204 protein-coding genes, 3 tRNA genes and 2 riboswitches are annotated in these 230,686 nt (G+C 60.3%); of the genes, 65 read left to right on the forward strand and 142 right to left on the reverse strand.

Annotated elements, in window-relative coordinates; genetic code table 11:
• Positions 1-1,263: 1,263 nt before the first annotated feature.
• The 6 genes from H3V04_RS03555 to H3V04_RS03580 all read right to left on the reverse strand — a co-directional run bounded on the left by H3V04_RS03555 (position 1,264) and on the right by H3V04_RS03580 (position 9,637).
• On the reverse strand, positions 1,264-1,599 hold the full coding sequence (locus H3V04_RS03555; RefSeq protein WP_198187207.1) for a nucleotide disphospho-sugar-binding domain-containing protein: 336 nt from the start codon (positions 1,597-1,599) through the stop codon (positions 1,264-1,266).
• A gap of 1,514 nt (positions 1,600-3,113) precedes the next feature.
• Entirely contained in the window at positions 3,114-3,779 is a 666-nt protein-coding gene (locus tag H3V04_RS03560) for an ABC transporter ATP-binding protein (RefSeq protein ID WP_198187208.1), read from the reverse strand.
• Entirely contained in the window at positions 3,779-4,921 is a 1,143-nt protein-coding gene (locus H3V04_RS03565) for an ABC transporter permease (protein WP_198187209.1), read from the reverse strand. Before H3V04_RS03565 ends, H3V04_RS03560 begins: the two co-directional genes overlap by 1 nt.
• A 77-nt stretch (positions 4,922-4,998) precedes the next feature.
• Positions 4,999-5,541 (reverse strand): hypothetical protein, encoded by a 543-nt coding sequence (locus H3V04_RS03570; RefSeq protein ID WP_198187210.1) that lies wholly within the window; start codon positions 5,539-5,541, stop codon positions 4,999-5,001.
• Between the two features lie 319 nt (positions 5,542-5,860).
• A complete protein-coding gene (locus tag H3V04_RS03575) occupies positions 5,861-7,618 on the reverse strand; it encodes an ABC transporter ATP-binding protein (RefSeq protein ID WP_198187211.1) in 1,758 nt (585 codons plus the stop codon).
• On the reverse strand, positions 7,619-9,637 hold the full coding sequence (locus H3V04_RS03580; RefSeq protein WP_198187212.1) for an ABC transporter ATP-binding protein: 2,019 nt from the start codon (positions 9,635-9,637) through the stop codon (positions 7,619-7,621).
• A 176-nt stretch (positions 9,638-9,813) separates the two neighbouring features.
• Here H3V04_RS03580 and H3V04_RS03585 point away from each other — a divergent pair, with 176 nt between their 5' ends.
• From H3V04_RS03585 to H3V04_RS10530, 3 genes are all read left to right on the forward strand, one after another.
• Positions 9,814-10,788 (forward strand): helix-turn-helix domain-containing protein, encoded by a 975-nt coding sequence (locus H3V04_RS03585; RefSeq protein WP_198187213.1) that lies wholly within the window; start codon positions 9,814-9,816, stop codon positions 10,786-10,788.
• Between the two features lie 2,520 nt (positions 10,789-13,308).
• Positions 13,309-14,064 (forward strand): DUF6602 domain-containing protein, encoded by a 756-nt coding sequence (locus H3V04_RS03590; RefSeq protein ID WP_198187214.1) that lies wholly within the window; start codon positions 13,309-13,311, stop codon positions 14,062-14,064.
• A 4-nt stretch (positions 14,065-14,068) separates the two neighbouring features.
• Positions 14,069-15,385 carry a hypothetical protein gene (locus H3V04_RS10530; protein WP_198187215.1) on the forward strand — a complete coding sequence of 439 codons (1,317 nt, stop codon included), beginning with the start codon at positions 14,069-14,071 and terminating at the stop codon, positions 15,383-15,385.
• A gap of 104 nt (positions 15,386-15,489) precedes the next feature.
• On the opposite strand, the gene H3V04_RS03600 is transcribed toward H3V04_RS10530, so the two are convergent.
• Entirely contained in the window at positions 15,490-16,761 is a 1,272-nt protein-coding gene (locus H3V04_RS03600) for a PolC-type DNA polymerase III (protein ID WP_232342445.1), read from the reverse strand.
• Between the two features lie 1,359 nt (positions 16,762-18,120).
• Between H3V04_RS03600 and H3V04_RS03605 the strand changes: the two genes are divergently transcribed.
• A complete protein-coding gene (locus H3V04_RS03605) occupies positions 18,121-19,614 on the forward strand; it encodes a tyrosine-type recombinase/integrase (RefSeq protein ID WP_198187216.1) in 1,494 nt (497 codons plus the stop codon).
• 3 nt (positions 19,615-19,617) lie between these two features.
• Here H3V04_RS03605 and H3V04_RS03610 read toward each other — a convergent pair whose 3' ends face one another.
• The 45 genes from H3V04_RS03610 to H3V04_RS03830 all read right to left on the reverse strand — a co-directional run bounded on the left by H3V04_RS03610 (position 19,618) and on the right by H3V04_RS03830 (position 51,777).
• Entirely contained in the window at positions 19,618-20,001 is a 384-nt protein-coding gene (locus tag H3V04_RS03610; RefSeq protein ID WP_198187217.1) for a hypothetical protein, read from the reverse strand.
• Positions 20,002-20,049: 48 nt separating this feature from the next.
• On the reverse strand, positions 20,050-21,747 hold the full coding sequence (locus H3V04_RS03615) for a BspA family leucine-rich repeat surface protein (protein WP_198187218.1): 1,698 nt from the start codon (positions 21,745-21,747) through the stop codon (positions 20,050-20,052).
• Between the two features lie 188 nt (positions 21,748-21,935).
• On the reverse strand, positions 21,936-22,616 hold the full coding sequence (locus H3V04_RS03620) for an NlpC/P60 family protein (RefSeq protein WP_198187219.1): 681 nt from the start codon (positions 22,614-22,616) through the stop codon (positions 21,936-21,938).
• Positions 22,617-22,696: 80 nt separating this feature from the next.
• A complete protein-coding gene (locus H3V04_RS03625; RefSeq protein ID WP_198187220.1) occupies positions 22,697-22,930 on the reverse strand; it encodes a hypothetical protein in 234 nt (77 codons plus the stop codon).
• 12 nt (positions 22,931-22,942) lie between these two features.
• Complete coding sequence (locus H3V04_RS03630; protein ID WP_198187221.1) at positions 22,943-23,767, reverse strand: peptidoglycan-binding domain-containing protein; 825 nt, start codon at positions 23,765-23,767, stop codon at positions 22,943-22,945.
• Positions 23,768-23,829: 62 nt separating this feature from the next.
• A complete protein-coding gene (locus H3V04_RS03635) occupies positions 23,830-23,982 on the reverse strand; it encodes a hypothetical protein (RefSeq protein WP_198187222.1) in 153 nt (50 codons plus the stop codon).
• Positions 23,966-24,313, reverse strand: a complete 348-nt coding sequence (locus H3V04_RS03640) for a hypothetical protein (RefSeq protein WP_198187223.1) — start codon at positions 24,311-24,313, stop codon at positions 23,966-23,968. Before H3V04_RS03640 ends, H3V04_RS03635 begins: the two co-directional genes overlap by 17 nt.
• 54 nt (positions 24,314-24,367) lie before the next feature.
• Complete coding sequence (locus tag H3V04_RS03645) at positions 24,368-25,273, reverse strand: SGNH/GDSL hydrolase family protein (RefSeq protein WP_198187224.1); 906 nt, start codon at positions 25,271-25,273, stop codon at positions 24,368-24,370.
• A gap of 234 nt (positions 25,274-25,507) precedes the next feature.
• Positions 25,508-25,861, reverse strand: a complete 354-nt coding sequence (locus tag H3V04_RS03650; RefSeq protein ID WP_198187225.1) for a hypothetical protein — start codon at positions 25,859-25,861, stop codon at positions 25,508-25,510.
• A gap of 13 nt (positions 25,862-25,874) precedes the next feature.
• Positions 25,875-26,405 (reverse strand): hypothetical protein, encoded by a 531-nt coding sequence (locus tag H3V04_RS03655; RefSeq protein WP_198187226.1) that lies wholly within the window; start codon positions 26,403-26,405, stop codon positions 25,875-25,877.
• Complete coding sequence (locus H3V04_RS03660; RefSeq protein WP_198187227.1) at positions 26,402-27,538, reverse strand: hypothetical protein; 1,137 nt, start codon at positions 27,536-27,538, stop codon at positions 26,402-26,404. Before H3V04_RS03660 ends, H3V04_RS03655 begins: the two co-directional genes overlap by 4 nt.
• A complete protein-coding gene (locus H3V04_RS03665; RefSeq protein ID WP_198187228.1) occupies positions 27,529-28,266 on the reverse strand; it encodes a hypothetical protein in 738 nt (245 codons plus the stop codon). The genes H3V04_RS03660 and H3V04_RS03665 overlap by 10 nt, the downstream gene beginning before the upstream one ends.
• Complete coding sequence (locus tag H3V04_RS03670; RefSeq protein WP_198187229.1) at positions 28,263-31,223, reverse strand: tape measure protein; 2,961 nt, start codon at positions 31,221-31,223, stop codon at positions 28,263-28,265. The genes H3V04_RS03665 and H3V04_RS03670 overlap by 4 nt, the downstream gene beginning before the upstream one ends.
• Positions 31,224-31,281: 58 nt before the next feature.
• Complete coding sequence (locus tag H3V04_RS03675) at positions 31,282-31,563, reverse strand: hypothetical protein (protein WP_198187230.1); 282 nt, start codon at positions 31,561-31,563, stop codon at positions 31,282-31,284.
• A gap of 95 nt (positions 31,564-31,658) precedes the next feature.
• The gene (locus tag H3V04_RS03680) at positions 31,659-32,039 is read right to left on the reverse strand and encodes a hypothetical protein (protein ID WP_198187231.1); all 381 of its coding nucleotides are present in this window, start codon (positions 32,037-32,039) and stop codon (positions 31,659-31,661) included.
• Between the two features lie 120 nt (positions 32,040-32,159).
• Positions 32,160-32,768, reverse strand: a complete 609-nt coding sequence (locus tag H3V04_RS03685; protein WP_198187232.1) for a hypothetical protein — start codon at positions 32,766-32,768, stop codon at positions 32,160-32,162.
• Between the two features lie 67 nt (positions 32,769-32,835).
• Positions 32,836-33,231: a hypothetical protein gene (locus H3V04_RS03690; RefSeq protein ID WP_232342446.1), complete on the reverse strand. Its 396-nt coding sequence runs from the start codon at positions 33,229-33,231 to the stop codon at positions 32,836-32,838.
• Positions 33,228-33,476 carry a hypothetical protein gene (locus H3V04_RS03695; RefSeq protein WP_198187233.1) on the reverse strand — a complete coding sequence of 83 codons (249 nt, stop codon included), beginning with the start codon at positions 33,474-33,476 and terminating at the stop codon, positions 33,228-33,230. The genes H3V04_RS03690 and H3V04_RS03695 overlap by 4 nt, the downstream gene beginning before the upstream one ends.
• A gap of 1 nt (position 33,477) precedes the next feature.
• Positions 33,478-33,801 carry a hypothetical protein gene (locus H3V04_RS03700; RefSeq protein WP_198187234.1) on the reverse strand — a complete coding sequence of 108 codons (324 nt, stop codon included), beginning with the start codon at positions 33,799-33,801 and terminating at the stop codon, positions 33,478-33,480.
• Entirely contained in the window at positions 33,801-34,202 is a 402-nt protein-coding gene (locus H3V04_RS03705; protein ID WP_198187235.1) for a Gp19/Gp15/Gp42 family protein, read from the reverse strand. Before H3V04_RS03705 ends, H3V04_RS03700 begins: the two co-directional genes overlap by 1 nt.
• Complete coding sequence (locus tag H3V04_RS03710) at positions 34,199-34,468, reverse strand: hypothetical protein (protein WP_198187236.1); 270 nt, start codon at positions 34,466-34,468, stop codon at positions 34,199-34,201. The genes H3V04_RS03705 and H3V04_RS03710 overlap by 4 nt, the downstream gene beginning before the upstream one ends.
• The gene (locus H3V04_RS03715) at positions 34,461-35,417 is read right to left on the reverse strand and encodes a major capsid protein (protein ID WP_198187237.1); all 957 of its coding nucleotides are present in this window, start codon (positions 35,415-35,417) and stop codon (positions 34,461-34,463) included. The genes H3V04_RS03710 and H3V04_RS03715 overlap by 8 nt, the downstream gene beginning before the upstream one ends.
• A gap of 27 nt (positions 35,418-35,444) precedes the next feature.
• On the reverse strand, positions 35,445-36,026 hold the full coding sequence (locus tag H3V04_RS03720; protein WP_198187238.1) for a hypothetical protein: 582 nt from the start codon (positions 36,024-36,026) through the stop codon (positions 35,445-35,447).
• A 137-nt stretch (positions 36,027-36,163) separates the two neighbouring features.
• Positions 36,164-36,424 carry a hypothetical protein gene (locus H3V04_RS03725; RefSeq protein ID WP_198187239.1) on the reverse strand — a complete coding sequence of 87 codons (261 nt, stop codon included), beginning with the start codon at positions 36,422-36,424 and terminating at the stop codon, positions 36,164-36,166.
• Positions 36,382-37,569, reverse strand: coding sequence for a hypothetical protein (locus H3V04_RS03730; RefSeq protein ID WP_198187240.1), 1,188 nt, complete (start codon positions 37,567-37,569; stop codon positions 36,382-36,384). Before H3V04_RS03730 ends, H3V04_RS03725 begins: the two co-directional genes overlap by 43 nt.
• Positions 37,487-38,950, reverse strand: a complete 1,464-nt coding sequence (locus tag H3V04_RS03735; RefSeq protein WP_198187241.1) for a phage portal protein — start codon at positions 38,948-38,950, stop codon at positions 37,487-37,489. Before H3V04_RS03735 ends, H3V04_RS03730 begins: the two co-directional genes overlap by 83 nt.
• Positions 38,947-40,389, reverse strand: a complete 1,443-nt coding sequence (locus H3V04_RS03740) for a terminase (protein WP_198187242.1) — start codon at positions 40,387-40,389, stop codon at positions 38,947-38,949. Before H3V04_RS03740 ends, H3V04_RS03735 begins: the two co-directional genes overlap by 4 nt.
• Positions 40,361-40,750: a hypothetical protein gene (locus tag H3V04_RS03745; protein WP_198187243.1), complete on the reverse strand. Its 390-nt coding sequence runs from the start codon at positions 40,748-40,750 to the stop codon at positions 40,361-40,363. The genes H3V04_RS03740 and H3V04_RS03745 overlap by 29 nt, the downstream gene beginning before the upstream one ends.
• A 484-nt stretch (positions 40,751-41,234) precedes the next feature.
• Positions 41,235-41,411, reverse strand: a complete 177-nt coding sequence (locus tag H3V04_RS03750; protein WP_198187244.1) for a hypothetical protein — start codon at positions 41,409-41,411, stop codon at positions 41,235-41,237.
• 10 nt (positions 41,412-41,421) lie between these two features.
• Positions 41,422-41,643 (reverse strand): hypothetical protein, encoded by a 222-nt coding sequence (locus H3V04_RS03755; protein ID WP_198187245.1) that lies wholly within the window; start codon positions 41,641-41,643, stop codon positions 41,422-41,424.
• Between the two features lie 482 nt (positions 41,644-42,125).
• The gene (locus H3V04_RS03760; RefSeq protein ID WP_198187246.1) at positions 42,126-42,659 is read right to left on the reverse strand and encodes a hypothetical protein; all 534 of its coding nucleotides are present in this window, start codon (positions 42,657-42,659) and stop codon (positions 42,126-42,128) included.
• A 21-nt stretch (positions 42,660-42,680) separates the two neighbouring features.
• Positions 42,681-43,646 carry a DUF6731 family protein gene (locus tag H3V04_RS03765; protein ID WP_198187247.1) on the reverse strand — a complete coding sequence of 322 codons (966 nt, stop codon included), beginning with the start codon at positions 43,644-43,646 and terminating at the stop codon, positions 42,681-42,683.
• 150 nt (positions 43,647-43,796) lie between these two features.
• Positions 43,797-44,516, reverse strand: coding sequence for a type II toxin-antitoxin system RelE/ParE family toxin (locus H3V04_RS03770; RefSeq protein WP_198187248.1), 720 nt, complete (start codon positions 44,514-44,516; stop codon positions 43,797-43,799).
• Positions 44,517-44,550: 34 nt separating this feature from the next.
• Positions 44,551-45,054 (reverse strand): hypothetical protein, encoded by a 504-nt coding sequence (locus tag H3V04_RS03775; RefSeq protein ID WP_198187249.1) that lies wholly within the window; start codon positions 45,052-45,054, stop codon positions 44,551-44,553.
• Positions 45,051-47,345, reverse strand: coding sequence for a bifunctional DNA primase/polymerase (locus H3V04_RS03780; RefSeq protein ID WP_198187250.1), 2,295 nt, complete (start codon positions 47,343-47,345; stop codon positions 45,051-45,053). The genes H3V04_RS03775 and H3V04_RS03780 overlap by 4 nt, the downstream gene beginning before the upstream one ends.
• 278 nt (positions 47,346-47,623) lie before the next feature.
• Positions 47,624-48,382, reverse strand: a complete 759-nt coding sequence (locus tag H3V04_RS03785) for a hypothetical protein (RefSeq protein WP_198187251.1) — start codon at positions 48,380-48,382, stop codon at positions 47,624-47,626.
• Positions 48,379-49,020 carry a hypothetical protein gene (locus H3V04_RS03790; protein WP_232342448.1) on the reverse strand — a complete coding sequence of 214 codons (642 nt, stop codon included), beginning with the start codon at positions 49,018-49,020 and terminating at the stop codon, positions 48,379-48,381. The genes H3V04_RS03785 and H3V04_RS03790 overlap by 4 nt, the downstream gene beginning before the upstream one ends.
• Before the next feature lie 257 nt (positions 49,021-49,277).
• Positions 49,278-49,454, reverse strand: coding sequence for a hypothetical protein (locus H3V04_RS03795; RefSeq protein WP_198187253.1), 177 nt, complete (start codon positions 49,452-49,454; stop codon positions 49,278-49,280).
• Positions 49,451-49,825, reverse strand: a complete 375-nt coding sequence (locus H3V04_RS03800) for a hypothetical protein (protein ID WP_198187254.1) — start codon at positions 49,823-49,825, stop codon at positions 49,451-49,453. The genes H3V04_RS03795 and H3V04_RS03800 overlap by 4 nt, the downstream gene beginning before the upstream one ends.
• Before the next feature lie 159 nt (positions 49,826-49,984).
• Positions 49,985-50,296 (reverse strand): hypothetical protein, encoded by a 312-nt coding sequence (locus tag H3V04_RS03805; RefSeq protein ID WP_198187255.1) that lies wholly within the window; start codon positions 50,294-50,296, stop codon positions 49,985-49,987.
• Positions 50,241-50,747: a RusA family crossover junction endodeoxyribonuclease gene (locus tag H3V04_RS03810; protein ID WP_198187256.1), complete on the reverse strand. Its 507-nt coding sequence runs from the start codon at positions 50,745-50,747 to the stop codon at positions 50,241-50,243. Before H3V04_RS03810 ends, H3V04_RS03805 begins: the two co-directional genes overlap by 56 nt.
• The gene (locus H3V04_RS03815) at positions 50,734-50,928 is read right to left on the reverse strand and encodes a hypothetical protein (RefSeq protein WP_198187257.1); all 195 of its coding nucleotides are present in this window, start codon (positions 50,926-50,928) and stop codon (positions 50,734-50,736) included. Before H3V04_RS03815 ends, H3V04_RS03810 begins: the two co-directional genes overlap by 14 nt.
• A complete protein-coding gene (locus H3V04_RS10410; protein ID WP_269748858.1) occupies positions 50,925-51,182 on the reverse strand; it encodes a DivIVA domain-containing protein in 258 nt (85 codons plus the stop codon). Before H3V04_RS10410 ends, H3V04_RS03815 begins: the two co-directional genes overlap by 4 nt.
• 26 nt (positions 51,183-51,208) lie before the next feature.
• Complete coding sequence (locus H3V04_RS03825) at positions 51,209-51,454, reverse strand: hypothetical protein (RefSeq protein WP_198187258.1); 246 nt, start codon at positions 51,452-51,454, stop codon at positions 51,209-51,211.
• A complete protein-coding gene (locus H3V04_RS03830; protein ID WP_198187259.1) occupies positions 51,451-51,777 on the reverse strand; it encodes a hypothetical protein in 327 nt (108 codons plus the stop codon). The genes H3V04_RS03825 and H3V04_RS03830 overlap by 4 nt, the downstream gene beginning before the upstream one ends.
• On the opposite strand from H3V04_RS03830, the gene H3V04_RS03835 reads away from it, so the two are divergent.
• The gene (locus H3V04_RS03835; RefSeq protein WP_198187260.1) at positions 51,765-52,490 is read left to right on the forward strand and encodes a hypothetical protein; all 726 of its coding nucleotides are present in this window, start codon (positions 51,765-51,767) and stop codon (positions 52,488-52,490) included. The genes H3V04_RS03830 and H3V04_RS03835 overlap by 13 nt on opposite strands.
• Positions 52,491-52,525: 35 nt before the next feature.
• Here H3V04_RS03835 and H3V04_RS03840 read toward each other — a convergent pair whose 3' ends face one another.
• Entirely contained in the window at positions 52,526-53,308 is a 783-nt protein-coding gene (locus tag H3V04_RS03840) for a phage antirepressor N-terminal domain-containing protein (RefSeq protein ID WP_198187261.1), read from the reverse strand.
• A gap of 87 nt (positions 53,309-53,395) precedes the next feature.
• Between H3V04_RS03840 and H3V04_RS03845 the strand changes: the two genes are divergently transcribed.
• The 6 genes from H3V04_RS03845 (at position 53,396) to H3V04_RS03870 (ending at position 56,834) form a co-directional block, all read left to right on the forward strand.
• Complete coding sequence (locus tag H3V04_RS03845; RefSeq protein ID WP_198187262.1) at positions 53,396-53,887, forward strand: hypothetical protein; 492 nt, start codon at positions 53,396-53,398, stop codon at positions 53,885-53,887.
• A gap of 432 nt (positions 53,888-54,319) precedes the next feature.
• Positions 54,320-54,709: a helix-turn-helix domain-containing protein gene (locus H3V04_RS03850; protein WP_198187263.1), complete on the forward strand. Its 390-nt coding sequence runs from the start codon at positions 54,320-54,322 to the stop codon at positions 54,707-54,709.
• Positions 54,699-55,166, forward strand: a complete 468-nt coding sequence (locus tag H3V04_RS03855) for a hypothetical protein (protein ID WP_232342450.1) — start codon at positions 54,699-54,701, stop codon at positions 55,164-55,166. Before H3V04_RS03850 ends, H3V04_RS03855 begins: the two co-directional genes overlap by 11 nt.
• Before the next feature lie 60 nt (positions 55,167-55,226).
• Positions 55,227-55,823 carry a hypothetical protein gene (locus H3V04_RS03860; RefSeq protein ID WP_198187264.1) on the forward strand — a complete coding sequence of 199 codons (597 nt, stop codon included), beginning with the start codon at positions 55,227-55,229 and terminating at the stop codon, positions 55,821-55,823.
• A gap of 127 nt (positions 55,824-55,950) precedes the next feature.
• Positions 55,951-56,613, forward strand: coding sequence for a hypothetical protein (locus H3V04_RS03865; RefSeq protein ID WP_198187265.1), 663 nt, complete (start codon positions 55,951-55,953; stop codon positions 56,611-56,613).
• A 20-nt stretch (positions 56,614-56,633) separates the two neighbouring features.
• The gene (locus tag H3V04_RS03870; RefSeq protein ID WP_198187266.1) at positions 56,634-56,834 is read left to right on the forward strand and encodes a hypothetical protein; all 201 of its coding nucleotides are present in this window, start codon (positions 56,634-56,636) and stop codon (positions 56,832-56,834) included.
• 126 nt (positions 56,835-56,960) lie between these two features.
• Here H3V04_RS03870 and H3V04_RS03875 read toward each other — a convergent pair whose 3' ends face one another.
• Together H3V04_RS03875 and H3V04_RS03880 are read right to left on the reverse strand one after the other, a co-directional pair.
• Positions 56,961-57,935 carry an NgoMIV family type II restriction endonuclease gene (locus tag H3V04_RS03875; protein WP_198187267.1) on the reverse strand — a complete coding sequence of 325 codons (975 nt, stop codon included), beginning with the start codon at positions 57,933-57,935 and terminating at the stop codon, positions 56,961-56,963.
• Positions 57,916-58,881 (reverse strand): DNA cytosine methyltransferase, encoded by a 966-nt coding sequence (locus H3V04_RS03880; protein WP_198187268.1) that lies wholly within the window; start codon positions 58,879-58,881, stop codon positions 57,916-57,918. Before H3V04_RS03880 ends, H3V04_RS03875 begins: the two co-directional genes overlap by 20 nt.
• Before the next feature lie 352 nt (positions 58,882-59,233).
• On the opposite strand from H3V04_RS03880, the gene H3V04_RS03885 reads away from it, so the two are divergent.
• Positions 59,234-59,683, forward strand: coding sequence for a hypothetical protein (locus H3V04_RS03885; RefSeq protein ID WP_198187269.1), 450 nt, complete (start codon positions 59,234-59,236; stop codon positions 59,681-59,683).
• Positions 59,684-59,851: 168 nt separating this feature from the next.
• Here H3V04_RS03885 and H3V04_RS03890 read toward each other — a convergent pair.
• The 20 genes from H3V04_RS03890 to H3V04_RS03985 all read right to left on the reverse strand — a co-directional run bounded on the left by H3V04_RS03890 (position 59,852) and on the right by H3V04_RS03985 (position 81,871).
• Positions 59,852-59,928 (reverse strand) — tRNA-Arg (locus H3V04_RS03890).
• Between the two features lie 106 nt (positions 59,929-60,034).
• Positions 60,035-60,793, reverse strand: coding sequence for a TlyA family RNA methyltransferase (locus H3V04_RS03895; protein ID WP_198187511.1), 759 nt, complete (start codon positions 60,791-60,793; stop codon positions 60,035-60,037).
• Positions 60,794-60,840: 47 nt separating this feature from the next.
• Positions 60,841-61,161 (reverse strand): hypothetical protein, encoded by a 321-nt coding sequence (locus H3V04_RS03900; protein ID WP_198187270.1) that lies wholly within the window; start codon positions 61,159-61,161, stop codon positions 60,841-60,843.
• 5 nt (positions 61,162-61,166) lie between these two features.
• A complete protein-coding gene (locus H3V04_RS03905; RefSeq protein ID WP_198187271.1) occupies positions 61,167-62,231 on the reverse strand; it encodes an HAD-IIA family hydrolase in 1,065 nt (354 codons plus the stop codon).
• Complete coding sequence (locus H3V04_RS10150) at positions 62,231-64,327, reverse strand: helicase (RefSeq protein WP_232342451.1); 2,097 nt, start codon at positions 64,325-64,327, stop codon at positions 62,231-62,233. The genes H3V04_RS03905 and H3V04_RS10150 overlap by 1 nt, the downstream gene beginning before the upstream one ends.
• Before the next feature lie 23 nt (positions 64,328-64,350).
• Positions 64,351-65,682: a tyrosine--tRNA ligase gene (tyrS, locus tag H3V04_RS03915; protein WP_198187272.1), complete on the reverse strand. Its 1,332-nt coding sequence runs from the start codon at positions 65,680-65,682 to the stop codon at positions 64,351-64,353.
• Positions 65,683-65,926: 244 nt separating this feature from the next.
• Positions 65,927-66,658: an SGNH/GDSL hydrolase family protein gene (locus H3V04_RS03920; RefSeq protein ID WP_198187273.1), complete on the reverse strand. Its 732-nt coding sequence runs from the start codon at positions 66,656-66,658 to the stop codon at positions 65,927-65,929.
• A 93-nt stretch (positions 66,659-66,751) separates the two neighbouring features.
• Positions 66,752-68,218 (reverse strand): argininosuccinate lyase, encoded by a 1,467-nt coding sequence (gene argH, locus H3V04_RS03925; RefSeq protein WP_198187274.1) that lies wholly within the window; start codon positions 68,216-68,218, stop codon positions 66,752-66,754.
• Complete coding sequence (locus tag H3V04_RS03930) at positions 68,215-69,465, reverse strand: argininosuccinate synthase (RefSeq protein ID WP_198182566.1); 1,251 nt, start codon at positions 69,463-69,465, stop codon at positions 68,215-68,217. Before H3V04_RS03930 ends, argH begins: the two co-directional genes overlap by 4 nt.
• 59 nt (positions 69,466-69,524) lie before the next feature.
• The gene (locus H3V04_RS03935; RefSeq protein WP_198177529.1) at positions 69,525-70,061 is read right to left on the reverse strand and encodes an arginine repressor; all 537 of its coding nucleotides are present in this window, start codon (positions 70,059-70,061) and stop codon (positions 69,525-69,527) included.
• The gene (argF, locus tag H3V04_RS03940) at positions 70,061-71,035 is read right to left on the reverse strand and encodes an ornithine carbamoyltransferase (RefSeq protein WP_198187275.1); all 975 of its coding nucleotides are present in this window, start codon (positions 71,033-71,035) and stop codon (positions 70,061-70,063) included. Before argF ends, H3V04_RS03935 begins: the two co-directional genes overlap by 1 nt.
• A gap of 48 nt (positions 71,036-71,083) precedes the next feature.
• Positions 71,084-72,400, reverse strand: coding sequence for an acetylornithine transaminase (locus H3V04_RS03945; protein WP_198187276.1), 1,317 nt, complete (start codon positions 72,398-72,400; stop codon positions 71,084-71,086).
• Positions 72,387-73,334 carry an acetylglutamate kinase gene (argB, locus tag H3V04_RS03950; protein ID WP_198187277.1) on the reverse strand — a complete coding sequence of 316 codons (948 nt, stop codon included), beginning with the start codon at positions 73,332-73,334 and terminating at the stop codon, positions 72,387-72,389. Before argB ends, H3V04_RS03945 begins: the two co-directional genes overlap by 14 nt.
• Positions 73,335-73,398: 64 nt before the next feature.
• Positions 73,399-74,568: a bifunctional glutamate N-acetyltransferase/amino-acid acetyltransferase ArgJ gene (argJ, locus tag H3V04_RS03955; protein ID WP_198187278.1), complete on the reverse strand. Its 1,170-nt coding sequence runs from the start codon at positions 74,566-74,568 to the stop codon at positions 73,399-73,401.
• Positions 74,565-75,656, reverse strand: a complete 1,092-nt coding sequence (gene argC, locus H3V04_RS03960) for an N-acetyl-gamma-glutamyl-phosphate reductase (protein WP_198187279.1) — start codon at positions 75,654-75,656, stop codon at positions 74,565-74,567. Before argC ends, argJ begins: the two co-directional genes overlap by 4 nt.
• A gap of 74 nt (positions 75,657-75,730) precedes the next feature.
• Entirely contained in the window at positions 75,731-76,372 is a 642-nt protein-coding gene (locus tag H3V04_RS03965) for a DJ-1/PfpI family protein (RefSeq protein ID WP_198187280.1), read from the reverse strand.
• 193 nt (positions 76,373-76,565) lie between these two features.
• Entirely contained in the window at positions 76,566-77,174 is a 609-nt protein-coding gene (locus H3V04_RS03970) for a DUF4190 domain-containing protein (protein ID WP_198187281.1), read from the reverse strand.
• Positions 77,175-77,199: 25 nt separating this feature from the next.
• On the reverse strand, positions 77,200-79,806 hold the full coding sequence (gene pheT, locus H3V04_RS03975) for a phenylalanine--tRNA ligase subunit beta (protein WP_198187282.1): 2,607 nt from the start codon (positions 79,804-79,806) through the stop codon (positions 77,200-77,202).
• Positions 79,807-79,813: 7 nt separating this feature from the next.
• Positions 79,814-80,881 (reverse strand): phenylalanine--tRNA ligase subunit alpha, encoded by a 1,068-nt coding sequence (gene pheS / locus H3V04_RS03980; RefSeq protein ID WP_045935521.1) that lies wholly within the window; start codon positions 80,879-80,881, stop codon positions 79,814-79,816.
• Between the two features lie 69 nt (positions 80,882-80,950).
• Positions 80,951-81,871, reverse strand: a complete 921-nt coding sequence (locus tag H3V04_RS03985; RefSeq protein ID WP_198187283.1) for an RNA methyltransferase — start codon at positions 81,869-81,871, stop codon at positions 80,951-80,953.
• Between the two features lie 219 nt (positions 81,872-82,090).
• Between H3V04_RS03985 and H3V04_RS03990 the strand changes: the two genes are divergently transcribed.
• On the forward strand, positions 82,091-82,711 hold the full coding sequence (locus H3V04_RS03990; RefSeq protein WP_015022073.1) for a superoxide dismutase: 621 nt from the start codon (positions 82,091-82,093) through the stop codon (positions 82,709-82,711).
• Positions 82,712-82,823: 112 nt separating this feature from the next.
• On the opposite strand, the gene H3V04_RS03995 is transcribed toward H3V04_RS03990, so the two are convergent.
• The 3 genes from H3V04_RS03995 to H3V04_RS04005 all read right to left on the reverse strand — a co-directional run bounded on the left by H3V04_RS03995 (position 82,824) and on the right by H3V04_RS04005 (position 87,573).
• The gene (locus H3V04_RS03995) at positions 82,824-85,319 is read right to left on the reverse strand and encodes an ATP-binding cassette domain-containing protein (protein WP_198187284.1); all 2,496 of its coding nucleotides are present in this window, start codon (positions 85,317-85,319) and stop codon (positions 82,824-82,826) included.
• A 10-nt stretch (positions 85,320-85,329) separates the two neighbouring features.
• The gene (locus H3V04_RS04000; RefSeq protein ID WP_232339078.1) at positions 85,330-86,004 is read right to left on the reverse strand and encodes an ECF transporter S component; all 675 of its coding nucleotides are present in this window, start codon (positions 86,002-86,004) and stop codon (positions 85,330-85,332) included.
• 49 nt (positions 86,005-86,053) lie between these two features.
• A riboswitch (TPP riboswitch) is annotated at positions 86,054-86,169 on the reverse strand.
• A 27-nt stretch (positions 86,170-86,196) separates the two neighbouring features.
• Positions 86,197-87,573 carry a dipeptidase gene (locus H3V04_RS04005; protein ID WP_198187285.1) on the reverse strand — a complete coding sequence of 459 codons (1,377 nt, stop codon included), beginning with the start codon at positions 87,571-87,573 and terminating at the stop codon, positions 86,197-86,199.
• Between the two features lie 66 nt (positions 87,574-87,639).
• Between H3V04_RS04005 and H3V04_RS04010 the strand changes: the two genes are divergently transcribed.
• From H3V04_RS04010 to H3V04_RS04030, 5 genes are all read left to right on the forward strand, one after another.
• On the forward strand, positions 87,640-88,266 hold the full coding sequence (locus H3V04_RS04010) for a DUF3043 domain-containing protein (RefSeq protein WP_198187286.1): 627 nt from the start codon (positions 87,640-87,642) through the stop codon (positions 88,264-88,266).
• Between the two features lie 141 nt (positions 88,267-88,407).
• Positions 88,408-89,895 (forward strand): NAD(P)/FAD-dependent oxidoreductase, encoded by a 1,488-nt coding sequence (locus tag H3V04_RS04015; protein ID WP_198187287.1) that lies wholly within the window; start codon positions 88,408-88,410, stop codon positions 89,893-89,895.
• Positions 89,896-89,943: 48 nt separating this feature from the next.
• The gene (locus H3V04_RS04020; protein ID WP_198187288.1) at positions 89,944-90,678 is read left to right on the forward strand and encodes a DUF4191 domain-containing protein; all 735 of its coding nucleotides are present in this window, start codon (positions 89,944-89,946) and stop codon (positions 90,676-90,678) included.
• Positions 90,679-90,823: 145 nt separating this feature from the next.
• Positions 90,824-92,260, forward strand: a complete 1,437-nt coding sequence (gene glnA, locus H3V04_RS04025; protein WP_045935527.1) for a type I glutamate--ammonia ligase — start codon at positions 90,824-90,826, stop codon at positions 92,258-92,260.
• A gap of 202 nt (positions 92,261-92,462) precedes the next feature.
• Complete coding sequence (locus H3V04_RS04030; protein WP_198187289.1) at positions 92,463-93,809, forward strand: MFS transporter; 1,347 nt, start codon at positions 92,463-92,465, stop codon at positions 93,807-93,809.
• A gap of 133 nt (positions 93,810-93,942) precedes the next feature.
• On the opposite strand, the gene H3V04_RS04035 is transcribed toward H3V04_RS04030, so the two are convergent.
• From H3V04_RS04035 to H3V04_RS04045, 3 genes are all read right to left on the reverse strand, one after another.
• Positions 93,943-95,139 (reverse strand): Mrp/NBP35 family ATP-binding protein, encoded by a 1,197-nt coding sequence (locus H3V04_RS04035; RefSeq protein WP_045935529.1) that lies wholly within the window; start codon positions 95,137-95,139, stop codon positions 93,943-93,945.
• 69 nt (positions 95,140-95,208) lie between these two features.
• The gene (gene ligA, locus H3V04_RS04040) at positions 95,209-97,773 is read right to left on the reverse strand and encodes an NAD-dependent DNA ligase LigA (RefSeq protein WP_198187290.1); all 2,565 of its coding nucleotides are present in this window, start codon (positions 97,771-97,773) and stop codon (positions 95,209-95,211) included.
• Positions 97,766-101,170 (reverse strand): tetratricopeptide repeat protein, encoded by a 3,405-nt coding sequence (locus H3V04_RS04045; protein WP_232342452.1) that lies wholly within the window; start codon positions 101,168-101,170, stop codon positions 97,766-97,768. Before H3V04_RS04045 ends, ligA begins: the two co-directional genes overlap by 8 nt.
• A gap of 50 nt (positions 101,171-101,220) precedes the next feature.
• On the opposite strand from H3V04_RS04045, the gene H3V04_RS04050 reads away from it, so the two are divergent.
• A complete protein-coding gene (locus tag H3V04_RS04050) occupies positions 101,221-103,479 on the forward strand; it encodes a hypothetical protein (protein WP_198187291.1) in 2,259 nt (752 codons plus the stop codon).
• Between the two features lie 18 nt (positions 103,480-103,497).
• Here H3V04_RS04050 and H3V04_RS04055 read toward each other — a convergent pair whose 3' ends face one another.
• From H3V04_RS04055 to ppgK, 4 genes are all read right to left on the reverse strand, one after another.
• Entirely contained in the window at positions 103,498-105,735 is a 2,238-nt protein-coding gene (locus H3V04_RS04055; RefSeq protein ID WP_198187292.1) for an exo-alpha-(1->6)-L-arabinopyranosidase, read from the reverse strand.
• A 78-nt stretch (positions 105,736-105,813) separates the two neighbouring features.
• A complete protein-coding gene (locus H3V04_RS04060; protein WP_232339080.1) occupies positions 105,814-107,190 on the reverse strand; it encodes an MFS transporter in 1,377 nt (458 codons plus the stop codon).
• Positions 107,191-107,316: 126 nt separating this feature from the next.
• Positions 107,317-108,504, reverse strand: coding sequence for a pyridoxal phosphate-dependent aminotransferase (locus tag H3V04_RS04065; RefSeq protein WP_198187293.1), 1,188 nt, complete (start codon positions 108,502-108,504; stop codon positions 107,317-107,319).
• 75 nt (positions 108,505-108,579) lie between these two features.
• Entirely contained in the window at positions 108,580-109,350 is a 771-nt protein-coding gene (ppgK, locus tag H3V04_RS04070; protein ID WP_024626544.1) for a polyphosphate--glucose phosphotransferase, read from the reverse strand.
• Positions 109,351-109,523: 173 nt separating this feature from the next.
• Here ppgK and H3V04_RS04075 point away from each other — a divergent pair, with 173 nt between their 5' ends.
• The 4 genes from H3V04_RS04075 to H3V04_RS04090 all read left to right on the forward strand — a co-directional run bounded on the left by H3V04_RS04075 (position 109,524) and on the right by H3V04_RS04090 (position 114,478).
• Complete coding sequence (locus tag H3V04_RS04075) at positions 109,524-110,303, forward strand: nitroreductase family protein (RefSeq protein WP_198187294.1); 780 nt, start codon at positions 109,524-109,526, stop codon at positions 110,301-110,303.
• 52 nt (positions 110,304-110,355) lie between these two features.
• Positions 110,356-111,129 carry a histidine phosphatase family protein gene (locus H3V04_RS04080; RefSeq protein WP_198187295.1) on the forward strand — a complete coding sequence of 258 codons (774 nt, stop codon included), beginning with the start codon at positions 110,356-110,358 and terminating at the stop codon, positions 111,127-111,129.
• A gap of 137 nt (positions 111,130-111,266) precedes the next feature.
• Positions 111,267-111,401: riboswitch (FMN riboswitch) on the forward strand.
• Complete coding sequence (locus H3V04_RS04085) at positions 111,386-112,012, forward strand: ECF transporter S component (protein ID WP_373564664.1); 627 nt, start codon at positions 111,386-111,388, stop codon at positions 112,010-112,012. Its footprint overlaps the riboswitch before it by 16 nt.
• Before the next feature lie 21 nt (positions 112,013-112,033).
• Positions 112,034-114,478, forward strand: coding sequence for an energy-coupling factor transporter ATPase (locus tag H3V04_RS04090; protein ID WP_232342453.1), 2,445 nt, complete (start codon positions 112,034-112,036; stop codon positions 114,476-114,478).
• A gap of 411 nt (positions 114,479-114,889) precedes the next feature.
• Here H3V04_RS04090 and H3V04_RS04095 read toward each other — a convergent pair whose 3' ends face one another.
• From H3V04_RS04095 to H3V04_RS04120, 6 genes are all read right to left on the reverse strand, one after another.
• Positions 114,890-117,538, reverse strand: coding sequence for an ATP-dependent Clp protease ATP-binding subunit (locus H3V04_RS04095; RefSeq protein WP_198187296.1), 2,649 nt, complete (start codon positions 117,536-117,538; stop codon positions 114,890-114,892).
• A 102-nt stretch (positions 117,539-117,640) separates the two neighbouring features.
• The gene (locus H3V04_RS04100; protein ID WP_198187297.1) at positions 117,641-118,654 is read right to left on the reverse strand and encodes a DUF3027 domain-containing protein; all 1,014 of its coding nucleotides are present in this window, start codon (positions 118,652-118,654) and stop codon (positions 117,641-117,643) included.
• Positions 118,655-118,721: 67 nt separating this feature from the next.
• On the reverse strand, positions 118,722-119,111 hold the full coding sequence (locus tag H3V04_RS04105) for a cold-shock protein (protein ID WP_015022102.1): 390 nt from the start codon (positions 119,109-119,111) through the stop codon (positions 118,722-118,724).
• Between the two features lie 122 nt (positions 119,112-119,233).
• Entirely contained in the window at positions 119,234-121,162 is a 1,929-nt protein-coding gene (locus H3V04_RS10415) for a cell wall metabolism sensor histidine kinase WalK (protein WP_269748859.1), read from the reverse strand.
• Positions 121,143-121,901 carry a response regulator transcription factor gene (locus H3V04_RS04115; protein ID WP_198177501.1) on the reverse strand — a complete coding sequence of 253 codons (759 nt, stop codon included), beginning with the start codon at positions 121,899-121,901 and terminating at the stop codon, positions 121,143-121,145. The genes H3V04_RS10415 and H3V04_RS04115 overlap by 20 nt, the downstream gene beginning before the upstream one ends.
• 4 nt (positions 121,902-121,905) lie before the next feature.
• Positions 121,906-122,505, reverse strand: a complete 600-nt coding sequence (locus H3V04_RS04120; protein WP_198180044.1) for a TPM domain-containing protein — start codon at positions 122,503-122,505, stop codon at positions 121,906-121,908.
• 261 nt (positions 122,506-122,766) lie between these two features.
• Here H3V04_RS04120 and H3V04_RS04125 point away from each other — a divergent pair, with 261 nt between their 5' ends.
• Positions 122,767-123,060: a WXG100 family type VII secretion target gene (locus tag H3V04_RS04125; RefSeq protein ID WP_015022106.1), complete on the forward strand. Its 294-nt coding sequence runs from the start codon at positions 122,767-122,769 to the stop codon at positions 123,058-123,060.
• A 198-nt stretch (positions 123,061-123,258) separates the two neighbouring features.
• On the opposite strand, the gene groL is transcribed toward H3V04_RS04125, so the two are convergent.
• The 3 genes from groL to H3V04_RS04140 all read right to left on the reverse strand — a co-directional run bounded on the left by groL (position 123,259) and on the right by H3V04_RS04140 (position 126,212).
• The gene (groL, locus tag H3V04_RS04130) at positions 123,259-124,878 is read right to left on the reverse strand and encodes a chaperonin GroEL (protein ID WP_024626575.1); all 1,620 of its coding nucleotides are present in this window, start codon (positions 124,876-124,878) and stop codon (positions 123,259-123,261) included.
• A 317-nt stretch (positions 124,879-125,195) separates the two neighbouring features.
• A complete protein-coding gene (locus tag H3V04_RS04135) occupies positions 125,196-125,399 on the reverse strand; it encodes a cold-shock protein (RefSeq protein ID WP_015022108.1) in 204 nt (67 codons plus the stop codon).
• Between the two features lie 168 nt (positions 125,400-125,567).
• Positions 125,568-126,212: a LytR C-terminal domain-containing protein gene (locus H3V04_RS04140; protein WP_198187298.1), complete on the reverse strand. Its 645-nt coding sequence runs from the start codon at positions 126,210-126,212 to the stop codon at positions 125,568-125,570.
• A gap of 150 nt (positions 126,213-126,362) precedes the next feature.
• Here H3V04_RS04140 and H3V04_RS04145 point away from each other — a divergent pair, with 150 nt between their 5' ends.
• The 12 genes from H3V04_RS04145 to H3V04_RS04200 all read left to right on the forward strand — a co-directional run bounded on the left by H3V04_RS04145 (position 126,363) and on the right by H3V04_RS04200 (position 138,758).
• Positions 126,363-127,151 (forward strand): uracil-DNA glycosylase, encoded by a 789-nt coding sequence (locus H3V04_RS04145; protein WP_232342454.1) that lies wholly within the window; start codon positions 126,363-126,365, stop codon positions 127,149-127,151.
• A gap of 45 nt (positions 127,152-127,196) precedes the next feature.
• Positions 127,197-128,252, forward strand: coding sequence for an AAA family ATPase (locus tag H3V04_RS04150; protein ID WP_373564665.1), 1,056 nt, complete (start codon positions 127,197-127,199; stop codon positions 128,250-128,252).
• On the forward strand, positions 128,249-129,181 hold the full coding sequence (locus H3V04_RS04155) for a DUF58 domain-containing protein (RefSeq protein ID WP_198187299.1): 933 nt from the start codon (positions 128,249-128,251) through the stop codon (positions 129,179-129,181). Before H3V04_RS04150 ends, H3V04_RS04155 begins: the two co-directional genes overlap by 4 nt.
• Positions 129,178-129,711 (forward strand): hypothetical protein, encoded by a 534-nt coding sequence (locus H3V04_RS04160; RefSeq protein ID WP_198180049.1) that lies wholly within the window; start codon positions 129,178-129,180, stop codon positions 129,709-129,711. The genes H3V04_RS04155 and H3V04_RS04160 overlap by 4 nt, the downstream gene beginning before the upstream one ends.
• A complete protein-coding gene (locus tag H3V04_RS04165) occupies positions 129,708-130,784 on the forward strand; it encodes a VWA domain-containing protein (protein WP_198187300.1) in 1,077 nt (358 codons plus the stop codon). Before H3V04_RS04160 ends, H3V04_RS04165 begins: the two co-directional genes overlap by 4 nt.
• Positions 130,781-131,809: a VWA domain-containing protein gene (locus tag H3V04_RS04170; RefSeq protein WP_198187301.1), complete on the forward strand. Its 1,029-nt coding sequence runs from the start codon at positions 130,781-130,783 to the stop codon at positions 131,807-131,809. The genes H3V04_RS04165 and H3V04_RS04170 overlap by 4 nt, the downstream gene beginning before the upstream one ends.
• Entirely contained in the window at positions 131,806-132,357 is a 552-nt protein-coding gene (locus tag H3V04_RS04175) for a DUF6466 family protein (RefSeq protein WP_198187302.1), read from the forward strand. Before H3V04_RS04170 ends, H3V04_RS04175 begins: the two co-directional genes overlap by 4 nt.
• 202 nt (positions 132,358-132,559) lie before the next feature.
• Positions 132,560-132,886, forward strand: a complete 327-nt coding sequence (locus H3V04_RS04180; protein ID WP_198180057.1) for a hypothetical protein — start codon at positions 132,560-132,562, stop codon at positions 132,884-132,886.
• Positions 132,883-134,310 (forward strand): alpha/beta hydrolase, encoded by a 1,428-nt coding sequence (locus H3V04_RS04185; RefSeq protein ID WP_198187303.1) that lies wholly within the window; start codon positions 132,883-132,885, stop codon positions 134,308-134,310. Before H3V04_RS04180 ends, H3V04_RS04185 begins: the two co-directional genes overlap by 4 nt.
• 72 nt (positions 134,311-134,382) lie before the next feature.
• Positions 134,383-135,828, forward strand: coding sequence for an adenylosuccinate lyase (purB, locus tag H3V04_RS04190; protein WP_198187304.1), 1,446 nt, complete (start codon positions 134,383-134,385; stop codon positions 135,826-135,828).
• Positions 135,829-135,830: 2 nt separating this feature from the next.
• Positions 135,831-138,302: a lysylphosphatidylglycerol synthase transmembrane domain-containing protein gene (locus H3V04_RS04195; RefSeq protein WP_198187305.1), complete on the forward strand. Its 2,472-nt coding sequence runs from the start codon at positions 135,831-135,833 to the stop codon at positions 138,300-138,302.
• Positions 138,303-138,470: 168 nt separating this feature from the next.
• Positions 138,471-138,758, forward strand: coding sequence for an HU family DNA-binding protein (locus H3V04_RS04200; RefSeq protein ID WP_015022121.1), 288 nt, complete (start codon positions 138,471-138,473; stop codon positions 138,756-138,758).
• Between the two features lie 100 nt (positions 138,759-138,858).
• Here the strand turns inward: H3V04_RS04200 and H3V04_RS04205 are convergent, their stop codons facing one another.
• The 10 genes from H3V04_RS04205 to rpoZ all read right to left on the reverse strand — a co-directional run bounded on the left by H3V04_RS04205 (position 138,859) and on the right by rpoZ (position 150,379).
• Complete coding sequence (locus tag H3V04_RS04205) at positions 138,859-140,292, reverse strand: proteasome accessory factor PafA2 family protein (protein ID WP_198180065.1); 1,434 nt, start codon at positions 140,290-140,292, stop codon at positions 138,859-138,861.
• Between the two features lie 3 nt (positions 140,293-140,295).
• Positions 140,296-140,499, reverse strand: coding sequence for a ubiquitin-like protein Pup (locus tag H3V04_RS04210; protein ID WP_198187306.1), 204 nt, complete (start codon positions 140,497-140,499; stop codon positions 140,296-140,298).
• Between the two features lie 24 nt (positions 140,500-140,523).
• Positions 140,524-141,360, reverse strand: coding sequence for an inositol monophosphatase family protein (locus H3V04_RS04215; protein WP_045924645.1), 837 nt, complete (start codon positions 141,358-141,360; stop codon positions 140,524-140,526).
• Positions 141,361-141,450: 90 nt separating this feature from the next.
• Positions 141,451-142,959 carry a depupylase/deamidase Dop gene (gene dop / locus H3V04_RS04220; RefSeq protein WP_198187307.1) on the reverse strand — a complete coding sequence of 503 codons (1,509 nt, stop codon included), beginning with the start codon at positions 142,957-142,959 and terminating at the stop codon, positions 141,451-141,453.
• The gene (gene arc / locus H3V04_RS04225; protein WP_198187308.1) at positions 142,956-144,518 is read right to left on the reverse strand and encodes a proteasome ATPase; all 1,563 of its coding nucleotides are present in this window, start codon (positions 144,516-144,518) and stop codon (positions 142,956-142,958) included. Before arc ends, dop begins: the two co-directional genes overlap by 4 nt.
• Before the next feature lie 72 nt (positions 144,519-144,590).
• On the reverse strand, positions 144,591-145,565 hold the full coding sequence (fmt, locus tag H3V04_RS04230) for a methionyl-tRNA formyltransferase (RefSeq protein WP_198187309.1): 975 nt from the start codon (positions 145,563-145,565) through the stop codon (positions 144,591-144,593).
• A gap of 45 nt (positions 145,566-145,610) precedes the next feature.
• On the reverse strand, positions 145,611-146,315 hold the full coding sequence (locus H3V04_RS04235; protein WP_198187310.1) for an HAD family phosphatase: 705 nt from the start codon (positions 146,313-146,315) through the stop codon (positions 145,611-145,613).
• A 101-nt stretch (positions 146,316-146,416) separates the two neighbouring features.
• Positions 146,417-148,720: a primosomal protein N' gene (locus H3V04_RS04240; protein ID WP_198187311.1), complete on the reverse strand. Its 2,304-nt coding sequence runs from the start codon at positions 148,718-148,720 to the stop codon at positions 146,417-146,419.
• Positions 148,721-148,812: 92 nt separating this feature from the next.
• The gene (gene metK, locus H3V04_RS04245; RefSeq protein ID WP_198187312.1) at positions 148,813-150,033 is read right to left on the reverse strand and encodes a methionine adenosyltransferase; all 1,221 of its coding nucleotides are present in this window, start codon (positions 150,031-150,033) and stop codon (positions 148,813-148,815) included.
• A gap of 61 nt (positions 150,034-150,094) precedes the next feature.
• Positions 150,095-150,379 (reverse strand): DNA-directed RNA polymerase subunit omega, encoded by a 285-nt coding sequence (rpoZ, locus tag H3V04_RS04250; protein WP_015022131.1) that lies wholly within the window; start codon positions 150,377-150,379, stop codon positions 150,095-150,097.
• Between the two features lie 178 nt (positions 150,380-150,557).
• On the opposite strand from rpoZ, the gene ilvD reads away from it, so the two are divergent.
• Positions 150,558-152,417: a dihydroxy-acid dehydratase gene (gene ilvD / locus H3V04_RS04255; protein WP_045935555.1), complete on the forward strand. Its 1,860-nt coding sequence runs from the start codon at positions 150,558-150,560 to the stop codon at positions 152,415-152,417.
• Between the two features lie 75 nt (positions 152,418-152,492).
• Here ilvD and gmk read toward each other — a convergent pair whose 3' ends face one another.
• The 10 genes from gmk to H3V04_RS04305 form a co-directional block, all read right to left on the reverse strand.
• Positions 152,493-153,116 (reverse strand): guanylate kinase, encoded by a 624-nt coding sequence (gmk, locus tag H3V04_RS04260; RefSeq protein ID WP_198187517.1) that lies wholly within the window; start codon positions 153,114-153,116, stop codon positions 152,493-152,495.
• Between the two features lie 97 nt (positions 153,117-153,213).
• Entirely contained in the window at positions 153,214-156,588 is a 3,375-nt protein-coding gene (gene carB / locus H3V04_RS04265; protein ID WP_198187313.1) for a carbamoyl-phosphate synthase large subunit, read from the reverse strand.
• Positions 156,581-157,792 (reverse strand): glutamine-hydrolyzing carbamoyl-phosphate synthase small subunit, encoded by a 1,212-nt coding sequence (gene carA, locus H3V04_RS04270; protein ID WP_373564667.1) that lies wholly within the window; start codon positions 157,790-157,792, stop codon positions 156,581-156,583. The genes carB and carA overlap by 8 nt, the downstream gene beginning before the upstream one ends.
• A gap of 195 nt (positions 157,793-157,987) precedes the next feature.
• The gene (gene nusB / locus H3V04_RS04275; RefSeq protein ID WP_198187315.1) at positions 157,988-158,668 is read right to left on the reverse strand and encodes a transcription antitermination factor NusB; all 681 of its coding nucleotides are present in this window, start codon (positions 158,666-158,668) and stop codon (positions 157,988-157,990) included.
• 22 nt (positions 158,669-158,690) lie between these two features.
• Positions 158,691-159,254, reverse strand: a complete 564-nt coding sequence (gene efp / locus H3V04_RS04280) for an elongation factor P (protein WP_198187316.1) — start codon at positions 159,252-159,254, stop codon at positions 158,691-158,693.
• 236 nt (positions 159,255-159,490) lie between these two features.
• Positions 159,491-160,690: an elongation factor Tu gene (gene tuf, locus H3V04_RS04285; RefSeq protein WP_015022138.1), complete on the reverse strand. Its 1,200-nt coding sequence runs from the start codon at positions 160,688-160,690 to the stop codon at positions 159,491-159,493.
• 195 nt (positions 160,691-160,885) lie between these two features.
• Positions 160,886-163,012: an elongation factor G gene (gene fusA / locus H3V04_RS04290; RefSeq protein ID WP_110413173.1), complete on the reverse strand. Its 2,127-nt coding sequence runs from the start codon at positions 163,010-163,012 to the stop codon at positions 160,886-160,888.
• A gap of 26 nt (positions 163,013-163,038) precedes the next feature.
• Positions 163,039-163,509: a 30S ribosomal protein S7 gene (rpsG, locus tag H3V04_RS04295; RefSeq protein WP_015022140.1), complete on the reverse strand. Its 471-nt coding sequence runs from the start codon at positions 163,507-163,509 to the stop codon at positions 163,039-163,041.
• Positions 163,510-163,512: 3 nt separating this feature from the next.
• Positions 163,513-163,884 carry a 30S ribosomal protein S12 gene (gene rpsL / locus H3V04_RS04300; RefSeq protein WP_198177476.1) on the reverse strand — a complete coding sequence of 124 codons (372 nt, stop codon included), beginning with the start codon at positions 163,882-163,884 and terminating at the stop codon, positions 163,513-163,515.
• 541 nt (positions 163,885-164,425) lie between these two features.
• Positions 164,426-164,794 (reverse strand): DUF488 domain-containing protein, encoded by a 369-nt coding sequence (locus tag H3V04_RS04305; protein ID WP_198187518.1) that lies wholly within the window; start codon positions 164,792-164,794, stop codon positions 164,426-164,428.
• A 112-nt stretch (positions 164,795-164,906) separates the two neighbouring features.
• On the opposite strand from H3V04_RS04305, the gene H3V04_RS04310 reads away from it, so the two are divergent.
• From H3V04_RS04310 to H3V04_RS04330, 5 genes are all read left to right on the forward strand, one after another.
• Positions 164,907-165,905 carry a YwiC-like family protein gene (locus tag H3V04_RS04310; RefSeq protein ID WP_198187317.1) on the forward strand — a complete coding sequence of 333 codons (999 nt, stop codon included), beginning with the start codon at positions 164,907-164,909 and terminating at the stop codon, positions 165,903-165,905.
• The gene (locus tag H3V04_RS04315) at positions 165,902-166,477 is read left to right on the forward strand and encodes a DNA-deoxyinosine glycosylase (protein WP_198187318.1); all 576 of its coding nucleotides are present in this window, start codon (positions 165,902-165,904) and stop codon (positions 166,475-166,477) included. The genes H3V04_RS04310 and H3V04_RS04315 overlap by 4 nt, the downstream gene beginning before the upstream one ends.
• A complete protein-coding gene (locus tag H3V04_RS04320) occupies positions 166,467-166,925 on the forward strand; it encodes an ASCH domain-containing protein (protein ID WP_198187319.1) in 459 nt (152 codons plus the stop codon). The genes H3V04_RS04315 and H3V04_RS04320 overlap by 11 nt, the downstream gene beginning before the upstream one ends.
• Before the next feature lie 120 nt (positions 166,926-167,045).
• Positions 167,046-167,118 (forward strand) — tRNA-His (locus H3V04_RS04325).
• Between the two features lie 323 nt (positions 167,119-167,441).
• Positions 167,442-167,681 (forward strand): hypothetical protein, encoded by a 240-nt coding sequence (locus H3V04_RS04330; RefSeq protein ID WP_198187320.1) that lies wholly within the window; start codon positions 167,442-167,444, stop codon positions 167,679-167,681.
• Positions 167,682-167,888: 207 nt separating this feature from the next.
• Here the strand turns inward: H3V04_RS04330 and H3V04_RS04335 are convergent, their stop codons facing one another.
• From H3V04_RS04335 to H3V04_RS04370, 8 genes are all read right to left on the reverse strand, one after another.
• Positions 167,889-168,575, reverse strand: a complete 687-nt coding sequence (locus H3V04_RS04335; protein WP_198187321.1) for an N-acetylmannosamine-6-phosphate 2-epimerase — start codon at positions 168,573-168,575, stop codon at positions 167,889-167,891.
• Positions 168,563-169,594 (reverse strand): ROK family protein, encoded by a 1,032-nt coding sequence (locus H3V04_RS04340; protein WP_198187322.1) that lies wholly within the window; start codon positions 169,592-169,594, stop codon positions 168,563-168,565. Before H3V04_RS04340 ends, H3V04_RS04335 begins: the two co-directional genes overlap by 13 nt.
• A gap of 81 nt (positions 169,595-169,675) precedes the next feature.
• The gene (locus H3V04_RS04345; protein WP_198187323.1) at positions 169,676-170,629 is read right to left on the reverse strand and encodes a DUF4434 domain-containing protein; all 954 of its coding nucleotides are present in this window, start codon (positions 170,627-170,629) and stop codon (positions 169,676-169,678) included.
• A 79-nt stretch (positions 170,630-170,708) separates the two neighbouring features.
• Positions 170,709-171,656 (reverse strand): carbohydrate ABC transporter permease, encoded by a 948-nt coding sequence (locus tag H3V04_RS04350; RefSeq protein WP_198187324.1) that lies wholly within the window; start codon positions 171,654-171,656, stop codon positions 170,709-170,711.
• Positions 171,637-172,644, reverse strand: coding sequence for a carbohydrate ABC transporter permease (locus H3V04_RS04355; RefSeq protein WP_198187325.1), 1,008 nt, complete (start codon positions 172,642-172,644; stop codon positions 171,637-171,639). The genes H3V04_RS04350 and H3V04_RS04355 overlap by 20 nt, the downstream gene beginning before the upstream one ends.
• Positions 172,645-172,758: 114 nt before the next feature.
• Complete coding sequence (locus H3V04_RS04360) at positions 172,759-174,024, reverse strand: ABC transporter substrate-binding protein (RefSeq protein WP_198187326.1); 1,266 nt, start codon at positions 174,022-174,024, stop codon at positions 172,759-172,761.
• A 363-nt stretch (positions 174,025-174,387) separates the two neighbouring features.
• Complete coding sequence (locus H3V04_RS04365) at positions 174,388-175,203, reverse strand: GntR family transcriptional regulator (protein ID WP_198187327.1); 816 nt, start codon at positions 175,201-175,203, stop codon at positions 174,388-174,390.
• A 127-nt stretch (positions 175,204-175,330) separates the two neighbouring features.
• A complete protein-coding gene (locus tag H3V04_RS04370; RefSeq protein ID WP_198187328.1) occupies positions 175,331-177,835 on the reverse strand; it encodes a DUF4855 domain-containing protein in 2,505 nt (834 codons plus the stop codon).
• Positions 177,836-179,227: 1,392 nt separating this feature from the next.
• Between H3V04_RS04370 and H3V04_RS04375 the strand changes: the two genes are divergently transcribed.
• The 6 genes from H3V04_RS04375 (at position 179,228) to H3V04_RS04400 (ending at position 186,123) form a co-directional block, all read left to right on the forward strand.
• Positions 179,228-180,157 (forward strand): hypothetical protein, encoded by a 930-nt coding sequence (locus H3V04_RS04375; protein WP_198187329.1) that lies wholly within the window; start codon positions 179,228-179,230, stop codon positions 180,155-180,157.
• A gap of 580 nt (positions 180,158-180,737) precedes the next feature.
• Positions 180,738-181,928: an NAD(P) transhydrogenase subunit alpha gene (locus H3V04_RS04380; RefSeq protein WP_198187330.1), complete on the forward strand. Its 1,191-nt coding sequence runs from the start codon at positions 180,738-180,740 to the stop codon at positions 181,926-181,928.
• Complete coding sequence (locus H3V04_RS04385; protein WP_198187331.1) at positions 181,925-182,293, forward strand: NAD(P) transhydrogenase subunit alpha; 369 nt, start codon at positions 181,925-181,927, stop codon at positions 182,291-182,293. Before H3V04_RS04380 ends, H3V04_RS04385 begins: the two co-directional genes overlap by 4 nt.
• Positions 182,290-183,699, forward strand: a complete 1,410-nt coding sequence (locus H3V04_RS04390; protein ID WP_198187332.1) for an NAD(P)(+) transhydrogenase (Re/Si-specific) subunit beta — start codon at positions 182,290-182,292, stop codon at positions 183,697-183,699. The genes H3V04_RS04385 and H3V04_RS04390 overlap by 4 nt, the downstream gene beginning before the upstream one ends.
• Positions 183,700-183,780: 81 nt before the next feature.
• Positions 183,781-184,806: a low specificity L-threonine aldolase gene (locus H3V04_RS04395; protein WP_198187333.1), complete on the forward strand. Its 1,026-nt coding sequence runs from the start codon at positions 183,781-183,783 to the stop codon at positions 184,804-184,806.
• A 267-nt stretch (positions 184,807-185,073) separates the two neighbouring features.
• Positions 185,074-186,123, forward strand: coding sequence for an NAD(P)-dependent alcohol dehydrogenase (locus H3V04_RS04400; RefSeq protein WP_101432632.1), 1,050 nt, complete (start codon positions 185,074-185,076; stop codon positions 186,121-186,123).
• 178 nt (positions 186,124-186,301) lie between these two features.
• On the opposite strand, the gene H3V04_RS04405 is transcribed toward H3V04_RS04400, so the two are convergent.
• A complete protein-coding gene (locus H3V04_RS04405) occupies positions 186,302-187,165 on the reverse strand; it encodes a HAMP domain-containing sensor histidine kinase (protein WP_232342456.1) in 864 nt (287 codons plus the stop codon).
• A gap of 110 nt (positions 187,166-187,275) precedes the next feature.
• Positions 187,276-187,968, reverse strand: coding sequence for a response regulator transcription factor (locus H3V04_RS04410; protein WP_198187335.1), 693 nt, complete (start codon positions 187,966-187,968; stop codon positions 187,276-187,278).
• Between the two features lie 157 nt (positions 187,969-188,125).
• On the opposite strand from H3V04_RS04410, the gene H3V04_RS04415 reads away from it, so the two are divergent.
• The gene (locus H3V04_RS04415; protein WP_198187336.1) at positions 188,126-189,058 is read left to right on the forward strand and encodes an ABC transporter ATP-binding protein; all 933 of its coding nucleotides are present in this window, start codon (positions 188,126-188,128) and stop codon (positions 189,056-189,058) included.
• Complete coding sequence (locus H3V04_RS04420; RefSeq protein WP_198187337.1) at positions 189,055-189,831, forward strand: ABC transporter permease; 777 nt, start codon at positions 189,055-189,057, stop codon at positions 189,829-189,831. The genes H3V04_RS04415 and H3V04_RS04420 overlap by 4 nt, the downstream gene beginning before the upstream one ends.
• A gap of 12 nt (positions 189,832-189,843) precedes the next feature.
• Here H3V04_RS04420 and H3V04_RS04425 read toward each other — a convergent pair whose 3' ends face one another.
• The 5 genes from H3V04_RS04425 to H3V04_RS04445 form a co-directional block, all read right to left on the reverse strand.
• Positions 189,844-191,016: a glycosyltransferase gene (locus H3V04_RS04425; RefSeq protein WP_198187338.1), complete on the reverse strand. Its 1,173-nt coding sequence runs from the start codon at positions 191,014-191,016 to the stop codon at positions 189,844-189,846.
• A 90-nt stretch (positions 191,017-191,106) separates the two neighbouring features.
• Positions 191,107-191,970, reverse strand: a complete 864-nt coding sequence (locus tag H3V04_RS04430) for a MetQ/NlpA family ABC transporter substrate-binding protein (protein ID WP_198187339.1) — start codon at positions 191,968-191,970, stop codon at positions 191,107-191,109.
• Positions 191,971-192,002: 32 nt separating this feature from the next.
• Complete coding sequence (locus tag H3V04_RS04435) at positions 192,003-192,884, reverse strand: MetQ/NlpA family ABC transporter substrate-binding protein (protein ID WP_198187340.1); 882 nt, start codon at positions 192,882-192,884, stop codon at positions 192,003-192,005.
• A gap of 25 nt (positions 192,885-192,909) precedes the next feature.
• Positions 192,910-193,590, reverse strand: coding sequence for a methionine ABC transporter permease (locus tag H3V04_RS04440; RefSeq protein WP_154312583.1), 681 nt, complete (start codon positions 193,588-193,590; stop codon positions 192,910-192,912).
• Entirely contained in the window at positions 193,587-194,639 is a 1,053-nt protein-coding gene (locus tag H3V04_RS04445) for an ATP-binding cassette domain-containing protein (RefSeq protein WP_198187341.1), read from the reverse strand. Before H3V04_RS04445 ends, H3V04_RS04440 begins: the two co-directional genes overlap by 4 nt.
• Positions 194,640-194,780: 141 nt before the next feature.
• Between H3V04_RS04445 and purT the strand changes: the two genes are divergently transcribed.
• From purT to purD, 6 genes are all read left to right on the forward strand, one after another.
• Positions 194,781-196,082: a formate-dependent phosphoribosylglycinamide formyltransferase gene (gene purT, locus H3V04_RS04450; protein ID WP_198187342.1), complete on the forward strand. Its 1,302-nt coding sequence runs from the start codon at positions 194,781-194,783 to the stop codon at positions 196,080-196,082.
• A gap of 77 nt (positions 196,083-196,159) precedes the next feature.
• Positions 196,160-196,912 carry a phosphoribosylaminoimidazolesuccinocarboxamide synthase gene (gene purC, locus H3V04_RS04455; protein ID WP_198187343.1) on the forward strand — a complete coding sequence of 251 codons (753 nt, stop codon included), beginning with the start codon at positions 196,160-196,162 and terminating at the stop codon, positions 196,910-196,912.
• Positions 196,913-196,991: 79 nt separating this feature from the next.
• Positions 196,992-200,771: a phosphoribosylformylglycinamidine synthase gene (locus H3V04_RS04460; protein ID WP_198187519.1), complete on the forward strand. Its 3,780-nt coding sequence runs from the start codon at positions 196,992-196,994 to the stop codon at positions 200,769-200,771.
• 17 nt (positions 200,772-200,788) lie between these two features.
• Positions 200,789-202,294, forward strand: a complete 1,506-nt coding sequence (gene purF / locus H3V04_RS04465; protein WP_198187344.1) for an amidophosphoribosyltransferase — start codon at positions 200,789-200,791, stop codon at positions 202,292-202,294.
• A 45-nt stretch (positions 202,295-202,339) separates the two neighbouring features.
• Positions 202,340-203,392 (forward strand): phosphoribosylformylglycinamidine cyclo-ligase, encoded by a 1,053-nt coding sequence (purM, locus tag H3V04_RS04470; RefSeq protein ID WP_198187345.1) that lies wholly within the window; start codon positions 202,340-202,342, stop codon positions 203,390-203,392.
• Positions 203,393-203,407: 15 nt separating this feature from the next.
• Positions 203,408-204,679: a phosphoribosylamine--glycine ligase gene (gene purD / locus H3V04_RS04475; RefSeq protein ID WP_198187346.1), complete on the forward strand. Its 1,272-nt coding sequence runs from the start codon at positions 203,408-203,410 to the stop codon at positions 204,677-204,679.
• Here the strand turns inward: purD and H3V04_RS04480 are convergent.
• Positions 204,676-206,823 (reverse strand): alkaline phosphatase family protein, encoded by a 2,148-nt coding sequence (locus H3V04_RS04480; protein ID WP_198187347.1) that lies wholly within the window; start codon positions 206,821-206,823, stop codon positions 204,676-204,678. The genes purD and H3V04_RS04480 overlap by 4 nt on opposite strands.
• 126 nt (positions 206,824-206,949) lie before the next feature.
• Positions 206,950-207,870 (reverse strand): metal ABC transporter solute-binding protein, Zn/Mn family, encoded by a 921-nt coding sequence (locus H3V04_RS04485; protein ID WP_198187348.1) that lies wholly within the window; start codon positions 207,868-207,870, stop codon positions 206,950-206,952.
• A 190-nt stretch (positions 207,871-208,060) separates the two neighbouring features.
• Between H3V04_RS04485 and H3V04_RS04490 the strand changes: the two genes are divergently transcribed.
• Complete coding sequence (locus H3V04_RS04490; RefSeq protein ID WP_198182708.1) at positions 208,061-209,425, forward strand: esterase family protein; 1,365 nt, start codon at positions 208,061-208,063, stop codon at positions 209,423-209,425.
• Between the two features lie 54 nt (positions 209,426-209,479).
• Positions 209,480-212,065 carry a bifunctional lysylphosphatidylglycerol flippase/synthetase MprF gene (locus H3V04_RS04495; RefSeq protein ID WP_198187349.1) on the forward strand — a complete coding sequence of 862 codons (2,586 nt, stop codon included), beginning with the start codon at positions 209,480-209,482 and terminating at the stop codon, positions 212,063-212,065.
• Here H3V04_RS04495 and H3V04_RS04500 read toward each other — a convergent pair.
• The 3 genes from H3V04_RS04500 to purE form a co-directional block, all read right to left on the reverse strand.
• Positions 212,037-212,480: a Fur family transcriptional regulator gene (locus tag H3V04_RS04500; protein ID WP_198177442.1), complete on the reverse strand. Its 444-nt coding sequence runs from the start codon at positions 212,478-212,480 to the stop codon at positions 212,037-212,039. The two genes, H3V04_RS04495 and H3V04_RS04500, sit on opposite strands and share 29 nt — an antisense overlap.
• A gap of 69 nt (positions 212,481-212,549) precedes the next feature.
• Positions 212,550-213,716 (reverse strand): 5-(carboxyamino)imidazole ribonucleotide synthase, encoded by a 1,167-nt coding sequence (gene purK / locus H3V04_RS04505; RefSeq protein WP_198187350.1) that lies wholly within the window; start codon positions 213,714-213,716, stop codon positions 212,550-212,552.
• Positions 213,700-214,206, reverse strand: a complete 507-nt coding sequence (gene purE / locus H3V04_RS04510) for a 5-(carboxyamino)imidazole ribonucleotide mutase (protein ID WP_198187351.1) — start codon at positions 214,204-214,206, stop codon at positions 213,700-213,702. The genes purK and purE overlap by 17 nt, the downstream gene beginning before the upstream one ends.
• 179 nt (positions 214,207-214,385) lie before the next feature.
• On the opposite strand from purE, the gene H3V04_RS04515 reads away from it, so the two are divergent.
• The 3 genes from H3V04_RS04515 to H3V04_RS04525 all read left to right on the forward strand — a co-directional run bounded on the left by H3V04_RS04515 (position 214,386) and on the right by H3V04_RS04525 (position 217,193).
• Positions 214,386-216,281 carry a 1-deoxy-D-xylulose-5-phosphate synthase gene (locus H3V04_RS04515; protein ID WP_198187352.1) on the forward strand — a complete coding sequence of 632 codons (1,896 nt, stop codon included), beginning with the start codon at positions 214,386-214,388 and terminating at the stop codon, positions 216,279-216,281.
• A 44-nt stretch (positions 216,282-216,325) separates the two neighbouring features.
• Positions 216,326-216,402 (forward strand) — tRNA-Arg (locus tag H3V04_RS04520).
• 197 nt (positions 216,403-216,599) lie between these two features.
• Entirely contained in the window at positions 216,600-217,193 is a 594-nt protein-coding gene (locus H3V04_RS04525) for a TM2 domain-containing protein (RefSeq protein WP_198177438.1), read from the forward strand.
• Positions 217,194-217,218: 25 nt separating this feature from the next.
• Here H3V04_RS04525 and H3V04_RS04530 read toward each other — a convergent pair whose 3' ends face one another.
• Positions 217,219-219,873: a multicopper oxidase domain-containing protein gene (locus H3V04_RS04530; protein ID WP_198187353.1), complete on the reverse strand. Its 2,655-nt coding sequence runs from the start codon at positions 219,871-219,873 to the stop codon at positions 217,219-217,221.
• Positions 219,874-219,930: 57 nt separating this feature from the next.
• Between H3V04_RS04530 and H3V04_RS04535 the strand changes: the two genes are divergently transcribed.
• From H3V04_RS04535 to H3V04_RS04545, 3 genes are read left to right on the forward strand one after another with little or no spacing between them, the layout of a single operon-like run.
• Positions 219,931-220,683, forward strand: a complete 753-nt coding sequence (locus H3V04_RS04535) for a metalloregulator ArsR/SmtB family transcription factor (protein WP_198180217.1) — start codon at positions 219,931-219,933, stop codon at positions 220,681-220,683.
• Positions 220,680-221,066 carry a ferredoxin gene (fdxA, locus tag H3V04_RS04540; protein ID WP_198180219.1) on the forward strand — a complete coding sequence of 129 codons (387 nt, stop codon included), beginning with the start codon at positions 220,680-220,682 and terminating at the stop codon, positions 221,064-221,066. Before H3V04_RS04535 ends, fdxA begins: the two co-directional genes overlap by 4 nt.
• Positions 221,063-221,668 carry a DNA-3-methyladenine glycosylase gene (locus H3V04_RS04545; protein ID WP_198180221.1) on the forward strand — a complete coding sequence of 202 codons (606 nt, stop codon included), beginning with the start codon at positions 221,063-221,065 and terminating at the stop codon, positions 221,666-221,668. The genes fdxA and H3V04_RS04545 overlap by 4 nt, the downstream gene beginning before the upstream one ends.
• A 45-nt stretch (positions 221,669-221,713) precedes the next feature.
• Here H3V04_RS04545 and H3V04_RS04550 read toward each other — a convergent pair whose 3' ends face one another.
• The 5 genes from H3V04_RS04550 to H3V04_RS04570 form a co-directional block, all read right to left on the reverse strand.
• Entirely contained in the window at positions 221,714-222,961 is a 1,248-nt protein-coding gene (locus tag H3V04_RS04550; RefSeq protein WP_198180223.1) for an MFS transporter, read from the reverse strand.
• A 54-nt stretch (positions 222,962-223,015) separates the two neighbouring features.
• Entirely contained in the window at positions 223,016-224,197 is a 1,182-nt protein-coding gene (locus H3V04_RS04555) for an SLC13 family permease (RefSeq protein ID WP_198187354.1), read from the reverse strand.
• Between the two features lie 245 nt (positions 224,198-224,442).
• On the reverse strand, positions 224,443-225,804 hold the full coding sequence (locus H3V04_RS04560) for an MFS transporter (RefSeq protein WP_232342572.1): 1,362 nt from the start codon (positions 225,802-225,804) through the stop codon (positions 224,443-224,445).
• 92 nt (positions 225,805-225,896) lie between these two features.
• On the reverse strand, positions 225,897-226,841 hold the full coding sequence (locus H3V04_RS04565) for a nucleoside hydrolase (protein WP_046323844.1): 945 nt from the start codon (positions 226,839-226,841) through the stop codon (positions 225,897-225,899).
• A 105-nt stretch (positions 226,842-226,946) separates the two neighbouring features.
• Positions 226,947-229,100, reverse strand: coding sequence for a DUF2075 domain-containing protein (locus tag H3V04_RS04570; RefSeq protein WP_198187355.1), 2,154 nt, complete (start codon positions 229,098-229,100; stop codon positions 226,947-226,949).
• 67 nt (positions 229,101-229,167) lie between these two features.
• On the opposite strand from H3V04_RS04570, the gene H3V04_RS04575 reads away from it, so the two are divergent.
• Positions 229,168-229,500 (forward strand): nucleotide pyrophosphohydrolase, encoded by a 333-nt coding sequence (locus H3V04_RS04575; RefSeq protein WP_198177431.1) that lies wholly within the window; start codon positions 229,168-229,170, stop codon positions 229,498-229,500.
• 10 nt (positions 229,501-229,510) lie between these two features.
• Here the strand turns inward: H3V04_RS04575 and H3V04_RS04580 are convergent, their stop codons facing one another.
• Complete coding sequence (locus H3V04_RS04580) at positions 229,511-230,266, reverse strand: HAD family phosphatase (RefSeq protein WP_232342459.1); 756 nt, start codon at positions 230,264-230,266, stop codon at positions 229,511-229,513.
• A gap of 66 nt (positions 230,267-230,332) precedes the next feature.
• The gene (locus H3V04_RS04585; RefSeq protein ID WP_198182732.1) at positions 230,333-230,563 is read right to left on the reverse strand and encodes a helix-turn-helix domain-containing protein; all 231 of its coding nucleotides are present in this window, start codon (positions 230,561-230,563) and stop codon (positions 230,333-230,335) included.
• Between the last annotated feature and the right edge of the window lie 123 nt (positions 230,564-230,686).

The following is a 230,686-nucleotide window of genomic DNA, read 5'->3' on the forward strand; positions in this document are numbered from 1 at the left end:
CACAAACCAGTAGATATGGAAAAAGGAAGCAGCGTGTTGATGCACTGTATCCAAGAAACGAAAACTTCCCAAGTATCTCGACCCTAGAACAATTATTTTAAGTACGCCAGAAAGGAATCAAACTTGTGGCTTGTTGTTAAGCAAGGCTGCCATTCGTATATATGCCTATTGCTCTTAACCTTTGCTAATCTCCGAGCCTAACATTTTCTCATTACTAACTGATACGGGCTGAAGCGAGTAAATCAGTATATCAATATGCCCAAAATGTACTCGATTGGATTGCATCTTTTCTGTATGCGCCGCCTAAGACAGCTTATTGCTCATACAACAAAGCTACTACCAAGATCTCGGTGAGTTGGGCGGCAGAAATATAGGTAAACTTGATTTGGGTATCTACATGGTTTAAGTCACTCGGCACTGAAGAATGGAAGCAGCAAGTTTGTTTAGCTCAGGTTGCAATCCGACAGGATAAATTCGATTTGGTGCATGCACATAGATCCTAGGCACACCTACGCCAAGAAGTCGTAAGAAGCTGCTCACCAGGGTCTGGTCGAAGCACTATGTTAGGCGAAAGCATCAGGGAAGGCACCGTGAATAGCTTCATCATCATGCTCACCTATCGCAGGAACACTATCCCCACCGCTAACAATCTGCTCGCATCTTGGAACAAGCAGTTGTGCGCCATGCTCTACTGCCGCAACGGTCTGAGCCAGGAAAGCAAGACAAGACTGATCTGCTGGTGGTGTAGCCAAAACATCGGTACTCCCCAAAGCGGGACATAGCTCGCAAACCACATTGCAGCATTCAGGAATTCAAATGATTCGACGACCTCGTCTGGCGATACAGCCAGCACGACTTGCACTCGACTACCATCATGTCTGATCGCCTCGGCGCAGACATCGACTAGAACGAATTGCATGCACTTGTCAGATATCCCAATAGCATAGACTGGCCTACGAGCAGTTTGACATGTACTACGACAAGTACATGATTAAGCTATACATAAAATCCGAAACAACACATTCTGTTCCTATTAGCTATTTGGTTCCTATAACCTATAGGTCTTGGTTTGCTCCATGATCTCAAAACCAGAGGTCCCTAATTAAACGTTAGGAGCTCCTGTTGCTTTTCAGGTAGCTCAGATGATTGATCGACATTGTTGAAAACGCTACAACTTCACAGCTGCCACTAGTAATGGAGGTTCTTTGTATTCATGGTGATTGCGGTATACGAACTTGGTCAGGAGTGCTTGAGGATATGTATTTACTGGTTGCCGCTGGACTCCCGCATGCCATTGCTGATCATGCTGACATTCCCGGCGATTTGTTTTCTGCCAGGGATTATCCAGGCTGCACGCCCCAGCTTCTGCCCGTTGATGTTTCTTCGGCTCATGACCGTTCCCAGCCCGAACTCCGCGATTCTTGATCCTATCGTCGGGTGATCATCGGTCATAGGAACCACCAACATGAGCACTTTGTAGTAAGAGGCTTGGTTGACACTGTTCATGCCGCCATGCGTGATGTACAGGTCAGCCTTCTCAAGGACGGCCAGTTGGTCTACAGACTGGTGGATGAATATATTCTGAGGAACCCGGCTCATTTTTTCTGGTCGGAATTATGGCCTGTTGACAGCACTACCGTGATGTTTCTGTCCCCCGAACGCTGCACACCGCCTGGTAAAACGGCATGAAGGTATCGAACACCGTGCCCAAGGATGCGTAGATGACAGGCCGTCCCCCGCCACTATTGAGCTCACCGTCCAGGGGACGTCCTCGGCTTACGCTGCTCTGCCGTTTAGATAGGGGCGGATTAACTTGAATTGCTTGTCTGAAAATGCTTCATTGTCAAGCTGGAAAGACCGAAAGGTGTAACGTACGTAAAGTATCGGATTGTTATCGACCATCTCCGTGACGAAATCATCAAATTCGATGCGCCCATGCCCCCGCATCGAAAGCAACATCAGTCTCACAACGGCAGAAACTTCAGCAGACCGGTCACGTGCAGCCCGCCTGTATCAGACAATTTGGCAAGAATCGACCGATTGTAAGCAAATGTAGAAGACAGACGGATAGAGGGCACAGCAATCTAATCAGCAAGACACTTGCCCAAGAGCAAGAGGCCTTCATACATGAGGGCATCATACTTTCTCTCGGCAGCCAAACGACGGGCTGTCTCTATCACATAAACCCCACCACGAAGACTCTGCACCTTTTCGAACACTCAGGATAATCATCATAGGGTGCAAACAACGCATCCGAATCTTCTACTAACATCTCCATCGTGGATTGCAGACATAAGTGGCCGAATAACCGGCTTCCGACATAACACGCACAGTGCCCAAGGTCGGATTTATATGACCCTGATATGGCATGTTCCACATGAGAAGGGCACACCTCCTAGGAGATGAAGCCATATCATAACGTCCCAAAACAGTATTCTGGGAAACTTGGGTATCCTATGTGCGCTGTTCCTAATGGACCCAGGACTCTCAATGCTTGCTATCTAGACTGATACTGGTCATCCGGAATCTCTGGGATTTTTTAATACGCCGCCCTCTGTTTTGCTGCATCCTTCCCAGCCAACCAAAACACTGTCTCCCAGCACCTGGTTTCCTCTCCATGGCTTCAGCAAGCAATCTGCTCAAATAGCTGAATCTCAAATAGCGGAGTCCCTAAGCTGAAATAATGTGTTTCACAGGTTGATGGGCGTTGTATTTACCGCAACCGGACCCGTTATCCAACTTCTACAGATGCAAGAGGTCACGTCAGACTCTTTTCTCTATTGAGAAACATCAAGCCTTCTCACAAAGCACCTCAAACAAAACTATAAGTTGCTTGAATCTATCAGATTTTCCCCATACACAGTATGTCCAGCCACATACTGGACACAATCAACCCCCACCGTCAGCAGCCCAGACCTATATTAGCCCAATGCTAGCCGACGATACTATTCGCCGGGTGCCTATATGGCAAGCCAAACCGCGAACGCCAGGCATGCTACGCCCAATATGCACAGCGCAAACCAGCGCTTGTCATTCTTGCCCCGAACGACTCCCAGAATTAGAAGCACCAGCCCGAGCAAAGCCTCGAATACCATAATCCAGAAACCCATGCTCTAGTCTTTTCGTTGAAGTTTGATGATTCGATCATGTTGGTCAGCCAGTGAGGCATCATGGGTAACGGTGACGATTGTGGATCCTGAATCGTGGTTCAGGGCAAAGAGCAGGGCGATGATCCTCGACCGGTTCTCTGAATCGAGTGAGGCAGTGGGCTCATCCGCAAGAACAACCTCGGGGTTCATAATGACGGCCCGTGCGAAGACTGCTCTTGATTTTTCCCCTCCGGAGCATTCAAGCGGTTTTTTGCTCAGTATCGACCCGATGCCTAAAGAGTCCACCACCTGGTCGAATCTTCGAGAATCCCCCTTGCGCGGTGTCCGCGCGTAAAGCAGGGGCAACCTGATGTTGTCCTCTATGCTCAAGGAACTGATGAGTGCTGATTCCTGCAGGACGAATCCGATTTTCTGGTTCCTCAATGCAGCCGATTCGAGGTCCGACAGCGTGCGCGCGGATCTGCCCAGCAGCCTGTAAGAGCCTTCATAGCGTGTATCGAGCAGACCGAGGATGTTCAGCAATGTGCTCTTACCAACGCCAGACTCTCCAACGATTGCGACCTTCTCGCCCTCGGCGACCGTCAGCGAGAAATGTTCAAGAAGAGTGACTGAAGATGAGCCCTTCCTGTATGTTTTATGATCCAGGTTGAGATCGATGACCTTGTCCATTATTGCAGCACCCCCAATGAGATAGGAACACGCCTGAGCCTCCAGGTGATCAATTGAGCGAGCATGGCAACCAGAAGAAAATCGAACAGCGACGCGACAAGTAAGGCCAGCCAGTCCATCCTGATCATTCCCCACAAGCCATAGGTCATTAAGAATGCATCCTTCTTTCGCCAGTAGCTATGTCGCGAATAAGCTGCCATGGCGAAAACGGCAAGCAATGCAATTAAGGAAGAACCCGCATAATATGCGTAGAAAAGCCGACGAAGTCTGCCATAGCTCAGCCCCACCATGAGGTTGATCGTGAAATCACGCATCATTACCCGCACACTGATCAGTGCACTCCAGACAGACAGCAAAACGATGAGAATAAGCAGTACACCGGAAGCCACGGTCAGAAAACGCAAAGAAGAGAACAAATATTCGTTGTAATAGTCAATGTTATCCTGATAACTGTAAAGGTTGAACTTGGCCCCAATCGTCTTGTCGATGTAATCGCCCAATTCGGACACGTCCGCACGATCGGTATCAGATAGAACGAGATCGTTGAGCGCGTTGATATTAAAACTGACATCAGCCTGTTTGATGAAAGCCGTGGTGACGGGCACAACTACTGAAAAATTGTAGTACTTCTTTGAATTAAGCGCGTAGAAGTTTGAACGCACCGAGTTCTCGGCGATGACACCGGCGACCTTCACCCTTACTTCTCGCAGCAGGGCAGGGTCATACATCTTGAATTGCGTGCCAAGCGGATAGTCGTCGGCCAGTCCCTCGCCCACCAACACGGGAATGGCATCGTTCCGCACCAGGCTGTAATCAAACTTCAACCCGCTTCCTTGAGCAATGGGAAACCCATCCAGGTCGTTATATCGCTGGTTCATATAACTCACCGGAACCTTAACCCCGCGGCCATTGGCCAGATTGGTCATCATTCCGTCTGTATAGAGCGCGTAGTGATATCGGTTGTCCAGACGATCGTAGACTTTCTGAATCGATGCTTTTGAGATGTCCTTGTTACCAAAATCAGAATCCGGATCCATGTTCGCTATGAATGTTCCCTCCTTGTTAAAATGCGCCATTTGCTGGTATCCCTCACGCGTGGACAAAACACTATGAGCTGTCAGGAATGCCATGTAGTTGGCCATCAAGAACAAGACCAGCGCACCTATGGCAAAGATTGGTTTCCTGAGAAATACACGAGTCAGAAAGAAGCGGAAAACATTCATCTTGCCCCCAAGAACACAGCGCTCAACAGGACGTATACGGCCAGGGCCAGGAGCACATAGAAGCTATCGACTATCTCGAAGCCCAACAGCAGATGGACCACAGTCGAAAGCAAGAAAGAGATGCCGAGCAATATCAGGCATTCGACAAGATACCGGAGTTTTACCTGCCTCAACGTATCTCCCACCAGTACCCGGCATCTGACCTCAGTTCTGGCTTTTGTCACCAATTGATAAAGAAACACCAGCACAAACGCAGAAAATCCCAGAACGAAAGCGCGCCGTTTTTCGATCATGAATTTGATGTAACTCATCAACACTTCCGAATCATCCGCCTGGTGTTTCAAATACACGAAAAATCCAGCCAGCAGAAAGCAGCCCAAATACAGAAAGATCAACTCAAGGCGATTGTTGAGCCTCAGTATGGATCTATCCATAAAGCGTCTCACCATGCCACCTTTCGCAGATGCCACAGGGCTAATTTCGACATGTCCGAGCTGCTTAATTGTCCAGCGAAACTTACCTTTGATGATGCTGATCAAATTTCATGGCTTGTTTCGAGCGACAGAAGAGGCTCAGTCAGATCCAATTCTCTCTGTAAAGCCACCTCCTTGTGAAGCATGTGAGCTTACATTAAAACTTATAAATTATAACTTTATACTATTCGTTGATAAAAGGCAGCAACATAAATGTAAAAGGTTCAAGCTTACTCGGAACAATCTTCGGAACAATCAATTTGGGAATGAAATCTCGCATTCAGCTACTCGTTCCTCAGTTTGTTCGGAAATATTCAGACTGCCTATGATGTAGTGCTGCCCTTCTCTGCCGTTTGGCGATACCAAGAGTCGGTCCAAGCCCTCTCTACAAGGACCAGTCTGCGCTCTCTGCCTGCAAACGAACCATCCGCGCAAATTCACCATCTGCGGCCATAAGCTTCTGCGGAGAACCCTGCTCGACCACACGCCCGTGGTCAAGAACGACAATCTTGTCGGCCTGCTCGACAGTGCGCATCCGGTGGGCGATGACCATGACGGTCTTCCCCACCAGCAGTTGTGACAGGGCTCCCTGGACCTGCGTCTCGTTCTCCACATCCAGGGAGGCGGTGGCCTCGTCAAGCAAGACAATCGGGGCATCCTTGAGAATGGCTCTGGCAATGGAAATCCGCTGCCGTTCACCTCCGGAAAGTCTGGAGCCGTTTTCACCAATCATCGTCTGGTACCCCTGTGGCAGGCGCGATACAAACTGGTCACAGTTGGCGGCCCTGGCCGCAGCCAACACCTCCTCGTCACTGGCACCGCACCGCCCCATCCGAATATTGCCCATGACCGTGTCGTCAAAGAGCATCACGTCCTGGAAGACCACGGCATAGTCCCGCAAGAGAACCTCCGGATCCACCTTGCTTACATCCACCCCTCCTACGGTGATGGAACCTGAAGCGGCATCCCAGAAACGGGCCGCCAACCGAGCGCAGGTCGATTTACCGGACCCCGAGGGGCCAACCAGGGCCGTAATCTCCCCCTCCTTGGCAGTGAAAGCGACATCTTCAAGAACCGGCTCACCCGCCGCCTTACCAGCAAGGCCGGGATAGGAGAAGGCAACGTGGTCGAAGACGATATCGTGCCCATCGGGATGGAATTCCGTACTCCCCTCGGCTACAGGTTCCTCTTTGATGGAGCGAATCCGCCGGGCCGAGCCCTGGGATTGGAAGAGTTCCGAAACCAGCATCAGCGCCTGATCAAAGGGCGAGTAGATCCGAGAGACCATCAGGAGGAAGAGGAACATGACCATGAAGTCGATCCTGCCCTGGATGATCAATCCGGCAGCCACCAGGAAGGTCGTTGCCACACCCAACCTCAAAACCACCATGGCGGAGTTCAATATAAGGCCATTGGTCATCTCGGTTCGGACCGTAGTGGCTTCAGTGTCATCGATGGTCGAGGAAAGCCTTTCCAGATACCTCTCTTCCTGGTTGGTGGCGTGAATCTCCCGAACGCAGTCAAGCGCCTCCTGAATGCCGTCACTGACCCTAATCTGGGCCTGCCTCGTACTCCGTGACGAAGCTTCAACGAATCGTCGAGTGGCAAAGATGATAGTGAAAGCCACCGGCACGCTCCAGAATGCAGCCAAATCAAGTGCCCAATTGATGGGCAGAAGCGACAGGAATATCAGGACGGATGAAACGACTGCGCCATAGAGCTGGCTCAGCGCATGGGCGTAGGCATGTTCCATGGTGGCCACGTCACCCAGAATTGTATCGGTCAGATCAGCCAGGTCACGCCGCCCGAAAAATGAGAGCGGCAGTTTGCGCAGTCTCTCGGCCAGGTCGATCCGCTGGGTTCCGGTCTGGCTGAAGACCGCACCGTAGGAATAACTGTATTGAAACCAGGAGGAGCCGAAGAGAATAAGCGCAAAGACCAGGAGACCAACCAGATAGGGCAGGACCTTCGGTAAAGACGCCCCTGCCGTCAGGTGCTCAACAAAAGCGTTCATGACCAGCAGGAGGGAGGTTGTTCCCGCCATGATGATCAGATTGGTCAGTGTGGTCCACAGCGTTCCCAAAACCACGATCTTCATGCCTCGGTCGGACAGGGCATACTTCTTCTTGAATGAGGCGAACACTTATGCCTCACCTCCTTTCCTCTGGATGTCGGAATCACCGGTAGACGAGTCCGTAGCGAATGGCCCGACACCGGGAACGACGTGCTTCTCACCCGCAATGGGGCCTGCGGGATTTTGACCCGCTCCGGCGGCAGCCTTCGGAGAATTGTCGACCTTCCAGGAGACCGCCCGTTCGTAATCAGACCAGATACGGGCATAGGTACCCTGCGCATCAAGAAGCTGGCGGTGAGTGCCCTGCTCAACCAGGCGGCCCCCATCCAGCACCAGGATTCGATCGACATGAGCCACAGTCGATAGACGGTGGGCAATCATGAGAACGGTTCGCCGTCGGCCCCCTTCGGCCCGTGTCAATTTGGTCAGCGCCTTCTGTATCAAGAATTCATTCTCGGGATCGGCAAAAGCAGTCGCCTCATCCAGGACCACAATGGGAGACTCCTTGAGGATTGCCCTGGCCAGGGCCACACGCTGGACCTCTCCCCCGGAAAGGTAGGTTCCACCTGAGCCGAGCATGGTATCCAGCCCCTCGGGAAGCTTGTCAACGATGTCCATGCACTGAGCCGCTCTCAATGCCTCCATAACCTGCTCAGGAGCGGCGTCCGGTCTGGCTGCGCGAACGTTCTCCAGCAGGGTGGTCGAAAAGAGCCTGTTGGTCTGGAAGACAAAGGCGACCTGCCCCATCAGATCATGTGGATCGATGGATCTGACATCAATGCCACCCACAGCGACCCTGCCCGAATCCACATCCCAAAAACGTGGCAACAGACTGGCACAGGTCGATTTGCCGCCTCCCGAGGGACCGACCAGAGCGACCATTCCACCCTCCGGCACCTTGAAGTCAATCCGATCCAATGCCGGGAGATCAGCACCTGGATAGGTATATGACGCCTGTTCCAGGGAAGCATCTGCCGACTTCGGGCGTTCCGGTTCGTCAGCTACCGTCAGGGGATCAATACTGAGCACGCCGGTAATTCTGTTTAAGGCATCGTCGGCCTTGCTGAAGGACTCACTGGAGAACTGCAGACGGGTCATGGCCGTGGGGACCATGCCCGAGAAGACGGCGTAGAAGGCGAAATCGGCCACAAAAGAGGTGAAGTCACTCTGCCCCGAAGCCAGCAGGATGGCCACAGGAATCAGGAAGATCACGGTCCCGTTCAGGGCCGTCATCTGAATGGTCTGGGGCAGGTGGCAGATTTGCATGGCATAGTTCCTGGCTATTCGGCTGTAATGCTCGATGGCCTCATGGAAGGCCTTGAAGGAGTACACCGTCTGCTGGAAGACCTTGACCACCGGAATGCCACGGACATATTCGGTTCCCGTCTTGGACATTCGCACCAAGGCATCCTGGTATTCCTTCATAAAGGACTGTCCCTGATCGTTCATCATGACACGGATACAGACCAGGGCAATCAGGATGGGGAAGAGACAGGCCAGGCCCATACGCCAGTCGAAAATCAGCATCAGTATCGGCATACCCAGAATCATGGCGAAGGAGCCAGCCGCGTCGGGGAGGATATGAGCGAGCAGATTCTCGGTATCGCCCGCCGAGCCATCAATGGTGCGACGCAGCTCGCCGGAGGCATGGAGGTCGAAATACCCCAAGGGAAGGCTCAGCAGGTGGCCTATGGCCGCTTTGCGCATGCTGGATGCGCTCCGGAAAGCCGCCAGATGCGTCATCAGCAGCCCTCCACAGTACAGAACGACGGAAGTCGCCGCAAACCCGAATCCCAGCCATCCATAAATGGCGATTTCCGTAGCCTGAGACCACCCCGGAGCAACGGCGAGGAGGTCTTTTACCGCCAGCCATATGCAGATGTAGGGTCCAAGGCCAGCAATCGTGGAGAGGGCGGACAGACCACAGCCGAGATAGGAGAACACCTTACGAGGGCCGGCGAAATCAAGCAGCCGCCTGAGGGAACTACGCCCATGCGACCTCTCACGATTAGGCGCACCTCCCCCGCCCTGTGCTTTACCTTCTGCAGGATCCGGTTTGCTTCTCGAATCCGCCTGATCTGTGGTCATCTCTTTCCTCCAGGTTCATCCAAAACTCTTGTCGTTCGCTGCCATCGAACGTAATCTGAGAAGTCAATGCCCGGAAGACCGTCACAGAGCGCCGAATGAATCCGTAAAAGGTGCGAACGAAAACGAAAGTCCGCCGAGATTGCTGTGAAAGCCGGCAGGATGAAAGCAGGTGAGCCATGACAGACCACACGATACGTTCCGAGTCCCGCGAGATACAGACCCTGTATCGCCCCCAGGCGGAGCAACTCGGCATGGAACTCCATCACCGATCGGAAGGATTGGAAGGGCAGGTCGATGGCGATATCTGCCAGGGAAGATTCCAAGCCAATCCGGCAGGTCCTCATTGCCTGGTCATATGGCACGACATCACCTTCCTGCGCGAAATGAACTTTAACGAGTACGCCATGACCGACTATGCCTGCCTGACCCTGGATGAAAGCCCGGCAGCCAACCCCGCTCCTTATGGGTTGCAGCCATGTACAAAGCAGGAGGGCAATATGGTCTCCCTAATCCAGCAGGCGGGATCGGTCACCAACCGCATACCGGCAGGCTCTCGCTCGCGGACCCGGAGCATCTGCATCCTGCCCGGCTATTTCATGGAGCTGGAAAACCAATGGCCTAGCCAGGTCGGGGGACTCTTTGACGCCTTCTGCCAACCCTGGCCATCCGATATTGCACAGGCCGCTTTAACCGCCCTGTCAACGTTTGCCCCCGGAAGGCCGGGCCAGACGGAGTTCCTCATAAAAGCACACATCGACCTCCTCATGGCCATGCTGGCCCAGGCTTTCTCCGCCCTTGTACAGAGCCACGAACCGTCACACGACCGCGACCTGGTCCAGCAGGTCAAAGCCCACATCCGATCCCACTTGGGCGGCGACCTCTCCATTGATCGGATAGCCCAATCCCTGTATGTGGGACGCACACGTCTATGCCTGGCATTCAAGCGTGAGACCGGCACAAGTCTGGCCAGGTACATCAGAGAGCAAAGAATGGACCAGGCCCGCCTCCTTCTCTCATTCACTGGGGAGGACATTGCCTGGATTGGCAGGCAGGTCGGATATATGCGCCCCAGCTCATTCAGCGCGGCTTTCACCAGGGAAACCGGGATCCCTCCAATCGCTTGGCGCGTGCAGTGCAACCATGTCGATTAGACTGGCATCAATCGAGACGTCCGCAGTTGTGAAAGCCAAGCAGCTGGAACAGCTTCCCCAATCGATTCATGCAGCGTATAGCGGCAGACGGACGATATCAGAAACCTACTCATCCCCCTGTCACCATCACAACGATTATCAGCCAATCGGCTGATATCTGACATGCACTGAACCACCCGTTCTGTGCCCATGCAACGCTGCAGGAGAAGATATGTGAAACTAAGAAGCACATGCATCAGAACTACTGTCTTATTCCCCTATCAGCCATTCGCAAGTACTACAAAGCCAAACCCATTTCATCATTGGTATTCCATGGTACGCTGAAACAAATTATCAGGGGGGCGCCGGCATGTTGCAGTGCCACGCATGATGTGGATATGCAATGATCCGACAGTCATACGGGAGCACTGATGCACCAGAACCACACTCGTAACCACGCCGATTCACGAGCCTTCGGAGATAAAAAGTTGATCCTTGTCATGCTCGAAAGGGCGCTCTCGTTCCCGATCACGCTCATCTTGCCATTCTCTCCTAGCTCCAGGCGCACTCATACAGAACCTCAAGCGCGTGGACTACTGAACCATGGCCTTACTACTTACGGCCATGGCCGTTGTAGGCGACCTCATCGTTGAAAATGGCCCAGTAGCCCAGACCTGGGAACACCGGCACGTATAAAAAGGCCTAACTTGGATGCCGAAACATGTCCATCATCGCTCGGATTATACACACCAAGGCCAAGGCAGGCATGAAGTATCCGCAATAAAAAAAAATAAGTGTTGAACGAAAGACTAAGCCGACGGTAGACCAGCTAGTGGCGCCATGCACTGGCGGTTTAAGTCAATGTACGACTGCTCAAGAGCAAGCTCATGATTCCCTTTCCGCGGCACATTCTCTACAGCAAAATCATAGGGGTTTATATTACCATCTCTGACATAACCAAGACCCTACTTTACTGAATGAAACCTTTAGAAAAATAAATCCAGCGAAATATCAGAGCACAACCGACAGTCACGGGACAATGACTTACTAGAAAAGAAATACGAATGTGATTTCTTACAAACGTCACCAGTCCCCAACAGACAAGATGGAAGTTTGTCTAACGCGGATCGGGTTCGTTGCGTCGATCCTCTTGGGCAAGATACTGAAGTTGGCCAATTGCCATCAGTTCGGACAGCCACGTCCTGTTGTTCGCCTGTCGTCGAACCTAGTGCACGTATGACTGGCTGTTCAAAGAATCACCATCATTCTCCTTACCTGCTCTCCTGTAGGTAAGAACAAAATAACTTTGTCGTCAGCCTCAGGAATCTTTTGGACCCAAACGACGGACCCGTTCGATTCCCTTCAGGCTCTCATAATAGCGACCTACGACATCCAACCACCTGCAAGACCAAGATGTAAAGCAGTGCACAGCATACATCAATATGAAATAAATCATAACGTAGCTGAACTACGGAATAGCGATCAAAGGCATGGTATGCCCGGTCATTATGCTGACCGCCTCTCCTGCCCTATCAAAGTATCTCAAACTCTGCATCAATGTGTGATTATTGATTTTCTACGCTTTTGACTGTCTCTACTTGCTTATAAATGAAACAGAATTCGGAAAAGTCCCAGCATACAATCTGTTCCAATGACAAGAAGATCTCTGATATAACACCCTCCCTAACCCGCAACAAAGACTCGCAATAGATGGTGCATGTTGCCGAGTGATGCGGTAATGTACTAACCAGTCCAAGCTAAGAAGCTGATAGATCAGCATTGAGTCGAAATGTGCTCAGACAGCAACTAAATCTGCCATAGCACTTTCTGACAGCTCTGATGAACTTCACCTGATCAGGGCTGTGCATCTCCGAGGCCGACACAGACACAGGGTTGAAGTCCTCGTTCACTGCGATGAAGACAAAACGCCTTCCTTCGCGCTGTTTGATTATCGCCGAAAACTATCCATAAGCAAGGTCACGTAAAGGTCATTGTATTGGTGCCGGCAGTCATCATATTGACTAAGGCAATCTATCCGATCGCCAACAGGAGTCCATCATTTGAAAGAGAAGCTCCGGATGGATACAGTCAGGATAAGTCCATCTCATGCTTTCCGGCAAAAGACCCAAAGCGGAGGCATACTCGTATATCAAGGTTCACCACGGGTTATTTTCAAATGATTTAACGACTTCAGACAAATAAATAAATTAAATGCACAATTATATATGCCCCAGGTCAATTGTCACATTATTTCTCAAGGCTCTATCGATACGAATGACTTCGCCAAAGACACCATCCGTCTCTACCGGACTATAACAACCCCAACTTCTACCCAACCACTTGTACAACATAACTAAGTTCCAAACCACCAACTAACACGGAATTAAGAGGAACTGGCTGTGCGATCTACTCCGGTGTGATTAAGACAACCAACAAATCGAGTACTGACTTTGTTTAAAATGAACTTATACCCATTCGACTGCATAACACCAATCGGCATAGAACAACCAATTTAATGGTCCACTGAACAGAAAGGCACCGATGAAAAGCAAGAACAAAAAACAGCAGACAAGTATCGATAACTTGATGTACGCTAAGCAAACCGTACTCCGCTCATCTCTAAATCTTATTTTGAATCACCCAGTAACCAAAGGTGACAACTGCGAGGGTGCATGGATTGATTTTTTCCGTAGTTTTTTGCCTAACAAATACGCCATTGATAAAGGATTTGTATTTGACTCAAAAGGGAATATTAGCGAGCAAATAGATATTATTATTTATGATTCCTTATATACTCCCTTGATATTCGGTACAACATCTGGAGAAAAGTACGTTACTGCAGAAAGCGTATATGCCGTTTTTGATTCAAAATCAAAAATTACAAAAGCCACATTAGAATATACAGATAAAAAAATCGCTTCCGTGCAGCGACTGCAAAGGACATCTCGGGGTGTCATTGTTGCTGGAGAAAAAAAGGAACCTAGAGGCCTAACACCCATTTTGGGCGGGATCTTAGCTGCGGATGCAATTTCAAGTAGCAAAGTGAGAAAATATTGTGATACACTCAAATATATTAATCTTGGCTGCGCAGCGAACAAGTATTCGTTCTACTGTGTCGACCAGCAGCCATCATCCAGTTCATTTAAGTGTACAAAAAATGCAGACGAAGCTCTTTTAGCATTCTTTTTCATCATATTAGATGAATTGTATAAAATTGGAACGATTGGAGGCGTGGACATTAGGCAGTACGCCAATGCGACACTCAAAACCTTAAAATTCAACAAAAAAGAAGAATAGCAAAGTGACTCTAGACAAATACTTTAAACAATTCCTACATGATATTGAACCATCAAAATCTACGGTCGACGAGATTGCAAGGCTCCATAGTGCCATGCGCGACTTTTTAAAAAGCAACAAAACTTACAAAGATGTCTACACCTATTCGTTTCTTTCGGGATCCTATGCGAAGCATACAAGTATACGTCCGACTTCTGAAGATCATAAACGTGATGTAGACATCGACATTGTCACAAACCATAGCAGCTCGGAAACACCCATCACTCTGTTCGATGAATTAAAAAATGCCCTTAGCAGCTCGGGAAAATATGACAATATCAGAATTCAGACACACTCGATTCGAGTCATAATGTCAAAATTCAGCATAGATATCGTCCCTCTTGTTAAAAATTCATCAGGTAAATTTCTTATAGGTTCAACAAATGATTCTTATTGGCAATACACTGATCCAATTGGGCATAAGGAATGGTGTAGTAAATTTAATGCAGAACACAATAATAAATTTGTACCTCTCGTAAAGCTCATTAAATGGTGGAGACAAGAAAACTGTCCAGACCAAAGAAGGTACCCCAAAGGAATAACTCTTGAAAAGATTATAGCAGACAATATTGGGGACACCTCTTTGCCTTATGAAAGCCTCCTCATCGAGACTTTCACCAATATCCTGGATTCATATCAAGACAAGATTACTAATGGCTTAATCCCTGCAGTGCAAGACCCATCGGTGCCCGACAATAATCTACTTGAAGGTTACGAACTTAGCGACTTAAAAGGTTTTGTAGACTGCCTATATCTAGACATACAAAAATTGAACACGTGCGGCCTCACAAATAAAACATGGAAAGCTATAATGGGCGATGCTTTCCCAAGTGAAAACCCCACAGACTCAAGTGCCAGAAAAGCAAAAAATGAAAGCCACCGTGCATATCTCACCGTTCCACAGCGCAAAAAACCAAAATGGCCTATGCCACCAAAACCTTCAATCAGAATAATCGCAGAGGTAACTTATCCTGAGGGCGTTCACGAACGATATCAAAACGACGGAAAACTGCTTCCCAAAGGGACCTCTATCGATTACCGCGCCGCATACGCACCCCACGCTAAACAATCAATTAAATGGCAAATAGTTAATACAGGAGATGAAGCTAGGGCAGCTAAATGTTTAAGGGGCGAATTTGAAGAGTCGAACAATATGGGAAAGGGCAATAATACACGCTATGAAACAACCGCATACACGGGCAAACATTATGTTCAATGTTTCATAATAAAAAATGCGCAATGCACTGCATATAGCGAACCTTTCTTCATCAACGTAGAATAACAAACCAACTAAATGAAACAACAATTTTCAGAGGGAACCAAGAATGAAAACAACTGCATCGAGAGATTTAGCCACAAAATAAATGAAGGACTGTTGCCTTTCAATTACGATTGACAAGGTGGGTAGGGTGGAAAAGTAGATGCCACGCTATCAACCTCGTCAGATAATCTCGAATATGGATACAGATCAATCTGTTGATGCGCCGGAGGTAACTCAACTCGCATCCAATATCGTCCTGAAACCTTATCTTGTCTGATATGAGCCTGAGTCACAACTCCTTTTTCAGGGACATGCAAATAATGGCGCGACGCTTGAAGTGGAGTTAAGTATCCAGCTGATTCTCCATCAAGCCAAACTTCGATAGTCGGACATCCGACATACTTACCCTTGTCTACGTAACTCCTGGTGACCACAACCCACATCCAAGCGTCCTGTCCAAAACTCGCAAAAAGCTCTTGGTGATCACCTCGCCTGCTGACATCCACCCCCTCGCACTCTTCGATCCTGGCTATAAGCTTACCCTCCGGCCTCACATTACATGGAAAACAGTCATGGCTTTCCATATATTGTTTTCTTGCTCTCTTACGAGAGAGATCTTGCCTTACCCCATATATTTGACCGTCTGATTGCTGGGCAGGCAATCCAGCAGATTTACTGCTTGCATAAACTCTCATCCATTCTAAGCATTGATATGTTTGCAGGGCATCAGACAAAGCGCGATGCTCTTCTACGTCTGCTATTCCAAATCTTCGAATCAAATCTTCTAAGCGATGATATCGCTCAGCGGGGAACAATGATCGACTAATCTGCATAGTATCAAAATAGGTTGCTACATAATAGTGCACTCCGACACGTTTAGCTTCGGCAGACAGGAAACTGATATCAAACTTTATATTGTGTCCAACAACCGGATCGTTGCCTAACCACCTAAAAAAATTGGGCAGAACTCTCGAAATATCATACTGAGACGCGAGCATTTCATCAGTAATTCCCGTTAAAGCAATAATGTACGGCGCAAGTGCTCTTGCAGGATTAACCAGGACAGAAAAACGATCTACGACTTGTCTGCTTCTTACCCTTACTGCACCAATTTCAATTATCCTATCAGTAGCTGAGTCAAGACCTGTAGTTTCTGTATCTATAACCACGTAGTCATCTGGCAGCATGGTTTTCTGATAAGTCGGAGTTGACCGGTTAGCTCTCTCCTCAACTCTGCCACCATTGGCATGGTTTTTGCTTGTTTGACTAGAGCCGAGACAAGCTAAAATCAAGAAGACCACAATTAGCACTAATGAAACCGCGGGATATGCCAAAAATAGAAAGATGACAATGATCCCAGCGATAACTCTCCAAAACATGCCCCTGCCATTCTTCATATATCATAGGCTACTCAGAAGTGCTAACTTAGCTGGATGGATCCCTTCCCCTACTTTCTGTGTTAAGCGTTTCCATCATCTCAGAGAATTGTATCGATAAGATACTACCTTTTCCCACTATTAGAACACCTGTTGGAATAGTCAAGATACGTGGAGAAGCTAACTGTATCAATTCGGGAAGAGGGATGCCGTAATTGCTGGTTACCTTTTGAGAGGTTGCTGGCGTTTACCGCGAGTAGCTCTCAGATATGTCCAGTTATGCGGGCGATTTTCTGTTTTGTGTAAACCACTGTACGCAAAAACTAATAAGCTTCCGCCTCTTCTAGCCATCAGGTGGCTCCTTTGTGCACACTGAATTCAACAGACTACCCGACCCGCGAAAGCTTGGCATGATCCACATCCTACGCAACGACATGTTGAAAGTTGGACAAGACTGCAATCAGGTAACTTTAAGGTTCTTATACAGATCGCACGCATCAGATTCTCTTCTTCAAGTTATAGAAAGCAAACGCATGGCATGAAAGATCTGCCTGCACCCTAAAAGCCAAACTGGCAATCACACCTGCTCATAATACCTACAAAATGAGGAGAGAAAAGCGAATGCCGCTCGACAAGAAACAAGAATCATCTCAAAACACTGAAAACATATCCAAAGAGTAAAAGAAACACATAAACAGCAATGCTAGAGAATGAAGTTCAAATGATCGAAGTTCAACCACTCCCGCGAAAACTTCATAGATATCATGCCCATCTCGATAGATGACCTGAGCAGTACGTCGCTGGTAGCGTATTGAGCGAAATACTGGAGTCAGACGAACTTCATTGGGCCATATTGGGCCATAGAAATCGGACACCCGCAAAGCTTGCCTGAAAAACAACATAAAGAGCATTACAAGCCAATCAGAGTCTGACGGGAATCCGATTATCGAATGTCCCCTAACAACGATGGTCCCATAAGTGCTTATTTAACTGATCTCTTAGCCTAGATCAGTAAGCGAACATTACAGCGCTTCATCATAAACAATACTAATAAATCATCCCCGCTTCGCGTTGCCCTTTTCACGACTACCCTCATCACGCAAATATCATCCTAAACTCGAGCTTTACCTGCTCGTCCACAGTTACTAAAAAGCCCCGCAACCATTGTGGCTGTAGGGCTTCCGTGTGGTGCGCCAGACAGGATTCGAACCTGCAACCTGCTGATCCGTAGTCAGCGGTATACTGAATAAGTACCAATGATGTGACTTCCGAGAATGGCGGAATACCAACGATTGTGGTACAACTAATAGGCTACTGACATGCTACTGATATGCAGTTCTATGTCACACAAATGTCACACAAAAATCTCTGGGGGTATGGATGCCGAAGCGGCAGAGAGCGAACGGGGCCGGCAGACCCTTCCGGTACGAAGCCAAGTGGAAGAGCCACGACAAGGACGGCAACCCCGTCATCAAGAGCAGGCAGCGGTGGAAGCAGCAGATCTACGTCGGCTACTATCCGGACGGCAGGCCGAGGAAGAGGACCTTCACCGGGGACAGCGCAGGGGCTGTCACCGCCAAAGTGAGGGCATGGCGCAAGGAGCTCCAGGAGAACGGCGGCATCGACGTGGACCGCAGGACGTCACTGGGCGACTATTCGGAGCTCTTCCTTTCGAAGAAGAAGCAGATCGTGGACCCCAAGAGCTACCGCATGTACACCAACATCGTCCACAACCACCTTACGGATTACCTGGACCGTCCCATCTCCGCTTTCACCCCATCCTCGATCAGCCACATCTTGGGCACCGCCAAGTCGTACGACAGGAAGGGCAAAGTCACTGGCAGTGCGGGCATCAGCCTGAAAAGGCAGATACGCTCTACGCTCCACTCGATTTTCGAGGATGCACGACGAGACAGGATGATCCCCACCAACCCGGCGCAGGGAGTGCCCATCCCCCAAAGCAAGGACGCCAATTACAGCGCCCTGGCGCAGGAGCGCACCGCGTTCAGCGTCCCCGAGATGGAGGCCATGCTCCGAGCCGCGGCAGGCATGGAGGACAAGGCCACAGGTGTACGCATGTGGTTCCGGCTCCTCACTGGCATGCGCCAGGGGGAGATCATCGGGGCTCGCATCCCCGACCTGCGGCTGCACACATCCGAGACCGTCACCTACGAAAGCCGCGAGGTCGAGAAGGAATGCGAGTACACCGACGCTGACGGGCAGATAAGGAAAGGCAAAGTGAAGACCACCGAGCAGGTACCCGTCAAAGCCAAGGCCTACGTAGGGGAATACTCCGTCAACTGGAAACTGGAAGAAGTGCAGAAGGACCATGGGTGCGGGAAGGAGACCCGTGGCGGATGGCCGTGCGGCAAGAAGAAAGCAGCCTACTGCCCGGATGCCGTCTGGCGCATCCCAGAAGGATTCGACATGATCCACCTCCAGGGCAGGTGGTGCCTCACCCATCCAAAGAGTCTGACAGGCCGCAGGGTCCCTATCATCCCCATCCTCGCCCAGGTACTCAAGCAACACCTTGATGCCACGAAGAGACAGCCCAACCCATTTGACCTGCTTTTCCACCACGCTGACGGGAGCATGATCCAGCCCAAAGAGGACATGGCCGATTTCAGACAACTTATGGAGATGGCCCACATACCCCATCCCGAGACCCATTCGGGGCACGAGACCAGGCACAGCGTGGTCACCCTACTCGCATCCATGGGAGTGGATGCCCAACTCATCAAGGAGATTGTCGGCCACTCCTCGGACGCGATGGTGGAGCACTACCGGCATGCGGATGATGCCGAGCGGCTGAAGGCGATGGAGACGCTGGATGAGAGCCTCGGCCTGGAGCAGATCGGATGGAGCGGAAAGTAGCTCCTACCTATATCTGCGCTCCAGGTCTCTGACGGTTTTCTCTGTGGCTCCATAACGGATAGCGGCCATGTCGGTCCTGATCTGCTGGTGGAGACCTGCGAGCCGCTTCCTCTCCTGCGGGCTGATGCCTGGCTGCTGCTCCTGGTCGATGATCTGGTCGAGCCGCTGGTGCAGGAAAATGGTGAGGCGCTCGCGGCGGTCCTCAAGGGCCGGCACATAGCCGGGGTGGTTGTCGGGCATCTGGCTGGCATCATCGGGAATGCACATGCCTTCGGATGACAGAGGCCTGCGCGCCTCCAGGAGGGATCCCCCCGCCACCGTGTCCCACGGCTGCCGGAGCACGCGCACACCAATCACACCCGCACCACGGCCGGCCCCAACCCCCAAGAACCGCTCATTCGCCCCCCAGGGGGGTGATCACAGGGGATCCAGGAATCAGGCATCCCTCATATCCCACTGGTAGACCGTCGCCTCGGGGCGCAGGCCCATGTCCATCAGCTGCTGCGAAGTGTACATCGAACCCTTCGCGGACCCGTTCAATGCCACCCACCGGGAGGAAGCCACAACCTGCGACGATTCCGGCACACGGCTGCCCGCAGCCGGCACATCCGGCAGGCCGGAATTCGCCATCCAGTGGTAGGCATCACGCGGCAGCACCAGCGTATGAAGCGACGTCGCCCCCGCGAACATGTCCTTAGAACGAACATATGTAGGGGAAGTATCCACCATGTAGGACCTGATTAATGCCGAAAGGTCAAGATAGGACAGGGATGAAACCCCGTCGAACATATGCTCAAACGTCGTCTCATAATAATCCCCAGCTGGATTGAATGCCGGACTTATGCAAGCACCACGGAAATTGACGTCGGTCAGGGATCTATCCCCCGCGAACATGTAATCCGCACGCAAGAGTTCCCCAATGCTGATATGGCTCATATTCACCGATACCAGGGCGGGATCATTGGCGAACATGTGCCCGACATACTTCACAGCAGGAAAGGCACTGTGGTTCATGTCCACGCTCACCAGCGAGGGGTCATCGGCGAACATGTACACCAGGGAGTCGAGGGCGGTCTGACCGGGAATGCGGTTGAAGGTGATCGATTTCAGCTTTGTGTCACCCTTGAACATGTAGGCCATCCCCAGCAGTTCATAGTTGCACGGATGCCAGGCGCTCGGGTCCACGTCCTGCAGCATGGTATCGTTCTCGAACATATGGGAGGTGTAGTTGAGGTTCTGCACGTTCCAACCGCTGACATCCACAAAATCTAACGAGGTGTCCCCCTTGAACATCCCGGCCGCGTCATATAAGTTTCCCATATCCCACCGGCCGACGTCCAGGAAGGTCAGCATCGAATCGTTCTCGAACATCCCCTGCGTTTGATGGTCAGCCTCGTTGTACTGGCCGATGCCACGGTCAGACTCGTCTTCACCGCCCCATCCCGTCTGAAAGACTTTGCTCGTATTCCAGTTGCCCACGTCCAGGCTTCTGAGCGACCGGCAGTTCTTGAACATCGCTGCCGCGTTAACCACGTTGCTCATGTCCCAGTCGCCCACGTCGACGCTCTGCAAAGCCACGTCATCCTCGAACATCCGATACGTCGACGTGACCTTGCTGACATCAAGGTTGCCGCCGCCCTCGATCCGCAACAGCGAGGGAAGCCCAGCGAACAGGTGGTCACCATATGCGGCCGCCACGCCAGGGTCGATGCGGATCACGGACAGGCCCGACCCCTTGTCCGGCAGCACATCAGCAACCTGATGCGCGGAGGGCCCCTCGTCGGGGTCATTCTGACCTATGGTTCCGGCGTGCAGGATCAGCACCCGTTGACCATTCTCCACCCGGTACTCCCAGGGGCTGGACCCCCACACGCCCGACGCCACCAGCCCGTCAGGCTCCGCCGACCGAGCAGCCGCCGGCGCCACAGGCTCCACCACCGGCCTGGCCGCCTTCGCAGCCGCAGCCAGCCGGGCCGGATCCTTCCTCGCCCTGGCCTCACGGACAGCACGGGCAGCCGCAGGCGGCAACGAGCCGCCGCCCCCATCCGCACGAGCCGGCGTCACCGGACCCAACGCCGCCAGCATCCCCACACAAGCCACAGCACCCACAACAAGAGCCGGGAGCCTTGTCAACAATCCCCTTCGAATACCAGACATATCCACTTCCTCATAGACGCAGGCCCGCAAACAACACAGGCCAACCCCCATCCCCTGTCTTCACAATACCACCACAAGCCAGCCGAGCAAAAACAGCACACCAAAAACAAGAAAAACGCCCCCATCCCGGTCTCCCGGAACAGGGGCGTCTTAGAAGCAGGTAATCAGCCTGCTCGGTGAATGGCATCTTCGAATCGGACATTCCAGGGGGCTCCCTTTTCGCCGATTTTCAGCACTGGCAGATCCTTGCCTGTCGCCTGCTTGAAAGTATGCTGGATGATCTTCAGCTCGTCGGGATGCGTCAATGGGTGAATGCGAGTTCCGTCGAAGAATTTCATGCCACCGAAGTTGTCTGATGCATAAGCGAATGCGTACACGATATCGTCTCCTTGTTCATTGTTTGTGTCGTTTGCTCCCGTCCACCGCAGGTAGCAGTTCCACGGGAAGTTGTAGTAGTTGCGAATGTTGGTCTCGCCGCCGGTCTGGTCGCCGGGTGCGCCGACCGTTGAATTGTTCTCGCTGTGCGACGCCTGGGCCAGTTTGCCACCGCCCAGGTAGACGGCCACATGGTCCGCGTCGTTGAGCAGGATGTCACCCGGCTGCGGGTTCCCGTTGTTGCCGACCCTTGCCCAGCCGCGGGCGGTCAGGTTCGCGCTCAGGTTGCCTGTATAGGAGGCACCCCCCGTGTCGAACCCGGCCTCCTGCAGGCAATGGATCACCAGGGAGCTGCAGTCGCAGTTGCCGCCCGCCGGGTTGAAATTCCAGCGGTCGGACTGCGAGTAGCCCATGTTGGCTTCCGCACACCAGTAGCGCATGCGCTCAATCAGCTTCGCCACGCTCGCCATGCAGGTCACCTCCATTCCATTGATCCATATGAACTCCTCTCATTGCTTGCCCCGGCCACCCTGGCCGGGGAAATCCTGATCTACTTGTCTGCCAGTCGTACGGGGTTGTAGGCGACGCCGAACCCGGCTGTGACGGCTCCCGCAGCCGTACTGATGAACCCGCCGATCCCGGGGCGGCCGAAGCACATGAAACCCAGCCCCACCACCGAGGCAAGAAGGCCAAGCACATAGACGGCCGTGCGCACCGCGTCAGAAAAGACCGGCGTATAGCCGGATTGGCCCGACGCATGCTCCGGCATAGGATCGCCTGTCATGGTCCCCTCCTTTCAGAAGATTCCTTGGTTGAGCCGGGCCTGGAGGGCCCTGACGGTCGCAGGGCCGAAACTGCCGTCCTGCGCCACCCCCAGATGCGCCTGAATGGCGCGAATGGTGGCAGGCCCGAGCAGCCCGTCCCGGGCCAGCCCCAGCCTGGCCTGCACCGCACGGACCAGCTGGCTCCCATACCCCCCATACGTGCAGGAGACAAGGCTCGGCCAGGCATAAGCGAGCCCGTCAGGCTTCACCTGGCCGGAAACCACCCCGTCCACCCGGGTGCCCATAACCTGCTGCCACCTTCTGACCGTCGCCGGCCCGCAGGAGCCGTCCACCGCAATCCGAGGCACAACAGAATCCGGAGCCAGCCCAGGCTTGCCCGCAGGCAGGGCGCGCGCCAAACGGTCGATGCGCGCCAGGTCGTACGTACCCGGGCATGCCGTGTTGAACCAGTGCTTGTGCGGGTAGAGGGGCAGATCGCCGTAGACCGCGCGCAGATTACTGACCAGCTCCGCGACCGTCTGATAGTCGTCGTCGCTCTGACGCGGATTGCATTCGATGCTGATGGAGCAATCATTGCCGCCCGACCGGCAGCCGATCCCGTCCCCGCACGCCCAGGCCCGGTCGTCCGGGTCCACCAGGCAGGCCACACGGCCCGCCTCCGCCACATAATGCGCCGACGTGCGGCGCGCCCCCGTCACAAAGGTGTCCACCACCCCCTCGAACGTGGGATGAGTGCCCGGATCGCCCCACCAGTGAATCGTGATGGACGCGATCCCATACGGCCTGCCCTGCGTGAAACAGGCCGCATTGTATTGGGTGATATCCTGATATGCCATTGATCCTCCTTAATGAGAAAAGCCGCCCCGATCGGAACGGCTTTGATTGGATTGGACCACCGCTACACGGTGATGCTCCAGATGAAAAGACAGAAGCCCAGCAGGGCCGACAACACGCGACCCAACACATACAGGACGGCAGCCACCGACACGGCCGCGACCATCACCAGCGCCAAGGCCGCCAGCACTGCAAGCACCCTACGACGCATCCTCATCACCACCCCCCTGATCCACATACGCCATGAGCGCCATGATCTGCTCGTGCATCATGGTCCCGGTCCCGTTGCCCCCCAGCCGGTGGTAGGCGCGGTAGACGCGGTCGGCCTCATCCTGGATGGACACGCTGATCGGCTCGTGATGCACCACATGCCTGGTATGGATCTCCAAAAGCTCGGCCCGCAGGAGCGTGCGCAGCCCCGCCTCCATCGCCTGGTCGCGCGCCTCCTCCCTGCGGTGGCTTTTCAGCAGCCAGCCGCAGGCCCCGCCGATCCCGGTCAGCAGCATGGGGATCACCGCCTCCAGGAGGGTCTGCATAAGCTCGGACATGAATGCTTGAGCTCCTTACCTGTCAAAGTACGCAGACGGCCATGATGCCCACACTCACACGGTGATCAGCGGATTGTAGGAGAATTGCGCGTTGTAGATCCTGTTGTCGTTGGAGACGCCGAAAATGTCTCCCACCCGGATGAAGGTCCGCCCGTCGAACTGGCCCTGCCAGACGATGCAGTCGTCGGTCATGCCCATGAAAGTCGTCCAGATGCCCAGCTTCGACGCGTTGTCCAGGGTGAACAGCAGGTTCGCTCCGTTGAGCCTGGGACGCTGCGCTCTGATCCTGGCATGCAGCATGCCGCCGGTCAGCACCGCCGTCCCCATATAGTTGGTCACGTTGTCCGCTCCCGCTGTCAAATGCAGCTCACGGTCGCGCCACATGGTGTCCCCGCCATGCAGGATCGCCGAAGCCATCAGCCTGCCGAACGTGTCCGCCAGGGCGTCACCCGGGTGGATGTCCACATAGCCCGGGTCCGCGATCCCCCACGACCAGGCCCCACGCACCGTCTGCACCTGCGGCACCTGCACCGCGGCCCGCATCGACCGGTCGTACACGTGACGCAGGTCGATGCTCGGCCAGGACGAATCCCACATGGCAGGCACGAACACCACCTTCGCGCCGGGGAACAGGTCCACCGCATGCTGCAGGGTCGCCCGAACCGTCTCCTGGTAGGAGGACTGGCCCGAAACGCCGCCGTCGTTGCGTCCGCCGCCGATCAGCACCACCGCCACCCGGTCCAGGCTGTCTTTCAGGTCCGCTGCCGCCGTGTCCAACTGCTTGCCGAACCGGTCGCCGGAACCACCCAGCATGCCACTGCCGGATACCGCGTAGTTGCGGCACTCCAAGCCGAGCATGTCCGCGCAACGGCGCGTCATGCTCATGGTCGACGGGGCGGAGGTGCGGAAGCCCGCCATGTACGAGTCGCCCACACCCACCAGGATCGTCCGGGGCGTCACCAGCCCCCCATGCCAGGCCTGGAGCGCGTCCTGCGTCCTCGACCCCTTCTTTCCTATCAGACCCGCCAGGGCCGCGTCGGCCTTCACGCCTGACTGGACGGCGAACACCTCCGCCTCGTCCCGCGCCTTGACCGCATCCGCACAGGCCTGCCGGGCCTGCGGGGTGATATCCCCAACCGGCCCAGGGATCGCCACCGTGCGCTTGTCCATAATCTGATCCGTCATTTGTTCTCCTTACTTTGTCATGGTCCAGTACCCGTAGCCGAGCATCTCCGTCACATCATCCTTGGCGGCCGTCATCCGCCAGGAGCCCGAGGACCTGGCCTTCCAAATGTCGGCGTTGAAAGCCTGGGGCGGCATGTACACGCACGCCTCCCCGTCCGGCCCTGCCGCGTCGCAGGGGCGCGTATACCATGTGGAGCCGTCCGGGCCGTCCATTTCGAACCGGCAATCCCAGTCGGTCAGGTCCACCGGCTTGAACCCGTGTCCTGCATCCTGCTCCCACAGGACACCCACTCGGTTCGTCGCACCACGCAGGAGCAGCAGGTCACCCCTGCCGACCCGCTCCGCCAGCACGCCATCACTCATCAGCGGACTCCTCTCATGCCAGGCTGATCACTGTCACCGTCATGGAAACCGATCCCACCGGGGAGGCACCCGACACCGTGGACCTCCCGTACAAAACCACATCCACGTCACGGTCCACCATCGTGGAGGATGACCCTCCGAAATCATCACCATTCGCCGTCACACCAGGGAAAGTGCCCGCAGCGGCTCCACCTGCCAGGCATTTCAACAGGGGCATGCCGTCACCGGTCTTTGCTGCAGTCACTGATATGAGCAGAACGGCGTTCCTCTTGCCGTGCGACGTGTCACGCGCCGCATGCACTGACACCAGCCGGGTCCAGCCGCCGCCCAGCGATGCACCGGGCGAAGACCCTGAGACCGTGGAGAAGACCGGCGTGGTCCTCATGATGCGCTCCTGCTGCTCGTCCAGCCTGCGGGTCACCTGCGCGATCTCCGTGCCCGTGGGACGGTTCGCCTCGCGCTTCTCCCGCTCCAGGCGGCGCTGGTCACGCACCCGGTTCGCGGACTCGTCCATCCTTCCGGGCGCGTACTTGGCACCGGTCATGACATCACCCTCTCCCTGGCCTGCACGGTGGTCCAGTCCGACCCCGAGGAGCCGGACACGTCCGTCACCTTCAACCGGAGCAGCCTGGGCCCCAGGAACAGGTCGTCGACCTGCACATCCACCCAGTCGCCCGGCGCGAGGGGCGTCTCCTGCCCCACATCCAGCCCGTAGGTCACATCAGGCCTGCCACCGTAAGCCAGGTCGTCGCGCGCATGCCGCCGCAGGGTGTCCAGGTCGCTCACCGTCGTATGCTCCGTGTCCTTCGACTGCAACAGGGGCAAGCCGGGGATGCCCTCACCCGCACGGCACATGAGCGTCCTGTCCTGATCCTTGCCGCCCGCCGCATACACCTGACCCGTCATGGACGCGCCCTCGCCCTTCACCCCGGTCAACATGACCCGCTGACCAGGGGCCATGGCGGTCAGCACACCCAGGCCGTCAGCCGTGTACATGTGGTCCACGATCTCCGGCTCGCTGCGCAGCAGCCACGACAGTCGCCCCCCGCCGGAGAGGACCGGGTCCATGCGTATCTCGTCCCCATCCTCACGTCCAGCGAGGTCCGACAGCCGGTCCGCCGTCGTCGCCAGGTCATACCCCGCGTACGGCAGGTCATGCGCCGACCCGCCATCCACCGGCGGCAGGTCAAACGGCAGGGCACCCCACTTCATCGCCTCACGCACCAGGCCAGAAGCGATGTCACGATACGAGCCGCGCAATTCCAGCAGCCAGTCCCCCGCCGGATGGTCCTGATCGATGAACACGTCACCATCACGCCAGGAAGAGTCCAGCCGGTGGCTCATCACCAGCCGTTTCGACAGGATGCTCCACCCGCCCCCGCACTGCAGGTCCAGGGTCGCGGTCTTCGGGTCCCACTGGTAGCCGGTCAGCCAGCCCGCATGCACCACGTCACGGCCACGCACCGCAGCCAGGATCACACCCCAAACGCGCATCACCGCGAACAGGCCGGCAGGCACCCGCAAGGCCACATCCGAATACACGACCTTCACGTCCAGGCTCCCCGGCTCACTGATCGAATCCAACCATTCGCATGACGAGTACGGCAGGGCGAACATAGGCCCTCCCTGCGCGTCGAACACCAGTATCCTCAAAGGCTCCACCGTCATCACCTCCATGCAGGGCGCACCATCATCGACACCCGGGCACCCTGAGAGACCGTCACATGCACCGTCGAGACGCCAGGCGGGACACGCCAGGGGCGGTTCACCGACACGGCCCCCGCGCCAGGCAGCATGTCGCGAAAGTCCAGGTCCAGACCATCCGCATCCCCACGCCACTCCACCACCCCGTCCCCGCAGGACAGGCGCAGACCCGACACGCGCCCGTCCACACGCACACGGGGCCATGACGCGGCCAGCCCGTCATTCGACACCGTCAGCGGGCCGGACCCAGCAGGGCCGAACACCGTCTCCGCGCCATACTTCAAAGGGTCGGGACAGTACAGGACCAAGGCGAACGTGAACACGTCCCCGCGCACCCACATGGAAGGCTCCGGGTCATCGGCCAGCCAGCACACCGCGCCCCGCTCCCCCGACGCGTCCTCGACCGTCAGGGTCAGCCGCCTGCCGGCCAGGTCGTTAATCCTGTCGCGCCAAGCGGCCGCCTCCACACTCGAACGGGCCACGACGGCCCCGTTGACGGTGACCGTCCTGCCCGCCGACGTGAGCCGGGCAGGCATGTAGCACCCGTCCTGCTGGGGGATGTCCACACCCTCCTCGCGAGGCTTCACCGCACCGAACCAGCCGGTCACACCGGCATCCGTCAACCATCCGGCCCCTTGCTGCCCGAACCCCATGTCATGGAAAGTCAAGGTGTCGGCTGGACTGGTCACGCGCACCCTCACAGCACGCCTCCAAATCCTGCCATCGCCCTCCGGTCCCTGGCGTTGATGGCGGCAATGACCACACCAGGATCCTGTTGGGTGATCCGGTAGGTCGGCGCATACTCCACCTGACGCCCCTCCTGGATTTTTGCCCCGGGTGATACCAGCCCCGTCGCCCCGCTCCGGGTCAGGTCGGAAAGCCGCCCATCTAGGGTCATGCCTCTTGCCATACGGTCCATGCTCCTGTTCACGAACCTCCGGCTGTCCTCGATGCCTTCGGCCATGCCGCGCCCTATCATCACGCCCACCTGGTCACGGAAGACGCGCGACGGGGAATTGATACCGAGCACTCCTTCCGCCCATTCGACAGCCTTGCTGCCCATGCTGGTGACGGTCCTCTTGAGACCCTCGAATTTGGATTTGATCCCGTTGATCAGGCCGTTCACCACCTGTCTTCCCGCATCTATCAGCCAGTTCCCCGCGTCGGACAGTTTCCCGATGACCAGGTTCTTGATTCCGGCGATCTTGTCCCCGACTTCCGTCACCTTCTGCCCGACCGTGTTGACCATCCCCTGCCATATTCCGGAGAAGAACCCGCTGATGGTTCCCCATGCGTTGTTCCATGTCGTGCTGATGAATGAGAGCGCGTTGCCGATGGTGGTCTGGATGCTGTCGACCACCGGGGAAAGGAACGCGAGCATGCTGTTCCACACCCTGGAAAAGAACCCGCTGACCGCTCCCCAAACGTTGTTCCAAGCGGTGCTCACATAGGAGAGCACGGTGTCGATCATGGCTTGGATGGAGTGTATGGCGGGGGCGAAGAAGTCGACGATGCTCTGCCAGGTGGCGGTGAAGAAGCTGCTGACTGTTCCCCATGCCCCGCTCCAGTCGCCCTTGATCAACTGGAGCACGGCCACTATCACCGTGCGCACGGCGTTGATGGCCGTGGACACGACCCCGCTGATCATGGTCCAGACGGTCTGCACGATTGCGTAGATGCCCGTCCACACGGAGTGCATGACCCCGCTGGTCTGGTCCATCTGCGAGGAGATGAAGCCGGTCATCCAGCCGAAGACGGCGTTGATGCCATCCCTGACAAGCTGCAGGGGCCTCAGTATGAGAGCGCCGATCACCGTCCACACGTTGCCGATGAAGCCCTGGACACCCTTCATAGCCCCGACCAGCCATGAGTGTATGGCCTGCCATTTGGAGGAGATGGTGGAGGAGAGCGAGTCCCACAGGCCCGAGAACCAGCCGGACACACCGTTCCAGACGCTTTTCACCTTGTCCAGAGCGCTGTCGAAAACCCCGGTGATGGTGCCCCAGGAATCCGAGAAGAACCCGGTCACGCTCTGCCAGGATGATTTGACCCAGTCGGTGAACCCGGCCCAGATCTTCCTGCCCGCCTCGGTCTTCGTGAAGAACAGGGCGAGGGCGGCCACGACGGCTCCGATGGCCAGGACGAGCATGCCGATCGGGTTCGCGCTCAGGACCGCGTTGAAAGCCAGCTGCACCGCCGATGCCGCCTTGGTGACGGCGCTCCATGCCAACTGCGCGTTCTTGACCAGGCCCACACCCGTGGCCAGCTGCTTCAGCGCCGGGAGTACGCCGCCCAGCTGCTTCATCATGTCGACGGTTCTCGCGATCCCCGTCGCGGTCGATGCCACAGTTCCCGCTACCCCAGCCAGCTTTCCGAGACCGGAGCTGACGATGGCCAGGCCCTTGCCTGCCGCTACGACGCCGGCGATCCCAGCAGCGAGCGGCAGCAGCCAGTGCCCGTTGTCGCCCGCCCATTTGAGGGCGTCGCCGAGCAGCTGGACGGCCTTCGTCGCCAGCCCGGCGAGGCCGGATATCCTGGCGTACCCGTTGAGCTGCCTGAGCATGGATGAGGCCAGGTCGATCGCCGTCTTCACGTTCCGGACGATGCCCTGGATGACGGATTCGACGGCCTTGCCCATGTCGGCGCTGCCTTCGCTTATCTGTGAGAAAGAGGAGCCGAGCTGTTCCTTCAGGTCCGCGATCGGTCCTGAAAGCGGGGCGAGGTATCCCTTAACCCGCCCTGCAAGGCTCTGGAGCGCGGGTATTGCGTTCTCGATGCCGTGCTGGAGGGATGCCCCGACGCTCTCCATGGTCGGTTTGGCCGATGCGGTGAAGTTGTCGATCAGGGGGATCGCCTGGTTGAACAGGCCCCTCAACCCGTCCAGGACGGGTTTGCCGACCGTCTCCCCCATGCGGCTCAGGGCGGCCTTGACGTTGGCCAGCGCACCCTGGAATGTGCCGCCGGCGGACAGGGCAGCGTCCCCCAGCCCCTCCTGCATGGCGTCGGCGAAGGTCTGGAAGTCGATCTTGCCTTTGGACACCATGTCGGACACTTCGGCGCTGGTCTTGCCCAGGTGTTTGCCGAGCAGCTGGAGGACGGGGATGCCGCTGCTCATGAGCTGGAGCATGTCGTCGCCCTGGAGCTTGCCCCTGGCGGCCACGGAGCCGAAGATGGTGCCGATGTCGGTCAGGCTGCGTCCGCTGATCTGGGCGGTGTCGGCCACGGTTTTGAGGACCTTGGTCATTTGCTCGCCCGAGGCCACGCCGGAGGCTGACAGGCTGGCGGCCACGGTGGCCGCGTCCCCCAAGCCGAAGGCGGTGCCCTTGACGGCGGCCATCGCGTCGTTCATGATCTCGGACACGTCGCCCGCCGAATGCCCGAGCCCCTTGAGCTTGGCCTGGGCGTTCTCGATCGCCAGAGCCCTGTCAAAGCCGCCTTTGGCGGCAAGGCCGACAATGCCGCCTGTGAGGGCACCGATGGTGGTCAGGCCTGCCTTGCCGACCTTCGTGAACGCCCCGCCGAGCCTGCTGAACAGGCTCTTCGACCCACGGTCGGACACCTTGTCGATGGAGTCGCCCAGGTCGCCTTCGATCTTCCTGCCGAAACCTCGCCCGGAGGGCTCCACCTGCACGTATACGGTGCCCACGTCCTGTGCCATCGGGTGCTCCGTTCTTGATTGTGATTGGGGCCCGATGGCGGTCGGACGCGGTTGTCTGTCAGTGGATGTGGTACCGGTCCCTGAGCCGGTCCCTGCGTTCCAGGCGTTCCCGGCGCTGTTCCCCGGTCTCCGGGTTCGGCGAGCCCAGGAAGTCGCTGCGGCTGTCGGCCCAGGGCCTGTAGCCTTTGCGTTTGAGCCTGCCCTCCAGTTCCATCTGGTCCCAGAGGGCGATCTCCGCCCCTGTCGGAGTGTAGGACCATCCGGCCAGCGCGGCGAAGCTGTTGCTGGTCCTGTCGCGCAGGATCTCCCTGGTCAGCCCCCACGCCCTGCCGAGGGCCAAGCTCGCCCTGGGTTTATGGCCCTTGGGTGCGTCCAGCCAGTCCAGGAAACGGACCGGCCGCCATGTGCGCCGGTATCGGGTGAGCCAGTCGGCGTCTAGCGCGCTGTGGTGCTCCGCTTCGAGGATGAGGAGGTAAACGCTTTTGGGTCTACGCCGCTTTCCCTGGCCCAGGCCCGGACGATGCCCGCCAGCCATCCGAGCGCGTTGCCGCTGGAACGCAGCCTGTTCCACAGGTCCGGCTGCATCTGCTCGAAGTAGGCGAGACAGACGGCCATGGCATGGTACTGCTCCTCCTCGCTGAGCACGACCCTGCTTTTGATGATCAGGATGGTCTGCACCAGCTCGATGGGCAGGTCCGCGCTGTTCAGGTTGGGCAGGTCGAACTTGAGCCCCAGCGCCTCCAGGCGGACGTCGGGGTACTTTTGCGCGTCCTCGTCGATCTCGGGCTGAACTTCCACATAATCGGTGTCGCTCATGGCGGTCTCCTATTGGTTTGATGCTCGGCGGTCGGATGGGAAGGTCCCCTCCCCGGCGAGACCGCCATCAGGCTGGGGAGAGGAAGTGTGGTGCCCCTGCGGGTTCCGCATGGGATCGGGTCAGGACTTTTTGGCGAGTGAGCCCTTCGTGCTTGGCGTCGCGGAACTAGGCAGGAGCCCGTAGGCGTGGAACTGGAAGCCATCCGCCCCTTTGAACATGCCCAGGGTGATGTTGAAGGTGACCACCTCGGTGTCGGAGAAGGTGACGTCGTCCCGGTCGGTGACCTTGGCCTTCTGACCGCACACGACGATGGGGTTGCCGTTCTGGTCCAGAGCGGCAAGCACGAACCCGTATTCGATGTTGCTGGTCGCGTCCTTGACATGCAGCGCCCCATTCTTGTCCGCCTTGGTGCCGAAGTACGCCTCCACGATGTCCTTCGTGGACTCGATGCCGGGGATCTGCAAGGTCCACTGGCCTGGTGCCGACTCAGACACGACCACGTCCCCGTTGTGGGCCTTGATCTCCGTGGTGTCGCCGGGCTCGGGGTGAAGCACCGCCCCGTCCTCGCTGTTGTAGCCGACCGGTTTCTTGCCCTCCGGGGGCTGCCAGTCGGTGGATGTGGGCATGGTGAACGTCTCCCCCTTGGGGAAGAGGAAGAGCGCGTAATCCTTGATGAGTTTGACCAGGTCCGCGTTGTTGCCGGAGCTGATGTACGAGTTGTCTGCCATTGCTTGCCTTTCGGTTCGATTGCTGATGATGAAAGGGCATGTGGCGGCATGCTCGCTTGTTTCGCTGCTACTGTGTGCGCGCCTGAAGGAGCAGGACCGCGTAAGCGAAGACGAGCCCGTCCTCCTCCTGGCGGACGGGGCCCGAATCAAGGGCGGCGGATATCACCGGCCCGCCGCCACCTGTCTCGGTGATGGTGTGGATGATATCGGCGGCCAGGTGCTGCGCTTCGATGAAGTCGCCGCTGCCGTCCAACCTGCGCACGATCACGCTCACCCTGACACGCACGTACTGGCTGACCGGCGTGGCCATGCCCTGCGGGTCGGCGACCAGCACACATTCCCTCTCCAGGTTTCCCCTGTCCCGCAGGGAGCCGAAGACGACCCCCCGGTCTTGGTACTCGCGGCGCAGCAGGGGCAGGAGCGTCTCCTCGACCCTGACAGGCCTGACGGGTGGGTGTTTCATACCCGTACCCGTCCGAGGGCCTGGGTGAGGGCACCGTTCCTGGTCTCGTTGGGCCCGTCGGTGATCATGGTCACGCCGTTCCTGGTGCGCCCCTGGGTCTGGTCGCGCACCTTGATGCGGCCCCTGGGGTTCGAGCCCACCGCCCGTTCGCAGGCATCATGGATGACCTGCTGCGTGCGGCCCCCCTTGAGCACCTGGTCGGAGAAAGCCCTCCGGTTGAACACGAACCTGCATCGTTTCGCCATGTCATCCCTCCCTGCGTCTGACGGTGATCACGTCGCCGATGTGCCGTCCGGCCCGGTCCAGCCAGACGGCCACCACGCCCACGACCACGCTCATGCGGCCCCTCACGTCGAGCAGGTCGGTTTCCCTGATGCCCGTCTCGGTGTCGGACCTGATGTAGACGGTGTGGTCGTACTGGACGGGGAGCGAGTCGGTCGACCCTGGCTGCTCCTGCGAGGCGGGGGCGACCAGCGCCTGGAACGAAGCCCAGAGGGCGGGCGAGGCCTGGACGGTGTTCCCGTCTTGGTCCGTAGTCTCCCGCCCCCGGTACACATCGACCCGCTCCATTACTCGCCCTGTCTCATGCCGATGGCGAAGGCCCTGGACTGTCCGGCCCCGAGGGACCGTTTCTCACTGTCCAGCAGATACAGGTCGCCCAGCGGGTTGCTGAACGTGTACCCGCTGGTGAACGGGCCTGTGGTGTCGTTGACCTGGGAGGCTCCAGGCGGCAGGCCGGACTCGTCAACGCTCATGGCCCGCTGCACCATGGCGCAGCAGATGTCCGCGCACAGGCCAGGTTCGCGCCGTTCGGCCTCCCTCCAACCCGGGCAGGTGGACCTGATCCTGCGGGAGGCCCGAGAGAGCAGCACCACAGCCTTGTCGCGCTCCGGTCCGGTGAGTTCATGCCAGCCGGATTCAAGTTCCGATACGGTCGCGAACGCCTTGATTTCCTCGGTCTTCTCGGTCAAGGCTTCCCCTGGATGTCCTTGACGCTCTGTTCGCCGGTGTCCAGGTTCCTGACGATCTCGACCATGCTCCCGTCGGGCCTTGCCGTCTGGAACCGTTCCATGCGCCCGGCGGGCGGCTCCTGCGGTTGAACCTCCTCAGCGAGTTCAGGGCCCGAGGGCTCGGTCGCCTCCGCAACCTCTTCCGGCTCCGTGACCTCTTCAGGCTCCGGTTCCGCTGGTTTCCTAGTTCTGCCCGAGTTCCTCCTGGTTGTCGCTCCTTTAGCCATTGATGACGCCCTTCAGGCGTGCGGCGGCCTTACCGCCGAAGACGCCCAGACCCACGTAGAATTCGATGCGGGTGCGGTAGACGGGCTTCTCCTGCAGCTGGCCGAGGTCCATCACGGACACTCCCCCGTTGGTCAGGCCGGTGACGGCCTGGTCGCCCACGGTGGAGCCGAACTTGACCGCGTAGATGCTGGTCGTGTCGGTCTTGGTCCCCTGGGTCTCGTCCTGGGCGAGGATCTGGCTGCCGTCGGGGTTCTGCCCGGCCTCCAGGATGGGGATGCCGTTCCACTGGATGGCGCGCTTGCCCGCGATGTCCTCCTCCAGGACCGCGTCCAGGCTGACGTGGCGCAGGGCGGAGCCGATCTTGCGGATGATTGCCGCGTTCGCGTACAGAGCGCCGTTCTGCCCGTTGATGCCCGGCACGGCCGCCAGCAGGTCGTCCAGCTTGTCGAGGAAGGCGTGGATGTCCTTGTTGGACTCGCCCACGATGGGCAGGCCGTTGCCGCCGGCCTCCAGGACCTGTTTGCCGACCAGGCGCTTGCGCAGCCCGTCGAAGCCCTTGGTGTCGACCTGCGTGTCCCCGTTGAAGAACGCGTCTTGGAACTTGTAGCTCAGGGCCTTGGTCTTCAGCACTGTCTGTTCGGCGCGCTGGTCGTTCAGGTTGCTGCGCGTCTGCTGGATGAACCGGTCCACGTCCGCGTCGCCGCCGAGGATCTTCAGGGTCTCGGTCTTCTGGTTGACGGTGCCCGTGGATTCGCTGTACGCCTCGTTGACGTTACGGAACTCCACGCCGGGCAGCATGGCCTCCTCGTTGTAGGCGAAGGCGTTGCCCTCGATATCCATGAACGGCAGACGGTCCAGTATGGGGCTGGTCTGTGTGAAGGTCTCCAGCACGCCCTTGGCGAGCATGTCCTGGGACAGCTTCGCCGATTCCTGTAATGTGATGGCCATATCTCATGGCTCCTTTCGTGTGATGCGCTACTTGTCCGCGTAGGCCCCGGCGATCATCTGCGACGGACTCATGTCGGACACCGGCTGGGCCTTCGTCAGAGGCGGGGCTGGGGGCAGTTTGCTCTCTTGCTGTTTCCTGGTTTCTCCGATGATCTTGGCCAGTGCCTGTGCGTGCTCCCTGAGCTGGTCCCCGTCTCCGGAGAGCATCTCCACCACGGACCGGTCCAGTCCTGTCTCCTTGGCGATGTCGCCGACCAGCTGGTCACGCTCCCGGGCGGCCTTCAGTTCGTCCCGTTCGCGTTCCGCCTTCTGAGCCTGTTCGCGCAGCTTGTCCAGTTCGCTCTTCTGCGCCTCCTCGATCTCGTCAAGCTTCGCGGCCTTGGCCTTCAGCTCGTCGTAGTCCGAGTACTTGGCGCGGATCTCCGCTGTGCGCTTGGACAGTGCACGGCTGAACTCCTTGGACTCCGATGACTCCTGGCCCTGCTCCGCACCCTGGTCGGGCCCGGCTTCCGGACCGGGCTGGCCTCCGCCGGAACCGGCGTCCCCCTGCGGGGAGTCGGCCAGGCGCATGTGCAGCCGGTCGTAACGGTGGATGAAATGCATGGGCATGGTTGCTCCTTGATAATCGGACGCACGATTAGCGACGCGGCGTGCGGGGTCCGCGGAAAACTTGATAGCCCTTCAGGGCATGGAAAAGGCCACCCCGGAAAGGGATGGCCAGAAAAGAAGTTGAAAGTGAGCTCAGGTTACGCCTTCGCGCCCTTCAGGATGTCCGCGTACTCCTGCCGGTCGTCCTCGTTGAGGCAGGAGAACGCCTGCACCAGCACGTCACGGGGGACATCCACCTTGTACGAGGGGATGGATGCCACAGCGTCGGACAGGGCGAAATACGGCTCTCCGGCCTCGAAACCGCCGTCAAGCGCTGTGAGTTCCCAGTCGTCCATGACCGGAGCGAGATAGGGCCTCAATCGGCGGAAGGCCTGTGCTGCTTCTTGATCAGTCGCCATGCCCTCTCCTTCTCCTTGCCTATTGTCGGGAACGCCGTGTTGATCATGTACCGTCCGTGGGTGTTCCGTTTTTTCTGCAGCCACACGCGGATTATCTCCTCATCAACCAGTCTATATCTTTCCTCCCGCTTCCCGTCCTTCATGCTCTTGACAAGGTCTGGTGCCGCTACGGTCTCCATGACCTCATACCTGACGCGCTTCTCGCTCCATGACGAAGGGAACGCGGTCTTGCCGGACACTTCTGTCCCTGGCCCGTGGTTGCCCAGGATGTGCTCCCAGACCTGCCGGTACGGCTGTATGACCTCATCGGGCCACGGCTTGGACAGCGTGTAGTGCCCGTCGCGCACACCCTCCGGGTAGAGGGCGCGCATGGCCTGGGTGACCTTGTCGGGGCTCGCGCCTCCGGCATTGATGACGCTCTTGCGGTACATGTCCCGCCATTGCGTCTGCGCCCGGGTGAGGGCCCGGTCTGCCCCCCAGCTCGGCACGACCTGGCAGCGGCAATGCCCGTTGTGGAAGGAGCCGCCGAATGTGGCGGTTTGCTCGGACCGGTAGGCGAAGCCCCTGCCGGCCAGCATGACGCAGAACGCGCACGGGCTGTCCCCTTTGGGGACCCTGGCCCATCGCGGCTTCGTCGGGTCGAGTCTGATGTTGGCCTGCATGGTGAGCCTGGCGCTGGTTTCGATCATGTCGGCGATGAACTGCATGGCGTCATCCGGGTTGGACAGGTCTGGCCACAGGTCATCCATGGTGAACCCGGACCGGGAGCGTCCCTCCTTCACCTGCCGGTAGGTCAGGCCCGGCGACCCGGTGTTGTTGAACCCGCCCTGTGTCTTCCACAGTGCCAGGTCGGGGTCGGTCAGACCGGCGTGCTCGAAGTCGGGGAAGTCGGCTCCGGCCGCCTGCTGCCAGAGCTGCCGGATAGTGTCGTAGTAGTCCTCGCTGAGCTGGCTGGCGTCCCTGACGTACTCGGCGACCAGCTCCTTCACGTCCTGCGGGTCACGGGCCAGCAGTTCCGTGATGTCCTCGCCGGCCGACTCGGTCAGGTTTCCCAGGTCGTCCTCATACCCCTTGTGCGCCCGCTCCAGCAGTTTCCGCAGTTCCGTCAGGGTTTCGCCGGTCGGTTTCAGGTTGTTCGCTTCCACCTGCGGCCTCCATGTTCATCCTGGCCCTGAGCTGGTCGATGTTCCCTTGCGCCCTGGCGGCCCGCTGCTCCTTGCGCAGCGTCCTTCGCTGCCGGTCGGAAAGGTCCAGCATGTCGTAGGTCACGTCGCTGTCAGCGGGCAGGATGCCGGCCTGCACCAGTTTGACCGCCGCGTCCGCAGCCGCAGCGCGGCTCGGCGTGGAAGGGTTGCGCCACTGGCAGGCGACCGCCTGCACGCTGCCGTCCGGTCCTGCCAGCTTCTGGGCGCGGTCGATGATCCGCTCCCAGGCGGGCCCGAACCAGGACTGGCATTGCTCGGCGGCCAGGCAGAGCTCCTTCTGGGCCTTGTCGATGGCCTCCGCGCTCGACGGGTTGTCGGTGAGCACCCCCATCATGTCCGGTGGCATGCTCGTGGCAGCCGCGAACATGGAGGCCGTCTGCCGCAGCTGGGCGCTGTGCGGCTCGAACGAGTACTGGGGGAACTGGCCCACTTCCGGCTTCTCCCCGTCCTTGTCCTTCGGGATGGCGAGGATGTGGTCCATCATGAGCTTCCAGGTAGGGATCTCGTTGTCGTTCTCGTCCCGGAACAGCTCCGGCTCGACACCCAGGAAGTACCTGGGCGGCACGGAGTACAGCTCGGCCTGCATTTCGCTGCGCAGGAAGGTTCGCACCGCGCTGTCGGTCAGGCTCATGACGGTGCGGCTGATGCGGCTGCGACCGAAAGGCCGCTTCGCGTCCGGCTTGTAAGCCAGCAGCTCACACGGGATGCGGCCTGTGTTCGGCGTGCAGTCATACACCTGGTACCCGGGCCCTGCGGGGACTATCACGACCGTATGCTCATAGTCCATGAGATAGATGCTCTGGACGGTCTTCCCGTCATCGGTTACCTCGAACAGAAGAGCCGAACTCAGGCCGTGACGGCGTTTGTCCCAGATGCCGGTGGCGTTGTCGGCGCTGAACTCCTGGATGATCGCTTCCGGTTCCCCGATGGAGGTATCGCCACGCAGGACAGCGATGAAGCTGCAGGAGTGGACCAGGGCGTCAGCATGGGCCGAGGTAGCCGTGTTGCGCAGGTCGTTCTCGTCCAGCAGATCAGCCACCTTGCGGGACAGGTCCGAACCGTCCTGCATGGTGACCCCGTCCAGTACGACACGGTTCGCCAATGCCTCGACCGCCTTCTCCGGCCAGCCGACCACGATCTCGATGTCCTTCGCGACCGGCGGCAGGCTGTAGCCGATGTCCTTGAGCTCGTTGCGCCCGTCGTAGTACTTCGACCGCAAACGGTTCCTCCCGCGTTTCTCCAGGAGGCGGCGCAGGAGCCTTCGGTACAGGTCCTGTTCAGCGGCAGTGAGGCCCCTGATGGTCTGTGGGAGCATGATCATCTGATAAGCCTCTGCTTTCTGTCGGGGTCGCGTTTGGTCACCACTGTCCCGTAAAGGGCCAGCGTGCAGGCCACGAGCGGGCTGATGTCGATGTCGCTGCCCATCTTGTTCCACCCGAAGGCCCCGCTGTTGCCGATGTTGCGCGTGGTGGCGTTGGCGACCGCCACATCCAGGGCAGGCTGCGCCGAGCCGCCCAGATGAGTGAGCCTGCCGTCCCTGAGCATGTCCTGGAAACGCCCGCACGCCCGTCCCATGTCCTGAGCCGTCGTGGTGGTCACCCTGACATGCCTGGCTTTCAGGTCCGGCAGGAGCGCCATGGCGGGCGACTGGGCGTCGATGACCACCGCCGCGGTCCTGCCCCACCGTTCGGCGATCCATTCCACGGCCCAGGCGGTGCCTTTCGACCGGGTGGGTTCGAAGGCCTTCAGTTCGATGTGGGCCGACCCGTCAGGGTGCTTCACGCAGCCGCCGATGGCCAGGCTGGACCGGTCCGGCGGCATGTCTATCGCATACCCGACCAGCCCCTCCACGTCAGGATCGTCCACCGCCGTTCCCGACCACTGTCCAGGGTCGATGGCCGATGATGCCACGTTCTCGTCCCAGATGCCCAGGCCCTCGCGTCGGAAGCTGTCCTCGCCCAGCAGGTTGCGCATGCGCTGAATGGCCTCCCCCGAGGTGCGCTTGGGGTAACTGGGGTTCGCCTTGCGCCATTGCGCATGGTCGTTCGTATCGGCGTCACGGTCGGCGCTGAACTCCACGTACAGCATGTCCTTGGACTGCCCGCTCAGGGCTCGCTGCCGTTTCTCGGTGAACACCTCAGCAGGGTCGCCCGGCTTGGGCGGGGTGCCCATGAAGACGATGAGCGGGTTAGTCGCGGTGTTGGTCGCGGGTATCATGTCATCCAAGGCACGTTCGGTCAGGATCTGCGCCTCGTCGAACACCTCGACGTCCACATCGTCGAAACCACGGCCGAACCCCTGCTCACGAGCGCCGAACATGATGCGACTGCCGTTCGTGAACCGGAGCTCCTGCTGCCCGTTCGCCCTCCGTGGAGGACCAACATAGCGTCGGAGCACCTTGTTCTTGGCCAGGGTGGCCATGCTCATGAACGTCTCGTCCGACGTCCTCGTACGGTGCGCGGTCCACAGGACCTTCGTGCCAGGGGTGAGCATGCACTTGATGAACACGTTGCTGCCCACGGTGAAGGTCTTGCCGACCTGGCGGCAGATGCTCATGACTACACCGCCGACCCCCGCCGCGTACCTGCCCGCACCCGTCCTGGCCAGCATCAACGTGCCCAGCCCCTGCTGCCACAGGTCGTACTCGATGCCCGCCTTGGCCGCCACGCGCTGCACGCGTGGGAAGTCGCTGGAAACGATGCCCTCCGGCTGCACCAAGTGGGCGGCAAGCTCAGACAGTCTCCGGTCTGAACCCATCATCCACCACCTCGGCATCCTCATCATCAAGCACCAGGCCCGAGTCAACCCTGTCGTCCAGCTCCCTGCCGACCGACAAAAGCTGCTTGGAAATTCCCGCTATGGCCGTGGCCGGGGTCTCATCATCGGCGAGGGCCTTCTTGAGCACGTCACGGCTGAAACGCAGCAGATCCTCATACGAGTCATCCATCATCCGGTCGAAGTCGGCGCGGTTCAACGACGCATCCACCTGCGGCGACACCTGCACGACCACCTTCCCAATCTTGCCGCAGGTTGGCTCGCCTTGCTTCCTGCGCGCACGGTACGAGGCCTGACGACACTTGGCAGAGCAGTACTTGGCGGAAGGTCTCGCATTCCGGGGCATGCGGCCACCGCACCATTGGCAAACGGCCATACTCCCCACCTCCTAAGCCTCCTGCTCCCGTAACGCGTTACGGTTCCGTCACCCGGGGAGAGATCGGCACTGCACCCGAGGTTGCTGAAGTCCGTCCCCCGGGGGTCCCTCCCCCAGGGTTCACCAGTCGCCGCTGGTCTTCAACGGCAGTGAGGTCGCCTTGACGTCGGTCGCGTGCCCGTGCTGTCTGATTTGTCGTATTCGTTGTCGCGCCCATTCTGGCGTGTGGTTGCTTCGTATACGGTTGCACCATCTGTGGGCGAGGAAGCAATTGTTGTAGTCGTATGGCGAGCCGCCGCGTGAAACGGGTGTCTTCTCGTCGACTTCCGCCGAGCCTGGCAGTCCTGCGGGCAGGGTCTTGTCGACGGGTTCGCCGCATAGCCAGCACACGTCGTAGGATGCTTTGACCCTTGCTATGATCTGGTCGCGCCTCCACCCGTTGGCCCGGCGTCGGTTAGTCCTGGTCATCCGGTGTCTGGGTGATGGCGGTCCATGCGCCTTGCGGGTAGGCTGCGATGGTCTTGTAGTGTCGGCCCCAGAGGGTGAGGGTGCCAGTCCTCTTGTCGACCCGGTAGCCTTTGGCTCCCGGCACCTGGGTGGTGGACTGGCCGGGGTGGGTGATGATGTACATAGCTACCCTCCTACTCTCCGAGCTTGCCTGCTGCCGCTTCCAGCGAGGAAGTGATTCTGTCTTCAAACTCTGCGCCATGTACTCTTGGGGCAACCGCGACAAGAACGCCTCCGATATCGCGGATTTCCGTATATGCGGTTGGCAGGTTGAATTCTGCGGTTGCGGAACCCAGTTCAACACCAGTGTCTTCGTCCTTGATGCTGATTGTCAGTCTGCGACTGATGGGTTTCATGAGTCCTCCAAGGTGAAGGTTGCCCGGCTCGCGTCCATGTGAAGGGAAGTAAAGTTTGGCGTGGCCGGGCAAGTATGCCGATTTCATAACTTTTTGCATTAATTGGACAGCTGTCAGCTGTATCGTCGCTCTTCTTATCGGGTAGTGAAACGTTTCTATTCCTAACGATATGAAAAGAAACGCAGAGAAAAAAGAGATGACAGACAAAGCGCTGAATATGGCTCTGCGCCTTTGACTTTATCAATAAAGTACTCTACTTCCGAAGAAGATAAAAAAGTAAAAGAACTCAGTGGTCACATGCCCAGCCTTATGCTTGCTTTGGAGATATATGACTACCCAGTAAATCGAGAGTTAATAATCTACTATTCTGGAACTTCGGAAGCGGTTCGCAAGAGATTAGAACGTCTCCTAGATACAATTGCTTCGACAAAACCGAATTAAATACTAAGCTTCAAAAGCCAAATAACTGCCCTTTGGGTATCTTACTTGATTTCATCCTCTTCTTGTGCTTTCTTGATGTCATCTGCCTGGACCAATTTAATCAGGCTCTTAAGCAACCAAAGTAATCGGAGAATTCCATTCAAACAGATCAAAACAGCTAGCTCAAAAAACCAAACGGCAGCATGTTTCAATGGACTATATAGTACCAATACTGCAATCAAAGCCAAACCGGTTCCCAGGAAACCGGCGCTACTGACCGATATCCAATTACGAGTCAAAGCTTTTCCGGCTCTTGCTCTCAACTTCCGCAATATGTCGACTGTGGAGAGACCGAAAACAACAACAACTCCAGCAAAACCGGCGACCATTGCGGAAACGCTAAGAATTGCCAAGAAAATCGAAGATTGTTGATCCACAGAAGCTTCAATCAAGCCGTGCCATATATGAGGAAAATCCGGGAGAGCATCCAGCAACCAATGCAACAAAACGATGACACATAAAGCCAGATTTACCTTGCCGGGATCATCTTTGATAAAAGCAGAGCAGCGTATGACAAATGATAAACGCCGCATCATAGCTCTCCAATTCCACAGTTCTTATTCTCTAATCTTTTTTCTAAATTTAGTTATTGCATCCATCATTGCTGCAAGCACAGATTCTGGTGAGGGCTCGTCGTTTTCCGAAGCGCCAACCTGTACCGTCTCGCAATATTTCTCCTTTAGGAAGTCGATAGGGTCTGTCTCTGGATGTTCATCACCAGGTTGAACGACTGTAGCCTCTAGTTTGGACAGTTTCCGATTCGGTTTCTCAGAAGCATCTACAATCTTCTTTACTTCTTCAAGCATCTCGTCAGGCCCTGGACCAAGTGCTCTTGCGTGGCCAAAGCTCAACGTAACGCCGATTGACATCTCCCGTTTTGTTATCTGACTCAGCTCCCCAACCGCTGCATCAACATGAGATCCCTCAATTTTTTCATCCAAGTCAGCATCAGGAACTTCAGTGAAAGCAAAACTCAGCCTTTTCGCCCCAATCGCAGTCCTCAATCGTTTTAATGCATCCTTCGTGAACACTGGGTTCAGCGCGAAGACTCTATTAGTTTTCACATCATCAATGAATGAATCAACCCAATCACTTATGGCTCTAGCCGAAGGTCCATTGGAGCTCCTCATTACAGCGATATAACGAGTACCGGCAACCGGAAGAATATAGCAGGGTTCAAGGATATTGGTGATTCCGAGTTCAGCCGCTTTTGACACTAGGCTCTCAACGCTACCGCCGACATTCTGAACATCAGGCCAATCGATCCTAGGGCGTAACTTACAAAGATACAGGTAATCGACAGATGGAGTTGTACAGCTTCTAGCAGAACAATGATAGCGACGACCACCAAAAGAGTTCCACAACAATGTTGAATTGGAACCCTCTTTTTCCTCAATAGCTTCTTTTTGCTTAATATCTTCGAAAAGTCGTTTCCATCTGTCTTCGCTCCAAGGACTTGCACATTTCGCCTGATCAGTTTCTACGCCTTCATAAAAAACAACTTTTCGCGTTTTAACAACCATGTTACCTTCGTCCCTCAGCCGATTAGGGTATAGATAACACGATAGCATAGAAGGCAATCGTTAATTACTACGCGTAAGGGTCGGACATCTCTGCCCGACCCTGACACTGAAAACGAACTATATCAAATATAGTGTAACAGTTGACTTCTGTCAAGCGCAGGCGACAAGTTCTCCCGTGTCGAAAGTCCACTGCCCTCGGCTTCCTGCTTTCACCGCCGATGGCAGTTTCCCGCGCTTAAGCCACATGTCCACCCTGTTCCTGGTGACTTTCCTGCCGGTCTGCCATTGGGTCCAGTCCGCCGCAACCTTTGGCGTACAGGTAATGGTCTGCCCTTGCAGCTCCTCCACCCTGGCCCGCCTGAGCGCCGACACCGACCAGGTGCTGCCGCAGGCTGGACATGTAACCATCTGGTCATCTGCCACTCCTGGAATGTCGGTCCTGCATGCCGGGTTGAGGCAATGCCCGTGGATGATCCTCTCCTCGGGTGGTGTGATCCGTAGTTTGACCCGCCGGTACGCGTTGGCGAGCTGCCTGTAGTCGCGACCGCTATTGGGCGCGTCCGCAAGCCGGCCCATGCTGGCTTGTAGCCTTTCGATGAGCTTGGGTGCTTTGCCTGCCCAGAGTCCGATGTCGCCTGCCACGTCCTGGAGCGTGTCCTCGACTTGATTGTAGAGATCGGCGGCGCTGATGTCGATGGCCGCCGGGGCGAAAGCCGGATGCGCTCCTCCCCCGGTGCCGGGCGAATAGTGCACCTCCCGCCGTTCGACCCGCTTCAGCTCGACCAAGCCAAGCCTGAGCCCGTGGATCGTCTTGGCGAGCTCCCGCCGATGGGCCTTGCACAAGGGGCCACGAGGCAGGTCCTCACACACAGGGCACCTGACATGCCTCCCATCAATCCGGCGTTCACCTTTCCTGTTCATCGTGTTTCCGTTCTCCTGACCCGTCACCGGCTCCATCCGTCAAGACTCCTTTTAATGGTCTGTTCCACGCTTCCTCGAATTCACGGACCTGCGCACCGCTCAGCCTCGGCAAGCCAGCCAGGCTCCCACGTTTCCGCCTGGGCGCCGGTCTGAACGGTTCGACGCTGATGGGGGCGGCGGCGCAGTCATGCTCAGCCAGGTACATTCCGTCCGGTTCCAGCCCGCAGGACCCGTAGACGCTTACCAGGTATGCCTGCCGCAGCAGCGGATCCCACATGATGCGAGCCAGGTTCCGGCCGAGGATGATCGCATTGGTAAGATCACGACCAGCCCGGATGACCCCCGAATCGTAGGACTCCCACACCCCGTCCTGCAGGCTGACCAGCCACCTGCCGCACGAACCGCAACGCCGGGGCTTCAGCCTCCCGTAATTGCCTTCAGGGCACAGGATGCGAAGCCACGGAGGCTTCCTCCCCCGCCCGGTCATGCGGCTTCTCCCAGCTGTCGGGCGACGGAACCCCATATCGTGTTCAGCTCGCCATCCTGCAGGCCGCTCGCCCGGCCACGAGCGTAGAAGTCCTCGCGGATCCGGTCCAGATTGTCGGGATGGTTCAGCCACCGCCCGTACAGCCAGTCATGCAGGGTCTGGTTCCGCCTCCCCTCCGGCACGGGAGTCATATCCGGCCTGCCCGAACGCTTCACCGGAGCCGCCAGCAGCGCGTCCACACCGTCCACGGGCCCGTGCGCTGGCGGACGGGCGGCCGGCGGTCCCGCCTGCACGCCTTCCACGTAACCGTTGTCCGCCAGCCAGGCTGCCAGCCGACCGGGGAGTACGGGGATCCGGTCCTTCGGCAGGTCGAGCAGCCGGTATTCGCCCGCGACGGTGCGGCTGCCTGCGCCGATCACATACCCCTTGCCTTCGCAGCGCACATCAACGGGGATGCCGGACGCATGCACCCGGTTCTTCAACCTGCCATGCAATCCTTCCGGCATCCGGTAGTACGCGTGCACGCCGCCCGAAGGGGTGCCCACCAGGTAGGTGGCGGGGAACCCTGTTGAACCATAGGGGGCGGCTTCCCGGTTCAGCACGGTCCAGCCGTCATCCCCGCCCGTCTTGGACACATCCATGTCAATGACCATCATGCCTTCACCCGGAACCACCGCATACACGTCACCGGCCGGACGCTTCGACGTGTCCACACGGGGGTCCGCGACACGACGCTTCCAGTTTTTCGCCACCTTCCGCCCGTCCGCGGGAACATACCCGCAGTTGAAGCCGAGCGGGCCGGGCAACGGCATGGGGTCGGCCTCGATGGGTTCCGGCCTGCTCGGCGTCTGCTCCTCCTGGGCTTCGCTGAGAGCCTGCTCCGACGCTTCCCGGTAGGGCCGGAACCGTTGCTCGTCACGTACGACAAGCACACGAGCCGACCGGCCGTCGACCCATTTGAAAGTGCTTTTCAGTCCGAGCTTGTTGACGGAGTTCGCGTGGGCCACAGCGGACTCGTTGTACGGGTTCGCGCCGGACACCACATACCCCTGGGCGACGATGCTGTCCACGATCCACTGCTCCGCCTGGCTCAGATCGTTCGAATCGCCGATCACCACATCACGGTACGGTTCATCACCCTCCAACTGCCACAATTTGCACGACGCCATGATGAACGGGGCCGCGCCATGCTCGGCACGGAACCCCAGCAGCGGGGCGAACTCGTCCGGAGACCTCCCGTCCCTCATGCGGATATACACGAACCTTCTCGCCGACGCGGCCGTCATCGTAGTGATCACAGGATTGTTCGTCGCGATCACGAACGTGCACTTCGGGGCGAAACTCACCGCGTTCTCCTGAATACGCCGAGCCACCACCGTATCCCCCGTGCTGATCTTCTTCAACAGGGTCATCTGCTCCAGGCTGATCGTATCCGCATCCTCGTCATACGCCCACAAGGCGCCGATCAGCTTCACCATCTCCTGATCCGAACTGAACCCGCCCACGCCGCGACGCCCGCCGAGGATCTTCTGCGAATCAACCGCCGTAGCCAACCCGGGGAACGAGGAGGCCAGCATGCCCAGCAGGATCCCCTTGCCGTTCCCCCCATCCCCGTACATGACATAAGTCAGATGCTTGTACGGTTCCAGCACGGGGGTGGCGAACATGCGCCCCAGGTTCCGCGCCGAATGCGCGTCCGCGGTCACATCGTTCATGAACCCGACCGCACGGGCAGCCAGACCAGGGTCGTAGACAGCGTCGATGGTGAGCTCGAACGGGTCGTCGAACAGCAGGTCGCCCTCGCGGATCTGCACGACCCTGCCATCCCGACGCAGGAAGGCCCGGTCGGCGAACTTCACGCCGTGCCGCACCCGTCGGGGCATTTTCGCGCATTCCACCTGCAGCTGCCGGTTCCACGGCAGGTAGGCCTTCGCCTTGGGCACATGGTATTCGCTTTCCAGACTGCTGATCGCATGCCATGTGGCCAGCAGCCGGTTCTCCCCTGTCTGGTCGACATCGCGCACGTAGAGGGTGGCGCCGTCGTCGCCGAGCAGGAGGCTGTTGTTGCGGAAGTCCCAGAGAGCTTTCGCGTATCCGGCTTCGCAGTATGGCGTGACGCTTTTCCTGGTCTGCCGTTTGGGTATGGTGACGGACTGGCCGAGCCTGTCGTAGAAGTCGTGCTCCTCGGACAGGTGGGTGACTCTCATCCCGGTCAGGACGAGACTGACATTGTCCGGCCCGTCCGGAATGGTCGAGCAGTCATGACGGTAATCCGACAACATGGTGAACATGCACTCCAAAGCTTTGTTGGCTGGTTTTCATCACTGGTCCTCACGGGGTCATCACAGGGGGGTGTGATGGTTCTGACCCGTTGGAATCATTGACTTCCTACTCACTTCCTCACTCCATCACCCCTAATCTGTGAGAGAGGAGGTTATATAGGGGTGAGTAGTGGTGTGTGGGTAGGGAACCCCGTGAGGTGTGAGAATCAACGATTTTCGTTGATATTGCAACGGTTACAGCCCTCACGGGGGGTGTGAGGACCCGTGAGGATTGCAATACCCGTGATTCAGAATTCCGGTTGTTCGTCCCCGCCTTGTCGGGGTTGGAGGATTTCGACGACCTGCTGGTAAGCGAGTCCGGTCAGCTCCCCGACCCTTTGCATGCTGTTGCCTGCTGCGGCCAGCTGCCGGACCTGCTGCACCTGCTGAGGCGTCGGCGCGGCTGGGGGCACCGCCTGCACGGGCTGCGCCTGGGGCGTCTGCCGGACGGCGGGAGCGGGCATGGCGGCCGGGCTGGCGGCGGCGCCACTGATCAGGTCGGATGCCTGGTCCTTCGCAGTGACCCTGAAATCGTATACCTTGCTGGGCTGTGGCGCGTTGCCTTCCTGTCGGTAGCCGGTGAACCGTTCCGCCACCGTGTCGCCCACGCGGGGGGATTTCACGCCGGCCTGGCGGCAGGCTTCACGCAGCGCCTTCAGCTGAAGGCCCCAGCCTTTCACCCAGAGGCTGCGCCGCCCGTCATCATCATCCACGGCCGGGTCGCGCAGGCTGGTCTGGATGATGATGTGGATCTGCTCCTTGGGTTTTCCGTCGTTCCAGTAGGCGGGCTGCTGGGTCTGGAAGTCGCGCATCTGCGTGACTTCTATCTTCTCCACTATCCCGCTGACCGTGTCGCCCTGCTTGCTGTCCTTGGTGAAGAACGCGGGGGCGCTGTTGCCGGCCATGAGGTCGTCGAGGCTGCCCAACCCCGCCGGCGCCGTTGCGGCTGGCGCCTGTCCGGGCTGGCTGGTGGCGTACATGTTCTGATTGGTGTTGGCGAACATCATTCGTCTTCTTTCTGTGTTGTTGTCTGCTTATAGGTGGGTTCGATGAGGGGGATGAGCCTGGTCCACTTGCCTGGGACAGAGGGTTGCTCCCCCGTGGCCAGGCCGAGGGGGTCGTCGTCGGGCCAGGCGCCGTCGTTGAAATCGTGGGTTGGGGATTCGGGTAGCTGGTGGATCCACGCGTCCCTGACGCGGGTTCCGTCGCTTTCCTCGATCAGGTCCATGATGTTGACGAGCAGCTGCGCGCGGGCCAATGCCCACCGGCCTGGCCGGGGGTCCCAGTCCGTCTCCCAGGCGATGGCGTCGTTGAGGCTGGCCGCGTTCCTGGGGAGGAAGTAGATGCAGCTGGTCCGGATGGGCAGGTGCTCCCTGTGCAGTCCCGTCCCGTACAGGCTGGCCTGCACCCGGTATTGTTGGCTGACCCCGTGGGCTTTCACCTGGCGGAGGGTGGTCGGGCCGACGATCTTCCAGTCGATGGTCGCCGCGTTCCTGTGGTCGTACAGGTCGATGCTGCCGGTCACGTCGTAGCCGCCGGCCAGCCCGTTCAGCCGGCCCACGGTGACCCGTCGCTCCGTTTCGAACCTCGGCTCCTCACCTTCCTTGTTGAGGGTGGGGAAGTAGTGTTCGAACCGGCTGTGCACGGCGGTGCCGACGAACGGCAGCCAGGAGGGCCCGTGTTGTTGCGGCCATCCCGCGAGTTTGGCGGCCAGCGTGTGCAGGGAGTCGGTGCCGAGTTCGGACGGGCCGATCTCCTTCTGCAGTCCTCTCGGCTGATTGCGCAGGCCGGTTTCGATCAGGGCGAGGATCTCCGGCCATATCCGCGGCCCTCCCCCCGTCCCACTGTCGGTCTCCTGCTGCGCTCGCCGGGCTTGGGCGACGGCGAGCACCGGGTTCCCGCTCAAAGCTCTCCCCCTGCCTGTTCGGCGATCTCGTCGGCGACGTGCTGGCAGAACGCGTCGTGGTCGTCGGCTTTGATGATGTACAGGTCTTCGCTCAGGGCGGCGGCCTGGTCGTAGTCGTGGAGCGCGCGGCCGACCGCCCGCCGGATGACGGGCGTGAGCTGTTTCCTGTTCATGAGATGGTCACCGTGGGTTTCCTGCTGGTCATGACCCCGATGAGCGCGTCCTCGCCGAGCCGTCTGCGGGCCTGTCTGCTGTCGGGGGCGAGCTTGTACAGGTCGGGATGCTTTTCAGGCGGGAACCGTTCCTGGAAGCGGGCGGGGTTGATGGTTTTGGCTCCTGCTTTCACGGTGACTCTCAGCCTGCCGGCCTGGTAGGAGCCTTCGGGCCACTGGTCGAGGATGCTGGTCTTCAACCCGTCGACCTGCTCCTGCATGGTTTTGATCCTGGCCTGCAGGTCGCTGATCTTCAACGCCTGCGCCTCCAGCAGGCGCTGCCTGCCCGCCTGGTCGCTAGTGGTTGTCGTACTGGCGTTTGTCTGGTTCATGGTTGTTGTGTTTCCCTTCTGATGCTGATCCTGTATCTGCCGACCTGGTGGCCGGGATGCTGCTGCCGGTGCTGGCGGCAGGCGTCCAGGACCTGGTCGAGGCTGCCTGCCGGGCCGAGCGGGCCGCAGTTGCGGCAGCGTGCCTGGTATGGGCGCCGGTCAGTCAACCGCGTGCATTTCCGTGGCGGATGGTCCCTGCTGGCTGCTGGGGTGTTGGAGGAGCCAGGCGCATCGCGCCCCAACCGTGATGGCCTGACGTGCTTGCTCCTCCGCGTCGTAGAGGGCTTTCGCCTCCCTGCCCATGGGGCCGTCGTCCTTGGCGAGGAGCTTGTCGGCGGCGGCGAGGAAGTCTGCCCCCGCGTCGGCTATCCTGTTGGCCTTGCCGAGCAAGCCGGCCAGGATGACAGGCATGCGTTCACCGTCGGGCCAGAGCGCGTCCTGGACGGGCTTGTCGATGATGGTCGTGGTCATTTTGTTCCTTCTTTCCTTGTGTGTTGTTGATCCGTATGTATGTGTGAGGCTCGTACTGCTGTCCGTCGCAGGCGAGCGGGTCGCCGGTGTGGCGCCGTCTCATGCCTCGTGCTCCCCGGACGGTGCGGTCGGGCAGGTGTTTGATGATGACCGCCTGGTTGATCTGCCCGTCGTCGAGGTAGGCGACCCTGTTGAGCGCGTCGGTGACGAGCTTGGCGAGGTTGTCGTAGTCGCGGATGTGCCGGTCCGGCATCCAGAACTCCAAACGGATCCCGACCGGGCCTTCCATGGGCAGCATGCCGGGATGCTCGTCCTGCCAGGCTTCCCGGATCGCCTGTTCCGCCTGGAGGGTGCGCGCGGGGTTGACGCCGTGCATGCCGCCGTTCCGGTAGACGCGCGGACGGCCTTTCGGGACCGGCGTCCCCGGGATGGTCAGCTCAAAGACATTCATCCTGGTCCTCCTTCTCCAGAGCCTCCATGCAGGCTGCGTAGCTTGCCAGTCCGGCGAACGCGGACAGGGTGGGGATGATGGCGAGCACGCCGTCCATGGCGGCGGCGACAGCCCAGCATGACCCGAGGAAGGCGGTGACTGCGCACAAGCCGGCAAGCAGCATGGGCATCACGTTTCTCATGAGCGTCCCATCTCCTTCCGTGTCTTGTCGGCGGTTTCCGTGGATGATCGGGGGTTGTTCCCGAGTCTGATGAGTTCACGGCCCAGGGTCTGGATGGTGTCGGCGCATTCATTGAGGAGGTCATCCACCTCGTCGGCGTCATAACCTTCACGCCATCGGGTCACCGTCAACGGCCTGCGCCGGATGTCTTCAGGAGTCAGCAGGGTCATGAGTCCCGCCCCCAAGACCCAGACGAGCACGAGTAGCCGGATCAAGATGCTCAAACTCCAACAAAGCCAAATCATCGGGAGTCATCAGGCACCACCTTCACCTGGTCACGCAACGCCTCACGCATATCCCACACCTCATCAGGCGTGTAAAACTTGCCGTTACCGATAAAGCGGCCAAACGGCCTTGAAACCTTGTCGAATTGGCCCTTAGGGATACCACCCAGCATCTCCTTGATCTCGTCCGGGTTGTAGAAGAGATGCCCCTTCCTGATGGACGAGGCGACGAACTCCTCCTTCAAAGCGTCGTCCTGCTTCACGCCGCCACCCCCACTTCAGCGAGGCGGTAACGGGAGCACTTGTGACCGGTACGGCTACGGCCCTTACGGTCCACAAGCTCGACCAGGCCCTTCCGCACCAGCTCGGACAGGCTCGTGCGGATTGTGCTGTCACCAAGACGGCAGCCAAGCCGCTTCCCGACAAGCTCCTGAAGCCACCACTCCTCCACAGGATGCGACAACCCAGCAAGAGCCCTGATCTTCTCCTCCTGCATCCGGTTCACATCCACCTTCTCCGCCGCCTCAAACGACGTGTGACGGTCCCCCCTCCGCGTAGGAGCACAAGGTATAGTTGATAGGGACATTGAGATACCTCTTTTCTTTGTCACGCCGCAGCGGCAACTGCGGCACTTTTCTTCTTAAAAACGAAATCAATGGAGACGGAATGATTGCTGTAATCAGCCTTGTTGTGAGCATCATCGGGATGGCAGCAACCGTGACAACGGCAATAGTCACCAGCTACGCCAACATCCAGAGGTCCAGACAAGTACCTAAACCCAACATCAAAGCTGAACTCAGATCCGTAAAGGTCGACCACCCAACACCAAGGAAAGGCGTGCTTTTCCCAGAGAACCACCCAGATATCGTCATCAAGGCAATGGCAACCATCCGCTTCACCAATTACGGGGTTGGCGACGCCTACGACATACACGTGAAAGCCACTCAGGACAGGCTCCCGATACCCCATGAACCACGTGAAATATCCATCGCGAGAATGAAGAACGGGGATTACTTTGAAATTCGCGTTCCCGTGAGCTGCCAATTCGGGCATATCCCCGATGACACCGAGGACGAATGGTCCGGAACCGTCGATTACAGCAGAGTCAACCTTGAATTCACATGGAAAACAGCGGCTAATCAAAACGAGGTCCAACATTTCCAGAACTTCCCATCTGCTGTTGAAGCCTGGCCACCAACTCGGCGCAATGCTCAATCTCTGTACGCTGAACAGCCACAGCACAATAAAGACGTGCAACCAACCAAGCGTCAAGACAAACCGCAACAGACAAAAGGATGATCGCCCCATCCTGGAGTAGATTCACCCAATCCATCTCACGCCGCCAATCCGGTGACTGTGAGGGCCTTGGCCTGCGCCTTGTCCCATACCTGGTCGAACAAGGGCCGGTCGGCTTCCGTGTACGCGTAGACTTTGCGGATCTGGCCCGACCCGGTCGTGATGTCCGCACGTTTCGGCTCACACCCATGCGTGGCAATGTAGGCCTGCTTGAGTTTCTTGCCGAACATGCCGCCGCGACGCTGCAGCTCTCGGCTGCCGAGCTGCTTCTCCTTCAGGTAGTCCTGCACATACAAGGGCCGTGATGCTGGGTCGAGCTCCGGGGTCTCACCCATTTCGCGGGCCAGCACGATCCGTGTCTTCGCCTCCAGGAAATCAGGATGCACAAGACCTTCAGCGGCCTGCAAGAGCTCCACCTGCTCCATGCGTCGCAAATGCTGTGCCTTCAGCAGGTGCTCGTTCACCGCCACGCCCGTGTTGAAGTACCGGTCCAGAGCGTCAGCAGCTTCCTGCTGGTAGGCAATGATCAGGTCACGCGCCGCCTGGCTCCGAACCCTTCTCGTGTCGATGGTCGCCAGCCACATCGTGAACGTACGACGATCAACCGCCACCATGTCACGCTGCCGACCATCGGCGGCAACCATATTCATCATGGATATAGTTGCCCAAGGTTGACGCAGCAGACGGTTGTACTGTGACTCATAGCCGATACCCAGGTTCTCGCAGATGGGTTTCAACGCGACCTTCACGGTCTCCCCGTCCTTCTGCGCCTCGATGACCTGACCCCGGAACGGGACCGATACTATACTGGATACTGTCATTTCAACTCCTTCTCAGTCGGATTGACCAGCCCGGTTGCAGCCGGGAACATACTTGTATTTCGCAAACAACAGTTCGAGGGAGAACAAATGGTTACCAACTGGTTATCGGCCGGTGCTGCTGTACTCAGCGCACTTATGGCAGTGCTCTCCTTCGTCTTTGCACGACTGTCCAACAAGAAAGCCAAGCAGGCAGAAGACGAAGCCGACAAAGCAGCCAAAACGTTGAATGACATTGAAACCGAACGAAACAAGATCCTCGAAAATCTCGATAAGCGTGACGAAATCCGAGAAGGCGCACAACCTTGGGAAATCACCAATGAAGTAAACAGTGGCTTCCGCGCAAGGAACATGCTCAATGTCCCTTTGTACGATGTTGACATCACAGATGAAGGCGAAGTACAAATCGTGGACAAAGAAACCCCACTGAAAGAAGTGAAGGATGGCGAGAGTTTCACTTTCGTAGCAATTGCCTTCATGCAGAGCCGCAACCGTCGAGCCTCCATCACTTATTCCTATTCTCCCGGCGGCGAGCAGAAGACTTTCTCCGAGCCCTTGCCTCCCGAAAATAAGACGAGATAAGAACCACAACGGTCCCAGCGGAAAATACCAAGGTCACCATGCAAGCGATCAAAGTCACCAAATCCAGCGCGTTCATATCAACGCCTCCTTACGCCGCCAGCCCGCTGTTGGGCATACAAAATGAATCTGGAAGCATAGATACAGGATCTCTTCGGAGGCAATCCGCATACATAGCTACCTGCCCAATAGAAATTGAGGACTTTCCATTAAGTTGTCTTCGGAGGGTCACGTATGGAGTTCCTGATTGATCCGATAACCATTTGACTGAACGACCTTCTGCTTTTAAAGCAGCACAAATCTTTGAGGCAGTTGCCTTAGTAACGTTTTCTTGATTAACCATATGGCTAATCTAATCACCATACGGATAGACTGTCAAGTTAACTATTTATCTATATGGCTAATAACCTCTCCATCTAGTGCTATTGTGAGACTATGACCGAATATGGAAACCAATTCGCCAAAGCGATAGCAGAGGAACTCCGCGCACAGAAAGCTCGCACTGGAAAGACCAATGAAGAACTGGCAGACGCTGTTGGTGTGAGTGCAGTAACTGTGCTGCGATACCTTCGAGGCCAGCGCCAAATACCGATAGACGTATTTGGAGACCTTTGCAAAGCCCTCGATGTCAGTGCAGCGGATATAACTGCAGCTGCTTTCAATAAAGCACAGGGGAACCTTAACAATGAGGTCGACCCGTCGCAGCTTCCAGATGATGAGAAGATCCAGTACGTGCTGGACAAGATCAAGACCGACGACCAGACGCTGGCCGCGTCGACCGACCCGAACAAGGAACGGGAGGAAGAAGGCGGCGATGGCAGATAAGGCTCCACGGCCTCTCGAAGGGCTGACGTCAAGGATGACGTACGGGCAGATGCGCAGATACGCCGACAGCCTCGACATCACCATCGGCAGCGCACACCTCCCCCACGGGAAGACCGGCTTCTACGACGAAGCCACCCGCACCATCCTCATCGACCGCCGCCTTCTCTACTGCCAGAAACGGTGCACGCTCGTCCACGAGCTCATTCACTGGCAGCACGCCGACAACACCCGGACAGGCGTCTACGGCTCCCGCGTCGAACACCGCACCAGGAGGGAGACCGCGCTGAAGCTGATCGACCCGCTCGAATACCGGACAGCCGAAGCCGTGTACGAGGGGGACGCATACCAGATCGCCTGCGAACTCGACGTCACCCTTCAGGTCATACAGGACTACCGGCGGCTACTCGATTCAAACGCAACCGTTTCAATCAGGTTCCCAGAGCCGACAATCGCATAACCGGCTGGCATGTCCTCCTGATAGGCTGCAAAAGTCACGGAAGACCAGAAGGAGAAGAGAATGAAGAAGGGTATTTCCGTATTGGCTGCCGTTGCGGCCATGGTTATGTCCCTCGCTCTTGCAGGATGCGGGGGGCAAAGCAACCCAGACTCCACGGTGAACACGAATGATCCTGAGTCTCAACAGACTGAGCAGGAACCTAAGACAAACTCCCGGGGCAATCTTGTCAAGCACATTGGAGACAAAGCGTCTGTTTCTGGAGATGACGGCAAAGAACTCGCCAACTGGACTGTGACGGCGATCAATCTCAGCCCGCAATGCACAGAGTCCTATCAAGCGCCAGTGAAGAATGGACACCTGGTGGCGCTTGATGTCCAGGTCAACACCACTCCAAAACTGCATGGGAGTATGTACGACCCATTCCATATAGGCTCGGGAAGCTTATGGAAATACATCGGTAAGGATGGAAGCTTGTGGAACGGGGATTTATTGAATGAATCTACCGTCTCTTGTATACCTTCAACGGAGATGCTCCCTTCCGACATCGGGCCCGGTTCGAAAGCCCAAGGAAAGATCATTCTCGATCTCCCGCAGACTGATGGCAGTCTTGTATTCTCTCCTGTGGAAGGAGATGGGTGGGAATACCCACTCCAATAGGACATGACAGGTCCAGGCCCCGCTTAGGTGGGGCTATGTTTTAGCATGTTATCGGATAGTTAAAGTCGTGTTCAGCGGTGATTGCCTTTTGCTGCCGACAAGGTGAGGAGAAAGGACTCCATTCCCCATGGATGAGGAAACCCAGGTGATGCCAAGCATCCAAACCGACACCCCGGAGCAGGAGGAACCACCAATGCCTCCTCCTGCGGACAACGGCAACAAGCCCAGGCATTCGGGGCAGTCCGGGAGAAAATTCCCCTGGCTGGTCGCAATCATCGCGTTTCTTCTAGGCATCGGCATGGCTTCATGCGGTGATCATGGTCCGAAGGAATCACAGGAGTACAAGGATCTGGCCGCGAAATACTCCGAAACAGCAGACGACCTCAAGAGTACCCGTAAGGAGCTCGACCGGACCGAAAAGGACCTGAAAACAGCAACCGAGAAAGCCGATCAGTGGGATAAGGAGCAGGAAGACAAGAAAGCAGCAGAAGAGAAAGCCGCCAAGCACAAGGCAGACCAGGAACAAGCAGAACAGCAGGCACAACAACAGGCCCAGCAGCAAGCCGCCCAGCAGGCGCAACAGCAGGCGCAACAGCAGGCGCAACGGCAGGCGACTAAACAACAACCCGCCATGGCACCTGTCGCGCCTGAGCCGCGCTCCGGAGACGGCCCCACGGTTCACAGAGGGGCTTTCTGCACCCCAGCCGGAGCCACGGGTCGTTCAGATCGCGATAGCAACATCCTCACATGCAGAACCGCCCGTGATGGTCGGCTCCGCTGGATGAACTAGGAGAGAGAGAAAAAAACACCATGAAATTCGGCATGCGCAAACCAAGCGTCAAGCGGTCCATCAGCGCCAGGACGACAGGCAAATGGAAAAGGCAGGCCAAGAAAGCCATCATCCCGGGCTACGGCAGGAAAGGCATGGGCTGGGTGAAGAACCCGAAGAAAGCAGCCTACAACAAGATTTACAGGAAAACCACGTTCAGCCTCTGGGATCTGTTCAAATAAAATCCCGTGCAAGCTATTTTTTGTTTCTTTCTAACTCATAGTCAGCCATGAGATTTTTTAGACGATTGTCTAGAATTTTCGATCCGGCTGGTAACACTTGCATAATCAGCTCCTGAATCTCCGAATTCAGACGGACAGGTCCAGAGGGAGATCAGAAATGTCTTTTAAGCGTTTGCCCTTTACCAGGCTCTCAAGCTGCTCTGCTGGATCCGGGTTTGTCTTGGCTATTTCCTGCATGGCATCCTGCAGCTCATAGAGTGCTATATGGTAAACGCAATCGATGTCCCCGGTCCCTAGAGCAAGAGAGGCAAGTCGTGACGGGGAGGGCTCGGCCGTTACGACGACGATGTGGGGCGCTCTGCCTTTTCTATTGCGGATGAGATTGAGCGCCTCGGTCCTGCTGTTCTGTGCGCGGTCCGAACGCATAGTCCATTTAGCGCTAATGGATGCATGAAGAAGCGGCTTGCGTTCAAGACCTTCCGGATCCAATAGACGTAAATCCGCCTGCTTCGCACTTTGACAGTCCACGATCTTATCCTGCGCGTTCAACTCATCATCTGTATACAAGTCGCGATAAACGACTATGTCCGGCGACACGATGTAATCGTTTCCAAGAGCGGTCTTGATTTCGCCGTACTTTTCAGCAAGCGCATCAAGCCTTCGCAAATGCTCATACTGAGCGAAATCGCTGGAACACACATCCGAGTGATTCCCAAGCTGCTTTACAACCCATTTCCCTGGTCTAATGGTAGACAATCTGAGGAACGTGGACCGCACAAAATATGCCACCGCAATTTCAAATAACACACCGCTGGTCTGCCCGACCTCAGGTTCATTGATATTCGTCTGATCGGAAAGTCTATTCAGGATGCCCATCGATAAGTTGACGGATAAAGCATTATTGGCATCCGCGTTCGTCCCGCAGCAGACGGTTCTCCCCTTGACCTGTTTGTTGCATTTTCCAAGAATATGCTCCTCTAGCAGTATCGCGTGGAAATCTTTACGCGCAGCCGTTATAAGCGCTGCATCCTCACGCGGTGCCTGCCGCAAGGCAAGTGATTCTCTGAGTTTGTCAGCTGAGCTATTCTCTTGCGTTGTCATTTTCCCTCCAAGCTTCGATTATCCGGCATCCCACCTCTTTAGCGACAGGAGGGGGAAACGCATTCCCGACCTGCCGGTATGCGGCAGTCTTACCGCCTTGGAATTGCCATGTATCCCCGAAACCCTGCAAACGCGCAGCCATGCGCACGGTTAATTTCGGCTCCAAATCAACGGGCTGGCCACTTTCAGGGGCGGAATCCGCTATCCCACCCCCATCCACTCCCAGCTGTTTCCATGCATTCTTAGAGCGTGTTGGACCGAGATCAGCTCCACCATGTTTCTTTGAGCCGCCGACGAGCGTCGGAGCGATGTCGTCAGCTTTCAGGGCCCAGCGCTCCGCGCCACTCCACCCATTAACTGCCATAAGGTCCTTCAGTGCCTCTCCGACAGTCGCACTCTTTGCTTTAGAGGGCGTCGGCCAACTGAAATATTTGATATCCACGGTCCGTAGCGCCACACAAACCAGTCGGGGCCTAAGCTGGGGAACGCCAAAATCCGAAGCCTGCAGAAGCTTCCACTTAGGGCTGTATCCCTGTCTTCGCAACCTGTTGGAGATGTGCCTTCTGAAGTCATCGAATTTAGGATCAAGAAGACCTCGCACATTTTCGAACATGACACCGCGTGGGTGCACGACCGAAACGATGTCAATGGCACGGTCGAACAACTCTCTGCTGTCTTTCTTGCCCAGCTGCTTGCCAGCGACGCTGAAGGGGGGGCAAGGCACGCCCCCTGACAGCAAATCCACCTTTCCTTGGAATGGGGACGGATCCCAAGAATTAAGGTCGGCTTCTATGACGTTCCACTCCGGGCGGTTGGCTCGCAACGTCTCGCATGCATAGTGGTCGATTTCAACCAGGGCGACATGCTGAAACCCGGCATCCTCCAGTCCTCTTGCCTGGCCGCCTGCGCCCGCACATAACTCCAACGAGGTGAATTGCTTTTCCATAACGCTATGAATACTATCTTGATATGCCGGCACGGATCTATCCCCCCCCCCCCCCCAGCCAATATTGAACATATAAATAAGCTCGGCAGCTGATGGAATCATTCCGGAGCCAGTACCCTGTACACGCCGGGCTGACCATTGTTTGCTCATCAAGTGCAGTTGCCCTGTTGCACATGATCAGAACCTCAGACGTTCGGAATTCTATTCGTATTCGTTTGCACTGAAACGACCCCCTTCTTCCTGCCAGTTTCGGCCTCGCTTAGGCGGGGCCTTCTCATGCTGATTGGTGACTATGGTGTGGGCTCACCCGGTACCCGCAGTCTCTCATACTACGGTTGCTACTGTGGAAACCATGGAACCCGACAAGGACGACCACGCCACCATTGACCATAAGCCCAAGCAAAGGGTCGGGGTCACCAGTATCCTCCTCTTCAGTTATTACTTCCTTGTCACAGCCTGGCCATTCATCCTCATCGAGTCGCCCAACGACAACCTCAGCCTCCTGGCCATCTTCGGTGCTGTCCACCTACTTGTCGTCATGCCCTTCTCGTTCGTGCTTGGCATGTGGATGGCAAACCGCTGGGCCAGGAGAGCACAAGACTTCATCTATTACACCATCAGCATCTTCGCGGCAGTCGGAATCATCGCCATCATAGTTTTCAAAACCGATTATGATCTATTCAGCCAAATATGCTATTTCGCCTTGTTTTCCATCCTCCTGTTCCTCGCCGGAGCAGGAGTTGTCGGCTTATACCACATTGCGAGGAACCGAAAGAAAGACAAAACGCACATCAGTAAATGAACCGCGCCAGAGCTCGCACACCCGGCCATCCTTCAAGTCCCCGTTTCGGCGGGGCTTTTCTTTTGCGACGACTTTTGTCACCCAAATGTCACACAAAACCGTCATCTGGGTGCTTGAACGGATGTAATGGAAAAGCCCCGCAACCTTTGTGGCTGTAGGGCTTTCGTGTGGTGCGCCAGACAGGATTCGAACCTGCAACCTGCTGATCCGTAGTCAGCTGCTCTAATCCGTTGGGCTACTGGCGCATGTCATCTTGACGAGGAACTCGTTTTTGACAACTCATTTATACTACCGCAATTGTGGATTCTGTCCAGTCTGGTGTGTCGCGTGGAAAGCGGGAAGCCACAGCCTTCAGACTGACTGTGACCAAGACAGCCAGAGCAGATATTCCACATTGCCATGGGCTCCCGTTATGGGAGATGGCATGGTAGCACGGACAGCAAATCCATGCTCACGTGCACAGGCCAAGACCCGCTCCAACGCCTCCTGCCTGCGGTCCTCGTCAGTCACAATGCCATGATGGCCCAGCAGGCTGCGTCCGACCTCGAACTGGGGCTTGACCAGCAGCAGGCAGTTGGCAGCAGGTGCCAGCAAAGCAGGCAGAACGGGAATGACATATGTCAGCGAGATGAAAGACACATCCGAAACCACATATTCCGGATGATACGGCAGATCCCCCGGCTGGACTTCGCGTATGTTGACACCGCTCCTGTCAATCACCCTAGGATCAGCGGCAATCCGTTCCAGCAACTGTCCGTGGCCCACATCAAGGGCGATAACTCGCCTTGCCCCGTGTCTGAGCAGAACGTCAGTGAAACCGCCCGTGGAGGCCCCGATATCGAGACAGAGCCTGTCCTGCGGACCGGGCATCCCCTGCGCCGCAAAAGTCGTCAGGGCGCCCTCCAGCTTCAGCGCTCCCCGGGAGGCATAGTCATCGCCCGGGTCCAGGAGAATTACATCGCCTGGCTGGACGCTCTGAGCAGGTCTTGAAGCCAGATGATCGTTGACCGTAACTCGGCCCTGCCGAATCAACGCCTGGGCTCTGGCCCGTGAATCCGTCAGCCCCTGTGCATACAGGATACGGTCAAGCCGGTCGCGGGTGTGAGCCACAGTCCTTCGACGACCGTCCCCAGCGCTGACGACCGTGTCCTCAACGTTCACTTGCCCTCCCGGTTCAGGTCCTGCTGGAGCCCGGCCAGCACCTTGCCGAGCAGCTCAACCTGTTGGGCATCGTCCAGATCGTCCAATTGAGCCAAATCAGGGAAACGTTCCAAAAGAGGTGCCATAGCCTGCTTATCCATGGGCTCTTCGGGTACTGAGGCAGTCGTATCCTCGTCATCTGCCTGAGAGGACCGTCCAGAACGCTCAGACTCTAGAGGCTGCCCGGTCTGGACGGACTGCTCAGGTGGCCCGTAGTGATTGGACTCCTGGGATGGTCCACTCGCTCCCGGCTGTCCGGAGTCGACCTCTTCCGTCATGGCCTCTATGCCCCTACGACGAAGGCGGGCAGATCCAGCGCGTCCATGTCTCCGCCACGATCCTGGTACTCCCAGAGCGCACAGGCGCAGGCCCGCACAGCATCCAGATCGGACAGGGGGTCGCCGCCACCCTCAAGAGCACGCAATGTGACATGCCCATCATCATTCACCTTTGCGGTTTGGCCGCCGCAGTGCCAGGTCTGGTCGGCCTCCTTACTGGGCTGGGGTTGTGGTGCAGTCAGGCCGCGCAGGTCTTCAGCCAGATAGGTAGGCCGCAACTTGGCAGGTGCAGTCAGAATGGCAGGTGTTCGGGCCACGCCTGTCAGGACGAGCATTGAGTCGTACCCGCCCCGGTTGGCTGCCTCGATGTCGGTGTCCAGACGATCGCCCACAGGCAGGCACCGGCCGATGTCCAAGCTCTTCTCCTGGCTGTCGGTCAACAGCTGCCGTGCCTCGTCGTACATGGCCGATTCCGGCTTGCCGGCCGAGTCCTCCGGCTGCTTGCCAGTAGCCAGAATCACCGGTTGGAGCATAGCTCCATTGCCGGGTGCCATGCCTCCTTCGCGGGGCAGGGTCTGATCCTTGTTGGTAGTGAAGTAGCGTGCACCGTTTTCGATGGCAAAGGCGGCCTGGGCCAGGTCCTGCCAGCTCAGCTCGGGATACCAGGCCTGAATGACGGCCTCTGGCTTATCTGCGGCCTTGTTTACCGGCACCATTCCGTTAAGGCGGATCTGATCACGTAGATGATCGGATCCAATGACCAGCACCCTGGCGCCCTCCTGCAGGTGTCGGCGCAGCATTCGTGCGGCGACTACGGCCGAGGTGATGACCTGGCCATCGTCCAGGGTCAGACCGAACCCGCGCAGCTGATCGGCCACTACATGGGGAAACCGGGATGCATTGTTGGTGGTGTAGGCCATGCACATGCCGAGCGTCTGAGCGCGGTCGATGCCCTCGGCCGCATGCTCAACAGGGTCAGCACCCCGGTAGACCACCCCATCCAGGTCAAGCAGTGCCAGATGATAGGTCTTTGCCGGAGCGTCGTCAGTTCCTTTGAGGAATACGGTCACTATTCAGTCCTAGCTTCATCAGGCGTATCGGACTCATTGACCTTCTCATCCTTGGCCTGTTCAGTTTGATGATCGGAGGTATCGGCTTCGGATCCTGCATCCTGGCCAGAAACATCACCATCGTCAGCAGCCGGTTCATTGGTTACCGCTGTGTCGGTTCCGTCGCCAGCCTGGTCGCTTTGAGAGCCATCCCCTGAGATTCCCGCATCAAGGCGAGAAGACTCTCCCCCGGATTGCTTCACAGCATCCGAAGATTCCTGCATTCCGGATTCTGACATTGGGGACGAATCAGCTGACTCAGTCGAATCAGTTAAATCAACTGAGTCAATCGAGTCCGCTGAATCGTTCGAAGCTACTGATTCAGGAGATTCCTCAACCTTACTGTCATCGGCACCCTGCTCAGCTTCAGCCTCATCCGAGTCATCCTCGCCGCCATCCGGGTCAATGGAGAGATCCTCCATCATGGCCGAATCCAGGTGCTCCAGGTCGTAGTCGATCAGGATCTCCTCGGGCTGCCCTTCCTTCTGGTCACCCTCGTCCTCATCCTCGTCGGCGTACTCAGCTTCCAGCCGATCCAGCAGGGGTTCCAGCTCCAGGGCCTCCTGGCTGCGTCCAGCCTGTTCGAGGAAGTTCTGCTCGGCCTGCACGGCGCGCATCCGGTAGTCGCCGCTGAGCCCGCGGGCCTTGACCAGGGCCTGAACGGTCTCGATGGCCTTGTCCCAGAGGCCCAGATCGCCCAAAGCTCCGGCATAGACCAGGAACATCTCCGCCTTGGACTCGCCCTGCAGCTGACTGCCCTCCTCGGAGGTGGCCTCCTCAATGGCCTTGCGGGGATTGCCCAGACCACGCTCACAGTCGGCGATGAATGGCAGGTAATCAGAGTAACCGTTCATGCGGTGTGCAGTGCGGAACTCCTTCAAGGCCAGCTTGTAGTCGCCCTGACGGTAGGCCACCAGGGCCAGCGTCTCCCGGGCAAGATCGATCCGTGAGGCCTGCCGGGCAGCCCATTTGGCATGAGCCAGAGCCCCCTGGGGATCGGTCTCCTCCAGCGCGTAGGCGGCCAGGATGTGCAGTCCGATGTTCTCCGCGTGCTCCTTGCTCAGTCCGCGCAGGCGCAGACGGTCATCCTTGGAGAGCATAGACCATTCCAGGCCCTTGGGCATCTTGGGCTCGCCAGGCCGACGATCCGTGTAGGGGTTCTGCGAGGGATAGGAGATGGTGCCGTCTGAGTTGCGGCGAGCACGGTCATAGCCATTCTGACGGTCACGCTGATAGGCCCCACGGCGGTCGTCATAACGATGGTCGTCACGACGACGGTCATCACGACCATGCTGGCCCTGATACCTGTTGCCATGGGAGCGGTCGCCCCGATAGCCGCCTTGACGATGGTCATCACGGGAACGGTCGCCATAGGAGCGCTTGCCATAGGGACGGTCCCCACGTGAACGGTCCTGACGTGGACGGTCATCACGGGAGCGGTTGTTCCATGGACGATCCCCGCCGGACCGCTCATCCTGCCGACGATCAAACCTCCGGTCGTCACCCCGACGGCGGTCACCGTGGAAGCCCTGACCACGATCACGGTCACGGTCATGCCGCTGGTAGCCACGTCCGGAACGACGTTCGCCATATCCCGACCGACCGCGGTCGTTGTCATGATCACGATGCCCGTACCCGCCATGCCCGTATCCGCCATGCCCATTGGCATGGAAGTCACGACGTGGACGGTCTCCATCCTGCCGACGGCCATGGCGATTCCGGTCGGAATCCCTGTGGAAGCCGCCGTGGCCATCCTGACGGTCATGCCTGTATCCGCGATTGTCATGGTCGAACCGGTCGTGCCCTCGCCCGCGGAAGGGCCTCTGGCCATTCCTGTTCTCGGAACGACGCTCTTCGCCGCCTTCGCCGTCATGGTTGTGGAAGTTGCCGGAACGGTGACCTCCTGAACGATATCCTCCGGAGCGGTACCCGCCCGAGTGCGAACCGCCCTTGTGGAAGCCCGAAGAGCGACGGCCGCCCGACCGGAAGCCGCCTGGGCGCGAACCGCCCCGGTCCCGTCCGCGATCGCCCCGGGAATGATTGTGTTCTTCTGCCATCAGTGTCCTTAATTCCTACGTTCCTACTTGCTGGCCCGACGCTCAAGTGCGCCCAGGGCCTTCTTTCCTCTGCGAACCAGGGCGAAGCGCCCATGCAGAAAGTCCTTGTTCTCCAAAACCTGATCCGGATCCTCGACCCGCTGGTTATTCAGGTAGAAACCGCCCGATGCCACAGTCTTGCGCGCCTCGGAGACCGAACGGAAGAGTCCGGCCGCAACCCCGGCCTCCACCAGGCGCTGACCCTCGCGGGCTGCAGGCAGGGCACGCCCGCCTTGACCATCCTCGACCTTGAGACCGTCCAGCGCGGAATCCAGCACATCCTCGTCCAGCTCCTCAAGGGTCTTGCCACGACCGAAGAGGGCGCCTGAGGCATCTATGGCCCCCTGGGCGGCATGCTCGCCATGTACATAGGAGGTCACCTGCCAGGCCAGGACCTTCTGGGCCTCGCGAGCGCCCGGATCCTGGGCGGTCCGCTCCTCCAGACGCTCGATCTCGGCCTTGGGCAGGAAGGTGAAGGTCTTCAGCAGCTTGACCACCTGGTCGTCAGGCTGGTTGAACCAGAACTGGTAGAAGCGGTAGGGGCTGAACATGGTGGGATCCAGCCAGACCGCGTTGCCCTCGGACTTGCCGAACTTCTTGCCCTGGGAGTCGGTGATCAACGGGCTGGTCATGACGTTGACAGAGGCATTGCGCACCTTGCGGATCAGGTCCAGGCCGCTGGTCAGGTTCCCCCACTGGTCGCTGCCGCCCAGCTGCAGACTGCATCCGTAGCGGTCGAAGAGCTCCAGGAAGTCGTTGCCCTGGAGCACCTGGTAGCTGAACTCGGTAAAGGAGATGCCCTCGTCGGAATTCAGACGGCGGGCCACCGTGTCCTTGGCCAGCATGGTGCCCATGCGGAAGTTCTTGCCCACATCGCGCAGGAAGTCGATGGTGCTCATGGACCCGGTCCACTCATAATTATTGACGAACCGGACAGGGTTGTCCCCCTCGGTGTCCAGGAAGCGTCCGATCTGTCCACGCAGGCGCTCGGTCCATTCGGCCACGGTCTGCTTGGGATTCAGGGTGCGCTCACCCGACTGCCGAGGGTCGCCGATAAGCCCTGTGGCCCCGCCCACAACGGCGATGGGATGCAGACCGGCCGCCTGCAGGTGGCGCATGTTGAGCAACTGGACCAGATTGCCCACGTGCAGTGAAGGAGCTGTGGGGTCAAATCCGCAATAATAGGTCACCGAGGGGTCGGCCAGCACCTTCCTGAGCTCGGACTCGTCCGTGCACTGGGCAATGAGACCGCGCCACTTGAGTTCGTCGAAAAGCGAGTCGAAACCCGCCTGCCTGAAATCGGTGACCTGCGACATGAGAGGCTACTCCCTATCGAATACTTGATGAATGTATGCTAAACCCTACTATTCTTGCAACAGATACCGACACGGCAGAGCCCCGGACCACCGCGGACAAGGCCGCATCAAGCCGGAATCCCCAGGGGGCGAAACCGGATAATCACTGTGAATCGACCACTGCGGATTGGTGATTAACCGCTGGCTGCTTTTGCCAAGACAGGGCGGCCGGCTGAATCCTCTCAGCAAAACCACCGCGTCTAAGTCAGGAACGCGCAGACACAGACAACTGATTGATCAGGTCTTGAGGGATGTGGTCGACCACGCAGGCGGCCATGCGCCGGTAACCTTCAACCCCCGGATGGAAGTGATCGATGCCCCAGAAGTCGGGTCGATCGGTGCCGACATCGTCGCGTGTGGCATCCACGAAGGGCACCGAGGCATCTTGACAGACCTGACGACTGGTCTGAGTCTGGCGGGCTATCCGACGCTCCACCTCGGCCCTGAGTGCCCGGCCCAGGGCAGGATCCCGATAAAGTTGACCGGAGCTCAGGACCAGCACCTGGCGACCCTTGTTTTTGGCCAGCTCAATGCTGGCAGCCAGGTCATCCCGCCACTGCTCATCGGTGCGATTGGCCATGATGTCGTTGGATCCTGCACACAGGACCAGCAGATCGGGATGGTCCTGCAGGGCGGGCAGGAACCGGTAGCGCACCCTGCGGATGGTGGCCCCCAGCCGACCCTGGGTCGACCAGGATACCGGACGCCCCAGCCGGGTGGCCAGGCAGGCGGCTATGTCAGGAACGAAGCCCTGGCTCTGGTCCTTCACCCCGCAGCCGACCGCCATGGAGTCGCCCACCACCAGCATGGTCAGCGGCTCCAGGTCGCGGCCTTGGTCCGGAGGCGAGCACAGCCCCTGGCGGGAACCAGGGGGCTCCTTGGCCAGAGTGATGTGCTGTTTGGCCCACCAAGCCTGGACCAGTGCCACCGGATTCATGATTGCCGCCGCCTTTCGCTGTTTGCCGTTCACCTTGAGGGATTGCCGTTGGGCATTCTAGCGCGGCCATCGGTCCGACGCAGACCAGAAAGATCACCTGGGAGGACGGTAGGCAGGCCCATCAGACTGCGAGTCGGCGAAGGTCTTCAGTTCCTCCAGCGCATGTGCAGCCTGGTCCATCTGCTCCTTGACCCTCTCCGGTGCAGTGCCTCCCTGGCCCCGGCGAGCGCGCACGGCTCCCCCGGCGGTCAGGACCGAGCGGACCTCCGGAGCCCGATCTGCGGGCACCCAGTCAGCGAAGACCTTGACGAAATCGTCGTCATCCAGGTCAGCCAGCTCACAACCACGACCCTCGGCCAGCTTGACGCAGGCCCCGGAGAGTTCGTGGGCATGCCGGAAGGGCACACCCTGCCTGACCAGCCACTCGGCCAGGTCGGTGGCCAGGGCGAATCCTGTGGGGGCCTGCTCCTCCAGGCGGTCCTTGTTGAAGGTCAAGGTGGCGACCATGCCGGCAAAGGCAGGCAACAGGACCTCCAGGGTGTCCACCTGGTCGAAGACCGCCTCCTTATCCTCCTGCAGATCGCGTGCATAGGCTGTCGGCAGCCCCTTGAGAGTGGTCAGCAGGCCTGCCAGATCCCCGACCAGTCGACCGGCCTTGCCTCGGGCCAGCTCGGCCACGTCCGGATTCTTCTTCTGGGGCATGATGGAGGAACCGGTCGAGTAGCCGTCGTCCAAGCGGACAAAAGCGAACTCCTGGGTGTTCCAGATGATGATCTCCTCGGCCAGCCTGGACAGATCCACGCCGATCATGGCGGCGACGAAGGCGAACTCAGCCACCACATCCCTGGCGGCGGTCCCGTCGATGGAGTTGGCGCAGACCCGGCTAAAGCCCAGATCCCGGGCCACCGGCAGGGGGTCCAGACCCAGGGTGGTGCCGGCGAGCGCGCCAGATCCATATGGGCTGGCATCGGCACGCTTATCCCAGTCCCTCAGGCGTTCCAGGTCACGGACAAGAGGCCAGACATGGGCCATGAGTTGGTGGGCCAGCAGGACGGGTTGGGCATGCTGCATGTGGGTGCGGCCGGGCATGACCGTGGTTCCCGCAGCCCGAGCCTGATCCATCAGAGCCTGGGCCGTGCTCAGCAGGTCCTTGGCCAGCACCCGGGCGTGGCGACGCAGCCAGATCCGAATGAGGGTGGCGATCTGATCGTTGCGCGAGCGCCCGGCCCGCAGCTTGCCGCCCAGCTGGTCCCCCGCTATGTCAATGAGGCCGCGCTCCAGGGCCGTGGCCTCATCCTCGTCGCCAGGCTCAGGGGCGAAGGCGCCGGAGTCCACCTGGTCCTGGAGTTCATCCAGAGCCTGCTCCATACGTGCCAGCTCGTCATCATCCAGCAGTCCAGCACGGTTGAGGGCCCGTGCGTGGGCTCGGGAACCAGCCAGGTCGTCGTCAGCCAGCCGCCAGTCGAACTGGGTGGATCGGCTGAGCTCGACCAGGGCAGGCGAGGGCCCACTGCTGAAACGCCCGCCCCAGAGGGCCATGGGCTTGTCGCCGCTGCTCACTGCTCTTGTCCGTCCTGTTCTTGTCCGTCCTGTGCGATGCCGTTGCCGAAGCGCATGTCACGGGCGGCGGCCACCTTGTCTGCCAGGCCGTAGATGGCGATGAACCCGTTGGAGGCGTTCTGGTCGAAGCTGTCGCCGGACTCATAGGTGGCCAGGCTGTAGTCGTAGAGGGAGCTGTCGGAGTGCCGGCCGGTGACCACGGCCCGTCCTCCGTGCATGACCATGCGGATGCGACCGGAGACATAGCGTTGGGTCTCTTCGATGAAGGCGTTCAGTGAACGGACGGCAGGCGAGTACCACTGGGCGTCGTAGACCAGTTCGCCCCAGCGCTTGTCGATGTCGCGCTTGATCCGGTGCTGTTCGCGCTCCAGGCAGCAGTTCTCCAACTCCTGGTGGGCGGTGATCAGGGCCACGGCCCCCGGAGCCTCGTAGAGCTCGCGGGACTTGATGCCCACCAGCCTGTCCTCAATCAGATCCACACGTCCGATCCCCTGGGCTCCGGCGCGGCGGTTCATCTCCTCGATGGCCTCCAGAGGGGTGACGGCCCTGCCGTCGATGCGCACGGGAATGCCCTGCTCGAAGTCGATGGTCACCTCGTCCTCGACCGGTGGGAAGGCCGGGTCGTCGGTGTAGGAGTAGACATCCTTGGTGGGTCCGTTCCAGGGATCCTCCAGGTAGCCGGTCTCGATGGCCCGTCCCCAGACATTCTGGTCGATGGAATAGGGGCTCTCCTCGGTCTGCTCAATGGGCAGGTGGTGCTCCTTGGCGTAGGCGATCTCCACATCGCGCATCAGTCCCAGGTCGCGGATGGGGCTGATGGCCTTCAGCGACGGGTCGATGGACATGATGGAGACCTCGAAACGGACCTGGTCGTTGCCCTTGCCGGTGCAGCCGTGGGCTATGGTATCGGCACCGTACTGGTGGGCCGCCTGGACCAGATGCTTGGTGATCAGCGGCCTGGAGATGGCCGAGACCAGCGGGTAGACGCCCTCGTACATGGCATTGGCCTTGAGCGCCAGCATGCAATAATCCCTGGCGAACTCGTCCCGGGCATCCACCACGACGGACTCGACGGCCCCGCAGTCCAGGGCCCGCTGGCGGATGGTCTGCAGACGCTCGCCGCCCTGGCCCACATCCAGGGAGACGGCCACCACATCCTTGCCGGTGCGCTCCTTCAGGTAGGGAATGGACACCGAGGTGTCCAGGCCGCCCGAGTAGGCCAGCACGATGCGATTGTTTTCGGTCATGGCGATCCTCTTTCCTTCTAATTTCACACTTGCAGATATTCAGTTCGCGCTTTCACCGATCATCGGGCCCGGGAGTCCTCCTGGCCGGAGACGATGGTCATGAGCCAGTCGGCCCGAGATGATGCCGCTTCATCGTCGGCTGCGATGATCAGAATCGTGTCGTCCCCGGCTATGGTGCCCAGGATGCCCTTGATCGGCTGACGGTCCAGGGCGGAAGCCGCATACTGGGCGGCGCCGGCCGGGGTTCTTACCACCAACAGGTTGCGGGCCCGGGCCACCGAGGTGATCAGCCCGGTCAGGATCTTGGCCAGGTAGGCGTCGGTCTTGTTCTCCCCCTCGACCTCAGGCCCTTCGGCGGCAGCGGCCTCCATGGCCTGCTGATCGGTGGTGGCGGGAATCCAGTAGGCCATGCTCCCGTCTGCATACCGCAGCTTGGTGGCATGCAGGTCGTCCAGGTCCCGGCTCAGAGTGGCCTGGGTCACCTCGATGCCCTGCTCAGCCAGGAGGGAGGACAGCTGCTGCTGGGAGTTGACCCGATGTCGGTTCAGGGCCTGGCGGATGGCATCCAACCGGGCCACCTTGGTCGTCGGACGCATCAGCACACCCCCTGCAGGAGGGATTCGTCGCCCCGGGAGCGGGCCACCAACCAGGTCATCAGTGCCTTCTGGGCGTGCAACCGGTTTTCAGCCTCGTCCCAGACCACGGACTGGGGGCCGTCGATGACCTCGGCCGTCACCTCCCGGCCCCTGTAAGCGGGCAGGCAGTGCTGGAAGAGGGCATCCGGGCGGGCATGGGCCATAAGTCGGGCGTTGACCTGATAGGGCAGGAAGGGATGGGAGCGAACGTCGTACTGGTCCTCCTCCCCCATGGAGACCCAGGTGTCGGTGAAGACGCAGTCGGCGTCCTCTACGGCCTGGACCGGATCCGTGGTGACCAGAATGGATCCTCCGTTTTCAGCGGCCAGGGTCCGCGCCTGTTCCACCAGGCTCGGATCTGGCAGGAAGCCGTGGGGGCCGGCAATCCGCACGTTCATGCCGGCCACCGCCCCGCCCAGCAGATAGGAGTTGGCCATGTTGTTGGCTGCGTCGCCCAAATACGCGATGGTCATGCCGGCCAGGGCGTCGACCCCGCCCCGGTGCTGGGCCAGGGTCAGGAAGTCGGCCAGGACCTGGCAGGGGTGGAAGGAGTCGGTCAGCGCATTGATGACGGGCACGGTGGCATGGGCGGCCATGGTCTCCACCCGATCCTGGCCGAAGGTGCGCCAGACTATGGCGGACGTCATTCTCGTCAGCACCTTGGCGGTATCAGCCACGGGCTCGCCACGGCCCAGCTGCGAGCCTGGGCTGTCGATGACCATGGGGTAGCCGCCCAGCTGGGCCACGCCTACGCAGAAGCTGGTTCTGGTGCGCGTGCTGGGTTTGTCGAAGATGATCGCCACGGCTTGAGGACCCAGGAAAGGCCTGGACAAATAGGGATTGGCCCTGAAAGCCATGCCCAGCCGAAGCACCTCCAGCTGCTCCTCGTGGTCGAGGTCGTCGTCGCGAAGCATGTGCCGCAAACCGCTGTTCATCTCTGCCTCCCTTACGGTGTCGTCACGATTGTCTCTGAATGCTGTAAATCACCGATCACCCTGCGGCGAATCCACGTCCCCGAGACGGGTCGGGACCTTGGAAAGAATGTCAACGGCCAGGTCGATCTGATCGGCCTGGATGATCAGCGGCGGCGCCAGACGCAGGGCATCAGGGGCCACGGGATTGACTATCAGCCCGTGGTCCAGGCACCAGGCAGCCACCTTGCCGGCGCATGGAGATCTCAGCTGGACGGCATCCAGCAGACCCCTGCCTCTGACCGAAGTGAAGAGGGGGTTGCCGCAGGCGGCTATGCCATCGCGCAGCCTCTTGCCCATCTGCTCCGCCCGTTCCAGCAGACCCTCCCGCTGGATGGTCTCCAGGGTGGTCAGCGCCAGGGCCGATCCCAGGGGGTTGCCACCGAAGGTGGAACCGTGCGTGCCAGGGGTCAGCAGACCGGAAGGCCCGGAGCCGAAGGTGATCATCCCGCCCATGGGGAAGCCGCCGGCCACCCCCTTGGCGAAGGTGAGCACATCAGGGCAGGCACCGCCGGATAGGCTTTGATCCTGGAAGGCGAACCAGTGGCCGGTTCTGCCCATGCCGGTCTGCACCTCGTCAAGAATCATCAATGCACCATGCCGGCTGCAGAGCTCACGCACCTTTTGCACATAGTCGGGCTCCAGCGGCAGCACGCCAGCCTCACCCTGGATGAGCTCCAGTATGACGGCGGCCACCGGCTGGTCGGAAGCCTCTTCTCCGGAGAAGGCCTCCTCCAGGGCTTCGGGGTCGCCGGACGGCAGGAAGCCCATCCCCGGCACCAGGGGCTGGAAGGGCTCACGGATGGCAGGCTTCCAGGTCAGGCTCAGCGAGCCCATGCTGCGACCGTGAAAACTGTGGGTCAGGGCCAGGATCCTCCCGGGATTCCCGCCCATGCGAGTGCCATGCAGCCGGGCCAGCTTGATTGCCGCCTCATTGGCCTCGGTTCCGGAGTTGCAGAAGAAGACGCGCGAACCATCCGGGGCCTGGGCCAGCTCCAGCAGCCGCTCGGCCAGTTCAATCTGAGGCCGGGAGGCGAAGAAGTTGCTGATGTGGGCCATTTTGCCGGCCTGCTGGGCCAGGGCCCTGTTCCAGGCCGGATGGGCATAGCCCAGGGCGTTGACCGCGATCCCTGCCAACATGTCCAGATAACGATTGCCGTCGATGTCCCATATCCATGCGCCTTGGCCGTGGTCCATGACCCTGCCCGGCCTTCCGAAGACCTGCATGTGGACATGGTCATAGCGATCGGCCCATTGGCGACTCCGGGGACCCTCAACCGTTTCGGCTGGCTCCGCGACGTTGGCGCAATGTTGATCAGCCTTGTTCATGGCTCCTCCTCATGACCATTTCATGACCCGGCACAACCACGGTGCCGATCCCGTTTTGGGTGAAGATTTCGGTGAGCATGGAGTGCGGCTGCCGCCCGTCGATGATGTGGGCCTGGCTGACCCCGGCACGCACAGCCTGCAGGCAGGCCTCCATCTTGGGACGCATCCCCGCCTTCATGTCTCCAAGCAGACCATCCAGACAGTCCACGCCGATGCTGGAAACCAGGGAATCGGTCTGAGGCCAGTTGGCATAGAGTCCCTCCACATCGGTGAGAATGACCAGCTTTCTGGCGCCCAAGGCCGCAGCCAGGGCAGAGGCGGCGGCGTCGGCATTCACGTTGAGCACCTGGGTGGCGTCCTGCTCGTCCGGGGCCACCGAAGAAACCACAGGAATCCGCCCGGCATCAATCAGGTCCTCCACGGCCGAAGCATCCACAGCCACGACTTCGCCCACCAGGCCCAAGTCCACCGGGTGACCGTCCACCATAGCGGTACGACGGGCAGCGCTGAACAGACCGGCATCTTCTCCAGACAGACCGACGGCCATGGGACCATGGGCATTGATGGCACCGACCAAATCCCTGCCCACCTGACCGGTCAGGACCATGCGGACCACCTTCATGATTTCCGGCGTGGTCACCCGAAGACCACCGCGGAACACCGAGGGGATGCCCAGGGCCTGAAGCATGGCAGAGATCTGGGGGCCTCCCCCATGGACAACCACCGGGTGCATGCCGACCTGCCGCAGGAAGACCATGTCCTGGGCAAAGCACCGGCGCAGGTGGTCATCAACCATGGCATGGCCGCCGTACTTGACCACGATCCGCTGACCTGCAAACTCCTCCAGCCAGGGTAGGGCCTCAATCAGCACCTGGGCCTTGCTGACATCGTCCAGGGCCCGTTCGGCTTCTGCCTCCTGCTCGCCATCTGCCATCCTTTTCCCTTTCCTCATTGCCGCTTCTGCCTCCGGTGCCTCACGCTGGTGCGCATGTGCCGGATCAGGTGTGGTAGTCGGCGTTGATGGTCACATATTCGTGGGTCAGATCATCTGTCCAAACCGTAGCCTGGCTGTCGCCCTGACCGAGATCGATATCGATATGGACCTCGGGCACGTGCATGTCGACCAGGGAGGGATCCTGTCCGGGGCGGCCTCCTTGGCAGACTTTGACTCCATTGAAGCTGACATCCACATGGTCCGGATCATAGGCCGCCGTCGAAACCGGCACGGTGCCCAGGGAGGCCACTACGCGACCCCAGTTGGGGTCCTCGCCAGCCACGGCACACTTGAGCAGGGTGGAGCCGGAGACAGCCCGGGCACAAGCCAGGGCCGCGTCCTCACTTTCGGCCCCTTCCACCTGGATGCGGATACGGTGGCGGCTACCCTCGCCGTCGGCCACAATGCGACGGGAGAGCTCACCGCAGGCCTGGCTGAGCAACTCCTGGAACTGATCGGGGTCAGGCCGAACGCCAGAAGCGCCCGAAGCCATGAGCAGGACCGTGTCATTGGTGGACATGCAACCGTCCACATCAATCCGGTTGAAGCTGAGCCGGCAGGCCTCGGACAGAGCGCGGCGGGCCTGGTCAGGCTCCACAATGGCATCAGTTGTGATCAGACAGATCATGGTGGCCAGCTGCGGGGCGATCATCCCCGAACCCTTGACCATGCCGCCCAGCCGCCAGCCGGAGCCGTCCAGGGCCACGGTCTTGGTGCAGGTGTCGGTGGTCAATATGGCCTTGGCTGCCGCCTCGCCGGCCTCCTGGCTGGTCGACAGCTCCTGGGCCGCCTGGTCGATGCCGGCCAGTATGGGGTCCAGGTGCAGCAGGTGGCCGATGATCCCTGTGGAGCAGACGGCAACCCGCTCGGCTGGCAGGCCCAGATTCCTGCCTGTCCGCTCAGCCATGGCCTTGGCCTGGTCCAGACCCTCGGAACCCGTGCAGGCGTTGGCATTGCCCGAGTTGATGACCACGGCCCCTGCCCGACCCTCTTCCAAAATCCTGCTGGTCCAGATGACCGGAGCAGCCCGGAAGCGGTTGGGAGTGAAGACGCCAACAGCAGTGTCCATGGGCCCCTTGTTGACGACCAGGGCCAGGTTGCGGCGGCGTGAGCCTCCCGGGCGGTGGGCGATGGCGGTGCCTGTCTGGAAGCCTTCGGCGTAGGTGATGCTCATGGTGCCACTCCTATGGTTGTCAGACCGGTTTCCTCGGGCAGACCCAGGGCCAGGTTGACGGCCTGAAGGGCCTGGCCGGCGGTGCCCCGGGTCAGGTTGTCGATGGCTGCGAAAGCATAGAGACGGTCGGCGCGTTCGTCTGTGAGGACCTGAACCTGCGCCAGGTTCGAACCGTACACGTCAGCCGTGGAGGGGAGCCTGCCCTGGGGCAGCAGATCAACGAATGGCTCCTTGGCATAGATCTTTTCCCATACGGCGCGAATGCCCTCCGCCCCCAATGCACGTCCACGCGCGTTCAGCCTGGCCGAAACCACGGCCAGGATTCCACGTGACATGGGCACCAGGATGGGGGTCAGCCCCAAGCGAATCGGCTGACGATCTCCCCCGGGGTCCGGATCGGCAGATTCTGCCTTGCGCAGGTTCTGCAGGATTTCAGGGATGTGCCTGTGGGTGCCGCCGACCGAATAGGGATGGGCTGAGTTGATGGCTTCGGCTGCGAGCAGATCCATCCTGCTGCTGGAGCGACCGGCACCCGAGTAAGCCACGGCAAGGTCGGCCACCAGGTCATCGGCCTGCACCAAACCGGCAGCCAGGGCCGGCTGGAAAGCCAGGGTGACTGCGGTTACGTTGCAACCCGGACCTGCTATCCGGCGGGCATGCTTGAGCAGTTCACGCTGGCGAACGCCCTTCGCTGTCAATAGCTCCGGCATCCCGTAGGTCCAGGGGGAGAAAAAGTGCCCGCCGTAGTAGTCCTGCCACTCGGCCGGATCCTCCAGCCGATGGTCGGCACCCAGATCGACCAGTATCGATTGCGAATCCAGCTGCTCTGCCAAGGGACCAGAGGCGCCATGAGGCAGGGCCAGCACCACCAGATCATGACCGGCCAGGATCTTGGGATCCGTGGGCTGAATCTGCAGCGAGGCCAGTGAATTCGGAAGATTGGGCGAGAACTCCCCAAGCAGTCGACCCGCTGAACCGTGCCCAGTGACCGTGCATACCCGAAAGGCGGGATGAGCGGCCATGAGTCGGATCATTTCAGAACCGGCATACCCGGAGGCTCCCACCACGGCCACTGTATATTGGTGCATGAACGCTCCTTTCACCGGGCACCATCATAAATAGTCATGCGACAAAATGCATAATTATGCAATCTGGCGTGTCGTTATGCTTCCGTTTTTGCAAAAGGGTCATAACCGGACTCCCGGTTGCGGATGTATCCCATCCGGGTACTGGCCTGGTCCGCAACCTCGGGCCCGCATGTGTCTTCAACATAGTCCAAGGTCATATCGATGCCAGCCGAAATGCCCGAAGAGGTGTGGGGCTTTCCATCGACCACCCAACGGGCCCCTTCAACCCAATCCACCCGCTCAGCCGTGCTGACCACCCAGTCAAAGGCCGGATCGTTGGGGGTGGCCCGCCGACCATCCAGAACACCGGCAGCAGCCAGCAGAGCCGAGCCCGTGCGGACCGTCAGCACCTGTGAAGACTGCGCAACCAGGCTCCGCAACTTGTCCAGCCAGCGATCATCGTCAACCAGGTCGCGCGCGCCGGGCCCTCCAGGCATCAGCAGAACCCCCTTGGGATCGATCCTTTCCGGTCCCAGGGCCTCGACCCTGACGCCGCCCTCGCCGACTTTCACACCGGGAGCGTCCAGGGAGAATATCCGCACGCCGGCACCATCTGTGTTGATGAAAACCTCAAAGGGCCCGGAGACATCCAAGGGTTCGAATCCATCGAATACGACAATATTGGCATCCGGCACCATTCGAATGAACCTCTCCCCACTGGCAGACCCGCCCCTCATCAGTCTCAAGGCTGACATCAGTCACACAGGCATGAATTACTCGTTGACGCCAATGCTCACTTTCAGAAAGTGGCATCACCGCTTCAATCGATGGTACCGCCAGGCCTATAACTGCCAGGTCCTTCCTGGCACTCTTTCACAGCCTCTTACCCACAGCCCACGTTGACACTGGCGACACCCGTATCGTGGGAGTTCAGGCGCTGACGCCACCTGAGCCGGAGCCGCCACCACCCGTTGAGGGCGACGGCACCATCTGCTGGTAGAAGTCGTTCAGGGAAATGCCGTTGGCCAGCAGCCAGATCCAGGCCAGGGTGAAGAGCAGATTGATGATCAGGGCAGCCATGGCCAGCCCATAGCCCTTCATATGTAGGCGATGTGTCCGATACATGGAAATGCCGCCGAGCAGAGCTGGAATCACAGGCATGGGCAGGAAGAGGGCCATGAAAAAGGCGATGATGGCGCAGGGATCCCAGTGGCCGTAGACCGGATTTTGTGAGGGATCGTTCAAATTGGGCATGCCCTGGGGAGGCCATCCTGGCGCGCCGGGACGGGTCTGAGGATTCCCGGGATTCCCGCCACGTACGGGGCCCGGCTGCCCCGCCATGGGCATGGGCCTGTTGGCGGGGTTGCCCTGGGGGGAATCCGATTCCTTGGCCTTGGGTTCGGGGTCCGGTCGACCGTATATGTAGGGATTCCATCCTGGATAACGATCGGCGCGCGCGCCGTACAAGGGCTGGTCGCCCCCATCATGATCCTGGCGGTCAGGTCCACCGGCTGTGCCCTGTTCTTGAGAATCCGTCATGTCCCTCGGTCCCCTTGATGCACGGTCAGGCGCGCAATACGGCGCCCAGACCCGCAGTCTTGTCAACGATGGCCTGGCGCAGGGATTCGCTGTCCTCGGACGTCAATGTACGGTCCGGGGCGCGGAAAGTAACTGCGAAGGCCAGCGATTTTGCATGCTCACCGATCTGATCGCCAGTGAAAACGTCGAACAGCTCGATGGATTCAAGACTAGACCCAGCCGCTTCTCTGATGGCGGAAGTCAGGTCCGCTGCCGAGACCGTGTCCGGCACGGTGAAGGCCAGATCCTGGCGGACCGGCGGGAAGGTCGAGACCGGCTTGGCCTGCAGGGGCGTGTAGTCCAGGTGGTCCAGCACCGTGTCCAGACTCAGCTCGAAGGCGGCCGAATGTGCAGGAAGGCCCAGAGCCTGATCAACCCGGGGATGCAGCTCGCCCACCATACCGGCAAGCGTGCCATCATCGAGGACCAGTCTGGCGGTACGGCCCGGATGCCACTGATCGGGCACCTGCTCGGCCGGGGGCTGCTCCAGCCGATAGTCGGCGCCCAGCCTATCCAGAACCCGACGAGCCGATTCGACTGCATCGGTCCAGTCCACATCCCTGCTGTCCTTGAGCCAGCCGTCCTCCTGGGCGCGGCCGGTCAACAGGGCCGCCACATGCAACCGCTGCTCCGGCAGACCCTGGTCCAGTCGGGCCAGATCCTCGTCGCTGGGCCGCACGCCGCCCGGAAGGGTGGGTACCGCAGGAGCCTTGGGATCGCGACGGAAGACATAGCCGATCTCGAAGAGACGTACATCCGTGTTGCCGCGACGCAGGTTGCGCTCCACGGTGTTGGCCAGTGGCAGCAACAGGCTCTGCCGCAGGTAGGGCCGGTCAGCGGCCATGGGATTGGCCAGCTCCACGCTGTTGACATGGACCTCGTCAGGATCCATGCCAAAGGCCTTGAAATCATTATCGCCGACGAACGGGTAGTCCAGGACCTCGGTCAGCCCGTACTCGGCCAGGGTGTCGGCCACCCAACGGCGACGCTGCTGGCGATCGGTCAGGCCAACCGCACCGGACACCTTCGGTGATGGCACGGTGACGGGGATGCGGTCATAGCCCACCAGGCGGGCCACCTCCTCGACCAGGTCGCAACCCTCGCCCAGGTCGGGCCTCCAGGTTGGCGGGGTCACCGACAGCCGGTCCTGAGGATCACCCTGGACCGTGCAGCCGATGTCACGCAGGATGGCCACGATGCGTTGGGGCTCCACCTCCAGTCCGGTCAGACGTGCCACCTCGCTGACCGCGAAGTCGATGACCGGCATGGGCTTGGTCTGGTCCATATCCAGCGGGGCATCCAGGTCCTGGCCACCGGCAAGGCGATGCAACAGGTCGGCGGCCATGGCCGCGGCGGCCGGCTGCATCTGCGGATCGACCCCGCGTTCAAAGCGCTTGGAGGCCTCCGAGGGCAGCTTGTGGCGACGTGCGGTCCGGGCGATGGTCACCTGGTCGAAGTGGGCGGACTCGATCAGGATGTTCTTCGTCTGATCGGTCACCTCCCCATACAGACCGCCCATGACCCCGGCCAGACCCAGGATGCGGGAGCCCTCTTGTCCCTCGGGTGAGTCGGTGATGAGCAGATCTTCGGTACTGAGCTGGCGATCCTTTCCATCCAGAGTTGTCAGGTGCTCGCCCTGCCTGGCCCTGCGGACGACGATGGGGCCGCTGAGCTTGTCCAGATCGTAGGCGTGCAGGGGCTGGCCCAGATCCAGCATGACGTAGTTGGTGATGTCCACCGGCAGGCTGATGGAGCGCATGCCGGCCCGCACCAGCCGACGACGCATCCAGCTGGGAGTGGCGGCTTTGGGGTCGCACCCGGTCAGGGCCCTCAGATAGTAGCGGTCACAGCCGACCTGACCATGAATGGGGTTGTCGTCCTCAACATGCACGGCCAGCGGAGCCTGATCCTCCTGAGTTGCGGAGGCAGGCACGGTCTTGTTCAGCTCAATCACCGGATCCGTGTACTCGGCGCCCGTGGAGTGGTGGTATTCCCGGGCAACCCCCCGGTAGGAGAAGGCGTAGCCACGGTCCGGGGTGATGTTGATTTCAAGCACGGGCCTGTTCATATGCAACAGGGTCATGGCATCGTCCCCGGGCTTGAGCTGATCGTACTGCTCGGGGGTGAACCCGTAATCGCGCAACAGGATGATGCCCTGATGGTCCGAACCCAGCCCCAGCTCACGCTCGGAGGCGCACATGCCGTCCGAGATGTGGCCATAGGTCTTGCGCGGTTCGATACGGAAGTCCCCGGGCAGAACGGCCCCCGGCAGGGTCACCACCACCTTCTCGCCCGCAGCCATGTTGGGTGCCCCGCAGACGATGCCCCTGGGCACCTTGCGGCCCTGGTCGTCCACAGCGTTGTACTGCTCGCCCACATCCACATGGCACCAGTTGATGGTCTTGCCGTTCTTCTGAGGCTCAGGCTCGGCATCCACCACATAGCCGACCACGATGGGACCGGTCACTGTGGACTGATGGATGTCCTCCTCCTCCAGGCCGACCCGGACCAGGTCCTTGGCCAGCTGTTCATAGGTCAGATCCTCGGGAACCTGCACATGCTCCTTGAGCCAGTCGATATCTACCATTGGCATCTGACGGTCACTCCCCCATCTCGAACTGCTGACTGAACCGCACGTCACCCTCGACCAGGTCGTGCATATCGTTGATGTCGTGGCGCAGGAGCAGGGTACGCTCCATGCCCACGCCGAAGGCGAAGCCTGAGTATCGCTGCGGGTCCACGCCGGCCGACCTCAGAACGTTGGGGTTGACCATGCCGCAGCCTCCCCATTCGATCCATCCGGGACCGCCCTTCTTGTCGGGGAACCACAGGTCCATCTCGGCGCTGGGCTCGGTGAAGGGGAAGTATGAGGGACGCAGTCTGGTCCGGGCCTCGGGGCCGAACATGGCCACGGCGAGCTTGTCCAGGGTGCCCTTGAGGTCGGCCATGGTCAGGTGCTCATCGACCGCGATGGCTTCGCACTGGTGGAAGACCGGGGTATGGGTGGCATCCAGCTCGTCGGTGCGGAAGACCCTGCCCGTGCAGGCCACGTAGAGCGGCACACCACGGGTTATCAGGGAACGGGCCTGGTCGGGCGAGGTATGGGTACGCATGACCATGTTGGACCCGACGAAACCGGCGGCGTCCCTGGCCTGGCTGCCCTTGACGTAGAAGGTGTCCTGCATCTGGCGGGCAGGATGGTCAGGGCCGAAGTTGAGGGCATCGAAGTTGTACCACTCGGCTTCCAGCTCGGGGCCCTGGGCGATGCTCCAACCCATGGAGACGAAGAAGTCCTCCACGTCCTCCATGAGCTTGGACAGCGGGTGCCGGGCGCCCTGGGGACGGCGGTTGACCGGCAGGGTCATGTCCACCTGCTCGGCAGCCAGGCGGCGGGACTCCTCCTCCTGGCGCAGCTGCCGCTCCTTGAGCCCGTAGGCACGGCCGAAATCAGCCTTGAGCTTGCCAGCCAGGCGGCCGGCGGTCTTCTTCTGATCCGCTGGCAGCCTTCCGATGATCCGTCCGGATCCGGCCAGGGCTGAACCTGTCCCCGCATATTTGGCCTTGATCGCCTTGAGCTCTTCCAGATCGGAGGCTTCGCGAATCCTGCCGATGCCCTCGTTGACCTCGTCGGTCATCGCCGCGGGGTCGAATTCTTCCTGTGCCACCATGGACCTTTCCACTGTTGCCAATGCCGTGTCCGGGCCGCAAATCAGCGGAAATCCCGGTCGTTGACGCCTTCACATTCTTTCAATACGACTCGACATGGCCACGGCGTAGAGCAGCACCGCCGCCGAGGTGGCCAGATTGAGGGATTCAGCCCGCCCGTATATGGGTATCCGAACGATCTGATCCATGGCCTGCAGCAGGTCATCAGGAAGTCCACGAGCCTCATTGCCGAAGAGCAGGGCCATGGGCTGACCCGCCGAGTCTGGCTTGGCCAGGGCACCGCCCGCCATCAATTCAGTCAGGGAGCGGACGGGTTTGTCCGGCGTGCCATAGACATCTGCCGCCACCATGGCCCGGCCCTGCCGTCTGCACAGGGCCAGGAAGTCCTCGGTGCCCATGGTCATCAGGGGTATATGAAAGGCCGAACCGGCCGTGGAGCGGATGACCTTGGGATTGGTGGGTTCCACGCACTGGTCCACCAGGATGACCGCCCTGCAGCCTGCGGCATCGGCGGTGCGGATGACGGTTCCGGCATTGCCTGGATCACGAATCTGCCAGAAGGCTGCCACCAGGTCGGGGCCCTGCCTCGTCAGGCTCCGGGGATCGTCAGGATCCGTCGCTTGGGCCAGGAATCCGTCCGTGCGCGCTTGGGCCAGAATCCCCTGGGCGTTGCCGCTGATGGCACGCATGACCCGAGCGGAGACAAAGTGCCCGTAGCAGTCGGGTAGCTCCCGAGCCTGCTCCATGATGGCGCCTACGGTCTCGTTGAGCGGCTGCTGATGACCGCCCTGGGCTACAGGAGAGGATTCGTCCGCCTGAATATAAAGGTCGGTCAGCAGGTCGGGGCGCCAGCGGACCGCCTCGCGTACGCTCTGCGGCCCCTCTATCAGGAAGCGGCCATGACGCTGCCGGGCCCGCCGATCCTGCAATTCAGCCAGACGGCGAATTCGTTGGGCACGGGGATTGTCAAGAAGGGAGTCATCAAAGGGCATGGCACAACTCTAGCCCCGGCAGTCGAGAGCCCGGCAGCCGGGCCTTGATGGGCCCACATCTGTGGGAAAGTTCACTGAAAGAAAGGTCTTCACCCCTTGTGCTCGCCGGACAAGGGGCTAGTGTGAAAGAACCGGTCGGGTCGACCACGTCCGTCGTTGGTCTGGCGCAGACCGACCATCACTCATCTGGCTTGGCCAGAATCATTGTGAGGAGACGATATGCCCGTATACACACTTCCCGATCTGCCCTACGACTACTCGGCGCTGGAGCCGTACGTGTCCGGCAAGATCATGGAGCTGCACCATGACAAGCACCATCAGGCTTATGTGAACGGTGCCAACAAGGCCCTGGAGCAGATCCACGACGCGGCCGAGTCCGGCAACGTGGCTCAGTCCAACCTGCTGGAGAAGAACCTGGCCTTCAACCTGGCCGGGCACAAGAACCACTCCATCTTCTGGAAGAACATGGCCCCGGCCATCGGCCAGGAACCCACTGGCGAGCTCAAGGCCGCCATCGAGGACCAGTTCGGGTCCTTCCAGGGCTTCCAGACCTACTTCGAGTCCATGTGCGCAGGCATCCAGGGCTCCGGCTGGGCCGTCCTTGCCTGGGATACCCTGGGCGAGCGCCTGGTCACCCTGCAGATGTACGACCACCAGGGCAACCTGCCCGTCACCATCTTCCCGCTGGTTCTGCTGGACCTCTGGGAGCACGCCTACTACCTGGAGTACCTGAACGACCGGGCCAGCTACGTCAAGGCCTGGTGGCACATCGTCAACTGGGAGGATGCCTCCAAGCGCTTTGACGAGGTGCGCAACATCAACACCACACTGGCCAGGTAAAAGACCAGCGCTTCCAACCACAGGCGGACCCCGGTCCTTTCCCCTCTCTGCGGGAGGCGGAAAGGACCGGGGTCCCTCCATATCCGGAGCCTGCTGCAGAAATCCCCGACAGTCAGTTGCCGAAGAAGGCGATGGAGCCGGTCAGTGCAGCCACGGTAAGGGAAATCGCGGGCACGGCCAGGCATATGAGCAGGAAGCCCGCATCACGTGGTCTGATCTGGGAGACCCGGGCATGGGTGCGCGGTGTGCTGCCGCCGAAGCCCCTGGCCTCCATGGCCGTGGCCAAGGTCGTCGAACGCCTGATGGACAGGACCAACAGGGCGAAAGCCTGTGGCATAAAGGCCTTGAAACGGTTCTCATCGCCGAGTCCACGGCTGCGGCGCGAGGCGGTCAGGGCCGACCAATCATCCTTGAGAACAGTGAAGAGCCGCATACCGGCCAGTCCCCCGTAGACGAAGCGATCAGGCAGGTGGAGCACCTGGCTGAAGGCGTCGGCCAGATCGGTGGCGTCTATTCCCAGTACGGTGATGATGGCCGGGATTCCGATGGCCAGGATTCGCAAGGCAGTGGCCAGGGCCAGATCCAGCGAGCGCTGGGTGATGTGGATCATTCCCCACTGCCAGAAGGTGGCGCCGCCGCTCTTGCCATAGAGGATGATCGCCAGGGCCGAGCCTGGCGCCCCCAGGAAGATGGGCCAGGTGGATCTGACCACGCGCAGGGGCGTGAAGCCTGCCGCACCCAGCAGCAGGAACTCCAGGATCAGGGCCGTCGTGGCCGAGACCGGGTCCAGACTGATCAGCAGGGGCAGAGCCGCCAGAAAGGCCCCGATCAGACGGAAGGCCGGATTGATGGAGGCTATGTATGACGACCGGCTGGCCGGCTTGACCGGCTCGTCCCGCTGATCCATGGGCGTGACGGTCAGTCTGGCCGCAACAGTCTCCTGAGGAGCCTGCAAGTCTGACCCGACTGCAGGCCAGACGGCCTTCCGGGCTCCCGGAGGCGTCATCTCCACCAGACGGGCGTCCAGGGCCTGGAACAGTTCCCGGTCGTGGGTGACCAGGATGATGCAGGCGCCCTGGTCGCGCAGGTCTGCAATCAGCCGGGCCATGCTGACCCAGGTGTTCCTGTCCTGCCCGAAGGTCGGCTCGTCAAGAATCAGCACCTGGGGCGCAGCGGCCAGGGCCGAGGCCACTGTGAGCCGCCGCTTCTCGCCGCCGGAGAGCGTGTAGGGGTTGGCTCGCGCGTACTGCCTCAGTCTGAAGCGGCCCAACAGTTCCAGGGCGCGGGTCTGGGCCTGGTCCTCGCTCATGCCGGTGCGGATGGGGGCCAGTTTGACCTCATCCAGCACCGTGCCCCGGGCGAACTGATGCTCGGGATTCTGAAAGACATAGGCGATGCGCGCCGCCAGCTGGGATGAGGTCCACCGGATGGGCTCGGACTCCACGGGCGTCTGCCCCTGGGGCCCCCGAAGCAGACGATTCCGGGCAAGGACCGAACCGGCCACCGGCTCCAACAGACCGGCCAGGGTCATGGCCAGAGTGGACTTGCCGGCCCCGTTGACCCCGACCAGGGCGGTGACCTGACCGGCCCTGAATTCCAGATCGATATGCTCGGCCACTGCCTTACCCTGACGGCCCACCGCCAGATCCCGAGCGGCCAGCAGGACGGGATGACCATCCTGGCCGGGACCGGATTGCCCAGACCTGATCCTGTCCTGGCCAAGATCAGGGAGCGAATCCCTGGCGCTCCTATAAACCTCGGGAACCCAGATACCCAGGGAGGCCAGGTCCAGTTCGGGATCAGTGAAGACCTCCTGGGGACTGCCGTCGGCCATGATCACGGTCTTGCGATAGGACTCAGCGCCCGAACCGCCGGCACCGCCTTCAACTTCACCCAGCCCGAGCACGATGACCCGGTCGATCATGTCCATCCAAGGCCCCGCCCGGTGCTCGACCAGAACCATGGTGGAGCCTTGCCGGTCCAGGACCTTTCTGACGGCATCGACTATCTGCTCGACGCCGACCGGGTCCAGGTTGGCCGTAGGTTCGTCCAATAAGAGCAGCCCAGGCTGCATGGCCAGGGCGCCGGCCAAGGCCAGACGCTGCATCTGCCCTCCGCTCAGATGCATGGTGGACCGGGTCAACTGCAGGTCAGCCAGGCCCACCTCGGCCATGGCCTGACGCACCCGTGGCCAGATCTCATCTCGAGGCAGTCCCATGTTCTCCGGTCCGAAGGCCACATTGTCGCCAAGGCGCTGAAAGATGGCCTGAGCATCCGGGTCCTGAAGGACCAGTCCCACACGCCCCCGGCTGGAGACGGCGGGATTGCCGTCGATCAGGACCTGGCCCTGGGTCACCCCGCCCTCGTCATCCTCGACCTGGTCCTGGCCGCTCTGCGGTGCATGATCGCCCAGCAGCCCGGCCACACCTTCAAGGATGGTCGATTTGCCAATGCCCGAGGCTCCCAGCAGAAGCACCCGCTGACCTGCAGGAATGCGCAGGGAAAGATCCCTGACGGCGAAGTGGTTCCGATAGGCATGCCGGTACCCCCAGCCGCGCAGTTCCAGGGCTGCGGGTCGATAGGGATTGTCCTGGATGCTCTGGTCCACTCCCGAGCCTCTACTTCCCGGCCATGCGAATATCGCGGCCGGAGGCGAAGCGGTCCAGGGCCCCGGTCGCGGCGATGGCCTTGTAGAGGTACCAGACCAGCACTCCGGCGATCAGCGCGCCCGAAATCAGAGTGGCTATCAGATAGATCACCCCGTAGGGGCCGGTCAGGTTGATGGCCTGCAGGTGCGTGCAGAAGGAGTATAGCCAGCAGCCGAAACCAGCAGCCGCACCGGACAGCGCCACCGTGGGCATGTTCCAACGCCGATAACGTAGCAGCATGAAGACCAGCTCGGCCATGAAGCCCTGAAGCAGACCGATCAGTATGGTCTCCACAGGCACCCATTGGCTGCCCAACAGCGACTCCAGGATGGCTGCCACCAGCTCGGCGTAGACGGCAGCCCCCGGCTTGCGTACGATGACCAAAGCCAGGGGCCCGGCGAATAGGTAGAGGCCGTTGAGGATACCTCCCAGACCGGGCACAACCCCATCCAGGAAGGACCAGGGAATGGTGGTCACCATGGCGACCACCCAGTAGATGACGGCGGAGGCCACCCCGATGACCGAGGCGACGGCGATATCCACCACCCTCCACCGTTTGGAGGGGATCCTGACCTGGGAGGGGGTCCGCTCAGACTCCGGCTCCGATCCGGAAACAGTATTGTTCATGAAATGACCATCGGTCATGATCTTGTGCCTTTCCTCGGGGCGCTCCCTATGAGCGCCATCCCGTTCAGGCACGGGTCCAGTGACATCCGTGCGCCGGCATTACCCGGTAAACGTTCGTCCGGTTGAGGCTGAGCCTCCTCTCAGCCGCACGCCCTCAGGCATACGGCCCCCGTGTCACCTATAACCCTAGAACACACCGTGGCCAAAAAGTCAGTTCTGACCCGCGCCCAGGGAATCCAGCAGGAGGGCCTCGGTGATGATGTTGTCGACCAGCCCCTGCAGGGAGATGGACTCGTTCGGACTGTGGGCGTTGGACTGGGGATCCTCGGGGCCGGTCACCAGAACCTGAGCCTCAGGGAAGAGCCGCTTGAGTTCGGGAATGAAGGGGATGGATCCGCCCTCGCCCTTGTTGACCGGGTCGCGTCCGAAGGCCTGCCGCATGGCCTCCTCGGCCTGCCGGACCACCGGGCTGTCGGCATCCATGGCCCATCCCATGCCCATGTCGCCGGGCGTGACCTCCACCCTGGCCCCCTGAGGAGCATGGGCGATCAGGAAATCGGCCAGTGCCTGCGCGGCCTGCTCAGGACGCTGGATGGGCGCAGTGCGCAGGGAAATGCGGAAGCGGGTCTTATCGGCCAGCACGTTGAAGGAACCCTCCACCGGGTGGGCATCGAAGCCGATCACCGCCGCCGCCGGCTTGGTCCAGAGCCGGGAGGCCAGGGAGTCGGTTCCGGCCAGCCGGTAGGAGTCCACCACGCCGGCATCGGCACGCAGCTGGGCCTGGTCCAGGTCACGCTGCAGGCCGCCGATGGGCTGTCCGCCCTCCAGGCCGGGCACCGCCAGCTGACCCTGGTCGTCATACATGGAGGCGATCAGCATGGCGGCCAGGGTGTTGGCATCCAGGATGGGCCCGCCGAACTGCCCGGAGTGGACCGGGTGCTCCAGGACTGTGACCGTGACATCCAGGTCCGCATTCCCTCGCAGCGAGGTGGTCAGACTCGGGGTGTCCGCCGACCAGTTGCCCGAGTCGGCCACGATGATCAGATCCGAGGCGAAATCGTCCCGATGAGCCTGGAGGAAGGGGATGAAGCTGCGCGAGCCCATCTCCTCCTCACCCTCGATGAAGACCTTGACATTGACGCGCAGGTCCTTGTCCAAGGCGTGCAGGGCCCCCGAGTGGATGGCGATGCCGCCGCCGTCGTCGGCCGATCCGCGTCCGTAGAGCCGTCCATCCTTCTCGACACCGGTAAAGGGATCAGTGGACCACTGGGAGGGATCGGGCACCGGCTGCACATCGTGATGGGCATAGAGAAGGACGGTCGGGGCATCGGGATCCACCTGCCGGGATCCGATCACCTCGAAGGCGCCCGGGGTGCCGTCAGGATTGGTGGCCTGGACCACCCGGGCATCCACGCCCACCTGTCTAAGCTGCCCGGCCACATAGTCGGCCGAGCGGCGCATGTGATCCCCGGTGATCCCCTTGGCCGAGACCGAGGCCAGGGCGATCTTGTCCTTGAGCAGATCGACGATCCGGCTTCTATCGTCCTGCACACGGGTGCGGATCGTCTCCAGGCCCAGTCCCGCCATCGCTACCTCCTATAATTGCTTGCGTATCAATGCTTGCGAGTCTAGGCGTCACCGTAACCTGTTCGCATGACATGGAACCCCTTCTCACGCAAGGATCGACGGGACAAAGAGGCGGAGGCGGACCAGAAGGCCTCCACTGAAGAGGCACGAGGCAAGGGACGACCCACCCCTAAGCGCAAGCAGGCCGAGGCCCGGAACCTGCGCCCTCTGGTCCCCAAGGACCGCAAGGCCTCACGCAAGGCCGCCAAGGCCAGGATCCGAGCCCGTGAGGATGCCCAGTACGAGGCCATGAGGACCGGCGACATCGACCACATGCCCAAGTCGGAGCGCCTTCCCTGGAGAATCTACATCCGCGACTATGTGGATGCCCGCTTCAATCTGCTGGAATGGATCTTCCCGGCCATCATCCTCATGTTCGTGGCCACCCTGATGGGTATGTTCGTGGGTCCGCAGCATTACGCCACTTTCACCATGGTGGTGACCATCCTTCTATATGGCTACCTGATCGTGGCCCTGATCGACACCTGGCTGATGTGGCGCAAGCTCAAGCGGCTGCTGATCGACAAGTTCGGCGAGCGCTCGGTGGCCAAGGGTTCACGCTCGGCCTCCTATGCATGGCAGCGGGCTATGATGGTCCGGCGCTGGCGGGTCCCCAAGCCCAGCCAGAGCAAGCGTGGGCACTTGCCCAAGTGACAGCCGGTTGTCCTGACTTACCGACCCATCGATTAGCCGCGCCGCCCGGTTCCACTTGAGGTTCCGTGCGTTCTTCGTATTCACTCCACATTCTGCTGATGGTCTTCATTCTCCCAGCCTCTACGGCTAGCATGGATTGCTATGCAGCAATCGATCAACCAACCCGGCACAGAGTTTCTTGACCCCTGGGATGCCGACAGCCGCCAGTACGACACCATCATCATCGGATCCGGTCCGGGCGGCTATGCCACGGCCCTGCGCACGGCAGAGCTGGGCGGACGCGTAGCCCTGGTCGAGCAGGACCTTGTGGTCGGCGGCGTCTGCCTGAACCGCGGATGCATCCCCACCAAGGCCCTGCTGACCGCCACCCAGGTTCTCGAACAGGCTGACCTTGGGGCCGCCATGGGCATCAACGTCAAGTCGGCCGACATCGACTACCAGAAGCTCCAGGATTATCAGGACCGAATGGTGGACGCCATGACCGGCGGCCTGTCGAGCCTGCTGAAGCAACGCGGCATCACCGTGGTGCACGGCCACGGCACCATCGTCGGCGACGGCCTGGTGGAGGTGACCGACGATGACGGCAATCGAACCCGCCTGACAACCTGCGACACCATCCTGGCCACCGGTTCTCATGCCAGGGCCCTGGAAGAACTCCCCTTCGATGATCTGGTCATCGACACCGACCGAGCCCTGACCCTCAAGCCTTTCCCCCACCGGGCTCTGATTATCGGATCAGGGGCTGTGGCCCTGGAATTCGCCACCATTTGGAATCAAGCCGGTTGCCAGGTGACCCTGATGATCAGACGGGACCGGGTGCTCTCCCACTGGGGTCGGCGGACCGGTCAGATTCTGACCCGGGAGTTGGAGCGTCAGGGAATTCAAATCATCACCCACGCCCGCTGTTCGGGCGGACACCGTCTACCCGCTGATGGAGGCATTCAGGTCGACTACCAGCCAACGGACGACAAGGGCCAGGCGGGAACGATCGAGACTGATCTGGTCCTGGTGGCCATCGGCAGGGACCCCAATACCGATCCCGAGCACATGAAGGAGCTGGGCATCGATCTGGACGACCATGGCCAGGTCCTGACCGACTCCCAGGGGCGCACCAGCCGTGACCGGGTCTGGGCCCTGGGCGACATCACCCCGGGTCACCATCTGGCCCACAGGGCCTTCCAGCAGGGCATCACCCTGGCCGATGCCGCCTCCGGCCTGGACCCCGAGCCGGTCAACGAGGCCACCATCCCCCGCGTGGTCTTCTCCTCCCCCCAGGCCGCAGCTGTGGGCTTCAGCCGTCAGGAAGCCGAGGACGATCCATCGCTGAACCAGGTCAAGGAGACCATCTACCCCATGATGTCCAACTCGCGCATGCGCATGAGCGGCATGCAGGGCACCCTCAGCCTGATCACCGCCTGCCCGGCCACCGACATGGAGAAGCAGATGGTTGTCGGTCTGGAGATGGTATCCCCCCAGGCCTCCGAGAACATCGCCGAGGCCCAGCAGCTGGTTGGCAACCAGATCCCCCTGCACCGTGCGGCCGGGCTCATCCACCCCCATCCCACCTTCTCGGAAGCCATTGGAGAGGCCCTGCTCAAGGCTGACGGCAGACCCCTGAACATGCGGTAGGCATGCGGTAGACTGGTCAACCAGTGAACGTTTCCAAGTGAGGATGGCATGGCTACAGAGGACACCAAGGGCAAAAAAGCAAAAAAGAAGACCAGTACGATCAGCCAGATCGTCAAGATCTACCAATTCACTTATGAAGAGGACAAGGCCCTTCCCTGGCTGCTGGCCGCGGCCATTCTGGTACCCACCCTGATAGCAGTGGTGATCTGCCTGCTGGCCCACTTCGGCTGGTTGTCCTGGATCCTGACCGTGCTTCTGGGCATCATGGTCGGCCTGCTTCTGGCCACCATGACCCTGACCAGGCGATCAGACCGTGTCGGTTACGCCAAGATGGAGGGTCGTCCAGGCGCTGCCGCCGCCGTCCTGAGCAGCATCTCCAAGGCAGGTTTCTCCTTCCCCCAGGAACCCGTCTGGATTGACGCCAAGACCAAGGATGCCATCTGGAGGGGCACCGGTCGCACCGGGGTCTATCTGATAGCCGAGGGCGACTACAACCGCGTCAACAAGGCCATGAACCGCGAGGAGGAGAAGATCCGCCGCATCACCCGCGGGTCTGCCATCCCCATCTACCGGATCAGCGTTGGCCACGGCCCAGACCAGGTCCCGCTCAACAAGCTCCAGCGCACTGTGGTCAAGAAGAAGATCAAGCTGACCGCCACCGAGCTGGAGACCCTGAACGACCGGTTGGTCACCCTGCAAAAGCGGCAAAACGCCCTGGGAATGCCCAAGGGCATCGATCCGACCAGGATACACGTCAGCCGCAAGGCCATGCGCGGGCGCTGATGTTTTCCAAGGTCCCGGCATCTTCCACCAGGAAGGCGCCGGGACCTTCGCATGAAACACCCCCGTAACCTCAGTGGCGCATTGCCGAAAAAACCGGTCCCCTAGACTGGGGGACCGTTACGGTTTCCACGAAAGGAGCAGTTCAGTGAGAGAACTGAAGTCAAAGGCCGATTGCGAAGCTCTGATAAACCAGGAGGGCGTGGAATATGTCTCAGTCAGGTTCACGGACCTGATCGGGGTCCAGCAGCACTTCACCGTCCCCGCCAGCGAATTCCTCAAAGAGGCTTTCACGGACGGCATGGCCTTCGACGGCTCCTCCGTCCAAGGCTTCCAAGCCATCAACGAATCCGATATGAAGCTGATTCCGGATCCTGAAACAGCCTACCTGGATCCCTTCCGGCGCCACCGCACTTTGAATGTGGCCTTCTCCATCGTGGACCCGGTGACCGACGAGCCTTACTCGCGCGACCCCCGGCAGATCGCCTCCAAGGCCGAGGCCTACCTGCGCTCCACCGGCATCGCCGACACGGCCTCCTTCGCTCCCGAGGCCGAGTTCTTCATCTTCGACAAGGTCCGCTTCGAGAACAGCATGCAGCGCTCCTTCTACGAGGTCGACTCCATCGAGGCCCCCTGGAACTCGGGCGTGGATGTCGAGGAGGACGGCTCCGACAACATCGGTTTCAAGAACCGGGTAAAGAAGGGCTACTTCCCCGTACCGCCCATCGACCACTACCAGGATCTGCGCGACGACATGGTGGCCAACCTGCAGAAGGTGGGCCTGATTCTGGAGCGCTCACATCACGAGGTGGGCGGCGCCGGCCAGCAGGAGATCAACTACCGCTTCAACACCCTGCTGCACGCTGGCGACGACCTGATGAAATACAAGTACGTGGTCCACGAGACCGCTGCCCTGGCCGGCAAGGCGGCCACTTTCATGCCCAAGCCCATCGCCGGGGACAACGGGACCGGCATGCACTGCCATCAGTCCCTCTGGAAGGATGGCAAGCCCCTCTTCTACGACGAGAACGGCTACGGTGGTCTCTCCGACATCGCCCGCTGGTATGTGGGCGGCCTGATTGAGCATGCCTCGTCCGTCCTGGCCTTCACCAACCCCTCCACCAACTCCTACAAGCGGCTGGTGCCCGGCTACGAGGCCCCGGTCAACCTGGTCTACTCGGCCAGGAACCGTTCGGCCGCCATCCGCATCCCCCTGGCCGGCACCTCTCCTGCCGCCAAGCGGATCGAGTTCCGCGCCCCCGACCCCTCCTGCAACCCCTTCCTGGCCTTCTCGGCCCAGCTGATGGCAGGACTGGACGGCATCCTCAACCACACCGAGCCCCCGGCCCCCATCGATAAGGACCTTTATGAGCTGCCCCCGGAGGAGCACGCCCGGATCAAGCAGGTGCCCGGCTCCCTGGAGGAGGCCCTGGACGCTCTGGAGGAAGACCACGACTTCCTCAGCGAGGGCGACGTCTTCACCGACGACCTGATTCAGACCTGGCTGGACTTGAAGCGCGGTGAACTGGACCAGACCCGTCTGGCCCCCACCCCCCTGGAGTATGAACTCTACTTCCACATCTGAGTTCGCATGACGACCAAGGCCGGCTGACCGGACAGGTCGCAAAAGGCCCGATCCTTCCTGCTGAGGGGTCGGGCCTTTTGCGTCGTCACACAACCATCGGCATTCGCCCATTGATGGCAACACGCCAGCCCCGGCATACCGGCAGGCGGTCAGGCCAGAATGAGGAGAGGTATGGAAACAGATCCGATGGAGGTGGAGACCGATGCGCTGGCTGCGTGAGTTCATGGAGTTGCCCGTATATCTGCGAGCCATGCTCATCGTGGACCTCATGTGCAACTTCGGCATTGGCCTGGTCATGCCCATTGAGTTGCTCTTCGCCACCCACTCCCTGGGCGCCACCATGAGCGAGGCCGCCCTTCTGGTGACCATCAGCTCGGTAGGTTCCCTGATCTCCAACCCCATCATCGGATGGGTCTCGGACCGTCGCTCCTCCTGGCTGGCCATGCACACGGCCATGATCTTCTCGGTCATCGGCCCCCTGATCTTCACTATGGCCCACGACTACCGGGCAGCGGTGGCGGGCGCCTTCGTCTCTGGCCTGGGAATGGGCATGCAGACCTCCTGGGCCAGCATTCTGACGCAGATCTCCACCAGGGAGCAACACCGGATCGTCTACGGAATCAACCAGGCCGAGCTCAACCTGGGCATCGGCCTGGGAGCGGCCGTGGGCGGACTGCTGGCCGCAGGCGGTCAGGACTTCCTCTATCGCATTGGCTTCGGCGGCAGGGCCCTGGGATTCGCCCTGCTCAGCCTGTCCCTGTTGGTCATCGAACGCCACTGGCAGCTGCGTCGGTTGACGGCCGAGCTCAAGGCCCAGGCGGAGCGGGAGGTCGTCCAGGAATCCGCTGGGGCCACCGGCGCCCTGCAGGCTAAGCAGTCGGACAACAAAGCAAGCATGGCCATCAACGGCACCTTCGGCGGGCGGACCAGCTCCCTGACCAGGGTGCTGGCATCCATGGCCCTGCTGACCCTGGGCACCTTCTTCATGGACCTGTTCGGCTACTCCCAGTTCGACGCCGGCCTGGTCACCACCCTGATCTCCGATCCGCACATCCCCCGCTGGTCCCTGTCGGTGGTGGATGTGGTCAACACCTTCTCGGTGGTCATCATGAACATCGTGCTGCTGCCCCGCCTCAAGGACGCCAACCATGTGCGAATGTTGCGCACCGTACCGGTCTTCTGGGCTGCGGCCTGGGTGATCATCGTCCTGGGCCTGCGCCTGGATTCCACTGCCGGCGCCCTGAGCGTGGCATCCCTGGGCATCACCATCTTCGGACTGGGCGAGGTCATGATGGGCATCTCCCAGCCGGTGGTGGCCGCCGAGCTGGCCGGACCCTCGTTCAGCGGGCGCATGTTCGGCCTGCTCAACACCGCCGCTTCCCTGGGCTACATCGTGGGACCCATGTTCGCCTCCTACATCCTGGCAGGGCATGAGACCATTCCCTTCCTGGCCATGTGCGCCATCGGCCTGGTCGTGCTGGCCGTCCCCTGGTTCCTGGCCATCCCCTCGCGGCAGATCACCAGCCAGAAGAGCCCGGCCGCCGTCTGACCTCGGGAAAGGCACGGCACCGGACCAACAACTTTTGAGGGGCGGTCGATTCGAGGAGCGGTCAAAAAGGCATACCCTCAATGACCAGTCCGACAGACTGAGTTACCTCTTGAAAGTCAGTCCTCGTTTAAAGTCAGTCTTCATCGGCTGCCCTATGGGCATCGCCGGGCTCCGAACCCGCCATCAGGGTCTTGGCCAGGTCCACAAACCGTCTGGTCAGCGGAGAATCGTCCAGGGAACCATCTGGTCTGAGCACGGCCGGACGTCCGGACTCCCCCGACTCGCGCAGGTCGGTCTGCAGGGGCAGTTGTTCCAGCAGGGGCACCTGATACCCCAGATCCCGGGTCAGCTGGTCGGCCACACGCTGGCCTCCCCCCTGACCGAAGATGCGCAGACGCTCGCCATTGTGCTCGTACCAGGACATGTTTTCGATCACACCCTGGACCTTGGTGGGCAGCTGCAGGGCCACCAGCCCTGAACGCACGGCCACCTGAGAGGCCGATGGCTGGGGGGTGGTGACCACGATCAGCCGGCTGTTGGGGAGGGCCTGGGCCACGGACAGGGCCATGTCCCCGGTGCCTGGGGCCAGATCCAGCAGGAGCACGTCGGGGTCCCCCCACCAGACATCGGAGAGGAACTGCTCCAGCGAGCGCTGCAGGCGCGGACCCCTCCAGAGAATGGCCCGGTCCGACCCGGCGAACATGCCGATGGAGATCAGCTTGACCCCCCAGGCGGTCACCGGCATCAGCATGCCATGCAGATTGGTGGGCCGACTGTGCACGCCGAAGAGCCCAGGCAGGGAAAATCCGTAGATGTCAGCGTCGATGGCGGCAGTGTCATAGCCCAGGGCCGCCAAGGTGGCAGCCAGATTGACCGTCACCGAGGACTTGCCCACGCCCCCCTTGCCGGAGGCGATGGCGAAGATGCGGGTGCCCACGCCAGGCTTGGAGAAGGGATTGCTGCGCCGGGCCGCCTTGAGGTCGGCCACCAGGTTGTCCAGCTTCTCCCGACTCATGGAGGAGACATCGATATGCGGGCGCAGCCGGGCTCGCGGGTAGGAGGTCACGGTCCCGTTGATCTGGTTGGTGATGGTGGTCGACAATGGGCATCCCTTGATGGTCAGCTCCACCCGTACGGTCACCTCGTAGTCGGCCTGGGCATCCCTGGCTGGCTCGACGATGATGTCGGTGATCATGCCAAGATCGGTGATGGACCGTCCCAGTTCCGGATCGATGACCCGGCTGAGCCGCTCATAGACCTCCCCCTTGATTCTTCGAGGTAGCTCCTCCAGATTCCGGGTCCCTTCCTTGCGATGCTCTACTTGTTCCATGCCGTCACCATATCGCGCCCAGCCATCGGCTGCCAGGGCGCGGCTGGTCGGATATTGCGAATGTCACAATCAGGCTTGGGCCGGGTTGGGGTCACCGGTGTCAAGCAGACGGTGGAAGGCTGCCTCGTCCAGGATGGGCAGGCCCAGACTCTCGGCCTTGTCAGCCTTGGATCCCGGGTTGGCGCCCACCACCACATAGGTGGTCTTCTTACTGACGGACCCCGAGGCCTTGCCACCGCGCTCCACGATGGCCTCCTTGGCGGAGTCCCTGGAGAAGTCCTCCAGACTGCCGGTGACCACCACGGTCATGCCCTTCAGGGTCTGCGGCTTGGTGCTGCGTTCCACGTGAGCGCCCACCCCGGCAGCCTGCCAGGCATCCAGGATGCGCCCGCGCCAGTCGCCGGGCTGTCGGGCACCCTGGAACCAGTCGTGGATGGAGTGCGCGATCTCGGGGCCCACCCCGTCCAGCTCGGACAGGTCCTCCACGCTGGCCTCCTCCACTGCCTTGAGCGACGGGAAGCGGGTGGCTATGGCCCGGGCCGAGGTCGGTCCCAGGTGCCGTATGGACAGGGCCACCAGGACCCTCCACAGGTCGGCATGCCTGGCCTTGTCGATCTCTTCGAGCATCTGCAGGGTGTTCCTGGATGGTTGGGCATCGGCACTGCCCAGGGCGGCCTCCTGGACCTGGGTTTCATGACTGTTCATGGTCCGTTCGCCTTGGTTATAGAAGGCGGGCACCCGGTACCAGAGACCGCTGCCGCCAGTCCGGCGCTTTGTTGTAGTGTGCCCCTGTCGGCCTTCGACCTCCACCTGCTCCATCAGGGGAACCTCACGCCAGACATAGACCTGGCGCAGGTCCTCCACTTTCAGGTCGAACAGGCCCGCCTCGCTGGTCAGAACCGGATCCTGATGTGGTGGAAGCCTCAGGTCCGGGTCCGGCTGGTAGGGGGCTGCCTGGCCGCCCTGGTCGACCAGGACCTCGCGCAGGCCGGGAGCATAGACCTCCACGGAATCGGGACGGTTCTCATCGGGGTTGGTCAAGGCTATGGCGCTCTGCTCCCCCAGATGCTCGATATCCAGGGCCTTCCGCGAGGCCATATGAATGATCCGCTCGGTCAGCTGGGCCGGGCAGGACTCCACATTGGGGCAGCGGATGTCCACATCGCCCTCCTTGGCCGGAGCCAGGCGGGCGCCGCAGCTGGGGCAGGTCTCGGGCATGACGAAGGACCTCAGATCCTTCTCACGTCCCTTCCTGGCCTCGACGACCGGTCCGACCAGCTCGGGGATCACATCGCCCGCCTTGCGGACCACCACCGTGTCCCCGATCAGAATACCCTTGCGCTTGACCTCGGAGGCGTTGTGAAGGGTGGTCCTGGATACTGTGGAACCTGCCACGGTAACCGGGGTGAGAACCGCCACCGGGGTGATTCGCCCGGTCCGGCCCACCTGGACGGTGATGTCCAGAAGCCGGGTATTGACCTCCTCCGGAGGGTACTTGTAGGCCACGGCCCAGCGGGGGGCACGCGAGGTGGCTCCAAGCCTACGCTGAAGATCCCGGTCCTGAAGCTTGACCACGATGCCGTCCAGGGCATGCTCGATGTCATTGCGGTGCTGACCGTAATAGTCGATCATGTCCAGGATCTGATCGAAGGAGGTGACAACCCGGTTGTGGGGCGAGACCGGAATCCCCCACTGCTTGTAGAGGTCGTAGGCCTGGGACTGGTCGATGACCTCGTCGTGGGTCCCCTTGGGGTGGGCCGGGCCCCACCTCAGGGAACCCAGGCCGTGGGCGTAGAAGCTCAGACGGCGACTGGCGGTGATGCGCGGATCCTTCTGCCTGAGCGACCCGGCGGCGGCATTGCGGGGGTTGGCGAAGGGCGCCTTGCCCTCCTGTTCCTGCTGCTCGTTCAGGGCATTGAAGTCGTCGAACCGCATGAAGACCTCACCACGGACCTCCACGAACTCGGGGATGTCGCGGGCCGGGCCCGACAGGTTCTGGGGAATGCCCGGAATGGTTCTGACGTTGAGGGTGATATCCTCGCCGGTAACCCCATCCCCCCTGGTCAGGCCCTGCTCCAGGACCCCGTTGCGGTAGAGGAGGTTGAGGGCCAGGCCGTCGATCTTGACCTCGCTGGTCATGGGCAGGGCCTTGTCCTGCGGCCAGTCGAGCTCGTTGCGAAGCCCGTCATACCATTGGCGCAGCTCGGCGACGCTGAAAACGTCATCCAGGCTGAGCATCCGGGAGGGGTGGCGGACGGAGGCGAAGTCGTTGGAGAAGGTCCCTCCGACCCGGTGCGTTGGCGACTGGGGGGTATCCAGGCTGGGGAAGCGGGATTCCAGCTCCTGCAGGCAGCGCATCCTGGCGTCATAGGCCGCGTCGGAGGAGACCGGCGCATCGTCTATGTAGTAGGCGACCTGGTCGGACTCCACCCAGGCGGCCAGCCTGGACCATAGACGCTGGGCCTGTTGGGCTCCCAAGGAGTCAAGGTCAAGTTCCCCCAGTCGCATGGCATCAGCATCGTCAGGCTGCAGGGAGGCTATCCATCGGTCAGTGCCCGGCCTGGGCCTGGACTCGGCATTCCCGCCCTCATCACTGGTTTGCTGAATATCTTTCTGAGCTGTTCCGTCATGCATTGAGCGACCTCATGAACTGTGCCTGTACCACATCAACACCTTCATTATCGTCGTCGTTCATCCTGGCGGCCGCCATTGACAGGGTCCGGGCCGGGACGAAGAGCCCGCCGTCCACACAGATGCGCGCGGCCTGGCGCACTATCGAAGCCACCTCGGTGTGAGGCCAGACCGGCAGGCCATGTTCGGCCAGCACCCGTCGAGCCTGCCTGTGGTCTTCGGGCAGGACAACGCACTGGGAGCGGGCCCTGGCCTGCAGCTCGGCCAGCTCACTCTTGAGGGCCGGTATCCGGTCGGGGCTGATGTGCTCGCTCATCAGATAGGCCGCTGCAGCCACGTCGAACTCGTCGCGCATCCATGAGGCATAGGCCAGACGGTAATAGGCAAAGGAGGCATCGTCCCTGTCCAGAGCCACCCGCAGGGCGTTCAAGGTGGCAGCCCGGGCCGAATCCCAGTCCTCCCGGTTGGCCAGCATGACCGCCAGCTTCAGGTGGGAGAGCGGGTAGGCGGGCGCATAGGCCACCATGGCGTTCAGATGCTTGAGGGCTGCCTGGTCCTCCTTGAGCTGGGCCAGGAGGTCGGCTATCTCCAGGTGGGCGTAGAAGAGGTTGTCAGGAATGAGCAGGGTACGCTCCCCCGGTGTGGCGAAGAGGCGGTTATAGACCACCCGCTCGGCGTAGGAATTGAAGTAGCGGGGCACCTGGCCCTCGGCCGCAAAGACGGCATCCAGATGAGCGATAGCGTCTTGCTCCACCTGTATGCCCTGGGCCGCTCCGCCGGAAAAGAGCAGATCGCGGGCCCTGACACGCTCCTTGTCCAGTTGGGAGGACAAGGAGAAGTCGAAGTCTGGAACAGGGGTGCCGTCGATCATGGCGCTGGCAACCTGTGGGGATAGCTGTTCCAGCTCCGGGTCACCGATGCTTTCTATGATGCTCGTGGCTTCCTGGGCCTTGGCTGCCGAAGTCATGGTCCGGTCCGAAGCCAGCTGATGGAAACCTCCTACAGCCCTTTGCAGCAGGTCGGCCCGTTGGATGGAAAGGTCCACGGCCTTATGCGCGCCCAGGGCCTTGGCAGACTTGTCGGCAAAGGCCACCTCCGAAAACTCGGGCTCCTCCTGGCTGCCATGAGGGCTGAAGTGGTCATCGCGCATGTCGAAGACGGCCTCGGTGGGCTTGAGCCCGCCTTGGGAATCCACCCGCATGGCCGCATCGAAGAAGCGGTAGATGGCACGTGGATCCTTCAGCCCCTGCGAACGGATGCGGGAGAGGAGGAGTTCCCTGCTGAAGACCACCGAGACAAGTGTGCGAATGGTCGGATTGCTCTGCAGGGCGCTGAGCGGATTCTGGGATGCATCTTCGTCAGTCTGATCCTGAGAGGCATCCTCATCCGAGGCATCCTCCTTGGATGCATCATCATTGGCTGACGACGGCGGCGCAAAGGCGGCAGAGTCAAGGTCCACGCCCTGCATAAGATCCTTGAACTCTCGATCCACGGATTCCTTTTCACCCTGATCCCCTGCCTTGTCCTCCTCATTGCCCTCTTGCTGCTCAGGAGCCATACGTGAGGCAATGGGCTTGGTGGGATCGCCGTGCACGTCGCCATCCTTGGGATCAGCCTTGGACCCAGTGGGGGCCACCTCGCCGGAACGCATGCGCTCAAAGGCCTCCAGGGCCTGTCCCATCATGGTCCTGATGGCCGAGTTCTGCTGGTCGACAGCCTCCTCCAGACCGATTGAGTCGATCTGCAGGCTGACCTCGCGCACGGAAGGATCCACCCCGAAGGCCAGGGCGGCCATCATCAGCCCGACGCGCAGGTTGTAGTCAGCGCTCATGGCGGATCGCTCGCCGTCGTCCAGGTCCCGCCAGGCCCGTGACTGGTCCTCATAGCGGCTGGATGGCATCATGGTGCGTCCTGCCGCAGTGAAAGCCAGGGCCACCTTCCCCTGGGCGAGGTTGGATCTGAACTCCACATCGAAGCGGAAGGGCAGCCGCAGGGATCGCATCAGCATGGACAGCGTCTGCCGGTAGACCCACTCGGAACGCACCGGCTCCTGACCCTGGCCGTCCGCTCGCACCGGCAGAGCCTGGGGAGCCTGTTGACGGACCATGGCAGCGGTTGCTGCGGCCTTGCCGACCATGGCGTTGATGGCGGTCCGCCCATCGTCCTCCAGGGGGTCGAAGCGAATCGGATAGTCTCCCGGGCGCATCAGGGCGACAATGGCAGGATCTTCCAACAGTGCCTGGTCCAGCCGGGTTGCCTGGACGCGGTTGATCGAGTCCTCAGTGGGCAGCGTCCCCAGGCGGGCATTGCGCTCCAGCCAGGCACTGACGGCAGCAAACCTGTTGAGATTGCCCTCGATGCGCAGGGCTGCAAGGGCGGCGGTGAACTCCAGTCCGTTGTCCCAGCTCAGGAAGTAGGCGCCGGAGTAAGAGGAAGCGTATAGATGCAGGGGTTCGGCCCCGTGAACAGCCTCAAGACCGGAGACAGGTGATAAGGCCCCGGCTTCGCGCATCAGGTCGGCGAACAGATCCTCCAGGCCGGAGACCCGCTGTCCGTGGGAGCGCGCCTGGATCATGTCGCCCACGCTGCGTCGGATGGCTCCCATGGGCGCCTCCCGGTTGAGCCGGTAGAAGATGTTGCCCGAGCCGAACCCGGTGAAGGTTCCCTGGATGCGCGGCAGCAGATAGGCGGCGAAGAAGCCGATGGCCACGGCATCCCGGTATTCCAGGTCCAGGCGCATCTCCGGGGGCAGGAGTGGACGCAGCTGCTCAAGCGAATAGCGCCCATCGGCTCGCAGCCAGGAGGCCAGCCAGCGCATGTGGCCGGCATCGTCACGGCCTGCTACAGCACCCTGCAGGGCCCGGACCGGCCCTGAATCCTGACCCGGATCACGACCCAGCCGGCGACCGTCGGCCAGGGTCACCTCCTCTTCCCGACCCAGCAGGAAGGCGGGCTCCATGTTCTGCAGGTCCATCCGACCCTGCTCGCCGATGAAGACACGGCCATGGTCGTCGGCCAGAGCGATCTGGGCAAAGTGACGACGATCGGTGAAGATCCCCAGCGCGAAGCCGCGGCCCGGCGCGTCAGGCCACTGGACCCAGCCCAGCGTCAGCCCCTCAGGCACGCCCTGCAGCCGAGGAAAAAGCCGGCGCTTGACAGCGATACCCAGGATACGGCTGTGGGAGGCCAGAAATTCGCGCATCTGCCGATCGTCAGGATGACGCCCCGTCCGGTTGATCAGATTGACCATGTCGGCCACCGAAGAATCCAGGGGACGATCCCCGCGACCCCCTATGGTCGGCCGAGAGGAGCCTACCAGTCCTTCCAGTGCGGAAAGAATGGAACGGCCCAGGCCGGACAGATTCCCGAACCCCCGGGACTTCTTCGCGTTCTTGGACATACCTTTGATTGTCCCAATCCAGCCCGACATGTCGCCGTTAGAATAAAACCGTGATGACTCTGCCAGCCCTGCGACGCCCCGCCCCGGCCAGGGGCACGACCATCCGACTGCTGGTAGCACTTATTGTTGTGCTCATCCTCGAACTGGGGGTATTCAACCTGGCTCATTGGCAGTCGTTGGCGGGTTCCACATCGGGCTCTTCGGCAGGGACTGCAGACAATATTGAATTCCGACCGGACCGGCTGGGACCAGGGCTGTCCCGGCTGCATGGCGGGGGGCTGAAAGTCACCGATCCGGCTGGCGCCTGGGTGGATGTCCCTGTCGCAGATGGACAGGCATCCTTCGCCCAGGCCTACTTTGCAGAGGACATCGAGGGTTCATTCCTGTCGCAGATCCATGTACGTCTCGACCTACACTTGGCCGGCGACAGGGACTGGACCCATGGCACCCGAGGGCTGATCTGCCCCGGTCAGGCCCGCAGCCATTATCTGCGCATCAGGGGCAAACCCAGCGGAGCCCGGATCCAGGCCATGCGACTGTGGATACAGGAGCCCATCGGATCCCGGCTGGAGCTGACCGGAATGACTCCGGTCAGGGTGGTCCCCCTGGACCTCAACCCGGCGCGGATACTGATGCTGGCCTGCATGGCGGCGCTGATCCTGGGCTACCTGCCCGGCTCGGTCCTCTGGCGGATACGGCTGGATACTGGCTCGGTGGGCCAGCGCCTGGTCCTGGCCCTGATTCTGGCTCCGCTGGCAGCCTGGTCCTGCTGGAACATCCAGCACGATCTGTCCACCTTCACTCCCATGGCCTACCACCAGCCGCATGCCTATGTCTACGACTTCAACCAGTACGATCACGTGGCCCGGGCACTGCTGCATGGACGCCCCTGGCTGGATCTTGGCCAGGCACCGGGTCTGGCCCAGGCAGCAAACCCCTTCGACATAGCCACCCGCAACGCGCTGCTGGCCCAGGACCAGCAACCCATATATTGGGACTACGTCTACCGGAACGGCCATTGGTACTCCTACTTCGGTGTCCTGCCGGTGCTGCTGCTCTTCCTGCCCTACCGAGTGATAACCAGCCTGGTGCATCCGGGCGGCTATGCCCTGCCCACCAGCTCGGCCGCAGCCCTGCTGGTTGCGGCGGCCACCATCATGACCGTCCTGGCCACCATCCGCCTGCTGGCCCGCTGGTTCCCCCGGGTCAACCTAGCCGTTGTCGGCATGGCCCTTATAACCATGCTGGGAGGATCCGGCATGGTCTACCTCTGGTGCCGCCGCAACTTCTATACGATTCCCTTCGATGCCTCCTTGCTTGCGGTCATGACGGGACTCTGGCTCTGGATGGGGGCCAGACGGGTCCAGCGACAGTCTGCGGACACTGGCGAACATTCGGGTCGTGGATCAACACGGATGTGGACCGTGGAGGATGGGGACGGACCCTGGCATCTGTCCAGACCACGGCTTTTCCTGGGATCGCTGTCGGTGGCTGCCACCCTGGGCTGCCGACCCACCTTCCTGGCTGCAGGCCTGCTGGCGCTGCCTCTGTTCGCCAAGGAAATAAGGGCAGTCATCAACTCCCTGTTTACGCGCAGGAGCCATCCTGCAGACCTGTCTCGGAGGCGGGCGCTGTCCCTGCTGGTCTGCGGCCTCTTGCCGGTCCTCCTGGTGGCCGCTCCCCTACTCTGGTACAACCGCTGGCGCTTCGGATCCCTGCTGGACTTCGGCAACCGGTATCAGATGACCGTCCTGGACCTGACCAACTATCATCCCGGCACCCGGGGCCTGCTTCAGGTCTTTGGCTACTACCTGCTGCAGCCGTTGACCACCCTGCCGGTCTTCCCCTACCTGCAATTCTCCCCCGCTCCTATGCAGGTCTGGCACTTCACCGAACCCGGCCTAGGCGGGCTGCTGATCACTACACCGGTACTCATACTGACCCTTGCACTTCTTGCTCTGCCCAGGATGCGAAAGGAACTGCAACGTCGGAGGTGGATGCCCGCCTTGATCCTGGCCCTGGCTCTGGCAGTCCTGGTCATGGCTGCAGACTCCTACCTAGGCGGGTTCTCGGTGCGCTACAGTATCGATTTCGCCTGGCTGATCTGCCTGGTTGCTGTTGTGGTCATGGCCACCGCATCCTCAACATACGAAGACGGCCGCTCCTCAGCGGGAGCGGCCGTCATGAGCCTGCTAACACTAGCCTGTCTGGCTGGACTGGTCCTGACGTTCATCAACGCCATGGTCCTGTTGGAGCACTTCGACCTCAGTCAGGCCATGAACGTAGCCGTCTGGTTTATAGCACCCTGAGCCCAGCCGACAGTGATATCAGGAGTCCAGACCCTGCTGCTTGAGGGCCTGGTGATACCGGTCGACCATGTCAGCCACGATGCCATTGCCATCGCCACCCGACAAGGTGATGACCGAGGCCAGAGGCATGGTGTCGAAGAGCTGGGCTGTGTTGGGATCGTCGGGCAGCGGTATGCCATCCTGATCGATACGATCGCGCAGGATAGGTCCGCCGATTGAATTCTCGCGCCACTCGGCCATGGTCGATTCGGCATTCAGCGGAATGAACCGGCCGTCGCCATCCACCTGGAGATTCTCTTCTGCAACCAGATCGCGGCTGGAGGTACCCACCTGGATGCGGTAGGTGCCCGCCTCCACATGCCAGGCATCCATGGCTGTCGACCAGTAAGCGAAGTCGCGCTCGGTCAGGTCCATGCTCACCCGGCTGGACTGTCCCGCCTTCAGGAAGACCTTGGTGAAGGCCTTGAGCTCATGACTGGGCCGATTCACCCGGCTGGCGCAGGGGGCCACATAGACCTGCACGGTCTGGGCGCCATCCACCTGCGAGGTGTTGGTCACGGTCACCTCCACCCGAGCCGAGTTGGCTCCGGTCTTGGTCACCGCAACCTGATCCAGATCGAAGTCGGCATAGGACAGACCGAATCCGAAGGGGAAGGCCACCGGACGCTGGAAGGTGTCGTAGTAGCGGTATCCCACGTAGACGCCCTCGCCGTAGCGGGAGTGACCCTCCTCGCCGGGGAAGGAGGTGATGGTGGGGTTGTCCTCCAGCCGAACCGGGATGGTTTCAGGCAGATGGCCCGAAGGGTTGGCGGCGCCGGTCAGCACATCTACCACGGCGCGTCCGCCCTCCTGGCCCAAAAGCCAGGTCTCCAGCAAGCCCTTGGTCTTGTCCATCCAGTCGGCAACAGTCACCACGGCTCCATTGGAGAGGACGGCGACCACCCGGTCATTGACCTCGGACACGGCCTTGAGTAGAGCCACCTGCTTGTCGGGAAGATCCATGCTGGTGCGGTCGAAGCCCTCGGACTCGGCATCTTCAGGCAATCCCAGGAAGAGCACCACGGTGTCGGCTCCGCGCGCAACTTCAAGCGCCTGCCGGGTCAGGGCGGGATCCTGTTCCTTCTCGTCCAGCGTGAACCCAGGTGCGAAGTCCACATTCACACCGGCCTCCTTGAAGCCATCCAGCGCTGATGAGACCTCGGTCGGTGTGATGTGCGAGGAACCTCCACCCTGATAGCGCGGAGTCCGGGCGAATTCGCCGATGACGGCAACTTTCTGCTTCGGATCAAGAGGCAGAATCCTGTCCTCATTGCGCAAGAGGACGATGGACTCCTGGGCCGCGCGACGGGCCATGTCGTTGTGTTCCTGGACGTCGTAGCGATAACCCTGCTGGGACATGGCCGGACGGGCCTTGTCGATCAGGTCCAGGATCCCCTGGGCCATCCGGTCCAGCTGCTCCTTGTCCAGCTTGCCAGCCTGCACGGCCTGGACCACCTGATCATCGGTACGGGAGGGCGGCATTTCCAGATTGAGTCCGGCCTGCAGAGCGTTGACCCTGTTGTGGACGGCACCCCAGTCTGACATGACCATGCCCTGGTAGCCCCACTCGCCGCGCAGAACGTCCGTCAGCAGCCAGCGATTCTCCGAGCTGAAGACGCCATTGATCTTGTTGTAGGCGCACATGATGGTCCAGGGCTTGGCATTTTTGACCACATATTCGAAGGCCGGCAGGTAGATCTCGCGCAGGGTGCGCACGTCCACGTCAGAGCTGACCCTGAGCCGGTCGGTCTCCTGGTTGTTGGCTGCAAAGTGCTTCAGAGAGGTTCCCACCCCCTTGGACTGGACCCCTTCGACCAGACCTGCGGCTTCATGCCCGGCCAGCAAAGGATCCTCCGAGTAAAACTCGAAGTTACGGCCGCCCAGCGGGCTTCGCTTGATGTTGATGCCTGGTCCCAGGATTACAGCCACCTTCTCCTGGACGCACTCCTCGCCCATGGCCTGGCCCACTTGGTAGGTCAGATCAGGATTCCAGGAGGAGGCCAATCCGGCGGTCGGAGGGAAGCAAGTGGCCGGAACCGATCCGTAGACGTCAGAACCGGTGGCCTTGCGCAGGCCGTAGGGGCCGTCGGTGATCATATAGCCTTCATAGCCCTTGTCGGGCAGGCCCTGCAGATGCCAGGAGTCGGACCCCGAGGTCAGCGAGGCCTCCTCTTCCAGGTCCAGATCCTTGGCTTTGGTATGCGTTTGTTCTGTCATGTCTTTTTCCTTTCGAGTTTTCGGGTTCGATTAGCCGGTCCGCGGCTCAGCACAGGTCCAGATTACAGGTTTTCAGACTCACTTGACCTTGCGGATCATCATGATGAAGACGGTTCCCACCAGCAGGCAGACGATGGCGACTGGGAAGATCATCCTGTAGCCGCCGAAAACGCCAATGACCAGCGTGGTGCACCCGGGGGCGATCACCTGACCGATCGTATTGGCCAGGTTGAGGATGCCCAGATCCTTACCCGCCTCCTTGGCGTTCGGCAACACGTCGACGTTCAGCGCCTGGTCGACTGACATGTAGCAGCCGTTGCCGATTCCAGCCAGGGCGGCATAGAAGTACATGCCCGTGGCGGTCGGCATCAGGAAGGGGAAGAGTATGCCGACGGCGAGGATCAGGCAGCTAGTGGCTACAATCACCTTCCGCCTGTGCAGGAAGTCCGAGAGCGGGCCCGAGACCACGGAGGCCAGGATGGTGGTCACCACCGAGATCAGTGCCATGACCTTGAGTGTGGATGCGGCCTGGGCATCGCTCAGGTGGCAGTACTTCTGCAGTATGTAGAGCTGGTAGCCCTGAATCATGAAGCAGCCGACGACGAAGGTGAACCTGCCCAGAAGAGCCAGGTAGAAGTCGCGGCAATTCTTGGTGGGCGGTATGAAGGACCGGCCGACATCCGCCCAGGTCCGTTCCACGACCGTGTTGGCAGCCGACTTCTCCCGGGGCCAGATCAGCACGGTGAGAATGCCCGAGAAGAGGAAGATGATCATGGCGACTACAAGGCCGGTATGGATGTTGGCCATGAACGAGCTGCCGATGATGGTTCCCAGCTGCTGGCCGATGACCTGGCTGGCCCCATAGAGTGCCGAATAGGTTCCCCTGGTCGACTCGGGAATCCTGTCGGAGAGGACCGCCACGGCCGGGGCTATCAGGCAGTTGATGCCTACCTGCACAATGCACCAGCCGAAGATGATCATGGGGAGTGTATGGGACTGGATGACCAGCAGGAAGCCAAGGGCTCCGATGATGCCGCCCAGCACGATCCAGGGGGTGCGCTTGCCGACTCGGAACCTGGACATGTCAGAGAGAGCGCCGAAAACAACGTTGGCCACCAAGGCGAACACGCAGCCGATCGAATTCATCGTCCCCAGAGCCGCTTCAGCGCTGACTCCATGCAGGGAATTGAAAATCTGAGGCAGAAGGACCCCGGACCCCATGGTAAATGGCGCGGCCCAGAGCAGGGATACCAGGACGAACCCAATGGCAAAGCGGACCTTCTCCGCGCTGTTGAGCCTTCTGCCCGTATCCGGAGCCAGGCTTGGATCCACGCCTTGATTCGCCACAGCACCTCCGGTCTCATCTACAGAGGCCATGGCCTTGATGTTTTCCCCGATCCGGGCACCAGCCCCGTCGGCTGGGCCTCCCCTTCGATCCTTATTTTCGTCTACCATCGTTATCACTCCTTCGTGTGCAGCCTTGCAATCAGTGGCTCATCATTGAGCCGTACCAATCTCCCCCCTTCCATAACCGGCAATTGTTCCGAACATATTATCGGAGCGAACAGTGCATTACGTGGGTTATAAACAGGTTATTTTTCCGATAGCTGAGACGACTGAGTTCACATTTCGGCGGAATTCCGAGGATTCCGGCAGGAGCGACAGGGCCAGATATCCGTTGCCTGGCATGTCGAAAAAGTATCCGGGCTGGCCAGTCAACCCGTAGGACCCAATCAGGCGAAGAATCAGCTCCTCCTCGTCGATGACCTGAGGAAAACGCAACAGAACGTTCCAGCCTCCCTCAGGCCTGAGCAGGGAGACGCAGGACTCCTTTTGGCTCAATGTCTGTCTAAGGATTCCGAGATTGCCCCTGATACGCTTGCCCACCCGGCTGGTCTGAACGGGAATATCCGAGAGCATGGCTTCCATATCCCTGGTGATCAGAAGACTCATGGGCAGGTAGTCATCGGCTATCAGGTCAAGATGACGCTTGGCGGCGGCTACTTGGTCTGCGGGCCCGGAAACCTGGATCCAGCCCACCTTGGCATGGGGGGCTGCCAGACTCTTCGAGAACCCATCCAGGGCGAAGGTCAGCACCCGATCCTCACCAGCCAGCCGGGCACGGCCCGGCAGGGGATCCAGAGGATAACCGAAGAAGACCTCGTCGGCGATGATGGCCACCCCCTGCCGCTGGCAGAGTTCCAGCAGCGACCGACGCTCTTCCGGATGAATGTAGGAACCGGTGGGGTTGTTGGGGTTGATAAGGACCAGGGCACGGATACGGTCGCCTCCAGGCCCCTCCAGGGCCTGCCTTACCGTGGCCAGGTCAAGGACCCAGGACCCGTCGTAGGCCAGGCGGTATGGGATTGTTCGGACGCATTCCAGGCCGGCAATGGATTCGATCAAGGGATATCCGGGCCTGGGCTCCAGAATGGCGTCATCCGGGTCGCAGAGGAGCTTCATCAGCCATGAATAAGCCTGTGATGTGGATGAGAGCAGGTAGAGGTCATCAGGATCGACCGCCGCACCGTCCTCGCTCTGGCTCAATTCCTGACGCCCGGTCAGAAACTCGGCTAGGGCCTGTCGGGCCTTACGAGGTCCTCTCGGTTCCGCCTCATATACCTGGGACAGGAATGAGGGGGCCAGCCCGAAGTGCGTGGGGTTGGAATCATTCAACCTGCCCAGCTTGAGACCCTGGGAACGTGCCTCCGACTCGGCCAGAGCAATGCGATTGGGGTGGTCGGACCCGGTACGGTGAGAAAAATGCACGATTCTTCAGCTCCTCCTCCGATCCGGCAGTCGCCAGAACGCCCAATACAGGACAGTCGCAGAAAAAGCCCTGCCTCACCCCAGATGCTTTTGCCGTAGATCAGCAAGATAGGCGGCGCCAACGATGCCGGCCTGATTGCGCAACTTGGCAGCAACGATGGGAGTCTTGATGTCGATGTGAGGCAGGAACTTCTCGCTCATCCGACTGACACCGCCGCCGACGACGAAGAAATCGGGATTGAAGTAGTGCTCAAGCAGTCGGTAGTACTTGGTCAGACGGTTGGCCCACTTCTTATAACTCAGCTTCTTGCGGTCGCGCACCGAAGAGGCTGCGTACTTTTCCGCATCCTTGCCGTCCAGCGTCAGGTGGCCCAGCTCACTGTTGGGAATCAGCACGCCGTTGTATATCAGAGCCGTGCCGATGCCGGTGCCCAGTGTCGTGGCGATGACCAGACCCTTCTGTCCCTTGGCCGCCCCATACTGCACCTCGGCCAGACCAGCTGCGTCCGCGTCGTTGACGACACTGACGGGCCTGCCGCAGGCCTTGGAAAGGACCTCCTGAACATTGGTACCCACCCAGGCCTGGTCCAGGTTGGCCATGAAATCGAGCGGCTTGTCAGGCTTGACAGGAGCCGGGAAAGCGATGCCTACAGGCACATCCGAGGAAACCTCGAATCGATCCAAGAGCTCCTTGACCACAACCCCCACAGCCTCTGGCGTGGAGTGCTCGGGAGTCAGAATTTTCTTGCGAGGCTCTGCAAAATCGCCGATCGTCAGGTCAACAGGGGCAGCCTTGATACCGGATCCACCGATATCCACTCCGAAAGCCTGCGCTGTTTCAATCATTGCTGCTCCTTAGCTGATCAAAGATGAGGGTCCGAACCGGCACGGTAGCGATTGTACCCCAAGCCATGCCTCTGCGACCCCTGGCAGCGGCACAAACCGGACCAGGCGTGGACTCTTCCGCCGGCCTTGTGCCACAACCTGCAGGAAGCGGAATTGGGTGGGATAATGAGGTTATGACCGAACATACACAGCTTATTGACGCAGTCAACGTGCGCATCACCACCAGAGAATACGACCCCAAACCCATCGATCCCGACCTGGCCAGACAGCTGGGCAGCACCCTGAACGCCCTGAATACGCTGAGTGGCCTGGACATGCAGCTGGTCCTGGGCAAACCCGACGCCTTTGCGGCCGACAACGCTTCCGGTCACCTGGCCAATGCGGCCAACTACCTGGCCCTGGTCGGACCCAAAGATGAAGGGGAAAGCCTGGAAAAAGCCGGCTTCTATGGCGAGCGCATGGTTCTGGCCGCCACCCTGTACGGACAGGGGACAGGATGGGTGTCGGGCAGCTGGGATCGTAAGGCGGCCGAGCGCCACTGTCGGATAACCCCCAGCCAGTCGCTCTATCTGGTGGTCACCATCGGCTATCCGGCTGACCAGATCGGCTACGGCAACCAGGACTTCGACAAGCTTTGCCAACGACAGAGCGAGCATCGACCCTCCAAGAGCTATGAGGAGTTGACCTCAGCCATGAGCGCGCAGGACCGCCGGGATGCTCCGGAATGGTTCAAGGCCGGCGTGGCTGCCGCCGCCAAGGCTCCTTCGGCCATGAACGGACAGCCGGTGGTTTTCGCCTTGGACAAGGATTCAGGCGATGCGATCGCCACCCTGGACCCCTCGGTCTCCTACGGGTCCGCAGTCGACCTGGGCATAGCCAAAATGAACTTCCAGATCGGAGCCGGCGGCGGCACCTGGACCTGGGGCGACGGGGGCCGTTTCATCAGGTCCTGACCATAGCTGTACCCCGGTGACCCGGCAAGGGGGCCGTGTAGGGTGATGAACTATGAACAATGGAGCATCTTCATCACAATCCGTCGCCGAACCGGGCGCTGAAGCAGGTTCGACAACCCTTTACCTGACCCGGCACGGCAGGACGACGGCCAACGTCATGCATCTGATGCAGGGCTGGTCCGATTTCCCCCTGACCAGGCGAGGTCGTGAGGATGTATGCCAGTTCGGCCGGGGACTGCGCCCCATTCGTTTCCGTGCGGCCTGGAGCGGAAATCTGAGCCGACAGTATGAAACGGCCCGCCTGGCCCTTGACATGTCCGGCAATGGAGATCTGCGTGTGGGCGTGGACCCTGACCTGCGCGAGGACAACTTCGGCAGTTTCGAGGGCCGGGACGAGCGCACCACTCTGGACCAGGTCTGCGCCGCCATGGGGTTCAAGGACTTCGCCGCAGCCAAGGCAACCTACGGCAGGGACATTCCCGTCCATATGCAGGATACCTTCCATCGGCTGGATGCCCAGGACGTCCTGTCCGCAGGACTGGAGGAAGAGGATCGGGCTGAGACCACGGCCCAGGTCCGTAGCAGAATGATCGGCGCACTGACGCGCATCGCCCAGTCTGCCATCGAAGAGGGCGGCGGGCCCGTCCTGGTGGTCTCCTCGGGCATGTGTCTGCAACAGTTCCTGGTGGCCATCGACGACCACTGTCCCATCCCTGACATGGATAACACCGCAGTCACCAAGGTGATTTATGGGGATGACGGCTTCCGCTTGGCGGGCCCGGTCAGCTCCATGGAGTATTTCCAGGCAGGGAGTCAGGACAAGTAGCGGGCAGAACTTTCAAGCGCGCTGCACTTCTTCGGCCATTAGATTTTTAGTGGTTTTATTTCCTTCCTGGCCTGTCTGCAAATGCACCAGCAGCAAGAGGGAATTGACCATTCCAAGGAGCGCAGCTATATTGAAAGCGTCAGTTTCAGGGAAGGTGAAAGTCCTTACTGGCGGTATCCGGCTGAATGCCGGGAGCCCGCGACCCGCGCAAGCGGTGGATATCGGTCAAAGTCCGAAGCCAACGGTTACAGTCCGGATGGAAGAAACGAGGCCCTCTATGAGCATGCCCAATTCTCATTCACACACCACTACAAACAAGGACACGCGCTTCAACGATGTCCACTCCACAGGTGCAGGCGGTTCAGGACGCTGGTCGACCAAGCGAATCGCGGTCTACGCGCTTTTCGTAGCCCTGGCCATGGTTCTGAGCTTCTTCTCCTTCCCGATCTTTCCTGCCGCCCCTTGGCTCAAATACGACCCTTCAGGCATCGTCGTGCTGGTTTGCGGCTTCGCCTTCGGACCGGCGGCTGCAGCCATCATCTCCATCCTGGGATTCGTACCGCACCTGTTCACCAACCCGTTCGGCGCTCTGATCTCGATGATTGTGGCACTGGCCCTGAGTGTGCCGGCAGCCTTGGTCTACCGCAGGATGCACAGCCGTAAGGGAGCGGTCATCGGAATCGTTTCCGGTGCCATCCTGGGCGTGATCGCAGCCATCCTGTGTAACGTGGTGATCACCCCCTTCTATGCGCACATGTCCATGGCCAAGGTGGTCGCCATGATCGTGCCCATCCTCCTGCCCTTCAACCTGATGAAGTTCGCCATCCACGGCGTGGTCACCTTTCTGATCTACAAGCCCATCTCCACGCTGATCAACAAGTAAGCCTCGGCGGTTCGGAACGTCATGGCAGCATCCATGACCCAATCCGCAGGCTCGAATTCTGCGGTTTCGAAGACAACGGTCGCCCGCCTGGATCAGGTCTCCTTCTCCTATGACGGAGGCCAGACCTGGGCCTTGGACAACTTGACCATGGAGGTGCATGCAGGCGAGCACCTGTGCATCCTGGGAGCAAATGGTTCCGGCAAATCCACCCTGGGAAGCATACTCTCGGGTACGACGGCACCTGACCGAGGCCGGGTCGAGCTTATGGGCCGGGTGGTCTGCTCCGACACCCCGGATCAGGGCCGCCGGATCGACACTGAAGCCTACCGGCAGGCGCGACGGAGCATCGGCATGGTCTTTCAGAACCCCGAGGACCAGATCGTGACCACTGTCGTCCAGGACGACGTGGCCTTCGGACCCGAGAATCTGGGACTGCCCCGTCAGAGAATGCTCTCCTGCGTACCAGCGGCCCTGAAGCAGGTGGATCTGCAGACGCGGATGAATGATGATCCCACCCGCATGTCCGGCGGACAGCAGCAACGACTGGCCCTGGCCGGCAGCCTGGCCATGAATCCAGGCATGATGGTGCTGGACGAACCTGGTGCCATGCTCGATGCGGCCGGCCGACAGGAGATCCAATCAATCCTCTGCCGGCTGACAGCCCAGGGCACGACTGTCGTCCATATCACCCACCTGCTCGAGCAGGCCAGACAGGCCGATCGGGTCCTCGTACTTGACCATGGACGCATCGTGGCCTCCGGAAGACCTGATCAGATCCTGAACAGTCAGGATCTACCTGCCCTTGTTGGCGAACCTGACCAAAATCCACTGACACAAAGCAGGACATCAGATACGGACGCCAAAACCGCAGTCGGCAACCACGCTAGTCCCATGGTCAAGTTGTCGGATGTCTCTTACAGTTTTCCGGATGCTGGAAGCAAAGCCCTCAGTCAGGTGAATCTGGAGCTGGCGGCAGGACAGACCCTGGCCATCATCGGGCGCAACGGATCCGGCAAGTCCACACTGGCCAGGCTCATCTGTGCCCTGGCCGCCCCCGACAGCGGATCCATCCAGGTGGCCGGCCTCCCACTGGCCGGGCCCGACCGGCCCAAGGCCAAGCATCTGCGGCGCCAGAACCTGAGGCTTCTGCGCCAAAGGGTCGGCTATGTCATGCAATACCCGGAACATCAGCTTTTTGCGGATACCGTTGCCCAGGACATCGCCTATGGTCCGCACAACCTGGGCTATGGGCCCGAGCAGGTGCAACAACGGGTGGATGAGGCCATGAAGCTGCTGGACATCAGTGATCTGGCTGATCGCTCCCCCTTCGACCTGTCAGGGGGTCAGCGGCGGCTGGTGGCCATCGCCGGAGTCGTGGCCTGCAGCCCGCAACTGCTCGTTTTGGACGAGGCCACCGCCAGTCTCGACCCCCAGGCTTGCGCACGCATCATGAGGCTGCTTCGTGTGCTCCATCAGCGCGGGGTCACCATCGTCATGAGCACCCACGCCGATCGCGAGGCCCTGGATCTGGCCGACCAGACGCTACTCCTGGAGCATGGGGAAACGCTGGACTATGGGCCGACTGCCGAAGTCGTGGAACGTTACCACCAGCTGCTCGCTACAGATACAGCGAAGAAGGATGCCGCTGGGAAGGAAACTGCCGAGCAAGAAACCAATCAAGCTCAGACCGACCAGAAACCTCCATCCTTGCTGGCAAGACTTGACCCGCGAGCCAAGCTGGTGACCTTCCTCCTAGCCATGTTCACCGCCTTCGCCATTTCCACGCCGGCGCAACTTGTTCTGGCGCTGGTGGTCACTGTCGGCCTCTTTGCCGCCGCCCGAGCCCCACTGCGTTCCATTATGAACTCGGTCAAAGGCTTTCTGGTCCTCATGCTTCTGCTGGCCCTGTTCAATCTTTTGGTCACGCAGACCGGCCGCAGGCTGGCCGCCTGGGGTCCATTTGTGCTGACTACAGGAGGAATTTGGGTGGCTGTGCTCTATGCCTGCCGCTTCATGCTGATCATCTTTTTGGGGGCGCTTCTGGTGGAGACCACCACCCCAACGCAGATGACCGATGCCTGCGAATCCCTGCTGAGCCCACTGTCCAGGCTGGGCATTCACACCAATGAGATTGCCCTGGTCCTCTCATTGGCCCTGCGTTTCATCCCCACCCTGGGACGTGAAGTTCAGGCCATCGTGGAAGCCCAGGCCGCCCGCGGCGGATCCATCGAGTCGGGATCGCTCTCACAACGCCTTCATGCAGCCATAGCCATCACGGTCCCTGTCTTCGCTGGAGCCCTACGGCACGCTGACAACCTGAGCCGGGCCCTGGACGCCCGCTGCTATGAAGGCAGCCGTCAAGAGCGCACCCACTACCGATTGCTGCGACTGGGCAGGATGGACATCCTGTTCATCGCTCTCATGGCCTTCTACCTGCTGGCCCTGCTGTTGCATCCCTTGTTCTGAGCAAAAAGGCTGCATCAAGCGCTTAGCCCGCAGTCCTTCCAGTCAGCTAGACCTACTTCGCGCCTAGCTAAGTGCTCAATCACGCAACTTGCTGAGTTGTCAGCTATTCGGGCAAAGGGACCGTTATGAATGGAATGCTGACTCGGGAACACTAGCGTCACTTACTGTCGATTGCATCTCAGACTTGAGATGCATATAAGGAAATGATCGAGCCCTTCGGCGGACTCATAAGGCAAAAGCGAATGCCGAGCTCATTCTGCCAATAGATGCCATATACCCCCAACGAGGCTCCAGGAAGGACATCGCAGCGATCAACGCAAATTCTCAGCAGTACAAAATAAGAGGGACTGGAGCGCATTACAGTGCTCCAGCCCCTCTTCAGTAAGCTGCGTCAGGACTTAGCCCTCTGTCTCAATCACTGGCAGGCGAACTCTGGCCGGACTGCTCAGGACCCTGACCATCCTGGCTCCGGCTGTCAGCCTCGCCTACTGGCGGAACATCAGCGTCGGTGGAACCAACCGAAGCTCCGACCAGTTCAGACTTCTGGTCCTTCCCATCAGCGGAGCTTGCCGCATGCCGGGGTCCCTCAAAGGGCTTGCCGGTGAAGGTGAATTCACCCAGGATGCCCTCGCCTTCGGCATCGACCTGGACGGACTCATTGTCCGTAAGGTCGCCCATGAGGATCTTCTCGGAGACGGCATCCTCGATGTCCCGCTGGATGACGCGACGCAGAGGCCGGGCACCCAGGAGCGGATCGAAGCCCTTCTCGGCCAGCAGATCCTTGGCCTTGTCGGTCAGGTCCAGGGACATGTGGCGCTCGAAGAGACGGTCGTTGAGCTGAGCGATGTCCAGATCGACGATCTGACGGACCTGGGGCTCGGTCAGCTGCTGGAAGACGATGATGTCATCCAGGCGGTTCAGGAACTCGGGCCTGAACTGTTGCTTGAGCTCGCTGGTCACCTGGTCCTTCATCCGCTGATAGGAGGTCTCGGTGTTGCCACTCACGTTGAAGCCGGTATTGGCCGCCTTGGCGATGTCGCGGGTTCCCAGGTTGGTTGTCAGGATGATGATGGTGTTCTTGAAGTCCACCATGCGACCCTGTCCATCAGTCAGGTGACCGTCGTCCAGCACCTGCAGAAGGGTGTTGAAGATGTCCGGATGAGCCTTCTCGATCTCGTCGAAGAGGACCACGGAGAACGGCTTGCGCCTGACCTTCTCGGTCAGCTCGCCACCCTCTTCGTATCCCACGTACCCCGGAGGGGCGCCGAAGAGACGAGAGGTGGAGTACTTCTCCGAGAACTCGGACATATCCACCCGAATCAGGGCATCCTCATCGTCAAAGAGGAACTGGGCCAGAGCCTTGGCCAGCTCGGTCTTGCCCACGCCGGTGGGACCGGCGAAGATGAAGGAACCTGCGGGACGCTTGGGATCCTTGAGGCCCACACGGGTGCGGCGGATGGAGCGGGACAGGGCGGACACGGCCTCATCCTGGCCGATGATCCGCTTGTGCAGCTCCTTCTCCATACCCAGGAGCTTCTTGGACTCGGCCTGGGTCAGCTTGAAGACCGGGATGCCGGTGGTCGAGGAAACCACTTCGGCAATCACATCCTCGTCGACAACCATCTTGACGTCGGACTCGCCCTCATGCCAGGCCTGCTCCTTCTCCTTGCGCTCGGCCTCCAGTTTCTCCTGGCTGTCGCGCAGCTGAGCTGCCTTCTCGAAGTCCTGGTCCTTGATGGCCTGGTCCTTCTGGGCGGAAATGCGATCCACCTTGGCATCCAGCTCCTTGAGCTCCGGCGGGGCGGTCAGCCGCTTGATGCGCAGACGTGCGCCGGCCTCATCAATCAGGTCGATAGCCTTGTCAGGCAAGTTCCTGTCCTGGATGTAACGCGCAGAGAGCTCGGCCGCCGACTGCAGGGCTTTGTCGGTGATAGTGACATGGTGGTGATGCTCGTAGCGGCCGCGCAGACCCTTGAGGATCTCGATGGTCTGGGCGATGGTGGGCTCGGAAACCTGAATGGGTTGGAAGCGCCGCTCCAGGGCTGCGTCCTTCTCGATGTACTTACGGTACTCGTCGGTAGTGGTCGCTCCGATGGTCTGCAGCTCGCCACGGGCCAGCAGAGGCTTGAGCATGTCAGAGGCTCCCAAGGCCCCGTCGGCAGAACCTGCGCCCACAATGGTGTGGATCTCGTCGATGAAGAGGATGATGTCGCCCCGGGTCTTGATCTCCTTGAGCACCTTCTTCAGACGCTCCTCGAAGTCGCCCCGGTAGCGTGAACCGGCCACCATGGAGCCCAGATCCAGCGAGTAGACCTGCTTGCCCTTGAGGGTCTCGGGCACGTCGCCTTCGTGGATCTTCTGCGCCAGGCCCTCGACCACGGCGGTCTTGCCTACACCGGGCTCGCCGATCAACACCGGGTTGTTCTTGGTCCTCCTGGACAGGACGACCATGACCCGCTCGATCTCGTTGGCCCGACCGATGACGGGGTCCAGCTTGCCTTCAGCAGCTTCCTGGGTCAGGTTCCTGCCGAACTGGTCCAGAATGGCCGAACCGGTCTGTCCGCCCTTGTTGGAAACGCCACCGGCATTGGCCAAATCACCCTTGCCAGCATCGCCCCCCTCGTGGTTGCCGCGAATCATGTCAATAGTGGCGGTCCGCAGATCGCCCAGGTCCACGCCCATCTTGATCAGCACCTGGGTGCCAACGCCTTCACCCTCGCGGATGAGTCCCAGCAGAATGTGCTCAGTGCCAATGTAAGAGTGGCCCAGCTGAAGCGCCTCGCGCAGCGACAGCTCCAGGACCTGACGGGCGTGCGGCGTAAATGGGATGTGCCCATTGGGAACCGCATTGCCCTTACCGATCATCTCCTCGACCTGTTTGCGGGTGGCATCCAGTTCCACGCCCTTGGAGGCCAGGGCCTTGGCGGCGACACCGTCACCTTCCCTGATCAGGCCCAGGAGGAGGTGCTCGGTGCCGATGTAATTGTGCTGCAGAGTGCGGGCCTCTTCCTGCGCCAGCACAATCACCCGCCGCGCACGGTCGGTAAACCGTTCGAACATACTTGTCCTTCCCTTTGATCCGTAATTCACTCTACAGATTTACGGTGACGTTTATTCTCGGCCCACCGGGGATTGCGCTCTGAACGCAACAGGGCCTTGGAATCAGTCCTCTGAGCCGTCTTCCGACTGCATCTGCTCCATGAGTTCCACCTCAGGGCGCTCCTCGCGGGGCTTCTGCCTGACCACATCGATATGAAGATCGTCATAGGCCGGCTGCGACTGGACCCAGAGATGTGACTCCTCCTGGGGCTCGATCTCGGAATGCTCACCGCAGCCATGATCCAGGGAGACCACACGCCCGTCGTCAGGGCTCCAACGATTGGCACAGACACCGAACATGGTCCCCAGATCACCTGCCAGGGGAATCATGAAGCCGCAGGTCTCGCAGGCCTTGCCCTTGGCCGTCCGGGTCGACAGGGACTTGGGGCCGTGCTGCCCCTCGTACCAGCGCTTGGCAGTGGCGGACCTGGCCTCGGCAGTCATCAGGTGCCGACGAGTCAGTGCGAAGCGGTCGACGGCCTCATCCAGATCGTCGGAAGAGGTCTGGGCACCGACGGAGACCTGTTCGTTCGATTCCTGCCCGTGAACGTCTTTTTCGTCACCTGAGCGGTCCACCAGGCGGAAGATCGCACCGTCGGTCTCCGCATCAGTGCCATCAGTACCGTCAGCATCAACCGAGGCTGATGCTTTCCGGCCCTCTTCATTGTCCTCCGGGGTCTGCTGTACTTCAGAATTCCTAGGCTCAGCCTGCGCAGGCCTGTATCCGGCCGTCAGCCTGGGGTCGTCGGGGTCGGTGCCCATGGCATCGGTCACGCTCAGATCCGAGGGCAGCAGGCGATCCTTCCAGGGAACCCATGCCGGGGGTTGCAGGGCCGCATCGGTGGGCACCAGAGACGATTCATCCACAGTCCAGGTATCGGCATCCTCATCACGGTAGAGGGTGACCGACCACTGCCAGCCCTCGTAGCCCTTGATGGCCGAGGCAAACCGGTAGTCCCAGACTCCATCCCCGATCAGGGTGCGGCCCACCAGCGCACCGACCTCATCGCTGTCGGCAGCCACGCTCAGAGCCACCTGCCTGGCCAGTTCCTCAGGATCCAGGTCCTCTTGAACCATCTATCACACCTTCATCATCAGTGGGACCGGATCAACCGATCCACGTCGGATTCTTCTCGCCGTCCATTCAGTCCGGCACGTCAAAGTCATCGGCCACAGCCCTCAGGAGGGTGGCCAGCTTGGCGGATTCGGCCCGCCCCGGATAGTGGTGCCGACGCAGGCCATTGCCAGCCGAATCCAACAGCTTGATCAGATCCTCCACGATGGCGGCCATATCGTCCGGATCGGGTCGCTTGGCACGCAGAATGGAAGGGGTCGGCCCCACCAGCTTCAGATCAAGGGCCTGGGGGCCCTTGCGGCCCTCAGCCACCGAGAACTCCACCCGGGATCCCTTGCGTATGGTGGATACCCCGGCAGGCAGGGCTGATGAGGGCAGGAAGACATCCCCACCTTGTTCATCCGTGATGAACCCGAACCCCCGCTTGGCGTCGTACCACCGTACTCTCCCGCTGGGCATGCTCTGCCACTTCCTTACGTTGCTTCTTGAACAGGTATATCCGAAATCAGTTTACCTGAACAGGACGGGCAGGACGACCCATCTTGTCATAGGCGTACGGGGCGGTTGGTGGCAGGATTGGCCTAACCCTCAGCTCCCCCCTGATCCCGCCTGACGCCCTGGGGTATGACGATGGTGAAGGTCAAACCGCCTCCCGGGGTCTGCGAGGCGCAGATGAACCCCTGATGAGCCTTGACAATGGACTGGACGATAGCTAAGCCCAGCCCCGTGCCGCCCTTCTCCCGAGCCCTGGACGGGTCGGCCGTATAGAAGCGCTCGAAGAGCCTGGACCTGGACTCCTCCGGGACGCCTGGCCCGTGGTCGACCACCCGGATGATGGCGTAGTCGGTGCCCACATGGCTGTTCTCAGCCACCTGGATCGCCTCGGTCAGGTGTCCCAGAGAGGATTCGGTGGCCTCCAGCCTGGTCAGATCCGCTGGAGCAATGGTCGCCTTGACCAGGCCCAATCCCACCTGAACCGGCGAATCAGACGGAGTGTAGCGGTGGATATTGCCCACGATATTGGTGATCACCTGACGCAGGCGGCTGGGGTCGCCAGTCACCTGTACCGGGGGCAGGGGGCCCTCCTGAATGTCCAGGCTGACGGATGGACCCAGGTGCCCGCCTACCGTGATTTTCTCCTTGCTGCGTGCCTTGAGGCCCGGCAGACCCTTGTTGGCTGCGACCGGGACCTCCTGGGGGGCTGGCTGATCCTCGGTGTCCAGGCAAACCTTTCCTGTAGCCACCTGTCTGCCAGGGTCCAAGGCATGCAGGTCGTCCACCCCGTCACCCACCAGCCCAGTCAGGTCGACCGGCAGGGTCGTGTCGATTCCCCTGCCCTCATCCAGGCGTGCAAGCGAGAGCAGATCCGTGACCAGGACCGTCATCCTGGTGGAAGAGTCCTCGATGTGCTGAATGGATTTGTCGGCCCGCTCCAGAGCCCCTGGATAGTCGCGCTGCATCCTGTAGAGCTCTGCATAGCCATGGATGGCGGCCAGCGGTGTGCGCAGCTCATGACTGGCATCCGAAACGAACTGTTTCATCTTCTCGGTGGTCTGGCGCTGCTCTTCGAAGGAATGCTCGATTCGCGCCAGCATGGCATTCAAGGATGCCGCCAGGGAGCCCACCTCGGTATTCTCGGGGAAGCTGGGAATGCGTTGGGAGAGGTCGCCGGCCGCTATCTTTGCAGCGGTCTTCTCGATACGCTTGAGCGGAACCAGGGTGGACTGAATCAGCAGGACCGAGATGACTCCTCCCAGAAGGACCACCACGACGGAAATGATCATGCAGAAAGCCGTCAGATCATGCACAGCTTCGTCCTGGTCGCTCATGGACAGGCCGATGAAGAGCACGCCGCTAATTTCGGAATCGTCCAGTTCGTTGCGCAGCTTCCACTGCATGGCCACCACCCGCCAGGAGGCCCGGGCCCGCTTCATGGTGTCCCGGTCGGGCGAGGCCTGCTTGGAGATGCGCACGTAGGCTGGTACGGTGGTCGGCTGGCCCAGGGGTATCGATCCCAGGCTGCCGTCGGCGGGCAGGCGCGGGCGGGAGATGACCCCGTTGACCTGCATGGGATTCAGATCGTCCGAAATGATGTGCAGGTCGTTGTCGCGGATCTGCAGGAAGTAATCGGTTGGGCCCAGGCCGTTCTTGCTCAGGTCCTCCTGGCGAAGAAGGGTGGCGTTGCGAATTCCCAGGTTGGCCTGGCGGATCAATTGCGTGTCCGTGCGCTTCATCAGATAGTCGTCGGCCATCTGGCAGATGGCTACAGAGACACCCACCGTGCCCACGATGAGCAGGATGAGCATGCTGGCCACAAGTTTGGTGCTTAGGGGGATGGCAGCCAGAGGCGACCTAGGCATGGAGCGACCCCTCGGCTTGACGGAGCCGGCTGTCTTGCCGGAGTCCGATCCCATGAAGAACCTGGACCCGTCAGCCGCCCTCGGGTCGGGAGCGGCCGACGGGTCCGTCTTGGGGGCCGGACCCTGGGGACTAGTCGCCATCGCCGCCATCCGATGCGTTCTGCCTGGGAGCCCTGATCATGTAGCCGATGCCCCGCTTGGTCTCGATCAGCGGGGTGACCTTGCGCTCCCCACCGTGTCCGTCGCTGACGGTGATGCCATCCACCTTCTTGCGCAGGTAGGAGATGTAGGATTCCACAATGGCCGCATCGCCGCCCCAGTCGTACTGCCAGACGTGGTCCAGGATCTGGGCCTTGCTGAGCACGCGACCCTCATTGTCCATCAGGTAGCGCAGCAGCTTGTATTCGGTCGGGCTCAGGTCGATGGGTCGGCCGGCCCTGGTGACGTCATGGGAATCCTCGTTGATCTCCAGATCGCCCACGCGGATGATCGGGTCATCCTCCTGGTGCTCGCGGGTCCTGCGCAGTATGGCCTTGATTCTGGCCACGACCTCCTCCAGGCTGAAGGGTTTGGTCACATAATCGTCGCCGCCCACAGTCAGACCCATGACCTTGTCCTGGGTATCATCCCTGGCCGTCAGGAAGAGCACCGGCGCATCGATTCCCTCCTGACGGATGCGGGAGGTGACCGTAAACCCATCGATGTCAGGCAGCATGACATCCAAGACGATCAGATCCGGCTGGATGCGTTCGATGACCTGGATGGCCTCGGAGCCGGATGCCGCGGTCTCGACAGCAAAGCCCGCGAAGTGCAGGGAGGCCACCAGCAGATCCCTGATGGACGGTTCGTCGTCGACCACGACCAGTTGTGCTTGCGTCGGTTTGCTCATGGCTTCAGCTTGCCGCCTCTTTCTGGGTATTGTCTGAAAGTTCGCTGACCGTCTCTGTCTGCTTTGGTTCCTTCTTCGCTGCGCTGGACTTGCGATGATGAGCCCCTGTTCGGCTGCTGCGACGCCACCAGATCGCCACGACCACGACCAGAATGACCAGGACCACAACCGTCACCGAAAGAGCGACAATCATGATCCGATGATGTCGCTGGTTTTGTTTCAGGGTCTCCACTTGGGCCATCATGGCCCTGGCCGAGCCCACCCAGTCGGGATTGCGGCCCTTGGTGACCGGCTCCAGAGCGGCCTGCGAGAGCTGATCCACGCTGGACTGGTCCTTGAGCCAGGACTGCGAGTTGCTGGAGACCGCCACAACCAATTTGCCGTCCTGAGAGGCCACGGCCAGCATGACCGTGTCGTGGGCGGGCTTCATCGATTCGAGCACCCGGGATGCCCAGGTCTCCGGCTTGACGCCCTCATAGAAATGCGGCAGGTAGAGCAGTCGGACCGATACTCCGGTTTGCTCTGCAGTCTCCTTGATTGCATCCTTGACGGAGCCCACATCAGAACCCAGCAGATTCTGCGGATCGGTGATCGTATCTGTCATGGTTCCTGCCCCGTTTTGAGGTTCATCGGCAAAAGCCCTGGTCGATCCAAGGCCGCTGATCGCCAAAACCATCAAGAGCAGGAGAGCCAGAACCCGCTGCATGGCAGGAAAGCTGAACCGACTCGTCCTGTGGAGGGGAACTCGTTCGACCACATGGGTCCGCGGACGGGGCAACTGCGTGAACACTGTCATAGTGTCCACAGTAGCGGTTGACGGCATCGGACTCCCCCACCATCACCGCCATTCACGGAAAGGACAACCATGACAAGGTTCCAAGTTGATTCGGATCAGATACAGACGGCCTCCGGCGCGGTCAGCGGCTCGATAGGGGCCATCAGAGATGCCGTGGCGGGGATGTACACCAACCTGGACAATCTCCAAAGCGTCTGGCAGGGCTCGGCAGCCAGCCAATTCGCCACGGTGGCCCAGCAGTGGCGCGCTTCGCAGGCCCAGATGGAGCAGGCGCTTGAAGGCATCCAGGCAGCCCTGACCCAGGCCTCGGCTCTCTACGCGGACACCGAGGCCCAGGCCACCCGCCTCTTCGCCGGAGCCTGAACGCCTGGCTGATACATGCAGGCAGCTCGAATCCGTTCGACCAAGGCATGTCCATTGCTTATCGGATCCAGACCTGACAGGCATATGGAAAGACCGAACATAACAAAGGCAGGGGCCTGCGCACCATTGTCCGATGCGCAGGCCCCCGCCTTTGGCGATCACCCGGTTCAGCCGAGAATGCGGCCGAACCTCAAGGGATCAGTAGCCCATGTCGCCCTGAGGCTGAGCTGCGGCAGGTGCCGGCGGCTCGGGCTTGTTGGCCACGACGGCCTCGGTGGTCAGGAAGAGCCCGGCGATGGAGGCAGCGTTCTGCAGGGCGGAACGGGTCACCTTGACGGGGTCGGCCACGCCGGCCTCCAGCAGGTCCTGGTACTCGTTGTTGGCGGCGTTGAAGCCCTGGCCAGCAGGCAGCGAACGGACCTTGTTGATGACCACGTCACCGGAGACGCCGCTGTTCTCGGCGATCTGCTTGATGGGGGCCTCGATGGCGCGGAAGACAATGGAGGCGCCGGTGGACTCGTCGCCATCCAGCTTGACATCCTTCTCGGCCTTGGCAGCGGCCTGAACCAGGGCCACGCCGCCTCCGGGCAGCAGACCCTCCTCAATGGCGGCCTTGGCGTTACGGACAGCATCCTCGATACGGTGCTTGCGCTCCTTGGCCTCGACCTCGGTGGCTGCGCCGACCTTGATGACGGCCACGCCACCGGCCAGCTTGGCCAGCCGCTCCTGCAGCTTCTCGCGGTCGTAGTCGGAGTCGGTGTTCTCGATCTCGGTGCGGATCTGGCCCACGCGGGCGGAGACCTCATCCTTGGAACCGCCACCGGAGACGATGGTGGTCTCATCCTTGGAGACGATGACCTTCTTGGCGGTGCCCAGCACGCTCATGTCGATGGAGTCCAGCTTGAGACCGAGCTCATCGGAGACCACCTGTGCACCGGTCAGAATGGCCATATCCTGCAGCATGGCCTTGCGGCGGTCACCAAAGCCAGGAGCCTTGACGGCGCAGGAGTTGAAGGTACCGCGGATCTTGTTGAGGATCAGGGTGGGCAGCGCCTCGCCGTCCACATCCTCGGCCACGATCAGCAGGGGCTTGCCGGTCTTCATGACCAGTTCGGCGATGTGGACCACGTCCTGCTGGCTGGAGACCTTGCCCGAGGTCAGCAGAATGTAAGGATCATCCAGAACCGCGGTCTGGTCATCATTGTTGGTGACGAAGTAGGGAGCGATGTAGCCCTTGTCGAAGCGCATGCCCTCGGTGAACTCCAGGTCCAGTCCGAAGCGGTTGTTGTCCTCGACGGTGACCACACCGTCCTGGCCGACCTTGTCCAGAGCCTCGGCGATCTCATTGCCGATCTCGGGGTCGCCTGCAGAAATGGTGGCGGTGGCTGCGATCTGATCCTTGGTCTCGACTTCCTTGGACTGGGCCACAAGCTCCTTGACGATGGCGTCAGCAGCCTTCTCGATGCCGCGGCGCAGGGCGATGGGGTTGGAACCGGCGGCCACGTTCTTCAGTCCCTCATGCACCAGGGACTGGGCCAGCACGGTGGCGGTGGTGGTGCCGTCTCCGGCGACGTCGTCAGTCTTCTTGGCGACTTCCTTGACCAGCTCGGCGCCAATGCGCTCGTAGGGATCCTCCAGATCGATCTCCTTGGCGATGGAGACGCCGTCGTTGGTGATGGTCGGTGCGCCGTAGGACTTGTCCAGCACGACATTGCGACCCTTGGGGCCCAGCGTGACCTTGACTGTGTCGGCCAGCTTGTCCAGGCCGGCAAGCATGCCCTGACGAGCTTCCTCGTCATACTCGATGATTTTTGCCATTGTTGCTTCCTCCGTCATGGCTTGAGGTTTCATGACCCACCGTCGGCGTGGAACGGAACCCGACCGTCAGCTGTCGTGTTATCACTCCCGCACCTCGAGTGCTAATTCAGCAGATTAGCACTCGATGGGGCCGAGTGCCAACCCGAAGGGAAAATACGCTGCAGGCTGTATGTCATGTTTGCCCTGACATGTCGGTAGCGGCGACGGATAATCCGCACACTGCACAGTCCTGGCTCAGGATCCGGATGTAGGCAAGGTGCCATAAAAAAGGACCCCGGAATGACCGGGGCCCCCATGACGAATACAGAAGATGACAATCAGAGCTTGGTGACCTTGGTTGCCTGCAGACCCTTGGGGCCCTGCTCCACCTGATATTCGACCTTATCTCCCTCATCAAGGGTCTTGAAGCCATCTGACTGAATGGCCGAGTAGTGCACGAACACGTCCTCGCCGCCATCGTCGGGATTGATGAATCCGTAACCCTTGCCAGCGCTGAAGAATTTCACAGTGCCTTGTGCCATAACTAACTTCCTTAACATAGGTGCCGCGTCACAACAGATACGAGACTGACCGCATCTGCCTGGTCGGCAAGGTCAGTTTAGGCCCATTTATGGGGCAATTGCAAAACGCCGAGCCGAAACTCTGAATGTTTTGCCGTCGTTTTCTTCCGCTGACAGGTTGGCCGAGCCTCACTGCATGAGGATGGCTTCCACCGGAGTGGAGGTCACAGAGGATTGCTCCACCTGTGCGATGCCCAGCACGTTGGCCACCTCTTGGGCAGTGGCCTTATCCGCCTCGTCACGGTAGCGGACCATGCTCACGCCAGGCAGGGCACCTTGCGGGTTGGATGCCGTGACCGCAGTGTAACCGGCATTGACCAGAACCTGGCGCTTCTTGCCGGCATACCCGGTGACCCTGGTTCCGTTGATGACGGTGACCCGCGTGCCCCGGTTGACCACCGGAGCCGGGCTGCTGCTGGAGGCACTGGCCGAAGGCGACTGGGTGGACGGCTCAGAAGTTTGTTCCTGGGAGGCTTGATCGGTAGCGGTCGCGCTACTTGAAGCCGAAGAGGAGGCTGAACGCTTGGGCAGATGGCTGCTGATGACCCGGGAGGCTTCAGTGTGCGTCTGCTGCCAGGGCAGGGAGCCGCTGACCGCAGCCCATACGCCCAGACCGCACAGCACCGCCAAGACAACCACCAGCAGGTAGGGCAGGACCCTGACCGACAGGGAACGCGGCCCGCGATGCACGCCGACCGGGCCCTTGGGAGGGTTATCGAACGCATCATGAACCTGAGGGCGCGCCTGCGTCCCATTGTCGCGCGTGCTAGCCATGAACTCTCCTCTGCTCCACCGGATCCTGAACCATTATAAGTAATGCGTCGCCGGGTCAACATTCAACTGACCATTCGACGTCCTCCGCCAACCCTGGAATGGCCGAGGCAGTCCTGACCGGCCCATATTGCCAAGCGATATAGTGACCTTATGAACAGCAGCCAGCCAATTGCCGCAACCCCCCCTGAGCCGACGAACCGAACCGGTACCAACCCTCCGACCATAGCAGGAGGCCAGGGCCGAACCCAGCGCAAACCTTTGAGCGCTTTGGTGGACCCCGGCTGGGCCCGCGCTCTGGCACCCGTCGAGCCCAACATTCATCGGATGGGCGACTTCCTCAGATCCGAGCTGGCACAGGGTCACCGCTACCTGCCTGCCAGCAAGAACATTCTGCGCGCCTTTACCATCCCCTTCGACTCCATCAAGGTCCTGATCGTGGGCCAGGATCCCTACCCGACGCCCGGCCATCCGGTGGGCCTGAGCTTCTGCGTGGACCCTGCAGTCAGCCCCATTCCCGGCTCCCTGCGCAATATCTATGCCGAGCTGAACTCCGACCTGGGCCTGCCCACACCTTCCAACGGCGATCTGACACCTTGGACCAGGCGAGGGGTCATGCTGCTCAACCGCTGCCTGACTGTGCGGGTGGGCAAACCGGCCAGCCACCGGAACAAGGGCTGGGAGGAGATCACCGACGCCGCCATCCGAGCTCTGAACGACAGACGCGACCAGGAGGGCAAGGTCCGGCCCCTGGTGGCAATTCTTTGGGGAAGGCAGGCCCAGAGCCTTGAGCCCCTCTTGACCAACGCGGCCATCATCAAATCCCCGCATCCCAGCCCCTTGTCGGCCCGGTACGGCTTCTTCGGCTCCCATCCGTTCTCCAAGGCCAACCAAGCGCTGGAGGCCATGGGCGCCGAACCGGTGGACTGGTCACTGACCTGAGTCCTGCCGGCTGAGTCGTCAGGAAATGCCGTTACCATGTCTGCTATGGCATTATTCCCACCTCGACCCAGTCAGTCCCCATCTGTTCAGCCCGGTCAGGACCGCCAGGTTCCGCCAATCAGCCAGGACGACCTGCAACGTTGCCGCCAGTTGGCCGACCGGATCCGGACCCGCTTTTCGAGGACTCTGGTAGGCCAGGAGAACCTGCGGGAGGCCCTGATCCTGACTTTGGTGGCCTCAGGACACATCCTGATCGAATCCGTGCCCGGCCTGGCCAAGACCACGGCCGCCCAGACCCTGGCCACCTCGGTCTCCGGCAGCTTCAAGCGGATCCAGTGCACTCCCGACCTGATGCCCTCGGATCTGGTAGGCACCCAGGTCTATGACTTCTCCACACAGCGCTTCTCCACACAGCTGGGCCCCATCCACGCCAACTTCGTCCTTCTGGACGAGATCAACCGATCCAACGCCAAAACCCAGTCAGCCATGCTGGAGGCCATGGCCGAGGGTGCCACCACAATCGGCGGCGAGCGTATAGCCCTGCCCCGGCCCTTCATGGTGATCGCCACCCAGAACCCCATCGAGGAGGAGGGCACCTACAACCTGCCCGAGGCCCAGATGGACCGGTTCATGCTCAAGGCCGTCATGACCTATCCCAATGCCGACCAGGAGACACGGATGTTGCAGATGCTGACCAGCCGAGGCACCGATATGCCCGGCAAGGACGATCGGGATGCGCTGACCATCGCCGATGTGGACTTCCTCAGGCAGAAGGCCCGGCAGGTCCACGTAGCACAGCCCATCATGCGATATGCGGTCGATCTGGCAGCCACCAGCAGGGGAGCTGGATCGCGACCCATCCAAGGGCTTGCAGAGCAGGTGAGGCTGGGGGCCAGCCCGCGCGCCTCCATCGCCCTGGTTCGCATCGGCCAGGCCAGAGCCCTGCTGACAGGCAGGGATTACGTCATTCCCGAGGATTTGAAGGACTGGGCCCATTCGGTGCTCCGCCACCGGATTCTGCTGACCTTCGAGGCCCAGGCCGACGGTGTCAGCAGCGACGACATCATCGACCAGATCGTCGACACGGTACCGGTGCCATGAGCCGTCGACGTCCGGATCATGACCCGGTCCGCAGGCGGATCGAGTCCTTGGACACCAGCCTGCGCCTTCCCACGGTGCGCAGGGCCCTGGGCCTGCTGGAGGGCGAGCACTCCTCCGGCCGTCGTGGCGGCGGGGACGAACGAGCCGACCTGCGCGCATACGAGTTCGGGGACGAAACCCGCATGATCGACTGGCACGCCAGCGCCCGGATGGGTCGGCCCATGGTGGTGGAGCGCGAGCGCCTGGTCACCAGTAGGGTCTGGCTGCTGCTGGATGTCGGCCGCGAGATGTCAGGAACATGCCCTGACGGGGAGCAGGCCATCCAGGTGGCTGCCAACGCCCTGTGCATGTTCGCCTCCCTCTGCCTGCGCCGCAGCGATGAGGTGGATCTGGTCCTGGTCGATTCGTCCGCCATCCGACGCGTACCCTGCCAGGGCGGTTTCGCTCGATTCGAGCAGACCCTGGACCGGGCTCTGGAGTCACGGCTGGATCAGCCGCGCAACCTTGAGGCCCTGCTGGGCTACGCCGCAGGCATCCAGGACCGGCAGGCCATGCTGGTCATCGCCACCGACCAGTCGGCATTGAACGTTGACCTGATGCCGACCATCAGACGGTTGGCCACCACCCACCCCCTGAACCTCATCGGAGTGGAGACCATGAATCCCCTGCGCCTGCAGCCTGCTACGGGCTCGGTAACGGATGCGCCCAGCGGACGCAAGATCCCGGCCTTCCTGCGCACTGTGAACGGGACGCGGGCGGTGGATCTGCACAGACGCTATCAGATAGAGGCCTTCAGCCGAGAACTGTCCAGAATCGGAGCCTCGCTGATCCGGGCCGACTCCAGCACAGCCATGTTCAACAGGTTCATCCACCTGCTTTCAGCCGGAAGACCAGGCATCCCCATGCGACGGACGGTGATGGCGGCATGAGTGCTGTCGTCCTGATTCGTCTGGCATCCGGTCATGGCCGAATCAAGGTCATGCCCACCATGACCCAGCCCATCTGGCTACTGGCTCTGACGACGGCCGCCATCATACTGACCCTGGCCCTGGCTGCCGCGGCCCTTCTTTTGCCCAGGTTCCGCCGTCACCAGGAAGAGCGTCCGATCCAAGCGAGCTCCGACACCCGCGATGCGTGGCGTCAGCAAATCGATAAGGTGGTGGCCCGGTACGACAAGGGCCAGCTGGACCGCGACCAGGCCATGACGGCACTGGCCACCATAGCGCGTGGATTTGCCTCCCGCTCCTGGAACAGCGACATGAAGTCCAAGACTTTGGCCGAAATCCAGGCCCAGCCCCGTACGCCCAGTACACGGAAGGGCCTGGACCTGCTTCGGCAGACCATAGATGCTTTATACCCGCCTGAATTCGCCCTTCCCCGGGACAGCGCAGGAACCGACGCCACAGTGGATCAGGCTGCCGACTGGGTACGGGATTTGATTGAACGGTGGCCGCAATGAGCATAGGCAATCTGTCCTGGAGGTGGCCCTGGCTGCCGGTTCTGGCCTTGGTCCTGGCCCTGGCGTTCGGCCTGCTGGCCTACCGTATGGCACGTCGCGGCAAGCTGGATCAGGAACCGGGAGCACGGGTCTGGACCTTGGACAGCGACCTGGACACCGAGGAGGGCCATGAGGCGCTGCGGCACTGGCGGCGACTGAACCGCTGCGCCGCAATCCTGCTCGCTCTGGCCCTGCTGATGGTTTTGAGCCTGGCGGCAAGGCCCGCCCGGGTCGATCGGACATTGGAGCAGGGCCATAACCGCGATATTGTCCTATGCCTGGATGTGTCCGGCTCCACCCTGCCCTACGACCGGCAGGTGATCGCCTCCTACCTCGATCTTGTCCACAACTTCCGGGGCGAACGCATGGCCCTGAGCATATTCAACTCCACCTCGCGCACCGTCTTCCCCCTGACCGACGACTACGAGATGATCACCGCCGAATTGAGCAAGGCACGACGGATCCTGGACGGGGTGCAGTCCCAGGACCGCATCGATGCCATGAGCGGACGACAGTACCAGGACATCAGCGACTGGCTGGAGGGCACGCAGAACCGCCGGGACACCACCTCGCTGATCGGCGACGGGCTGGTGGGCTGCGCTGCACTCCTCCCACAATTCGCCCCCAAGGACCAGAGCGGATCGGCAAAGGCCGACCAACGGTCCAGCTCACTGGTCCTGGCCACCGATAACGTTGTCTCCGGCAAACCCACATACACCCTGGAGGAGGCACTCAAGCTGACCTCGGCCGCAGGAATCGCGGTGGACGGGCTCTATTCGGGACCGGACCAGGGCAGCGAGGATGAGAGCACCCGGCAGATGCAGAGGCTGATCGAAGCCCGTGGCGGTATTTTCCTGCGACGTCAGGATGGAAACTCCATCAACGCCTTGGTCCGCCGGATAGAGCATCGACACGGAGCCGACCCCCACCAGCAGGAGCAGTCCAGCCTGGTGGATGCACCCGGCTGGTGGACCCTGGCCCTGACCCTGGCGCTGTCGGGATATCTGCTCCTGGCCTGGAGGCTGAAGCGATGAACATACTCAAGTCCGTGACCTTTGAGCCTTCCCTGGGCTGGTTGGCCGGCGGCCTACTGGCGGGTCTGCTGCTGCTCCTGGCCATTGCGTTGGTCATCCATGGACTGCGCGAGGGTCGGGATACGGATGCCGACCGCTGGGCCCTGACCCGACGCACTGCCATGGTCCTGATCCTGGCCCTCATGGTCATGACCCCCAGCACGGTCAGCAAGACCACCAATAAAGCCGTCAACGCCACCGATGTCTTCATTGCGGTTGACGTGACCGGATCCATGGCGGTCAAGGATGCCGGATATGGCGACCAGGAAGGAATCAGCCGACTGGAGGCGGCCCGGACGGCCGTCCACGATCTGACACGCATCTACCCCGATGCCTCCTTCTCGGCCTTGAGCTTCGGCGCCTCGGCCAGCGTCGATCTGCCCCTGACCCCCGACGTGCGGGCTGTGGACAACTGGGCCAGGGGGCTGGTTACAGAGCCCACCTCCCAATCCTCCGGCTCCAGCCTGGATGCTCCACTGGATCGCCTGAGCCTGGTCTTGAAACAGACCAAGGACCGGCATCCCGACGACCGAATCCTGCTCTACCTGATCAGCGACGGCGAACAGACCGGACCCGATGAACGACGATCCTTCAGCGTTCTCAGGGAGGGATTAGACGATGCCTTTGTGCTGGGAACCGGCTCGGCCAAGGGCGGTATGGTGCCCTTGAGCTCCGATGTCGGCGGAAGCGACGGCGACGGTTGGGTGACGGACCCCAAGACCGGGCAGCCGGGCATCTCCGCCATGGACCCGAAAACCCTCAAGGCCATTGCGGACGAGATGAGCGGCCACTACCAGTCCCTGGCCAAGGGAACCGCGGTAGATGAAGGAGCCACGGCTGCGGCTTCCAAGCGCTACCGGGTGACCAAGGTCGACCAGGTCCGCCAACATGTCACCCCGCTGGTCTGGCCGCTGGCCCTGGTGGAGCTGGTCCTGATCCTGATTGAGGCGGGGCTCTGGATCCGCACTTCGAGGAGACTGCTATGAATAGGAAGTCCCGGCAAGGAGCAAGAGACGCAGGCCGCCTGCAAGTGCGCCTGATTTTGGCTGGCTTGGCCTTGATTGCAGCCCTGACCGGGGCCTGGGGCCTGATCAACGTCAAAGCCATCGCCACCTATAACGAAGGCACGCACACGTTGAGCACCAACGTTCGACAGGCCCAAAACCCCCAGGCCGATCCAGCATCCATCAAGGCCCTGCAGGACCAGGCCGAACATCTCTTCGCCCAAGTCGAACGGCCGGGACCCCTGATTCTGCCACAGACCAGACAGGCTGCCCAGGCCAACCGTGCTGCCAACGCTGCGCTGACCAGCCGCACGGAGCGTCTGCTCAAGAAGCAGAAGGCCGATAAGGCCCAGGACGGAAAGAACGAATCCGGAAAAGGGTCCTCTTCAGGACTGACCAAGCAGCAGAAGGCCGAGGTGGAGGACCTGCTCAAGCGCAACCAGCAGCAGAGCGAACCGTCCGCCTCCCCCACGCCGACAGGCAAGCCGGACGACAACAAGAGTCAGGGGAAGAATGTCAAGCCTTGGTGACCGACCGCGCACAACCTTTCGCGTGAGTCATTCCACCACCCTCTTTCCCAACAAATCGATTCCCATGCAGACGAACGTCCCATGACTATCAGACCGACAGAATTAGCGGTAAATCCGTCCACAGCCAGATGAACCGGACCTCATTCGACCACATGGCCCTACGGGGATCATTTCAAGATGATTGCAATGTTGTAGTAGAGACATGTATAGGTCATCCTCGTCACTACCCACCCTGGGTCCCTTCCTCGAACAGCAATCCTTCCTGACTGATCCGGAAGAGGCCCAAACCTGCCCCTGTCATGCGAGAGCGGCCCGCTGCCGGGCCATGCTGTTCGATATGGCACGGCAGTCGCGAACCACTCTGGTCCATCTGAGTGAATTAGCCGACCAAGCTCTGAGGGTCGACTGGGAAGGCCGGGCTGCTGAGGCCTATAAGGCCCAGGTGCGGGCCATGGATGCCGTCTGCCAGGATCAGCGCATCCAAGCAGGCCGCACCCTGAACCTGATCGATCAAGAGATCCGGCCATGAAGCGAACCATCACCGCCGCCCCCGACGCCAACGGCTATACGCGCACCGAGCTGGACCACCTGACCGGCATGGCGGACAGGCTCAACCAAGCAGGTGGTGCCTTGGCCACCATGCAGTCCCAGTGGGTTCTGACTAATCAGGCCATCTGCAGAATCATGCCGGGGCTGCCTGCCCTCCCCTGCACCCAGGCTGCCGTGCCGCCGCCGGGTCATGCCCATCTGCCAATGGATCGGATGGTGTCCTTCTGCAGTGACCAGGCCCAGGCCTACGAAGATCTGCGCACCCGGCTCCAGTCTGTGGCCGACCGACTGACCAAGGCCTACGGGCTGTACTCGCAAGCTGAATCGTTCATGGACCGGCTGATGAGCTCCCTGACCTCCAAGGCCCTGATCGTCTTTCAGCCTATTGCCCCGTTCATGCTGGGATCCGTCGGTTTAGGCCTGGGGGTGGCCAAACTGACCGGCCACCTGGATGCATCGCAATTCCAGGAATTTCTGGAAACCACAGCCAGCATCCAACAGCCCCTGCTGGCCGCCGTCGCATCCGGCCTGTCTTCAGACCACCATGATCCCATCGGCGGATTGGTTACCGGCCCGGGCCTTTTGATGCCTTTGATACTCGCTCATTTCCAGGGCGACCGAATCGCCATGAATCCTGTTCAGCCGCAGGGCCAAGGATTGGGCGAGGCCCACGACATCGCCGGCGCTCTGCACAACCTGGAGATCCTGGGATCCTGCCGGGATGGCATTCCCTACGCCACAGTCGCCGTACAGCGTTATCGAAAGACCGACGGCAAGGACCACTGGCTGGTCTACATTCCCGGCACCAGCTCCCATCTGGACTCCCCCATCGGATGGGCCCAGAACATCCAGCTCATGAGCGACAAGGCTTCGGTGCGCGACAGGGCAGCCTCCCTGCGTCTGGTGGACCAGGCCATGCGTGATGCGGGAGTTCGCCCGGACGATCCGGTCAGCCTGGTAGGCCACTCCCAGGGTGGGATCGTGGCCGCAACCATGGCCTCGGATCTTTCGGACCGCTACAGTTTCGATCACATCGTGACCGTCGGCTCGCCCATCGCCCATCGGAAAATACAGCCTGACACCTGGGTGACCAGCGTGGAGATGCGCGAAGAGCTGGTCTCCAGCCTTGATGGGGCCGACAACCCCTCTCGATCCAATCAGCTGACAGTCAGGGGACGAGCGGGCGGGCCTCCCCCTCCAGGTGGGACACAGACCGGCCGGACAGTGACCACTGCCGGACCCGGCAAGGAATCCACCCACGGCATGGCCTACCAGCAGGCGGCCTGGGCTGATGCCCGAGATCAGAACTCACCAGCAGTACGACGTCAGGACGACCACTTCGCCCATGCCATCGAGGGCGATCTGCAGGAGACCCGCTACTACCGTGGCAGGCTACGACGGTGAGCGGGACACGCGGCCCCCCAGGAGCACCCATGCCGCTTCCTGCTGGTTGACCCGGTCGTCTAGGCTGGAAGCATGAACCTGAGCCGAATCACTCCAGTCATCCCCCTGAATCCCCTGGACGGACGTTACCGCAGACAGACCGCCGATCTGGTGGATTATCTGAGCGAGCCTGCCCTGAACCGCGAGCGCATGCGGGTCGAGGTCGAATGGATGATCATGCTGGCCAACGGCTACCAGGGCAACGGCCAGCACCCGGTCCTGCCGGGCGTAGAGCCTCTGACCGAGGCAGAACAGGCCTACCTGCGCGCCATACCCGAGGATTTCGACGCCGACGGCATCACCGAACTGGCAGGCATCGAAGCCCAGACCCACCACGATGTCAAAGCTGTGGAATATTACATCGACCGCCGCCTGGAGGCTGCAGCCACAGCCCTTGGCCCCGAGTCCCAACTCCCTAGGCTGACACCCCTGGTCCACTTCGCCTGTACCAGCGAGGACATCAACAACCTGGCCTATGCCCGCTGCATCCGAGGCGGGGTCGAGCAGGTCTGGCTCCCCAAGGCCACCCGGATCGAGAAGCATCTGGCAACCATGGCGGAGCAGTACCGGGATCTGCCCATGCTCGCCCTGACCCACGGCCAGCCGGCCACACCCACCACCCTGGGCAAGGAGATGGCGGTCTACGTCCATCGGCTGCACCGGCAGTTGGACCGGATCCACAATCAGGACTACATGGGCAAGATGAATGGCGCCACCGGAACCTTTGGCGCCCATCTTGCCGCCTTGCCGCAGGTGGATTGGATTGATCTGACGCGGACCTTCATCGTGGAGCGGATGGGTCTGGTCTGGAACCCGCTGACGACCCAGATCGAGTCGCACGACTGGCAGGCCGAGCTCTTCAGCAACATCGCCCACCTGGGCCGGATCCTGCACAATCTGGCCGTGGATGTCTGGATGTACATCTCCCGTGGCGTCTTCGCCCAGGAACCCGTCAAGGGCGCGACAGGATCCAGCACCATGCCCCACAAGGTCAACCCCATACGATTCGAGAACGCCGAAGCCAATCTGGAGATCTCAGGAGCCCTGCTGGACACCCTGGCCACCACCCTGACCGAAACCCGCTGGCAGCGGGATCTGACCGACTCCACCACCCAGCGCAACATCGGTTCAGCCCTGGGATACAGCCTGCTGGCTCTGGACAACCTGGACGGTGGACTGCAGACCATCCACCCGGACAAGGCACTGATGGCCCGCGAGCTGGACAGCAACTGGGAGGTCCTGGGCGAGCCTATACAGACGGCCATGCGGGCCGCTGGACTGGCGGGACGTTCAGGCATGGATCATCCCTATGAGCAGGTCAAGGAGCTGATGCGGGGCAAGAGAATCGGACGGGAGGATGTCGAGCACTTCATCGATGGCTTGGATTTGGACCGGGACACGGCCAGTCGGCTCAAGGCCTTGACGCCGGCAACCTACACAGGCGCAGCCGGAACCTTGGTGGACTTCGATCGCGACTGACCATGACCCCGTCCCAGTCGACCATAACCCCCGAGGACACCGATTCCGCCGATCCCGTCAAGGCGGATCAGGTCGTCATCCGGGACACCCCGCCCCAACGGGTCCACGATGCCGAGGATCTGCTGCGAGCCTTGGCTGCCCTGATCCTGGGAATCCTGGTTACCCTGGCGGCTGTCTATCTGAAGGGCATAGCGGCCGGGGTCGAATCGGACATGCGCCAGGCCGGCAATGCCATGGACTGGCTCATGGACGTACCTACCGCCTTCCTCCAGCAGGCAGTGACCGTGACCGTGGTCCTGACCGTGATTGTCCACCTGCTGGTCAACAGGGAATGGATCCAGGCCATCACCGCCCCCCTGGCCATGTTCCTAGGGTTCGGGCTGGTCATGCTGACCTCCAACCTGATCCTGAAGGCGGGCAACCCGACCTTGATTGCCTCATTCAGCTCCCAGAACGCCATAGGGTCACCCGTCCTGCTTCCCGACTTCTATGCCGGTCTGGCTGCCTTCCTGAGCGCAGCAGGACCCCGTCGCTTGCGCAGCTCGGTCAAGTGGGGATGGAACGCCCTATATATTGTGGCCGTCATCATGGTCGCCATATCCTCCAACTCGGCCAGCGGGGTTCTGGTTTCGCTGATTCTGGGACGGATCATGGGCATGGTCGTCCGATACCTGGCGGGCACGCAGAACAAGGGTGCCTGGGGACAGGGAGTGGTACAGGCCATAGCATCCATCGGCATCCAAACCGCCAGTCTGGAACGTCAGGATCCAAGTCTGGATGCCGATGGCCAGCCCCTGCCTGCCCTCGCCGACGACCTTATCGAGGCCTCCCGCATCTACAGAGCCCAGGACAGGGATGGCCGCACCTACACGGTGTCGGTCATGGACGGCCAGCTGCACACCATGGGCTATCTGATGCAGCTCTGGCAGTGGATCAAGCTGTCCGGAGTCTCCATGCGCCGGGACCGGTCGGTCAGAAACTCCATGCAGCACCACATGGCCATGCTGACTGAACTGCGGGACCTGGGGCTGACCGCCCTGCACCCCTATGGCCTGGCGGAGAGCGCGGAATCCTCAATTCTGGTCCTGGAGGATGACGTCCACCTTCGGCCCCTGGAGCCTGGAAGCCTGGACACGGACAGGGCCAAGCAGCTGATGGACTACCTCCGCCGGGCCAACGATCGCGGCTTTACACACCGCCGCATCCGCCCGGAGACACTGGCCATGGACCAGTCGGGCTCCATGGTCATCGCCGGCTGGGAGAACGGCGACAGCGCCAGCTCCCAAGCCAACATCGCCCTGGACCGCATCCAGCTTCTGGCCCTGGTTGCCACGATGATCGGCGTGGACCAAGCCATCGAGGCCGCCCGTGCCTCCTGGGGGGTCAAGACCCTGGCCGGACTGTCGCCCTTCTGCCAGATGGTGGCCATTCCCTCACAGACCCAGTCCCTGCCCGGCTGGGATCGGCAGATTCTGGCAGACCTTCGCAAACAGCTGCGGGCCCTGGCTCCACCTGAGTCGGTGGCGGAGACCGGCCAGGTGACCCTTTCCCGCTTCAGCCTGCGTAGCTTCCTGGCACTGGCCCTCTTGGTGGTGGCAGTGGCGGTCATCATCACCCAGTTCAACCTGCCCCAGGTCATCAGCGCCGTCCGCAACGCCAACCCTTGGATGGCCGGACTCTCCTTCCTGCTGGGGTCACTGTCCTGGGTGGGCTGCGCCATCACCCTGGGAGTCTTCATCGACCCGGCCAAACGCGACTTCAAGGGCATCTTCCTGTCCCAGGTCGCCTCCTCGTTCACCTCGGTCTCCATGCCCGCCGGGGTGGGGCCGGCCTTCGTCAACCTGCAGTTCCTGCGGCGGGACGGTTACGACAACACCATGGCCACGGCCATCATGAGCGCCGTGGTGGCGGTCCAGTTCGCAACCACCTTCTGTCTGCTGATCGTCATCGGGCTGTTCACAGGGCGCAACACCCTATCCGGGATGATCCCCACCAACACCCTGGTCATCGTCATCGGGACGGTGGCCATCATCGCGGCCCTGATCATGGCCATCCCATACACGCGGCGGCTGGTCATGGAACGGCTGATGCCCATCGTGGCCTCCTACGCCCGCCACCTTGTGGAGATTCTGACCCAGCCCAGGCAGCTGGTGGTGGCCGTGCTTGGGGCCGTGCTGCAGTCAGCCGCCCTGGGCATGAGTTTCTGGGCCGCCCTGATGGCCTTCGGATGCAGGACCAACGTGTTCGAGACCACCTTCGTCTTCCTCCTGGCCAACACGCTAGGCTCGGCCGTCCCCACCCCCGGCGGTCTGGGGGCCATAGAGGCAGTGCTCTTCTCCGCCTTCCGCCTGGCAGGTGTTCCCTCGGGCGTGGCCATATCGGCCACTCTGGTCTTCCGGGTGGCCACCTACTGGCTACGCATCCCCCTCGGAGCCCTGGCCATGCGTTGGCTGAGCAGCCATAATCGCATCTGAGGAACCTTCGGGCAGTCCCAATCCCGACGGCCTCAAAAAACGCGTGGTGAAATGTCGAAAACCCCCGGAAAATGCGGTGTTTGGGCCTAATCTGCGCTAATATCAGTCATTGACCGTTGGGCTTTCCCCAAATCAAGCAGTGGGAGGCCCCCGAAAGAAGGATGTTCTATGGCATACAACAAGTCTGATCTCGTTTCGAAGATTGCACAGAAGTCCAACCTGACCAAGGCTCAGGCGGAAGCTGCTGTCAACGCCTTCCAGGATGTCTTCGTCGAGGCCATGAAGTCCGGTGAGGGTCTGAAGCTGACCGGTCTGTTCTCGGCCGAGCGTGTCAAGCGTGCCGCCCGTACCGGACGCAACCCCCGCACCGGTGAGACCATCAAGATTCCGGCCAGCTATGGCGTGCGCATCTCTGCCGGCTCGCTGCTGAAGAAGGCCGTCACCAACAAGAAGTGAAACCAGCCTTTCTGCAAGGGCCCCGGCATCCATCCAAGGATGTCGGGGCCCTTCCTTTTACAGTAAGATCTGACGGATGATCAGCAGTGCAAACCGGACCCTAGGCACTCGGCTTTCCGGCACCCCTCAGGAAGTCCATCAGGGAGTGGTATCGGGGTGGCCCCAGATGGTCGAAGGGATCGGGCAAGGCCACCTCGACTCGGTGAGAACCGCCCAGGACCAGGTGGCTCCAATCACATGACCATGCGCGCGTTCCCCGGTCCGCCATACGTACGAAGTCGCCACGCAGACGGGCCCGGGTATCCTCCGGAGGCTGGTCCATGGCGCGCTGCACCTCGGAGTCGTCGACCGGCGAGCGCATGAGCCCATACCTGACCAGGCCGGGGAAGGACCTTCCCGCGCTCAGATCGTGATAGTCCAGGTCCAGCGCCTCTTCCAGAACCCTTCCGGCGCCTCGTCGACTCAGGCCCTGGAGAAGGCGCAGCTTGGCAGCCCAGTCCACCCAGTCAGCCAGATCCTGCCAACGTCCCTCGTCCAGCGCATCCAAGGCCGACCTCCAAAGTCGCAGGGCACGCAGAGCCTGGGACCGGTCGATACCTATATCCTCCTGTTGGTCGACCAAGGCCTTGCAGGCCGACCAATAGGCCTCTTGCAGACCCAGAGCACTGATGCCACCGGTCTTTGTGGAATCCTGCAGTTCCAGAGTGACCCGGCCGGTCCGATCCCGACTGACGACTCGGACGGCTGCACCGGGGTCAGCCAGGGCGCAGTCGACCAGGTCTGGCCGTCTGCCCCGACGGCAGGCTTGCTCGATCAGATTGAGGACAAGGTGGGTGCTAGCCATCTTGAACCAAGTGGCCAGCGGCGACCGGTTGGTATCCCCTACGATCACATGCAGACGACGCCATCGCTCGGGATCAGCCAGAGGCTCGTCACGGGTGTTGACCATGGGACGGGCACGGGTGGTGGCCGAGGAGACCGCCTCATCCAGAAAGTCGGCCCGCTGGCTGAGCTGGAACCCATCGGGACTCAGACGACCCGCCCCGGTGATCAGCTGCCGGGTGACCAAGAAAGGGACCAGGCAGGCTCCGACCATGTCCAAGGGGACTCGCCGGTCCAGCAGGTAATTCTCATGGCAGCCGAAGGCATGGCCTTGGGCATCCACATTGTTGGCGAAGACGTGAACCTTGACGGGCCTGCGCAGGTCCTCCGCCAGACGATTCCGGGCGCGATCTGCAAGGTCGGCCATGATCCGCTCCCCGGCCAGCACCTGGGTCAGGGCTGTCAGCGGATCACGGGCCTCCGCTGTGGCATACTCCGGGTGGGAGCCCACGTCCAGGTAGAGCCGGGCACCATTGGGTAGATAGATGTTGGTTGATCCGTGCTTATCAATGAGAGGGCGGAACATGGCCATAGCCACCCTGCCGGCGGCGTAGGGGGCACTGGCACCGGTCAGGCTCAGTCCATACTCGGTCTCGATGCCGAATATCCTGTGAAAGTCCGAGTCAGTCCCCTGCCCCTGCCCTTCCGCCATGGATCACTGACCGCCCTTCTGGACGAAGCCCTGCACATACTCCTTGGCGTTGGTCTCCAGGGTGGTCTCGATGTCATCCAGGACAGCATCCAGGTCGGATCCAGCCGTCTGGCCCTGTTCCTGTGCACCGGTCTGCGGCAGATCCTCTTCCTGCTCCTGCTCCTGCCCGGCTGTCATGCGCCGCCCCTGCTGGGATGCCTCAGCCATGGTCACTCTCCTTCCCGGCGCGGATCAGCGCCCGCTCAGATACGTGTTCAAATCCTCCGCGATGAGTCCGTTGGTGGCCACCACGTCGTTGCTGCCCTCCCAGCGCACATGTCCGCCGTCCCAGCGCCAGAGGGTGCCCTTGGCCTCCCGGACCACGACAGCCGCCGCAGAGACAGCAGGGATGTCCCAGGAGTGCAGGGCCGGCTCGAAGTAGGCGTCGTAGCTTCCGTCCGCCACCCGGCACAGATCCAGCGAGACAGGACCGACGCGCTTGATGTCGGCAGGCTTGCCGGCCATGCGCGAGACGATCTGCAGGACCTTTTCGGACTCGTTGGGGAAGTAGGACATGCCGAAGCTGATCACTGACCCGTTCAGGGTGGTCATAGTGGAGGGGATGATCTTCTCCCGCTTGTCGCCCACGATGGTTCGTCGGATCCTGATGGCGCCCTGGCCCTTGGCTGCCAGATAGGTCAGGCCCAGGACCGGGGCATGTACAATGCCCAGGACCGGTGAGGCGTGGCCCTTCTCGTCCACGGCGAACAGGGAGATGGTCAGCGTCCATTCGGCCATGTTGCGTACGTAGTTGACCGGACCGTCGATGTGGCCCAGGCACCAGTAGCGGCCGCCCGGACGGCGGTTGCCGGCCTCCTCCTCCCAGAATCCGTCCATGGGGTCCAGGGCGGCGATCTTGGTCCGGCAGTAACGGATCAGACGCGTATCAATGCCCGGAGAGAACTGGGTTCCCTGGCCGATGGCCGATGTGGAGCGGGGATCGTGGGGATTGATCTGGTCCTGGAGGGCATGACGGCCGGCCTCCACAGCGATGGTGGCGGCCTGCATGGCCAAATCGCGCAATTCCATACTTCTCTTCTCTTTCAAACGGGTGGTCGAGGCATTGCCGACCGTGGTCCACCGGTGGTCGTCCGGTCTGATATCGGACTATTTTCTGCGCTATGAGCAGTATATGTCGCGGCCATCCCGGCAGGAAGACCGTGTGTGACCCAACGGATCGGACAGGTCCACGACCCTGGTCCTAGACTCCCCCTCCGGTCCCTGCTCGTCAAGAATGACACGACTCCAGGAGACTGCCCTGACCACATCAGGGCAACGGTGGAGCAGCTGGGAACGGCACCAGGCCCGGGTCTGCTCCGGACCCTGGTCCATGGCCCTGGTGATCTGGTCGCGATTGGCCAGTTGCAGAACGGATCCTCTGAGTCGCCAGGGCAGGTCACGGCCGGGATCCACCCGTGCCCAGGCCAGATCCAGGGCCGCCAGACGGGGATCCGACCAGTCGGATAGGGACCGACGGCGACGCAGACGCTCCAAGAGCTGCCACTTGAGCAGCCATTCCAACCTGCCTGCCTGGTCATGCATGGCCAGACGGCCCTCGTCGTCGCACGAACGAACCAGAGCCAGATCCTCGAGCGCCTGGCCCCAGAGGTTCAGAACCCGGTCGTCGGCACAACCTGGCCGGTCGGCATCCCTTCTGACCTGTCGGACCGCATCCAGCAAGGCCCCTTGAATGGTCAGCGCATCGGCGAATCCTCCGTTTGCCAAGGCCAAAGGCTTGGTCAGGGTGACATCACGGGAAACCGTGTGCAGGGCCGACACCGGATCATCCAGCGTCCAGCGATCCAGCAGTTCATCGACCAGACGGGTCGAATCTCCCTCGGACTCCAGGAGCGCCAGCAGCAGATCGGTGGTCCCCAGCTTGAGGACAAGGGGCGCATCCAGCCGGTTGGCATCGCCCACAATCACATGGAGACGGCGGCTGCCCGGCCCCGCATGGGACTCGTCCCGGGTATTGATGATCGGTCGTCCGAAGGTGGTCTGCAGTCCAATCCGGCTGGTCAGATAGTCGGCGCGCTGGCTGAGCTGGAAGCCAGCCTCCTCGCTCCTGGGCCCCAGGCCCACTCTGCCCGAACCGGTGTAGATCTGCCGGGTAACGAAATGAATGGTCATCAGGGCCGCCACCCTGGCGAAGGGCACCGCCCTGTCCATCAGATAATTCTCATGGGATCCCCAGGCGGCACCCTTGCCGTCCACATTGTTCTTGTAAAGAGCCAGGCCTCCGGCCCTTTCTGCGGCCAGGGCCATCATCCGGTCCCCCGCGCGGTCCTGGACCAGCGCATCGAAGGCATTCACCGTTTCCGCCGAGGCATACTCGGGATGGGCATGATCCACATAAATCCGAGCGCCATTGGGAGCTGCCACATCGATCAGCCGGGCACCAGGCGCATCGGTGAGCATGCTCGGAGCGGCAGCTGAACGTGGTAGCCGACCTCCCCTGGCATCATTGACCGGATCCTCATTCCCGTAGTCCCAGCGGATGTGCGCCAAGTCCGGCTGGGCAGCGGCCCTTACCAGACGCAGGGCCAAAGTACGTGGATCAGCGCCGGGATCCCGGGGGTCGGCAATGGCATACTCCGTTTCGGTGCCCATAACCCGCCCGGCATTCATGACCGCTCCCCTGGCCCGCCGACCGGGCGAACCTCCTGGACCTGCCCTGGACGCAGTCCGGCCAGATCGGCCCAGCGGTCCGGATCCTGGCCACGCACCTCCTCAAGAGTTTCCTCATACTGCCCGCGGACCGCCCTCGTGCAGAACCCACGGTCAAGACCCACCTGTCGACCCTGCTCGATGGAGGCCTTGACCGCCATGGTCTTGACCCGATCAACCAGGTTGTGCAGCATGGCGCCGGAGACCACAGACTCCAGGTAGAGGGGCTGCCAGCGGCCCGTGACATCCATGACCTTGCCCAGCAGATGGTCACCATCCCGTGCGAAGAGTCCATCGACCAATACCTGGATCAGCTCCTCCGGACTGGCATCATCCTCCATGGGCATATCGGAACCCAGATATTTGCCCAGAATGGCGGCGGACCTGGTCCTGTCGGGCCGGTCGATGCGGATCTTGACATCCAGCCGTCCTGGGCGCAGAACCGCCGGGTCGATCATGTCGATGCGGTTGGAGGCACCGATGACCATGACCTGGTCCAGGGACTCGACACCGTCAAGCTCGGTCAGGAACTGGGGGACGATGGTGGTCTCAACATCCGACGAGATGCCCGATCCCCGGGTTCGCAGCAGGGCATCCATCTCGTCGATGAAGACCACCACCGGTCCACCCTGGCCTGCCAGGCTGCGGGCCCTGGCGAACAGGCGGCGGACCAGCCGTTCCGACTCCCCCACGAACTTGTTGAGCACCTCGGGGCCCTTTACCGACAGGAAGATCCCGTGGCCGTCGCTCTCCTGGGCCAGGGCGCGAGCCAGGGCCTTGGCGATCATGGTCTTGCCGTTTCCGGGCGGCCCGTAGAGCAGAACACCCTTGGGGGCCTGAAGCCCATAACGACGCATCAGATCGGTATGTTGGAAGGGCAGCTGGACCGCATCACGAATCCGCTCAATCTGCCTGTCCAGACCCCCAATATCCGAGAAGTCCACGTCGGGGGTCTCCTCCAGCAGCATGTCGGACCGGTCCGACTCAGGCAGAACAGCCAGGGCCATCGAACAGCTTTCGTCCATGAGCAAGGCGCTACCCGCCTCGATGGGCTGGTCCTGCAGAGACCCTGCGCGTGCAACAACGCGAGTCTGTCCGGAGGGGTCTTCCACCAGCAAGGCTCCGGATTCCAAGGTCTCCCGCAACGTGCGAACCTGACCGGTCACCGGCTGATCGCCCACACGCACCACCACCATATCGGCATTGAGCAGAACCTCCTGGCCGGCCCTGATCCGCTCGGCGTGGATATCGGGCGCCAGGGGCACCACCATCCGCCTGGAACCGTTCAGGATCAACAGACGGGCCTGCTGCACCCCCTGACTGTCATAGGCGACAGAATCCACACCCAGGGCGAGGGCGACAGTCAAGGGCGGTTGGCCCAGCTGGGCCAACTGGCTCTTGGCCTTGGACAGTTCCTTGGCAGCCCTGGTCAGCGCCGCAGCCAGGGCCCGGTTGCGCCGATCAGCGGCCTGATCCTGGTCATTGACAGGTTCAGATTGCTCAACATCGTCGGACTGCATGACTTCTCTCTTCTCTCCTTCGTCCGCCCTGGGAGCCCCGCTCGGCCTGGACAGCCAGCCGGGCGGAGGGACTCAGCTGCAGCGGTCTCCGTCCTCCAAACGAGCTCCACGGGCCCAGTCCATGGCCTTCATGGCGCGCTTGCCGGCAGCCTTGACCATCTGCAGCTCCAAGGGCAGGGTCTTGGTACCCACCCAGAGATGGCGACGGTCCATGGCCAGCCGACCCGGCTCCAGATGCAAGGGAAGACCGGGCTCATCCCCCAGGGCTGGTGCCGCCCTGAGCACGGTCAGCCCTGTCTGCCTGTCCTGCGGGTCATCGCCTTGCCGATACAGACACCAGGCTCCCGGTTCCGGGCTGCAGGCCCGGACCTGTCGATCCAGGGCGAAGACGGGCACATCGAAACGCATGTGGGCATCCTGGTGGGTGATTTTGGCGGCCACCTGGTAAGCGCCCTGAGTCTGCTTCTCGGGTTGAATCCGACCTTCCGCAAGGGCCTCCAGACTGGCAGCCAGCAGGTGGGATCCGTCCTCAGCCAGGCGATCCAGCAGCTCGCCCGAGGTCTCGTGCGGCCCGATCTCGACCGTGGACTGGGCCAGGATGGGCCCTTCATCCATACCGGCCGTCAGCCGGAAGACCGTGGCGCCGGTGATGGTATCCCCGGCCCAGATGGCCCGCTGTACCGGAGCCGCCCCCCGCCACTGCGGCAGCAGGGAAAAGTGCAAGTTGTACCAGCCCCCCTCAAAGGCATCCAGGACCGGCTGACGCAGGATCCGCCCGTAGGCCACGACGGCTGCACAGCTGGCACCAGTATCCTGCAGCCGTGCCGGAAAATCCGGATCGGATGGGTTGTTTTCAAGAACGGGAATTCCCAGCTTCAGGGCCTCAGCCTTGACCGGACTGGGATGCAGATGCCTTCCACGCCCCTGGGGAGCGTCGGGTCTGGTGAGCACGGCAGCAACCCGGAAATGCTCCTGATCGGCCGCCAACAATCTCAGAGATGGCAAGGCGACCTGAGGCGTGCCCGCGAACAGCAATGTCATGACCATATAGGCAATCTCCTTTTCATCCGACGACTTCGGACCTCCGCGCCTTCACCGAACCTGAGGAATGTTCACCCCTGCCTCGATCAGAGCGGTGCGCAGTCCATAGGGGTCACTGAATCGCAGGCTGCGGATGCCGGCCTTGTTGGCACCGACTACATTCATACCCTTGTCATCCACGAAGAGGGCCCTGTCAGCCTGGATTCCGAACTGATCCAGGGCATAGCGGTAAATGGCCGGGTCGGGTTTGCGCATGTGGATGGGCCCGGAGACCACCACCCCGTCCAGTCTATGCAGGAAGGAGTCGCCGTCCCAGGCGTAATGGAAGAGCTCTGCGCCCCAGTTGGTCAACCCCCATACACCCAAGCCTGCCGCTTTCAGATCATCCACCAGCATGCGGGCACCGGGCACCGGGCCGGTCAGCGAATCGACGAAGTGGTCACAGTAGTAGGCGAACATGTCATCCCAGGGGGACCCGCAGTTGGCGGCCACCCAGTCACGGGCCTGGGCGCAGGTGGCTCCGCCGTCCATCATGTTGTTGGCCCGGTAGAAGCCGGAACGGTTGTCGTCCAGCAGGGCTTCGATGCTCCCGCGCCCGTATCGGGCCACCATGGCCATCTCGGGCTGCCAACGAATCAGGACGTTGCCGAAGTCGAAGATGACCTGCTCAATGGGCTGACCCTGGGCCTGAGCTGCTTCCTGCCCAGCCTGGATCACATCTGCCTCAACCCGGATCTCGCCCGGCCATCCCTTCATGGCTCTCCGCCTTTCCTGAGTTCGTTCTTATACACCTTTGACTGCGTTCCCTCATGAAACCACGTCGCATAGACCCCCTGCATATCCGCCTGGAGCGCCGATCAGGTCAGATCCTTGGGATCCATCCGGAAGCGCAGCTCTCCTCGCCCACGACCGGCCACATACTTGGCCTGAGCCTGCTTGAGATCATCAGCCAGCTTGTCCCGGCTGCCGGTGGGCACCCGGACCAGGGCTCGGACCCTGTCTTGGGTTCCCTCCAGATAGCCGGCTTTCAGCGTGGACGGCGCCGGTATGGGCACAGGCCCAAGCAGGGCAGGGACAGGCTCAGGACCAGCATCCGTCACAGCCTCCTGACCTGGCGCAATCCCGACGGCGTCCAACATCCAGACGACGGCCTCCCTTTCGCCCCAGATTGCAGCCATGCCGACCGCAGGGGGCATGGCGGTCAGCCGACGGTCCTCCAAATCGGCGGCGGCCAACACCGGCCCCTGCCAGGTCATCAGCGCCTGGGCCAGCTGAGGATCGCACTCCCCCAGCAGGAGCACCTGACCTCCCTGTGCCCGGGAGCGGCAGAAGGAGGCCACGCGCATCCAGGCTCCCAGGGTGTCCATACGAGCATCGACGCCAGGGGCATACAGGCTGGTCCAGGCATCCAGAATTGCCACGGCCCGGTATCCTCGCGACAGCCGGGGCAGATCCGAATCGCCAGTGTCTGTATTGTTGCCATCGACGCCCGAGCCAACCACCCTGGGCTCGGCGCCCGGGGCGGCGATGACCAGACTGGGACGATCCTTTATGTATTCGACCACCCCGCGAGGCTGGCTGGGCGAAGAAATTACGATGGGCACATTTCTGAAGAGCATGCGCAGCTCCTGGGCCGTCCCGGCGGCGCCTACCCTGACCACCCGGAGCCGTGAACCCCCGCAATCCGGGCAGGACCAGTCCGTAGCCGCAGCCCCGCACCAGGCGCATCGCGGCGCGCCAGGCCGCCTGGCCCGCAGGGGTCCGGTGCAACGCGGGCAACGAGCCTGATGATGGCAGCGAGCGCAACTCAGGCTTTCGAAAATGCCGTCCTGAGGAATGGACAGCAAAACCGGACCACGCTCCAAGGCTTTGTTGATGACGGCGACGGCGGTGTGAGGAACCCGGGCGCCCATGGTCGGGTCGGCCAGATGGCTCAGTTCCTCCCGGTTCAGCCAGCGAATCCAAGGCTGTAAGGTCGTCACCGCAGGCCGGTCAAGTGTCAAAGCGGTGCCTGGACCGGTCACGCCAGAGTCTGCTTCGGCAGCCTCGGGCAGACTCTCCCAGTGGGAACGCACACTTCTGGCACGGGCCATGGCCAGGAAGACGCCGCCATGGGCACGCGCCCGCAGCCTCAATACCCCACGAGCGTTGGCGTATGGCATCATCCCGTCGGCATACTGGTAGCTGGCATCGTCCATCAGAGCGAAGAGGGCTGGACCCTCCACCGGGGCGTACATCGCAGCCCGCAGTCCTATGGCGCAACGGACCTGACCGGAGGCCAGAGCAAGGTAGGCCCTGTACCGCTCGGCAGGAGCCATACCGCTGTCCAGAACGGCGAAATCTCCGGACCAGCCGCGGGCCTCCTGTTGGCCAGGACCTGCTGTGACAGAAGGGCCGAAGGGACGCAACCCAAGTTGCTGGAGGACTGCGGACAGGTGGACCACCTGACGGGTGCCCGGCAGCACCATAACCGCCGATCTGCCGGCCAGCAGGGCGGCTATCAGCACCCTGGCAGCCAGTAGGGCGGCCTGGTCCATGCCAGGCAGAATGTCAGCCAAAAAGGAGGCGAAGGCATCGTCTTCCAGCGATTGGTCCAGATTCTCCAACCCCTGATAGCCCGGATCAAGCCTTTGTTTCAGGTCCTTGTGTCGCTGGGCCAGCCCGGCCACCCAGGCGGGGTCGGAAGCCAATCGGGGCTGACCGGGAACCAGCTGCTGCTCCTTGTCAATGCGCGCCACTCGAGGGGGAAGGGCCAGCCGCAGAATATTGGCCTCGGTGCCCCCATAGGCGCCGGCGATGGCAGTGATGTCCGCGCGCAGGGAAGGTGAAATCAGGCTGTGATCCAGCACCACCCGCTCCAGGAAACGCAGGGAGGCACGGGGAACCTGGCTGTCTGCCACACGTTCCCAGATGATGCCGTTGACCCTGCGCGCCCCGAACCGGACGCGAACCAGGCATCCCGGCTGCGCATGATCGTCCTGGTCGGCATCCACCAGATAATCGAATGTCCCGCCCAGATGAGTGGCCTGCACGTCCAGCACCACCCGTGCCACAGGAAGTTCATCGGCCGGGCGGCGGGGAGGCTTCCTTCGACTGCTGCTCGAACGACGGCGTGGGGCAAGACCATCCAGGGCGGGCTGACTGACGGCCTGCGAATCCATGGCTGCACCCCTCGCTTTCACAACTAAGAGAACCACGGCGGATTCCCCGGTCGACGACCTGGAAACCCACCGTGGCTCTTGACGAACAGCTACTACCTGGTCATGCCGATGGCTGCCTTGAGCTCGCCCACCTTGTCAACCTGCTCCCAGGTGAAATCGGGATCCTCCCGGCCGAAGTGCCCATAGGCTGCAGTCTTGGCATAGATGGGTCTCAACAGATTCAGCTCGTCGATGATGGCAGCAGGCCGCAGGTCGAAGACCTCGCGCACGGCCTCCTGGATCTGCTCCCGGCTGACCCCCTCCTCGGTGCCGTAGGTCTCAACGTTGACGCTGACCGGATCGGCCACGCCAATGGCATAGGCCACCTGGACCTCAACCTTGTGCGCCAACCCAGCGGCCACGATGTTCTTGGCCACCCAACGCGCCGCGTAGGCGGCGGACCGGTCGACCTTGCTGGGATCCTTGCCGGAGAAGGCGCCGCCTCCATGATGGGCCGCACCGCCATAGGTGTCCACGATGATCTTTCGACCGGTCAATCCTGCGTCAGCCGCAGGGCCGCCCAGAATAAAGGAACCGGTCGGATTGACCAGCACCCGGTAGCCCTGGTGCTCGACGGCCTTGCCGCAGACGCGATCCAGCACGGGCGTGATGACATGCTCCATCAACTGCTCCTGCAGCCAGTCATGACCCACCTCGGGATCGTGCTGAGTGGAGATGAGGACCGTGTCCACCCGGCGGGGACGGTCATCCTGATCGTATTCGATGGTGACCTGGGTCTTGCCGTCGGGCCGCAGATGGGGGATGATCCCCTCCTTGCGAACCTGTGCCAGCCGGATGGCCAGCTGATGGGCCAGATAGATGGGCAGGGGCATGAGCGTGTCGGTCTCATCACAGGCGTACCCGAACATGACGCCCTGGTCGCCGGCCCCCTGGGACTGGTAACGTTCCTCACGGGTGGCAGCACTTTCCTGACTGGCCGACAGCCGTTCCACACCCTGGTTGATTTCCTTGCTCTGCTCGCTCAGAGCCACGGTCACGCCGCAGGAATCCGCGTCCAGACCAATTTCTGACGATGTGTAGCCAATCCTGCGCAGCACCGACCGGACCTGGGACTGAATGTCCGTGTAGCCCTGGGATGAGACCTCTCCGAAGACGAAGAAGAGGCCCGTGGCCGCCGAGGTCTCCACAGCCACATGCGAGTGCGGATCCTGGGCGATCAGATCGTCCAGGATGGCATCGGAAATCTGGTCGCAGACCTTGTCTGGATGGCCCTCGGTCACTGATTCAGCCGAAATCAGCCGTCGCTCTGTCATTTCATTCACCTTTGTCTAGAAACCGTCACCGCCCGAGAACCCCGCACTGAGAGTCGAAGGTTCAGTTGCCTTCGCTCAGATCGTCCTCGCCCAGGGTCTCCTCAAGCAAGCCCTCGTTGATTTCGCGGAAGGCGATGGACAGGGGCTTCTCCTGGTTCTGGTACTCGACCAGTGGGCCGACGTTCTGCAGCAGGCCCTCGTTGAGCTGTGTGAAATAGGAATTGATCTGACGGGCCCGCTTGGCCGCGAAGATAGAGAGCGCATACTTCGAATCGGCGTGCTTCATGAGATCGTCGATGGGAGGATTCGCAAATCCCTGCGGATGGGGCTCGGTACCGAATGCCATAAGATGTTTCTCCAATTCAACTGGATGAACCATTCATTCAATCTGAATGATTTTACCGCCCGGGCTCGATTTTAGCCTCGGATGCTTCTCTGCCGGAAAAAGCAGGGTGAAAAGACCGAAAGTTCCAACATGTGGTCATGATCAACCCGTTGATGCCCACGATCACTTGAATAAAACTATGCAGATGCGATCAGCCAAGTTGATGAAGGAACGAGAGTTCGCGGGCGCCCGTGCTCTCTATCGTGCCGCTGGCGTCAAGGGTGAGGACTTCGGCAAGCCCATCGTGGCCATCGCCAACTCATTCTCCGAGTTCGTGCCCGGCCACGTCCACCTGAACAAGGTGGGGCGCCTGGTCTCCAAGGCCGTCAAGGAAGCGGGCGGCATCCCCCGCGAGTTCAACACCATCGCCGTGGACGACGGCATCGCCATGGGTCATACCGGCATGCTCTACTCTCTGCCCAGCCGTGACCTGATAGCTGATGCCGTGGAGTACTCGGTCAATGCCCACTGCGCCGATGCCCTGATCTGCATTTCCAACTGTGACAAGATCACCCCCGGCATGCTCATGGCCGCTCTGCGTCTGAACATCCCCACGGTCTTCGTCTCCGGCGGCCCCATGGAGGCCGGACGTACCGTCATGCCCGACGGGACGGTCCAGGAGAGCACCGATCTGATCGACGTCATGTACGCCTCGGCGGATGACAGCATCGATGATGCGGGTCTGCTGGCCCTGGAGAAGACGGTCTGCCCAACCTGTGGTTCCTGCGCCGGCATGTTCACCGCCAATTCCATGAACTGCCTGACCGAGGCCATGGGTCTGGCCCTGCCCGGAAACGGCACCACCCTGGCCTCGCACACAGCGCGGAAGATGCTCTTCGAGCGGGCCGGCAAGCTGGTTGTCGAGATCGCCAACCGGTACTACCAGGATGACGACGACTCGGTCCTGCCACGTTCCATCGCCACCAAGAAGGCCTTCGAAAACGCCATGACCATGGATGTGGCCATGGGCGGATCGACCAACACCGTCCTGCACATCCTGGCCGCCGCACAGTCGGCGGATGTGGACTTCACCCTGGACGACATCGAGCGCATCTCCCACACGGTCCCCTGCATCTGCAAGGCTTCTCCCTCCGGAGACTGGGAGATATCCGACGTCCACCGGGCCGGCGGCATCTGCGGCATCCTGGGCGAGCTGGACCGTGGCGGGGTCCTTCACCAGGACACGCATTCCATCGACTACCCGGACCTGGAGTCCAAGCTCAACGACTGGGACATCATGCGACCCACCTGCCTGGACGAAGCTAAGGAACTCTATCACGCAGCTCCTGGACACATCACCTCCCCCGAGCCCTTCAACCAGTCCAAGGAGTGGGAGGACCTGGACACCGACCGTGTCAACGGCGCCATTCACGACCTGGATCACCCGGCCGTCTCCGAAGGCGGCCTGGCCATACTGCGAGGCAATCTGGCCCCCGATGGCTGCGTGGTCAAGACCGCAGGCGTGCCCAAGGAAATCTGGAACTTCCGCGGACCGGCCCTGGTGGTCGAATCGCAGGAACAGGCCGTGGAGGTCATACTCAACGGCACCCTGCACAAGGGTCAGGCCCTGGTCATCCGTTACGAGGGACCCAAGGGCGGACCAGGCATGCAGGAGATGCTCTACCCCACTTCATTCGTCAAGGGCAAGGGCATCGGCAAGGACGTGGCCCTGCTGACCGACGGCCGCTACTCCGGCGGCTCATCTGGCCTGGCCATCGGCCATATCGCTCCCGAAGCAGCCAACAAGGGCCCAATCGCCCTGATCCGCAACGGCGACATGATCCGCATCGATATCCCCAACCGGCGTGTAGACGTCGAGCTGAGCGATGAGGAACTCGCCCAGCGCCGCGCAGAGCTGGAGGCCGGTGAAGGTTATGTGGCCCACAGGGACCGCAAGGTCTCCCTGGCTCTGAAGGCCTACGCCGCATTCGCCCGCTCGGCAGACAAGGGCGCGACCCGCGACCCGGATTTGATCAACCAACTTTCGGGTCTGGACTGATAGACCAAAATCCCCCAATCGGGCTCTTACTCGATTGGGGGATTTTTTGACTCTTCTGGAATAAAGGCCAGGTGCTCAGAGACCGTATTCCTTGGCGATTACCTCCCAGAGCGCCTGGGCTGCCTTATCCACGCTGTCATTGACTATGACCTGGTCGAACTGATCCTCTGAGGCCAGTTCCACCTTGGCTGTCTCCAACCTGCGGGCCCGCTGCTCCTCATTTTCGGTTCCCCGCATGTTCAGCCTGGTGACGAGGTCCTGGAATGAGGGCGGCGCCAGGAAGACGTAGAACACTTCCAGGCCCAGCTCCCCTGCCCGTTGGCGGACACGATGCGCCCCCTGCAGATCTATTTCCAAAATCGTGGGCACCCCTGCCGTCAGATGGTCCAGAACCGGCTGCAGCGGGGTGCCATAGTGGGACATGCCATGGACCAGGGCGGTCTCCAGAAAGTCCCCAGCGGCCTCCCTGCGGGCAAACTCCTGTTCATCCATGAACCAGTAGGTGATGCCGTCCTTTTCGCCCGGGCGCGGTGCCCGAGTGGTGGCCGAGACGGAGACCCAGACCTCAGGGTGGGCATGGCGCAGGGCCGCCTCCACAGTGCCCTTGCCTACGGCCGTGGGCCCCGTCAGCACGATCAGCCGACCGCCCGCCTTCCCTGGATCTCCGGTCTGTTCCCCCGAAGAGTCCTGACTCGACATGTCGGCACCGTTGATCGCTGACACGGCCACTTCCTTTCCTAAAGGTCATCCTCCGGCATATCCGGACCGGAATATGGGTCAATCATATAGCCAGTACCTACCTGGCCTCCTCCAGCTCCAGCAGTCGGGCCGCGTGTTCCTGGATGCTCATGACCTCGTAGTCGTCCTTTTTGACCACATCAATGGCCATCAGGGCGGCTGAGAATTCGGTGATGGTGGTGAACTGCGGCAGATCGGCGGCGATGGCGGCCACCCGGATCAGATAGCCATCGGAGCGCGAACCCCTGGAGCTGGGTGTGTTGAGGATCATGTCAATGGCCCCTTCCTCAATAAGCTGGACAGGATTGCGGCCCATGTGCTTGACCCCGTCCGAATCCGTGAAAGCCCGACCCTGCTCTTCGCCATCGCTGATCTTGTCTACAACGGCCACGTCGAAGCCGTACCGACGCAGGACAGAGGCCGTGCCACTGGTGGCGCAGATGCTGAAGCCCTGCTCCAGCAGACGGGCGGCCAGCATGGGCAGCTGGCGCTTGTCCGTGTCGTTGACCGACAGGAAGGCTACTCCACCGGTGGGCAATCCTCCCTGGTAGGCGGCCAGCTGGCTCTTGGCGAAGGCGTGCGGAAAGTCCCGATCGAAGCCCATGACCTCTCCGGTGGAGCGCATCTCCGGGCCCAGCAGGATGTCCACGGTCCGACCAACCGGTGTGCGGAAGCGCTTGAAGGGCAGAACCGACTCCTTGACAGCCACAGGCTGGCCGACGCGGACCATGCCACCGTCGCCGACAGGCAGGAGCAGACCATTGGCTCGTTGCTGGGCGATGGACTCCCCCACCATGATCCGTGCCGCGGCCTTGGCCAGTGCCGTACCCGTGGCCTTGGAGGCGAAGGGGACGGTCCGGGATGCGCGGGGATTGGCCTCGATCACATAGAGGGTGTTGGCCATGAAGGCATACTGAACGTTGATCAGTCCCTGGACCCCGCAGCCTTGGGCTATAGCCAGGGTGGCCTGCCTCAGCCGATTGATCTGGTCGTCGGAGAGGGTCGAAGGCGGCAGGGTGCAGGCGGCATCACCGGAGTGGACCCCGGCCTCCTCCACATGCTCCATGATTCCGCCGATGTAGAGCTCCTGCCCGTCATAGAGGGCATCCACGTCTATTTCGATGGCATCCTGGAGGAACTTGTCAATCAGCAGGGGCGAGGGCAGGCGGCCAGAGACCACCGTATCAGCCTTGGCCTCATCCAGGGCGCGATCCACGTAGGTGGCCAGCTGCTGGTCGTCGTAGACGATCTCCATACCTCGTCCGCCAAGCACGTAGGAGGGCCTGACCAGAACCGGGTAGCCGATGGCATGGGCTGCCTTCTTGGCCTCATCCAGAGAAAGGGCGGTGCCGTACCGTGGAGCGTTCAAGTGCTCCTTGCTGAGCACCTGACCGAAGAGCTCGCGGTTCTCGGCCAGGTCGATGGACTCGGGACTGGTGCCAAGGATGGGCACCCCGGCCGCCTTGAGCCTGGCAGCCAGAGAGAGGGGCGTCTGACCACCCAGCTGGACGATGACCCCTTTGACAGGTCCCATGGCCTTCTCGGCCCGGTAGATCTCCAGAACGTCCTCGAAGGTCAGCGGCTCGAAATAGAGCCTGTCCGACATGTCATAGTCGGTGGAGACCGTCTCTGGATTGCAATTGACCATGATGGTGTCATAGTCCTTGCCCAGCTCCTGGACGGCGTGTACGCAGGTGTAGTCGAACTCGACCCCCTGTCCGATCCGGTTGGGCCCCGAGCCCAGGATGATGACCGCCTCGCGTTGGCGGGGGCGCAGCTCGGACTCGTCGGCGTAGCAGGAGTAGTAGTAGGGCGTGACCGCATCGAACTCGGCTGCACAGGTGTCCACAGTCTTGTAGACAGGATGAAGACCGAAGGCCCAGCGCAGCTCTCTGACAACCGCCTCACCCTGGTCGCCCATGCCGCGCAGGTGGGCGATCTGCAGGTCGCTCAGTCCTGATTGCTTGGCCTGGCGCAGCAGGTCCTCGTCCAGGACCTCGGACTGGCGCACCCGAAGGGCCAGCTCGTTGATCATGCTGATCTGCTCCAGGAACCAGGGGTCGATCCTGGTGGCCTGGTGGACCTGCTCCACGGTAGCCCCTCCCCAGAAGGCCCGCTGAATCTGCAGGTAGCGGTGCTCGGTGGGAGTGTGCATGGCCTCCAGCAGCTGGTCGGTCTCGGCCTGGTCGGGCCGGGGGCCATCCCAGGAGAAGGTCATGTGCCGCTTGTCGATGGAGCGCATGGCCTTGCCCAGGGATTCGCGGAAGTTGCCGGCCAGGGCCATGGCCTCGCCCACGGACTTCATCGAGGTGGTCAGGGTCGTATCCGCCCCGGGGAACTTTTCGAAGGTGAAACGCGGGATCTTGGTGACCACGTAGTCGATGGTCGGCTCGAAGGAGGCAGGGGTTGAACGGGTGATGTCGTTCTCGATCTCATCCAAGGTGTATCCCAGGGCCAGCTTGACCGCAATCTTGGCGATGGGGAAGCCGGTGGCCTTGGAAGCCAGGGCCGAAGACCGCGAAACACGTGGATTCATTTCAATGACGATGATCCGGCCGTTCTTGGGGTTGACAGCGAACTGGATGTTGCAGCCGCCCGTATCCACCCCCACGCCGCGGATGATGGCGATCCCTATGTCGCGCATGCGCTGATATTCCCGGTCGGTCAGGGTGAAGACCGGGGCCACGGTGATGGAGTCTCCGGTGTGCACGCCGACCGGGTCCACATTCTCAATGGGGCAGACCACAACCACATTGTCCAGGCGGTCGCGCATGAGCTCCAGCTCATACTCCTTCCACCCCTCGATGCCCTCCTCCAAAAGGATCTCGTCGGTGGGCGAATAGTGGATGCCGGCACCGGCGATCCGCCGCAGCTCCTCACGATCATGTGCGATCCCAGAGCCCAGGCCGCCCATGGTGAAGGAGGGGCGAACCACCAGGGGGTAGCCCAGTTCGTCGGCTACCGCCTCGGCCTCATCCAGGCTATGGGCGATGCGGGATTTGGCTGACTCGGCGCCGGCCTGGTCCACCACCTGCTTGAAGAGCTCGCGGTCTTCTCCCCTGTCGATGGCATCCAGCGAAGCGCCGATCAGCTCCACCCCGTAGCGCTCCAGCACGCCGGCCTTGCCCAGCTCCACGGCAGCATTCAGCGCGGTCTGGCCACCCAGGGTGGGAAGAAGGGCATCCGGCCGCTCCTTGGCGATGATCCGCTCCAGGAAGGGCACGGTGATGGGCTCGATGTAGGTGGCATCGGCCATCTCAGGGTCCGTCATGATGGTGGCGGGATTGGAGTTGACCAGGATGACGCGAATCCCCTCTTCGCGCAGCACCCGGCAGGCCTGGGTCCCCGAATAGTCGAACTCGGCCGCCTGCCCGATGACGATGGGCCCCGAGCCGATGACCATGACCGAATGGATGTCCTGCCGCTTAGGCATGTGCCTTCCCTTCCTTGGCGTCCTGCATCAACGTGACGAACCTGTCAAACAGATAGGAGGCATCGTGTGGACCAGCCGCCGCCTCCGGATGATATTGAACGGAGAAAGCCGGAATATCCAGGCACTCCAGACCTTCGACCACTCCATCGTTAAGATCGACATGAGAGACCCGGACTCGACCATATCGACCTTGACCATAGGGCGAGGGCACCGGGTCCCCCTTGGGCGCCTTGACTGCGAATCCGTGATTATGCGCGGTGATCTCAACCTTGCCGGTGCTCAGATCCATAACCGGCTGGTTGATGCCGCGATGGCCGAATTTCAGCTTGTAGGTCTCGAAACCCAGGGCACGGCCCAGAAGCTGGTTGCCCAGGCAGATGCCGAAGAAGGGCAGCCTTGCATCAAGCACCTGACGCAGGAGGGCCACCTCATGATCGGCCGTAGAGGGGTCGCCGGGACCGTTTGAGAAGAAGACCCCATCCGGATTCAGCGAGTGGATGGTCTCCATGGTGGTGCCCACGGGCAGCAGGTGGACCCTGCATCCGCGCTCGGCCAGCCGATGAGGGGTCATGGCCTTGATGCCAAGGTCTACAGCGGCCACCGTGCAGAGCGGCTCCCTATCCTGGTATTGGCCACAGGGCTCCACCGTGTAGGGATAGTCGGTGCTGACCTCGCCGGTCAGGTGGGAGCCACCCATGGTCGGCGCCTGTCTGACCTGATCCAAGAGACTTTGGATGCTGGCATCGTCCAGGGCCGATCCGGAAAAAATACCGGCCCGCATGACGCCCGCTGAACGCAGGTGCCGCACGAGCCGGCGAGTATCTATGCCGCTGATCCCGACGATGCCTTGATCGATCATCTCCCCTTGGAGACCGCCTGTAGCCCGCCAATTACTGAAAGTGGGACTGGGCTCCCGGACCACATATCCAGCCACCCATATCCGTGAGGACTCACCGTCCTCCCCGTTGACACCGGTATTGCCGATGTGCGGAAAAGTCTGTACTACAATCTGTCTGTCATAGCTGGGATCGGTCAGGGTCTCCTGGTATCCGGTCATCCCCGTGGCGAATACGACCTCACCGATAGTGCTGCCCAGTGCCCCGAAGGCCTTTCCCTCATACACCTGGCCGTCCTCCAGCAGAAGGATGGCGGAATCGGAGAAACAACGATCGGAGGCGATGGCGTTGGTGTCCTTCAGGTTCACCGAACCCCCTTGTTTGCCGTGGATATTCGCACCCATATTAATGACCCCCATGGATCATGCCGAACGGATTGTTCAAGGAATGGTTGAGCAACCCTTGCCGCAAGCTCAACTGATCTCCCAGCTTGAATATGGCAAAAGGCCGACCGATGCCCTGACAGCCAGCGGGCATCGGTCGGCCTTTACTCGGATCTTTGCTCAGTCGCCTGACGGGCGATCGGCATCCGTGGCCAGTTCCTCCGGCAGAGTCAGTTTCAGCTGGTCCAAGCTGGGGGCCGACTGGTCGACATCCCCTCTTTCAGGTGCAGCTGTTGCCGATTCCGACTTGCTGCCAGCATGGTCATCCCCAGAGGGGACCGGCCCGGTGGATACGACCCCTGCTTTTGGCCTATCTGATTCATCATCCGAAGCGTCCGCATCGGCCTCGGCATCAGCCAGTGCGGCAATCCGATCGGCTTGCTCACGACGAGCCTGATGCTCATCCTTCTCCTGCTCCAGGGCGCTCAGAACGCCATGGATGAAGGAGGGTGCATCGGCATCCGACAGGGTCTTGGCCAGGGACAGGGCCTCATCGATGGCCACCTTGTCGGGGACATCAGGATTGTAGAGCATCTCCCAGGCGGCGATACGCAGAATGTTGCGGTCGATGGCGTGCATGCGGCTCAGCGGCCACCGGGTGGAGTGGGCCTGCAGGGCATCGTCGATGTGCTGACGATGCCCAGCCACACCCTCAACGATGGTCACGGCATAGGCGGGCAGAGGTGTCTGCGCCCCCGGCCGAGCCTTGCGCTCCTCCAACAGGGAGAGGAAATCCTGGCTCTTCTCATCGGCCTCATACAGGGTGTTCAAGGCCCGCTTGCGGGCTGTGGAACGTGCCATGGATGTGTGGTTTCCGCCTTGCTCAGTTCTCGCGGCCCAGGTAGGAGCCGTCGCGGGTATCCACCTTGACCTTCTCGCCCTCGCCTACGAAGAGGGGCACCTGGATCTCGGCCCCTGTCTCCACAGTGGCGGGCTTGGTGCCGGCGTTGGAGCGGTTACCCTGGACGCCGGGCTCGGTTGCAGTCACGGTCAGCACCACGGATGCAGGCAGCTCCACGGACAGGGGGTTGCCGTCATGGAAGCTGATGATGCAGTCTGTGCCCTCAAGCAGGAAGCGCTCCTGATCGCCGACCAGGGCATCGGGGATGTTCACCTGCTCGTAGGTGTTCATGTCCATGAAGACGAAGGAGTCACCGTCCCGGTAGGAGTACTGCATGGTCCGGTTGTCGACGGTCTCGAAGTCCATCTTCATGCCCGCGTTGAAGGTGCGGTCCACGATCTTGCCCGAGAGGACGTCCTTGATCGTAGTGCGCACAAAGGCCGGCCCCTTGCCCGGCTTGACGTGCTGGAACTTGATGACGGTCCAAAGCTTGCCGTCCAGGTTGATGACCGATCCGTTCTTGATGTCGTTGGAAGTCTGTGCCACCTTGATACCACCTCATTCTGATGAACGTTCCTTCGGAGGGCTCCTGGCCATCTGCCGAAAGCACCGGGCCACACAGGATCCGGCCCGCTCGCGATAAATCCTCGCCTATTATGCCACGGCGCATGAACACCGCGGCTGGTCCGGCGGCGAAGTCTGCCGGATATGGGCGGGGCCCGGAATCACAGGAAGGATTCCGGGCCCCGTCATCGGATTGTGTCGACAAGCGACAGGCAATCCTACTCGATGATCTTGGTGACTCGACCTGAGCCGACCGTGTGGCCGCCTTCACGAACAGCGAAGGTCAGGCCCTCCTCCATGGCGACGGGCTGGATCAGCTCGACGGAGAAGGTGGCGTGATCGCCGGGCTGAACCATCTCCACGCCCTCGGGCAGGGTGATGACGCCGGTGACGTCGGTGGTCCGGAAGTAGAACTGCGGACGGTAGTTGGAGAAGAACGGCGAGTGGCGTCCACCCTCGTCCTTGGTCAACACGTAGACCTCTCCCTCGAACTTGTGGTGAGGGGTCACGGTGCCGGGAGCAGCCACGACCTGGCCGCGCTCGACATCCTCACGGCCGATGCCGCGCAGCAGCAGACCGGTGTTGTCGCCAGCCTCGGCCTCGTCCATCTGCTTGTGGAAGGTCTCGATGGAGGTGACGGTGGTGGACTGGGTGTCCCGCAGGCCGACAATCTCCACGTTGGTGTTCACGGGCAGCTTGCCGCGCTCGACACGACCGGTCACCACGGTGCCACGGCCGGAGATGGTGAAGACATCCTCGATGGGCATCAGGAAGGGCTTGTCCAGGTCGTGGACCGGGGTGGGGATGTAGTCGTCGACGGCATCCATGAGGTCCTTGATGGTCTGAACCCACTTGTCGTGGTCAGGGGCATCGTCATGCAGGGCGCCATAGGCGGAGGTGCGGATGACGGGGCAGTCGCGGTCGAAACCGTTCTCGTCAAGCAGATCGCGGACTTCCTCCTCGACCAGCTCGATCAGCTCTTCGTCGTCGACCATGTCGCACTTGTTCAGGGCGACCAGGATCTTCGGCACGCCGACCTGGCGGGCCAGCAGCACGTGCTCGCGGGTCTGGGCCATGGGGCCGTCAGTGGCGGCGACCACCAGGATGGCGCCATCCATCTGAGCAGCGCCGGTGATCATGTTCTTGACGAAGTCGGCGTGTCCGGGGCAGTCCACGTGGGCGTAATGGCGCTTGGCGGTCTGGTACTCGATGTGCGCGATGTTGATGGTGATGCCGCGCTCCTTCTCCTCAGGAGCAGCATCAATCTGAGCGAAATCGTACTCGGGGTTGACGTCCGGGTACTCCTCATGCAGCACCTTGGAGATGGCCGCGGTCAGGGTGGTCTTGCCGTGATCGACGTGGCCGATGGTGCCAATGTTAACGTGCGGCTTGGTCCGCTCGTACTTTTCCTTTGCCATTGTGTTTTGTCCTCCTGGACGTCTCGTAGGTTGCCTGCGCGAACCACGCACAGAGCACTCGCTACATATTACTGGGTTATCGGGTTCTTTGCCACTTTTGCCCTCCGCCCAGTCAGCGCTACAAGAGTGTAACGCCGACTTGTGACAGAAGAGCTTTTTTGCAGGGGCCCGCCGTGGCGGCGGACCGGACCGGCATTACTCGCCTCGCTGGGCCTTGATGATCTCGTCGCTGACGGTCTTGGGAACCTCAGCGTAGGAGTCCATCTGCATGGTGAACATGGCGCGGCCCTGGGTCTTGGACCTGAGGTCGCCGATGTAGCCGAACATCTCCGAGAGGGGCACCTTGGCGTCGATGACCTTGACGCCGGTGGCGTCTGTCATTGACTGGATGGAGCCACGACGGGAGTTGATGTCACCCATGACGTCGCCCATGTACTCCTCGGGAGTACGGACCTCGACGGCCATGATGGGCTCGAGGATGACGGGCTTGGCCTTGGGAGCAGCCTCCTTGAAGCACATGGAGCCGGCGATCTTGAAGGCCATCTCCGAAGAGTCGACCTCGTGGATCTGGCCATCGGTCAGGGTCGCCTTGACGCCCACGACCGGGAAGCCTGCCAGCACGCCGGACTCCATGGCCTCCTGCACGCCCGCATCGACCGAGGGGATGAACTCCTTGGTGATGTGGCCGCCCGTGACCTTGTTCTCGAAGATGTAGGATTCGCCCTCGGAAGTGTCCAGGGGCTCGAAGTTCATGAGCACCTTGGCGAACTGGCCGGAACCACCGGTCTGCTTCTTGTGGGTGTACTCCTGGTTCATGACGGGCTTGCGGATGGTCTCGCGGTAAGCCACCTGGGGCTTGCCCACATTGCACTCCACATGGAACTCGCGGCGCATGCGGTCCACCAGGATGTCCAGCTGGAGCTCGCCCATGCCGGAGATCAGGGTCTGTCCGGACTCCTCGTCGGTCTTGACCTGGAAGGTGGGATCCTCCTCGGAGAGCTTCTGTAGGGCGATGCCCATCTTCTCCTGGTCGGCCTTGGTCTTGGGCTCCACGGCCACCTCGATCACAGGATCGGGGAAGGTCATGGATTCCAGCACCAGCGGCGCCTTCTCGTCGCACAGGGTGTCACCAGTGGTGACGTTCTTGAGCCCGACGAAGGCGTAGATGTTGCCGGCGATGGCCTCGTCGACCGGATTCTCCTTGTTGGAGTGCATCTGGAAGAGCTTGCCGACGCGCTCCTTCTTGTCCTTGGTGGAGTCCAGGACCGTTTCGCCCTGGGCCACCTTGCCGGAGTAGACACGCACGTAGATCAGCTTGCCGTAGAAGGGGTGGGTGGCCACCTTGAAGGCCAGGGCCGAGAAGGGCTCGTCCACGGTGGGCTTGCGGTCGATCTCCACGGACTCGTCGCCGATCTTGTAGCCCTTGATAGCCGGCACGTCCTCGGGGCTGGGCAGGTAGTCCACGACCGCGTCCAGCATGGGCTGCACGCCCTTGTCCTTGAAGGCGGATCCGCAGAAGACCGGGAAGGCCGACTGCTCGATGGTCATCTTGCGCACAGCGGTGCGGATCTCCTGCTGGGAGATCTCCTCGCCGCCCAGGTACTTCTCCAGCAGATCCTCATCCGACTCGGCCACGGCCTCGAGCAGCTCGGTGTGGTACTGCTCGGCCTTGTCCTTGAGGTCGTCGGGGATGTCGATGGTGTCGTACTTGGCGCCCAGATCGGCCTCGTCCTTCCAGTAGTAGGCCACCATGCGCACCAGGTCTACCACGCCGTGGAAGTCGCTCTCAGCGCCGATGGGCAGCTGCATGACCAGCGGCTTGACGCCCAGCTTGTCCTTGATGGTGTCCACCGAGTAGTAGAAGTCGGCGCCCAGCTTGTCCATCTTGTTGATGAAGCAGATGCGGGGCACGCCATACTTGTCGGCCTGACGCCAGACGGTCTCGGACTGGGGCTCCACGCCCTCCTTGCCGTCGAACACCGCCACGGCACCATCGAGCACACGCAGGGAGCGCTCCACCTCGGCGGTGAAGTCCACGTGGCCGGGGGTGTCGATGATGTTGATCTGGTAGCGGTCCTCTGGATCGTGGGACTGGCGGTTCCAGAAGGCCGTGATGGCGGCGGAGGTGATTGTGATGCCACGTTCCTTCTCCTGGTCCATCCAGTCCATGGTGGAGGCGCCGTCGTGGGTCTCGCCGATCTTGTAGTTGACGCCGGTGTAGTAGAGAATACGCTCGGTCGTCGTTGTCTTGCCGGCATCGATGTGGGCCATGATGCCGATGTTGCGGACCTTGGTCAGGTCCGTGAGCACGTCTTGTGCCATAATTCCTTGTTCTCGCTCTCTTGGGATTACCAGCGATAGTGGGCGAACGCCTTGTTGGCCTCGGCCATCTTGTGGGTGTCCTCGCGGCGCTTGACCGCAGCACCCAGGCCGTTGGAGGCATCAAGGATCTCGTTGGCCAGCCGCTCCGACATGGTCTTCTCACGACGGGCGCGGCTGTAATCGGTCAGCCACCGCAAAGAGAGCGTATTGGCGCGGTTAGGCTTGACCTCGACAGGGACCTGGTAGGTGGCACCGCCGACACGACGGCTGCGGACCTCCAGGCTGGGACGAATGTTGTCCAGGGCGCGCTTGAGCACGGCCACGGGCTCCTGGTCGGTCTTCTCCTTGACCTGCTCCAGAGCGGTGTAGACGATGTTCTCAGCGATGGACTTCTTGCCGTCCAGCAGGATCTTGTTGATCAGCTGGGCCACCACGGTGGAACCGTAGATGGGATCGGGCAGGAGCTGGTGCTTTTTAGCTGGTCCTTTGCGTGACATGTGTTACTTGGCCTTCTTTGCTCCATACAGGGAACGGCCCTGCTTGCGATCCTTGACTCCCTGGGTATCCAGTGCACCGCGCACGATGTGGTAGCGCACGCCGGGCAGATCCTTGACACGTCCGCCGCGTACCAGCACGATGGAGTGCTCCTGCAGGTTGTGGCCCTCGCCGGGGATGTAGGCTGAAACCTCAATGCCGGAGCTCAGACGGACACGGGCAACCTTCCGCAGAGCCGAATTCGGCTTCCTGGGGGTGGTGGTGTAGACACGGGTGCACACACCGCGACGCAGCGGGCTGCCCTTGAGTGCCAAAGTCTTCGACTTGCGAGGCTTGGCCTTGCGCCCTTTGCGGACGAGCTGTTCAATTGTTGGCAACTGACTCTCTCCGATTCCTTCGATGAACTTGTCTTCGTTTGCACTGCGAGACCGCCGCACCGCAGCCGCAGTCGCTCCAACGAGGAGAGATCAGCCACTGTCCACCGGCCCGATGGCCCCTAATCCTCCTGCCGGGCATTGCTGCCTGCACTCTTCGGATTCGGGGATATCCCGACAAGCTCACCTGTGACATAAGGCGTGCTGTCGGCACACACGATGAAAAGTATATCACCAGGGCAGACATGGCCACATTATGAACTTGGAAGTATGCTCTGGGCTTTGCCCACTGTGATGACGCAGTGGAACAGCTGGCGGGAAAGCTCTGGCAGGAATATCTAACAGATCTTTGCACATACCTGTATTTATAGGTATCTGTTGATTAATAATCGGTTGTCCGCCTATAACAGATCCCTGATATATAGGTGTCGGAAATTGATATCTCAATCAGTAAATATGGATGACTGGGGATATAGCGGCCGGTGTCCGGTGACACAAATGCCATTGTCCGGCTATTCTCTGAAATTCGTGAATGTCCGGCTGTCTACATGCCCTCTTTCTCCAGAGCCTGCCGGATGTAGTCACGCAGGATCAGAGCATGGTTGACGGCTGGATCCTTGGCTGCATAGACCAGTGTCGTCCTATCATGTTCGCGTACAATGCTGAGCAGATCCTCCAAGGCGGGATTGTCATCCAGCTCAGTGCGATAGCGGCGTGCGAAGTCCTGGAAGCGGTCAGGATCATGGTGCCACCAGCGCCGCAGGTCCGGACTGGGCGCGACATCCTTGAGCCATCCGGACAGGGCCGCCCGCTCCTTGCTGACGCCGCGCGGCCAGAGCCTGTCGACCAGGATGCGGACCCCGTCCTCGTCAGCTGCCTGCTCGTATACACGCTTGATATCCACCTGACCCATCATCTGCCTCCTGAAACCAGGAACCCACGTGATTCATGACTCCTTCGACCATGATATTGACCGAATCGGCATTACGGAAGAGGCAGTGACACCCATACCGGGGCGTAGGCTGATGAGTATGCTTACAGACGCAGACAGGGGCAAGGCCGCCGGGTCGAACGGCAGCAGACCAAACCCTCAAGCCCACAAATCGACGACCACGAACCGATCAGGACCCAAAGGACGACAGTGGCGGCGGCTATGGATACCCGACCAGATAGGCGGCTGGGCCATGGCTTTGATGCCGGGCTTGGCTGGGCTGTTGGTCGGAGGCCCGACCTGGAGGAGCCTGCTGCTCATGGTTGCCTGGGCTTTTTGCTACTGCTTTGAGTTCACCGGCTCAAGGTGGATGGTTTCGCACCGAGCCGCCAGATTCGCACCACCAGCTTTGGGGTACGCTCTACTCACGGCCGTGACCGGGCTGATCCTATTGGTCGGCACCCCAGGGCTCCTGCGATGGGCCCCGCTCTACCTGGTGCTAGGTGTGCTGAACTTTGCCGCCGCCTGGCTACGCACGGAACGCTCCTGGTGGAACGATACTGTAGCCGTGATTGCGGCCTGCACGCTCTGTCTGATCGCCGTCTCCCTCGGGTCGCGACTGCAGACGCCGGGATCAAGACCGGAAAGCGCCAAGGCCAGCTACTTCGGATGCCAACCAAATCCTGCTGTAGACTGCTTCGCCAGCGGATTTTTCCCAAGCGCTGCCCTGCCATCGATTGGAGTGGTCAGTGCAGCTGTCTTCGCTGTGACCCAGTTCGGTTCGGTCATCTTCGTTAAGACCATGATCCGCGAGCGCGGCAAGACCTGGTGCTACCTTCTTTCGCTGGCTTGGAACCTGGCCCTCTGCCTGATCGGGGTCGCCATGGTACGCACCGCAGGATGGTGGCCTCTATTGACCGCCCTGGTTCTGCTGGTTCGCGCGGCCTTACTGCCTGCCATCTCCCGTCGGCGCCGCATTCCCATTCTGTATGTGGGCCTGGTCGAATGCGCAACCAGCCTGCTGGTCTTCATTCTGGTGATTGCCCAGGCTAACGTGATGACCGCGTCTCTGACTGGCCTGCTTGGCGCATGACTGCAGGTTCGGCCACACATGTCACCCACGAGTTCGGACCCATTTGGGATGACCGATCTCGTGTACTGATCCTGGGATCCATTCCCAGCCCGAGTTCGCGTGAAGCTGGCTTCTACTACATGTTTCCGCACAACCGCTTCTGGCCCGTGCTGGCTGCACTCTTCGACCAGCCTGTTCCAGGGCCTGATCCGGCTGTCCGCGCTAGGTTTGCACTCAATCATTGCATAGCACTCTGGGATGTCATCCAGGAATGCGACATCCACGGTGCCTCCGACGCTTCAATAACCAATGTCGTGCCGACTGACATCGCTGGCTTGCTGGACCGTGTGCCCATCGGCACCATATTCACCACAGGACGCAAAGCCGGCCAGCTTTACCGTCGCTACTGCCTGCCGATCCTGCAGGAGAGGGGATATCGACCGACGATGATCAATCTGCCATCCACCAGCCCCGCCAACACCGCTATGAGCCTGGCCGATCTGATCAAGGCCTACCAACCCATAAGGAAAGCGCTCGACGACAAAGAGCCTGAGTCTAATAGGCAAGACAACCACAACGACTATGATAAATAGGCAAATACCAACGGTCAAAGCCCAAGATGTTGCGAACCTTCCCAAGGATGAATTCGCTTTCCCTGGTCCAGAACGTGATTGCCTGGTGGAAGCGATCCTGGAGGGGCGCAAAACTACTACGACCAGCCTGATGGCAGAGTTCATTCATGATCATGAGCCACTCCCCTCCGCGGGCGGACGAACGCTTCTGGTGAACTCAGATAACCAGCCAGTTGCCGTCCTCAGATATGCCTCGGTGAGCGTGACCCGACTCGGCCTGGTCACGCTGCAGCATGTTCTGAATGAAGGAGAAGACTATAAAAGCCTTCCTGAGTGGCGCCAGGCTCATGAGTCCTTCTGGACCTCAGAGGACATGCGACAGGCAATGGATGATCCGCACTTCACCGTCAACGACCAGACCCTGGTGGTGCTGGAGACTTTTTATGTAGAGGCCATGGTCGTGAACTGAAGGTCCAAAGACAAAGCACGGTCTTTAGGCATGGGTCACACTTCACCGGCGTGCCATGTCATGTCATCGTGTATAGTTTCATCTGTTGCATTGATCCGCGATACGGGTTGATTCACCATGGTGGCTATAGCTCAGTCGGTAGAGCACCTGATTGTGGTTCAGGAGGTCGCGCGTTCGAGCCGCGTTAGCCACCCCGCTTTGTTACTAGGCTTTCAAGTTTTCCCATATATCTTCTGCTGCGGATTCTCATATTTGCTAGGCTGGCGATGAAGTTGGTATTGACAAAGTGGAGTTGGAGCGTCTCGACTGGCATCGAAGCCCTGACGATGTCTACGTCGGTCTTGCCTACGCTCTGATCGCAGTATTCGTAGTCGTTATCGGCTAAGAATTCTCCCAATAAACTTATAAGAATATGCTTATCTCCGACATCCCACGCTTGCAGTTTATCGGATCCAAGTATGTGGTCGGCTCGTTGACCCCTTTGCTTTCGTTCTGGTTTACTACCTCGCGTCAGCGGTGGCCAGTCTGTTCAAAGTGCGCGGCCCAGGTGAGAGCGCAGGTAATCTCGTCGGCGATGCCTTAGTGATGATGGTGGCTATCGCTTTCTTTATCTCTGTTATTTTCAACTTAAGCGTGATCTTGCAGGTGACAACTAATTCGGCCCTTGTTCCTGCCATCTTCATCATCTGGCCTTTAACGATATCCATGCCGACCATATTCGCCCACTGGACTTGGCTCAAATACATGGTTTTGTGACTGTTGCCGAGAGCATTGCCCTCTCCACAATGAGCCTCGACCAAATCTGGTCCTATATCAGCGTTCCCCTTGCTGTCCTGGCGCTCACCAGGCTAGGCTCCGCCCTCCTCATCAACCGCAAGGATCTGTAATAATTCGCCAATCGCCCCTCTGGTGAGGGCCCGGTTCACCTGCGTTGGCCTGGGCCCTCACCTACTGCAAGCAAGGCTAGACTTTATTCGGTTCTTGCAAGGCTTGAACAAACCATGATGTGATCGTCTGCGGGTGAGTGATGGCCGTGCCTACTACTACTGCCCACACACCTAAGCTCTTAACACGCCGAGCCTGCTCGGGCGTATGAACCCTCCCCTCACAGATCACAGGTATATCGCTGATAGTGGAGACCATCTCCTCAATAAGCTCATAGTCCGGCCCATCGGTCTTCTGCCGCTCCGATGTGTATCCAGCGAGCGTAGGAGATACGATATCGAAACCCAAATCCCTCGCCCGTCGAGCGTCGTCCAAACAGCCGCAGTCAGCCATCAGCACTGCACCTTCTGAACGCAGTATCCGCACAGTTTCCGCCAGGCTCAACCCATCTGGTCGTGGCCTATCTGTGGCATCGAGAGCCACAATATCGGCTCCTGCGGCCATGCAGCACCTCGCGTGCCGCAACGTGGGCGTGATATATACGCCGGTGTCCCCCTCCTTCCAGAGACCTATCACAGGCACACTGACCGTTCCTTTGATGGCAGCAATATCCGAAAGTCCCTGACAGCGAATACCGCCGGCTCCCCCAGCTTGAGCAGAAAATGCGATTTGAGCCATAGTCTCTGGGTGTCGCATAGCTTCACCTGGATACGCCTGGCAGCTCACAATAAGTTGATGATGCAAACGTTCTACTACTTTTTCCATGGGATTCTCCTGTCATTGTCAGCGTCAACCCACACGCCACGCGCCCTGCCACACAAACCGTAGCCTTCCAGAAAGGCTTCCGCCGCTCCTATCAGCGGCGCGTAATCACCGAGATCTCCAAGCACGAGCCGGGTTGAAGCAACCGGTACTATCGCTTGTTCGGCATAACCTTTTCGCACGGCTTTCAGCCAGAGTGTTCCTGCTTGGGCGACCGATCCAGATAACACAATGACAGCCGGATCGAGCACATTCGCGAGATTGCCTAAAGCATTGCCCAAGTATTGCCCGACTTGTTCAATGGCTCGGCGAGCCAGAGGGTCACCTTGCCGAGCCCGAGCCGCAATCTGAGCACCGCCACAAGGTTTTTCCGCCGGAGCACCGCCCAGCTGAACATACACGTGTTCAAGACCAGGACCCGAGGCAAGAGGCTCAATGTGGCCGCGAAGTCCGCACGAGCACACTACATCAGCAGCTGCCGGGTGACCGATATGACCCACATGACCTCCCGCAGAGTGGGAGCCGTGTAGCAACTTGCCATCAATGCTGACACCACCGCCAATACCCGTCCCTATTGCTACAAGCAAAGCCGAGTCATACCCTTGCGCGGCCCCCCATCGCACTTCTCCAAACGTGTGCGCAAGAGCATCACCCAAGGCATAGACGTGTAGTCCGCTCAACTGCTCCAGTCGAGACCTCAGCGCCAGGCCTGTCCAGCCTGGTAAAATATCGGTCGCTGACACGATGCGCCCGGAGAAATCCACACAGCCAGGGCTCGCCACAGCCAGACCCGCTACTGCCAACGCACCATTAGGCCAGCTACGAGCTCTGTCGCATAAGGTCCGGACCTCCTGGGCCACCCGGTTGAGTACATGCTCACCACCCTGCGCTGCCTGCGTAGGTATGGAGTGCAGGGTGTCAGGCAGTATTACAGGTTTCGACTCATTGACTTCGACCAGTGCTGAAGCAATTTTGGTGCCTCCAATATCGACCGCTACTACTACTTGGTGAAGTTCGTCCATGTCTGCGGTGACTCCTTTGCTCGCAACAGCTTGAACCACGCTTGCCATTCCTATCGACTACGTCCAAACCAGCAGTAAGACTCACTGATCCAAAGCACGGTGCTCACCGTGCAAATACTCCTGGTAGCGGTCGAACAAATGTCTTGCAGACGGCCACATTGAGTGAGGCGACAGGAAGTGGGAGAATTCAAACGTAATTGCCTTGTCGACTATTCCCTCTGCCGAAGTCAACTTGTGCACCAGCTTGCGCCACTCAATCGGAGGGAATTTGATAGGCATATCGCGATCGAACGTCTCCACATTCGACCACAGGGAGAGACCGTATTTATCCGTCAGCTCCCGCATGGCGCTCAGTGTCTCAGGCAGCTCAAGCTCGTATACCGTACCGTCCTGGAAAGCGGCTACATCGATAAGGCCCGAATATGCCTTGAAAATCTCATCCCACTGGGTCACGATTTCCTTGAGCGACCGTGGCGAGGGCGCAGGCAGAGAGTATCCTAAGCTCATGTCATACCTGCCCAGCCAATACGGTGACGAGAGAATAGGCAAGTCCTGTGTCTGCCGACAGAGTTTGGCAAGCGATGTATTGAGTTCAATAATGCGCTGTCCCGAGTCGTAGGTCTCATGAGGTAGATACCAGCCAGCAAATGACTTGTGGGAACCATAGCGCTGCCATACTTCGGGAATATAGTCGCGATTGATCTCTACTTCACCCTTCCAATCGTTGCGATTCCAGTACACTCCAGAGTCGTACAGGCCAAAGTAGAACTTGATGTTGCGCTCGTCGGCCAAGCTCAAAAAGAGCTCGGGCATATCCATATACACCGGTATGGTTTTCACTTGAGCGGAGATGACCTTCGAGGGATGCGAGAGCCGAGGACCCCAACCCGAGCGGATGAGAATAACCGTGTCGATACCCGCTTCAACATAGGTGTCAAACTCCTGCGTCCACTCTTTGACTCCCCAGTTGTGGCCGGCAATATCTGCCGTCACCTCATCTAGGAACGTTCCGGTAATACGTAGCGGTTCTGTCATAAGAAACTCCCATATAAATAGAATTATTGGTTACACTGCTTTATTGCGGTAAAAAGATGCTGTAAGTGTGATGTCTAAACTATTTGAGACCTCCCAACGAAGCGCCCTCCACAAAGTAGCGCTGGCCAATGAGGAAGATAACAAAGGTCGGAATAGTGAACATTGTGCAGGCCGCCATGAGCGGAGCCCAGTCGGTACCGTGCGAGGAGAAGAACGAATACATACCCATGGAAATGGTGTAGAGGTTTTGATCGCGCAGGTAGATGAGCGGCCCCATAAAGTCGGTCCAAGTGCCCACGAATTGGAAGAGCCCTACCGTAATCAGTGCCGGCTTCGCCATCGGCATGACGATCCGGAAGAGAATCCTAAACTCCCCTGCCCCATCCACACGGGCCGCCTCGATATACTCCATGGGAATGCCGAGGAAGAACTGGCGGAGCATGTAAATATAGAAGGAGGAGCCGAAGAACTGCGGGATAATGAGCGGCCAGAAGGTACCCACTAAGTTGAGCTGATCCCACATGATATAGACCGGTACCAGCGTGACCTGCGAGGGCAGCATCATCGTGGAAAGCACCAGCAGGAGCACTAGATTGCGCCCTCTCCAACGCAACTTCGAGAGCGAATAGGCCACAATCGGGCAGGTGAGTAACGTCGCGCCCACATTGAAAGCCACCAAAATAAGCGTATTGCCGAAGTATTTCAGCAAGGGAGCCTGAGCGAAGGCAGCGCCATAGTTAGAAAAATCGAGCGTCTTGGGGAAGACCGACGACCCTACTTCACGGGCTGGTGTCAACGAAGTCGCTACCATGACCACCAGTGGAATACCGAAGAGCAGAAGCACGCCCACGATCCCTGCCAAACTGAGGAACCGTGTGCGGTAGGAGCGTAGACTCGGACTGTTCCAATCCTTGTGATGCACGCCGGGCAGCTCCACCCGTTGTCTGCTGGTCTTGCGCGAGGGCGTTGAGCGGAACAACACTGCCCGAGAAACAGCCATTCTTGATTTAGTGAGCAGCATCTTCATCTACACCTTTCGACAGTCGGAGAATAACGGCGGTGAGAATCAGAGCAATAATGAAGAGGATCCACGCCAGCGCCGAAGCATAACCCATCTTGAAGTAGGAGAACGCGTTCTGATACAGGTAGACCGCGTACGTGAGCCAGGTTTCGTCCGGCCCTCCGGTCGACATGTTGAAACCGCCCGAACCCAGTAAATATGGGATAGTGAAGTTCTGCAGACCTCCCAGCAAGCCCGCAATCAGCTGAAAGACCGTAACGGGAGCTATAGCTGGCAGCGTGACGTAGCGAAAACGACGCAGTACGCCGCAGCCATCCAACGCCGCAGCCTCCATCAGCTCACGAGGCACATCACGCAGGGCAGCCAGATAAATCACCGTAGTGCCACCTACGGTCCACAAGGAAATCAGAATAACAGCGGGTCGTGTCCAAGCCGGATCGAGCAGCCAGTTGGGTGCCGGTATGCCTAATTTGGTCAACACCACATTGATCAGGCCATACTTGCCATTGAACATCCAGCGCCACAGGTAGGCCACTACGGCGGAAGGAATAATGGCGGGGATGTACGAGAGAGCACGGGCGAGTCCTCGGGCCGGCGCCTCCTTCAGGTTCAAGATCAGGGCCACACCCAGTGCAAATGCGAGGCCTAGGGGCACGCCGATGAACGTCAGGTAAGCCGTGTTTTCCAGGGACTTATAAAAACGAGGATCGGCAAAAACCGATTGGTAGTTGTGCATGCCCACCCATTTTGGAGCCGTCATAATATTGAAATCGGTAAACGAATAGTACAACGACGCGATCATTGGTCCGATAGTAAACAGCACTAAACCGATGAGGAAAGGCATAGCGAAGCCCAAACCGTAGCGTCTCTCGTTCTTGCTGCCCCTTTTCGGTTTTCCGGCCTTGCCTCGTCTGCCTCGCCGGGTAATCACACTGATGTTGCGCTGCGCCTGAGTGTTATGGGCTGCACCCGCTGAAATCTGTGCCTCTGACACGAATGTCACACCTCCTCGTGTGAGACTCCGCAGGCTGCAAGACCACTGATTAGTCAGCCTGCGGAGTCAATCTAGAGCAAAATAGTTGATGGGACCATTCCACCCGTCTGTATCCTATTGTTTGTAGGCTTTAGCCTTTTCGGCCACCGACTGCATAGCCTGCTCTGGAGTCGCCTGCCCAGCCTGAATCTGTGTAAAGGCCGCAGAGAGATCTTGCCCATATTGAGTGCTGAACTTGGTGGAATAACTCGGCACGGCCAACTTTGACTTAGCAGCCGCCAAGAACACGTCGAAGTTCGGCAGATCAGAATATGTTGTGTCGCTGAGTAACGAAGTACGTCCGGGCAAGTTAGCCAACGTATGTGTAAACTCAAGCATCGGCTTTTTGCCTAGGAAATACTTCATGAACTTCCAAGCTTCTTTGGGGTGAGCGGAGTTCTTCGGGATGAACAAGTTGGACAGGTCCAAACGTGTAGTGCCCCTAAGCTCTGGCTTATCTGCAGGATATGGCAGAGCTGCGGCCCCCCAGTTGAGCTTCGGTGCCAGGCGACGGATGAACGCCGACTGCCAGTTGCCGTCAATCAGAGTTGCGATTTGCCCGGTGTAGAAGGGGTATTGAGCCGTGCCGTACTCACCGAAACCCGACTGGAAGTCTTGCAGGTTTTTAGCGCCGAACTTCTTGACTACATGCTCAACCCACCAGTTCAACGCCTCTATATTGCGTGGGTTGGTTGGTGAAGCCTTGCCGTCCTCGGTGTACCAACTGCCCCCGTAGGCCTGGACGAGCAGCTGCAGGTCCACCGAAGAGTTGGTGCCCAACCGCTCGACCTTGTCTCCGTTGAGCTTACTAACTGTATCGATGACCTTAGCAAAATCGTCGAACGTCTCGGGAGGGTTGGTAATGCCGGCCTCTTTGAGCTCATCCTTGTTGTACAGCAACTGATAGATATTCGCTGCCACGGGTAGAGCGTAGAGCTTGGAATCAAAGGAATTATTTTTGATTGCGGCTGGAAGGAAGTCGGAAGTGTCGTACTTGTCAGCTTTAATATAGTCGTCCAGCCCCAAGAGCACACCGCTGTTTGCCCAATCGACAATCTGCGAATTGCCTGTGTTGGAAATATCAAACTGAGGGTTTTTGCCCTGCATCGACAGCACCTGTGCCTGCTGATCTGCAGACGAGGTTCCTTTGACTGATATCTTGCTCTGAGAAGCGTTGAAATCCTTGATGATCTTCTCAACGGCTTTCGCTTCGTCGCCTGTCCACAGGTACGAGAATCGTACGGTGACTTTTCCCTCCTTGTCTGTGCCGGTCGTGTTGGTAGGCCCAAAGCCAGCGCATCCTGCCAGGGAGACACTCGCCAGGGTAGCCACAGCGGCCACTGCCAGCTTCCTTGCTATATGGTGTACATGTTTCATTGGTATGTACCTTTCTTCGCTTTTTCAACATCATCGTTGGAGTAAACGTGTATCGTTTACTGACATTGCCGCCTTCGACCAGACGGAAGATTCATCAATCCTCTCTGACAACTGCATTGGCACCCTTGCCGGTTATAGCTTATGAAAGACCGGTCAGACGGCCTGAAAGTATAGAAACAACAACCCTGCGATACACAGAGCAAGCACCACGCTTCCAACTATCTGACTTTCCGTAACTAGCAGTTTTATGCTAGGGCGGCCGTCTACGGAATGCAATATTGGTATTTACCAATTATTCGTTTCCAATGATTGCGCTACAGGATTGCTTCAATCTCGCTTGACCGCATAATGAAGCATGTATTTATCTCCCCTATAGAGAGATGTGCTCGTCTCGATGCGTCTTCCTTTGACATCAAAGGTAACGCGGACGATTTTCAAAGCCGGTGAATAGGGCGCTACCTGCAACAGCTTAACGTCATCTGGCTCAAGCGCCACAGGAGAAACCACCTGATCTGCCCATACCGGCAGCAAACCATATTCGTGTTGCAACACATCATAAAAGGAACCAGTGATATCCTGCTCCTCAATACCCGGTACATACTCAAGTGGGACGGTCACCTCTTCCAGGCACATAGGCTCGCCATCAGCCAAGCGCAAGCGTCGTAAGATATAGACATCAGCCCCAGGCGAGACTTTGAGACGCCAAGAAGCTTTCCGATCTGCTTGCGCCCGCTCATGCAAAAGCACCCGAGAAGATGGAACCATGCCTCTCGCTCGAATATCTTCAGAAAACGAAGTAAGCTTTAGCGACTTTACAATTCCTGGCTCGACGGTGTATGTACCGCCGCCCTGCACCTTGTATACAACGGTGTCTGCTTCGAGTTTTCCTATGGCCTTGCGAATCGTAACGCGACTAGCCTTGAACTCTTCGGCCAACTTGCGTTCAGGCGGAATCACCGAGTTTGAAGGACGGCCCGCAATATATTTGCGATAAATAGCATCGCGTATCTTCATATATTTGGGCCGCGTATCTTCCCAATCACGCCGGTCCTCGTCATCACTGAACGTTTGGTCATCCGTAGGCCGATTAGAACCATACAAACCGCTCTTGCCCAGAAACAGCCCCTCGGCAGTTACCTGCATCTCTTCGCCCCTCTTTCCTGGAACGGCACCACACCGCCAACAGCCAATAAAAACGCCCAACAGCTATGCGAAGTTTGACGCTTATAACGCAGTTATAAAGGGATTGAGCTTTACAGGGATGAGACACTTATGCCACCTTGACTTCAGAGATCATCGTCCAAGCCCAGCTAGCCCCGTCACCTGGTAAAAGAATCCGCACAGCAGTAACTTGTTGGTAGCGCAAATCGGCAATGTCAAGACGAACTCCACCAGACCCGAATGACGTTTGTTCTCGGCGCCCCTGCACGTCCACCCACTGGCCCGCGGTTTTTACCTGAGCCGCGAACGTAGTGGGTGCCACAATCCCGTAGGAACCGGCATTGAGAGTATAGACAGAAATGGTATTAACATCTATCGGTTTAGCGGCATCAAATCGTAGCGTAACCGCTTCGTTTGCTGGCCAACCCGAGATCTCTCTCCAAGCAAAGTCACCAGTGTATCTTCCGTCCGTAAGACGCAGCCCATCGTCCGAATAATTGTCTAAATCACCTGGAGCTCGTGCTAATCGGTAGCTGAAATTGATGGGATTGCCAACGCTATCAACAACTTGCAGTTCAGAGAGCATAGCCCAAGAATTCGTAGAGAACCCGATATTGATATAACGTGCCCCGACTGGAGTGCCAGTTGCTTCGATGTATCCATCTTGATTTGTACATGTAATCTCAGTAGCTGTTAGACAAGAGATGCCAGGTACTGTCGGCAACGATTCTCCTCCTACTGGCGCATGCTTTGCGATGACATGTGGAGTCGAAAAAGGCCAGCTCGCCAGTAATGGAGACGTCCCCGTACCGCTACCCATCAGCGTAGGAGTATTTGAAAAAGTGGCTACAGGATTCAGTGGCCAATTGACAGCGGCATCACTTCCACCCTGTGCATAGACTTTTACGGCTCCTACCCGGCGTACACTGCCTAAATCGATATTGATTACTGATTTGCCTGGATTAGAGTTCCAGCCCACATTTCGCCCAGAAGACCAGCCTGCAGTCGATATTTTGCCATCGTGAAGCATATGAGAAGTCTTATCAGGATACGATGCAGGCCTGGGCTTACCTGACTCCACCACCGTATACGCGTTGGCTAGCCCGTTCTCAGTCACAGGATCGAGCGAACGATCGCCTACTATTCTCACTATCGGAGGCTTACTCACCGGGGAGCGCTGGGCCGTAGTCAGTATTAGCCTGATCGTCTGCCTATCGGAGTCGACTCGGGTATTATCAAAACTCACAACCACACCCTGAATGTCGTCTGCCAAGCTGTCACCACCTGGCCTTGTGGCCCAAGCCAGCTGCTTCCATCCACCGTTGGCAGTCTGAACTTGGAGTTGCACCTCGCCCTGCCAATACTGCTGGTGTTCAGCAAAGTCGATGCGTATGCTATTGAACTTTCTCAGATCCACTTCGCGCGCAACGTACATTCGTTGATTGTCGCTCTGCCCGACTGATTGTTTCGATTCCACAGCTTTGATATCTACATCTGGAGAAGAGATGTGCTTGCCAGAGACGTAGTCAGCCAATGCATCGTAGACTGAGCGCTGCGATGGATTGCTGCTGGTCGTGATACCACAAGAGCCAAAGCCCTCTCCCAAAAAAGCAGCAGACACTCCATCCTGGTAACCGTACGTAGAGCCGTTTGCCAGATACTGCATAGCCATAACCTGTTCAGTTGTTAACCGGGAGCACCCACGGAATTCAAGTTCGATCCCTAAACCGTATTTTTGAGCAGCTACAGCCGTTTCCTGCAACCTCGATGCGTTGACTTCACCACCATCCAGCGGTGAGCGGAAAGCATAGGAGGGCTGCATGATAGCAACGTCAAAACCATACTCTTTCCAAGATTGCCAGCCCAATCCTTTGTAATAGGGGATAAACAAATATTTAAGACCGCTGTTATGGACTCCTTGCGCATCGCCAGCAATTATGTGTTGCTCGTAAGGAGGAACGTCTTCACGCATCCTGTATAAGCCCCACAGAGCAAGATGTGCATAGTGCTTTTGGCTAAATCGTTGGCTCACTGTATTGGCAAACCACTGGGCCACAGCCTGCCGATCCTGGGCACTCGACAAACTGCGGTCAGAGCCGTTTACTTTGCCGAAAGAGCCGACGCTGGGATTCATCCACGGCATCATAACTATGATCGAGCGTTGAGATTGCTGTGGAGCTCCATCATCCTGTGCAGCTAAGTCTGCTTGCTCGGCAGCTTTTTCAACGGTATCAATGGGGCCACCTGTGCTAAACCACTGGTCGATAAGTGTCTGCCAATCCGACAATGTTGTTGCACCGTAATCAGTTTGTTTCCCATTGATCGTAAAACGCAATAAAACTGCTGCATCGAACATGGACGCTCCGGGAATAGGCTTACCTGTGTTATCAACCCGATTAAATAGAGGCAGAACCGCTCGCTCGTCCAACTGGTCATCAGCATATATCAGCGCCGCATGATGAAAGCCAACTGCCTCTGGCTTGGGATATCCTGTCGATTGCTCGCTGGACATGCCTTGAGCCCTGACGGGAGAAATCGCAACCAGCAGACAGAAAGCAACAGATATAAGGGCCACAGTAGAAAAAACGAATGGTCGATAAGCTTTTCCCGACATAGTTACTCCTCAATGACGGTTTCGCGCTGCTTTGTTACTCGCAGCAGGGACATCATAGTTTCTACCGCTCACTTGGTGGTATAACAATATTTGCACCGATAGAGCAATATTCCTTATACAAATCAATACTCAAAGCGTATACTACAAAGAAAACAGAGCTCAATATTGGTCTATACCAATATTGAGCTCTACTCGTTGACTTATCTATTACAAAGCAATATGTAGCACTCGTCTATGCTGCCAACACACGGCGATAAAACTACTGCTGAGAGCGGCGAAGTTGGATGTACTCGCCCAATGTTTTATTTGAGGGGGGGGGGGATCACGCCTCGGTAGCAATCGCACAAGGCGAACGGGGCCGAATGATGTGTCATTGGGGTTGGAACCGGTGAAAGCCAGGGTGGTGCACCAAAGGCGGCCGCGGAAGTGATGCCAGTCATCGTATCTTCCAAAGCCAGGCATGCATCCATTCGATCGGGCTGAATGCCCCCAATCGTGGTTCAGGAGGTCGCGCGTCCGGGCTGCGTTAGCCGCCCCACCTTAAACTCCCACTCCCGACTGATAAGCATGGGTTTTCATATATCCAGGAGGACTTTCTAAACCACTCTTGTATGTCATAAATAAAAAGTACTGACGATTAACATGCGAATTAGAGTCCACTATGCTCATTTTGCTCTTCTGAGCAACTGATGCAAGCTATCTCACATGCAGTCCTGGAGCAAAGGCTTATAATCGCGAAAAGTTGTTCCACTCAGCACAAAAATCAAAGATCTTCAAACAGAGAAATAACTGGCAATTAGTAGAGGGTCCTACGCATCCAAGAAGTTTTCGATTTTTTCATCAATAGCTTCTCAGCACAGATTGCCACCATTCCTACAGGCAAGGGCTTAGGCTTTTCGCTTTTTCAACTTATAACACGGGCTAAGTTCTTACAAGGGCCAATGACTTCCTTGCTGCCCTAGAAGCCTTCAACAAGTCTAAATATGGATTCATCTGATTGGACAGAAACATAGCAGCACGAGATACGTCTTTTGTCCAAGAGTGAACAGAGAAAGCATCCTTCGGGACGAGACGATGAAATCGGAAAATACAGTATTGACCAGAGGCGAAAATCCATACAATAATCGCGATATATACCGTGCTTAGACACTCTCGTAATTGGATATACTGCAGCGAATCCAGCGTTTCCGCAGACCCCTCCTCTCGTTGAGCTAACAGCACTTCACTCATAAAAGATCAGTATCGAAATGATGCCGACCTGGTGCTGGTCAATGCCACTTTTACGAGAAAATAGCACATACACTGGCCTCAACGGAGGTTGCTTCCTGAAAATGAGCAGGCCGCCAGATGACCTGCCAGAAGTTACGGGGAAAAACAAGCTTGGAGGGTCAGATGAGCAACAATCGAAACGAACATGCAAACAAGAACCAAGGCAGGCATGAAGAACCGCGAGTGCCCGACAACCAGCAGACGAGGCATGAGGGCAACTCCTCACAGAGCAACAACACCCGGGAAAGTTCCCAGCAAGCGACAATGAACGACAAGAACCGCATGCCGAGGCCAGTGGAGAATGCAAACCGCGGAAAAGAGAGCAGAGCAGAGAATGCCCCCAAGCCGAACCCAGAGCCTGAACAAACAGGCGAGAAGGAAGGCAGGGATTCATCCAGCAAGGACGCTGACAGTGGCAGGCCTGAAGCACAACATAAGCAGGAACAAGCTCTAAGAGCCGACCATGCGCAGGCCGGCCACACCGTGAAGGAGCACGGTCCCTCCCCTGACGAAAAACCGAACCAACCCAATAAGCCTGCTGCAAAGGATGCACCCGCGCCTGTCGACAAACCATCTCAACCGAGAGTTGCCAGTGTACCCAAACCAGCAAAGGCTAAAAACCATGATTCCTTCTATCTGGGTCTGGCTTCGGCAGTCCTGGTTGCAGCTCTGGGCCTCAGCCTGAGCACCATGCCAATCTTCTTCTCCCTGCCTCTTGCCGCCATCCTCTTTGGAATCGGCATCTGGCTCCTCTCCTATGCCAGCTTCAAGTCTCCTGGCAAACCGGAGGGAGAAGGAACGGATGCGGACAGGCATACCAGGACGGTAGTTGTGGCGACGGTCCTTCTGGTGCTGCAGACCTTCGTCATAGATGTGTTCATCTTCACCCGCATGGGAACAGTCGGCAAACATCAGAACTCCATCGTCATCACCTGGATCATCGCCAGCATGATCGAGATCCTGGCTGCCTTCGTCCTTATCTACCATCACAACCCCCTGCAGTCCAAGCCCAAGGATCCCACGGCGAACGATAAGCACGGCGGGAGGGAATAAGGCACTACAGCGCATATGAATCTGAAACGATGGACAAGTCCAGAAAGGCGGACTTGACAGTGGTGTGAAACCGCCGCAGCAGACGAATAAGTCGGCTCGCCGAATCGTTCTGTTCGCCAAGATCTTGTGTTTGCGAAAGTCTTGTGTTCGCCGGGGTTTTCGGTCTCAGGGTGCCGCTCATCCTTCTTGAAGACGCGCGGCACCTTTCGATCAACCCTCCTGTCATAGCAGTACATAGCTGGAAAATGCCAACTTGACACGGGCTGCAATGCCATACGCTATGCCGGCCGGCTCCCGAAAGATTCGGCATCAAAACCGTGAATCCCTTTGCTCGAGCATTGCAACTCCTCAGACATTACAGACATTACATAGATTGCGCGCGTGCAACTACGCGAACGCTTCTTTTGCTCTTTCCATTTCCCATCCACTTTCGCAAGATACCTTGAGGTTGGCCTCTTCACGACCGATACTTATCGACGCAATCACATTCAGACTGTACTAACCTCTCATCAGCACTGATCAGCCACTAGAATCATTGGTGCAATTGCTCACACACAGTTGTGTTCGAAAAAGGAAAGACATGAGTGGACCAGAAAAATCCCGCGTAACCTTCGGGGTCCTCAAAGAGACAGACGATGAGGAGTACCGTGTTGCCCTGACGCCCGATATCGTGACCCGGCTGACCAGACAAGGCATTACCTGCCTATTGGAGTCCGGAGCCGGGGCTCGAGCCGGCTTCCTGGATGAGGACTACCAGCAGAAGGGAGCCACAGTCACCGATAGGGATGCTGTCCTATCGAAGTCGACAGTCCTGGGTTTCGTCGGCAGACCGGATAGCTCCTTGCTGAAGCGGATTCCAGCCGGCACATGGATCATCGGCATGCTGGGGTCATTGAGCGACAAGGATTACATCAAGTCCCTAGAGGCGTCAGGGCTTACCGGAATCGCCATGGAGCGACTCCCCCGACAGCTCAGCTCGGCCCAGTCCATGGATGAGATGACCTCGCAGAACTCGGTCATGGGATACAAGGCGGCACTTGTGGCTGCCGATGCCTATGGATCCTTCTTCCCCATGATGACCACTGCAGCTGGAACCATCCGACCGGCCAAGGTCCTGGTTCTGGGCGCTGGCATCGCAGGCTTGCAGGCCATCGGGACCGCAAAACGTCTGGGAGCCGTGGTCACCGCCTATGACGTCAGACCCGCTTCCAGACAGGAGGTGGAATCCTTGGGAGCCAAGTTCCTCGACCTGGGACTGGACTTCTCCAAGGGACAGGGCCAGGGAGGCTATGCGCGCCAGTTGACCAATCAGGAACAGGCCCAGCAGCAGGCTGCGGTGGATGCGAAAGCGGTTGGCTTCGATGTGGTCATCACCACAGCCAAGGTTCCAGGCGGAAAGCCTCCCCGCCTCCTGAGCGCCAAGGGTGTGGCCAACCTGCATCCCGGAGCTGTGATTGTGGACTGCGCCGCCAGCGACCTGGGCGGCAACGTCGAAGGGTCACAGGTGGGAACCAGAACTACCGATAACGGAGTCACCATGATCGGGGCCCCTTACCTAGCCAGCGGAGTAGCCAAGACGGCCTCCAACCTGCTGTCGAGAAATGTGGCGGACGTGCTGGTGCATTTCCTTCGTGATGGCGCGCTCAGCATCAAAGCGGACGACGAGATCGATCAAGCACTGGTTGTATCAGATGCAGCCGATTCCGGCACACTTGGAAACGCGAATGCTCCAGATGCCGAAGAGACCGAAGAGAAAGGTCGGGAGCAATGAATTCTTTGGTCATAGCAATTACGCTCTTCATTCTGGCCCTGCTGATCGGCGTGGAGGTGATTGGCAAGGTTCCGGCCACGCTTCACACACCGCTCATGTCAGGCGCCAACTCCATTCACGGCATTGTGATCGTCGGGGTAATCATCATCGCGGCTGAGGCTCACTCCCCGCTTTCCTATGTGCTTATTTTCCTGGCTGCCGTCCTTGGCGCCATGAACGTGGTAGGCGGCTACGTGGTGACCGACAGAATGCTGGAGATGTTCAAGTCCTCCAAAACCGACAAGAGTAAGGAAAAGGCCAGCCGGGACGAACAGGATTCGACCGTTACGACCGATACCGCCAAAGACGAGGTGGTCGACAAGTGAACGCCCTCGACATCATCACCTGGTTTGTCTATCTCCTTTCCTCAGTCATGTTCGTCATGGGCCTGCACTATATGAACTCACCCAAGACGGCACGTACAGGCAATAGGATTTCTGCGGCAGGCATGGTCATCGCCGTAGCCATGGCCTTCATCCATCTGTTCGCCACCGGTTTCACCTCCTTCCTGGCCGTCGTTCTGCTCGTGCTCGGCATCCTGATCGGGTCCGCAGCAGGGGTCTACTCGGCCAGGAAGGTCAAAATGACGGACATGCCTCAGCTGGTTTCAGTTTTCAACACGGTCGGCGGCGGGGCTGCGGCCCTGGTCGCCCTGAACGACATATTGACTTCCGAGGGCACCCCGACTCTGGTGGTGCTGATCACCGCCGGCCTGGGCGTGGTCATCGGTTCCATCACCTTCACCGGCTCCCTGATAGCTGCCGGCAAGCTCCAGGGCATCAGCCTGGTTAAAAACCTGAAGCTGCCGGCCAAGGCCGTCTGGAATGTGCTCTTCGCCCTGCTGACGGTCCTCAGCTTGGTCATGCTCTGCCTGAATCCTGGCAATCGGACCCTATGGGCCGTTCTCACGGCCATATTCGCCCTGGGCTACGGACTGGTCTTCGTCATCCCCATCGGCGGCGCCGACATGCCCGTGGTCATCTCCGTCTTGAACGCCTGCACCGGCACAGCTGTGGCTATGAACGGTCTGGCCATCGACAACGTCGCTCTGATCGTGGCGGGCGCTTTGGTCGGCGCAGCAGGTGCCACCCTATCCGTCCTGATGGCCCAGGCCATGAACCGGCCGCTTCTGAGCGTCCTGGCCGGAGGGTTCGGCGGCTCCTCGACCAGCGCATCTCAGGACGCAAGCGCTCAAGGGACCATGAAGGAGACGACCCCAGACGATGTGGCTGTCCAGCTGGTCTATGCCGACAGGGTCATCTTCGTCCCCGGCTTTGGTCTGGCACAAGCCCAGGCCCAGCGCGAACTGGCCGACCTGGGCGAACTGCTCAAGGGGCGTGGCGTGGAGGTCTCCTATGCCATCCATCCGGTGGCCGGTCGCATGCCGGGACATATGAATGTCCTCTTGGCCGAGGCCAACGTCCCCTATGAGGAATTGATCGACCTAGACGACATCAATCCCCAGTTCCCCTCAGCCAACGTCGCCTTGGTGGTCGGCGCCAATGACGTGACCAACCCGGCAGCCCGCCGGCCAGGTACCGCGGTATCCGGCATGCCCATACTGGACGTTGACAAGGCCCAGCATGTTGTCGTCCTCAAACGAGGCAGGGGCAAGGGGTATGCCGGCATCGAAAACGAGCTCTACTTCAACCCGAACACGCAGATGCTCTTCAACGACGCCAAAGTCAGCCTGCAAGCGATCATTGCATCCGTCAAGGAGCTCATCGCCTGAGCATATGCTGTAGTCACAGCCAAGGCTCCGGATCGGCTTTGCTGGTCCGGAGCCAATCATCATCGAACAGGAAGGACCCACATGCTGTCATTCGTCAACGACTATTCCGAGGGCGCCCACCCCGAAGTCCTGCAGCGGCTGATCGACACCAACATGGAGCACCTTCCCGGCTATGGCAAGGATCGGTACTGCTCCTCCGCCGCTCGGAAGATCACCCAAGCCTGTGGCTGCCCGCAAGCGCAGGTCTATTTCCTGGCAGGTGGGACCCAGACCAACCAGGTCGTCACCTCCTGCCTGCTGAAGTCCTACCAGGGAGTGGTCGCCGCGGACACGGGCCATGTCAACGTCCACGAGGCCGGCGCCATTGAAGCCGTTGGTCATAAGGTCCTGACCATCCCCGGCGAACAGGGCAAGATTCGCGCCGAGGACCTTAAGGCTTTCCTGGAAGGCTTCTACGCCGACGAAAACCATGAGCAGATGGTCTTCCCAGGCATGGTCTACATCTCCCATCCCACCGAGTATGGAACCCTCTACACCCGCCAGGAGTTGGAAGACCTCTCGCAGATCTGTCGGGAACACAAGATTCCGCTCTACCTGGACGGGGCCAGGCTTGGGTACGGGCTGGTGGCCCCCGGAACCGACGTCGATCTGACGGACATAGCCCGTCTCTGCGACGTCTTCTACATCGGCGGGACCAAGGTCGGCGCACTCTGTGGAGAAGCGGTGGTCTTCCCCAAGGGGAACGCTCCCGAGCATTTCAGCACCATGATCAAAAGAAGAGGTGCCCTTCTGGCCAAGGGAAGACTCCTGGGAGTGCAGTTCGACGCCCTCTTTACCGACGACCTCTACTTACGAATCAGCCGCAACGCCATCCAGACAGCAGCGATGATCAAAAAGGCCCTGCGGGAGAAGGGGTATCAGATTGTCATGGACTCCCCCACCAATCAGACCTTCGTCCGCTTGGACAATGAGCGCATGGAAGAGCTATCGAAGCAGGTCGCCTTCGACTTCTGGGAACGCAGCGATGCCACCCACACCGTGATCCGACTGGCCACCTCATGGGCTACGACTGTTGAGGACACCCAAGCCCTGATCAATTTGCTGTAAAGGCCCTCCGAGCTCAACCAAGACAAACCACGGTCATCCTGCTACCCCTCCCCTGCTGGTCTTCCTTAGGGAGGGGTATTCGCATGTGTACGTGAACTTTTCATCCGCCCTGCAAACACGACCAATCCCACATTGTTGGACATATCACACTCGTTCGGGTGAGTGCAAAGCTCTCGTTCAGTAAGATCTTTATTGCAACAATGCTGATGCACACACCCCCGCCCTGAGCATAGGGGGTCGAAATGTTTCAACGATGAAAGGAAGCTTATGAAAGCCGTTGTTTTCGAACAATTCAATACCTTCCCCACCCTCAAGGAAGTGCCGGAGCCGACCCCTGGGAGCGGCGAAGTTCTGCTCAAGGTGGCCGGAGCAGGTTGCTGCCATTCCGACGTCTCCGTCTTCCAGGACTACACCCCAGAAACCGGGAGCCACACCAAGCCGCCATTCATTCTGGGGCATGAGACCACTGGCTGGGTGGAAGAGGTAGGACCCGATGTCACGGGCTTCAAGAAGGGTGATGCGTACATCGTCTACGGGCCCACCGGATGCGGTCACTGCCCTCACTGCGTGGCCGGCCAGGAGAACTACTGCTCCAGCGCCGCGACCAATAAGTCACTGGCCCTGGGTTTGGGGCGCGACGGCGGCATGGCTGAGTACATGACTGTCCCTGCCCGCAATCTGGTGCCGCTGGGCGATGCGGATCCAATCGGCGCAGCACCCCTGGCTGATGCGGCTCTGACTCCCTACCACGCCATCCGGGCTGCCATGCCCCACCTGAACGGCGGCGGAAAGTACGCTCTGGTCATTGGCCTGGGCGGGCTGGGCCAGATCGCCATTCAGATTCTGCACGCTCTGACCGGCGCCACCGTGATCGCCACCGACACCAAGCCGGAGGCTCTGGCCAAGGCTGAGGCCAAGGGTGCCATTCCTGTTATGAGCGACGAGCACCAGGTGGAGAACATCAGGAAGATCACCCATGGCGAGGGCGTGGATGCTGCCTTCGATTTCGTGGGTGTGGCCCCGACCATCGCTGCCGCACAGGCTTCGGGCGGCCCGGGATCCCGGGTGACCGTGGTCGGCATCGCCGGCGGCAAGGCGGAATACGACTGGTATTCCAAGCCCTGGGAGCAGGAGCTGCTGGGCGTGTACTGGGGCTCCATTCCTGAGCTCTACGATGTGGCCAACATGTATCGCCACGGCCAGATCCAGACCGAGATTGAAACCTACTCGCTGGACAATGCTCTGGATGCCTACCACAAGCTGGTCGACAACAAGCTCTCAGCCAGGGCCGTCATAGTCCCCCACACCAAGGCTTGATTTTCCCTTGTGCGTAGGCGGAGAAACGGCTTATCTGCCAGTCGGATTCAAGCACAATCAGATTCAAGAAATCTTAGACTTATGTACTGACCCCATTTTACCACCTACGCACACTCTGTGGCCTGTCACGATCTTGTCATAGCGGACGTGACAGGTCACAGCACATCTCCAAGGGGTCTTAAACCCGAATGAGTGACAGCTCACTCGATTGCAGGATATCGCTCAGCAGCAAGTGGACCAAGAAAATTCCGTTGCCCGCCGATTCCAGGTTCATGGAGCCGCCGAGCGAATCCACCAGGGAATCGACAATACTGAGACCCAGACCTGTGCTTCTGATCTTGGTCCGTGATTGGTCATCTGTCTGGAACCGTTCCATGAGCCTGTCCACATCGACGGCCCCACCCTTGGTTTTGTTGCCGAAGTCCAAATGAATTCGTCCATCTTCACCCTTGTTCAGTTCAACCCAGGCTGATTCGTCAGCGTACTTGAGCCAATTGCCGATCAGGTTTTGGATTATCCGACTCATCATGGTCCGGTCCGTGGTAATTTCCACACCAGTTTGAATTCTGGGCTCCACCGTGACGGACCGCGCGGTAAGAGAATCGAAGGCATTGAAGAGCTCCTGCTGAACCAATGCCGATAGGTTCACCCTGGTCAGATCCAGGCTCACGCTCTTTTCCTGTATCAGATTGAAATCCATCAGGTAATGCAGATAGTGATCCACCGACTGCAGGTTGTTGAGGATCTTGCCCAATTGCTCCTGATCAGCCGATCCTTCCTTGAGCAGCTGGGCGTATCCTCTGGCCACGGTCAGCGGGGTCTTGATGTCATGGGTTAGGTTGGTCAGCATCTGCCGGACTTGCTTGTTCTGCTCAGCCTGGGTGATCTGCAGCCGTCTGGTCTTGTTTAGAACGGCATTGATCCTATCCGCCAGAGTGCGGATTAGCCCCATATTGGACCCAGTGGTTACCAAGGCATTAGTGTCGGCATGGTTGATGAAGTCCAGATCATCACTGATCCGTTTGAGGTCGGCAGTCAGCATTATCAGGCCAATCGCTAAGGCGAGGACGACAAGACCCAGAACAAGTGCAACCACCTTCACGGATTCACCTCCGACGACCCCTTATTCCCCGTTCTTCCCTCCGTGTGAATTCAAACCAGACGAACGCCGATGCCCCAGACCGACACGATGTAGCGCTGACTGCCGGTGTATCTGTTCAAACTGGTCCGCAAGGTGCTCAGATGCACATTGAGTGTATTCTCGGCATTGATGTATGGCTGGTTCCAAACCTGCCGATAAAGGTCCTCCTTCTCGAAGACCCGATGCGGGTGGTCCATCAGAAGCTCAAGAATGGCGAATTCCTTCCGGGCCAGATCGACCTGATGCCCATCAACGCTGACCGTGTGCTCCATCCGGTCCAGCTCGATCCCCTGAAAACAAATCTTGGCGTCGGATTCACCTGCTGCATCCGCATCGGCTTTCAGTGCCCCGGATTGGCGCAGCTGAACCTGGACACGAGCGCGGAGCTCGTCAATGTCGAAAGGCTTGGTCACATAATCATTGGCGCCCTGCTCCAGGAGGCTGACGGTCCTGGTCTTGTCCTGGACGGCCGTGAGGATGATGACTGGCACTGACGACATATGCCGAATGGACTTGAGAACGCTGTCCCCGGTGACTACGGGGAGCATCAGATCCAGAAGAATCAGGTCGGGTTCCTCCTGCTGGAAGCGGGCCAAGGCCTGGGCGCCAGTCGTCGCTTGGATGATTCGGTAGGTCCCTCCCAACACATCCTTGAGCAAGGACTGGATGTCCTCCTGATCCTCCACGACCAGAATCGTCGGCATACTGTCTTCCTTTCGCAGGTCACTCTCATGTTACTGAAGCCGCCTAACGATGCCGATCTCGCCCAATCGGATTTATGAAATTCTTAATGATTTCTTAGCCAAGCACTTAAGAAAGGCACTTTAGATTTTAAGGCAGCGACACAGGGAAAGGAATTCCATGGACGATACCATTCTGGATATTAACCATGTCAGCAAACGGTTCGGCCGCTTCCAGGCACTGGACGATCTCAGCCTCTCCATAAACAAGGGCGAGATCTACGGGCTGATCGGCGAGAACGGCGCTGGCAAAACCACCCTGATGCGTCTGATCACCGGACTGTCCCCCATACAGAAGGGAACCATAAGGCTGATGGGGCACACAATCGGCAAGGACAGCCGGATACTGAGCAGAATAGGCTCGGTCATTGAGGCACCAGCCGCCTTCAAAAAACTGACCGTCAGCCAGAACGTGAAGCTGACAGCCATCCAGCACGGGCTGGCCGACGACAAGGCCATCGATCAGACCATCGACTTCGTCGGCCTGAGCGAAAAGGCCAAGACTCGGGCCGGTCACCTCTCTCTGGGCCAGCGTCAGCGCCTGGGGTTGGCCATGGCCATCCTCACCCGGCCTGATTTCCTGATTCTGGACGAGCCCATCAACGGCCTGGACCCGGCAGGAATCATGGAATTCAGAACACTCCTGGACAAGCTCAACAAGGAGCGCCAGACGACCATTCTCATCTCCAGTCACATTCTGAGCGAACTCTACCTGGTCTCCTCCCGGTTCGGATTTATCAGCCACGGTCGCCTGATCAAGGAGGTAGACAAGGATGAACTGGATCGGATCAATCAGAATGGACTGTTGATCGACGTGGACCAGAGCTCCAAGGCCGCTATGCTCCTGGATCGCAAGGGAATCGGCCCCTTCCAAGTCCTTGACGACCATCAGATTCTGATCAAGCAAGGGAATCTGGAACCGGGACCCATCAACAGTCTTCTGGTTCAGGAAGGCATCTTGGTCAATCAGATCGGCCAGCAGAAGGGATCGCTGGAGGAATATTTCGCGGATCTGCTGAACAAGGACCCTCAAGAGCTTAGGAGACAACAATGATTAACCAGATCAGGGCCGACTTTTACAGGCAGCGGCGATCCATCGGCATGCTGATTCTGCTGATTGCCACTGTGGCACTCGGCATAGTGACCACATGGAGCAAGACGACCATAGGAATCACCACCGGAGGCGAAGAATACGCTCATAAACTGTCGGAAATCGAAGGGCAAAGCTGGACCATTAGGACAGGCCTGCAAGCAGGTGTCGCCTCCGCCTCGTCTCTAATCTACTTTTACATCGCGGTCTTCGTCATTGTCATTGGTGCGGAATACAGCCAGCACACTCTGAAGAACACGCTGACATCGGGCATCTCGCGCATACAGTTCATCCTGGGCAAGTATGTGACCATCCTGACTGACATCATCCTTTTGACCCTGTGCTACTTCGTCGCTATTCTGCTGACCGGACTGGCCCTAGGAAGGAAGCCTGGTGTAGGCTGGGGCATCCTATGCAAGGATGTGGCCGTCATGACCCTATTGGCCAGCTTCTGCATCTCCGTCATCATCAGCCTAGGCATCGTCCTCTTGATCATTACCAAATCCCTGGTCATTCCAGCGGTGGTGATCGTGATATGGCCCATACTGATCGGTCTCATGGAGTTCACTGCGAAATGGCAATGGCTGAAATACCTCGACTTCGTCGGGTTCGGCGAACAGATCATCCTTAACACTCTGAAGGCTGATCAGGCCTGGATCTATGCCGGAGTATCCGCAGGCGTGGTCCTGGTGGCCATCTTCGGATCGGCTCTGATCATATCCAAGCAGGAGATCTAAGCCAGGTCAGGCCTATACCCGGCCCGGCTCCTGATCGCTGACGGCCTGCACGGCCATATGGGCAAAGGCCTTGACGGAGGCATCCAGTGAGTAATGTTCCTTGGTATGTTCGGCATAGCGACTGGACCAGACTGCAAGGGCATCGGGATGGTCAATCCACCAGTCGATTTGCTCAGCCAGGAACCGAGCCTTACCGACCGGGAAGAGCGAGTGCTGTGTCAGGGCGAAATGGCCGGCGGCACTCAGCTCGGATCGGGCGATGATCGGGACTGCGCCGCAGGCCATCCCCTCCAGGACGCTGACCGATTCCAGATCCGCTATTGATGGGTGGACCAGCAGATCGGCCCGCCTGAGCAGATCGGGCATGGTCGCGTTCTGGTGGAATCCAATCGAGAACGGCATGCCGTCCAACTGCCGGGATGCCTCCGCCTTCAGCCGGCACTCCATGGGGCCTGTGCCTGCTATGGTCAAGCGGATTCTGTATTTGTTCCTGCACAAGGCCAGGGCACGGATCAGAGTCAGATGATCTTTTTCCCGGGCCAGCCTGCCAGAGGCCACGACCTGGATCAGCCGGCCGGATCGCTGCTGCTCGTGTCGGTCCAGCTCATATCGGTCACCGGGATTGAATCTGGGCTGGTACCCGTTGGATATGACATGCAGGTGGGCCTTGTACCCATGCGAGCGCAGCAGGTCGGCCGTCAGCTGGGTGGGGACGTGGATGTGCCCGACATGATCGTAAAGCCAGAACCGAAAGAGCCGGTAGATAGCCGCGTCCACCCCGGGCCACCAGCGCAATGGACCTGCGGAATAAGTGATGTTCTCAGGCTGGATGTGAAACCCTGCGGTCACCGGTATACCCATGGACCTGGCCTGGGCCAAGGCGGCGCGCCCGAAGGCGAAGGGTTCGTAGATATGGACCAGGTCCACACCGGCAAAGGCCCGTCGGAAGAGTTCCGGATCGGGACGAGCGAAGCTCATCTGCTGCCTGGCCGCCACACGGGAGACCAGAGGGATTCGATGCACCCGTGCCGGATAGTCTGTCGAGCCCACCCCCACCAGACGGACCCTGTGCCCCAGCGCCTCCAGACCCTGGGCGTATTGGATGGCGGAGTTTGAAGTCCCATTACCCCTGTTGCCGAAGGAGTCCAGGACCAGGGCCAGCGTCAGGCGATCATGATCCCTCATCAACGTTCCCTTCGCTGTTCATCATTAGCAGCCTTGGGCCGGACCAAGACAGGGCGACGACCCGATTGCACCCACTAATTGCACCCAATATTAGTAGGAGAAGGCCGGGACGGCTGCCCCACGGTAGTAGCGGTTGATGGCGTCAGCCACATATCGGCTGTGGTAGGCGGAGACCAGAGCCTTGTATGCGGGGTCGTTTTTGTCGGCCTGCCTGGCCACGATGATGTTGACATAGGGGTGATTGGCTGGCGATTTGAGATCGCCGGGCACCTGGTAGATGGCATCCTGGATCTTCATGCCGGCATCCAGGATGAAATTGGTGTTGGTGATGCCGGCCGCATAGTCGGGCAGGACCTTGACGATTCCCGGTGGATCGACCTGGTCCAGAACCAGCCCGCGCGGATTGTCGACGATGTCCTCGGAAACCGGCGTGGTGGCCTTAGGGTCGCGCAACCCGATCAGTCCGGCGCTGGCAAGCACCTTCAGGGACCGGCCCAGGTCGATGGGATCGCTGGGAATGGCCAGCCGCTCGCCATAGCCTATCTGGTCAACGCTGCGATACTTCTTGGAGTACAGGTTGAGGGGTGAGATGTAGGTGTCTCCGATCGCTGCGAACCGGTACCCGTGCTGTTTGGACTCCTGCTCCAAAAAGGCATAGTGCTGGAAGGCGTTCAGATCGATTTCCCCGTTGGACAGCGCCTGATTGGCGTAACGCCCGTATTGGAAGGATCGGAGCTTGATTTTTATGCCGGCCCGGCGCTGGTCCAGTTCATGCTGAACGGCCTTCCAGATCTCCTCATCGGCATCGCCCACCAGGCCGATGCTGATCTCCCGCTGGCCGCGCTCGGGCTGGTTGACCTTAATATAGGCCAGACCCATCAGGACGGCGACCACCAGGATGACGACCGAGACAGCCGCCAGCTCTCGCTTGGCCCTGGTTCTTCTGGTGCTCATATCCGTCCTCCTTCATTTGTTGAACTATCGCATCAGGAAACCTTGAAGGCCGGCAGACAGGCGCCCTTGTAGACACGAACGATGGTGTCGGCCACGGGCTTGGAATGATAGGCGCGCACGACTGCGGCGTAGGTGGGGTTGTCCCGCTGATCCTTGGTGGTGACGATGATGTTGATATAGGGCTTGTTGGCCGGGTTCTGCAGGTCGTAGGGCACCTCGTGGATGGCATCGTGCACGCTGCGACCCGCATCGACCACGAAGTTGGCATTGGTGACCCCTCCCGCATAGTCGGGCAGCAGGTTGAGGATGCCGGCCGGATCCACCTGCTCGATGCGCAGATGCTTGGGATTGTCCACCACATCCTCGGGCAACGGGTTGGTGGCCTTGGGGTCGCGCAGCCCGATCAGCTTGGCATCGGCAAGGACCTTCAGGGCCCGGCCCATGTTGGTGGCGTTGTTGGGGATGGCCACCCGGTCGCCGTCCTGGAACTGTGAGGGCTTGGCATAGCGCTGCGAATAGAGGTTCATGGGCGAGATGTAGGTATTACCAAGCACGGCCAGCTGGTAGTGGTTGGTCTTCACGTCGTCCCCCAAGTATGCGTAATGCTGTGCGGCGTTGAAGTCCACCTCGCGGTTGGACGTGGCCTGGTTGACGTAGATGGCATCCTGGAAGGGCTTGAGCTCGATCCTGATGCGTTCGCCCCGCCGATCCAGCTCCGCCTGGACGGCCTTCCAGATCTGATCGTCCGAGCTGCCGATGACCCCGACCTTGACGACCTTGACATCGGCACCCACCTGGTTCAGACGGACATCGGTGCCAACCACCAGCGCCAGCAGGAGGACGATGACCAGGCTGAGCGCCGCCAGCTGGATCTTGGCTCTGTTCTTTTTGCCGACGTGACTACGACCGACCACGATAATCTGACCTTTCCCGGGTTGTTCAGTGTTCGACGACCTCGGCCAGAAGCCGGCCGAACAGTTCGATCAGGGCGATGAAGATGACCAGCACAATGATGGTGGCGATGGTCACGTCATTCATGGACCGCTGGTAGCCCAGACGGATGGCGAAGTCACCCAGCCCGCCGCCGCCCACTATGCCCACGGTGGCGGTCTCGCCCACCAGGCTGACGATGGTGATGGTGGTCACCCGGATGATGGAGGGGATGCCCTCACGCAGGTAGACATGCCAGATGATCTGCCAGGTGGTCATACCCATGGACTCCGCCGCCTCGACGTACCCAGGGTCCAGACCGGCAAGGGCCGATTCGATCTGTCGGGAGAAGAAGGGGGTAATGCCCACGACCAGCGGGAAGATTGCCCCCTTGGGCCCGATGGCCGTGCCCATGAGCAACCTGGTCACCGGCACCAGGGCCGCCGCCAGAATGATGAAGGGGATGGAGCGGAAGAGGTCGATCAGCTTGTCCAGGACGGTGAAGACCAGGCCGTTGCGACGGATGCCGTCGCGTCGGCTGATGATCAGTCCCACCCCGATGACCAGAGCCAGCAGGAAGGAGATCACCCCGGAGACGCCGACCATGACCAGGGTCTGAACCATACTGCTGAAGAACTCCGGCAGCCGGCTCATGACGTTGGGGAACCAGGTGGTAAGCAGGGACGTCATGACTTGAGAACCTCGATTCCGATGTTGCGCGAGCGCAGGTATTCCATGGCCTGGCGGATATTTTCAGCGTCGCCGCCCATCCTGACCACCAGTCCACCCAGGGGCGCCCCCTCCACCACATCGATGTCGCCGAAGATGATGTTGACGTCCAGATTGTAGCGACGGCTGATGGTGGAGACCAGGGCCTCGGAGACCTCCTTGGAGACATAGGACATGCGCATGAGGATCTGCCCGGGCTCCAGGGCCACCAGGGGCGAATCGGCGGCCATCAGATCCTTGACCTTGTCCAGGTTGGAGGTTGTGGCCACGAAGGATTTGGTCAGCTGGGCCTTGGGATCTGCAAAGAGGTCGAAGACCCTGCCCTGCTCCACGATGACACCCTGGTCGATGACCGCCACCCGGTTGCAGATCTGCCGGATGACCGACATCTCATGGGTGATCATGACCACGGTGATGCCCAGCTGGTCGTGCAGGTCACGCAGCAGCTGAAGAATGGAGCGTGTGGTGGTCGGATCCAGTGCGCTGGTGGCCTCATCACTGAGCAGGATATCCGGCTCGTTGGCCAGGGCCCGGGCGATGGCCACGCGCTGCTGCTGGCCGCCGGAGAGCTCAGCGGGATAGTGGTCGGCCAGCTCGGTCAGCCCTACCAGTTCCAGAAGCTCCGACACCCGGGCCCGTCGAGAGGCACGGTCGCGTCCGCTCCCCCGCAGGGGAAGACCCACATTGTCGGCCACCGTCCTGGAGGGCATCAGGTTGAAGTGCTGGAAGATCATGCCGGTACGACGCCTCAAGTCCCTCAACTCAGCCGGTGACAGATCCTTGACCTCACGGCCGCGAACCTTGACGCTGCCCGAGTCGTAATCCTCCAGCCCGTTGATGCAGCGGACCAGAGTGGACTTGCCCGCCCCACTCAGTCCGATGATGCCAAAAATATCCCCGGTCTCGACGGTCAGATCGATGTCGGCCAGTGCCGTCTTGTCTTCGTCGTCGTCGCTGTGATAGGTCTTGGTCAGGTGCTCCATCCGCACCGCCGGTGTCCGCTCGCTCACGTTCCCGCCTTCCCTGGTCGACTGCATGACATGGTAATCGTCCCGGCGGCCAGTGGACAAGAAGGCCTCTATAGATGTCGTTTATAGGCATGTATCGATACTTGGCCTGCTTGGTCTACGGGTCGGTGGCAGAATGTGGGTATGAGCGCATCCGGTCAGCAGCGGATTATCAACACCATCAATCCCGGGGAGCGACCGTTCGGCTCTCCTCTGGGGCCAAGACCTACACGGGTCCTTCTGTTGGGAGCCGGCGAACTCGGCCGCGAGATTGCCATCAGCCTGATGCGGTTGGGTGCATGGGTAGGTGCGGCGGACTCCTACCCTGGCGCACCGGCCACCCAGGTGGCCCATGCCGGCTACCAGGTGAAGATGAGTGATCCGCAGGCCCTGGAGGACCTGATCGACAAGGTCCAGCCTGATTTGATCGTGCCTGAAGTGGAGGCCATCGCCACAGACCGCCTGGTCGATGCCGCAGCCCGGGGCATCCAGGTGGTGCCTGCCGCCCCACTGGCGGCCATGTGCATGGACCGCAGGGCCCTGCGCGTCTTCGCCCACGAGCAGGTGGGCCTGCCCACCACCCCCTACCGATTCGCCGACTCACCCGAAGAGCTGGCCAGTGCGGCGGACCAGGTGGGCTACCCATGCATGGTCAAACCCCTGATGAGCTCCTCCGGTCACGGACAAACCCTGGTGCGGAGCAAAGAGAGCTTGTCACAAGCCTGGAATTCGGCATTGACCCAGGGCCGGGCAGCCACCAGGCACCAGGGCAAGGCCGAGGTCATCGTGGAGGCTCTGGCCCCCCTGGCCCATGAGCTGACCGTGCTGACTGTGGCCTCCTCGGCCGGCGTGGCCACCTGCACGCCCATCGGCCAGCGGCAGGAGGACGGGGACTACCGGCTCTCCTGGCAACCGGCGGATCTGAATCCAGACATCCTGCAGCAGGCCCGGAGCATGGCCACCCGGTTGGTCGGTGCCATGACCTCCCTGGCCCGCCAGAGTGGCGAGACCGGTTGGGGAATCTATGGAGTGGAGATCTTCGTCCTGCGCGACGGGTCGCTCCTCTTCAACGAGGTGGCCCCCCGCCCGCATGACACCGGCATGGTGACCATGATCTCCCAGCGGCTGAGCGAGTTCGACCTTCATGCCCGGGCCATCCTTGGCATTCCCGTCCACCAGGAGGATCTTGCCCTGAATCTGCCGGAAGGCACATGCGCGGTCAGCCGGCCGATCCTGGTCAGGGGCCAGGGACCGGTCAGCTTCCAAGGCTTGCCGCAGGCCCTGGACCACCCAGGCACTGATCTGCGCATCTTCTCCAAGCCCGAAGTGCATGGCCTGCGCCGCATGGGCGTGGCCCTGGCTCTGGGCCCTGACCTGCAGACTGCCACCGAACGTGCCGAAGCCGTGGTCCGCGATCTGAAACCCCGGGTGGGAACGGGGATGTAACCCGGGCTTGCTATGGTGGTCGTGTCCCAAGCAGTGCAGAAGTTTCCAATTCGCAACAAACTCGAGGAAGGCGAACAGTGGAAAAGTTGGGAATGCGCTATCAAGGCAAGGCCAAGAAACTGTACGAGACGGATGACCCGGACATACTCTGGGTCGAGTACACAGACCAGGCCACCGCGGGGAACGGGGCCAAGAAGGCCAATATCGAAGGCAAGGCCAGACTGAACAACAGGATCACCACGGTGATATTCTCCCTGCTGGCCCGCCGGGGCATCCCCAGCCACTTCGTACGCAGCATCTCGGATACCGAACAGCTCAACCGTCGGCTGGACATGTTCCCCCTGGAGATCGTCATGCGCAACCGGGCTGCAGGCTCCTTCGCCCAACGGTACGGGGTTGCGGAGGGCACCGCCCTGAAGCAGCCGGTGCTGGAATTCTTCTACAAGTCCGACCCCCTGGATGATCCGTTTATCAACCGGGATGACATTCTGGCCCTGGGACTGGCCACCGAGCAGGATCTGGATATCATCGCCGCCAAGACCCGGGAGATCAACGGGGCACTGACCGGCATCTTCCGCGCCATCAACGTGGAGCTGGTGGATTTCAAGATCGAAATGGGCAAGACCGGATCGGGCATCATCCTTCTCGGCGACGAAATCACCCCCGACACCTGTCGGCTCTGGGCGATTGGCAACAATAATGACGGCCATGTCACCCACCTGGACAAGGACATCTTCCGCAGGGATCTGGGCAGCATCATTCCGGCTTATCAAACCATTCTGGATGGGCTGACCGAATTGGAGGAGCGCGAAAGCCAATCGAACAGCTGAATCGGTGGACCCGGAAGCGAGCATATCGCCTCCGGGTTTTTCATTGGTCCCCAACCAGTCCATCGCGAAAGGATCCATTGTGCTCTTCCGTGTCTATACCGAGAAAAAGCAGGGCTTCGACCAGGCCGCCGAAAGGCTTTCCGAACAGCTCCGCACCCTGCCGGGCGTGCAAGGGCTGACCGGCCTGCGCATGATCAACCGCTACGATCTGGAAGGAATCGACGAAGACCTCTTCAAACGTTGCCTGCCCACGGTCTTCGCCCAGCCCCAGACCGACCTGGTGGCCACCCAGCTGGAGCAGGCCCTGCGCATGAAGGGCGATGAGGATACGCCACCGCTGGACTCTCCCATGCTCTTCGCCGTGGCCCCTCTGCCCGGTCAGTTCGATCAGCGAGCCGACTCCGCAGCCCAGTGCGTCCAGCTGATCGGTCAGGGCGCCCGCCCCTTGGTGGCCACGGCCACCGTCTATCTGCTCCAGGGCGACCTGAATGCCGAGCAGATCGAGGCCATCCGCAATTACCTGGTCAACCCGGTCGACTCCCGAGTGGTAGGGCTGGAGCTGCCCAAGACCCTGGCCATGCCTGATGACGATCCGGATCCAGTGCCGGTATTAAACGGGTTCTGCGATCTGGATGATCCTGGACTGGAAGCACTGATCGACAAGCTGGACCTGGCCATGGATCTGCCCGATGTCCGCTTCTGCCGGGACCACTACCGTCAGGAGAAGCGCGACCCCACGCTGACCGAGCTCAAGGTGATCGATACCTACTGGTCCGACCACTGCCGGCACACCACCTTCAACACCAGGCTGGAGCGGATCAAGGCGGACGACCCCCGGGCTCGCGCCACGCTGGAGCATTACCGGGCCATTCGCGCGGAGTTGGGCCGCCAGGACCGCCCGGAATGCCTGATGGACATGGCCACCATCGGAGCCAAGTACCTGCAGAAGCGCGGCATCCTCAACGACATGGACCAGTCCGAGGAGGTCAACGCCTGCACTATCCGAACCAAGGTCGACGTGGGCGGCCAGGAGCAGGACTGGCTCTTCCTCTTCAAAAATGAAACGCATAACCATCCCACCGAGATCGAACCCTTCGGCGGCGCCGCCACCTGCATCGGCGGAGCCATCCGCGATCCACTGTCCGGAAGGGGCTACGTCTACCAGGCCATGAGGGTCAGCGGGGCAGCAGATCCCCGTCAGCCCCTGGATCAGACCCTGCCTGGCAAGCTGCCTCAGAGCCGGATCGTCCGTCAGGCGGCCGATGGCTACTCCTCCTATGGCAACCAGATAGGGCTGGCCACCGGGCAGGTTCGGGAGATCTACCACCCCGGCTATGCGGCCAAGCGGATGGAGGTGGGCGCTGTGGTGGCCGCCACCCCGGCCGACCATGTGATCCGCCGTCGACCTGCACCCGGCGATCTGATCGTCCTGGTGGGCGGGAGGACCGGCCGCGATGGAATCGGCGGCGCCACCGGAGCCTCCAAGTCCCAGGACGAGCAGAGTCTGGAACGTTGCGGGGCCGAGGTGCAGAAGGGAGACGCACCTGAGGAACGCAAGCTTCAGCGCCTCTTCCGCCGCCCGGAGGCAGCCAGGCTGATTGAGCGCTGCAACGACTTCGGAGCCGGCGGCGTTGCCGTGGCCGTGGGCGAGCTGGCGGACGGGCTGAACGTGGACCTGGACCAGGTGCCACTCAAATACCAGGGGCTGGACGGGACCGAAATCGCCATTTCCGAGAGCCAGGAACGCATGGCCGTGGCCCTGGCTGCCGAAGACGCGCCCACCTTCATCGAGTACGCCCGGCAGGAGGACCTTGAGGCCACCGTCATCGCCGAAGTGACGGCAGAACCCCGACTGCGGATGACCTGGCGGTCTGAGACCATTGTGGACATCCCCCGATCATTCCTGGCCTCCAATGGCGCACCTCATAAGGCCGATGCCCAGGTGGCCGTTCCCGCTCCCTACCATGCCCCCTTTGAGGTCCAAGGCAGTCTGGATGCGCGCATGAGGGCCCTGCTTACGGACATCAACGTCTGCTCCCAGCAGGGTCTGGCCGAACAGTTCGACTCCACCATCGGCGCAGGCACCGTCCTCATGCCCTTCGGCGGAGCCCGACAGCTGACTCCGGCCCAGGCCATGGTGGCCAAGCTGCCGGTGGATGGGCACACCACCACCGCTTCGGCCATGGCCTGGGGATTCAACCCCTGGATCAGCAGCCAGGACCCTTACACAGGTGCCTACCTGGCCGTGGTCGAGAGCCTGGCCAAGCTGGTGGCCTCTGGCTTCAGCCGTTCCCGGGCCCACCTGAGCCTGCAGGAGTACTACCCCAAGCCCGGTGATGACCCCCGGCGCTGGGGCCTGCCTGTGGCCGGCGTCCTAGGAGCCCTCCAGGCCCAGCTGGATCTTTCCGTGGGCGCCATAGGCGGCAAGGACTCCATGTCCGGCAGCTTCGAGGACCTGGATGTGCCGCCCACCCTGATCAGCTTTGCTGTGGCCCTGGGACAGGCCAAGGATGCAGTCTCCCCAGAATTCAAGGCCGCCGACCGCCAGGTCTACCTCTTGACCCCCGAATACCGGGAGGACGGATTGCTGCCCGATGCGGAGAGCCTACGGACCGTCATGGACCAGGTGGAGGCGCTGATCAGCCAGGGCCTGGTGGATGCTGCAGCCACTCCGGGCTACGGATGCATCGCCCAGTCCCTGATGGAGATGTGCCTGGGTAACAGAATCGGGCTGGATCTGGCGTCAGACACTGCTGTATCGGCGCTCTTCCGCCCCGCCTATGGAAGCTTCATCCTGGAGGCCTCGGGTCCGGAGTCCCTGTTCATTCAGGATTCCGGCCTGCATTTGCGCCTGCTAGGGCACACTCGCGAGGGCTATCACCTTCGCTGCGGCGGCGAAGATCTGGACCTGGCCGAGCTCGAGGAAATCCGTGCCGAAGGTCTGGAATCCATCTTCCCGTACCGAGGCCAAGGCGACCCGGTGCCGACCATCGGGCGCACCGACCGTGAGCCCGGCAGGCCTGCAGTGCGCAGGGCCAAGGGAACTTTCAAGACCGCCCGACCCAGGGTGGTCATGCCCGTCTTCCCCGGCACCAATTGCGAATTCGACTCCGCACGGGCCTTCCGGGACGCTGGAGCCCAAGTGGATACCGTGGTCATCCGCAACCTGAATGCCGAGGACGTGACCGAGAGCTCCCGCCGCCTGGCCCAGGCCATCCGCAACAGCCAGATACTGATGCTGCCCGGAGGCTTCTCCGGCGGCGATGAACCCGACGGTTCGGCCAAACTGGTGGCTTCCTTCCTGCGTTCGAGCCAGGTTGCCGATGCCCTTCAGGAGCTTTTGCAGGACCGGGACGGGCTGGTTCTGGGCATCTGCAACGGCTTCCAGGCGTTGATTAAGCTGGGTCTGGTTCCCTATGGCAAAATCGTCACCGGCTCGCCCGAGGATCCCACCCTGGCCGTCAATACCATCGGTCGCCACCAGAGCCGTCTGGTCCATACCCGGATTAGCTCCACCCGCTCCCCTTGGCTTAGCGCCTGCCGGGTGGGTGACATACACACCATGCCCATCAGCCATGGCGAAGGGCGGTTCGTGGCGCAGCCTGGCCTCCTGCGTACCCTGATCGACCGAGGCCAGGTGGCTGCCCAGTATGTAGATGAGCAGGGTCGTCCCTCCATGGATCCGCTGGTCAACCCCAATGGATCCGACATGGCCGTCGAGGCCATCACCAGCCCGGACGGCCGGGTGCTGGGCAAGATGGGCCACACGGAACGCAGTGGTCCCGACCTGTATCTCAACGTGCCCGGAAACCGCATGCAGCCGCTCTTCCAGTCTGGAGTGGATTACTTTGCCGCCTAGGGGAAAGGACATAGACCATGTCGTTGGAGCTTGAAGGCATCCACGAGGAGTGTGGGATCTTCGGGGTCTGGGGACATCCCGACGCCGCCCGGCTGACCTACTTCGGCCTGCACGCCCTGCAGCACCGCGGCCAGGAAGGTGCCGGCATCGTTTCCAACGACCAAGGGCAGCTGATCGGAAGGCGCGGTCTGGGTCTGCTCACTCAGGTCTTCCCGGACGAGTCCAGCCTGACACCGCTGACCGGGGACCGGGCCATCGGCCATGTGCGCTACGCCACGACCGGTTCAGGATCCATCGAGAACATCCAGCCCTTCGTCTTCCGCTTCCATGACGGGGACATAGCCCTGGCACACAACGGCAACCTGACCAACTGCAACAGCCTCAAGGCGCAGCTGGAGGATCAGGGAGCCATTTTCCACTCCAACTCCGACACCGAGGTGCTCATGCACCTGATCCGCCGCACCCCCGAGAAGGACTTCATGGCGGCGCTCAAACAGGCCCTACGCCAGGTCCACGGCGGTTTCGCCTACCTGCTCATGACCGAGGACGCCATGATCGGAGCCATGGACCCCAACGGCTTCCGTCCCCTCTCGCTGGGTCGGCTGCCAGGTGGCGCATACGTCCTGGCTTCGGAGACCTGCGCCTTGGACCTGGTCGGCGCCACGCTGGTGCGGGACATCGGTCCCGGCGAAATCGTCCGTGTGGATGACTCGGGCTACAGCATCGAACGCTATACCGATCAGACCTGCCTGTCCATCTGCTCCATGGAGTTCATCTACTTCGCCAGGCCGGACTCCAATATTTACGGGGTCAACGTCCACTCGGCCCGCAAGAGGATGGGCGCCAGGCTGGCCCGCGAGGCCCCGGTGGACGCCGACATGGTCATCGGCGTGCCCAACTCCTCCCTGTCGGCAGCCTCAGGCTATGCCGAGGCGGCCGGACTGCCCAACGAAATGGGGCTGATCAAGAACCAGTATGTGGCACGCACCTTCATCCAGCCCAGCCAGGCCATGCGCGAGCAGGGCGTCAGGATGAAACTGGCCGCAGTGCGTGGCGTCGTAGCCGGCAAACGGGTGGTGGTCATCGACGATTCCATCGTCCGAGGCACCACCTCGCGCAGAATCGTCCGCCTGCTGCGGGAGGCCGGGGCGAGCGAGGTGCACATGCGCATCGCCTCCCCGCCCCTGCGCTACCCCTGCTACTACGGCATCGACATCCAACGGACATCCGAACTGATTGCCGCCAAGAAGTCCGTGGAGCAGATCAGGGAAGCCATCGAAGCCGATTCCCTGGCCTACCTGAGCCTGGACGGTCTGGTGGAATCCATCGGCCTGGGTCGTGATGCACCCTACCAGGGGCTCTGCGTGGCCTACTTCAACGGAGACTACCCAACCAGGCTTGACGACTACGAGCAGGGCTTCCTGGCCTCGCTGACCCCAGAGGACCGGGCCCGGCTGGAAGCCTCCAAGGGGTCCTACGGGCTTGACATGCCTGCAGGGTCCAGGCAGGAAGCCAACCAATGAGCACCAGCGAAGAGCAGAACAGACAGGGCAGAGAAAGGGGCATCCATGCCTAAGGCATATGAGCAGGCTGGGGTATCGGTGGAGGCAGGTTACGAACTGATCGACAGGATCCGCTCCCACACGGCTAGAACCCATAGGCCGGGCGCCGGTGACATCGGCGGCTTCGGCGGCGACTTCGACCTGTCTGCACTCAATTACCGCCACCCGGTCCTGGTTTCAGGCACCGACGGCGTGGGCACCAAGCTGATGGTGGCCCGGGAAGCCGGCCGCCATGACACCATCGGCCAGGACTGCGTGGCCATGTGCGTCAACGACATCATCGCCCAGGGGGCCGAGCCGCTGATCTTCTTGGACTACATCGCCTGCGGGCACAACGACCCGGCTCTGCTGGAGCAGGTGGTCAAGGGCGTGGCCGACGGCTGCGTCCAGGCCGGGGCCGCCCTGGTAGGCGGGGAGACCGCCGAGATGCCCGACATGTACCAGCCCGACGAGTACGACCTGGCCGGATTCACCGTGGGTGTGGTCGAACGGGAGTCCCTGGTGGATGGTTCGGCCATCAAAGAAGGCGACCAGCTGATCGGCCTGCCCTCCTCAGGAGTCCACTCCAACGGCTTCTCCCTGATTCGCCAGGTCCTTCTGGACCAGGGGGGCATGAAGCTGGAGGATCGGCCATACCAGCTTGGCGGGCGAACCCTGGGTCAGGAACTGCTGACGCCCACCCGCATCTACGTCAAGGCCCTGCGCCCGCTCTTCGCCTCCGGTCTGCTCAGGGGTGCGGCGCACATCACCGGGGGCGGCTTCGTGGAGAAGGTGCCCCGGATTCTGCCCGAGGGTCTGGCTGCCAGCTTCGACCTGGATGCCTGGAAGGTGCCGCCCATCTTCACAATGATCGAGGAGATGGGCAAGGTCGACCATCTGGAGATGTACAACATCTTCAACATGGGCATTGGGATGGTCCTGGTCGTCTCCCCTGACCGGCTGGACCAGGCACGTGCAGCACTGGATGAGGAGCAGGAGCCCTACGCCTTGATCGGACAGGTGACAGGTGCTCAAAACGGCAAGCAGGTCATCCTTAACGAAGCCGGTCGTCACCAATAGCGAGAGGAGCCCATCATGGCGGACAAGGTACTGGTCATCGGGTCGGGAGCCAGGGAGCACGTTATCGCCACCACCCTGCTGTCCGGGCCAGGAGTGGATCGGGTCTGGTGCGCCCCGGGCAACCCGGGCATGGAACCGGACGGCATCAGCCTGCTTCGAGAGGATCCCACACAACCCGAAAAACTGATCGCTGCCATACGCGAGTTGGGAATCGACTGGGTCTTCGTCGGGCCCGAGGCTCCTTTGACGGCTGGATTGGTCGACGAACTGCAGGCTGCCGGCATCCCCGCCTTTGGACCCAGCAAGGCTGCGGCCCGCATAGAGGGATCCAAGGGCTTTGCCAAGGACCTGATGCGCAGGCATGGAATCCCGACCGCTGATTATTCGGTCTTTCATGACTTGGACGGTGCCAAGTCCTATGTGCGCTCGCACGGAGCACCAGTGGTCATCAAGGCTGACGGGCTGGCTGCGGGCAAGGGTGTGACGGTGGCCACCGACCTTGACCAGGCCATGCAGGCCCTGGATGCCATCTTCATCGATCATAGGTTCGGGCAGGCCGGAGCCCAGGTGGTCATCGAGGATCAGCTGGTGGGCCAGGAGTGTTCGCTCATGTGCTTCGTCCGGGGTGAGCAGTTCTGGCCCATGCCGCTGTCGCAGGACCACAAGCCCGCCTATGACGGGGACCAGGGTCCCAACACCGGCGGCATGGGGGCCTACTCCCCTCTTCCGCAGTTCGGCCCGGAACTGACCCAAAAGGCCCTGGACACCATCGTCGCACCCACCGTCCGTGCCCTGGCCCGGGAAGGCAGTCCCTTCACCGGGGTCCTGTACACGGGGTTGATGGTCACCGATCAAGGCCCTCAGGTCATCGAATTCAATGCACGATTGGGTGACCCGGAGACCGAGGTGGTGCTGCCTGCACTGACCAGCGACTTGGGCACGGCCATCCGCACACTGATGGAGGGCGGAGAGCCGCAATTCACCTGGGACGACTCCCACAGCCGCCTTGGAGTGGTCCTGGCAGCACAGGGCTATCCCGGCAACCCCAAGACCGGGGTGCCCGTGCCCTTGATTGCTCCAGAGCAGGACCTCAGAGCCTACTACGCCGGAGTGTCCGGCTCGGCTTCAACCGGTCTGACATCGTCCTCGGGCAGGACCGCCCTGGTGGTGGCCCAAGGCGACGACCTGGCCCAGGCAGCCCACCGGGTCTATTCCCGGCTGGACGGCTTGTCGATGCCCGGCCTCTTCTATCGGCACGACATCGGCCACCGCGGCCTGGAAGCCTAATTGGCCGAGCTGGTCGAGTCCTCGCTGTCCTTATCCTGGCTTTGCTCCTCCTGGCGGGCTTGTTCCTTGGCCTTCTGCCGGGCGGCATCCGAATGGCGGGTGGGCGTGGTGTTGAAGCCGGTCCCCTGCAGGTAGTGCTTGCCGGCCATGATGTCGTACTGGATCAGCTTGTAGTCGTTCAGGAGCTGCCGGGTGGCCTGGTCGAAGTCACGGGCGTTCATGGGCTGACCCTGGGCATCCAGATAGTTGGTCTGCCCTGCAGGGATCCTGTTCCAGTCCTGGATCTGGTTGGCCACCGGGGGTTCGATGGCACTGATCTTGTCGTGCAGCTCGGTCAGGAAGGCCGTGAAGGGAGAGACCTTGGTATCCATGTGTTCGGCCACCTGGGCCTGGAAGAAGTTGGGCGAGGAATAGGCGCTGTTGCTGACCTGTGTCCCCGATGCATCCGAGGCCTTGTTTGACCAGATGAAGTAGTCGGTCAGATGCAGGGCCAGGGAGTTGCGCTGGTCCGAACCGGCCGTGCCATAAATGCCGGGCAGATGATCCCCGTAGAAGACCACGGTGACCGGTTTGCTCTGGGAGTCCAGGCTGTTCAGGAAATCGGCAGTGGCCTGATCGGTCAGACTGACCCCCTTGGCGTAGGTGCGGATGGATTGCATCTCATCGTCGTCCAGGGGCATGTTGGGGTCAGAGGAGCTGACCGAGAAGTTGTTGTCGTCATACCAGTCGTTGTAGGGCATGTGGTTCTGCATGGTGATGACCTCGACGAACTGGTTGCCCTTGTCGTCGCCCATCTGCTCCAGGGCGGAATCGTAGGCGGAACGATCCCCCACATACTGGCTGCGGTCGATACGGTCCTGGTGGGCTATCTGGTCGGGGCCCGTCAGCGAGTAGAAGTGCGAGAAGCCGAACTTCTTGTAGTTCTCGGCCCTGGAGTACATGGAGGACTCATAGGGGTGGAAGGCCAGGGACTTGGACGGCGACCCCCAGGCCTGATTGACCGTGGGTATCCAGCTCAGGTGAGGGATGACCTGCTGATAGGGAGAGGTCAGCGAGGGATCGAAGTTGGCCATGGACAGGCCGGTCATGGCCTGGAACTCCAGATTGGCCGTGCCCCCGCCATAGCCTGAGGAGAGCATGAGCCCGCTGGTGGTGCCATCCTTGATGGATCTGATATGGGGCATGGGGTCCTGGTTGAGTGCGACGCCCGGCACCCGCGTGGGGTCCGAGAAGGACTCGGAGAGGATATAGACCAGGCTCGACTCATTCATATAGGACTTGCGGTCACGGTTGATGCGGTCCGCCGAAAGCTGGTAACGGTGGGCCAAAGTCTGCATGGTGGCACGGCTGTAGCCTGCGGGCTGGTCCATGACCTTGGGCCGCAGCTGCCGGGAGAAGGACACAAAGACCCCGTTGCGCTGGGCATCATAGACCGAGTCCCACATGGAGGGTATGTCGCCCATGAACTGCGAGAAGCGATAGGCGGGGCTGCCGTAGGTGCCCACAGTGGACATGAAGAGCGCCACCACCAGGACCGGAACCAGGACCCCCACCGTACGCAGTCCGGCGCCCAGGGGCTTGTTGCCGGTGGCCACAGGACGGCCGCGACGGGCATCCATCCGTGTCACCACCCAGCAGAGCAATCCGAGAATGATCAGGGCCACAATCCCCAGCCCGATCATGAGCAGGGACCGGGCCGGCAGGAAGGAAACCAGGTTGGCTGCATCGGCATGGAGAAAATCCAGATCGGAGGGCAGGACGGCCTCATACCGTGCGCGTACCTTGAAGCGCTCGATGATCGCAATGACCGCACAGATGGCCAGGATCAGCCCCGAAGCCGCCCAGAAGCGATTGGTCAGGTAGGCCAGAGCCAGGTAGACCAGACCCACAGCCAGCATGTTGAGCACCAGGACGAACCGGCGCTGGGTCCACATGGCCGAGATGAAGCCCCAGAAGCCGATCAACGGGTTGGACAGCTCGACGCGGGAGCTGTTCAGGGAGACCCCCCACTGGAGGATTCCTACCGACAGGAAGTCAATCAGGATGAAGGCGAGCAGGTAGACCCACCCACGCACCCGAAGACGTCCGGTCATGTTCTGCATCCAGGATGCCCACCGGCCGGGCTGACGCTTACGATCCTTCACCGCTTACTCCTGACTTTGGCGACTGGGCCCCATGGGCCTTTACCGATACCTGTGCCATTGTTCCCATTAAGGACGACAAGCCCCGTGAAAACACCCCTTAGCGAACATAAAGAGCCAGCGGACCCATCAGGCCTTGGCACCAGGCACCTGTTGGACCAGGGCGCTGATCCAATCCTCCAGGTTCCTGTACTTGTTGGGGCGTTGCTCGCTGACCTCGAAGACCGGCACATGGGCCCTGTGGGCCTCAATGGCCAGCTCCTTGGAGGTTCGATTGACCTCCTGGGTGTTGAGCACCAGCATGTCCAACTGCCTGGATGTCAGCAGATGGCGGAAGGTCACCAGGTCCTCGGGCGAGGGTTCGCTCTCGTTGGCGGCCGCCCGCAGGTACCCCTCTGGGGTCAGGTCCTTCATCCCCAGATCATGACAGAGATAGTAGGCAGCCGATTCCGTGGCCGCATAGTGACGTCCCTGGGTCTGCTTGCGCGCATCGGCAATCAGATTGTCCAGCCGGGTCTGTCGAGCCTGCCAGTCCCGGTAGGCCTTGTCAAAGTCGGCCTCGCGGCCTGGACGCAGCTGCCGGTAAGCCTCATGCACGGCCTTGGCAGCCGCGCTCCTGCCCTGGGAGGAGAACCAGAGATGGGGGTTGTCGCCAGCCCTGCGCCCCGATGCCTTGGATACGTCCACCAACTTGGCCTGCCCGGTTTCGGCGGCCTTGGCAGCCCAGTCGTCGATGCCGGCCCCGTTGACTATGACCAGATCGGCACGGCTGATTCGGGCGATGTCGGCCGTTGTCGGCTCATAGTCATGGGCATCAGTCGAAGTGTTGCTCAGAATGGTGTCCACCTTGGCCTGATCGCCGCCCAGGTCCTCGGCCAAAGACTGCCACTGATTGATGCTGGCCACCACCTGCAGAGGTCCGGATCCGGAGGCGGATGGGGTCGATTCGCTCCTCCCGCAGCCTGTCAGACTGGTCAGCAGGGTCAGTCCGGCCAGGAGGGCGGCGACCAAGGTGCGGGTCCGGCGAAGGCGTGGGCTGCTGGGATACATGGATGAGGGTTCCTTCCTGGCGACGGTCTTGGGTCATTTGACAAGCCCCACGAGCGTTACTGAGATTGATTATCAATAAATCTACCATAGAACAACCCATGATCAGAAAGGTTGCCTATACAAATGGCAGTCATCCGCCTGGACACTCCCTATACTGAACTGCGGATACGTTTTGGCTGGAAGGAATTGCATGGGTACATGGCTGGCTAAGGTCCATCTGACCCAGGGATGGCTGCCCGCGACGCTGTTCACCCTGACGGCCCTGGCCCTGGCCCTGCTGGTGTTGACCGGACTGACCCATGGACGCTGGCGGACGCTGCTGAAACAGATCGCCATCGCCGTAGGCATAGGAGCCCTGGGACTTCTGGCCACCTGGCTGGTCTCCGACGTCTTCATGCTCTTCGGGGTTTCCCTGGGCTGGATGGTCATCATCACCGTGGCCTTGGGCTTCCTGGCCGTGGGGTTCACCGTATGCATCCTCATCACTGCACATGGATGGCGGCGGCTCCTGGCAGCCCTGAGCGTCCTGCTCTGTCTGCTGTCCACCGGCCTGCGGGTGGATATCATCTACGGAGAGTTCACCACTCTGGGATCCCTGTTCGATGTCACTCTCTATCCCGACTACGGGAGCCATCAGGCAGCCAGACCGGCTATGAGTGTGGCCCAGTGGCGTGCCCGTGCCTCCCGGGGCAACCTGCCGACCTATCCCCGCACCGGCCGCTCCTACAGCGTGCACATCCCCAATGACAGCTCACGTTTCCTGGCACGTCCAGCCGATATTTACCTACCGCCCGCTGCGTTGAGCAAGAAGCCTCCTGCCCTGCCCGTCTTCGTCCTACTGGCCGGTCAGCCCGGAAGCCCCGATCGGCTCTTCACCGCCGGGTCCATCCCCGCCATGATGGATGCCTATGCGGCCGAACACGATGGACTGGCTCCAGTGGTGGTCTCCCCCGACCAGAACGGATCTTCCTTCCACAACAGCCTGTGCGTAGACTCCCCTGTCTATGGAAAGGCCGAAACCTATTTGAGCCGTGACGTGCCCACGTGGATCCGGGCCAACCTGCCGGTCGACAGCAAACCCCAGCTCTGGGCCATCGGAGGATTCTCCCAGGGAGGGACCTGCTCCACTCAGCTGGGTGCGCGGCATCCCGACGTCTACGGGAACATGCTACCGGCCGACGGGGAGCTGGAGCCGACCCAGGGTCGGCAGGACCAGATGATCCAGGACTACTTCGGCGGCGACCGGAAACGCTTCCTGGCCCAGGTTCCCGCCAAAGCCATCATGGATCGGGCGCCATCGAGCCAGCGGCTATTCACTGCCGCTGGTTCCAACGACAAGGAGTCCCAACATAATATGATGGTCATCGCCAAGGCCGCCGACCAGGCAGGCATGAGTGTGGAGGCCGTCATAGCCCAAGGGTCGGGCCATGACTGGCACACGGTCAAGACCGCCTGGAAGCCCGGACTGGAATGGCTGGGCGAAGCCATGGGTCTTGGGCCAATATCCCAACCAATCCAGGACTTTCCGGATATTGTTGAGATGAACATCAGCTGAAGCGCCGATACAGCAGATCAATAGAGATCATCAGCAGAAAGAGCCGCCGCAATCATGCAGACAACGAATAAGGGATCCAGACTGATGGAGCCTTCAGCCAAGAGTGTCTTGCTGACAGACCTGGCACGATGGGTCAGACGCCACGCCCTTGCACTGGCCTTCAGCCTCGGACTGATCCTGCTCAACCTGATCAGCTGGCTGCTGATCTGGCTACTGCGCATCCCCGGCAGAAACCGGCTGGGCATGCCCCTGTCCGATTTGATCATTCGTCGGGCCTCCCGGCCCTTCCATGGACAGGGTCGCCCCCCGCTCTTGGTCCAGTTTGCACGCCTACTGGTGTCCTTGGTCATCACCCCCGGTCCCCTGCCGCTGGCTATCGACGTTGCCCTGGTGCTGGTAATGCTATGCATCGCCGAAACCAGGCTGGGGCGCAGGCGCACCGTGCTGGCAGCGGTCATCAGCGCTATAGGCGGCGCGGCGGTCGGTCTGATCATCTGCTGGCTGATCAACGCCCTCCAGAATCATTGGGCCTGGTTCATCAGAGTGCCCATGTCGCTCAGCCCCATCATCCTGGTGGTCGGTTCCCTGATGGCATCCATTCCCTTCAGCGACTTCCTCTGGCGACGCAGGATCGCCACCATCGGTTACACAGCCTTGATCCTTATGGTGCTCTACACCGGTAATCCGGGCTCCTACTGCGCCCTGGCGGCCGCGCTGATCGGGCACCTGACCGGGCACCTCTGGCACGGGCCAGTCCAGGATGCCAACCCGCATGGCCATAGCGGATCCTACGAGACCCGCCACCTGCTGGGAGCGGTCGCCACGGTTCTCGCTCTCGGCCCCCTGGTCACCGTTTCCTCCCGCATTCGCGCCGGCTTCCTGACTCCCTTGGGTACATTCATGGGCTCCAATACAGGCGGAAGCGCTGCACTGTCTCGCTGCCTTGAGGAAAACAACCAGGTCAGCTGCTACGCCCACTACGGCCTGGTCGCCGGCCATGCCCCCACTGGCATCTCCGCCCTGGTCATGCCCACCCTCGTTATGCTGGTTGCGGCTTGGGGCATCTACCATGGCCGACGGGTCGCCGCTGTCACCGGTGTGGTCCTCAACGCTTTGACCGTCGTCATGGCCCTGCTCTATTTCCTGGTATTCCCACTGACCATCGGCGAAGGCCTGAACCAGGCCATCCGTCACGGCGCCATGCCCTCCCTGCTGATCATCACCCTGCCTCCGCTGATTCTCAGCTGGTTCCTGGTGCGCAACCTGGGCATCTTCCTGGTCCGGACCAAGACCTCACGTCTGCAACTGGGCTGGGCGGCCATCGTCCTGGCCTTCCTGGCCACCGCCATGGGCTACATGGCCTTCACCGCCATCAGTCCGGGCTCCTTCAATCCACGGCCCACCACTAGCAGGGCACTCTCCCAGCTGCCCGGGCTCTATCTGCCCAATGGAGTGGCTTCACGTTTCCTTCCGACACTGGTGCCGCGCACTCCCACAGGCAGACTAGTCAGCCACGGTATAGGACTGATCTTCTGGCTGGTGGTCCTGGTGGTCCTACTCTCCTGGATGCGCAGCTCGGTCATCCAGAACGGCAGCGAACGCCAGGAGGCCGACAAGCTGGTCGAATACGGCGGTGAAAGCATGTCCTTCATGACCACCTGGGAGGGCAACAGCTACTGGTTCTCCCCCAGCGGCCACTCCGGCATAGCCTACCGGCTTTTGCACGGCATAGCCCTGACCACCACTGGCCCATTCGGCGACCCTGATGAATATGCGGACGACCTGGACGAATTCACGCGCTTCTGCACCGCCCACTCCTGGTCACCGGTCTTCTACAGCGTCCACAAGCCCCAACGCGATCTGCTGGCCGCAGGCGGCTGGTCCACCCTGACGGTCGGCACGGAGATGGTTGTCACCCCCAGCCTCTGGCAGACCAAGGGCAAAAAGTGGCAGGACATTCGCACAGCCATCAACAAGGCCAAGCGTGACAACATCACCGACGTGCTGACCACCTTCAACGACGCGTCTTGGGACGTCCAGTCGCAGATCGTGGACATCTCCGAGCAGTGGGCCGAACTCAAGGCGCTGCCTGAGATGAAGTTCACCCTGGGCGGCCTGGATGAGCTGAGGGACCCGCGCATGGCCATCCTCTACGCCGTGGACGACCAGGGCAAGGTGCTGGCCGTGACCAGCTGGATGCCCACCTACCGCCAGGGCCAGGTGATCGGCTGGACCCTGGACTTCATGAGGCACAGGACCGACAGCCCCAATGGGATCATGGAGTTCCTGATAGCACGCATGGCTGAGCGGCTGCGCGACCAGGGCACGGCGGAATTCATGAGCCTGTCGGCCGCTCCCTTGGCCGGCATGGACGGCGGCGAGGATCGGACCGCCTTCCTGCAGCATGCCCTGCATCTGGTGGCCGACCTGATGGAACCGGCCTACGGCTTCCGTTCCCTCTTCTTCTTCAAGAAGAAGTTCCAGCCCAGTGAGCACCCGGTCTATATCTGCTACCCCGACCCGGCCCAGCTGGCCCAGATCGGACTGGCCGTGGTCCAGGCCTACCTGCCCAATCTCAAGGCTTCGCAGGCCTGGGATGCCATCAAGACCATCATGCCCAAGGGCCGGGAGGATCGCTGACGTCTGTCTGACCGGAGCGGCCCCGACAACTGCTGCACAGGCCGTAGACCTCCAAGGTGTGCGAGGAGACCGTAAAGCCATGTTCAGCCGCCACGTCCTTCAGCCAGCCATCGTCCGGCGGGCTGATCTCCACAGTCCTGCCGCAGCGTTCACAGACCAGATGATGGTGGTGCCTCCGCTGGGCCAGGCAGACCCTGTACAGGCGAATGCCTCCATGCTCAATGCAGTCCAGGCTACCGGACATATGCAGGGACCCCAGCTGACGATAGACCGTGGCCAAGCCGATTCGCTGGCCTGAATCGCGAAGGAGCCTGTGCAGCTCCTTGGCTGAGACGAAGTCGTTCTGGGCCTGAAGAACCCTCCAGATGGCGTTCTTCTGCCGCGTCCGGCGACCGACGGATGAGCCAGCGTTCATGATTAGACACACTCCTTGGGCTCCACCAAGCCTACATCCGGATTGCCGTAACAGATGTGAGGATTCGGTTCAGTCCAGGTCGGACCAGCAGCCTGTGGCCTCCAGATCCTTGGCTGTCTGCTCGAGATCGTCGGTCAGCACGGTCAGATGCCCCATCTTGCGGTCGGTGCGCACTTCAGCCTTGCCGTAATCATGCAGGAACCATTCGGGATGCTCACCAAGCAACCTTCTGACCGGTGCCACATGCTGGCCCAGAACATTGACCATAACCGCGGGGCTGAGCAGGCGGGGATTGGGCAGGGGCCACCCGGCGATGCCCCGGACATGGGCATCGAACTGGTCCATGGAACAGGCCTCGATGGTGTAGTGACCGGAGTTATGGGGACGCGGGGCCAATTCGTTGACCACAAGACCGCCATCGGGCATGACAAAGAGCTCGAGGGCCAAAGTCCCGGCCAGCTTGAAGCCGTCAGCCAGGGTCAGGGCCATGTCACGCGCCCGGTCGGCCATCCCAGGCTCGACCTGGGCTGGCGCCAGAGTCATGTGCAGGATGTTGTGACGGTGCTCGTTGCGCACCATGGGGAAGGTGACATAGTCCTTCCCGTTGCCTGAGACCAATATGGAGGCCTCGAAGGCGAAGTCCACGAACCCTTCCAGCACGGAGGGCGGGAGGTCCCGGCCCTTCATCCGCGCCTGCAGGGCCTGAAGATCCTCCTTCGTGCGCAGGACCGCCTGACCGTGGCCGTCATAGCCGCCGGTTCGCGTCTTGAGCACAGCGGGCATTCCCAGCTCTTTCAGGGCCGAGTCAAGCTGTTCAAGACTGTCAACCTGCTTCCAAGGGGCGGTATCGATGCCATGGCGGTTGATGAAGGTCTTCTCGTGGACACGGTCCTGCGTGACCCTGAGCAGGTCGGTCCCCTGGGGGATGGCCACACGGTCCCTCACCTGATCCAGTGCGTCGGCATCCACATTTTCGAATTCGTAGGTGAGCACATCGCTGCGGTCGGCAAGCCTTTTGATAGCGTCGAGATCATCATAGTCGGCCGTCTCCTGGAAGTCGGCCACCTGGGCTGCGGGAGCATCGGGTGTGGGGTCCAGCACACCGATACGGAATCCGTGGTAGCGGGCGCTCAGGGCCATCATCCGTCCCAGCTGGCCGCCACCCACGATACCGATGACGGACCCCGGCTCCAGGTGGTCGATTCTTCCCTTGGTCTCCTCAGACAAGCTTGGCATTGGAAGCCTCCACGGATCGGGCCAGCTCGGCACGGTAGTCATCCAGGGCCTGAGCCAGCCTCGGATCATTGATGGAGAGAATCGAAGCCGCCAGCAGACCGGCGTTGGCAGCCCCGGATGCTCCTATGGCCGTGGTCGCCACAGGAATACCGGCAGGCATCTGCACAATGGACAGGAGTGAATCAACCCCGCTCAAGGCGTGGGACTTCACGGGCACCCCAATGACCGGCAGCGTGGTCTGGGCCGCCACCATGCCCGGCAGATGGGCTGCCCCACCGGCCCCGGCAATGATGACCTTTATGCCCTGGCTCCGGGCCTGATGCGCGAACTCCGCCATGCGCCCAGGTGTGCGATGGGCGGAGATGACCTCCTTGGTGTAGACGATAGCGAACCGGTCCAGCATCCGACAGGCTTCCTTCATCGTCTCCCAGTCGCTCGATGATCCCATGATCACTGCGACGCGTGCCCCTTCATGTGTATTGTCAGCCATTGGCCCTCCAATGTTCATGCACATTCGATACTACGCAAGACCGGGGAGAAGCCAGCCAATCGTGACGGTCCTATGGATGTAAGGGCCGGGCCTGGTGAACATCGGGCTTTCAGCGGCTCCGAACCCCCGTGCCAGACCTAGAATCATTGGATTGCATTACAGAAACCGACAGGAGGGTTATGGGCAAGCTTCTGGACAGCATCGACTCCCCACAGGATCTGAAGGTTCTCTCCCTGGAAGAGCTGAATCAACTGGCCGACGAGATCCGTCAGCTGCTGATCCGCTTCTGTCGACGTCACGGCGGCCACCTGGGCTCCAACCTGGCCACAATCGAGCCCATCATCGCCCTGCACTACGTCTTCGACATGCCCCATGATCATCTGATCTTCGACGTCTCCCATCAGGCCTACACCCACAAGATTCTGACCGGTCGGCGCCGGGCCTACACGGACCCTGGGTCTCAGGAGGATCTGTCCGGATTCACCTCGCCCAAGGAGAGCCCCTACGACGACTTCATGCTGGGGCACACCGGCACCTCCATCGGCCTGGCCTGCGGAATGGCGGCCCAGCGGAATGCGACCGGCGGCAAGGACAACATCATCGCCTTCATCGGGGATGGTTCACTGAGCAGCGGGCCGGCTTTCGAGGGGCTGGACTGGGCTGCAGAACAGGGTGGCAACCTGATTATCGTGGTCAATGACAACGAAATGTCCATCGCCGAGAACCACGGGGGGCTCTACAGGAGCCTGGCCGCCCTGCGTGCCAGTGGGGGACGCAGTTCAGACAATCCCTTCCGCGCCCTTGGACTGGACTACCGATACGTGGAGAAGGGCAACCGGATCGAGGATCTGATAGAGGCCTTCCGTCAGGTCAAGGACACCGATCATCCGGTGGTGGTCCATATCCACACCCGCAAGGGCCTGGGGCTTGGGCAGGGCAGTCAGGGGCAGATCGGCCCGACTTCGATAACCCAGAGCGATGGGCAAACATCCCATATGACTCCCTTGCCGGATTTGCCCGCCGAAGGTCCGGTGGAGGCCAACCACTGGCAGGACGGCTTGGACTCCGTGGACCGTCTGCCCAACTCGCGAAAGACCTACGGAAGAATGGCCATGCAGGCCTTGGAGGCCAGATTCCCGCAAGAGCCGGGCCTGGTAGTCATCTCCCCCGCCACGCCGCTGTCCAACGGCATCGATCCCGACTTCCGTCGGCGGGCCGGAAACCACTACCGGGACGTGGGCATCGCCGAATCCCATGCGATAGCCTACGCTGCGGGCATCGCCAAGGCTGGAGGCACCCCCGTGGTCGCCACTTCGGCCACCTTCTTTCAGAGGGCCTACGACCAGATCGAGCAGGAGATGGCCTTGAACGGCAGCGCGGTGACCCTACTGGTTTTCTCAACCGGCGTCGCCAAAACCGATGCCACGCATTCAGGCACGGCCGACATGGTCATGATGCGAGGCATCCCCGGACTGATCTGCCTGGCTCCGACCAGCGGGGCCGAGTTCCTGGATATGCTGGCCTGGGCCACGGGTCCGGCCCGGCGTCCGGTAGTCATCAGGGTGCCCGGCGAGCGCACGCTGGCCACAGAACGGGCAGACAATCCTATAGCGCCGACTGCAAATCCCCCGAAGACCAATGCTGAATGCGAATCGGACGCTGCTCCCTGGGATCACTATCAAATCCTGCAAGAAGGTAAGACCGTAGCCCTGCTGGCTCTCGGCGATGCCCTGCCACTGGGTCGTGACCTGGCTGATTCCTTGAAGGAGACCCTGGGGCTGCAGCCCACCCTGGTGGACCCGCATCGCTATGACCGTTTGGATGAGCAAACCCTGGAGGCCCTGAGATGCACCCACTCCCTGGTGGTCACCATTGAGGACGGTCAGCTGGACGGCGGCTGGGGCCAAGCCGTGGCTGCATACTACGGGCCTAGTCAGGTTCACACCCTGGCCTTCGGAGCGGCCAAGGAGTTCAACGACCGGGTCCCCAAGACCACCCTGCTGGAAAGGTATGACATGACCGTTCCGGCAATGACTCGAGCCATATCGGATGCCCTTACCGACCAGGCTTCATAGATCTGACCCGCCGGTGGACCCAGGCGGGTACAATGAAAGGGTTTGGCCCCGTAGCTCAGCTGGATAGAGCAACTGACTTCTAATCTGTAGGTCGAGAGTTCGAATCTCTCCGGGGTCACCAATCGGACTCCCTGCTTCTGCCCAAGGAGCAAGGATTCTTCGTGTCCTTCTTCATATCGCCATAGCATCATGTGTCACCCATGGACAACCCACGACGATTGCGGTGACAGAGGCAATATGGACAAGCCTGAACGGTTTTCAATGCCAGGCCCTCCCCTTAATCAAGCCCTCTCGGAGATATAATGATACATTCCCACAATGGCATCCACAGGAAAGGCAACCATGAACGATCGGTATCAACCAACAGATCAGCAAGCAGGCGACAACCAAGACCCGGCTCAGGAAAACAATAATGACTCTGGCCACAAGGGATACAGCCAGGAGCCTGCCAACAACAACTACGAGTCCGCTTCCCAACAAGGGAATCCCTCGACAGCTGCCGATGGCTACCCTGATGCGGATCAGTCCTGGCAGGCTTCAAACGCCCAGGGAGGTCCACAGGATCCCTATGGCCAAACCGCATATACTCCTCAATCCAGCGGCACCAGCGGACCGGTCCAAATTCAGCCTTGGCAGCTTCAGACACAATATGTCAGCGGACCCGGCATGTCGAACAAGTCGAAGGTCACGGCGGCCATTCTGGCTTTCTTCCTGGGCGGCTTCGGCATACACAACTTTTATCTGGGCAAGACCGGGCGTGGGGTCGCACAGTTGCTGATCACCATCTTCGTGCTCTTCATCGGCCCTCTCATCTCCTCGGTCTGGGCCATCGTTGAAGGAGCACAGATTCTTGGCTCACATCCAGGTTCGCCTTACCACATGGACGGCAAGGGACTCCAGCTGCAGGATTGAAGACGACAGACGTTGTGTAATCGCGTCACGACACCCGAAGGATGCCATGAGCACCCTTTTCAGCCAGGCTCATGACGTGATTGACTATGGAATAGTCGCCCGGCTGATCGACCTTGAGCTCGACAAATCCGCCTTGGGCCGGCAGCAGAGGAAGGACCTGCGCTCCGGCCGATGAAGCACCGGCGGAATTTGCACCTGTGCCTGCGCCAATCAGGTAGCGGCCCTCGGTCCAGACCGCCTCGAACTGGGTTCCCACGATATGGAAGGACAGCGGCTGGTTGGGTCCGGCATCCAGGACCCAGATGCGGACCCTTTGCCCCTTCCCCAGCTTGAGGGGGTGGGCGTCATATTGAAAGGCCCGTCCGTTGAAGGCCATGATATCCGGGTTCATGCCCGCCACCTTTTCAGCATCGGCTGTCCCTCCGTTGGGCCCCAGATAGATTTCGGACTGGACCAGAACATACTCCGCATTCACCGGTGGCAGGGTGCCGTCATCGACAACCACGGCCCCGTACATGCCGTTGGCTATATGGTTTGACATGGGGTCGCTGCTGCAGTGGTACATCCAAATGCCGGCCCGATCAGCGGTGAAGGTGTACAGGAGCTCCTTGCCTGGCTCTATGTTGCGCATCATGGTCTGCGGAACGGCCGGACCGGCATGAAAATCAATGGAATGACTCATGCTTCCCTTGTTTCTGATGGTTACTTCAAAGGTGTCCCCCACCCGGCCTCTGAGCACCGGACCCTCAGCCAGAGGCCGTGACCCCTTATCCCGTGGATCGCCCGCGTCGTCGAAGCTCCAGACCGTGCGCTCAAGCCCTGCTGCCACCTGCTCCTTGCGCTCTTTGACCTCCAAAGTGTACTTTCTTGTTCCAGCCTTCCCCTGATCATTCAAGGGTGGAAGAGCCGCCATGGCAGGATCGCTCTTCTCGGCCTGCGACTTGAGCTTGGCTGGTGATGGGACATGGCTTGACGCCGCCTTCCCTACAGAGGACTGACCTTGCTCGGCAACAGTTCCCCCCTTGGTTTTGACCTTGAGCTCCATGCCCATCTGGCGGTGTCCTGCCAACGAGCACCAGCCCAGTGTGTCGCCCCCCAGGACCCCTACGTCGACCGAGACGCTCTTGCCCACCGGAACCGACCCTGTGCTCTTGCCATTGGCGAAAACCAAGTCATGCCGCTGATCTCCGGTGTTCTGAACATTTACAACCAGCCGGTCGCCTGCCTCAATGGTGATGGTATCCGGCACAAAGGCCATCCCCTTTACTCTGATTGAAGCTCGGCTGATGTGACCAGTCGGCTGGACGCTCTTCGATGAAGCCTCCTGGACGCCTCCGGTGGGCGCAGCCCCGACCGAGACGGCCAGCGTCGGCCGCAAGGCCATCAAAACAACGGCGGCCACCAGGACCAGCACTGTAGCCGAGGTGGCAATCAGGTCCATCCGCAGGGCCAGGGTCCCAACATGTTCGGCTTGTGAACCCTCTGGCTGGCGCCGACGGTAGCGCTTGGATGCCAGGACCTGCTTGCCACGAGCAGCCAGGTAGACCACAGTCAGCATCATGGAGAGGATTCCCAGAACATTCAGCAGGTTCCCCACCTTCCACAAGGGCGTATAGAGCCGGATGGCTCCGAGGAGCCTGATCAGCAAACCAACCTGCATAAACGCCCAGGCACCCCAAAGGAGGGGATGGAAAGGCAGAGGCCTGCGAATGACGGAGGGGACGATCATGCAGACATGGGCGATGACCATGGTCATGATAAATCCCACAGCCAGCGCGTGCAGTGCCATGTCGCCCCAGTAGGTGCTGGAATCCAGGGGTGCCAACATCCAGATGAGGGCAGCCAGAAGTCCCCAGGCGTAGGCCGATAGCATGCAGGTACCCATGAATCCTGGCAGGCCGCCATGACGGAAGGTGCCCTTGGCTACGTCGTGACTGGCCATGACCAGGAGGAGCAGACCCAGGGACAGCCCCAGAAGCGGATAGCCGACCGAAGGCGCCATGGCTTGGACCGGCAGCATCAGGACCGCCAGGAGGCTGAGTCCCAGAATCCCCGATTCAAGACGGACATCCGAAAAGACCGCCCTGGCCAGTTCCACCCGCTCACCGACGATGGTCAGAACCAGAAAGAAGAGCCAGGTCGGAGCCAGAACCGCGGCGTCCAATCCTGCAACCCAGCCAGCGGCCCCGACCAGACCAACCAGGGATCCGAGAACCTGTATGAGCACCTCCGCAGAAGGCTGCCGACGCCAGATGGCCAAGTACATGGCTGTCAGGACCAACATGGACAAAGTCCACGGAATGCCGCCAATAAGTTCCACCTTGACCCATGCCGGCGCAGCACCGCAGCTTGAAGCTAGCAGCGACAGCAGGCAGAGCAGGGACCCCAGCAGGCCCAAGGCAGGGGCGAGAAATCCCCAAGCAGGTTTGCCGGATCCGCCGCTACGGTAGGCCACCGCCCTCTCCAGACCAATGGCAGCGCCCAAAAACCCGTAGACCATGAGTCCACCGTGCAGATCCGCCAGAGGAACCCTACCTGAGGGGTGTATCAGATCCGCGCGGATCAGCGCCGCAACCAGGCCAAGCAGTGCAGCCAGACCAGCGCCGATGAGGAGGGCCATCCTGGACCTGGGCAAGGCCGTCCTGCCGCCGGACTTGCGCATCTTTGGGTCATTGTGCATGGGTCTGTCCGCCTTGTCTGGGTTGATAATTGATTTGATAGTTATACAATTTAATCGATGAGTCAGGAAATTCAAGCCCGTAAACAACTGGTCCAAGCCCACGGCAAGCGCAGAAGCGGTGAGGAGATCCGCTCCGCAATCTTGGATTATCTGCATATGGCGGCCGAACAGACCGGCACAGGTCTGACCGCACAGCAGATCGGAGCTGCCTTTGGCATCCATCCGACGACCGCTCGTTTCCATCTTGAACATCTGGTCGAACAGGGCGAAGCAGTCCGCCGGAGAAACGACAGCGATGGTCAATCAGCCGGACGGGGCAGACCGCCTGTCATCTACTCCCCCACATCCACAAACCACACCCAGGAGGATATGATCTCCTCGCTCTGCATGGCTCTGGAAACCGCCTGCCCCGATACTGGCAGTAGGGATAGGGCTGCACTGAAAGCAGGTCAGGCCTGGGGCCGTGCCCTGGCCAGACAAAGCAGGGGGAATGCAAAAAAGGGTGTGTCATCGAGCATGAAGCAGACACTGTTGAACACTTTGGCCACCCTGGGGTTTGCTCCGGTTACGGCAGAACCGGATTCAGCGAGTCTGTATCTGACCTCATGCCCCTTCTTGGACAGCGTCAACGCCCATCCCATTATCTGCACAATCCATCTGGGTATGGTCCAAGGAATCGTGGAGGGCAGCAGCAAGGCGGCCAAGGATCAAAAGGCCCGTGTATTGCTGAAACCCCTGTCATCGCCAAAAGGATGCTTCTTGAAAGTAGCGAAAGTGGACAACAAACCAAGGAGGAAAGTAAAGCAATGACCTACGTGATTGCCCAGCCCTGCGTGGACGTCAAGGACAAGGCCTGCGTGGACGAATGCCCGGTGGATTGCATCTACGAGGGCCCCAGGAATCTATACATCAACCCCAACGAATGCATCGACTGCGGCGCCTGTGAGCCGGTCTGCCCCGTGGAGGCGATCTTCTACGAAGAGGACCTGCCAGAGGAATGGACCTGGTTCAAGGATGCCTCCGAAGACTTCTTTGCCCAGGTCGGTGATGCCGGCGGCGCCCAGGCCCGGGGACCCTATGATCACGACCATCCACAGGTCGCCGCCCTGCCCCACCAGGATAACTTCGTCTGCATCCAGGCGGAATCACGCGGCCAGCGCGCGGTCTGGGTACGCAAGGACCAAACGGAATGAAGGCCGGTTCAAGCCAGGACGGTCACCTGGTCTTCCCTGACTTTTTGGACCGCCCTGTGGATCAGGCCGCCCGGATGCTTCTGGGCTGCCTGATCATCCGGGACTACGAGTCGGAAGGTGAACAGGCCAGGGTTCGGATCGTGGAAACCGAGGCCTACGATCAGAATGATCCGGCCAGCCATGCCTATCGCGGGCGATCGGCCCGCAACGATGCCCTTTTCGGCCCCAGCGGACACATGTACGTCTACTTTACCTATGGAATGCACTACTGCATGAACGTCTCCTGTCAGGAGGACGGATTCGGCGCCGGGGTACTGATTCGAGCCTGCCAGCCAGTGCAGGGTCTGGATCTTCTACGCAGCCACAGGCACGGCAGTCACCCGGATCGGGAACTAACCAACGGCCCCGCCAAGCTCTGCCAGGCATTGGACATAGACAAGCGTAACTACGGCCATGACCTCAGGAAACCGCCCATACGCCTGGCAGCCGCAGGGCTGAATCAGGACGAGACCATCACGGCAACCCCGCGAATAGGCATCTCCCATGCCAAAGAGACCCTACGACGGTTCGTCATCACCGGTAACCGCTACCTGTCGCGATGAAAGGACGGAATCCTATACTTCTGATTTCTACAGCCTAAAAGGTGGCTATTGCTCAATGTAGCGGGATTCAACACAGCTCTGGAAGCGGACAAGCGAGAGAATGACAGCAGCCAGCAGAGCGATGATCAGCATGCCTATGAAACTGCCTGTTACCGGATCCAGACCAAACACTGATGAAAAAGCCTTGAAGGCCCAGGTGGATGCCGTAAAACCGAGGCTGGTGGTGGCCGAAAAGATTCCCATTACCAGTGGATAGCGCTTGCGTGGAGTCAGATTGGACAGGAGGAAGGGGCAGGTAGCCATATTGATGGCACTGCCCGAACCAACCAAAAAGGCCGATAAACAAACCAGCGGGAAGGAGCGGGTGGTCAGGAAGAGCAGGGCACCCAGGGCCATCAGAAGGAAGGCGACCGGAATGGTCCATTGTCGACAAATCCGCTTGATGGCGTTGATGCTAAGCCCGATGACGACCGAGGAACCCGTGTTGAACATCAGGGCCACCCCGGCTGCGCTGGTGCCGCCCAGACCGTACTTGGCTATGTAGACCGCGAGCTTGTTGTACAGGACCGCGACCAGGAAAATGCTCAGAAACCCGATGAGAATACAGGAAATTGTAGCCCACCAGCATTGTCCTCTTTTCTGGGAGCACGATGCCTTAGAACCTACGGCCTTTTCCGACTCCTCCTCGACGGCACCGACACCGGGGACCATGAAGATGACCAAGACCAGGGCAGGCAAGGCCAGGAAATAGAGCCAATAGTTGTGCAGCCATCCTCCCTTGGCCAGAACACCACCCAGAGCAAGAACCAGCATGGAAGAGCCATCCTGAACAGCCAAGACCAGCCCCATCAGCGCCGCCAACTTCTTCCCGCGGAAGAACCTGGCCGACAGACTGGGGAGAACAGTAGTGGCGATACCTACGCCGAACCCGACGACCAGAGCGAACAGGAGCAGCTGGCTTACGCTGCTGTGCACGAAAAGGGGCATCAAGCCACCCAGTGCGACACACAGGCAGCTGATGCAGCCGGCGGTTCTGAAACTCATTCTGGTCAAGAGCTGACCGAATAAAAGGGCGGAAACTATGGCAGCCGAAGAGCCGATGGAAACCACCGACTCAACGGTGGAAGGATCAGCATGAGGAAAGGATGCCTGAATGGCCGCTACGGAAGGGGAGATAATGGAGTCAAACCGCGACATGACGGCCAAGGCCATGATTCCGACCAGAACCCCAAGATTCCGTCTGGCCAATACCCCTGTGTCCTTGGACTTAGACGTGCCTTGGGCCGGTTCCATCGTTCTTGCCTCCTTCTCAATATCAGCGGCACCATTTGGTTGATGGAGGGCAGTCTACTCCAGCAGCAGAGCCATGCCAACCAAAACAACCAGGAAAAGCATATTAAGTGATGTATAGATCTTCAGATAATCGCCCTTCCTGTCAGGATACTGCTTGACTACAGCCTTGTAGGAGATCAGCGAGGCCATTGAAGCGACCAGGGTTCCGAGCCCGCCCAGGTTGGTGCCCAGAATGATCGAGCGCCAGGCTGTCGAAAAACCTGAGACCAGGAGGGCTGTGGGCACATTGCTGATGACCTGGCTGCACAGGACCGAGGTAATCAGAGGGTGGATATTGACCAGACCACTGACCAGATTATAAAACTGGGGAATCCTTCTGGCATTGCCGATGAAAATGAAGAAAGCCACGAAGGTCAGCAGCAGTCCCCAATCCACATGAAGATAGACCCGCCTGTCGCAGATCAGAAAGGTCACCGCTACCACCAGGACCATGGCCCACTGGGGAATCAGCTTGGCCACACCCAGCAGGCAAACAAGGAAAAGGAATAGATAGAGGGTGATGCGCCATCCGCTGGACCGCTGCATCTCCTTCACCTGAGGCTGTATCCCCTCCTCCCTGGGTGCTAGTATGCTGCGGCGAATCTGCTGCGGATCCATCCCCTCGAACTTGTTCAGATGCTGATTCCTGAAGGCGAACCAGCAGCACAGGAAGAGCATCAGGGCTGCAGCCAGGGCGTAAGGGGCCATGAGGAGCAGGAATTCACCAGTAGGCATCTCGGAGCGGGCCTTGAGATATAAGTTGTGAGCGTTGCCGATGGGGGTCAGCATGCTGCCTACATTGGCACCCAGGGTCATCAGGGTGACGATCAGCAGGGCATGGTTTTCCAGACCAGCCATGATGAGAACAGCGATGGCAAAAGGCACGAAAGTAACCAGGGCCACATCATTCGTGATGAACATACTGGAGAAGAAAGGCAGAGAAACCAGGACCAAGGCCAGGCCCCGCACCGAGCGGACACGACTCAGCAGGCCGGCTCCGATGGCATGGAAGACCCCGATGCGCTGAAATCCGCAAACCACCATCATCAGGGATCCCAGCTGGGTGAGGGTATTGACGTGGATGTAACCCAGATATTGCCGGTCGGGAGGAATGAGGATGCAGGATACGAGAGCGATGACTGCAGCGACGACCAGGACGGTCTCGTTTTTCAGCAGTCCGATCACCCGATGTTGCATGGTCACCTCCGGCGAACGAATTCCTCACTTAGTTTACGCGCCGGCCCATGGCTTACAGGACCTCTCCTGGCGCTATTTTCCGCTGCTGAGCCTACGGTCGGAACACTTGCGAGCTACTGGCTGCTAGCCTGTCCCGCCCCGACTTTTGCCCTTGGTCGGATACGCATAAAGTCGGATGCCCGTAAAGCATGGAAAGGGGACCCGCGGATAGGTTGTATTCGCAGGGCCCCCATCAGTTGTCAATATTACTTGTCGTCCATTCGTTCCGGATCGGGGATCAGATAGGACAGAGCCAGGGCAATCAGCACCAGCACGCCGCCGCCGATCATGGCCGCCACATAACCGATACGGGCTCCCCCGGACGCCGCCAGGCCGCTCATGAATGCGTAGAGGACCGCATAGCTCAGGCCCGAACCCAGATTGAAGGCTCCGGCGTTGAGTCCCGGCAGATAACCGGTGTTGTCCGCAGGGGACAGGACCACGCCCAGCCCGTTGAGCATGATGTTGGCCGTCCCCGCATAGGAGACGCCCAGTATCAGGGAGAGCACCACCAGGCTCCAGATACTGGGAACCAGGCAGACGTAGATGCCGAAGACCAGTCCCAGCACGCTGACCAGCTGACCCACCCTCAGAACCTTGAGGTAGCCGAAGCGCGAGGCCAGCATACCGGCAACCGGGCCGAAGACCAGACCTACAAGGGCATAGGGGGTCAGCGTCGCGAAGGAGACGATGCTGGCCTTCAAACCGACGCCGACCTCGCCGTCCTGGGCCAGGGCCGGAACAATCCCGTTCATGATGGCGAAGACACCGACCATGGTGGTGAGAGTCGTCAGCAGAAGGCCCCAGGTGCGCCGCTGCTTGAGGTAGGTGGTGGTGACCATGGGTGCCGACGTGGTGCTTTCGACTTTCCAGAAGATCATGAAGAAGACCGCAGCAACCAGGATCTCGACGACCACCAGGATCCAGCGCGCCTGGGCCAACTTCTCGACTTCATTGATGGCCAAGTAGGCCGCCAGGAAGGCGATGCAGAGGAAGACCACACCGGCCCAGTCCATGCGGGGACGATCGTCTGCATAGCTCTCACGGGCGAAGAGGGCCACCAGGAGTACGGCGATCACGGCGATGGCCACCATGAACCAGAAGACCGAGCGGAAGCCAAAGGTGCCGGCCAGCCAACCGCCCAGTATGGCATCCACACCGCCGATGCCGCCGTTGACCGCCGTCAAAATGGCCATAAGCTTGGCGTATCGGGCCTCATCGGTCACCTCGGCGTGCAGCATGATCAGGGTCATGGGTACGACCGGACCGGCCACCCCCTGAATGACGCGACCAATCATGAGCATCGTCACATTGGGAGCCAGAGCGGAGACCACACATCCCAGCGCCGTCAGGCTCAGCATGCCCAACAGCACCTTCTTGCGGCCGGCCAGATCGCCCAGCCGAGGCAGGAAGAGGGAGAAGACCGCACAGGAGGTGAAGAACACCGTCTGGGTCAGCCCGATGCTGGAGCTGCTGGCATTGAGCTCGGTCCCCATGGTCGTCAGGGCCGGCGAGAGCATGGAGGCATTGAGCTGGAAGGCGAAGACGGCGGCCATCAGTGCCGTCATCAAGGCGACGATGGAAGAGCCTGAGCCGCCACCGGTTGTGGCAGCGGGCTTGTCGGTCTTGGACGAGGTTGTGTTCGAAGTCTTCATCGATCTCATCCAATCGCGGTGATGGCCTTGACCACCAGGTCCCAGAATCCCTGGAAGTCCAGCTTGACGGCCACCTGGGTGTGGCAGTCCTCGGCAGAGGGCTCCGGGCCGCGCAGATCGGCCACGGTCATCCCGCAGGTCAGGTCCCCGCGCAGCTCCACATCAACCGGGCAGCGACGGGTGCTCACAATAGAGGGGTCGATCAGATAGGCCACAGTGCAGGGATCATGCACCGGCGGGTCCACGAAGTCCTGGTTGTCCTGGTAGGACTTGCGGAAGAAGTCCATCAGCCCGCTGACGAAGTGGGCCAGATCGGTGCCGATGCCCTCGATGCGCTGCTGAACCTCCGGTGTGCACAGGGCCTGATGGGTCAGATCCAGCCCCACCATGGTGACCGGCCAAGGCTCATTGAAAACGATATGAGCAGCCTCGGGATCCACCTTTATGTTGAATTCGGCGACAGCACTCCAGTTGCCAACATGGTAGCCACCGCCCATGAGCACGACCTCGCGGACGCGGTCGACAATGCGGGGCTCCTTGCGGACAGCCATGGCGATGTTGGTCAGGGGCCCGGTGGGGACCAGTGTCACTGTGCCGGGCTCCTCGCGCATGATGGTTTCGATGATCCAATCGACTGCATGGCCGGGATCCAGGGGCCGGGTAGGCTCAGGCAGCTCGACACCGTCCAGGCCGGTCTGGCCATGGATGGAAGCAGCCACCTCCTGAGGACGCACCAACGGCCTATCGCATCCGGCATGGACCGGCACCTGGCGCGCATGTGCCTTCTCCAGCACAGCCCTCGCATTATAGGTAACCTTGTCCAGACTCTGGTTGCCGCCAACCGTAGTCACTCCGATCAGGTCGATCCGCGGATCGCCTACTGCCAGAAGGATAGCCACCGCATCGTCATGACCTGGATCGCAGTCCAGGATGATCTTGCGCGTCGTCATATACTCGCCTACGCCTTTCTCATGAATATGTCCTGGGCCATTGACCATGGCCCAGGACATGATACCGCTGATTGGCATTCAATCGATGTAGGCGCGTTAGACCGGTCAGTCCCGGACCTGGGCGAACCCACCCACTGCCCAGGCCAGTCGGTTCCGAAGCTCGGGATCCACCGCGAATAGCCCCAATCCGTGCACCCCTCGTTTGAGCAGCACATTGAACTCGTGCCGAAGATTATCCACAGGATTCATCTCCGGCTCCGACCGCTGATTGGTCGCCAATGTATTGCAACTGAGCTTCGACTCGAATTCGACCTTTCCATTCCTGTAAGTGACCGAGGGCCCGATGATGACCCCCGCATAGTTGAGGTCAAAACCTTGGATGGTGAAGATGGAGCCCACCTCATCAATGGTGAAAGGCAACTCGGCCCAGGCGATCCGGTGATTCGCAGTGGAGTTTCCCTGCGCCTCATATAGCTCGTAATTCCAGGGCATGGCGAATTCACCATCCCCGTCCTGCCCCTCTTCGGCCCACACCCACTGGCCTGAATCCTCTTGGCGCAGTACAACCTGCCAGTGTCTGGAGGGATTCTGTGGATCCGGGTGATTCCTGCTGCTGTAAGGCCAGTCATAGGTGGCCAGAAGTCGGCAGAGGCCCAAGGAGCCCTCGCCTCTTTGCTCCTGGTCCTTTTGACGGATGAACTTCCTCAAATCCTTAGGCGAATCAAAAACCTTGATCTCGTAAGTATGCTCCCAGGGATCCGGACGCAGTGGACCGATGACGCCATCCTTGGCTGTCATCCGATCCAGCCAGGCGCATGTTGCGGGATCAGCCTGAATGCGCATCTGTTGATCCAAGCGAACATGACTGACTTGGAAGGTATCCTCGCGTACATGCTGACCGTCCCTTGACCTTTCGCGGATGAGCATGGGGCGCGAGAAGGTCTTGTCATGTTCGGAACCCGTCAATCCCAGAAGCCGACTTTCCTGGGCATCCACGAACTGGGATCCGCGCAAGACCTGTTCCGGGTCGAAGACCACGATGGCTACTTTTGCCCGCCGCAGAATGTCATAGAGCTGGTTGCCTCCGGAGTAGCTCTGCGACCCTTGCGTCAGCAGCAGGTGCGCCTCGTCAATCAGCACCACATCCGCCTGAGCATCGACGCTATTCATGGGGTCCGCCGCCCTGCCTGTAGACCGACCATTTCGATTGGTGTGCTTGCTGAACCGGTTGATGAACTGGACAGCGCCAACCACGCACTGGCCGCGTTTCTTTTGCAGTCCCAGCTTCAGAGCCATTTGATTGTATACATTAGCCTGCTCGGCCTGGTTAACAATGATGTAGGAACGCTGCCTGGCGTTTGCCGAACGGTTATCGTCCTTACCGTTCAAATTCCCGTAGATGCCATATCTGGCACATATCTGATAGAAGAGATGGCTGAGCAAAACAGTCTTGCCCGTCCCTGACATGCCCTGAACGACAATGACCTGGGTACGTGCCTTGTCATTGATTCGAACCGGGCCTATGGATTCTGTCATCGAGTGGAAACCCTCGTCACGGTTTTGAATAATGACCGACTCCAGCACATGCAGAACAGCCTCTTCAGCCCGCCGTTGTTCGTCGGTGAGTTTGCGGAAGGGCGAGGCCTTGAACAGGGCAGAGTCCAGGATGGCCTTCTCTTCCGGGAACAGATCGGGCTCCATTTCGTGCAGGGTCTGCCAGGCCTTGGAAAAGATGCTGTCGAACTCATCGCTGGTGTAATACATATCCTGAGCGTTGGTTCTACGGTTCATAACCAGCTTGACCGCGTCTACGCTCTGCATATACCCCATCAACCGATTTTCCATATCCAGCGTCAGGGACTTATTGAAGTGGCGATCACCGATGATGTACTGGCAGACCCTGTCCTGATGATTGCGCATGAATCGCACCAGGCGTTCCCAATCCGTTCGTGTACGTGGATCCAGCTCGATGTGCTGCCTGGTTCGAGAACGGATGTCGTTGGTTTCCCCGACGTAAACCACATAAGGTGGCCCACCGCCATGCTTTTTGCTGCTGTCCCTTTCGTCGGCAGAGACAATATATACAGTGGGATAGCGCAGGAACAGCTCCTCAAGCAGCCTCCCCTCCAACTTACTGCCCTGACTGCCAACGGCTTTCGCCTGCTTGTACTCAGCGATGGCCTTGGAAAAATCCTCATCCCTAAAATTGCCATAGGGCAGAGTCATCACCACAGGCTGCGGCGCACTTGATGAATCCATGATTTTCACTATGCCACGAACCCATACCAAACTGATGCAAGGAGAGCCGACTGATAGGCTCGGAATCATGATCAGCAAGGAAACGGAAACAGCGGTGATGGATTTTGTGCACGAGCGCGACTGGGATCAATTCCATACGCCCGCAAATCTGGCCAAATCAATCTGCATCGAAGCCGCCGAGCTCTTGGAATGCTATCAGTGGGGGGATGATCCCAGGGACGGAGATGAAGGCCACGTTACCGACGAACTGGCTGACGTGCTCACCTATTGCATCCAGCTGGCGGATCGGCTGGATCTGGACATGGATCGAATCATCTTGGACAAATTGCAAAGGACGGCCGACAGATATCCGGTGGCAACCTCGCGTGGCTCCAGCCGAAAATACCGACCGCTGCAGTAGGCGGATCAATTCAGCAAGTCTGCGGAGCCGGCAACCCCGATTGCCCGAGTCGCTTGGCGATCAGTGCGGACAGATCATCCAAGGTGACTCCAACATAGCTATCTATGGAAGCGAACTGAGGGCCTGATGAGGTGTCGACCGGGTTGGTGCCGGTATAGGCTACAGTGGTGGCTCCTGATGCCACAGCCGAGGTGATACCGGTCAAGGTATCTTCGAAAGCCAGGCAGGATGCCATCAAGTCAGGGCTGTTGATGCCCACCAGACCGGCCGCATGCAGATAGGGGGCAGGATCGGGCTTCTGGGCCAGCCCATCATCCCCGCAAACATAGTCGGCAAAAGCCCCCTCGGGTGCCTTGGCGACCACAGCCTGAGCCATGCGGCGTGGCGAAGTAGTGACCAGAATCGAAGGGATGCCAGCCTCAACCAGGTCTGTCAGGATGGCACGAACCCCTTCGATCCATGGCATGTGACGCTCCTCCATGGCGATTACCCCATCGATCAACAAATCCGGAATCTGGTCCTCAGGAAGGTCAAGACCACGCTCCCGCATTAACCTTGCCACTTTGGTGAGAGGTTTGCCGGAAGCCTGCCAGCCCATGTCGGCATTCCAGTCTCCCCCATGCTCGCGCACCAGATCGACCTCCGCCTGATGCCAGTAGGGCTCTGAATCGATCAGGGTTCCGTCCATGTCCCAAAAGACCGCGAGCGGTCGGCGACTCACAGCAGACCGGGCTTTGTCAGTCGACCCGGCACGACTTTCCTCCATTTGATGCTCCATGTTCATGCATTCACCCTATCGGCAGGGCTTGTCTTGACAATGGTGCCACCCAAATTACTTGGCATGAAGATCAGGCCACGGATCAGGCAACAGCTCATCCAGACTCACATTAAGCACTTGGGCAACTGCCATGATGTTGATCAAACTGGGATTGGCCGGACTCCCGGGTCGCGACTGGCCATGCTCCAACTGTTGGTATGCGAACCGGGAAAGGTTGGCAGTGTAGGCGACGAACTCTTGGCTGTAGTGCAGAGCCGTCCTTCTGCGTTGTATGTTCATGCCCATTATTACGGCGTATTCCGCCCATCCACTTGGTACTTGAGAATGTGCCACAGAGCCAAGAAAGAAACCAGAGACAAATTGTCGTGCCTTACCGGTAATACTATATCAGTAAGGCATTACTGGTTA

It is taken from the genome of Bifidobacterium sp. M0353, from assembly GCF_016100645.1.
Taxonomy (GTDB): Bacteria; Actinomycetota; Actinomycetes; order Actinomycetales; family Bifidobacteriaceae; genus Bombiscardovia; species Bombiscardovia choladohabitans.

Bases quoted from the DNA above. Each gene is read 5' to 3' on its own strand.
- H3V04_RS04395 (WP_198187333.1), top strand. From the start codon at position 183,781: ATGCTGTCATTCGTCAACGACTATTCCGAGGGCGCCCACCCCGAAGTC.
- H3V04_RS04570 (WP_198187355.1), bottom strand. From the start codon at position 229,100: ATGGATTCATCAAGTGCGCCGCAGCCTGTGGTGATGACTCTGCCCTAT.
- arc (WP_198187308.1), bottom strand. From the start codon at position 144,518: ATGCAGTCCGACGATGTTGAGCAATCTGAACCTGTCAATGACCAGGAT.
- H3V04_RS04310 (WP_198187317.1), top strand. From the start codon at position 164,907: ATGAGTATGCTTACAGACGCAGACAGGGGCAAGGCCGCCGGGTCGAAC.
- H3V04_RS03785 (WP_198187251.1), bottom strand. From the start codon at position 48,382: ATGATGTTCGCCAACACCAATCAGAACATGTACGCCACCAGCCAGCCC.
- H3V04_RS04425 (WP_198187338.1), bottom strand. From the start codon at position 191,016: ATGAGGGATCATGATCGCCTGACGCTGGCCCTGGTCCTGGACTCCTTC.
- H3V04_RS03680 (WP_198187231.1), bottom strand. From the start codon at position 32,039: ATGAGCGACACCGATTATGTGGAAGTTCAGCCCGAGATCGACGAGGAC.
- H3V04_RS03585 (WP_198187213.1), top strand. From the start codon at position 9,814: ATGACAGACCACACGATACGTTCCGAGTCCCGCGAGATACAGACCCTG.
- H3V04_RS03720 (WP_198187238.1), bottom strand. From the start codon at position 36,026: ATGCCCATGCATTTCATCCACCGTTACGACCGGCTGCACATGCGCCTG.
- H3V04_RS04430 (WP_198187339.1), bottom strand. From the start codon at position 191,970: ATGAGCACCAGAAGAACCAGGGCCAAGCGAGAGCTGGCGGCTGTCTCG.
- H3V04_RS03885 (WP_198187269.1), top strand. From the start codon at position 59,234: ATGGAACCCGACAAGGACGACCACGCCACCATTGACCATAAGCCCAAG.
- H3V04_RS04555 (WP_198187354.1), bottom strand. From the start codon at position 224,197: ATGCAACATCGGGTGATCGGACTGCTGAAAAACGAGACCGTCCTGGTC.
- H3V04_RS03990 (WP_015022073.1), top strand. From the start codon at position 82,091: ATGCCCGTATACACACTTCCCGATCTGCCCTACGACTACTCGGCGCTG.
- H3V04_RS04060 (WP_232339080.1), bottom strand. From the start codon at position 107,190: ATGGTAGACGAAAATAAGGATCGAAGGGGAGGCCCAGCCGACGGGGCT.
- argF (WP_198187275.1), bottom strand. From the start codon at position 71,035: ATGAACAGCGGTTTGCGGCACATGCTTCGCGACGACGACCTCGACCAC.
- H3V04_RS03900 (WP_198187270.1), bottom strand. From the start codon at position 61,161: ATGACGGAAGAGGTCGACTCCGGACAGCCGGGAGCGAGTGGACCATCC.
- H3V04_RS03945 (WP_198187276.1), bottom strand. From the start codon at position 72,400: ATGAACAAGGCTGATCAACATTGCGCCAACGTCGCGGAGCCAGCCGAA.
- H3V04_RS10415 (WP_269748859.1), bottom strand. From the start codon at position 121,162: ATGGCGGCGATGGCGACTAGTCCCCAGGGTCCGGCCCCCAAGACGGAC.
- H3V04_RS03870 (WP_198187266.1), top strand. From the start codon at position 56,634: ATGAAATTCGGCATGCGCAAACCAAGCGTCAAGCGGTCCATCAGCGCC.
- H3V04_RS04375 (WP_198187329.1), top strand. From the start codon at position 179,228: ATGAGCAACAATCGAAACGAACATGCAAACAAGAACCAAGGCAGGCAT.
- H3V04_RS04035 (WP_045935529.1), bottom strand. From the start codon at position 95,139: ATGGAACAAGTAGAGCATCGCAAGGAAGGGACCCGGAATCTGGAGGAG.
- H3V04_RS03930 (WP_198182566.1), bottom strand. From the start codon at position 69,465: ATGACCGAAAACAATCGCATCGTGCTGGCCTACTCGGGCGGCCTGGAC.
- purM (WP_198187345.1), top strand. From the start codon at position 202,340: ATGCCTAAGGCATATGAGCAGGCTGGGGTATCGGTGGAGGCAGGTTAC.
- H3V04_RS04565 (WP_046323844.1), bottom strand. From the start codon at position 226,841: ATGACGACGCGCAAGATCATCCTGGACTGCGATCCAGGTCATGACGAT.
- H3V04_RS03590 (WP_198187214.1), top strand. From the start codon at position 13,309: ATGAAAAGCAAGAACAAAAAACAGCAGACAAGTATCGATAACTTGATG.
- H3V04_RS04075 (WP_198187294.1), top strand. From the start codon at position 109,524: ATGACCGAACATACACAGCTTATTGACGCAGTCAACGTGCGCATCACC.
- fdxA (WP_198180219.1), top strand. From the start codon at position 220,680: ATGACCTACGTGATTGCCCAGCCCTGCGTGGACGTCAAGGACAAGGCC.
- H3V04_RS04090 (WP_232342453.1), top strand. From the start codon at position 112,034: ATGGCAGCATCCATGACCCAATCCGCAGGCTCGAATTCTGCGGTTTCG.
- H3V04_RS03690 (WP_232342446.1), bottom strand. From the start codon at position 33,231: ATGAAACACCCACCCGTCAGGCCTGTCAGGGTCGAGGAGACGCTCCTG.
- H3V04_RS04030 (WP_198187289.1), top strand. From the start codon at position 92,463: ATGCGCTGGCTGCGTGAGTTCATGGAGTTGCCCGTATATCTGCGAGCC.
- H3V04_RS03845 (WP_198187262.1), top strand. From the start codon at position 53,396: ATGGTTACCAACTGGTTATCGGCCGGTGCTGCTGTACTCAGCGCACTT.
- H3V04_RS03755 (WP_198187245.1), bottom strand. From the start codon at position 41,643: ATGAAACCCATCAGTCGCAGACTGACAATCAGCATCAAGGACGAAGAC.
- H3V04_RS03740 (WP_198187242.1), bottom strand. From the start codon at position 40,389: ATGATGGGTTCAGACCGGAGACTGTCTGAGCTTGCCGCCCACTTGGTG.
- H3V04_RS04525 (WP_198177438.1), top strand. From the start codon at position 216,600: ATGGCATCCACAGGAAAGGCAACCATGAACGATCGGTATCAACCAACA.
- H3V04_RS04185 (WP_198187303.1), top strand. From the start codon at position 132,883: ATGAAGCGAACCATCACCGCCGCCCCCGACGCCAACGGCTATACGCGC.
- H3V04_RS10150 (WP_232342451.1), bottom strand. From the start codon at position 64,327: ATGGCAGAAGAACACAATCATTCCCGGGGCGATCGCGGACGGGACCGG.
- pheS (WP_045935521.1), bottom strand. From the start codon at position 80,881: ATGGTGGCACAGGAAGAATTCGACCCCGCGGCGATGACCGACGAGGTC.
- H3V04_RS03685 (WP_198187232.1), bottom strand. From the start codon at position 32,768: ATGGCAGACAACTCGTACATCAGCTCCGGCAACAACGCGGACCTGGTC.
- carB (WP_198187313.1), bottom strand. From the start codon at position 156,588: ATGCCTAAGCGGCAGGACATCCATTCGGTCATGGTCATCGGCTCGGGG.
- H3V04_RS03580 (WP_198187212.1), bottom strand. From the start codon at position 9,637: ATGACCACAGATCAGGCGGATTCGAGAAGCAAACCGGATCCTGCAGAA.
- H3V04_RS04500 (WP_198177442.1), bottom strand. From the start codon at position 212,480: ATGAACGCTGGCTCATCCGTCGGTCGCCGGACGCGGCAGAAGAACGCC.
- argB (WP_198187277.1), bottom strand. From the start codon at position 73,334: ATGGCAGATGGCGAGCAGGAGGCAGAAGCCGAACGGGCCCTGGACGAT.
- H3V04_RS04000 (WP_232339078.1), bottom strand. From the start codon at position 86,004: ATGACCGATGGTCATTTCATGAACAATACTGTTTCCGGATCGGAGCCG.
- H3V04_RS03810 (WP_198187256.1), bottom strand. From the start codon at position 50,747: ATGAATGTCTTTGAGCTGACCATCCCGGGGACGCCGGTCCCGAAAGGC.
- rpsG (WP_015022140.1), bottom strand. From the start codon at position 163,509: ATGTCACGCAAAGGACCAGCTAAAAAGCACCAGCTCCTGCCCGATCCC.
- H3V04_RS04550 (WP_198180223.1), bottom strand. From the start codon at position 222,961: ATGGAACCGGCCCAAGGCACGTCTAAGTCCAAGGACACAGGGGTATTG.
- purB (WP_198187304.1), top strand. From the start codon at position 134,383: ATGAACCTGAGCCGAATCACTCCAGTCATCCCCCTGAATCCCCTGGAC.
- H3V04_RS04160 (WP_198180049.1), top strand. From the start codon at position 129,178: ATGAGTGCTGTCGTCCTGATTCGTCTGGCATCCGGTCATGGCCGAATC.
- H3V04_RS03760 (WP_198187246.1), bottom strand. From the start codon at position 42,659: ATGATGCGGCGTTTATCATTTGTCATACGCTGCTCTGCTTTTATCAAA.
- H3V04_RS03710 (WP_198187236.1), bottom strand. From the start codon at position 34,468: ATGGCTAAAGGAGCGACAACCAGGAGGAACTCGGGCAGAACTAGGAAA.
- H3V04_RS04345 (WP_198187323.1), bottom strand. From the start codon at position 170,629: ATGACAGAACCGCTACGTATTACCGGAACGTTCCTAGATGAGGTGACG.
- H3V04_RS03625 (WP_198187220.1), bottom strand. From the start codon at position 22,930: ATGACAGGCGATCCTATGCCGGAGCATGCGTCGGGCCAATCCGGCTAT.
- argC (WP_198187279.1), bottom strand. From the start codon at position 75,656: ATGCACCAATATACAGTGGCCGTGGTGGGAGCCTCCGGGTATGCCGGT.
- groL (WP_024626575.1), bottom strand. From the start codon at position 124,878: ATGGCAAAAATCATCGAGTATGACGAGGAAGCTCGTCAGGGCATGCTT.
- H3V04_RS04105 (WP_015022102.1), bottom strand. From the start codon at position 119,111: ATGCCCAGCGGGAGAGTACGGTGGTACGACGCCAAGCGGGGGTTCGGG.
- H3V04_RS03965 (WP_198187280.1), bottom strand. From the start codon at position 76,372: ATGAGGGGCGGGTCTGCCAGTGGGGAGAGGTTCATTCGAATGGTGCCG.
- H3V04_RS04495 (WP_198187349.1), top strand. From the start codon at position 209,480: ATGCAGACAACGAATAAGGGATCCAGACTGATGGAGCCTTCAGCCAAG.
- H3V04_RS03735 (WP_198187241.1), bottom strand. From the start codon at position 38,950: ATGATCATGCTCCCACAGACCATCAGGGGCCTCACTGCCGCTGAACAG.
- H3V04_RS04115 (WP_198177501.1), bottom strand. From the start codon at position 121,901: ATGAGCAAACCGACGCAAGCACAACTGGTCGTGGTCGACGACGAACCG.
- H3V04_RS04350 (WP_198187324.1), bottom strand. From the start codon at position 171,656: ATGAAGATGCTGCTCACTAAATCAAGAATGGCTGTTTCTCGGGCAGTG.
- H3V04_RS04545 (WP_198180221.1), top strand. From the start codon at position 221,063: ATGAAGGCCGGTTCAAGCCAGGACGGTCACCTGGTCTTCCCTGACTTT.
- H3V04_RS04560 (WP_232342572.1), bottom strand. From the start codon at position 225,804: ATGACGGCACTGATGGCCGCCGTCTTCGCCTTCCAGCTCAATGCCTCC.
- H3V04_RS04085 (WP_373564664.1), top strand. From the start codon at position 111,386: ATGGAAGAAACGAGGCCCTCTATGAGCATGCCCAATTCTCATTCACAC.
- H3V04_RS03860 (WP_198187264.1), top strand. From the start codon at position 55,227: ATGAAGAAGGGTATTTCCGTATTGGCTGCCGTTGCGGCCATGGTTATG.
- H3V04_RS04100 (WP_198187297.1), bottom strand. From the start codon at position 118,654: ATGGTTCAAGAGGACCTGGATCCTGAGGAACTGGCCAGGCAGGTGGCT.
- H3V04_RS03815 (WP_198187257.1), bottom strand. From the start codon at position 50,928: ATGAGAAACGTGATGCCCATGCTGCTTGCCGGCTTGTGCGCAGTCACC.
- H3V04_RS04400 (WP_101432632.1), top strand. From the start codon at position 185,074: ATGAAAGCCGTTGTTTTCGAACAATTCAATACCTTCCCCACCCTCAAG.
- H3V04_RS04515 (WP_198187352.1), top strand. From the start codon at position 214,386: ATGGGCAAGCTTCTGGACAGCATCGACTCCCCACAGGATCTGAAGGTT.
- H3V04_RS03775 (WP_198187249.1), bottom strand. From the start codon at position 45,054: ATGACCGGGCGGGGGAGGAAGCCTCCGTGGCTTCGCATCCTGTGCCCT.
- H3V04_RS04080 (WP_198187295.1), top strand. From the start codon at position 110,356: ATGAACAATGGAGCATCTTCATCACAATCCGTCGCCGAACCGGGCGCT.
- H3V04_RS03660 (WP_198187227.1), bottom strand. From the start codon at position 27,538: ATGGAGGTGATGACGGTGGAGCCTTTGAGGATACTGGTGTTCGACGCG.
- H3V04_RS03840 (WP_198187261.1), bottom strand. From the start codon at position 53,308: ATGACAGTATCCAGTATAGTATCGGTCCCGTTCCGGGGTCAGGTCATC.
- H3V04_RS03650 (WP_198187225.1), bottom strand. From the start codon at position 25,861: ATGAGTGATGGCGTGCTGGCGGAGCGGGTCGGCAGGGGTGACCTGCTG.
- H3V04_RS03830 (WP_198187259.1), bottom strand. From the start codon at position 51,777: ATGTCCCTATCAACTATACCTTGTGCTCCTACGCGGAGGGGGGACCGT.
- H3V04_RS04005 (WP_198187285.1), bottom strand. From the start codon at position 87,573: ATGGCGGGACTGGGCCTGGAGACGATCCGCACCCGTGTGCAGGACGAT.
- H3V04_RS03605 (WP_198187216.1), top strand. From the start codon at position 18,121: ATGCCGAAGCGGCAGAGAGCGAACGGGGCCGGCAGACCCTTCCGGTAC.
- H3V04_RS04165 (WP_198187300.1), top strand. From the start codon at position 129,708: ATGAGCATAGGCAATCTGTCCTGGAGGTGGCCCTGGCTGCCGGTTCTG.
- H3V04_RS04135 (WP_015022108.1), bottom strand. From the start codon at position 125,399: ATGGCACAAGGCACTGTGAAATTCTTCAGCGCTGGCAAGGGTTACGGA.
- H3V04_RS04420 (WP_198187337.1), top strand. From the start codon at position 189,055: ATGATTAACCAGATCAGGGCCGACTTTTACAGGCAGCGGCGATCCATC.
- H3V04_RS03765 (WP_198187247.1), bottom strand. From the start codon at position 43,646: ATGGTTGTTAAAACGCGAAAAGTTGTTTTTTATGAAGGCGTAGAAACT.
- H3V04_RS04170 (WP_198187301.1), top strand. From the start codon at position 130,781: ATGAACATACTCAAGTCCGTGACCTTTGAGCCTTCCCTGGGCTGGTTG.
- H3V04_RS03635 (WP_198187222.1), bottom strand. From the start codon at position 23,982: ATGAGGATGCGTCGTAGGGTGCTTGCAGTGCTGGCGGCCTTGGCGCTG.
- ligA (WP_198187290.1), bottom strand. From the start codon at position 97,773: ATGCATGACGGAACAGCTCAGAAAGATATTCAGCAAACCAGTGATGAG.
- H3V04_RS03805 (WP_198187255.1), bottom strand. From the start codon at position 50,296: ATGACCACGACCATCATCGACAAGCCCGTCCAGGACGCGCTCTGGCCC.
- H3V04_RS04485 (WP_198187348.1), bottom strand. From the start codon at position 207,870: ATGTATCCCAGCAGCCCACGCCTTCGCCGGACCCGCACCTTGGTCGCC.
- H3V04_RS04120 (WP_198180044.1), bottom strand. From the start codon at position 122,505: ATGACAGATACGATCACCGATCCGCAGAATCTGCTGGGTTCTGATGTG.
- fusA (WP_110413173.1), bottom strand. From the start codon at position 163,012: ATGGCACAAGACGTGCTCACGGACCTGACCAAGGTCCGCAACATCGGC.
- H3V04_RS04145 (WP_232342454.1), top strand. From the start codon at position 126,363: ATGAACAGCAGCCAGCCAATTGCCGCAACCCCCCCTGAGCCGACGAAC.
- H3V04_RS03640 (WP_198187223.1), bottom strand. From the start codon at position 24,313: ATGTCCGAGCTTATGCAGACCCTCCTGGAGGCGGTGATCCCCATGCTG.
- metK (WP_198187312.1), bottom strand. From the start codon at position 150,033: ATGACAGAGCGACGGCTGATTTCGGCTGAATCAGTGACCGAGGGCCAT.
- H3V04_RS04205 (WP_198180065.1), bottom strand. From the start codon at position 140,292: ATGGCGGAAGGGCAGGGGCAGGGGACTGACTCGGACTTTCACAGGATA.
- H3V04_RS03620 (WP_198187219.1), bottom strand. From the start codon at position 22,616: ATGGCGAGCGTGGCGAAGCTGATTGAGCGCATGCGCTACTGGTGTGCG.
- H3V04_RS04125 (WP_015022106.1), top strand. From the start codon at position 122,767: ATGACAAGGTTCCAAGTTGATTCGGATCAGATACAGACGGCCTCCGGC.
- H3V04_RS04010 (WP_198187286.1), top strand. From the start codon at position 87,640: ATGACATGGAACCCCTTCTCACGCAAGGATCGACGGGACAAAGAGGCG.
- H3V04_RS04155 (WP_198187299.1), top strand. From the start codon at position 128,249: ATGAGCCGTCGACGTCCGGATCATGACCCGGTCCGCAGGCGGATCGAG.
- H3V04_RS04180 (WP_198180057.1), top strand. From the start codon at position 132,560: ATGTATAGGTCATCCTCGTCACTACCCACCCTGGGTCCCTTCCTCGAA.
- H3V04_RS03795 (WP_198187253.1), bottom strand. From the start codon at position 49,454: ATGAACAGGAAACAGCTCACGCCCGTCATCCGGCGGGCGGTCGGCCGC.
- H3V04_RS04440 (WP_154312583.1), bottom strand. From the start codon at position 193,590: ATGACGTCCCTGCTTACCACCTGGTTCCCCAACGTCATGAGCCGGCTG.
- rpoZ (WP_015022131.1), bottom strand. From the start codon at position 150,379: ATGGCATTCGGTACCGAGCCCCATCCGCAGGGATTTGCGAATCCTCCC.
- H3V04_RS04380 (WP_198187330.1), top strand. From the start codon at position 180,738: ATGAGTGGACCAGAAAAATCCCGCGTAACCTTCGGGGTCCTCAAAGAG.
- H3V04_RS03725 (WP_198187239.1), bottom strand. From the start codon at position 36,424: ATGGCGACTGATCAAGAAGCAGCACAGGCCTTCCGCCGATTGAGGCCC.
- H3V04_RS03880 (WP_198187268.1), bottom strand. From the start codon at position 58,881: ATGGAAAAGCAATTCACCTCGTTGGAGTTATGTGCGGGCGCAGGCGGC.
- purK (WP_198187350.1), bottom strand. From the start codon at position 213,716: ATGCCAAGCTTGTCTGAGGAGACCAAGGGAAGAATCGACCACCTGGAG.
- H3V04_RS04530 (WP_198187353.1), bottom strand. From the start codon at position 219,873: ATGCACAATGACCCAAAGATGCGCAAGTCCGGCGGCAGGACGGCCTTG.
- H3V04_RS04370 (WP_198187328.1), bottom strand. From the start codon at position 177,835: ATGTCGGGAAAAGCTTATCGACCATTCGTTTTTTCTACTGTGGCCCTT.
- ppgK (WP_024626544.1), bottom strand. From the start codon at position 109,350: ATGATTGAAACAGCGCAGGCTTTCGGAGTGGATATCGGTGGATCCGGT.
- H3V04_RS03935 (WP_198177529.1), bottom strand. From the start codon at position 70,061: ATGCGTCCGACGACCAAGGTGGCCCGGTTGGATGCCATCCGCCAGGCC.
- H3V04_RS04015 (WP_198187287.1), top strand. From the start codon at position 88,408: ATGCAGCAATCGATCAACCAACCCGGCACAGAGTTTCTTGACCCCTGG.
- argJ (WP_198187278.1), bottom strand. From the start codon at position 74,568: ATGAGCATCACCTACGCCGAAGGCTTCCAGACAGGCACCGCCATCGCC.
- H3V04_RS04045 (WP_232342452.1), bottom strand. From the start codon at position 101,170: ATGTCCAAGAACGCGAAGAAGTCCCGGGGGTTCGGGAATCTGTCCGGC.
- H3V04_RS04210 (WP_198187306.1), bottom strand. From the start codon at position 140,499: ATGGCTGAGGCATCCCAGCAGGGGCGGCGCATGACAGCCGGGCAGGAG.
- H3V04_RS03920 (WP_198187273.1), bottom strand. From the start codon at position 66,658: ATGAATCCGGTGGCACTGGTCCAGGCTTGGTGGGCCAAACAGCACATC.
- H3V04_RS04215 (WP_045924645.1), bottom strand. From the start codon at position 141,360: ATGGAATTGCGCGATTTGGCCATGCAGGCCGCCACCATCGCTGTGGAG.
- H3V04_RS03800 (WP_198187254.1), bottom strand. From the start codon at position 49,825: ATGAACCAGACAAACGCCAGTACGACAACCACTAGCGACCAGGCGGGC.
- H3V04_RS04585 (WP_198182732.1), bottom strand. From the start codon at position 230,563: ATGGGCATGAACATACAACGCAGAAGGACGGCTCTGCACTACAGCCAA.
- H3V04_RS03560 (WP_198187208.1), bottom strand. From the start codon at position 3,779: ATGGACAAGGTCATCGATCTCAACCTGGATCATAAAACATACAGGAAG.
- H3V04_RS03780 (WP_198187250.1), bottom strand. From the start codon at position 47,345: ATGTTCACCATGTTGTCGGATTACCGTCATGACTGCTCGACCATTCCG.
- H3V04_RS03970 (WP_198187281.1), bottom strand. From the start codon at position 77,174: ATGACGGATTCTCAAGAACAGGGCACAGCCGGTGGACCTGACCGCCAG.
- dop (WP_198187307.1), bottom strand. From the start codon at position 142,959: ATGAATGCCGGGCGGGTTATGGGCACCGAAACGGAGTATGCCATTGCC.
- H3V04_RS04320 (WP_198187319.1), top strand. From the start codon at position 166,467: ATGATAAATAGGCAAATACCAACGGTCAAAGCCCAAGATGTTGCGAAC.
- ilvD (WP_045935555.1), top strand. From the start codon at position 150,558: ATGCAGATGCGATCAGCCAAGTTGATGAAGGAACGAGAGTTCGCGGGC.
- H3V04_RS04175 (WP_198187302.1), top strand. From the start codon at position 131,806: ATGAATAGGAAGTCCCGGCAAGGAGCAAGAGACGCAGGCCGCCTGCAA.
- H3V04_RS03630 (WP_198187221.1), bottom strand. From the start codon at position 23,767: ATGGCATATCAGGATATCACCCAATACAATGCGGCCTGTTTCACGCAG.
- fmt (WP_198187309.1), bottom strand. From the start codon at position 145,565: ATGGTCATGACATTGCTGTTCGCGGGCACGCCTCAGGTCGCCTTGCCA.
- tyrS (WP_198187272.1), bottom strand. From the start codon at position 65,682: ATGTCGCAGGTCACCGATTTCAGGCAGGCGGGTTTCGACTCGCTTTTC.
- purT (WP_198187342.1), top strand. From the start codon at position 194,781: ATGAGCGCATCCGGTCAGCAGCGGATTATCAACACCATCAATCCCGGG.
- H3V04_RS04415 (WP_198187336.1), top strand. From the start codon at position 188,126: ATGGACGATACCATTCTGGATATTAACCATGTCAGCAAACGGTTCGGC.
- H3V04_RS03875 (WP_198187267.1), bottom strand. From the start codon at position 57,935: ATGACAACGCAAGAGAATAGCTCAGCTGACAAACTCAGAGAATCACTT.
- H3V04_RS04150 (WP_373564665.1), top strand. From the start codon at position 127,197: ATGGCATTATTCCCACCTCGACCCAGTCAGTCCCCATCTGTTCAGCCC.
- H3V04_RS04575 (WP_198177431.1), top strand. From the start codon at position 229,168: ATGATCAGCAAGGAAACGGAAACAGCGGTGATGGATTTTGTGCACGAG.
- H3V04_RS03745 (WP_198187243.1), bottom strand. From the start codon at position 40,750: ATGCCCCGGAATGCGAGACCTTCCGCCAAGTACTGCTCTGCCAAGTGT.
- H3V04_RS04410 (WP_198187335.1), bottom strand. From the start codon at position 187,968: ATGCCGACGATTCTGGTCGTGGAGGATCAGGAGGACATCCAGTCCTTG.
- H3V04_RS04365 (WP_198187327.1), bottom strand. From the start codon at position 175,203: ATGCAGGTAACTGCCGAGGGGCTGTTTCTGGGCAAGAGCGGTTTGTAT.
- H3V04_RS03850 (WP_198187263.1), top strand. From the start codon at position 54,320: ATGACCGAATATGGAAACCAATTCGCCAAAGCGATAGCAGAGGAACTC.
- nusB (WP_198187315.1), bottom strand. From the start codon at position 158,668: ATGGCACGTTCCACAGCCCGCAAGCGGGCCTTGAACACCCTGTATGAG.
- H3V04_RS04490 (WP_198182708.1), top strand. From the start codon at position 208,061: ATGGGTACATGGCTGGCTAAGGTCCATCTGACCCAGGGATGGCTGCCC.
- tuf (WP_015022138.1), bottom strand. From the start codon at position 160,690: ATGGCAAAGGAAAAGTACGAGCGGACCAAGCCGCACGTTAACATTGGC.
- purE (WP_198187351.1), bottom strand. From the start codon at position 214,206: ATGGCTGACAATACACATGAAGGGGCACGCGTCGCAGTGATCATGGGA.
- H3V04_RS03655 (WP_198187226.1), bottom strand. From the start codon at position 26,405: ATGACCGGTGCCAAGTACGCGCCCGGAAGGATGGACGAGTCCGCGAAC.
- H3V04_RS03555 (WP_198187207.1), bottom strand. From the start codon at position 1,599: ATGAGCCGGGTTCCTCAGAATATATTCATCCACCAGTCTGTAGACCAA.
- H3V04_RS04535 (WP_198180217.1), top strand. From the start codon at position 219,931: ATGAGTCAGGAAATTCAAGCCCGTAAACAACTGGTCCAAGCCCACGGC.
- H3V04_RS03985 (WP_198187283.1), bottom strand. From the start codon at position 81,871: ATGCCCTTTGATGACTCCCTTCTTGACAATCCCCGTGCCCAACGAATT.
- H3V04_RS04195 (WP_198187305.1), top strand. From the start codon at position 135,831: ATGACCCCGTCCCAGTCGACCATAACCCCCGAGGACACCGATTCCGCC.
- H3V04_RS04335 (WP_198187321.1), bottom strand. From the start codon at position 168,575: ATGGAAAAAGTAGTAGAACGTTTGCATCATCAACTTATTGTGAGCTGC.
- H3V04_RS04315 (WP_198187318.1), top strand. From the start codon at position 165,902: ATGACTGCAGGTTCGGCCACACATGTCACCCACGAGTTCGGACCCATT.
- H3V04_RS03670 (WP_198187229.1), bottom strand. From the start codon at position 31,223: ATGGCACAGGACGTGGGCACCGTATACGTGCAGGTGGAGCCCTCCGGG.
- H3V04_RS03865 (WP_198187265.1), top strand. From the start codon at position 55,951: ATGGATGAGGAAACCCAGGTGATGCCAAGCATCCAAACCGACACCCCG.
- H3V04_RS03695 (WP_198187233.1), bottom strand. From the start codon at position 33,476: ATGGCGAAACGATGCAGGTTCGTGTTCAACCGGAGGGCTTTCTCCGAC.
- H3V04_RS04235 (WP_198187310.1), bottom strand. From the start codon at position 146,315: ATGAAGGGATGGCCGGGCGAGATCCGGGTTGAGGCAGATGTGATCCAG.
- H3V04_RS04340 (WP_198187322.1), bottom strand. From the start codon at position 169,594: ATGGACGAACTTCACCAAGTAGTAGTAGCGGTCGATATTGGAGGCACC.
- H3V04_RS03700 (WP_198187234.1), bottom strand. From the start codon at position 33,801: ATGGAGCGGGTCGATGTGTACCGGGGGCGGGAGACTACGGACCAAGAC.
- H3V04_RS04405 (WP_232342456.1), bottom strand. From the start codon at position 187,165: ATGCTGACTGCCGACCTCAAACGGATCAGTGATGATCTGGACTTCATC.
- H3V04_RS04580 (WP_232342459.1), bottom strand. From the start codon at position 230,266: ATGGAGGAAAGTCGTGCCGGGTCGACTGACAAAGCCCGGTCTGCTGTG.
- H3V04_RS04305 (WP_198187518.1), bottom strand. From the start codon at position 164,794: ATGGGTCAGGTGGATATCAAGCGTGTATACGAGCAGGCAGCTGACGAG.
- H3V04_RS04240 (WP_198187311.1), bottom strand. From the start codon at position 148,720: ATGGATTCGCAGGCCGTCAGTCAGCCCGCCCTGGATGGTCTTGCCCCA.
- H3V04_RS03600 (WP_232342445.1), bottom strand. From the start codon at position 16,761: ATGAAGAATGGCAGGGGCATGTTTTGGAGAGTTATCGCTGGGATCATT.
- H3V04_RS04385 (WP_198187331.1), top strand. From the start codon at position 181,925: ATGAATTCTTTGGTCATAGCAATTACGCTCTTCATTCTGGCCCTGCTG.
- H3V04_RS04140 (WP_198187298.1), bottom strand. From the start codon at position 126,212: ATGGCTAGCACGCGCGACAATGGGACGCAGGCGCGCCCTCAGGTTCAT.
- H3V04_RS03715 (WP_198187237.1), bottom strand. From the start codon at position 35,417: ATGGCCATCACATTACAGGAATCGGCGAAGCTGTCCCAGGACATGCTC.
- H3V04_RS03565 (WP_198187209.1), bottom strand. From the start codon at position 4,921: ATGGCCAACTACATGGCATTCCTGACAGCTCATAGTGTTTTGTCCACG.
- purD (WP_198187346.1), top strand. From the start codon at position 203,408: ATGGCGGACAAGGTACTGGTCATCGGGTCGGGAGCCAGGGAGCACGTT.
- H3V04_RS04020 (WP_198187288.1), top strand. From the start codon at position 89,944: ATGGCTACAGAGGACACCAAGGGCAAAAAAGCAAAAAAGAAGACCAGT.
- purF (WP_198187344.1), top strand. From the start codon at position 200,789: ATGTCGTTGGAGCTTGAAGGCATCCACGAGGAGTGTGGGATCTTCGGG.
- gmk (WP_198187517.1), bottom strand. From the start codon at position 153,116: ATGTCGAGTCAGGACTCTTCGGGGGAACAGACCGGAGATCCAGGGAAG.
- H3V04_RS04095 (WP_198187296.1), bottom strand. From the start codon at position 117,538: ATGTTCGAACGGTTTACCGACCGTGCGCGGCGGGTGATTGTGCTGGCG.
- H3V04_RS04055 (WP_198187292.1), bottom strand. From the start codon at position 105,735: ATGACAGAACAAACGCATACCAAAGCCAAGGATCTGGACCTGGAAGAG.
- pheT (WP_198187282.1), bottom strand. From the start codon at position 79,806: ATGCCAATGGTAGATATCGACTGGCTCAAGGAGCATGTGCAGGTTCCC.
- H3V04_RS04200 (WP_015022121.1), top strand. From the start codon at position 138,471: ATGGCATACAACAAGTCTGATCTCGTTTCGAAGATTGCACAGAAGTCC.
- H3V04_RS03750 (WP_198187244.1), bottom strand. From the start codon at position 41,411: ATGTACATCATCACCCACCCCGGCCAGTCCACCACCCAGGTGCCGGGA.
- H3V04_RS03855 (WP_232342450.1), top strand. From the start codon at position 54,699: ATGGCAGATAAGGCTCCACGGCCTCTCGAAGGGCTGACGTCAAGGATG.